The organism is Streptomyces sp. JLBJ103 (assembly GCF_058215575.1).
Genome location: NZ_CM177089.1, coordinates 2,110,009 through 2,340,694, shown reverse-complemented (window position 1 = coordinate 2,340,694; position 230,686 = coordinate 2,110,009). Strand labels below are relative to the sequence as shown.

General features: G+C 70.9%; 199 protein-coding genes, 5 tRNA genes, 3 pseudogenes and 3 riboswitches (2 of these 210 running past the window's edge). Of the genes and pseudogenes, 139 read left to right on the top strand and 68 right to left on the bottom strand.

Going from position 1 to position 230,686, the window contains the following annotated elements; all coding sequences use genetic code 11:
• Both AC4BEG_RS09985 and AC4BEG_RS09980 read right to left on the bottom strand, forming a co-directional pair.
• Positions 1–58, bottom strand: the 5' portion of a protein-coding gene (locus tag AC4BEG_RS09985; RefSeq protein WP_490705533.1) for a response regulator. Its footprint begins 641 nt before the window's first position; only the first 58 of its 699 coding nucleotides appear in the window; it begins with the start codon at positions 56–58; its stop codon lies beyond the left edge, outside the window.
• A 161-nt stretch (positions 59–219) separates the two neighbouring features.
• Positions 220–1,836 carry a sensor histidine kinase gene (locus AC4BEG_RS09980; protein WP_490705532.1) on the bottom strand — a complete coding sequence of 539 codons (1,617 nt, stop codon included), beginning with the start codon at positions 1,834–1,836 and terminating at the stop codon, positions 220–222.
• A gap of 164 nt (positions 1,837–2,000) precedes the next feature.
• Here AC4BEG_RS09980 and AC4BEG_RS09975 point away from each other — a divergent pair, with 164 nt between their 5' ends.
• On the top strand, positions 2,001–3,452 hold the full coding sequence (locus tag AC4BEG_RS09975; RefSeq protein WP_490705531.1) for a cation:dicarboxylate symporter family transporter: 1,452 nt from the start codon (positions 2,001–2,003) through the stop codon (positions 3,450–3,452).
• A gap of 113 nt (positions 3,453–3,565) precedes the next feature.
• Here AC4BEG_RS09975 and glgB read toward each other — a convergent pair whose 3' ends face one another.
• From glgB to AC4BEG_RS09950, 5 genes are all read right to left on the bottom strand, one after another.
• Complete coding sequence (gene glgB / locus AC4BEG_RS09970) at positions 3,566–5,758, bottom strand: 1,4-alpha-glucan branching enzyme (RefSeq protein WP_490707041.1); 2,193 nt, start codon at positions 5,756–5,758, stop codon at positions 3,566–3,568.
• A 332-nt stretch (positions 5,759–6,090) separates the two neighbouring features.
• Entirely contained in the window at positions 6,091–7,632 is a 1,542-nt protein-coding gene (locus AC4BEG_RS09965; protein ID WP_490705530.1) for a maltokinase N-terminal cap-like domain-containing protein, read from the bottom strand.
• A gap of 299 nt (positions 7,633–7,931) precedes the next feature.
• Positions 7,932–9,668: a maltose alpha-D-glucosyltransferase gene (treS, locus tag AC4BEG_RS09960; RefSeq protein ID WP_490705529.1), complete on the bottom strand. Its 1,737-nt coding sequence runs from the start codon at positions 9,666–9,668 to the stop codon at positions 7,932–7,934.
• The gene (locus AC4BEG_RS09955; protein ID WP_490705528.1) at positions 9,665–11,659 is read right to left on the bottom strand and encodes an alpha-1,4-glucan--maltose-1-phosphate maltosyltransferase; all 1,995 of its coding nucleotides are present in this window, start codon (positions 11,657–11,659) and stop codon (positions 9,665–9,667) included. Before AC4BEG_RS09955 ends, treS begins: the two co-directional genes overlap by 4 nt.
• Before the next feature lie 278 nt (positions 11,660–11,937).
• Entirely contained in the window at positions 11,938–13,191 is a 1,254-nt protein-coding gene (locus tag AC4BEG_RS09950; RefSeq protein WP_490705527.1) for a S8 family peptidase, read from the bottom strand.
• Positions 13,192–13,801: 610 nt separating this feature from the next.
• On the opposite strand from AC4BEG_RS09950, the gene AC4BEG_RS09945 reads away from it, so the two are divergent.
• Both AC4BEG_RS09945 and AC4BEG_RS09940 read left to right on the top strand, forming a co-directional pair.
• Positions 13,802–13,963: a hypothetical protein gene (locus AC4BEG_RS09945; RefSeq protein ID WP_490705526.1), complete on the top strand. Its 162-nt coding sequence runs from the start codon at positions 13,802–13,804 to the stop codon at positions 13,961–13,963.
• A 150-nt stretch (positions 13,964–14,113) separates the two neighbouring features.
• Positions 14,114–15,700, top strand: coding sequence for a substrate-binding domain-containing protein (locus AC4BEG_RS09940; RefSeq protein WP_490705525.1), 1,587 nt, complete (start codon positions 14,114–14,116; stop codon positions 15,698–15,700).
• Here the strand turns inward: AC4BEG_RS09940 and AC4BEG_RS09935 are convergent.
• The 7 genes from AC4BEG_RS09935 to glgX all read right to left on the bottom strand — a co-directional run bounded on the left by AC4BEG_RS09935 (position 15,697) and on the right by glgX (position 29,974).
• Complete coding sequence (locus AC4BEG_RS09935) at positions 15,697–17,376, bottom strand: M4 family metallopeptidase (protein ID WP_490705524.1); 1,680 nt, start codon at positions 17,374–17,376, stop codon at positions 15,697–15,699. The two genes, AC4BEG_RS09940 and AC4BEG_RS09935, sit on opposite strands and share 4 nt — an antisense overlap.
• A gap of 142 nt (positions 17,377–17,518) precedes the next feature.
• Positions 17,519–19,168: a M4 family metallopeptidase gene (locus AC4BEG_RS09930; RefSeq protein WP_490707040.1), complete on the bottom strand. Its 1,650-nt coding sequence runs from the start codon at positions 19,166–19,168 to the stop codon at positions 17,519–17,521.
• Between the two features lie 430 nt (positions 19,169–19,598).
• Positions 19,599–21,830, bottom strand: a complete 2,232-nt coding sequence (locus AC4BEG_RS09925; RefSeq protein WP_490707039.1) for a M4 family metallopeptidase — start codon at positions 21,828–21,830, stop codon at positions 19,599–19,601.
• Between the two features lie 460 nt (positions 21,831–22,290).
• Positions 22,291–23,496, bottom strand: a complete 1,206-nt coding sequence (locus AC4BEG_RS09920) for a hypothetical protein (protein ID WP_490705523.1) — start codon at positions 23,494–23,496, stop codon at positions 22,291–22,293.
• 331 nt (positions 23,497–23,827) lie between these two features.
• Complete coding sequence (locus AC4BEG_RS09915; RefSeq protein ID WP_490705522.1) at positions 23,828–25,726, bottom strand: ABC transporter ATP-binding protein; 1,899 nt, start codon at positions 25,724–25,726, stop codon at positions 23,828–23,830.
• Positions 25,723–27,558 (bottom strand): ABC transporter ATP-binding protein, encoded by a 1,836-nt coding sequence (locus tag AC4BEG_RS09910; RefSeq protein WP_490705521.1) that lies wholly within the window; start codon positions 27,556–27,558, stop codon positions 25,723–25,725. Before AC4BEG_RS09910 ends, AC4BEG_RS09915 begins: the two co-directional genes overlap by 4 nt.
• 34 nt (positions 27,559–27,592) lie before the next feature.
• On the bottom strand, positions 27,593–29,974 hold the full coding sequence (glgX, locus tag AC4BEG_RS09905) for a glycogen debranching protein GlgX (protein ID WP_490705520.1): 2,382 nt from the start codon (positions 29,972–29,974) through the stop codon (positions 27,593–27,595).
• A gap of 351 nt (positions 29,975–30,325) precedes the next feature.
• On the opposite strand from glgX, the gene AC4BEG_RS09900 reads away from it, so the two are divergent.
• The 5 genes from AC4BEG_RS09900 (at position 30,326) to AC4BEG_RS09880 (ending at position 34,627) form a co-directional block, all read left to right on the top strand.
• Entirely contained in the window at positions 30,326–31,561 is a 1,236-nt protein-coding gene (locus AC4BEG_RS09900) for a L,D-transpeptidase (RefSeq protein WP_490705519.1), read from the top strand.
• A 68-nt stretch (positions 31,562–31,629) separates the two neighbouring features.
• Positions 31,630–32,397 carry an enoyl-CoA hydratase/isomerase family protein gene (locus AC4BEG_RS09895; RefSeq protein ID WP_201880979.1) on the top strand — a complete coding sequence of 256 codons (768 nt, stop codon included), beginning with the start codon at positions 31,630–31,632 and terminating at the stop codon, positions 32,395–32,397.
• A gap of 278 nt (positions 32,398–32,675) precedes the next feature.
• The gene (locus AC4BEG_RS09890) at positions 32,676–33,182 is read left to right on the top strand and encodes an ATP-binding protein (RefSeq protein ID WP_490705518.1); all 507 of its coding nucleotides are present in this window, start codon (positions 32,676–32,678) and stop codon (positions 33,180–33,182) included.
• 480 nt (positions 33,183–33,662) lie between these two features.
• The gene (locus AC4BEG_RS09885) at positions 33,663–34,298 is read left to right on the top strand and encodes an N-acetylmuramoyl-L-alanine amidase (protein ID WP_490705517.1); all 636 of its coding nucleotides are present in this window, start codon (positions 33,663–33,665) and stop codon (positions 34,296–34,298) included.
• A 113-nt stretch (positions 34,299–34,411) separates the two neighbouring features.
• The gene (locus AC4BEG_RS09880) at positions 34,412–34,627 is read left to right on the top strand and encodes an EF-hand domain-containing protein (protein ID WP_490705516.1); all 216 of its coding nucleotides are present in this window, start codon (positions 34,412–34,414) and stop codon (positions 34,625–34,627) included.
• A 30-nt stretch (positions 34,628–34,657) separates the two neighbouring features.
• Here AC4BEG_RS09880 and AC4BEG_RS09875 read toward each other — a convergent pair whose 3' ends face one another.
• Complete coding sequence (locus tag AC4BEG_RS09875) at positions 34,658–34,966, bottom strand: hypothetical protein (RefSeq protein WP_490705515.1); 309 nt, start codon at positions 34,964–34,966, stop codon at positions 34,658–34,660.
• A 48-nt stretch (positions 34,967–35,014) separates the two neighbouring features.
• The gene (locus AC4BEG_RS09870) at positions 35,015–35,644 is read right to left on the bottom strand and encodes a glycoside hydrolase family 25 protein (protein WP_490705514.1); all 630 of its coding nucleotides are present in this window, start codon (positions 35,642–35,644) and stop codon (positions 35,015–35,017) included.
• A gap of 369 nt (positions 35,645–36,013) precedes the next feature.
• Between AC4BEG_RS09870 and AC4BEG_RS09865 the strand changes: the two genes are divergently transcribed.
• Positions 36,014–36,184, top strand: coding sequence for a hydrophobic protein (locus AC4BEG_RS09865; protein WP_490705513.1), 171 nt, complete (start codon positions 36,014–36,016; stop codon positions 36,182–36,184).
• A gap of 482 nt (positions 36,185–36,666) precedes the next feature.
• Here AC4BEG_RS09865 and AC4BEG_RS09860 read toward each other — a convergent pair whose 3' ends face one another.
• Genes AC4BEG_RS09860 through AC4BEG_RS09850 form a run of 3 tightly spaced genes read right to left on the bottom strand, consistent with a single transcriptional unit; the run spans position 36,667 to position 37,861 of the window.
• Positions 36,667–37,398: a DUF7873 family protein gene (locus AC4BEG_RS09860; RefSeq protein ID WP_490705512.1), complete on the bottom strand. Its 732-nt coding sequence runs from the start codon at positions 37,396–37,398 to the stop codon at positions 36,667–36,669.
• Positions 37,399–37,439: 41 nt separating this feature from the next.
• Positions 37,440–37,697, bottom strand: a complete 258-nt coding sequence (locus tag AC4BEG_RS09855; RefSeq protein ID WP_490705511.1) for a hypothetical protein — start codon at positions 37,695–37,697, stop codon at positions 37,440–37,442.
• Positions 37,694–37,861, bottom strand: coding sequence for a hypothetical protein (locus AC4BEG_RS09850; protein ID WP_490705510.1), 168 nt, complete (start codon positions 37,859–37,861; stop codon positions 37,694–37,696). The genes AC4BEG_RS09855 and AC4BEG_RS09850 overlap by 4 nt, the downstream gene beginning before the upstream one ends.
• Positions 37,862–38,274: 413 nt before the next feature.
• On the opposite strand from AC4BEG_RS09850, the gene AC4BEG_RS09845 reads away from it, so the two are divergent.
• The 4 genes from AC4BEG_RS09845 to AC4BEG_RS09830 are packed head-to-tail and all read left to right on the top strand — an operon-like array spanning position 38,275 to position 39,554.
• A complete protein-coding gene (locus tag AC4BEG_RS09845) occupies positions 38,275–38,631 on the top strand; it encodes a helix-turn-helix domain-containing protein (protein WP_490705509.1) in 357 nt (118 codons plus the stop codon).
• Positions 38,552–39,100 (top strand): DUF5753 domain-containing protein, encoded by a 549-nt coding sequence (locus AC4BEG_RS09840; protein WP_490705508.1) that lies wholly within the window; start codon positions 38,552–38,554, stop codon positions 39,098–39,100. Before AC4BEG_RS09845 ends, AC4BEG_RS09840 begins: the two co-directional genes overlap by 80 nt.
• Positions 39,097–39,333 carry a DUF397 domain-containing protein gene (locus AC4BEG_RS09835; RefSeq protein ID WP_490705507.1) on the top strand — a complete coding sequence of 79 codons (237 nt, stop codon included), beginning with the start codon at positions 39,097–39,099 and terminating at the stop codon, positions 39,331–39,333. The genes AC4BEG_RS09840 and AC4BEG_RS09835 overlap by 4 nt, the downstream gene beginning before the upstream one ends.
• Positions 39,330–39,554, top strand: coding sequence for a DUF397 domain-containing protein (locus tag AC4BEG_RS09830; protein WP_490705506.1), 225 nt, complete (start codon positions 39,330–39,332; stop codon positions 39,552–39,554). The genes AC4BEG_RS09835 and AC4BEG_RS09830 overlap by 4 nt, the downstream gene beginning before the upstream one ends.
• Positions 39,555–39,815: 261 nt before the next feature.
• Here the strand turns inward: AC4BEG_RS09830 and AC4BEG_RS09825 are convergent, their stop codons facing one another.
• The 4 genes from AC4BEG_RS09825 to gcvT form a co-directional block, all read right to left on the bottom strand.
• Positions 39,816–41,198, bottom strand: coding sequence for an L-serine ammonia-lyase (locus tag AC4BEG_RS09825; protein WP_490705505.1), 1,383 nt, complete (start codon positions 41,196–41,198; stop codon positions 39,816–39,818).
• A gap of 84 nt (positions 41,199–41,282) precedes the next feature.
• Positions 41,283–42,548 (bottom strand): serine hydroxymethyltransferase, encoded by a 1,266-nt coding sequence (gene glyA, locus AC4BEG_RS09820; protein ID WP_490705504.1) that lies wholly within the window; start codon positions 42,546–42,548, stop codon positions 41,283–41,285.
• A 23-nt stretch (positions 42,549–42,571) separates the two neighbouring features.
• The gene (gene gcvH / locus AC4BEG_RS09815; protein WP_490705503.1) at positions 42,572–42,949 is read right to left on the bottom strand and encodes a glycine cleavage system protein GcvH; all 378 of its coding nucleotides are present in this window, start codon (positions 42,947–42,949) and stop codon (positions 42,572–42,574) included.
• Between the two features lie 117 nt (positions 42,950–43,066).
• Complete coding sequence (gene gcvT, locus AC4BEG_RS09810) at positions 43,067–44,194, bottom strand: glycine cleavage system aminomethyltransferase GcvT (protein ID WP_490705502.1); 1,128 nt, start codon at positions 44,192–44,194, stop codon at positions 43,067–43,069.
• A 51-nt stretch (positions 44,195–44,245) separates the two neighbouring features.
• Positions 44,246–44,353, bottom strand: a riboswitch (glycine riboswitch).
• A riboswitch (glycine riboswitch) is annotated at positions 44,354–44,463 on the bottom strand. It abuts the riboswitch before it with no gap.
• Between the two features lie 149 nt (positions 44,464–44,612).
• Here gcvT and AC4BEG_RS09805 point away from each other — a divergent pair.
• From AC4BEG_RS09805 to AC4BEG_RS09755, 11 genes are all read left to right on the top strand, one after another.
• Entirely contained in the window at positions 44,613–45,350 is a 738-nt protein-coding gene (locus tag AC4BEG_RS09805; RefSeq protein ID WP_490705501.1) for an AAA family ATPase, read from the top strand.
• A 191-nt stretch (positions 45,351–45,541) separates the two neighbouring features.
• The gene (locus AC4BEG_RS09800) at positions 45,542–46,336 is read left to right on the top strand and encodes an enhanced serine sensitivity protein SseB (protein WP_490705500.1); all 795 of its coding nucleotides are present in this window, start codon (positions 45,542–45,544) and stop codon (positions 46,334–46,336) included.
• A gap of 128 nt (positions 46,337–46,464) precedes the next feature.
• Positions 46,465–47,259: an enhanced serine sensitivity protein SseB C-terminal domain-containing protein gene (locus AC4BEG_RS09795; RefSeq protein ID WP_490705499.1), complete on the top strand. Its 795-nt coding sequence runs from the start codon at positions 46,465–46,467 to the stop codon at positions 47,257–47,259.
• A gap of 473 nt (positions 47,260–47,732) precedes the next feature.
• Complete coding sequence (locus tag AC4BEG_RS09790) at positions 47,733–48,737, top strand: ABC transporter permease (protein ID WP_490705498.1); 1,005 nt, start codon at positions 47,733–47,735, stop codon at positions 48,735–48,737.
• Between the two features lie 127 nt (positions 48,738–48,864).
• The gene (locus AC4BEG_RS09785; RefSeq protein WP_490705497.1) at positions 48,865–50,628 is read left to right on the top strand and encodes an ABC transporter substrate-binding protein; all 1,764 of its coding nucleotides are present in this window, start codon (positions 48,865–48,867) and stop codon (positions 50,626–50,628) included.
• A 155-nt stretch (positions 50,629–50,783) separates the two neighbouring features.
• On the top strand, positions 50,784–51,758 hold the full coding sequence (locus AC4BEG_RS09780; RefSeq protein WP_490705496.1) for an ABC transporter permease: 975 nt from the start codon (positions 50,784–50,786) through the stop codon (positions 51,756–51,758).
• A complete protein-coding gene (locus AC4BEG_RS09775; RefSeq protein ID WP_490705495.1) occupies positions 51,755–52,894 on the top strand; it encodes an ABC transporter ATP-binding protein in 1,140 nt (379 codons plus the stop codon). Before AC4BEG_RS09780 ends, AC4BEG_RS09775 begins: the two co-directional genes overlap by 4 nt.
• A gap of 35 nt (positions 52,895–52,929) precedes the next feature.
• Complete coding sequence (locus AC4BEG_RS09770; RefSeq protein ID WP_490707038.1) at positions 52,930–54,024, top strand: ABC transporter ATP-binding protein; 1,095 nt, start codon at positions 52,930–52,932, stop codon at positions 54,022–54,024.
• A gap of 64 nt (positions 54,025–54,088) precedes the next feature.
• Positions 54,089–54,748, top strand: a complete 660-nt coding sequence (locus tag AC4BEG_RS09765) for a trimeric intracellular cation channel family protein (protein WP_490705494.1) — start codon at positions 54,089–54,091, stop codon at positions 54,746–54,748.
• Between the two features lie 55 nt (positions 54,749–54,803).
• The gene (locus AC4BEG_RS09760; RefSeq protein WP_490705493.1) at positions 54,804–55,196 is read left to right on the top strand and encodes an ArsR/SmtB family transcription factor; all 393 of its coding nucleotides are present in this window, start codon (positions 54,804–54,806) and stop codon (positions 55,194–55,196) included.
• Entirely contained in the window at positions 55,193–56,089 is an 897-nt protein-coding gene (locus AC4BEG_RS09755; protein ID WP_490705492.1) for an SRPBCC family protein, read from the top strand. Before AC4BEG_RS09760 ends, AC4BEG_RS09755 begins: the two co-directional genes overlap by 4 nt.
• A gap of 95 nt (positions 56,090–56,184) precedes the next feature.
• Here AC4BEG_RS09755 and AC4BEG_RS09750 read toward each other — a convergent pair whose 3' ends face one another.
• On the bottom strand, positions 56,185–56,772 hold the full coding sequence (locus AC4BEG_RS09750; RefSeq protein ID WP_490705491.1) for a TIGR03086 family metal-binding protein: 588 nt from the start codon (positions 56,770–56,772) through the stop codon (positions 56,185–56,187).
• Positions 56,773–56,923: 151 nt separating this feature from the next.
• Complete coding sequence (locus AC4BEG_RS09745) at positions 56,924–57,769, bottom strand: alpha/beta fold hydrolase (protein ID WP_490705490.1); 846 nt, start codon at positions 57,767–57,769, stop codon at positions 56,924–56,926.
• 122 nt (positions 57,770–57,891) lie between these two features.
• On the opposite strand from AC4BEG_RS09745, the gene AC4BEG_RS09740 reads away from it, so the two are divergent.
• Positions 57,892–59,061 carry a cysteine desulfurase family protein gene (locus AC4BEG_RS09740; protein WP_490705489.1) on the top strand — a complete coding sequence of 390 codons (1,170 nt, stop codon included), beginning with the start codon at positions 57,892–57,894 and terminating at the stop codon, positions 59,059–59,061.
• Between the two features lie 318 nt (positions 59,062–59,379).
• Positions 59,380–61,053: a hypothetical protein gene (locus AC4BEG_RS09735; RefSeq protein WP_490705488.1), complete on the top strand. Its 1,674-nt coding sequence runs from the start codon at positions 59,380–59,382 to the stop codon at positions 61,051–61,053.
• Position 61,054: 1 nt separating this feature from the next.
• Here the strand turns inward: AC4BEG_RS09735 and AC4BEG_RS09730 are convergent, their stop codons facing one another.
• The gene (locus tag AC4BEG_RS09730) at positions 61,055–61,792 is read right to left on the bottom strand and encodes an N-acetylmuramoyl-L-alanine amidase (protein ID WP_490705487.1); all 738 of its coding nucleotides are present in this window, start codon (positions 61,790–61,792) and stop codon (positions 61,055–61,057) included.
• 159 nt (positions 61,793–61,951) lie between these two features.
• Here AC4BEG_RS09730 and mnmA point away from each other — a divergent pair, with 159 nt between their 5' ends.
• From mnmA to gatB, 11 genes are all read left to right on the top strand, one after another.
• Positions 61,952–63,109: a tRNA 2-thiouridine(34) synthase MnmA gene (gene mnmA, locus AC4BEG_RS09725; protein WP_490705486.1), complete on the top strand. Its 1,158-nt coding sequence runs from the start codon at positions 61,952–61,954 to the stop codon at positions 63,107–63,109.
• 163 nt (positions 63,110–63,272) lie between these two features.
• The gene (locus AC4BEG_RS09720; RefSeq protein WP_490705485.1) at positions 63,273–63,956 is read left to right on the top strand and encodes an HdeD family acid-resistance protein; all 684 of its coding nucleotides are present in this window, start codon (positions 63,273–63,275) and stop codon (positions 63,954–63,956) included.
• A gap of 129 nt (positions 63,957–64,085) precedes the next feature.
• The gene (locus AC4BEG_RS09715; RefSeq protein ID WP_490705484.1) at positions 64,086–64,613 is read left to right on the top strand and encodes an LOG family protein; all 528 of its coding nucleotides are present in this window, start codon (positions 64,086–64,088) and stop codon (positions 64,611–64,613) included.
• 138 nt (positions 64,614–64,751) lie between these two features.
• Complete coding sequence (locus AC4BEG_RS09710) at positions 64,752–65,441, top strand: SDR family oxidoreductase (protein WP_490705483.1); 690 nt, start codon at positions 64,752–64,754, stop codon at positions 65,439–65,441.
• Positions 65,442–65,584: 143 nt separating this feature from the next.
• On the top strand, positions 65,585–66,538 hold the full coding sequence (locus AC4BEG_RS09705; RefSeq protein WP_490707037.1) for a methionine synthase: 954 nt from the start codon (positions 65,585–65,587) through the stop codon (positions 66,536–66,538).
• A 15-nt stretch (positions 66,539–66,553) separates the two neighbouring features.
• Positions 66,554–68,752 (top strand): NAD-dependent DNA ligase LigA, encoded by a 2,199-nt coding sequence (gene ligA, locus AC4BEG_RS09700; protein ID WP_490705482.1) that lies wholly within the window; start codon positions 66,554–66,556, stop codon positions 68,750–68,752.
• Positions 68,753–69,010: 258 nt separating this feature from the next.
• The gene (locus AC4BEG_RS09695) at positions 69,011–71,107 is read left to right on the top strand and encodes a putative bifunctional diguanylate cyclase/phosphodiesterase (RefSeq protein WP_490705481.1); all 2,097 of its coding nucleotides are present in this window, start codon (positions 69,011–69,013) and stop codon (positions 71,105–71,107) included.
• 254 nt (positions 71,108–71,361) lie between these two features.
• The gene (gene gatC, locus AC4BEG_RS09690; protein WP_176180497.1) at positions 71,362–71,658 is read left to right on the top strand and encodes an Asp-tRNA(Asn)/Glu-tRNA(Gln) amidotransferase subunit GatC; all 297 of its coding nucleotides are present in this window, start codon (positions 71,362–71,364) and stop codon (positions 71,656–71,658) included.
• A 5-nt stretch (positions 71,659–71,663) separates the two neighbouring features.
• Positions 71,664–73,157 carry an Asp-tRNA(Asn)/Glu-tRNA(Gln) amidotransferase subunit GatA gene (gene gatA / locus AC4BEG_RS09685; RefSeq protein ID WP_490705480.1) on the top strand — a complete coding sequence of 498 codons (1,494 nt, stop codon included), beginning with the start codon at positions 71,664–71,666 and terminating at the stop codon, positions 73,155–73,157.
• Positions 73,154–73,393: a hypothetical protein gene (locus tag AC4BEG_RS09680; protein ID WP_201881024.1), complete on the top strand. Its 240-nt coding sequence runs from the start codon at positions 73,154–73,156 to the stop codon at positions 73,391–73,393. The genes gatA and AC4BEG_RS09680 overlap by 4 nt, the downstream gene beginning before the upstream one ends.
• 14 nt (positions 73,394–73,407) lie before the next feature.
• Positions 73,408–74,913 carry an Asp-tRNA(Asn)/Glu-tRNA(Gln) amidotransferase subunit GatB gene (gene gatB, locus AC4BEG_RS09675; protein ID WP_490705479.1) on the top strand — a complete coding sequence of 502 codons (1,506 nt, stop codon included), beginning with the start codon at positions 73,408–73,410 and terminating at the stop codon, positions 74,911–74,913.
• A gap of 111 nt (positions 74,914–75,024) precedes the next feature.
• Here the strand turns inward: gatB and AC4BEG_RS09670 are convergent, their stop codons facing one another.
• Entirely contained in the window at positions 75,025–76,530 is a 1,506-nt protein-coding gene (locus tag AC4BEG_RS09670; protein WP_490705478.1) for a M81 family metallopeptidase, read from the bottom strand.
• 73 nt (positions 76,531–76,603) lie between these two features.
• Entirely contained in the window at positions 76,604–76,834 is a 231-nt protein-coding gene (locus AC4BEG_RS09665) for a hypothetical protein (protein WP_490705477.1), read from the bottom strand.
• Positions 76,835–77,146: 312 nt separating this feature from the next.
• On the opposite strand from AC4BEG_RS09665, the gene AC4BEG_RS09660 reads away from it, so the two are divergent.
• From AC4BEG_RS09660 to AC4BEG_RS09650, 3 genes are all read left to right on the top strand, one after another.
• Complete coding sequence (locus AC4BEG_RS09660) at positions 77,147–79,381, top strand: MMPL family transporter (protein ID WP_490705476.1); 2,235 nt, start codon at positions 77,147–77,149, stop codon at positions 79,379–79,381.
• Between the two features lie 255 nt (positions 79,382–79,636).
• Positions 79,637–79,831: a hypothetical protein gene (locus AC4BEG_RS09655; RefSeq protein WP_490705475.1), complete on the top strand. Its 195-nt coding sequence runs from the start codon at positions 79,637–79,639 to the stop codon at positions 79,829–79,831.
• A 73-nt stretch (positions 79,832–79,904) separates the two neighbouring features.
• Positions 79,905–83,027, top strand: coding sequence for a helix-turn-helix transcriptional regulator (locus AC4BEG_RS09650; RefSeq protein WP_490705474.1), 3,123 nt, complete (start codon positions 79,905–79,907; stop codon positions 83,025–83,027).
• Positions 83,028–83,144: 117 nt separating this feature from the next.
• Here AC4BEG_RS09650 and AC4BEG_RS09645 read toward each other — a convergent pair whose 3' ends face one another.
• From AC4BEG_RS09645 to AC4BEG_RS09635, 3 genes are all read right to left on the bottom strand, one after another.
• Positions 83,145–83,312, bottom strand: a complete 168-nt coding sequence (locus tag AC4BEG_RS09645; RefSeq protein WP_201881032.1) for a DUF6191 domain-containing protein — start codon at positions 83,310–83,312, stop codon at positions 83,145–83,147.
• A gap of 228 nt (positions 83,313–83,540) precedes the next feature.
• Positions 83,541–84,740, bottom strand: coding sequence for a PQQ-dependent sugar dehydrogenase (locus AC4BEG_RS09640; protein ID WP_490705473.1), 1,200 nt, complete (start codon positions 84,738–84,740; stop codon positions 83,541–83,543).
• Positions 84,741–84,908: 168 nt separating this feature from the next.
• Positions 84,909–85,907, bottom strand: coding sequence for an aldo/keto reductase (locus AC4BEG_RS09635; RefSeq protein ID WP_490705472.1), 999 nt, complete (start codon positions 85,905–85,907; stop codon positions 84,909–84,911).
• A gap of 75 nt (positions 85,908–85,982) precedes the next feature.
• On the opposite strand from AC4BEG_RS09635, the gene AC4BEG_RS09630 reads away from it, so the two are divergent.
• The 8 genes from AC4BEG_RS09630 to AC4BEG_RS09595 all read left to right on the top strand — a co-directional run bounded on the left by AC4BEG_RS09630 (position 85,983) and on the right by AC4BEG_RS09595 (position 98,565).
• Positions 85,983–86,987 carry a 2-hydroxyacid dehydrogenase gene (locus tag AC4BEG_RS09630; protein WP_490705471.1) on the top strand — a complete coding sequence of 335 codons (1,005 nt, stop codon included), beginning with the start codon at positions 85,983–85,985 and terminating at the stop codon, positions 86,985–86,987.
• 334 nt (positions 86,988–87,321) lie between these two features.
• Positions 87,322–90,231, top strand: coding sequence for a putative bifunctional diguanylate cyclase/phosphodiesterase (locus tag AC4BEG_RS09625; protein ID WP_490705470.1), 2,910 nt, complete (start codon positions 87,322–87,324; stop codon positions 90,229–90,231).
• A 216-nt stretch (positions 90,232–90,447) separates the two neighbouring features.
• On the top strand, positions 90,448–92,304 hold the full coding sequence (locus tag AC4BEG_RS09620; RefSeq protein ID WP_490705469.1) for an acetolactate synthase large subunit: 1,857 nt from the start codon (positions 90,448–90,450) through the stop codon (positions 92,302–92,304).
• Positions 92,305–92,345: 41 nt separating this feature from the next.
• Positions 92,346–92,870, top strand: a complete 525-nt coding sequence (ilvN, locus tag AC4BEG_RS09615) for an acetolactate synthase small subunit (RefSeq protein ID WP_471204550.1) — start codon at positions 92,346–92,348, stop codon at positions 92,868–92,870.
• A gap of 117 nt (positions 92,871–92,987) precedes the next feature.
• Positions 92,988–93,986: a ketol-acid reductoisomerase gene (gene ilvC, locus AC4BEG_RS09610; RefSeq protein ID WP_490705468.1), complete on the top strand. Its 999-nt coding sequence runs from the start codon at positions 92,988–92,990 to the stop codon at positions 93,984–93,986.
• 268 nt (positions 93,987–94,254) lie between these two features.
• A complete protein-coding gene (gene serA / locus AC4BEG_RS09605) occupies positions 94,255–95,859 on the top strand; it encodes a phosphoglycerate dehydrogenase (protein ID WP_490705467.1) in 1,605 nt (534 codons plus the stop codon).
• Between the two features lie 214 nt (positions 95,860–96,073).
• Positions 96,074–97,003, top strand: a complete 930-nt coding sequence (locus AC4BEG_RS09600; protein WP_490705466.1) for a TetR/AcrR family transcriptional regulator — start codon at positions 96,074–96,076, stop codon at positions 97,001–97,003.
• 59 nt (positions 97,004–97,062) lie between these two features.
• Entirely contained in the window at positions 97,063–98,565 is a 1,503-nt protein-coding gene (locus tag AC4BEG_RS09595) for an MFS transporter (RefSeq protein ID WP_490705465.1), read from the top strand.
• Between the two features lie 191 nt (positions 98,566–98,756).
• Here AC4BEG_RS09595 and AC4BEG_RS09590 read toward each other — a convergent pair whose 3' ends face one another.
• Positions 98,757–100,376 (bottom strand): MFS transporter, encoded by a 1,620-nt coding sequence (locus AC4BEG_RS09590; protein WP_490705464.1) that lies wholly within the window; start codon positions 100,374–100,376, stop codon positions 98,757–98,759.
• A 96-nt stretch (positions 100,377–100,472) separates the two neighbouring features.
• Between AC4BEG_RS09590 and AC4BEG_RS09585 the strand changes: the two genes are divergently transcribed.
• A complete protein-coding gene (locus AC4BEG_RS09585) occupies positions 100,473–101,066 on the top strand; it encodes a TetR/AcrR family transcriptional regulator (RefSeq protein WP_490705463.1) in 594 nt (197 codons plus the stop codon).
• Between the two features lie 94 nt (positions 101,067–101,160).
• Complete coding sequence (locus AC4BEG_RS09580; protein ID WP_490705462.1) at positions 101,161–102,003, top strand: MerR family transcriptional regulator; 843 nt, start codon at positions 101,161–101,163, stop codon at positions 102,001–102,003.
• A 52-nt stretch (positions 102,004–102,055) separates the two neighbouring features.
• On the opposite strand, the gene AC4BEG_RS09575 is transcribed toward AC4BEG_RS09580, so the two are convergent.
• Entirely contained in the window at positions 102,056–102,652 is a 597-nt protein-coding gene (locus AC4BEG_RS09575) for a hypothetical protein (RefSeq protein WP_490705461.1), read from the bottom strand.
• Positions 102,653–102,729: 77 nt separating this feature from the next.
• Complete coding sequence (locus AC4BEG_RS09570) at positions 102,730–103,986, bottom strand: PucR family transcriptional regulator (protein ID WP_490705460.1); 1,257 nt, start codon at positions 103,984–103,986, stop codon at positions 102,730–102,732.
• A gap of 167 nt (positions 103,987–104,153) precedes the next feature.
• On the opposite strand from AC4BEG_RS09570, the gene AC4BEG_RS09565 reads away from it, so the two are divergent.
• From AC4BEG_RS09565 to AC4BEG_RS09555, 3 genes are all read left to right on the top strand, one after another.
• Entirely contained in the window at positions 104,154–105,080 is a 927-nt protein-coding gene (locus AC4BEG_RS09565; RefSeq protein ID WP_490705459.1) for a proline dehydrogenase family protein, read from the top strand.
• 68 nt (positions 105,081–105,148) lie between these two features.
• A complete protein-coding gene (gene pruA / locus AC4BEG_RS09560) occupies positions 105,149–106,780 on the top strand; it encodes an L-glutamate gamma-semialdehyde dehydrogenase (RefSeq protein ID WP_490705458.1) in 1,632 nt (543 codons plus the stop codon).
• Between the two features lie 542 nt (positions 106,781–107,322).
• Positions 107,323–107,445: a hypothetical protein gene (locus AC4BEG_RS09555; RefSeq protein ID WP_490705457.1), complete on the top strand. Its 123-nt coding sequence runs from the start codon at positions 107,323–107,325 to the stop codon at positions 107,443–107,445.
• On the opposite strand, the gene AC4BEG_RS09550 is transcribed toward AC4BEG_RS09555, so the two are convergent.
• Positions 107,439–109,022, bottom strand: coding sequence for a purple acid phosphatase family protein (locus tag AC4BEG_RS09550; RefSeq protein WP_490705456.1), 1,584 nt, complete (start codon positions 109,020–109,022; stop codon positions 107,439–107,441). The genes AC4BEG_RS09555 and AC4BEG_RS09550 overlap by 7 nt on opposite strands.
• 128 nt (positions 109,023–109,150) lie before the next feature.
• Here AC4BEG_RS09550 and AC4BEG_RS09545 point away from each other — a divergent pair, with 128 nt between their 5' ends.
• From AC4BEG_RS09545 to AC4BEG_RS09525, 5 genes are all read left to right on the top strand, one after another.
• Positions 109,151–110,194 carry a 3-isopropylmalate dehydrogenase gene (locus AC4BEG_RS09545; protein WP_490705455.1) on the top strand — a complete coding sequence of 348 codons (1,044 nt, stop codon included), beginning with the start codon at positions 109,151–109,153 and terminating at the stop codon, positions 110,192–110,194.
• A gap of 204 nt (positions 110,195–110,398) precedes the next feature.
• The gene (locus tag AC4BEG_RS09540; protein ID WP_490705454.1) at positions 110,399–111,484 is read left to right on the top strand and encodes a branched-chain amino acid aminotransferase; all 1,086 of its coding nucleotides are present in this window, start codon (positions 110,399–110,401) and stop codon (positions 111,482–111,484) included.
• Positions 111,485–111,924: 440 nt separating this feature from the next.
• Positions 111,925–113,523 (top strand): citramalate synthase, encoded by a 1,599-nt coding sequence (gene cimA, locus AC4BEG_RS09535; protein WP_490705453.1) that lies wholly within the window; start codon positions 111,925–111,927, stop codon positions 113,521–113,523.
• A 373-nt stretch (positions 113,524–113,896) separates the two neighbouring features.
• A complete protein-coding gene (locus AC4BEG_RS09530) occupies positions 113,897–115,480 on the top strand; it encodes an acyl-CoA carboxylase subunit beta (protein WP_490705452.1) in 1,584 nt (527 codons plus the stop codon).
• Positions 115,481–115,521: 41 nt separating this feature from the next.
• Positions 115,522–115,764 carry an acyl-CoA carboxylase subunit epsilon gene (locus tag AC4BEG_RS09525; RefSeq protein ID WP_490705451.1) on the top strand — a complete coding sequence of 81 codons (243 nt, stop codon included), beginning with the start codon at positions 115,522–115,524 and terminating at the stop codon, positions 115,762–115,764.
• 130 nt (positions 115,765–115,894) lie between these two features.
• On the opposite strand, the gene AC4BEG_RS09520 is transcribed toward AC4BEG_RS09525, so the two are convergent.
• From AC4BEG_RS09520 to AC4BEG_RS09485, 8 genes are all read right to left on the bottom strand, one after another.
• Positions 115,895–116,422 (bottom strand): GTP-binding protein, encoded by a 528-nt coding sequence (locus AC4BEG_RS09520; protein ID WP_490707036.1) that lies wholly within the window; start codon positions 116,420–116,422, stop codon positions 115,895–115,897.
• 31 nt (positions 116,423–116,453) lie between these two features.
• On the bottom strand, positions 116,454–117,125 hold the full coding sequence (locus AC4BEG_RS09515) for a DUF742 domain-containing protein (protein ID WP_490705450.1): 672 nt from the start codon (positions 117,123–117,125) through the stop codon (positions 116,454–116,456).
• Between the two features lie 83 nt (positions 117,126–117,208).
• Entirely contained in the window at positions 117,209–117,622 is a 414-nt protein-coding gene (locus tag AC4BEG_RS09510; protein ID WP_009714795.1) for a roadblock/LC7 domain-containing protein, read from the bottom strand.
• 10 nt (positions 117,623–117,632) lie between these two features.
• Positions 117,633–120,653 carry a sensor histidine kinase gene (locus AC4BEG_RS09505; protein ID WP_490705449.1) on the bottom strand — a complete coding sequence of 1,007 codons (3,021 nt, stop codon included), beginning with the start codon at positions 120,651–120,653 and terminating at the stop codon, positions 117,633–117,635.
• A 336-nt stretch (positions 120,654–120,989) separates the two neighbouring features.
• Positions 120,990–121,574 (bottom strand): GTP-binding protein, encoded by a 585-nt coding sequence (locus AC4BEG_RS09500; protein ID WP_490705448.1) that lies wholly within the window; start codon positions 121,572–121,574, stop codon positions 120,990–120,992.
• Complete coding sequence (locus tag AC4BEG_RS09495; protein WP_176180452.1) at positions 121,555–121,965, bottom strand: DUF742 domain-containing protein; 411 nt, start codon at positions 121,963–121,965, stop codon at positions 121,555–121,557. The genes AC4BEG_RS09500 and AC4BEG_RS09495 overlap by 20 nt, the downstream gene beginning before the upstream one ends.
• Before the next feature lie 106 nt (positions 121,966–122,071).
• Positions 122,072–122,485, bottom strand: a complete 414-nt coding sequence (locus AC4BEG_RS09490; protein WP_009714795.1) for a roadblock/LC7 domain-containing protein — start codon at positions 122,483–122,485, stop codon at positions 122,072–122,074.
• Positions 122,486–122,494: 9 nt separating this feature from the next.
• Positions 122,495–126,376: a sensor histidine kinase gene (locus AC4BEG_RS09485; RefSeq protein ID WP_490705447.1), complete on the bottom strand. Its 3,882-nt coding sequence runs from the start codon at positions 126,374–126,376 to the stop codon at positions 122,495–122,497.
• 588 nt (positions 126,377–126,964) lie between these two features.
• Here AC4BEG_RS09485 and AC4BEG_RS09480 point away from each other — a divergent pair.
• The 8 genes from AC4BEG_RS09480 to AC4BEG_RS09445 all read left to right on the top strand — a co-directional run bounded on the left by AC4BEG_RS09480 (position 126,965) and on the right by AC4BEG_RS09445 (position 130,234).
• The gene (locus tag AC4BEG_RS09480; RefSeq protein WP_490707035.1) at positions 126,965–127,144 is read left to right on the top strand and encodes a hypothetical protein; all 180 of its coding nucleotides are present in this window, start codon (positions 126,965–126,967) and stop codon (positions 127,142–127,144) included.
• A gap of 171 nt (positions 127,145–127,315) precedes the next feature.
• Positions 127,316–128,107 (top strand): fumarylacetoacetate hydrolase family protein, encoded by a 792-nt coding sequence (locus AC4BEG_RS09475; RefSeq protein WP_490705446.1) that lies wholly within the window; start codon positions 127,316–127,318, stop codon positions 128,105–128,107.
• The gene (gltX, locus tag AC4BEG_RS09470) at positions 128,100–129,587 is read left to right on the top strand and encodes a glutamate--tRNA ligase (RefSeq protein WP_490705445.1); all 1,488 of its coding nucleotides are present in this window, start codon (positions 128,100–128,102) and stop codon (positions 129,585–129,587) included. Before AC4BEG_RS09475 ends, gltX begins: the two co-directional genes overlap by 8 nt.
• Positions 129,588–129,751: 164 nt before the next feature.
• Positions 129,752–129,823, top strand: a tRNA-Gln gene (locus AC4BEG_RS09465).
• Positions 129,824–129,876: 53 nt separating this feature from the next.
• A tRNA-Glu gene (locus AC4BEG_RS09460) sits at positions 129,877–129,949 on the top strand.
• A 30-nt stretch (positions 129,950–129,979) separates the two neighbouring features.
• Positions 129,980–130,052 (top strand) — tRNA-Glu (locus AC4BEG_RS09455).
• Between the two features lie 13 nt (positions 130,053–130,065).
• Positions 130,066–130,137 (top strand) — tRNA-Gln (locus tag AC4BEG_RS09450).
• A 24-nt stretch (positions 130,138–130,161) separates the two neighbouring features.
• A tRNA-Glu gene (locus tag AC4BEG_RS09445) sits at positions 130,162–130,234 on the top strand.
• Positions 130,235–130,300: 66 nt separating this feature from the next.
• Here AC4BEG_RS09445 and AC4BEG_RS09440 read toward each other — a convergent pair.
• Entirely contained in the window at positions 130,301–130,939 is a 639-nt protein-coding gene (locus tag AC4BEG_RS09440; protein ID WP_490705444.1) for a MerR family transcriptional regulator, read from the bottom strand.
• Positions 130,940–131,034: 95 nt separating this feature from the next.
• Here AC4BEG_RS09440 and AC4BEG_RS09435 point away from each other — a divergent pair, with 95 nt between their 5' ends.
• Positions 131,035–131,526, top strand: coding sequence for a DUF4188 domain-containing protein (locus AC4BEG_RS09435; RefSeq protein ID WP_490705443.1), 492 nt, complete (start codon positions 131,035–131,037; stop codon positions 131,524–131,526).
• 123 nt (positions 131,527–131,649) lie between these two features.
• Here AC4BEG_RS09435 and ndgR read toward each other — a convergent pair whose 3' ends face one another.
• Positions 131,650–132,366, bottom strand: coding sequence for an IclR family transcriptional regulator NdgR (gene ndgR, locus AC4BEG_RS09430; RefSeq protein ID WP_490705442.1), 717 nt, complete (start codon positions 132,364–132,366; stop codon positions 131,650–131,652).
• Between the two features lie 143 nt (positions 132,367–132,509).
• Here ndgR and leuC point away from each other — a divergent pair, with 143 nt between their 5' ends.
• From leuC to AC4BEG_RS09410, 4 genes are all read left to right on the top strand, one after another.
• Positions 132,510–133,940 (top strand): 3-isopropylmalate dehydratase large subunit, encoded by a 1,431-nt coding sequence (leuC, locus tag AC4BEG_RS09425; protein ID WP_490705441.1) that lies wholly within the window; start codon positions 132,510–132,512, stop codon positions 133,938–133,940.
• 6 nt (positions 133,941–133,946) lie between these two features.
• Positions 133,947–134,540 carry a 3-isopropylmalate dehydratase small subunit gene (leuD, locus tag AC4BEG_RS09420; protein WP_490705440.1) on the top strand — a complete coding sequence of 198 codons (594 nt, stop codon included), beginning with the start codon at positions 133,947–133,949 and terminating at the stop codon, positions 134,538–134,540.
• A gap of 124 nt (positions 134,541–134,664) precedes the next feature.
• Positions 134,665–134,910: an SCO5555 family protein gene (locus AC4BEG_RS09415; protein WP_176180444.1), complete on the top strand. Its 246-nt coding sequence runs from the start codon at positions 134,665–134,667 to the stop codon at positions 134,908–134,910.
• Positions 134,911–135,035: 125 nt separating this feature from the next.
• Entirely contained in the window at positions 135,036–135,608 is a 573-nt protein-coding gene (locus AC4BEG_RS09410; protein ID WP_490705439.1) for an HU family DNA-binding protein, read from the top strand.
• A gap of 78 nt (positions 135,609–135,686) precedes the next feature.
• On the opposite strand, the gene AC4BEG_RS09405 is transcribed toward AC4BEG_RS09410, so the two are convergent.
• On the bottom strand, positions 135,687–135,890 hold the full coding sequence (locus tag AC4BEG_RS09405; protein WP_490705438.1) for a hypothetical protein: 204 nt from the start codon (positions 135,888–135,890) through the stop codon (positions 135,687–135,689).
• 10 nt (positions 135,891–135,900) lie between these two features.
• Positions 135,901–136,605, bottom strand: a complete 705-nt coding sequence (gene cofC / locus AC4BEG_RS09400; protein WP_490705437.1) for a 2-phospho-L-lactate guanylyltransferase — start codon at positions 136,603–136,605, stop codon at positions 135,901–135,903.
• A 171-nt stretch (positions 136,606–136,776) separates the two neighbouring features.
• Between cofC and AC4BEG_RS09395 the strand changes: the two genes are divergently transcribed.
• The 3 genes from AC4BEG_RS09395 to AC4BEG_RS09385 are packed head-to-tail and all read left to right on the top strand — an operon-like array spanning position 136,777 to position 139,761.
• The gene (locus AC4BEG_RS09395) at positions 136,777–137,538 is read left to right on the top strand and encodes a lysophospholipid acyltransferase family protein (RefSeq protein WP_490705436.1); all 762 of its coding nucleotides are present in this window, start codon (positions 136,777–136,779) and stop codon (positions 137,536–137,538) included.
• A complete protein-coding gene (locus AC4BEG_RS09390; protein WP_490705435.1) occupies positions 137,535–138,554 on the top strand; it encodes an NAD(P)H-dependent glycerol-3-phosphate dehydrogenase in 1,020 nt (339 codons plus the stop codon). The genes AC4BEG_RS09395 and AC4BEG_RS09390 overlap by 4 nt, the downstream gene beginning before the upstream one ends.
• Before the next feature lie 34 nt (positions 138,555–138,588).
• On the top strand, positions 138,589–139,761 hold the full coding sequence (locus tag AC4BEG_RS09385) for a D-alanine--D-alanine ligase family protein (protein ID WP_490705434.1): 1,173 nt from the start codon (positions 138,589–138,591) through the stop codon (positions 139,759–139,761).
• A 170-nt stretch (positions 139,762–139,931) separates the two neighbouring features.
• Here the strand turns inward: AC4BEG_RS09385 and AC4BEG_RS09380 are convergent, their stop codons facing one another.
• Together AC4BEG_RS09380 and AC4BEG_RS09375 are read right to left on the bottom strand one after the other, a co-directional pair.
• Positions 139,932–140,354, bottom strand: a complete 423-nt coding sequence (locus AC4BEG_RS09380) for a DUF3515 domain-containing protein (protein WP_490705433.1) — start codon at positions 140,352–140,354, stop codon at positions 139,932–139,934.
• Positions 140,355–140,448: 94 nt separating this feature from the next.
• Positions 140,449–140,682 (bottom strand): Lrp/AsnC family transcriptional regulator, encoded by a 234-nt coding sequence (locus AC4BEG_RS09375; protein WP_014055158.1) that lies wholly within the window; start codon positions 140,680–140,682, stop codon positions 140,449–140,451.
• Between the two features lie 137 nt (positions 140,683–140,819).
• Between AC4BEG_RS09375 and AC4BEG_RS09370 the strand changes: the two genes are divergently transcribed.
• Positions 140,820–141,788, top strand: coding sequence for a thiamine-phosphate kinase (locus tag AC4BEG_RS09370; RefSeq protein ID WP_490705432.1), 969 nt, complete (start codon positions 140,820–140,822; stop codon positions 141,786–141,788).
• A gap of 10 nt (positions 141,789–141,798) precedes the next feature.
• Positions 141,799–142,638: a bifunctional hydroxymethylpyrimidine kinase/phosphomethylpyrimidine kinase gene (gene thiD, locus AC4BEG_RS09365; protein WP_490705431.1), complete on the top strand. Its 840-nt coding sequence runs from the start codon at positions 141,799–141,801 to the stop codon at positions 142,636–142,638.
• A gap of 179 nt (positions 142,639–142,817) precedes the next feature.
• On the opposite strand, the pseudogene rpmB reads toward thiD, so the two are convergent.
• Positions 142,818–142,928 (bottom strand): annotated as a pseudogene (rpmB, locus tag AC4BEG_RS09360) (50S ribosomal protein L28); the annotation flags it as partial.
• A gap of 221 nt (positions 142,929–143,149) precedes the next feature.
• On the opposite strand from rpmB, the gene AC4BEG_RS09355 reads away from it, so the two are divergent.
• The 9 genes from AC4BEG_RS09355 (at position 143,150) to mutM (ending at position 152,639) form a co-directional block, all read left to right on the top strand.
• Entirely contained in the window at positions 143,150–144,958 is a 1,809-nt protein-coding gene (locus tag AC4BEG_RS09355; protein WP_490705430.1) for a DAK2 domain-containing protein, read from the top strand.
• Positions 144,959–145,019: 61 nt separating this feature from the next.
• Entirely contained in the window at positions 145,020–147,242 is a 2,223-nt protein-coding gene (recG, locus tag AC4BEG_RS09350) for an ATP-dependent DNA helicase RecG (RefSeq protein ID WP_490705429.1), read from the top strand.
• A 144-nt stretch (positions 147,243–147,386) separates the two neighbouring features.
• A complete protein-coding gene (gene rsmD / locus AC4BEG_RS09345) occupies positions 147,387–147,974 on the top strand; it encodes a 16S rRNA (guanine(966)-N(2))-methyltransferase RsmD (RefSeq protein WP_490705428.1) in 588 nt (195 codons plus the stop codon).
• A gap of 26 nt (positions 147,975–148,000) precedes the next feature.
• Positions 148,001–148,480 carry a pantetheine-phosphate adenylyltransferase gene (gene coaD / locus AC4BEG_RS09340; protein ID WP_490705427.1) on the top strand — a complete coding sequence of 160 codons (480 nt, stop codon included), beginning with the start codon at positions 148,001–148,003 and terminating at the stop codon, positions 148,478–148,480.
• Positions 148,481–148,581: 101 nt separating this feature from the next.
• Entirely contained in the window at positions 148,582–149,775 is a 1,194-nt protein-coding gene (locus tag AC4BEG_RS09335) for a cell division initiation protein (protein WP_490705426.1), read from the top strand.
• A 174-nt stretch (positions 149,776–149,949) separates the two neighbouring features.
• The gene (locus tag AC4BEG_RS09330; protein WP_490705425.1) at positions 149,950–150,540 is read left to right on the top strand and encodes a YceD family protein; all 591 of its coding nucleotides are present in this window, start codon (positions 149,950–149,952) and stop codon (positions 150,538–150,540) included.
• A gap of 2 nt (positions 150,541–150,542) precedes the next feature.
• Complete coding sequence (rpmF, locus tag AC4BEG_RS09325) at positions 150,543–150,716, top strand: 50S ribosomal protein L32 (RefSeq protein WP_009714764.1); 174 nt, start codon at positions 150,543–150,545, stop codon at positions 150,714–150,716.
• A 19-nt stretch (positions 150,717–150,735) separates the two neighbouring features.
• Positions 150,736–151,623 carry a ribonuclease III gene (gene rnc / locus AC4BEG_RS09320; protein ID WP_490705424.1) on the top strand — a complete coding sequence of 296 codons (888 nt, stop codon included), beginning with the start codon at positions 150,736–150,738 and terminating at the stop codon, positions 151,621–151,623.
• A 110-nt stretch (positions 151,624–151,733) separates the two neighbouring features.
• Positions 151,734–152,639: a bifunctional DNA-formamidopyrimidine glycosylase/DNA-(apurinic or apyrimidinic site) lyase gene (mutM, locus tag AC4BEG_RS09315; protein WP_490705423.1), complete on the top strand. Its 906-nt coding sequence runs from the start codon at positions 151,734–151,736 to the stop codon at positions 152,637–152,639.
• Here the strand turns inward: mutM and AC4BEG_RS09310 are convergent.
• A complete protein-coding gene (locus AC4BEG_RS09310) occupies positions 152,582–153,028 on the bottom strand; it encodes a winged helix-turn-helix transcriptional regulator (RefSeq protein WP_490705422.1) in 447 nt (148 codons plus the stop codon). The genes mutM and AC4BEG_RS09310 overlap by 58 nt on opposite strands.
• A gap of 111 nt (positions 153,029–153,139) precedes the next feature.
• Between AC4BEG_RS09310 and AC4BEG_RS09305 the strand changes: the two genes are divergently transcribed.
• Positions 153,140–153,727 carry a flavodoxin family protein gene (locus tag AC4BEG_RS09305; RefSeq protein WP_490705421.1) on the top strand — a complete coding sequence of 196 codons (588 nt, stop codon included), beginning with the start codon at positions 153,140–153,142 and terminating at the stop codon, positions 153,725–153,727.
• A gap of 125 nt (positions 153,728–153,852) precedes the next feature.
• Here AC4BEG_RS09305 and AC4BEG_RS09300 read toward each other — a convergent pair whose 3' ends face one another.
• A complete protein-coding gene (locus AC4BEG_RS09300; RefSeq protein WP_490705420.1) occupies positions 153,853–154,671 on the bottom strand; it encodes a CAP domain-containing protein in 819 nt (272 codons plus the stop codon).
• Positions 154,672–154,951: 280 nt separating this feature from the next.
• On the opposite strand from AC4BEG_RS09300, the gene AC4BEG_RS09295 reads away from it, so the two are divergent.
• From AC4BEG_RS09295 to AC4BEG_RS09280, 4 genes are all read left to right on the top strand, one after another.
• The gene (locus tag AC4BEG_RS09295; protein WP_490705419.1) at positions 154,952–155,233 is read left to right on the top strand and encodes an acylphosphatase; all 282 of its coding nucleotides are present in this window, start codon (positions 154,952–154,954) and stop codon (positions 155,231–155,233) included.
• 370 nt (positions 155,234–155,603) lie between these two features.
• Positions 155,604–155,810, top strand: a complete 207-nt coding sequence (locus tag AC4BEG_RS09290) for a hypothetical protein (protein ID WP_201880683.1) — start codon at positions 155,604–155,606, stop codon at positions 155,808–155,810.
• Positions 155,811–156,049: 239 nt separating this feature from the next.
• Positions 156,050–160,012 (top strand): AAA family ATPase, encoded by a 3,963-nt coding sequence (locus AC4BEG_RS09285; RefSeq protein WP_490705418.1) that lies wholly within the window; start codon positions 156,050–156,052, stop codon positions 160,010–160,012.
• Positions 160,013–160,228: 216 nt separating this feature from the next.
• Entirely contained in the window at positions 160,229–161,650 is a 1,422-nt protein-coding gene (locus AC4BEG_RS09280; RefSeq protein ID WP_490705417.1) for a sugar porter family MFS transporter, read from the top strand.
• A 42-nt stretch (positions 161,651–161,692) separates the two neighbouring features.
• On the opposite strand, the gene AC4BEG_RS09275 is transcribed toward AC4BEG_RS09280, so the two are convergent.
• Positions 161,693–162,673, bottom strand: a complete 981-nt coding sequence (locus AC4BEG_RS09275) for an LLM class flavin-dependent oxidoreductase (protein ID WP_490705416.1) — start codon at positions 162,671–162,673, stop codon at positions 161,693–161,695.
• Positions 162,674–162,905: 232 nt separating this feature from the next.
• Here AC4BEG_RS09275 and AC4BEG_RS09270 point away from each other — a divergent pair, with 232 nt between their 5' ends.
• From AC4BEG_RS09270 to ftsY, 5 genes are all read left to right on the top strand, one after another.
• Positions 162,906–163,331, top strand: coding sequence for a YqxI family protein (locus AC4BEG_RS09270; protein ID WP_490705415.1), 426 nt, complete (start codon positions 162,906–162,908; stop codon positions 163,329–163,331).
• 141 nt (positions 163,332–163,472) lie between these two features.
• Positions 163,473–163,760, top strand: a complete 288-nt coding sequence (locus AC4BEG_RS09265) for a hypothetical protein (RefSeq protein ID WP_490705414.1) — start codon at positions 163,473–163,475, stop codon at positions 163,758–163,760.
• A 1-nt stretch (position 163,761) separates the two neighbouring features.
• Positions 163,762–166,473 (top strand): sensor histidine kinase, encoded by a 2,712-nt coding sequence (locus AC4BEG_RS09260; protein ID WP_490705413.1) that lies wholly within the window; start codon positions 163,762–163,764, stop codon positions 166,471–166,473.
• On the top strand, positions 166,463–167,131 hold the full coding sequence (locus tag AC4BEG_RS09255) for a response regulator (RefSeq protein ID WP_490705412.1): 669 nt from the start codon (positions 166,463–166,465) through the stop codon (positions 167,129–167,131). Before AC4BEG_RS09260 ends, AC4BEG_RS09255 begins: the two co-directional genes overlap by 11 nt.
• 33 nt (positions 167,132–167,164) lie before the next feature.
• On the top strand, positions 167,165–168,391 hold the full coding sequence (gene ftsY / locus AC4BEG_RS09250) for a signal recognition particle-docking protein FtsY (RefSeq protein ID WP_490705411.1): 1,227 nt from the start codon (positions 167,165–167,167) through the stop codon (positions 168,389–168,391).
• Positions 168,392–168,500: 109 nt separating this feature from the next.
• Here ftsY and AC4BEG_RS09245 read toward each other — a convergent pair whose 3' ends face one another.
• Positions 168,501–169,172: a bifunctional DNA primase/polymerase gene (locus AC4BEG_RS09245; RefSeq protein WP_490705410.1), complete on the bottom strand. Its 672-nt coding sequence runs from the start codon at positions 169,170–169,172 to the stop codon at positions 168,501–168,503.
• Between the two features lie 445 nt (positions 169,173–169,617).
• On the opposite strand from AC4BEG_RS09245, the gene nsdA reads away from it, so the two are divergent.
• The 5 genes from nsdA to ffh all read left to right on the top strand — a co-directional run bounded on the left by nsdA (position 169,618) and on the right by ffh (position 177,408).
• Positions 169,618–171,144, top strand: a complete 1,527-nt coding sequence (nsdA, locus tag AC4BEG_RS09240; protein ID WP_490707034.1) for a transcriptional repressor NsdA — start codon at positions 169,618–169,620, stop codon at positions 171,142–171,144.
• A gap of 210 nt (positions 171,145–171,354) precedes the next feature.
• Positions 171,355–172,656, top strand: a complete 1,302-nt coding sequence (locus AC4BEG_RS09235) for an ammonium transporter (RefSeq protein WP_490705409.1) — start codon at positions 171,355–171,357, stop codon at positions 172,654–172,656.
• Positions 172,653–172,991: a P-II family nitrogen regulator gene (locus tag AC4BEG_RS09230; protein ID WP_176180413.1), complete on the top strand. Its 339-nt coding sequence runs from the start codon at positions 172,653–172,655 to the stop codon at positions 172,989–172,991. The genes AC4BEG_RS09235 and AC4BEG_RS09230 overlap by 4 nt, the downstream gene beginning before the upstream one ends.
• 139 nt (positions 172,992–173,130) lie before the next feature.
• Complete coding sequence (locus tag AC4BEG_RS09225; RefSeq protein WP_490707033.1) at positions 173,131–175,650, top strand: [protein-PII] uridylyltransferase; 2,520 nt, start codon at positions 173,131–173,133, stop codon at positions 175,648–175,650.
• Positions 175,651–175,851: 201 nt separating this feature from the next.
• Positions 175,852–177,408 (top strand): signal recognition particle protein, encoded by a 1,557-nt coding sequence (gene ffh / locus AC4BEG_RS09220; RefSeq protein WP_490705408.1) that lies wholly within the window; start codon positions 175,852–175,854, stop codon positions 177,406–177,408.
• A 165-nt stretch (positions 177,409–177,573) separates the two neighbouring features.
• On the opposite strand, the gene AC4BEG_RS09215 is transcribed toward ffh, so the two are convergent.
• Complete coding sequence (locus AC4BEG_RS09215) at positions 177,574–178,473, bottom strand: SAM-dependent methyltransferase (protein WP_490705407.1); 900 nt, start codon at positions 178,471–178,473, stop codon at positions 177,574–177,576.
• 278 nt (positions 178,474–178,751) lie between these two features.
• Here AC4BEG_RS09215 and proS point away from each other — a divergent pair, with 278 nt between their 5' ends.
• The 18 genes and pseudogenes from proS (at position 178,752) to AC4BEG_RS09125 (ending at position 193,436) form a co-directional block, all read left to right on the top strand.
• Positions 178,752–180,167 carry a proline--tRNA ligase gene (proS, locus tag AC4BEG_RS09210; protein ID WP_490705406.1) on the top strand — a complete coding sequence of 472 codons (1,416 nt, stop codon included), beginning with the start codon at positions 178,752–178,754 and terminating at the stop codon, positions 180,165–180,167.
• 169 nt (positions 180,168–180,336) lie between these two features.
• Entirely contained in the window at positions 180,337–180,930 is a 594-nt protein-coding gene (locus AC4BEG_RS09205; protein WP_490705405.1) for a hypothetical protein, read from the top strand.
• Between the two features lie 154 nt (positions 180,931–181,084).
• On the top strand, positions 181,085–181,528 hold the full coding sequence (gene rpsP, locus AC4BEG_RS09200) for a 30S ribosomal protein S16 (RefSeq protein WP_490705404.1): 444 nt from the start codon (positions 181,085–181,087) through the stop codon (positions 181,526–181,528).
• A 2-nt stretch (positions 181,529–181,530) separates the two neighbouring features.
• Positions 181,531–181,770: an RNA-binding protein gene (locus tag AC4BEG_RS09195; RefSeq protein ID WP_254745164.1), complete on the top strand. Its 240-nt coding sequence runs from the start codon at positions 181,531–181,533 to the stop codon at positions 181,768–181,770.
• 82 nt (positions 181,771–181,852) lie between these two features.
• Positions 181,853–182,422, top strand: a complete 570-nt coding sequence (gene rimM / locus AC4BEG_RS09190) for a ribosome maturation factor RimM (RefSeq protein ID WP_490705403.1) — start codon at positions 181,853–181,855, stop codon at positions 182,420–182,422.
• The gene (trmD, locus tag AC4BEG_RS09185; protein WP_490705402.1) at positions 182,419–183,240 is read left to right on the top strand and encodes a tRNA (guanosine(37)-N1)-methyltransferase TrmD; all 822 of its coding nucleotides are present in this window, start codon (positions 182,419–182,421) and stop codon (positions 183,238–183,240) included. The genes rimM and trmD overlap by 4 nt, the downstream gene beginning before the upstream one ends.
• A 133-nt stretch (positions 183,241–183,373) precedes the next feature.
• Positions 183,374–183,724: a 50S ribosomal protein L19 gene (gene rplS, locus AC4BEG_RS09180; protein WP_490705401.1), complete on the top strand. Its 351-nt coding sequence runs from the start codon at positions 183,374–183,376 to the stop codon at positions 183,722–183,724.
• Between the two features lie 62 nt (positions 183,725–183,786).
• A complete protein-coding gene (gene lepB, locus AC4BEG_RS09175; protein WP_490705400.1) occupies positions 183,787–184,635 on the top strand; it encodes a signal peptidase I in 849 nt (282 codons plus the stop codon).
• A pseudogene (gene lepB / locus AC4BEG_RS09170) lies at positions 184,628–185,662 on the top strand (signal peptidase I); the annotation flags it as partial. The gene lepB (AC4BEG_RS09175) and the pseudogene lepB (AC4BEG_RS09170), both read left to right, overlap by 8 nt.
• Positions 185,592–186,689 (top strand): signal peptidase I, encoded by a 1,098-nt coding sequence (lepB, locus tag AC4BEG_RS09165; RefSeq protein WP_490705399.1) that lies wholly within the window; start codon positions 185,592–185,594, stop codon positions 186,687–186,689. The pseudogene lepB (AC4BEG_RS09170) and the gene lepB (AC4BEG_RS09165), both read left to right, overlap by 71 nt.
• Before the next feature lie 146 nt (positions 186,690–186,835).
• Positions 186,836–187,585, top strand: a complete 750-nt coding sequence (gene lepB, locus AC4BEG_RS09160) for a signal peptidase I (RefSeq protein WP_490705398.1) — start codon at positions 186,836–186,838, stop codon at positions 187,583–187,585.
• The gene (locus AC4BEG_RS09155; RefSeq protein WP_490705397.1) at positions 187,578–188,111 is read left to right on the top strand and encodes an NUDIX hydrolase; all 534 of its coding nucleotides are present in this window, start codon (positions 187,578–187,580) and stop codon (positions 188,109–188,111) included. Before lepB (AC4BEG_RS09160) ends, AC4BEG_RS09155 begins: the two co-directional genes overlap by 8 nt.
• Before the next feature lie 39 nt (positions 188,112–188,150).
• The gene (locus AC4BEG_RS09150) at positions 188,151–188,459 is read left to right on the top strand and encodes a DUF2469 domain-containing protein (RefSeq protein ID WP_176180398.1); all 309 of its coding nucleotides are present in this window, start codon (positions 188,151–188,153) and stop codon (positions 188,457–188,459) included.
• Between the two features lie 92 nt (positions 188,460–188,551).
• The gene (locus tag AC4BEG_RS09145; protein WP_201880726.1) at positions 188,552–188,911 is read left to right on the top strand and encodes a YraN family protein; all 360 of its coding nucleotides are present in this window, start codon (positions 188,552–188,554) and stop codon (positions 188,909–188,911) included.
• Positions 188,911–190,536 carry a YifB family Mg chelatase-like AAA ATPase gene (locus AC4BEG_RS09140; RefSeq protein ID WP_490705396.1) on the top strand — a complete coding sequence of 542 codons (1,626 nt, stop codon included), beginning with the start codon at positions 188,911–188,913 and terminating at the stop codon, positions 190,534–190,536. The genes AC4BEG_RS09145 and AC4BEG_RS09140 overlap by 1 nt, the downstream gene beginning before the upstream one ends.
• Positions 190,536–191,837 (top strand): DNA-processing protein DprA, encoded by a 1,302-nt coding sequence (dprA, locus tag AC4BEG_RS09135; protein ID WP_490705395.1) that lies wholly within the window; start codon positions 190,536–190,538, stop codon positions 191,835–191,837. The genes AC4BEG_RS09140 and dprA overlap by 1 nt, the downstream gene beginning before the upstream one ends.
• A 129-nt stretch (positions 191,838–191,966) precedes the next feature.
• Positions 191,967–192,800: an RNA polymerase sigma factor WhiG gene (whiG, locus tag AC4BEG_RS09130; RefSeq protein ID WP_490705394.1), complete on the top strand. Its 834-nt coding sequence runs from the start codon at positions 191,967–191,969 to the stop codon at positions 192,798–192,800.
• Positions 192,801–192,893: 93 nt separating this feature from the next.
• Positions 192,894–193,436, top strand: coding sequence for a TetR/AcrR family transcriptional regulator (locus AC4BEG_RS09125; protein WP_490707032.1), 543 nt, complete (start codon positions 192,894–192,896; stop codon positions 193,434–193,436).
• On the opposite strand, the gene AC4BEG_RS09120 is transcribed toward AC4BEG_RS09125, so the two are convergent.
• Complete coding sequence (locus tag AC4BEG_RS09120; RefSeq protein WP_490705393.1) at positions 193,414–194,625, bottom strand: murein hydrolase activator EnvC family protein; 1,212 nt, start codon at positions 194,623–194,625, stop codon at positions 193,414–193,416. The genes AC4BEG_RS09125 and AC4BEG_RS09120 overlap by 23 nt on opposite strands.
• Before the next feature lie 314 nt (positions 194,626–194,939).
• Between AC4BEG_RS09120 and rpsB the strand changes: the two genes are divergently transcribed.
• The 9 genes from rpsB to AC4BEG_RS09075 all read left to right on the top strand — a co-directional run bounded on the left by rpsB (position 194,940) and on the right by AC4BEG_RS09075 (position 204,697).
• Positions 194,940–195,818 (top strand): 30S ribosomal protein S2, encoded by an 879-nt coding sequence (gene rpsB, locus AC4BEG_RS09115; RefSeq protein WP_490705392.1) that lies wholly within the window; start codon positions 194,940–194,942, stop codon positions 195,816–195,818.
• Positions 195,819–195,931: 113 nt separating this feature from the next.
• Positions 195,932–196,768, top strand: coding sequence for a translation elongation factor Ts (tsf, locus tag AC4BEG_RS09110; protein WP_201880741.1), 837 nt, complete (start codon positions 195,932–195,934; stop codon positions 196,766–196,768).
• 155 nt (positions 196,769–196,923) lie between these two features.
• Positions 196,924–197,706 carry a UMP kinase gene (gene pyrH / locus AC4BEG_RS09105; protein WP_490705391.1) on the top strand — a complete coding sequence of 261 codons (783 nt, stop codon included), beginning with the start codon at positions 196,924–196,926 and terminating at the stop codon, positions 197,704–197,706.
• 104 nt (positions 197,707–197,810) lie between these two features.
• A complete protein-coding gene (gene frr / locus AC4BEG_RS09100) occupies positions 197,811–198,368 on the top strand; it encodes a ribosome recycling factor (protein ID WP_176180391.1) in 558 nt (185 codons plus the stop codon).
• On the top strand, positions 198,368–199,543 hold the full coding sequence (locus tag AC4BEG_RS09095) for a phosphatidate cytidylyltransferase (RefSeq protein ID WP_490705390.1): 1,176 nt from the start codon (positions 198,368–198,370) through the stop codon (positions 199,541–199,543). The genes frr and AC4BEG_RS09095 overlap by 1 nt, the downstream gene beginning before the upstream one ends.
• Before the next feature lie 72 nt (positions 199,544–199,615).
• Positions 199,616–200,722, top strand: a complete 1,107-nt coding sequence (gene rlmN / locus AC4BEG_RS09090) for a dual-specificity RNA methyltransferase RlmN (RefSeq protein WP_490705389.1) — start codon at positions 199,616–199,618, stop codon at positions 200,720–200,722.
• Between the two features lie 51 nt (positions 200,723–200,773).
• Positions 200,774–200,878, top strand: a riboswitch (TPP riboswitch).
• Positions 200,874–201,947 (top strand): thiamine ABC transporter substrate-binding protein, encoded by a 1,074-nt coding sequence (locus AC4BEG_RS09085; RefSeq protein WP_490705388.1) that lies wholly within the window; start codon positions 200,874–200,876, stop codon positions 201,945–201,947. (Overlaps the previous riboswitch by 5 nt.)
• Positions 201,948–202,018: 71 nt before the next feature.
• Complete coding sequence (locus AC4BEG_RS09080; RefSeq protein WP_490707031.1) at positions 202,019–203,647, top strand: ABC transporter permease; 1,629 nt, start codon at positions 202,019–202,021, stop codon at positions 203,645–203,647.
• Complete coding sequence (locus AC4BEG_RS09075; protein WP_490705387.1) at positions 203,648–204,697, top strand: ABC transporter ATP-binding protein; 1,050 nt, start codon at positions 203,648–203,650, stop codon at positions 204,695–204,697.
• A gap of 7 nt (positions 204,698–204,704) precedes the next feature.
• Here AC4BEG_RS09075 and AC4BEG_RS09070 read toward each other — a convergent pair whose 3' ends face one another.
• The 5 genes and pseudogenes from AC4BEG_RS09070 to AC4BEG_RS09050 form a co-directional block, all read right to left on the bottom strand.
• Positions 204,705–205,823, bottom strand: coding sequence for an LOG family protein (locus AC4BEG_RS09070; RefSeq protein WP_490705386.1), 1,119 nt, complete (start codon positions 205,821–205,823; stop codon positions 204,705–204,707).
• A 111-nt stretch (positions 205,824–205,934) separates the two neighbouring features.
• Complete coding sequence (locus AC4BEG_RS09065; protein WP_490705385.1) at positions 205,935–207,170, bottom strand: hypothetical protein; 1,236 nt, start codon at positions 207,168–207,170, stop codon at positions 205,935–205,937.
• Positions 207,152–207,883 carry an ABC transporter ATP-binding protein gene (locus tag AC4BEG_RS09060; protein ID WP_490705384.1) on the bottom strand — a complete coding sequence of 244 codons (732 nt, stop codon included), beginning with the start codon at positions 207,881–207,883 and terminating at the stop codon, positions 207,152–207,154. Before AC4BEG_RS09060 ends, AC4BEG_RS09065 begins: the two co-directional genes overlap by 19 nt.
• A 143-nt stretch (positions 207,884–208,026) precedes the next feature.
• Positions 208,027–209,664 carry a thiamine pyrophosphate-binding protein gene (locus AC4BEG_RS09055; protein ID WP_490705383.1) on the bottom strand — a complete coding sequence of 546 codons (1,638 nt, stop codon included), beginning with the start codon at positions 209,662–209,664 and terminating at the stop codon, positions 208,027–208,029.
• Between the two features lie 94 nt (positions 209,665–209,758).
• Positions 209,759–210,060, bottom strand: a pseudogene (locus AC4BEG_RS09050) (sodium:solute symporter); the annotation flags it as partial.
• 74 nt (positions 210,061–210,134) lie between these two features.
• Here AC4BEG_RS09050 and AC4BEG_RS09045 point away from each other — a divergent pair.
• A complete protein-coding gene (locus AC4BEG_RS09045) occupies positions 210,135–210,260 on the top strand; it encodes a helix-turn-helix domain-containing protein (RefSeq protein ID WP_490705382.1) in 126 nt (41 codons plus the stop codon).
• A gap of 40 nt (positions 210,261–210,300) precedes the next feature.
• On the opposite strand, the gene AC4BEG_RS09040 is transcribed toward AC4BEG_RS09045, so the two are convergent.
• A complete protein-coding gene (locus tag AC4BEG_RS09040) occupies positions 210,301–211,662 on the bottom strand; it encodes an aspartate aminotransferase family protein (protein ID WP_490705381.1) in 1,362 nt (453 codons plus the stop codon).
• A gap of 2 nt (positions 211,663–211,664) precedes the next feature.
• A complete protein-coding gene (locus tag AC4BEG_RS09035) occupies positions 211,665–212,138 on the bottom strand; it encodes an Lrp/AsnC family transcriptional regulator (protein WP_201880764.1) in 474 nt (157 codons plus the stop codon).
• Positions 212,139–212,319: 181 nt separating this feature from the next.
• Here AC4BEG_RS09035 and AC4BEG_RS09030 point away from each other — a divergent pair, with 181 nt between their 5' ends.
• On the top strand, positions 212,320–213,774 hold the full coding sequence (locus AC4BEG_RS09030; RefSeq protein ID WP_490705380.1) for a gamma-aminobutyraldehyde dehydrogenase: 1,455 nt from the start codon (positions 212,320–212,322) through the stop codon (positions 213,772–213,774).
• A gap of 195 nt (positions 213,775–213,969) precedes the next feature.
• On the opposite strand, the gene AC4BEG_RS09025 is transcribed toward AC4BEG_RS09030, so the two are convergent.
• Positions 213,970–214,659 (bottom strand): glycerophosphodiester phosphodiesterase, encoded by a 690-nt coding sequence (locus tag AC4BEG_RS09025; protein ID WP_490705379.1) that lies wholly within the window; start codon positions 214,657–214,659, stop codon positions 213,970–213,972.
• A complete protein-coding gene (locus AC4BEG_RS09020) occupies positions 214,656–215,678 on the bottom strand; it encodes an adenosine deaminase (RefSeq protein WP_490705378.1) in 1,023 nt (340 codons plus the stop codon). Before AC4BEG_RS09020 ends, AC4BEG_RS09025 begins: the two co-directional genes overlap by 4 nt.
• 112 nt (positions 215,679–215,790) lie before the next feature.
• Between AC4BEG_RS09020 and AC4BEG_RS09015 the strand changes: the two genes are divergently transcribed.
• A complete protein-coding gene (locus AC4BEG_RS09015) occupies positions 215,791–216,600 on the top strand; it encodes a DUF4190 domain-containing protein (protein ID WP_490705377.1) in 810 nt (269 codons plus the stop codon).
• Here AC4BEG_RS09015 and ybiA read toward each other — a convergent pair.
• Entirely contained in the window at positions 216,525–217,172 is a 648-nt protein-coding gene (gene ybiA / locus AC4BEG_RS09010) for a riboflavin biosynthesis intermediates N-glycosidase (protein WP_490707030.1), read from the bottom strand. The genes AC4BEG_RS09015 and ybiA overlap by 76 nt on opposite strands.
• A gap of 125 nt (positions 217,173–217,297) precedes the next feature.
• On the opposite strand from ybiA, the gene AC4BEG_RS09005 reads away from it, so the two are divergent.
• From AC4BEG_RS09005 to AC4BEG_RS08975, 7 genes are all read left to right on the top strand, one after another.
• The gene (locus AC4BEG_RS09005) at positions 217,298–217,732 is read left to right on the top strand and encodes a DUF4190 domain-containing protein (RefSeq protein WP_490705376.1); all 435 of its coding nucleotides are present in this window, start codon (positions 217,298–217,300) and stop codon (positions 217,730–217,732) included.
• 170 nt (positions 217,733–217,902) lie between these two features.
• Positions 217,903–219,423, top strand: coding sequence for a gamma-aminobutyraldehyde dehydrogenase (locus AC4BEG_RS09000; protein ID WP_490705375.1), 1,521 nt, complete (start codon positions 217,903–217,905; stop codon positions 219,421–219,423).
• Positions 219,424–219,492: 69 nt separating this feature from the next.
• Positions 219,493–220,743, top strand: a complete 1,251-nt coding sequence (locus tag AC4BEG_RS08995; protein ID WP_490705374.1) for a polyamine ABC transporter substrate-binding protein — start codon at positions 219,493–219,495, stop codon at positions 220,741–220,743.
• Between the two features lie 19 nt (positions 220,744–220,762).
• Positions 220,763–221,926, top strand: a complete 1,164-nt coding sequence (locus tag AC4BEG_RS08990) for an ABC transporter ATP-binding protein (protein ID WP_490705373.1) — start codon at positions 220,763–220,765, stop codon at positions 221,924–221,926.
• Positions 221,923–222,864 (top strand): ABC transporter permease, encoded by a 942-nt coding sequence (locus AC4BEG_RS08985; protein WP_490705372.1) that lies wholly within the window; start codon positions 221,923–221,925, stop codon positions 222,862–222,864. Before AC4BEG_RS08990 ends, AC4BEG_RS08985 begins: the two co-directional genes overlap by 4 nt.
• Positions 222,864–223,658: an ABC transporter permease gene (locus tag AC4BEG_RS08980; RefSeq protein ID WP_490705371.1), complete on the top strand. Its 795-nt coding sequence runs from the start codon at positions 222,864–222,866 to the stop codon at positions 223,656–223,658. Before AC4BEG_RS08985 ends, AC4BEG_RS08980 begins: the two co-directional genes overlap by 1 nt.
• A 6-nt stretch (positions 223,659–223,664) precedes the next feature.
• Entirely contained in the window at positions 223,665–225,113 is a 1,449-nt protein-coding gene (locus tag AC4BEG_RS08975) for an NAD(P)/FAD-dependent oxidoreductase (RefSeq protein WP_490705370.1), read from the top strand.
• 113 nt (positions 225,114–225,226) lie between these two features.
• Here AC4BEG_RS08975 and AC4BEG_RS08970 read toward each other — a convergent pair whose 3' ends face one another.
• Together AC4BEG_RS08970 and gabT are read right to left on the bottom strand one after the other, a co-directional pair.
• On the bottom strand, positions 225,227–225,724 hold the full coding sequence (locus tag AC4BEG_RS08970; RefSeq protein WP_490705369.1) for a phosphatase PAP2 family protein: 498 nt from the start codon (positions 225,722–225,724) through the stop codon (positions 225,227–225,229).
• Between the two features lie 537 nt (positions 225,725–226,261).
• Positions 226,262–227,611, bottom strand: coding sequence for a 4-aminobutyrate--2-oxoglutarate transaminase (gabT, locus tag AC4BEG_RS08965; RefSeq protein ID WP_490705368.1), 1,350 nt, complete (start codon positions 227,609–227,611; stop codon positions 226,262–226,264).
• A gap of 429 nt (positions 227,612–228,040) precedes the next feature.
• Here gabT and AC4BEG_RS08960 point away from each other — a divergent pair, with 429 nt between their 5' ends.
• A complete protein-coding gene (locus tag AC4BEG_RS08960; RefSeq protein WP_490705367.1) occupies positions 228,041–230,302 on the top strand; it encodes an ATP-binding protein in 2,262 nt (753 codons plus the stop codon).
• Between the two features lie 243 nt (positions 230,303–230,545).
• On the top strand, positions 230,546–230,686 hold the 5' end (the start) of the coding sequence (locus tag AC4BEG_RS08955; protein ID WP_490705366.1) for a PucR family transcriptional regulator. The gene runs 1,599 nt beyond the window's last position; the window shows 141 of its 1,740 coding nt (coding positions 1–141); the start codon lies at positions 230,546–230,548; its stop codon lies off the right edge, out of view.

Sequence of the window (230,686 nt, the reverse complement as noted above, 5' to 3'; positions counted from 1 at the left end):
GGTCGTCCTCGACGACGAGCACCCGGATCTGCGCCGGGTTCGCCTGCGGCGGGCTCATGGGACGGACTCCTCTCGGGGGCGCGGGGGGTGGCGGCGGATGGCGAGCTCGAGCTAAGGGCTCCAATTTACGGAGCGTAATTGACCGGGGCCAGGGTCCGGACCCCGGAGTCCACCGGCTGGACGGGGCCCGCGTGCGTGCGTACGGGGCCGGGCCGTACCTCAGCCGACCGCGGACGCCGCCAGCGGCAGGCTGACCGTGAATTCCGCGCCGCCGCCCTCCGCCGCCGACACCCGCACCGTGCCCGCGTTGCGGTGGACCGCCTGCTGGACGAGGGCCAGGCCCAGCCCCCGGCCCGCGGACTTGGTGCTCCAGCCGCGGCGGAAGACCTCCTCGGCCGCCGACGGGTCCAGACCGTCCCCGGTGTCGGCGACGCGCAGCGTCAGCTCGCCGTCGGCCGCGCGGGCGGTGACCGTCACACGGGCGCTGCGGGCCGCGCCGCTGCCCACGCCCTCGGCCGCGGCGTCCGTCGCGTTGTCGAGGAGGTTGCCGAGGATGGTCACCAGGTCGCGGGCGGGCAGACCGGGCGGCAGGACGCCGTCGTCGATCCGGCTGTCCGGGGCGAGGACGAGTTCGACGCCGCGTTCGCTGGCCTGGGCCGCCTTGCCCAGCAGCAGGGCGGCGAGCACCGGTTCGGCGACGGCGGCGACCACCTGGTCGGTCAGTGCCTGGGCCAGCTCCAGTTCGGCCGTGGCGAACTCCACCGCCTCATCGGCCCGGCCCAGCTCGATCAGCGAGACGACGGCGTGCAGCCGGTTGGCCGCCTCGTGCGCCTGGGAGCGCAGGGCCTCGGCGAAGCCGCGGACGGAGTCCAGTTCGCCGGAGAGCGCCTGGAGCTCGGTGTGGTCACGCAGGGTGACCATGGTGCCGCGCCGCTCACCGCTGCTCACCGGGGAGGTGTTGACGACCAGCACCCGCTGCGCGGTCAGATGCAGCTCGTCCACGCGCGGCTCGGTGGCCAGCAGGGCGCCGGTCAGCGCCGGGGGCAGGCCCAGCTCGGTGACGTAGGCGCCGACCGCGTCGCCGGACAGCCCCAGCAGCTCCCGTCCGCCGTCGTTGATCAGGGCGATCCGCCGCCGTCCGTCGAGCATCAGCAGCCCCTCGCGCACGGCGTGCAGGGCGGCCTCGTGGTAGTCGTGCATCCGGCTCAGCTCGGTGGCGTTCATCCCGTGCGTATGGCGGCGCAGCCGGGCGTTGATGACGTACGCGGCCGCTCCGCCGACCGCGAGGGCGGCGAGCGCGACCCCGAGCAGGGCGAGCAGTTGGCCGCGCACCTCGGCGCTGATGGTGTCCACCGTGATGCCCGCGCTGACCAGTGCGGTGATCCGGCCCCCGGCGGTCGCGTCGCGGACCGGGGCGACCACGCGCACCGAGGGGCCGAGGGTGCCGGTGTAGGTCTCGGGGAAGATCCGCCCGTGCAGCGCGGGCCGGATGTGGCCGAGGTACCGGGCGCCGATCTGCTTCGGGTCGGGGTGGGTCCAGCGGATACCGCGGGTGTCCATGATCGTCACAAAGGTGACCCCGGTGTCCCGGCGGACCTTCTCGGCATACGGCTGGAGCCGGGCGCTGGGGTCATCGGACCGTACGGCCTCGGCCACCGCGGGGGAGGCGGCGATGGCGGCCGCGGCGGCGGTGGCCTGGCGGCGGGCGGCCACCTCCGCCTGCCGTCCGTCGGTCACGTACGCGAAGACGGCGCATCCGGCCACCAGGGCGGCCACCAGCACGACCTGCATCGCGAAGAGCTGGCCGGCCAGGCTCCGGGGGCGGGGCACGCGCATGCCCATCAGTCTGCACAGGTGCCCGTGCGTGAACGAAATGAACGGAAGGGTGACCCCCATCACAGGGTGGGGCATAGTCGCCGGGACCGTTCAAGGCGGTGTGCGAGCCGCACACGGTACAGCGCCGGGACAGTTGGACGGCACATACAGAAGGAGGCAGCACCGTGGCTGCGCAGACCTCGCCGACCGGACCGGGAAGCGCCGAGCCCAAGGGGGCGAATCCCAGCGGGACGCATCCCAAGGGGGCGAAGAAGGAAAGGATTCACTACCTCTACCTCGCCGTGATCGGCGCGGTGGCGCTCGGCATCATGGTGGGCTTCGCGGCTCCCGGGGTGGCGGTGGAGCTGAAGCCCATCGGTACCGGCTTTGTGAATCTGATCAAGATGCTGATCTCGCCGATCATCTTCTGCACGATCGTGCTGGGCATCGGCTCGGTACGGAAGGCCGCGAAGGTCGGTGCGGTCGGCGGGCTCGCGCTCGGCTACTTCATGCTGATGTCGACCGTCGCCCTGGCCATAGGGCTGGTCGTCGGGAACATACTCGAGCCCGGCAGCGGGCTGCATATGAGTCATGCGGCAGCGGAGGCCGGGCAGAGCCAGGCGAAGGGTGCGAGCGAGTCCACGGCGGACTTCCTGCTCGGCATCATCCCCACCACCCTCGTCTCCGCCTTCACCTCGGAGAAGGTGCTCCAGACCCTCTTCGTGGCCCTGCTGGTGGGCTTTGCGCTCCAGGCCCTGGGCAAGGCGGGCGAGCCGGTGCTGCGCGGTGTCGGCCACATCCAGCAACTGGTGTTCAAACTGCTGTCGATGGTCATGTGGGCGGCACCCGTGGGCGCCTTCGGCGCCATCGCGGCGGTGGTCGGCGAGACCGGTCTCGACGCGCTCAAGGCGCTCGCCGTCATCATGGTCGGCTTCTATGTCACCTGCGCCCTGTTCGTGGTGGTTGTCCTCGGCACCCTGCTGCGGCTGGTCGCGGGGGTGAATCTGTTCCTGCTGCTGAATTATCTGGCGCGGGAGTTCCTGCTGATCCTGTCGACCTCGTCGTCGGAGTCCGCGCTGCCGCTGCTGATCGCCAAGATGGAGCACGCGGGCGTCAGCCGCCCGGTCGTCGGCATCACCGTGCCCACCGGCTACTCCTTCAACCTGGACGGCACGGCGATCTATCTGACCATGTCCTCGCTGTTCATCGCCGAGGCGATGGGCAACCCGCTCTCGATCGGCCAGCAGATCTCCCTGCTGGTGTTCATGATCGTGGCGTCGAAGGGCGCGGCCGGTGTTACCGGCGCGGGCATGGCGACCCTGGCGGGCGGCCTCCAGTCGCACCGGCCGGAACTGGTGGACGGCGTCGGCCTGATCGTCGGTATCGACCGCTTCATGAGCGAGGCCCGTGCGCTGACCAACTTCGCGGGCAACGCGGTCGCCACCGTCCTCGTCGGCACCTGGACCAAGGAGATCGACAAGGATCGGATGCGGGAAGTCCTCGCCGGACGGCTGCCGTTCGACAGCGAGGCCTTCGCCCTGAACGGCGGTGGCCACGGCACCGCGCACACCGGCTCCGAAGCCGGTGTTCCCGAGCAGCGCGGCGGCGACACGGCGAAGGAGCAGGTGCCCGCATAGGTCCTGTCCGCTGGACAGGGCCTGAGGCCCGCCCGTCCCGCTTCCGTAACGCCCGCGCGGCCGCGGCCCTGCCCTCCTGAATCGGGGCAGGGCCGCAGGCGTGGGTAAGCCGTCTACGCCGGCCGTAGCCAGACCGTGGCCAGCGGGGGCAGTACGGCCAGGACGCTGGCCGGGCGGCCGTGCCAGGCGGTGGCCTCCGCCTTCAGCGGTTCCGGGTTGGTCACCCCGCTGCCGCCGAAGCGCTCCTGGTCGGTGTTGAGCACCTCGTACCACTCCGCCGTCCCGCCGGGCACCCCGATGCGGTACGAGTAACGGACGACCGGCGAGAAGTTGCTGATGGCCAGCAGCGGCGCGCCCTCGGCGTCGAAGCGCAGGAAGGCGAACACATTGTCCTCGCGCGCGTCCCCCTCGACCCAGGAGAAACCCTCCGGGTCGGTGTCCCGCTGCCACAGCGGGGGCGTGGCCGTGTAGACCCGGTTCAGCTCGCGCACCAGATCCCGTACGCCCCGGTGGTCGGCCTCCGCGGAGTACGAGGGGTCCAGCAGCCACCAGTCCGGGCCGTGGCCTTCCGACCACTCCGCCCCCTGCGCGAACTCCTGCCCCATGAAGAGCAGTTGCTTGCCCGGATGAGCCCACATGAAGCCCAGGTACGCACGGTGGTTGGCCCGCTGCTGCCACCAGTCGCCCGGCATCTTGGACACCAGGGCGCCCTTGCCGTGCACCACCTCGTCGTGCGAGATGGGCAGCACGTAGTTCTCGCTGTAGGCGTACACCATCGAGAACGTCATCTCGTGGTGGTGGTACTTGCGGTGCACCGGCTCGTGCGCCACGTAGCCCAGCGAGTCGTGCATCCAGCCCATGTTCCACTTCAGCCCGAAGCCGAGGCCGCCGAAACCGCCCGCGCCCACATGGTGGGTGGCGCGGGTGACCCCGTCCCAGGCGGTGGACTCCTCGGCGATGGTGAGCACGCCGGGACAGCGGCGGTAGACGGTGGCGTTCATCTCCTGGAGGAACGCCACGGCGTCCAGGTTCTCGCGGCCGCCGTGCGCGTTGGGCGTCCACTGGCCCGGCTCACGGGAGTAGTCGAGGTAGAGCATCGAGGCCACGGCGTCCACCCGCAGTCCGTCGATATGGAACTCCTCGCACCAGTAGACCGCGTTGGCCACCAGGAAGTTGCGCACCTCGGTGCGGCCGTAGTCGAACTCCAGCGTGCCCCAGTCGGGATGCGCGGCCCGCCGCGGGTCGGCGGGCTCGTACAGCGGGCGGCCGTCGAACTCGGCCAGCGCCCAGTCGTCCCGCGGGAAGTGTGCGGGCACCCAGTCCGCCAGGACACCGATACCCGCCTGGTGCAGGGCGTCCACCAGGTACTTGAAGTCGTCGGGGGTGCCCAGCCGCGCGGTGGGCGCGTAGAAACCGGTGACCTGGTAGCCCCATGAGCCGCCGAACGGATGCTCGGCCACCGGCATCAGCTCGACATGGGTGAAGCCGAGGTCCTTGACATAGGCGGGCAGTTGCTCGGCGAGTTGCCGGTACGTCAACCCCGGCCGCCAGGACGGCAGATGTACCTCGTACACCGAGAACGGGGACTCGTGCACCCGCTGCCCCTGGCGGCGGGCCATCCAGATCCGGTCGTTCCACTGGTGGTGCGAGACGTGCACCACCGAGGCGGTGGCGGGCGGGCACTCGGTGCGCCGGGCCATCGGGTCGGCGCGTACGGTGTGGCTGCCGTCGGGCCGGGTGATCTGGAACTTGTACAGCGCGCCTTCGCCGACACCGGGCAGGAACAGCTCCCACACCCCGCTGCCGCCCAGCGAGCGCATCGGGAAGGCGGTGCCGTCCCAGTAGGTGAAGTCCCCGGTGATCCGCACCCCGAGCGCGTTCGGTGCCCACACGGTGAACCGGGTTCCGGACACGCCCTGATGGGTCATCGGATGCGCGCCCAGCGCCCGCCACAGCTCCTCGTGGCGGCCCTCGCCGATCAGATGCAGATCGAGTTCGCCGAGGGCGGGGAGGAAGCGGTAGGGGTCCTCCAGCTCCAGTTCGGCGCCCTCGTACGCGACCAGCAGCCGGTAGTCGGGGATCTCCGTCAGCGGCAGCACACCGGAGAACAGCCCGTCGCCCTCGGAGCGCAGCCGCACCCGCAGCCCGGTGGCGGTCACGGTCACCGAGCGGGCGTACGGCCGCAGCGCCCGGATGAGCACGCCGCCGCGCACGGGGTGGGCGCCGAGCAGGGCGTGCGGGTCGTGGTGGGCCCCGCTGAGCAGCCGCCGCCGGTCGTCGTCGCCGAGGGTGGGCGCGGGCCGCACTCCGTGGTCGTCGGCGGCGGGCTCGGGATCCGGGCCGGGGGCGGGGCCGGTGGCCGGGCGTCCGGTGACGGGCCGTCGGCCCCCGGCCGGATCCGCGGCCCGTTCCGCCGCGTCCGCACCGGTCGCTTCCCCCGCTTCTGCCGCTTCTGCCGCGGCGTCGCGTCGCTCGGCGCGCGGTACGGGAGGGGAGCCGTAGGAGACACGGGACCCGGAGCGATGCGGGCTGCCGAAGGTCGGCGGGACCGCCGGGACGGTGGTGCCGCCGGTGGCGGCGGGGTCCTGGCCCGGCCCCTTGCCGGACAGCGGCTGCGGACGGGACGGCGGACGTGCGGTCACGGGGAGGTCCTCCCGGAGGTGTCGGCGGCGAGGCGCCGGATCGCGGACATGGGGATGGGCAGCCAGTCGGGGCGGTGCCGGGCCTCGTACAGGACTTCGTAGACGGCCTTGTCGGTCTCGTGGGCGCGCAGCAGCTCCGGCTCGTCGCGCGGATCGCTGCCCGACGCCTCCGCGTAGCCCGCGCAGTACGCGGCGCGGGTGCGCCCGGCCCACTCCTGGGGGTTCTCGTGGCGGCCCACGGCCGCCGCGTAGTCGAACGAGCGGAGCATGCCCGCGATGTCGCGCACCGGCGGCTGCGGACGGCGGCGCTCGCTCAGCGGACGGGACGGTTCGCCCTCGAAGTCGATCAGCGACCAGCGGCCGCCGCCCCCGCCCGGGGCCGCCGCCGTCAGCAGCGCCTGGCCGAGGTGCAGATCGCCGTGGATGCGCTGGGCGCACCAGGTGCGGCCCGCGCGGCCGAGCGCGGCGAGGTTCTCGTAGGCCTTGTGCAGCGCGGCGCGGTAGGGCTGGAGCGCGGGCACGGCGGACGCGGCCGAGTCGAGACGTTCGCTCATGGCGGCGGCGAGATGGTCGATCTGACGTCGGCGCAGTACCGAGGTGGGCAGCGCGCGGGCCATCGCGAGATGCACCTCGGCGGTGGCGTGGCCGAGCGCACGGGCGGCGTCGGTGAAGTCGGCCCGTACGGCCAGGGCGTCCAGTGCCAGCCGCCAGCCGTCGGCGGAGCCCGCCAGATACGGCTGGAGCACCCCGAGGGTGAACGGCTCCGGGCGGGGCCCGGCGCCCTCGGCGGGCGGGGCGGCCTCGAACCAGGCGGCGGGCGCGGGCACCCGGGCGCAGTCGGTGCGGGCGAGAGCGAGCGGAAGCTCCAGATCGGGATTGGTGCCGGGGCTGACCCGCCGGAAGAGCTTGAGAATAAACGTATCGCCATAGACCACCGAGGAGTTGGACTGCTCGGCGGTCATCAGCCGCGGGGCGAGGACGGAGGGGATGACGGTGGCCGGTTCACGGACGAAGCGCAGCGGCCCCAGCCGGCCCGGCACCCGCAGCCGCTCCAGCAACAGGGCGGCGAGCCGGGGATCGGACAGCGCCTCGTACAGGGTGCGCCCGTCCAGCGGTCCGCCCTCCGGGCGTCCGACCAGCGCCGGGGCCAGCGGCGGCGGCAGCGCGGAGCGCACCCCCAGCAGGATCTGGTAGCAGTCGCTGGCCGCCGCGCCGCGCCGGTGGCCGCAGCCGTATCCGTGCCGGTGGCCGGGCGGCTCCGGCTGCTGGGCGCGGATCAGCAGATGGAGCAGTCCGGGGGTGGCGCCGCCCGCCGCACAGGACAGCAGCTCGGTGGCGGACACGAGCGCGAAGCCGGTGACCGGGCGCCCCTTGCCCGCGAACCAGCGCTGCCGGGGCAGCCACTCGGCGAGCAGCGGCGCGAGCGAGGCGAGCAGCCCGCCCCCGTCACCCGGTACGGGGACGGCGGACGAGGGCTGGGCCCGCGGTACGGCGGTCGGCGGGTGATGGGCCCCCCGGGAGAATGGAGCTTCCGGCATGGCGTCGCGTCCTTTCCCCGGGCACACGACAGATCAGGGCAAAGTGTCCCGGATTGCGGCATTGACTGTGCGACGGTGCGGGACGTGTCGGGCGAGGATCGTCCGTACGGTACGTACGGGGTGCGCGATCGGCTCCGCCAGTGGCGGGCCCGGCGTCCCTCTTCACAGGGGGCGGCGGGTCCGTAGGACAGAGTGCCCATGACGGGGTGTCGAAAACGCCCGTACGCGCCCACGGGGGACGCGTACGGGCGGTGCCGCCGTGATCGGTGGCCGAAAGTCGATGGGCCGGGCCCGGGGGCTCAGCCGGCCCAGTGTGCGGCGGTCTCGTTGCGCCGCAGCCGGAACCAGTAGAAGCCGTGCCCGGCCAAGGTCAGCAGATACGGCAGCTCGCCGATGGCCGGGAAGCGGACCCCGCCGATCAACTCGACCGGGTGGCGTCCGGCGAAGGACTGGAGGTCCAGCTCGGTGGGCTGGGCGAAGCGCGAGAAGTTGTGCACGCACAGCACCAGGTCGTCCTCGCCGTCCCGGGCGGTGGGCGCCTCGCGCAGGAAGGCGAGCACGGCCGGGTTGGAGGAGGGCAGTTCGGTGAAGCTGCCCAGACCGAAGGCCGGGTTCTGCTTACGGATCTCGATCATCCGCCGGGTCCAGTGGAGCAGTGAGGAGGGGCTGCTCATGGACGCTTCCACATTGGTGACCTGGTAGCCGTAGACCGGGTCCATGATGGTCGGCAGGAACAGCCGCCCCGGGTCGCAGGAGGAGAAGCCCGCGTTGCGGTCGGGGGTCCACTGCATGGGGGTGCGGACGGCGTCGCGGTCGCCGAGCCAGATGTTGTCGCCCATGCCGATCTCATCGCCGTAGTAGAGGATCGGCGAGCCGGGCAGGGACAGCAGCAGCGCGGTGAACAGCTCGATCTGGTTGCGGTCGTTGTCCAGCAGGGGCGCCAGCCGCCTGCGGATGCCGATGTTGGCGCGCATCCGCGGATCCTTGGCGTACTCCGCGTACATGTAGTCGCGCTCTTCGTCGGTGACCATCTCGAGCGTCAGCTCGTCGTGGTTGCGCAGGAAGATGCCCCACTGACAGCCGGACGGAATGGCCGGGGTCTTGGAGAGGATCTCCGAGACCGGATAGCGCGATTCGCGCCGCACCGCCATGAAGATGCGCGGCATCACCGGGAAGTGGAACGCCATATGGCATTCGTCGCCGCCCACCGCGTAGTCGCCGAAGTAGTCGACGACGTCTTCCGGCCACTGATTGGCCTCGGCCAACAGCACGGTGTCGGGGTAGTGGGCGTCGATCTCCGCCCGGACGCGCCGGAGCATCTCATGTGTCCGGGGCAGGTTTTCGCAGTCGGTGCCTTCCTCGGCATACAGATACGGGACGGCGTCGAGTCGGAATCCGTCGATACCGAGGTCCAGCCAGAAGCGCAGGGCGGCCAGTACTTCTTCCTGGACGGCTGGGTTCTCGAAGTTGAGGTCCGGCTGGTGCGAGAAGAAGCGGTGCCAGTAGTACTGCTTGCGTACTGGATCAAAGGTCCAGTTGGAGGTCTCGGTGTCGACGAAGATGATGCGGGCGTCCTGGTACTGCTTGTCGTCGTCGGCCCAGACGTAGTAGTCGCCGTAGGGTCCGTCCGGATCGCTGCGGGACTCCTGGAACCACGGATGCTGATCGCTGGTGTGATTCATGACAAAATCGATGATCACGCGCATCCCGCGCTGATGCGCGGCGTCGACGAACTCGACGAAGTCGGCGAGGTCACCGAACTCCGGCAGTACGGCCGTGTAGTCCGACACGTCGTAGCCGCCGTCCCGCAGCGGTGAGGCGAAGAACGGCGGCAGCCAGAGACAGTCCACGCCCAGCCACTGGAGATAGTCCAGTTTGGCCGTGAGTCCCTTGAGGTCGCCGATGCCGTCGCCGTTGCTGTCCTGGAAGGAGCGGACCAGGACCTCGTAGAAGACGGCGCGCTTGAACCAGTCGGGGTCACGGTCCTTGGCGGGCGTGTCCTCGAAGGTGTCCGGCACGGGCTCGTTGACGATCATGGTGTGGGTGACCCTCCGATCGGTGAGGACGGTCGCAGGGAGAAGATGTGCGCGGGGGCCATTTCACGCCCCGGCTCCAGGCGCACATAGTTATCCCTGCCCCAGTGATAGGTCTCGCCGGTGAGCTCGTCGCGCACCGGGACGGACTCGTGCCACTCCAGGCCGAGTTCCGGCATGTCCAACGACACCGTCGCCTCCTGGGTGTGGTGTGGGTCCAGGTTGACGACGGTCAGGACGCACGAGTCGCCCGCGCGCTTGGAGTAGACGATGACGGACTCGTTGTCGGCGTGGTGGAATCTGAGGTTGCGCAGCCGGCGCAGGGCCGGATGGCGGCGGCGCACCCGGTTCAGCCGGGTGATCAGCGGGGTGAGGGTACGGCCCGCGCGCTCGGCCGCGGCCCAGTCGCGCGGCCGCAGCTGGTACTTCTCCGCATCCAGGTACTCCTCGCTCCCGGCGCGCAGCGGGGTGTTCTCGCACAGCTCGTAGCCCGCGTAGACACCCCAAGTGGGGGAGAGGGTGGCGGCCAGCACCGCCCGCGCGGCGAAGGCCGGACGGCCGCCCTCCTGAAGGTAGGCGTGCAGGATGTCGGGGGTGTTCACAAAGAAGTTGGGCCGCATCCAGGCGGCCGCGTCCCCGGACAGCTCGGTGAGGTACTCGGTGAGCTCCTGCTTGGTGTTGCGCCAGGTGAAGTAGGTGTACGACTGCTGGAAGCCGATGGCGCCGAGGGTGTTCATCATCGCGGGGCGGGTGAACGCCTCGGCGAGGAAGAGCACATCGGGGTCGGTGCGGTTGATGTCCCCGATCACCTTCTCCCAGAACACCACCGGCTTGGTGTGCGGATTGTCCACCCGGAAGATCCGCACCCCGTGGGACATCCAGAACCGCAGGACCCGCTCGGTCTCCCGGACGATGCCGGGGAAGTCCCGGTCGAAGGCGATCGGATAGATGTCCTGGTACTTCTTGGGCGGGTTCTCGGCGTAGGCGATGGTGCCGTCGGCACGCCGGTGGAACCACTCGGGGTGCTTGTCCACCCAGGGGTGGTCCGGTGAGCACTGGAGCGCGAAGTCCAGCGCCACTTCCATCCGCAGCTCGCGCGCCCGTGCCACGAAGTGGTCGAAGTCCTCCAGGGTGCCGAGGTCGGGGTGGATCGCGTCGTGTCCGCCGTCGGCCGAGCCGATCGCCCAGGGGGAGCCCACGTCGAACGCGCCCGCGGAGAGCGTGTTGTTGGGCCCCTTGCGGAAGGCGGTGCCGATGGGGTGGACCGGCGGCAGATAGACCACGTCGAAACCGGCGGCGGCGACGGCGGGCAGCCGTTCGGCGGCGGTGCGCAGGGTGCCGCCGACCGGTCTGCGCCCCTCGACGACCTTGGCCCCCTCCGAGCGCGGGAACAGCTCGTACCACGAACCGAACAGCGCGCGCTCCCGCTCGACCTGGAGCGGCATCGGACGTGAGGAGGTCACCAACTCGCGCAGCGGATGGCGGTCCAGGGCGTCGGTGACCTCGGGGTCGAGGGCGGCGGCGAGCCGGTCGGCCACCGGACGCCGCTCGTCGCGCAGTCCGTCGACCGCGCCCAGCACGGCCTCCCGGCCATCGTTCTTGGGCACTCCGGCCGCGGCGCTCTCGTGTAGCACGGCGCCTTCCTCCAGGACGAGATCGGTGTCGATCCCGGCCGGAATCTTGATCCGGGCGTGCTGCCGCCAGGTGGCGATCGGGTCGCTCCACGCCTCGACCGTGTACGACCAGCGGCCGGGGGCACCGGGGGTGATCTCGGCGCCCCAGCGGTCGGTACCGGGGGCGAGTTCGCGCATCGGGGTCCAGGGGCCGATGCGTCCGGCGGGGTCGCGGAGGATGACATTGGCGCTGACCGCGTCGTGGCCCTCCCGGAACACAGTGGCACTGACCTCGAAGGTCTCGTCCACCACCGCCTTGGCGGGGCGGCGGCCGCAGTCGATCAGCGGGCGGATGTCCAGGACGGGAATGCGACCGATCATAGGATCACCTGACGGCGTTGCGGGTGTATGTACTTCGGCGGCTTTTGTCCTTTGTATCGGTTCTGTCGCCGGGCGACGGGTTGCGGGCATGACAGCTCCTGTCCGCGTTCACTCTGGTGGGCGGATGGGGTCGGCCATGGGGGGCGCGCTGGGACAGCCTTCCCATACGGCACCGGGCGACAATCCGCGTTCCCGTGAACTACCGGTTCGTAACGCCGGGTACACGGACCGGCCCCGCGCGTGGCGGGGCCGTCCAGTGGGATGAGCATGCCGGTACGTCAGTTGGCCACCCGGAGTAGACGGTTCGGGGAACCGGGGCCCGCGTTCCGTACCGCGCCCGTGGCCGACGCGGCCGTCAGCGCCGCCCTCACCCGGTCCGGGGAGGCCGACCGGTGGGCGGCCAGATACAGCGCGGCGGCACCCGCCGCGTGGGGCGCCGCCATCGAGGTGCCGGAGCGGGTGGCCGCCGCCGTGTCGCTCGTGTGCGACGCCGAGACGATCCGCTCACCGGGCGCGAACAGGTCAAGCCCGGGGCCCCAGTTGGAGAACTCCGGGCGCCGGTCGAAGCGGTCACTCGCCCCGACCGTGATGGCTTCCCGCACCCGGCCGGGGGAGGAGGAACCCGCGCCCAGGCCCTCGTTGCCCGCCGCGATCGTGAAGGTGAGCCCGGCGGCGATCGCGGTCCGCACCGCCGCGTCCCACGCGGGCACCGGTGCCGGATCCGTCGTCCCCAGGCTCAGATTGACGACCGCGGGCCGCACGGCGTGCCGCAGCACCCAGTCGAGCCCGGCCAGTACCTGCGCGCTGGTGCCCCGGCCCCGGTCGTCCAGCACCCGGACGGCCACCACATCGGCGCGCTTGGCCACTCCGTAGCGGGTGCCCGCCGCGGTGGCGGCCACATGGGTGCCATGGCCGTTGCCGTCCTCGGCCACCGGATCGTCGTCGACGAAGTCCCAGCCGGAGCGGGCCCGGCCGCCGAAGTCCCGGTGGGAGGTGCGCACCCCGGAGTCGACGACGTAGACCGTGACACCGCGCCCGCCGTCCGCGGGCGCGGTGTACGCCCCGTCCAGCGTCGGTTCCGGTGCTCCGTCGGGGCCTGCGTCCGGCTGGTCGATCCGGTCCAGACCCCAGGACGGCGGATAGGGCTGGGTCCGCGGGGCCGTCCGCGGCGCGGAGACCGCGCGCAGCGACACCTCGGCGTCCGGGGTCACCGAGGCCACCGCCGGATCCGCCGCGAGCCGTCTCGCCTGTGCCTGGTCCGCCCGTATCGCAAAGCCGTTGAGCGCGGTGCGATAGGTGCGGCGGATACGCACGCCATAGCGCTCCACGGTCTCCCGGCCGTGTACGGAGGAGGCCGACGGCGCCCCCGGCCCGTGCCTCAGCGCGACGATGTAGCCGCCGTCCACCGCCGCGCCCTGGACCGGGCCCCGGGCGGGGACGGCCTGGGCGGGTGGCGCCAGTGCCAGGACCACCGCCGCGGCGGCGGCAAGCGCCCCGGCCGTCCGGCGGCGGTGCCCACGCGGATGTGCCATGGATCGATCCCCCTCCCCGAGTCGACGTGCGTCAGCGTCTCGTGACGGCAAAGATCCGGACAAGGGCGCACCCGGGGGCGGAATCGGCCATATCGACCGCGCGTGCAGCGGGGAGGGGTGCGGTGGTCACCGGCCTTTCTCCCGCGTACGGTCCGCTCGCACGCGGTGCTCAGCGCGCCCCGAGCCGCTCGCGGGACGCGCGCTCCGGCGCGCCGGACAGCCGGACGCGGAGGGCCGGAGCCTCTACCAGGGCCCGCTCGCCCACTTGGCTGAACCGGGCCTGATCGCCTTGCCCCCGAAATCCACGGCGGAGGTGACGGGCATGCTGCTGCGATGACGCGGTCAACGCGCTGACCCGCCGGGCGCGTTGGGGCTAGTCTGGTGGTGGACCACGGAGCAACGGGGGAGTTGCACCCCATGTCCGACGTCATGTGGTGCACAAAAATAGCCGGTCGGCAGGCCGGAAGGCTCGGTCCCGCAGGGCGAAGCCCTGTGGAGCGTATTGAGATCTTGGACGTCGGCAGGACCTCAGCTGACCACGGTGTAAGAGGTGGTCGGGCTGAGCCTGCCGGGCCCCAGTTCGACCACCCGATGGAGGGGTTGAGAACTGGTGGACTGGGACACCATCACCCTGCTCGTGCTCGCGGCCTTCGGTCTGGCCGGGCTCGTGCTGACGCTGGCAGCGGAGATCCTGTCCAAGATTCCCGCGGTGATCGAGGCATGGCGCCGGGTCCGTACCGCATGGCGCGAAGGAGACGACGGCTCCCGATGACAACCGTCCGGCGGCCGGCTCGACCACAACCGGGCGAGCGGGGTTGAACGTTCGGAGAACTCCGCATGAGAGGTGGGCGACATCGGCGCCGGCCCCGCCACAGGCACATACATTCGCCCCCTGAAGCCATTCCATGCACGGGGGGACACCATGAAGTGGCTGGAACAACTACTGGCTCCAGAGAATCTGCTGGCGCTGCTGGGCGTTGTCGTCACGGTCGGTGGGCTCTCGTACGAGCGGCTGATCCCGGGGCGGAAGCGCATCGGGTACCGCGTGCAGATGGACACGCTGATAGACGACAGCACCCACGACGGGCCCATCCATCAGCGGCTGCGGATGCTGGAGAACACCCCGGATCTGGCCGGGGCCTCCCTGGTGCTGCTGAGGATCGAGAACGACGGGTTCCGCGGCATCGACGTCGACGACTACATCACCGCGCCCTCGACCGAGCACCGCGGGCTGACCGCCACCTTCCCCAACCGCGTCGTCCGGGATGTCGCGGTCACCGAGCCCAGCCATCCGGATCTGCTCCGGTATCTGCCGCAGAACGGCACGGCGGAGCGTCCGGGGCTCATCTGCCGTGACAATGAGATCGCGCTGCCGAGCGTTCCGCTGAACAAGGGCGATCACTTCAAACTGCTGGTGCTGCTGACCGGGGCCGGGACCGATCAGCCACCCCATGTCGGCGGGCGGATCAAGGAAGGCCGGGTCCGCAACAACGAGAAGTTCCGGCGGCCCAGCAACCGGGTGCTCGGGCTCATCGGCAGTCTGCTCGCGCTGCTGATCCTCCAGCCCTTCGGCTACCAGCTGGCGCGGGAGGAGCCGCTGCCGCGCGGCTGTGCCGCGGGCACTCTGACCGTCGTCGGATCCACCGCGTTCGAGCCGGTGGCCGAGGACCTGGGCCGGGCGTACCACGCCGACTGCGCGGACGCCGCCGTGCGGGTGGAGGCGCAGGGCAGCGGCAGGGGCGCGGGCACCCTCCGCGGGGCCGGGGACGCTGCCGGGGGCGGATTCCCGCCGTATCTTTCCTTCTCCGACGGACGGCAGGGCAACGCGGACCGGCGGCTGAAGGAGCGTCTGGTCGCCCTGTCCGTCTTCACCCTGGTGGTCCACAAGGACGTACCGGTCAAAGACATCTCGCTCGCGGAGCTGCGCCGGATCCACGCCGGAAAGGTGACCCGCTGGCGCGGAACCGATCTGCCGGTCCGGCTGGTGAGCCGGGACGCGAAGTCCGGGACCCGCGGGGTGTTCGAGGACCGGGTGCTCGGCGGCAACGAGGTCTCGCGCACCTCGGACGACTGCCGCACACCGAAGTTCGCCCACGACCGGGTGGTCCGCTGTGAACTCGACAGCACCCGCGAGGTGCTCGACACCGTGGCCCGCACCCCGGGCGCCATCGGCTACGCCGAACTGCACAGCGCCGAGGTGAGCGCGGCCCGCGGCCGGGTGCGGCTGCTGAGCCTGGACGGACGGCGGGCCTCGACCGATGCCGTGCGGGACCGGAGTTATCCGTTCTGGGAGCCCGAGTACGCCTATACGTACGCCGCGCCGCCCGCCAACTCCCTGACCTCCAAGTTCCTGGACTATCTGGCCGGGGACACCGGGCGGAACATCGTCGAGAGCCATGGCCATCTGCCGTGCTCGGTCCCGGAGAACCTCACGGCGTGCCGGGACGCCGGTGCCGTCCGGCGGGCGGGAGCCGGGCGGGCCGGGGAAGCCCGCCCGGCCGGGGACTAGGTGACGTTCACGCCGCCCCAGGCGTTGTCGACCGCCTTGTACTCGGCGCTGTTCGCGCCGTACAGGGCCTTGGCCGCCTTGAGGGTGGCGGTACGGGCCTTGGCGTAGTTGGTGGTCGAGGTCATGTACGTGGTGAGCGCCTTGTACCAGATCTGCTCGGCCTTGGAGCGCCCGATGCCCTTGACGGTGCGGCCGTCCTTGGTCGGGCTGTCGTAGGTCACCCCGCCGATGACCTTCCGCCCGCTGCCCTCGGCCAGCAGGTAGAAGAAGTGGTTGGCGATACCGGAGGTGAAGTGCGGGTCGTCCTCGCCGACGCCGGACTTCCAGTAGTCGTAGGAGTAGCCGTCCTTGCTCGGCTTGTCCATGTAGCGCAGCGGGGTGCCGTCGCCGTTGATGTCGATCTTCTCGCCCATGAGGTAGTCGCCGGGGTCCTTGGCGTTCTTGGCGTAGAACTCGACCGCCGTGCCGAAGATGTCGGAGGTGGCCTCGTTCAGCCCGCCGGACTCACCGCTGTACTCCAGATTGGCGGTGGCGGAGGTCAGACCGTGACTCATCTCGTGGCCCGCGACATCGAGCGAGGTGAGCGGCTTCTTGTTGTCCTCGCCGTCGCCGTAGGTCATGCAGAAGCACTCGTCGTCCCAGAACGCGTTCTGGTACGCGTTGCTGAAGTGGACGCGGGAGTAGGCGGCCTTGCCGTTGTTCCGGATGCCGTTGCGGTGCAGGACCTTCTTGTAGTAGTCCCACGTCATGGCGGCGCCGTAGTGGACATCCACGGCGGCGGTCTGCGCGATGGTGGGCCTGCCGTTGCCCCAGACGTTGTTGGCGTCCAGGAACTTCGACCCCTTGCCCTCTTCCTTGTGCTTGAGGTTGTAGGTCATATGGCCACCGCGGGCGGTGTCCTTCATCAGCCACTGGCTGCCGCTCTTGACGGTGCCGACGGTGACCTTGCCGTTGTGCTGGCCGGTACCGGTGCCGGTCTCGATGGCCTCGTAGGCGTAGAGCTTGGCGCCGGTGTCGGCGTCGGTGATGATGTGCGTCCGGCTCGGGGTGCCGTCCTTCCGCACACCGCGCACCACGGTCTCGTAGGCGAGCACCGGCTTGCCGGTGGCGGCCCAGATCACCTTGCGGGGCGCGCGCTCGGTCGCGGCCTGCGGACCGGCCTGGGACTTCGCGGCCTTCAGCGCGGACCGCTGGGCGCCGGAGGGGGCGATGGTGGCGCGGGTGTCGGACACCGCGATCTTCGCGTCGGTGGCCTTGGTGACCCCTTCGGAGGCGCCGCCGGCGGAGGTGTGCACGACCAGGTCGCCACCGAGGACGGGGAGGCCGTCGTAGGTGCGCTCGTAGCGGGTGTGGACGGTGCCGTCGGCGTCCTTGACGACGTCCCGGACGACCAGCTTCTCCTTGCCGCCGAGACCCAGCGACTTCGCGGTGGACACCGTGGTGGCGCCCGCCTCGCGGAGCAGCTCGGCGCGGGCCGAGGCGGAGAGCGTCAGGGTCTGGGAGCCGGCGGCGGTGGCAGTGGCGCGGGTCTTCGGGGTGGCCGCGTCCGCGGAGCCGGTGGTGAAACCGGCGGCGAGGAGGGAGACGGCCACGGCCGCCGCTCCGGCGGCGAGGGTGGTGCGCGAGCGTCTGCGACGGGAAATGCCGGATATGACAGACGACGAGCGTGAATCCACGCGTATCTCCAGTTGTCATGGGGAGTTGGGTGTCATGCCGCCCAACGTGGCAAAGAGTGGGCTTTGCCATGTACAAAACATAACCGGTGTCCGGGGCGGATGCCCCGGACACCGGCTGTGTTTGTGCGTAACGCGCTTGGTTTTACTTGACGTTGACCCCGGCCCAGGCGGCGGCCACGGCCTTGGACTCGGCACCGTCGGCGCCGTAGAGGTCGTTGGCGGCCTTCACGGTCGCCTCACGGGCGGCCTTGTAGTCCGTGGTGGACGTCATGTACGTGGTGAGCGCCTTGTACCAGATCTTCTCGGCCTTGTCCCGGCCGATGCCCTCGACCTTGGAGCCGTCCGAGGTCGGGCTGTCGTACTTGACGCCGTTGATCTCCTTGGCGCCGCTGCCCTCGGAGAGCAGGTAGAAGAAGTGGTTGGCGACACCGGAGGAGTAGTGCACGTCCTGGTTGCCGACATCGTCGGACCAGTTGTCCGCGGACTGGCCGTCCTTGCTCGGCTTGTCCATGTAGCGCAGCGGGGTGCCGTCGCCGTTGATGTTGATCTCTTCGCCGATGAGGTAGTCGCCGACGTCCTTGGCGTTCTTGGCGGAGAACTCCGCCGAGGTGCCGAAGATGTCGGAGGTGGCCTCGTTGAGGCCGCCGGACTCACCGGTGTACTCCAGACCGGCGGTCTTGGAGGTGACTCCGTGGGACATCTCGTGCGCCGCGACGTCGAGGGCGGTCAGCGGAGCCTTGTTGCCCTCACCGTCGCCGTACGTCATGCAGAAGCAGCTGTCGTCCCAGAAGGCGTTGACGTAGTTCTGGCCGTAGTGGACCCGGGAGGACGCGCCCTTGCCGTCGTCGGCGATGCCGTTGCGGCCGTGCACGTTCTTGTAGTAGTCCCAGGTGACGGCGGCACCGTACTGGGCGTCGACACCCGCGGTCTGCGGGTCGTCGGCCTTGCCGTTGCCCCACTTGTCGTCGTCGTCGGTGAACGCCTTGCCCTCGCCGTCCTCCGCGTTCTCGAGGTTGGTGGTCTTGTGGCCACCGCGGTCGGCGTCGGTCAGCGTGAAGCCGCTGCCCTCCTTGGAGGTGCCGATGTCCACCGAACCGGAGTACATGCTCTCGCCGCTGCCGGTCTTGATGCCCTGGAACTCGAAGAGCTTCTTGCCGGTGGCGGCGTCGGTGATGACGTGCAGCTGGTTGGGCGTGCCGTCCTTCTGGACACCGCCGACGACGGTCTCGTAGGCCAGCACCGGCTTGCCGTTGGCGGCCCAGACGACCTTGCGCGGGGTCTCGGCGGTGGCCTTCTTGCTGCCGTCGGCCTTGGCCAGCTTGGCCGCGGCCTTGGCGGCGGTGGTCGGGGCGACCTCGGCGGAGGTGGTGGCGACCTTGATGGTGGCCTTGGTGGCCTTGGTGACGCTTCTGGCGTCGCCGCCCTTCTTGCCCTTGGCCTCGTGGACGATCAGGTCGCCGCCGAGGACGGGCAGACCGGCGTAGGTGCGGTCGTACCGGGTGTGGACGGTGCCGTCCGCGTCCTTCATGACGTCCTTGACGACCAGCTTCTCCTTGGCACCCAGGCCAATGGACTTCGCGGTGTCCGCCTTGGTGGCGTTGGCGTCGCGCATCAGCTCCGCGCGGACCGACGCGGTCATCTTGGCGGGCAGCGCGCCGGCGCGGACATCGTCCTTGGCCGGTGCGGCACCGGCCGAGCCGGCGGTCATTCCGGTGGCCAGCAGGGCCACCGCGGCGATCGCGGCACCGCCGACGATGGCCGAACGGCGCTTGCCGCGCTGGGATATGGGCATGGTGAACTTCTTGCTCACTGCGAACTCCTCATTGCTGTGGGGGGGTCAGCGCCGGGCAGCGGGGAAGTGCGGCCCGGTGCTGAACAAGAGGTGCAGGTGCGTAATGCCTCGGCAGACTGTCATACAAGTCGGGGACATGTCACGGGTTTGACGACAGGACGGCCGGAAAATGTTCGTTGAATGTTGATCAGTCTCCGGATACCGGATTCAACCCGGCAGGCAGCGGCCCCCGTCCGTGGGCCGCGACGGGGGCGCGAAGGGGCGTGCAAAGACTTGTTACGGCCAAGTAGCTCTGGTCCGGGGGAAGTCGGGAGCGCGGGGCGTACGCGGGCATGGAGGCGCCGCCAGGGGGAGTCGGGTCACCCCTGGCGGCGCCTGCTGTGTGGGAAGGGTCACACCCTCATCGGTCGCGGCTCATGCCGAACCACCGTCAGAAGGTGAGCTTCCAGCTGTTGATGTAGCCGGTGTCCTGCGCGTACACGTCCTGCACCTTGAGCTTCCAGGTCCCGGACGCGGCCTTGGACGAGGCGTCGACCGTGTAGGTGGTCTTCACATCGGCCGCCGAGTCCCAGATATTGGAGTCCTTCAGCCGGTACGCGGTGCCGTCCGGGGCGACCAGATCGATCACCAGGTCACCGCGGTAGCTGTGCACGATGTCCACGGCCACCTTCAGGCCGGCGGGGGCGTTCCCGGCCCGGCTCACCGTGATGGGCGAGGTGACGGCCGCGCCCGCGTCGGGGACGGCGACATCGGTGGTGTTCTCGAAGACACTGCCGCCGCCGGAGGTGTTCACGGTCCAGGTGAAGGAGGCGGTACCGGTCTTGCCCTGGGCGTCGGTCACCGTGACCTTCACCGCGCTGGAACCGGTGGCGGTCGGGGTGCCGGAGATCAGACCGGACGAGGAGTTGATCGACAGACCGGCGGGCAGCCCGGTGGCGGAGTAGCTCAGCGCGCCCGCGTTGGAACTGGTGGCCTTGATCTGGAGGCTGACCGGCTGGCCCACGATGCTGGTCTGGTCGCCGGGGCCGGTGACGGAGACGCCGTCGGCGATCCGGGTGCCGACGTTGACCCCGGCCCAGGCAGCCGCCACCGCGTTGTACTGCGCGCTGCTCTGGCCGAACAGCTCGCCGGCCGCCCACAGGGTGGCGTCACGCGCGCCCGCGTAGTTGGTGTTGGAGGTCATGCGCTGGCTCAGCGCCTTGAACCACACCTTCTCGGCGTTGGCCCGGCCGATTCCGGTCACCGGGACGTTGTCGTAGGTGGGGCTGTCGTACTTGACGCCGTTGATCTCCTTGGCGCCGCTGCCCTCGGAGAGCAGGTAGAAGAAGTGGTTGGCGATACCGGACGAGTAGTGCACGTCCACATTGCCGACCCCGGAGTACCAGCTGTCCTTGGAGGCCCCGTCCTTGCTGGGCTTGTCCATGTAGCGCAGCGGGGTGCCGTTGCCGTTGATGTCGATCTTCTCGCCGACCAGGTAGTCGCCCACGTCCTTGGTGTTGTTGGCGTAGAACTCGACGGCGGCGGCGAAGATGTCGGACGTGCCCTCGTTGAGGCCGCCGGACTCACCGCTGTAGACCAGCTTGGCGGTGGCCGCGGTGACTCCGTGCGTCATCTCGTGGGCCGCCACGTCGATGGAGGTGAGCGGCTTGGCGTTGCCCGAGCCGTCGCCGTAGGTCATGCAGAAGCAGCTGTCCTGCCAGAAGGCGTTGACGTAGTTGCTGCCGTAGTGGACCCGGGAGTACGCCCCGACCCCGTCGCCCCGGATGCCCGAACGTCCGTGGACGTTCTTGTAGTAGTCCCAGGTCTCGGCCGCGCCGTAGTGCGCGTCCACACCGGCGGTCGCGGCGTCTGAGGTGGTGCCGTTGCCCCAGGCGTCGTCGGCGTCGGTGAAGAGCGTGCCGGTGCCAGAGCTGCCGCCGTTGAGGTTGTACGTCTTGTGGCCGCCGCGGCCGCCGTCGGTCAGGTTGTACGAGCCGGAGCTGCCCGAGGTGCCGAGGGTGACCTGACCGCTGTACTGGCTGTTGCCGGTGCCGTTCTGGACGGCCTGGTACTGGTAGAGCTTCTTGCCGGTGGTGGCGTCGGTGATGACGTGGAGCTCGTTGGGGGTGCCGTCCTCCTGGAGGCCCCCGACCACGGTCTCGTACGCCAGGACCGGCGTGCCCTTCGCCGCCCAGATCACCTTGCGCGCGGCGCGGTCGGCCTCGGTCTTCCGTGAACCCTGCGCGTTCGCGGCCTTGACGGCGGCCTTCTCCGCGGTGGCGGCCTTGACGGCAGCGGTGGTGGTGGGAACCTTGACCCGGGCCTTGGTGGACTTGGCGATCGACTGCACCGCGCCGCTCTTCGCCCGGTCGATGACCAAGTCGCCACCGAGCACTGGCAGTCCGGCGTAGGTGCGCTCGTAGCGGGTATGGGTGGTGCCGTCGGCGTCCTTGATGACGTCCCGGACGACCAGCTTCTCCTTGGCGCCGAGGCCCAGGGTCCGGCCGGTGGCCCCGGTGGCGGACTCGGCCTGGCGCAGCAGCGCGGCGCGCTGGGCGGGGGAGAGCTTGACCGGCAGGGCGCCCGGGTCCGCCTTGGCGGACATCGTCCCGGCGGCGGGGCTTCCGCCCGAGCCGTCCGGGCGGGCGGACGCGGTGCCGGCCTGCACACCGACGGCGATCATCGCCGCGGCGGCGACGAGCGCGCCGCTCGCGACGGCGCGCCGTCCGGGTCTCTGGAAACCGGATCTGAGCTGCCGTTGGGGGAGTGATCTCACGCTGACTCCTTCTGCGCTGGCCGCGCGATGGCGCGGCCGGGACGACCGGGCGGCTGGGTCGCCGTCCGGGCAGGGCGAGGCAGAACAAGCAGAGCTTTGAGGTGCGTTGGGGGGTGGCTGTCATCGGTGCGGCGACAGGCGGTGGGACCGCTGTCTCAGCCGAGGGAAGAGTCCCACCGATCGATTGAACCTGTCAGGGTCGCGACAAAGATTGACCGGAAAGTGTCCGTTGACACCTGTGCTGTGTCCGTATTTCGAAGGACGTGGTGTTATTTCGGACGTTGTCGCTCGCACGGGCCCGCTCAGGGAGAAGGCGCCGCACCTGGGCTGGTGCGGCGCCTTCGGTTCCGGTGCTGATCGGGTCGGGTCAGTTGACGCAGCCTGCCACCGCCGGGGAGCTGCCGACACAGTTGTTGGGCGTGTTGGCCACCACGGGGCTGTTGTTCAGGGTGGTGGTGGCGGCGCTGTTGAAGATGCCCCCCGCGGTGGTGCCCGCCGTGTTCGTGGTCACCACGCTGTTGGTGAGAGCGGCGCTGCCGCCGGTGAGGGTCGCCAGGCCGCCCCCGGTGGTGCCCGCATCGTTGAGCCGGAAGACGGAGCTGGTGAGCCTGGTGGTCGCACTGTCGAAGGTCGCCAATCCGCCGCCGGACGTGGTCGCCTCGTTGGACTGGAAGACGGTGCTGCTGATCGTGGCGTCACCGTTGCCGTTGAAGTTGGCCAGCCCACCGCCGCGGTTCGCGGAGTTCTCCCTGAAGACGCTGCTGGAGAGTGTCAGTGTGCGGTCGTTGGCTACTCCGCCGCCGTCATCGCCGGCGGTGTTGCCGGAGAAGATGGTGCTCCTGATGGTCAGATTGCCGTCGTTGGCCAGCCCGCCGCCATTGCGATTCGCCGAGTTCGTGGTGAGGACACTGGACCGGATCGAGCCGGTGGTGCCGAAATCGAAGCCGAGGCCGCCGGAGAAATTGCCGTTGTTCAGGATCACCGTCGAGGAGGACAGATCGAGGGAGCCGCCGCCACTGATGCCGACACCGCCGCCGAATCCGGATGCGGTGTTCTCCCTGATGGTGCTCGCCGAAACGATGGCCGTGCCGTTGTTGAAGATACCGCCACCGTTGGTGGCCGTGTTGTCGATGATGAGGCTGCCTCGCTGGACGGTCAGCCTGCGGCCGGAATCGACGAGAATGCCTCCGCCGTCACCGCCGGAGTCGAGATCGCCGTTGCGTACGGTGAGCGTGTTGAGCGTGAGGGCACCGGCCGGGCCGCCCACCTCGAAGATGCGGAACAGAGGGGATCCGGGCGCTCGTTCGATGGTCGCGCCGTTGCCGTTGATGGTGACGGCGGCTGTGATCACGGGGAGACCGTTGGAGTCGTTGTCGACCGAGTCGAGGCTGTAGGTGCAGCCGGGGGCCAGGCTGATGGTCCCGCCGCTGATGTTGGCCGCGTCGATGGCGTCCTTGAGGTCCGAGACGGAGCAGCCGATGGGTGCGGCGGCCGCCGGGCTGGGCATGGTGGCCAGCCCGATGGCCAGCGCGATGGCGGAGAGGACTCCGCCGGCTCTGGGGGTGAATCTCACGGGTCACTCCTTGCTTCATGGAAAGCCTGGCTGGCTATTCCGAAGGCCGAGTTGAGACCATTGCGGATCCGTTGAGCCGGACGAAGGGGCAATGCCCGTGCTCATGGCGGTCTTCATCTCAGCCGGGTGACGAGACCACGTCGAGAGGCGTAGTAGTCCCGTTGAGCGAGATTGAACCCCTAGTTTTCATGAGGAAGAAGGCGTGAAATAACGTCTCCTGTTGCGAAAGTCGACAGCCTGACAATCGGATAAGGCATACGTGGCCGGTGTTCGCGCACCGGCGTACGCCTTTCCGGAAAGGGCGTCGGCGAACAGTTTACGGTTGCCGGGCTCATACGAGACTGTCCCGCCACGCCTGGTGCAGCGCGGCGAACCGGCCCTCGCCGGAGATGAGTTGATCCGGTGCGCCGTCCTCCACGATCCGGCCGCCGTCCATCACCAGCACCCGGTCGGCGATCTCGACGGTGGACAGCCGGTGCGCGATCACCACGGCGGTACGCCCGCGCAGCACCGTGTGCATGGCGCGCTGCACCGCCCGTTCGCCGGGGATGTCGAGGGAGGAGGTGGCCTCGTCCAGGATGAGCACCGACGGATCCGCGAGCAGCGCGCGGGCGAAGGCCACCAGCTGACGCTGACCGGCCGAGATCCGGCCACCGCGCTTGCGGACATCGGTGTCGTAGCCGTCGGGCAGAGCGGTGATGAAGTCATGGGCGCCGATCGCCTTGGCCGCCCGCTCGACTTCCGCGCGGGTGGCGTCCGGGCGGCCGATGGCGATGTTGTCGGCGACCGTGCCGGAGAACAGGAACGCCTCCTGCGTCACCATCACCACCCCGCGCCGCAGATCGGGGGTGGCGAGCTCACGCAGATCCACCCCGTCCAGCAACACTCGCCCCTCGGTGGGGTCGTAGAACCGGGCGAGCAGCTTGGCCAGGGTGGACTTGCCCGCGCCGGTGGCACCCACCACCGCCACCGTCTGCCCGGCGGGCAGCGTCAGCCCGAAGCGGGGCAGCACCTCCCCGCCGGTGCGGTAGGCGAAGCGCACCGCGTCGAAGATGACCTCCCGGCCGGGGGCGTCCGCCGGGCGTGGCGGCAGCGGCCGGGGGTCGGCGGGTTCGGGGACGGAGGGCCGCTGGGCCAGCAGACCCGCGATCTTCTCCAGCGAAGCGGCCGCCGACTGATAGGAGTTGAGGAACATCCCGAGCCGGTCGATCGGGTCGTAGAGCCTGCGCAGATAGAGCGCCGCCGCGGCCAGCACCCCGAGGGCGAGCCCGCCGGAGGCGACCCGGTAGGCGCCCCACAGCACGATCGCGGCCACCACCGTGTTGGCCACCAGCCGGGAGCCGACCACATAGCGGGCCATCTCCAGGATGGCGTCGCCGTTGGCCCGCTCATGGCGGTGGTTGAGCGCGCGGAAGCGGGCGTCGTTGGCGCGCTCACGGCGGAACGCCTGTACCGGGCGGATGCCGTTCATGGTCTCGGTGAACGCCACGATGACCGCGGCGATGGCGGTCGACCGCTTGCGGTACACCCGCATGGAGCGGCGCTGGAAGGAGCGGATCAGCAGATACAGCGGCCCGAAGGAGAGCACGGCCGCGCCGCCCAGACCCCAGTCCAGATACAGCAGCGTGACGGAGATGTAGACGGCCGACAGCGCGACGCCGAGCAGCTCCTCCAGACCCTCGTTGAGCAGTTCGCGCAGCGCCTCGACATCGGTGGTGGCACGCGAGATCAGCCGCCCGGAGGTGTAGCGCTCGTGGAAGTCGACGCTGAGCACCTGGGCATGGCGGAAGATCCGGCCGCGCAGCTCCAGCAGGACGTCCTGGCTGATCCGGGCCGAGGAGCGGATGAACGTGTACTGGAGGGCACCGGAGGCCAGGGCACAGCCCAGATAGCCCGCGCCGACGGCGATCAGCGGCCCCCGGTCGCCGTCGCGGAAGGCGGGCACCGCGCGGTCGATGGCGTACGCCACGAGCAGCGGACCGGCCTGGACGGCGGCCTGCTGGAGCAGCAGCAGAACGGTGGTCAGCCAGACGCGGGGGCGGTACGGGGAGAGCAGCGAGCGCAGCAGCGCGAACGAGGCGCCCTTGGGAGCGGGCAGCACATCGTGGTCGAACGGATCGCCCCCGGCCTGGTCCGCCAACCCGCCTGCGGGCGCGGTGCGTTCGGTGGCGGCACCACCGCCCTCCTCGTCGTCCTCGGCCGTCGGCGGGCCCGTCGCGGTCGTGGTCATCGGCCCTCCTCCCCCTCCTCACCCTCGTCTCCGGACATGAGCGACCGGTACTCGGCGCTGTCGCGCAGTAGTTGCTGATGGGTGCCGACGGCGGCGATCCGGCCCTCGGAGAGCAGCGCGACCCGGTCGGCGAGCAGCACGGTGGACGGGCGGTGGGCGACGACGAGCGCCGTCGTGGTGGCCAGCACCTGCCGCAGCGCGGCCTCCACCAGCGCCTCGGTGTGGACGTCCAGCGCGGACAGCGGATCGTCGAGCACCAGGAAGCGCGGGCGCCCGACGACCGCGCGGGCCAGCGCGAGCCGCTGCCGCTGTCCGCCGGACAGGCTCAGCCCCTGCTCGCCGACCTGGGTGCGGTCGCCCTCCGGCAGGGTGTGCACAAAGTCGGCCTGGGACACCTCCAGGGCGCGCAGCAGGTCGGCCCGCTCCGCGCCCTCCGCGCCCATCAGTACGTTCTCCCCGGCCGTCGCGGAGAACAGGGTGGGCTCCTCGAAGGCGACGGCGACCAGCGCGCGCAACTCCTCACGGGGGAGGGCGGTGATGTCCCGGCCGTCGAGGGTGATCCGGCCGCGGCTGGGCTCCTGGAGCCGCGGGACGAGGGCGGTCAGCGTGGTCTTGCCGGAGCCGGTGGCGCCGACCAGCGCCATGGTCTCGCCGGGACGGATGTGCAGATCCACACCGCGCAGCACCGGCGGGGCGTCCGCGGGCGCGTCGGCGTGAGCGAACTCCACGCCCTCGAAGCGCAGTCCGCCGCCGGACTGGTCCCGCTGCCGGGGCAGCACGGATGCGGCGGGCGCGGGCCGGTCGGCGGCCGCCGCCGGAACCTCGTCCATCACCTCGAAGTAGCGGTCGGTCGCGGTCGCCGCGTCCTGGCTCATCGCCAGCAGGAAGCCGAGCGACTCCACCGGCCAGCGCAGCGTCAGCGCCGTGGACAGAAAGGCCACCAGGGTGCCCGCGGACAGCTCGCCGTCGGCCACCCGCACCGTGCCCAGCACCAGCGCCGCGCCGATCGCCAGCTCCGGCAGCGTCATGATCAGCGCCCAGATGCTCGCCAGCAGCCCGGCCTTGCGCAGCTCGGTGGAGCGGACACCTTCCGACAGCGCCCGGAAGGCGCGGGCCTGGCTGCGATGGCGGCCGAAGCCCTTGACGATCCGGACGCCGAGCACCCCCTCCTCGACCACCGTCGTCAGATCGCCGGTCTGGTCCTGGACGGCGCGGGCGACGGTCGCGTAGCGCTTCTCGAAGTACGAGCAGAGGATCACCAGCGGCACCGCCGGGACCACCAGGACCAGCCCCAGTGTCCATTCCTGCGACAGCAGCAGCGCGAACCCCGCCAGCACGGTGACCCCGTTGACCACCAGGAAGGTGAGCGGGAAGGCCAGGAACATCCGCAGCAGCATCAGATCGGTCGTGGCGCGCGACAGCAGCTGACCGGAGGCCCAGCGGTCGTGGAAGGAGACCGGCAGCCGTTGCAGATGGCGGTACAGATCGGCGCGCATCTCCGCCTCGACGGACGCCAGCGGCCGCGCCACCAGCCAGCGCCGCAGTCCGAACAGCCCCGCCTCGGCCACTCCGAGCACCAGCAGCAGGGCGCCGCCCAGCCACACCCCGCCCGGCTCGCGGTCGGCGACCGGCCCGTCCACCATCCACTTGAGGACCAGCGGAATCGCAAGGCCCAGACAGGACGCCACGATGGCCACCGGGACCGCCGTGAACAGCCGCGCCCGCACCGGACGCACATACGGCCACAGCCGCAGCAGCGAGCGCGTGGCGGAGCGCCGCCGCGGGGCGGCATCACGCTCCTGGGCCCGGGGACGTTCACTGGTCGTTGGCATCAGGAGCGAGAGTACGGTTCACCACTGACAGCTCTCACTCGGTTTTTTGACGTAGGTCCGGGGTCCGGAGGGCGCGCAGCAGCAGCAGCGAGCGCTCCGGGAGCTCCAGGGACGCGCCCGCCGGATGGTGGGTGCCCGGGGGTGCGCCCTGGTCCTCGCGCGCGGTGTCGAGGAGGAGTTCATAACCCTGGGCCCACGGCGGACCGGGCAGGACGAAGGGCAGCGGTTCGGGTCCCGCGTGCAGCAGGGCGAGGAAGCTGTCATCGCTGACCAGGCCGCCGCGCGGATCGCGCTGCGGGAGATCGTGCCCGGAGAGGCAGACCCCCAGCGCGGTGGTCGGCGCGTACCAGTCCGCCTCGGTCATCTCGGTGCCGCGCGGGGTGAACCAGGCGAGGTCGCGCACCCCGTCCGAGGGCCGGGCCCGGCCGGTGAAGAACAGGGGGCGGCGCAGCACCGGATGGGCGCGGCGCAACCGGATCAGCCGCGCGGTCAGTTCGGTCAGCGCCGCCCAGCCGGGGTCCTCCAGCAGCGACCAGTCCACCCATCCGGTTTCGTTGTCCTGGCAGTACGCGTTGTTGTTGCCGCCCTGGGTGCGGCCGAGCTCATCGCCGGCCACCAGCATCGGCACCCCGGTGGACAGCAGCAGGGTGGACAGCAGATTGCGCAGCTGGCGGCGGCGGAGCGTGCGGACCTCCGGGTCGTCGGTCTCGCCCTCGGCGCCGCAGTTCCAGGAGCGGTTGTCATCGCTGCCGTCGCGATTGCCCTCCCCATTGGCCTCGTTGTGCTTGCGCTCGTAGGACACCAGGTCGCGCAGGGTGAAGCCGTCGTGGGCGGTGATGAAGTTGACCGAGGCGTACGGGCGGCGGCCGCCCCAGCCGTACAAGTCGCTGGAGCCGGACAGCCGGTAGCCGAGGTCGCGGACATCGGGGAGCGCACCGCGCCAGAAGTCCCGGACCGCGTCCCGGTAGTGGTCGTTCCACTCGGCCCACAGCGGGGGGAACGCGCCCACCCGGTAGCCCCCGGGCCCCACGTCCCACGGCTCGGCGATCAGTTTGACCCGGCGCAGCACCGGGTCCTGGGCGACGGCGGACAGGAACGGGGCGAGCATGTCGACGTCCTGCACGGTACGCGCCAGCGCACTGGCCAGATCGAAGCGGAACCCGTCCACCCCCATCTCGGTCACCCAGTAGCGCAGCGAATCGGTGATCAGCCGCAGCACCTGCGGCCGCAGGACATGCAGGGTGTTGCCGCAGCCGGTGACATCGGCGTAGCGGCGCGGATCCGGCTGGAGCCGGTAGTAGCCGGGGTTGTCGACCCCGCGCAGCGAGAGGGTGGGGCCGAGCTCACCGGCTTCGGCGGTGTGGTTGTAGACGACGTCGAGGATCACCTCGATCCCGGCGCTGTGCAGGGCGCGCACCATCGCCCGGAACTCGTCCACCTGCCGGCCGCGGGTGCCGGTCGCGGCGTAGGCGGCGTGCGGGGCGAAGTAGCCGATGGTGTTGTAGCCCCAGTGGTTGCGCAGCCCTCGGCGGAGCAGATGGTCCTCGTGGGCGAACTGGTGCACCGGCAGCAGCTCCACCGCCGTGACCCCGAGCCGGGTGAGGTGCTCGACGGCGGCGGGGTGGGCCAATCCGGCGTAGGTGCCGCGCAGTTCGGGCGGCACTCCGGGGTGGCGCATGGTGAAGCCGCGCACATGGAGCTCGTAGACGACCGTCTCGTCCCAGGGGGTGCCGGGGCGGCGGTCCTCCCCCTGGCCGCCGCCCCCGTCGCCGACGACCACCCCCTTGGGGACGTACGGGGCGGAGTCGCGGTCGTCGCGCACGGTGTCGGCCACCTGCTGCTGCGGCCAGTCCCGCACATGTCCGTAGACCTCCGGCGGAAGCGTGAACTCCCCGTCCACGGCGCGTGCGTAGGGATCCAGCAGCAGCTTCGCCGGATTCCAGCGGGCTCCGGTCCACGGGTCCCAGCGGCCGTGGACGCGGTAGCCGTAGCGGCGGCCGGGCAGTACCCCGGGGACGAAGCCGTGCCAGATGCCATGGGTCTGCTCGGTGAGCGGACATCGGGTCTCGGTGCCGTCCTCGTCGAACAGACACAGCTCGACGGCCTCCGCATCGCCCGCCCACAGCGCGAAGTTGGTGCCCGGCACCCCGCCCGGCCCCTGGCACACCCGCGCCCCCAGCGGCTCCGGACCGCCGGGCCAGGGCTCCGTGGCGGGAGCGGTGCGCGGGGCGGGCAGCGCCGCGGGGCGGCCGCCGTTGAGACCGTTGAGACCGGTGAGCGCTGCGGTGGCCGCCGTGGTGGCCGTCGCGCGGTGGCCGGGGACGTCCTCGTACTCGGCGGCCGGATACGGTGCCGGGCCGGCCTCCGGCTCCGGAGGCCCACCGGGCGCCGTCTCCTGCTGCGCTGCTTCGGACACATCGGCCTCCGGCGGCTCGCGGCGGCTCGCCCGCCCCGCCCCGGCGGGGGCACGGCGGGCAGCGCCTCATGGCGGGCCGGCGGCCCCGGCGGCGTCCCGTGCCGCGCGGAAGTGCCCCCGCCCTCGGACCTGTTCTGCCCGCAATACCGGCGGTGCTCACGTTTCCGGTGCGTACCACGGGCGCGGCCACGGCCCGGCCGCTCGCCGGTGACCGCTCCCACCTGGGACTGAACCGTAACAATCACGGGGAGTCCGCTGTCACCGCCGTGTGATTACCTATCGCCATGCGCGCCTGCGCGTGTGTTCGGGGCTGCCGCCGGGGGGCGCGGCCCTGCCGAGGGGAGAGCTGTTGTGACGGTGCGGCCGATATCGGGGGCGACGGCGGCGCGGGGCCGCGGGGGCCTGTTGGCGCTGGTGCTCGGAGCGTTGCTGGTGCTGGTGACCGCATGCGGTGGCGGGTCCGGTGGCGGGTCCGGTGACGGGGACAAGGGCAAGGACGGCAAGGGCGGCGGTGCGAAGACGGCATCGCAGGCCCAGGTGACGATCGCGCCCAAGGACGGGGCGAAGGATGTCGACACCAGCGGCAAGCTCAAGGTGACCGCCGCGAGGGGCAAGCTCACCTCCGTCACCGTCAAGGACGCCGACGGCAAGCGGGTCGACGGAAAGATCGCCGAGGACGGGAAGAGCTGGCGGCCGAAGGCCCATCTCGGCGCGGACACCCGCTACACGGTGGACGCGGTCGCCAAGGACTCCGAGGGCCGTGCCACCAGCCGCCACGCGAAGTTCACCACGCTGCGCCCCAAGGAGACCTTCGTCGGGACCTACACCCCGGAGGACGGTTCCACGGTCGGTGTCGGGATGCCGGTCTCGCTCCACTTCAACCGCGGGATCACCGACCCGGCCGCGGTCGAGAAGGGCGTCGAGGTCAGCGCCTCCCCCTCGGTGCCGGTCGAGGGCCACTGGTTCGGCAACGACCGCCTGGACTTCCGCCCGGAGGAGTACTGGAAGCCCGGCACCAAGGTGACGCTGCGGCTGAACCTCGACGGGGTCCAGGGCCGTCCCGGGGTCTACGGCGAGCAGAAGAAGACCGTGAAGTTCACCATCGGCCGCAGTCAGGTCTCGGTCGTCGACGCCAAGTCCAAGAAGATGACGGTCAAGCGGGACGGCAAGACCATCAAGACCATCCCGATCACCTCCGGCGCCCCCGGCCACGAGACCTACAACGGCAAGATGGTGATCAGCGAGAAGCTCAAGGTGACCCGGATGGACGGCGCCACGGTGGGCTTCGATGGGCAGTACGACATCAAGGACGTCCCGCACGCCATGCGGCTGTCGACCTCCGGCACCTTCATCCACGGCAACTACTGGGCGGGCCGCCCGACCTTCGGTTCCACCAATGTCAGCCACGGCTGTGTCGGTCTCTTCGACCAGCGCGGCGGCGGTGACCGCTCGACCCCCGCCGCCTGGTTCTTCCGTGAGTCGCTGCTCGGTGATGTGGTCGTCGTGAAGAACTCCCACGACAAGACCATCCAGCCGGACAACGGGCTCAACGGCTGGAACATGTCCTGGGAGAAGTGGAAGAAGTAGCCCGCCTCTCCCCTCGGACTGGCGGCCCACCCTCCCCGATCGGTGTTAGCGAGCGCTAACCTGCGCTCATGACTGTGAACCTCGAGGTTGCCGACGGCGTTGCCACCTTCCGCCTGGACCGCCCCCCGATGAACGCGCTGGACGTCGCCACGCAGGACCGGCTGCGCGAGCTCGCCGGTGAGGTGACCCGCCGCGACGACGTCCGGTCCGTGGTCATCTGGGGCGGGGAGAAGGTGTTCGCGGCGGGTGCGGACATCAAGGAGATGCGGGAGATGGACCACGCCGCGATGGTGGCCCGCTCCGGCGACCTCCAGGAGTCCTTCACCGCCATCGCCCGGATCCCCAAGCCCGTGGTCGCCGCCGTGACCGGCTACGCCCTCGGCGGCGGCTGCGAGCTGGCGCTGTGCGCCGACTTCCGGATCGCCGCGGAGAACGCCAAGCTGGGCCAGCCCGAGATCCTGCTGGGCCTGATCCCGGGCGCGGGCGGCACCCAGCGGCTGTCCCGGCTGGTGGGCCCGTCCAAGGCCAAGGACCTGATCTTCACCGGTCGGCAGGTCAAGGCGGACGAGGCGCTGGCCATGGGGCTTGTGGACCGGGTCGTCCCGGCCGAGGAGGTCTACCAGCAGGCGCACGCCTGGGCGGCGAAGCTGGCCCAGGGGCCGGCCATCGCGCTGCGCGCGGCCAAGGAGTCGGTGGACCGCGGGCTGGAGACGGACCTCGACACCGGGCTCACCATCGAACGCGGTTGGTTCGCCGGGTTGTTCGCCACCGAGGACCGGGAGATCGGTATGCGCAGCTTTGTCGAAGACGGTCCGGGGAAGGCCAAGTTCAGCTAGGGAACGAGCCGTTCCGCTCAGGGGCATCAGCGATGCCCCTGCCGTGCATGCCCCGTGCGAGCGAATTTTCTTCGCCATCGATCGGCGGCCGGATGGCCGGTTCCGGTACGCTGGGTGATCACGTGGACGCGCGGTGATATCGCTGGTCAGATGGGGGATTATGCCCCCCTGGCTGCCATTGGCATATGTCGGAACCGGTTTGTGGAGCCCGGGGCTCCGGTGTTCGGAATCCCCTGGTTCCGCCCCGGACGCCCTTGTGGGCGGCCATGATGGGGGGCATGGCGGGCTTGGAGGGAATGGAGCAGCCGCGGCAGCGCACCGGGACGGCTGCGGTCCGGCGGATGCCGTCCGTCGACGAGGACCGGGCTCTCAGGGCGCTTGAGCTGTTCGGCAACCCCGCGGTCGAGGAGGTGCGGCTGCCCTCCCTCCCGGAATCCGCGGGTACCGCCCGCCGGTTGGCCGAGTACGTGGTGATGCGCGACTGGAGCATGGCTTCCCAGATCGCCGAGTACACCGTGCTGCTCGTCTCCGAACTCGTGGGGAACGCGGTCCGGCACACCGGTGCCCGCACCTTCGGTCTGCGGATGCTGAAGCGGCGCGGCTGGCTCCGGGTCGAGGTCCGCGACCCCTCGCGTGGACTGCCGTGTCTGCTGCCGGTGGGCGATCTCGACATCAGCGGGCGCGGACTGATGCTGGTGGACCAGCTCTCCCAGCGGTGGGGGGTCGATCTGCTGCCGTGCGGCAAATCGACCTGGTTCGAGATGAGGGTGAACGACGGCGGCTGACCGGTGGAGCCCGCCCGAGGCTGGCTGAATGCCAGCCCCATAATGTCCGGATCATGGACGCGGAAGAGGCCCCCGAGTCGTCGCGTGAAAGGGACGGCAGGGGGCCTCTCCGGCCCCGGGCCGCGGGGAGAGGGGTGTGTCCGCGGCATCCGGGTGAACGACCTGGCCCGGGTCAATGGGGGTCGCGGCCCCGACTATCGCAGACGTGGTAGAGCAGTTCCAAGCCATTCCACGGTGAGCTGTGACACTTACCTTTTTAATGCGGGGTAGAGCGCGACTTTTCCTTCGTTGTCCACTTCCGCATGATGAATTTCCACTGGTCCAGCCCGTGACGCGCGGACTTTCTTTTGCCCTTCGGTCCTTGGCATGGCCCTGTCGAGACCTCACCATGGAACCGCGCTACGCGCGTCACACCCCCCAGCGAGACCCCCGCGCATCGCGCATTCCCCCCTGTCCCGGCTACGCATTCGGGAGCTCCCCATGGAAGCGAACGGCCGCACCCCCAACCGCCGCACTCTGCTCCGCTCGGGCGCGTTAATCGCGACCGCGTCCCTCGGAGCCGCCGTCACCACCACCGGCGCCCACGCCGCCGACGCCACATCCACCGGCACGCGCGGTCGCCGCGCCGCCGCCGACTATCCCCCCACCCACTGGATCCCGGCCAGCAGCTCCAACTACCGCGTCTCGGACCGCCCGACCTCGTATCCGATCGAACTCGTGGTCATCCATGTGACGCAGGAGACGTTCCAGGACGCGATGGCGATCTTCCAGGACCCGGCCAAGCAGGTTTCCGCCCACTACATGGTCGCCTCGGCCGACGGCTACATCGGGCAGTTCGTACGGGAGAAGGACGTCGCCTGGCACGCGGGCAACACGGACTACAACAACCGCAGCATCGGTATCGAGCACGAGGGCTGGGTGGACCAACCCGAGTGGTTCACCGACGCGTTGTACGAGTCGTCCGCGGCCCTCACCGCCGCGGTCTGCGACCGCTTCGCCATCCCCAAGGACCGTGCGCACATCATCGCCCACAGCGAGGTGCCCGGCAGCGACCACACCGACCCCGGCCCGCTGTGGGACTGGGACCGCTATATCGACCTCGTCAACGGGGTCTGACCGCACCCTCGCCGACGGCCGTCACCGGCGGTGGTGCGCAGTGGCCGCCGGGGCGCCCGCCGCGGACCGCTAATCTGTGCGGGTCAGACAGACCCATGGAAGGGGCGGAACAGGTGGCGGACATCGAGGCGGCGCGCAAGGCGTTCGAGCGGTTCGACCTCAACGGCGACGGTCAGATCACCGCGGCCGAGTACAAGAGCGTGATGGCGCAGCTGGGTGACCCCTATGTCACCGAGCCCGTCGCCCAGGCCGTCATCAACGCTCATGACTCCAACGGTGACGGACTGCTCACCTTCGACGAGTTCTGGGCGGCCCAGAACAGCAAGTGATCGGGCCGCACGGCGGCGCCGCGGGCGTTATCAGCGCCAGCCGCGCCGCTGTGCGCTCGCCCGCCGTCTGCGGTCGTTGCACAGCAGACAGCGGCCGTAGCCGGGCGGCAGCGGATCGTCCGGAGCCCCGTACAGCGGATCGACCGCCCCGCGCGGATGCTCGGCGCAGCCCGTGGCGCCGTGCTCGGCCGTGAGCGCCCCGGCCGCGGTAAGCGCCCGGCGCAGGGCGTCGGTGAGCAACTCCGTCTCCCGCCCGGAGGGCGTGGCATCGAGCGCGAACGCGATGTCCGAGGCGGTGGTCAGCGCGCTGCGGAGTTCGCGCAGATCTGCGTAACTCATACCGGGCAGGGTAAGCGCGCCCACTGACAGCGCCCTTTCGGGGCGGTGCTACGCCCCGCTCCCCTCGCGCTCGGGCAGCTCCTCCTCGTCGTCGCCGCCCAGCTCCTCGATCGCGTGCGCCACCCGGCTGACCGCGGCCCACGCCTTCAGCGCGGCCTTGCTGGAGAAGTCCGCCACGTCCTTGTCGAGCGGGCGGTCGGTGTACTGGTGGATCCGCCACTTCGCCTTGATGCGCGGCTTGCCCACCGTCACATAGTCCGCGATCCACAGTCCGTCCCCGGCGTAGGACGTGGTGTCGTGGTTGAGCCAGAAGCTGCGGTTGCAGTAGAGCATCACCCGGTGGCCGGGGCGCAGCCTCTTGACCTCACGGATGAACCGGTCCTTCTCGGCGTTGCTGGCGCGGGTGCCCGAACCGGTGGTCTCCCAGTCCACGGCGAGCAGATCGTGCTCTTTGGACGCGCACTTCTCGACGAAGTAGCGCGCCTGTGCCGCGATGTTTCCGGGCCACAGGAAGTGGTAGAAGCCGACGACGCATCCGGCCGAGCGGGCGCGGGCCGCCTGGGAGGACTGCTTGGGGTTGATGTACGACCGTCCCTCGGTGGCCTTGATGAAGACGAAGGCCAGCCCGTCCGGGTCGAAGCTGGACTGGTGCGAACTCACGTCGATGCCGTGCAGCATGGTGCCTGCCTCATGGGGGGAGGGTGTGGGGAGAGTGCGCTGTTCTTGTCATGCCCGGTCCAGGACCCTATGCAACGGGGAGCGGGGGAGCGTATCTCGTTGGCGCGAACGAATGATTTCGCCAGGAAGAGCATGAGCGCACTCCGGCGGCATGGTACGAGGCGGATCCGCCCGTCTTCGTTCCCCGGTCCGCCCCCGGTGCGGGTGTTATCAGAGTTCTTCATGTGAACTCATGGACGTTCATGGATGTTCAGGGACGGGTGTTCAGGAAACCCGTTCCCGTTCCCTCATCGGTGAGAGGGAAACCAACGGAATTCGGGGCGTGATCCATGGAATGGGGGGCACTCGTGGGGGCGGAGGTTGATAACCATGATTCCCCTGCTTCTGGTTCTTCTGCTGGCCCTGGTCCTCTTCGGCGCGGGGTTCGCACTCAAGGCACTGTGGTGGATCGCCGTTGTTGTCCTTGCCGTGTGGCTGCTCGGATTTGTTGTCCGCTCGACCGCGGCGGGCGGCCGCCGGAGCCGCTGGTACCGCTGGTAGCGGGCCGCGGCCCGCCGAAGCGAGCGGGATAAGGACGGGAAAAGGAGCGGGCCCGAGGGTTTGGCCATCCCCCGGGCCCTGTGGTGCCGCCTTCTGCGCACGCCCGATCGTGTCGTCACGGGTCAGTCTGATGTCGTCGTGTTCTTCCTTTGAACTACCGCCCCATGACAGCGGGGTGGGCCGGACTTGAACCGGCATCCGACGACCAGGCCCGTGCCGGGTCGTTCAAGCGATCGGCGGCGAATGCTGAGGCTGGAGCAAGAGTCTGAGATTGAACGCGTGCCACGGGCGGAATGCCGGTCGAGGACTGGGGGCTAAAACCCAGCGACCCCCGAACTCAGACAGTCCCCTCTCGTGACCGAGTGCTCGGAAGAGTTGTCGGCTCTCCAGTGCAGCCGCGTGTATCACGACGAACTTCAGTTTCAGCTTGCGCTCCTCGCGCACCCCGTACCGCTTTCAGGGCGGCCGGGGAGTTCATGACGCTACCCGAAGAGGTAGCCGAAGACCACGTCGCCGACGCGCTCGTCGGTGACCTCGACGGCGTTGGCCTCCTCGCGGGCGAACTTCACCGCCTGCTGGAGCTTTTCCACCCGGGCCAGCAGCTCATTGACCCGGCGGGCGGGAAGGGCGCCGGAGAACTTCACCGTCGTCCAGTAGCCGACCGGAACGTCCTCGTAGTACACCTCGACCTGCGCCGGGTGCTTCTCGGTGGCCTCCGCCTTCACATGGTTGCGCGGCACCTTCTTGGTACGGACCGTCCGCACGGCCTCGGTCTTCCACGAGTCCGTGGACGGGTCCAGGGTCCAGAACTCCGCCCCGTCGAGCGTCGGCAGCCGCCGGATGAAGCCGCCGAGGTCGGCCAGCTGCTTCTCCAGGAACAGCAGATACGACACGGGCACATCGCGCAGCAGCGTCCGCCCCTCGACCTCGATGTCCGCGCGGGCCTCGCAGTTGGCCCAGTCCTTGGTGGCGGTGACGTCGAACAGCCGGGTCAGGGTCGCCGCGGTCTCACGGAGCACGTCCTCCGCCTTGACCTGGACCCGTGTCGACTCGGGCGGCAGCTGCTCGCCCTCCTCGTCCTTCGGCTGGTACGTCCGGGAGATGCCCGCCAGCAGCGCCGGCTTGTCCAGCCCGCGCTGGGCCGCCGTCAGGTCCTGCTGGGCCTTGGACTTGACGCCCTTCTCCACTGCGATGATCTGATTGAGTTTCGCCACGTCCCGCACGCTAGCAGCCGCAACCGGCCACCCTCGAACCGTTATTCGGGCCCGGGTTCAGCCACCCCCGGGAAACGGATGGCCTCGGCGTCGGCCGTCCACTCGATGCCGCCGCGCTCCGGGCGGAGGAAGGCGACGAGGTTGCCGGTCACCCAGTGGGCGAAAAGCAATTCAGTGGCGGGGTGGACAGCCTGCACCACGCCGGTACGGCCGGTGGCCGGGTCGTACGCCGTCTGGCCGGGGGCGGGCACGCTGTGATCGGGGCGCGGGCATTGTGAGCGGTGGAGCTGGTGCTTCATGCGGTGCGTCCTTCGGGCTGCTGGGGGATGTGCACGGTGTGGGAGGGGTGGCGGCGCCGCAGTACCTCGTAGTCGGTGGCCTTGCTGTAGTCCCTGGCCTGCTGGCCCGTTCGCGCAGCGCGGCGTAGTGGCGACAGATGGGGCAGGTGTCGTTCAACGCTCACGCTCCGGTGGGTAGGGAGATGTGGTGCTGGCGGTGAGGCGGTTGGGGAGTCGTCGTGCGCGTCGTGCGAGGTCTTCGGAGCGTGCTCCGCAGAAGAGGACGTGCGGGGTGCTTGCTGTCGGCGGCTCGGTCGGGGCCGTTGTGTCCCATCCACGTCGGCGCGCCACTTCCTGTATCTCGCGGGTGACCCGGTCCGAGACGTGACCGAGGTGGTGAACAGGTGTGGTGGTCGCTTCCGTGATCTGCCTGGATTCGATGACGTGTTCGGAGGGAAACACCATGGGGGGTTCTTCCTGACCTGGATCTGCCTTGCGGGCTTTAATCACTGTGTGTACTGCCAGCGTTGCGTTGAGGGGCGGTGCGCAACAGGGGGTTGGGCACACCAGGAGGCTTGGGGTGAGGGGAGAACAGCGAATGAGTGGGGCGAACGGAGGCCAGGAACCCTCCACTGGGGCGGCGTTCCTCGGAGCGGAGGTGCGGACCTGGCGGTTACGGGCGGAGCTGAGCCAGCGGGAGCTGGGCCTGAAGGCCAACTACGGGCAGCAGTACGTGGCCAAGGTGGAGGCGGGGGAGCGGCTGGCGAGTCGCGAGTTCGCCGACGCCTGCGATCAGGTCTTCGGTACGCCGGGTACGTTCGCCCGCCTCCGGCAGAGGGCCAGCCAGCACGGCTACCCGGACTGGTTCGTGCCGTATGTGCAGTTGGAGCGGCAGGCTACGGGTGTCTCGAACTATTCGGTGGCTCGCGTTACCGGGCCTTTTGCAGACGGCTGATTATGCTCGCGCTGTCTTTCGGGCTACTCATCCACGGGACGGAGCGGAAAAGATCGACGCCAAGGTGGAACGACGGCTCCGGCGGCGTGAGGTGATGGAGAAGGAGACCCCTCCGCTTCTGTGGTGCGTCCTGAACGAGGCTTGCTTACGGATCAACGTAGGCGGGCCTGAGGTCATGTATGCACAGCTTGCGCATATTCTGGCCCAAGCGGACTCCCCAAACGTGGCTGTTCAGGTCTTACCGTTCGGAGTGGGAGCACTACCTGCCGGAGAGAGCTTCACTCTCCTGACGTTTAGTGAGGGACCCGGCGTAGTGTACGAAGACACGGCGATGGGGGGCCGGGTGGTCGACTCCCTGGCGGAAGTGGAATACGCGGCGGCTACGTACGACAGGTTACGGGCAGCGGCTCTCCACCCGGATAATTCGTTGGCCATGATCCGCAGAGTGATGGAGGAGTGCACCCGATGAGGACCGGCCTCGACCTTTCCGATGTCAAATGGGTCAAGTCCAGCTACAGCAACGGCCATGAAGGAGAATGCGTGGAGTTCGCCCCCGACATAGCCAGGGCCGCTGGTGCCGTCCCGGTCCGGGACAGCAAGTACCCGGCAGGCGCTTCCCTCGTCTTCTCAGTGGAGGCGTGGGGCTCGTTCACGACTGCCCTGCGCGGTGGAGAGTTCCCAGGTGAGGGGTTTGGGCGATGAGCGCTGAGTTCGACCTATCCCGTGCTGAATGGGTCAAGTCCAGCTACAGCAACGGTAATGAAGGCCAGTGCGTGGAATTCGCGCCCGGCATAGCCAGTGCAGTCGGTGTCGTCCCGGTCCGGGACAGCAAGCATCCGGAGGGCCCAGCTCTGCTCTTCTCCTCGCCCGCATGGAATTCATTCACGGCTGCCGTGCGTGAGGGAGAGTTCCCAGTCGCCTGAGATACGGTGCCCGCCTGGCCCTGTGCGTTCGAACGCCTGAGGAAATCGCGCTCCGCTCCACCTCCGTCGCTCGCGCCATCAGCAGTCTTCGCCCGATCTGGCCCGCGGTGAGCGTAGGCAGCGGGTAGACGTCGATGGTCTTGCCGTCGGACAGCTTCACCGTGCGGGCCACGGGTGCGTACTCGCCCCGCGGGACGACGAAGGACAGCTCCTGCTCGTCGCGCAGGGCAGTGCGTTCGCCACGCGGACGCCGCTGTTCCCTCAGCACTCGATGACGTTCACCGCCAGCCCGCCCCGCGCCGTCTCCTTGTACTTGACCTTCATATCGGCGCCGGTCTCCTTCATGGTCTTGATGACCTTGTCGAGGGAGACATGGTGGCGGCCGTCGCCGCGGAGGGCCATGCGGGCGGCGGTGACGGCCTTGACGGAGGCCATGCCGTTGCGCTCGATGCAGGGGATCTGCACGAGGCCGCCGACGGGGTCGCAGGTGAGGCCGAGGTTGTGTTCCATGCCGATCTCGGCGGCGTTCTCGACCTGTTCGGTGGAGCCGCCGAGGACCTCGGCCAGGCCGCCGGCGGCCATCGAGCAGGCGGATCCGACCTCGCCCTGGCAGCCGACCTCGGCGCCCGAGATGGAGGCGTTCTCCTTGAAGAGCATGCCGATCGCGCCCGCGGCGAGGAGGAAGCGGATGACGCCCTCCTCGTCGGCGCCGGGGACGAAGTGGGTGTAGTAGTGGAGGACGGCCGGGATGATGCCCGCCGCGCCATTGGTGGGGGCGGTGACCACACGGCCGCCGGCCGCGTTCTCCTCGTTGACCGCCATCGCGTAGAGGGTGACCCACTCCATGGCGTGGGTGGTCTTGTCGCCCTCGGCGCGCAGCGCGCGGGCGGCGTTGGCGGCGCGGCGGCGGACCTTGAGGCCGCCGGGAAGGATGCCCTCGCGGGACAGTCCGCGGGCGACACAGGACTGCATGACCTTCCAGATCTCCAGCAGGCCGGCGCGGATCTCGTCCTCGGTGCGCCAGGCCTTCTCGTTCTCCATCATCAGCGCGGAGATGGACAGGCCCGTCTCACGGGAGAGCCGCAGCAGTTCGTCGCCGGTGCGGAAGGGGTGGGTCAGCACGGTGTCGTCGAGCTTGATGCGGTCCTCGCCGACCGCGTCCTCGTCGACCACGAAGCCGCCGCCGACCGAGTAGTAGGTCTTCTCCAGCAGCGGGACGCCCTCGGCGTCGTACGCCTGGAGGGTCATGCCGTTGGCGTGGTACGGCAGCGAGCGGCGGCGGTGCAGCACCAGCTGCGAGGACTCATCGAAGTCGATCTCGTGGCCGGGGCCGATCTCGGCGGCCAGCAGCCGCAGCCGCTTGGTGGTGCGGATGCGCTCCACCTCGTCGTCGGCGGTCTCCACGTCGACGGTGCGCGGGGAGTGGCCCTCGAGGCCGAGCAGCACCGCCTTCGGGGTGCCGTGGCCGTGGCCGGTGGCGCCCAGGGAGCCGAAGAGCTCGGCGCGTACCGAGGTGGTGTGGGCGAGCAGGCCCTCGTTCTTCAGACGGCGGACGAACATCCGCGCCGCTCGCATCGGGCCGACCGTATGCGAGCTGGAGGGGCCGATGCCGATCGAGAACAGATCGAAGACGGAGATGGCCACCGTTGAACTCCTTTGTCTGCACGGGGGCGTGCGGTGGTGCGATGCGGGGGGCGCCGGGTCCGGCGCCCCCCACGGCCGGTCCTGTTACTTGCCCAGTCCCGGGTAGAGCGGGTGCTTGTCGGCCAGCGCCGTGACCCGGGCCTTGAGCGCCTCGGCGTCGTACGACGGCTTGAGGGTCTCGGCGATCACGTCGGCGACCTCACGGAAGTCATCGGCGGTGAAGCCGCGGGTGGCCAGCGCCGGGGTGCCGATCCGCAGACCCGAGGTGACCATCGGGGGCCGCGGGTCGTTGGGGACGGCGTTGCGGTTGACCGTGATGCCGACCTCGTGCAGCCGGTCCTCGGCCTGCTGACCGTCCAGCTCGGAGTCGCGCAGGTCGACCAGAACCAGGTGGACATCGGTGCCGCCGGACAGCACGGAGACACCCACCTCGGTGACGTCGGGCTGGGTGAGCCGCTCGGCGAGGATACGGGAGCCCTCGAGGGTGCGCTCCTGGCGCTCCTTGAAGGCCGTGCCCGCCGCGACCTTGAAGGACACCGCCTTGGCGGCGATGACATGCTCCAGCGGGCCGCCCTGCTGACCGGGGAAGACCGCCGAGTTGATCTTCTTTGCCAGCTCCTGCGTCGAGAGGATCACTCCGCCGCGGGGGCCGCCGAGGGTCTTGTGGGTCGTGGTGGTGACCACATGGGCGTGCGGCACGGGCGAGGGGTGCAGCCCGGCCGCCACCAGGCCCGCGAAGTGGGCCATGTCCACCATCAGGTAGGCGCCGACCTCGTCGGCGATCCGCCGGAAGGCGGGGAAGTCCAGCTGGCGCGGGTAGGCCGACCAGCCCGCGATCACCAGCTTGGGGCGGTGCTCCTTGGCCAGCCGCTCGACCTCGTCCATGTCGACCAGGCCGGTCTGCGGGTCCACGTGGTAGGGCACCACGTTGTAGAGCTTGCCGGAGAAGTTGATCTTCATCCCGTGGGTCAGGTGGCCGCCGTGCGCCAGGTTCAGCCCCAGGATGGTGTCGCCGGGGGAGAGCAGCGCGAACATGGCGGCCGCGTTGGCCTGGGCGCCCGAGTGCGGCTGCACATTGGCCGCCTCGGCGCCGAAGAGCGCCTTCACCCGGTCGATGGCGATCTGCTCGACGACATCGACGTGCTCACAGCCGCCGTAGTAGCGGCGGCCGGGGTAGCCCTCGGCGTACTTGTTGGTCAGGACCGAGCCCTGGGCCTCCATGACCGCGACCGGAGCGAAGTTCTCCGAGGCGATCATCTCCAGGGTGGACTGCTGGCGGTGGAGCTCGGCGTCGACGGCGGCGGCGACATCCGGGTCGAGCTCATGAAGGGAGCTGTTGAGAAGCGACATCGGGGTCCCGATCGAGAGGAGGGTCAGTTTTCGCAGAAGGAGGTGTAGTCATCGGCGGAGAGCAGGTCGTCCGGCTCGTCCGTCACCCTCACCTTGAACAGCCAGCCGCCCTCGAAGGGGGCGGAGTTCACCAGCGCCGGGTCGTTCACCACATCCTCGTTGATCTCGGTGACCTCTCCGGTGACCGGCGCGTACAGGTCGCTCACCGACTTCGTGGACTCCAGCTCACCACAGCTCTCACCGGCGGCGACCGTGGAGCCCACCTCCGGAAGCTGGACATAGACGACATCGCCGAGCTGATTGGCCGCGAACTCGGTGATACCGATCGTCGACACACCGTCGTCGGCGGTCGACAGCCACTCGTGCTCCTTGCTGTAGCGCAGCTGCTGGGGGTTGCTCATGGTCCGATTCTCCTGGATACGAGGGAATGCTGAGGAACGGGTCTTGGCTGATGGGACGGGTGGGCGCGGCAGAGGGCCCGAAAGCCCCGGGGACCGGGCGACGCGGCGCCCGCGCGGTCAGCGCTCGCGCCGGTAGAAGGGGAGGGCGACGACCTCGTACGGCTCCCGGGTACCGCGGATCTCCACGCCCACGCCCTCGGTGCCGGGTGCGGCGTGCTCCGCGTCGACGTACGCGATGGCGATCGGCTTGCCGAGCGTGGGGGAGGGGGCACCCGAGGTGACCTCGCCGATCACCGTGCCGTCCGGGCCCACCACGGGGAATCCGGCGCGCGGCACCCGGCGGCCCGAAGCGATCAGGCCGACCAGGGTGCGCGGCGGCTCGCTCTCCGCCTGGCGCGCCGCGGCCTGAAGGGCCTCGCGCCCCACGAAGTCACCGGCCTTCTCGAACTTCACCACCCGGCCGAGACCGGCGTCGAACGGGGTCGTGGAGGTGGTCAGCTCATGTCCGTACAGCGGCATCCCCGCCTCCAGCCGCAGGGTGTCCCGGCAGGAGAGCCCGCAGGGCACCAGGCCGACCGGGGCGCCCGCCTCGGTCAGCGCCTGCCACAGCCGCTCGGCGTCCTCCGGCGCGACGAACAGCTCGAAGCCGTCCTCGCCGGTGTAGCCGGTGCGGGCGATCAGCGCGGAGACGCCCGCGACGGTGCCCGGCAGCCCGGCGTAGTACTTGAGGTTGTCCAGGTCGGCGTCGGTCAGGCTCTTGAGGATCCCCGGGGACTCCGGACCCTGGACCGCGATCAGCGCGTACGCCTCCCGGTCGTCCCGGACGGTCGCCTCGAAGCCGGAGGCCCGCTCGGTCAGGGCGTCCAGCACCACCTGGGCGTTCGAGGCGTTGGCCACCACCATGAACTCTTCGTCGGCGAGGCGGTAGACGATCAGGTCGTCGAGGATGCCGCCCTCGGATTCGCAGATCATGGTGTAGCGGGCGCGGCCCACGGCGAGTGCCGACAGATGGCCCACCAGGGCGTGGTCCAGCGCCTGCCCGGCCTGCGGCCCGGTGAGAGTGATCTCACCCATGTGGGAGAGGTCGAAGAGCCCGGCGCGGGTGCGTACGGCGTTGTGCTCGTCGCGCTCGCTCCCGTAGCGCAGCGGCATGTCCCAGCCGGCGAAGTCGGTCATGGTGGCGCCGAGCGCACGGTGCAGCGCGTCCAGCGCGGTGCGGCGTGGCGCGGTCGGGGCGTCGGTCATGATTCAGGCTCCAAGATCAAGGTCGCGGCAAGGCATCGAGGACGCAGAACGTCCTCCCCATCTGTCATCGGAACCTGAGAGGTTCGCCGTGACGCCCGCACGGGGTCCGGCTTGCACCTTGGGTGGAGCCACGCACAGCGGCTCGCTTTTCAGATCTGCCTCGCCCGCGCGGTATAGGGGCCTGAGAGATTCAAGGGAGGACTTGCTCCTTCGGCGCCCGGCCGACCGGCGACTGCCGGTGTGACCAAGGACTCTCCCGCGCGGATTCAAGCGGCCGGTATGGAGTTGCGCGGCCATCATCGCACGTACCGGCGAGAAGGGAACCCCCCAGTCCTGAGGTGGGTGCCTTGAGGACATTACCTTTTCTTGACACTCTTCGGGTACGAGCCGCAGTGACCGACCTGGGAGGACGATCACGGTGCATGGGCAGGGAACGTTTGCGACGTCACGTGGGCCCCTGCCGCTGCGGCGCGGACGCGCCCCGTCCATCGGGCCGGTCCGGCCGGGCCGCAGGGCCGTGGTGCATGATCTGCGCAGCGGCGCCGATACGTACGGTGACCCGGCCGCGGGTGCGCCGCCGGCCGCCCGGAGCGGCGCGGGTGTGCCCGAGCTGCGCTATCCGGCCCACGATGTGCTGGTCGCCTCCGGGCTGCCGGGCAGTGGCAAGACCACTCTGATCAACCGCACGGTCGCCCCGCTGGACCACGACGGCCGCGCGGTGGTCCGGATCGACTCCCAGGACATGCGTGAGGCATGGGAGCGGCGGCTGCCGGGCTGGCTGCCCTATGCCCTCTACCGGCCGCTGGTCCGGGGCGCCCACTACGCCGGGCTGCACCGCGCGTTGCGCTCGGGCGCCAGCGTGGTGGTGCACGACTGCGGCGCGCTGCCCTGGGTCCGCCGCTGGCTGGCCTGGGACACCCGGCGCCGGGGCCGGCGGCTCCATATGGTCCTGCTGGACGTGGACCCCGAGCTGGCCCTGGAGGGCCAGGCCGCCCGCGGGCGCGGGGTGTCGGGTTACGCCTTCGGACGGCACCGGCGCGCGGTGCGGCGGCTGGTCGCCGGGGTGGCGGCGGGGCGGCCGCCGGTGGGCTGTGCCTCGGCGGTGCTGCTGGACCGGACGGCGGTCAACGCGCTGCACGGCATCTCCTTCGAGTGAAACCGACCGGCCGGCGAGCGGGCGCGAGCGGAGCGTGAGCGGCTCTCGACCGGGCCCCGAGCGCACGCCGCGCGCTTCGCACCGCGCCGAGGTGGGGAAGTGGTGTGGAGATGAGGACGCGGCCCATCGCCTTGCGCCGCCGAGCAGTTAGGGTGCTGATGCAGGTCGGACGAGATGGCGGTTGAAGCGAGATGAGCATCCCGGAGCAGCACGGTTTCCCACCGGCTCACGGAGGATTCCCCGACAGCGCTGTACCCGGGTTTCCCGGCAATGAGCTCGAAGAGGTGTTGGCCGCCTCGGTCGAGGTCCCCGGGGCCGGACCCCGCATCGTCGAAGTGCTCGGCCGCAGTCATCTCTGGGTTCCGCTGCCCAGCGGCGGGGGCCCGGACAGCCGCGGCCTCGATCTGCCGACCATGGAGATCGAAGGCGCCGCGTATGTCCCGGTGTTCAGCTCCGAGCAGCAGTTCCTCCAGATCGTCGGCGGCCATATGTCGTTCACCGTCGCCCCGGCCGTGGAGTTCGCCCGCGGACTGCCGCCCCGGCTGGGCATCGCGGTGAACCCCGGCGGCGCGGTGGGCGTACCGCTGCCGCCCGCCGCCGTGGCCCAGTTGTGCCGTACCGGCCGCAGCGAGCTGGACGGCCCGGCCTCCGGCGGCCGGGTGCGGCTCTTCGAACCGGACTGGCAGGACGAACCGGTCGACTTCCTCGCCGCCGCCGGGATCGAGTTCGCCAAGGACAAGGGGATACGGACCGCCCGGCGCGCGCTGGCCAGCGTCGAGGGCGACCCGCCCGCCCTCTTTGTCGGCGTCGAGCTCGACACACCCGGTCCGGAGGGCCAGGCGCTCGCGGTGGACGCGCTCGGGCGGGCGCTCGGCGCGGTGCCGCTGCCCTGGACCGTGCAACTCGTTCTGCTGGACGTCGCTCAGGACCCGGTCGCGGACTGGATGCTGGAGAGGGTGCGTCCGTTCTACGACCGTGACCTCTGACTCATCCCCAGGGCCCCCAGGTGTGGCCCGTAAGCTGGTTTGATGACCAGGCGGGGCGCACCCACGTGCCCCGCCGAGGTACGGGCACAGCCGAGGTACGGGCACAGCCGAGAGAGGGGCGGACCCAGGTGAGCGCGGGCGCGGAGTGGGAGGCGGCCGCCGGTCAGGTCGAGCGGATGCTGCAACAGGTCGCTCCCGGCCGGTACGACGCCTATGAGGCGCTGCTGCACGCCCTCGCCGGGGGTCAGGTCTGGATGCTGCTGTGGAACGGTTCGCCCGGTGCGTCCGACGCCCAGTACGGCAACATGGACGTGGCCGGCCTCAGTTACGCCCCGTGTGTGACCTCCGCGCAGGAGCTGGCCGCCAGTGGCTGGAACCGCGCTCATGAGGTGGTGGAGGGGCGTCTGATCGCCGACTCCCTCTACCGCGACCGCTACGGCTTGTGGCTGAATCCGCATGCGCCCGGCGGCGGTGTCGGTATCCCCTGGCTCGATCTGCGCCGGATCGCCGGAGGTCTGGACCGCCTGCCCGCGGGACCGCTGCGGGTGTCCGAGCCCGGCATCGACATCCCCCAGTTCTACGCCCTGTTGGGGCAGAACGCGCATCGCACCGCCGTGGTGCGGTCGCTGCGCAGGGCCTGGGTGCAGCCCGCGCTCGGCGCGCCCTATCTGGCGATCGGACTGGACCTGTACGACACCAGCGGCCCGGCGGTGCAGTCGGTGCGGATGATGATGGAGCAGTCGGTCGGCGCGGTGCCGGACGGGCTGCCGGTCTCCACGGTCGCGCTGTCGGATGTCTACGATCCGGTCGCGCTGTGGATGCGGGCCAACGCCCGTCCCTTCTTCGACCGGGACGCCTACGGTGCCGCGCCCGCCGCGCCGTCCTACGGCTACGGCTATCCGCCGCCGCGCCCCGCGTACTGAGGGGCCTCCCGCCCCCACGAACCCCTCATGACCCGTTCGTTTACCAAGGTTTGACTCTTCTGCTCCGGGGCGGTTCCGCCCCGGAGCAGCTGCCGTCGTGCCGCCCGCGGGCCATTCACGGGCCGTTCGTGTGCCGTTCGCGGAACCTCTGACGCCCGGATGTGCACATCGCCCCTATCCGGCGAAAGCCCCATAGTGGGCTCGGCGTTACTGCTGCGCTCTTGCGTCACGACTGTCCGTATACCGGAACTGTGTGCGCCACATCACGGTTAGGTTTCCATTGCCCGTGGGGTCTGGCGGCTGATCACAAGCGCGATGAAGACTCCCGCTCCAAGGGGCGTGGTTCGGCGCGTAGGGCCCCTTCAGAAAAGGTTCCCGTACCACGAGCCTGACTTTCTCCAGGTTGTGAACAAAGCCGCCACAGCGGCGAGTCGTGGGCCGGTCACCACCGGTCGAGAGGGGTCTCAGCCACGATGACGGCACCATTGCACGGCACGAGCGCGGAGGCGGAGCCGGTCGCGACTGCCGATGTAGCGGCGGATGTGGTCAAGGCATCGGTCGAGGGCAGATCGCTGCGGCAGATCGCCTGGATGCGCCTGAAGCGGGACAAGCTGGCGCTGGCCGGTGGAGCCGTGGTCATCCTGCTGGTGTTCGTGGCCGTCTTCGCGCCGCTGATCGTGAGTCTGCTCGGCCATCCGCCGAACGAGTTCCACCAGGATGAGATCGACCCGCTGTTCGGCACCCCCAAGGGCAGCTGGGGCGGTATCAGCTCCGACTACCTCTTCGGCGTGGAGCCCTCCAACGGCCGCGATGTGTTCAGCCGGGTGGTCTACGGCGCGCGGATCTCCCTGCTGGTGGCCTTCCTCGCGGCGGTCGTCGCCGTGGTCCTTGGCACCGTTTTCGGCATCATCGCCGGATATTTCGGTGGGTGGGTGGACACGGTGATCAGCCGGGTGATGGACATGCTGCTGGCCTTCCCGCAGCTGCTCTTCATCATCTCCCTGGTGTCGGTGCTGCCGAACGACCTGATGGGACTGACCGGCAGCGGGGTGCGCATCACCATCCTGGTCTCGGTGATCGGCTTCTTCGGCTGGCCGTACGTCGGCCGGATCGTGCGCGGCCAGACGCTCTCGCTGCGCGAGAAGGAGTACATCGAGGCCGCACGGAGCCTGGGCGCCGGCCGGCGCTACATCCTCTTCCGTGAACTGCTTCCCAACCTGGTGGCGCCGATCACCGTCTACACGACGTTGATGATCCCCACCAACATCCTCACCGAGGCCGCGCTCAGCTTCCTCGGGGCGGGCGTCAAGCCGCCGACCGCGTCCTGGGGGCAGATGCTGTCCAAGGCCGTGGGCACCTACGAGGACGATCCCATGTTCATGATCATCCCCGGTGCGGCGATCTTCATCACGGTGCTGGCCTTCAACCTCTTCGGCGACGGCGTCCGCGACGCCCTCGACCCGAAGGGCACCCGATGACGGTGACACACCCGGCTCCGGTCCGGGCGCACCCCGATGTATGTCCCCCTGCCTCATCTGTCAGGCGGCTATCCGATCACTCCCCGGCGCCATGCCAAGGACCGCTATCCCGGAGGTTGCAGCAACTATGAAACCCCTACGTTCGTCGAGAAGCAGGCGGGTCGTCGGCGCGGCGGCTGTCGTCTGCGCCCTCCTGGCCACCGGGGCCTGTGGCGGCGGATCCGATGAGGAAAGTGGCTCGGGAGCCGGTTTCAACGCCGCGATGAAGGGCGTTGCCAACAAGTCGTCCAAGAAGGGCGGCACCCTGAAGTTCGTCAACAAGCAGGACTTCGACTCCCTCGACCCGCAGCGCCAGTACTACGGCTTCGCCTGGGACTTCTCCCGCTTCTACGCGCGCCAACTGATTACGTACGCGCCCAAGCCGGGCAACGCGTCCAATGAGCTGGTGCCGGACCTGGCCACCTCAACGGGCAAGATCAGCAACGGTGGCAAGACGTACACCTACACCCTGCGGGACGGCATCACCTGGGAGGACGGCTCGGCCATCACCTCCAAGGACATCAAGTACGGCATCGAGCGCATCTGGGCCAAGGACGTCGTCTCCGGCGGCCCCAGCTATCTGCGCCAGGCGCTGGACCCCGAGGGCAAGTACCCCGGTCCGTACAAGGACAAGTCCAAGGACAAGCTGGGTCTGAAGGCGATCGAGACGCCGAACGACAAGACCATCGTCTTCAACCTCGCCAAGCCCAACGGTGACTTCGAGCAGATGCTCGCGATGCCCACCGGCTCGCCGGTGAAGGCGTCCAAGGACACCGGGGCCAAGTACACCAACCGGCCCTTCTCCTCCGGCCCGTACAAGTTCACCTCGTACTCGCCGGGCAAGAGCGCCGCCCTGGTCCGCAACCCCAAGTGGGACCGGAAGTCCGACCCGATCCGCGCCGCGCTGCCGGACAAGGTCACGGTCACCTTCAACTCCAACCTCGAAGTGATCGACAAGGGCCTGATCAAGGGCGACTACGACGTCTTCCTGAGCGCCACCGGTATGACCCAGTCCGGGCGTACCACCGCGCTCAAGCAGCACAAGGGCAACGTCGACAACATAGAGACCAGCTTCGTCCGCTACGTCGACATGGCCACCAAGGTCAAGCCGTTCGACAACATCCACTGCCGCAAGGCGGTCATCTACGGCGCCGACTACAAGCAGCTCCAGACCACCCGCGGCGGCCCGCAGGCCGGTGGCGATATCGCCCCCAACATGCTCCCCAAGAGCATCAAGGGCGCGGACGACTACGACCCGTACGGCATCCTCAAGCGCGGCGGCAAGCCGGACGCGGCCAAGGCCAAGGACGAGCTGAAGCAGTGCGGCAAGCCCGGTGGCTTCTCGGCCAACATCGTCGCCCGCAACGACCAGCCGGGTGAGGTCGAGGCCGCCGAGGCGCTCCAGGAGTCCCTGAACAAGGTCGGCATCAAGCTGGAGGTCGAGCCGATCGAGGGCGCGTCGTCCGCCAGCATCACCGGCTCCCCGTCGGTGATGAAGAAGCGCAACTACGGTCTGTCGATGACCGGTTGGGGTCCGGACTTCCCGACCGGCCAGGGCTTCTCGCAGCCGCTGATCGACGGTCGCTTCATCGAGCAGACGGGTAACTACAACGTCTCCGAGACGAACGACCCGGAGATCAACAAGTACTTCGACGAGGCGCTCAAGGAGACCGACCCGGCCAAGGCCGGCGAGATCTACAAGCAGATGAACCACAAGGTCACCGACCTGGCCGTGCAGATGCCGTTCCTTTACGAGAAGAACATCACCTGGCGCAGCTCGCGGCTGACCAACGCCTACACGTCGGCGGCGTACAACGGCCGTTACGACTACGTCTCCCTCGGGGTCAAGTGACGGTCCGCCAGCGACCACCCGCCACCCCACCGTCGCCGCACCCGATAGGCCCGAAGGGCAGGTGATGGCCGCGCGTGGCGGTCCGGGAGCCCCCCACCAGGGGCCCCCGGACCGCCGCCGGGCCGCGTACCGTGCTTGCTTATGTCATCCGGCGCTTGTTCGCCGTCGTCATGATGCTGCTGGTCGTCACCCTGACGACCTTCGCCATCTTCTTCGTGATCCCCAAGTGGGCCGGATCCGACCCGGCGCTGCTGTTCGTCGGCAAACAGGCCGACCCGGAAGCAATCGAGGGCATCAGGAAGAAGCTGGAACTCGGCGATCCGCTGCTGTTGCAGTTCTGGCACTTCGTCGAGGGCCTGTTCGTCGGCCGCGACTACGCCAACGGCTCGGACGTCACCCACTGCCCCGCCCCCTGCTTCGGCTACTCCTTCCGTACCGAGCAGGCGGTGTGGCCGCAGCTGACCGACGCCATGCCGGTCACCCTCTCGCTCGCCGCGGGGGCCTGTCTGCTGTGGGTCGTCGGCGGTGTGGCCACCGGTGTGGTCTCCGCGCTGCGCCGGGGCACCCTGTGGGACCGCTCGGCGATGACCGTCGCCCTGGCCGGTGTCTCGCTGCCGATCTACTTCACCGGTCTGCTCTCGCTGGCGATCTTCAGTTACCAGCTGAAGTGGGTGGACGTGGACTACAAGGGGCTCGGCGACGACCCCGGCATGTGGTTCGAGAGCCTGATCCTGCCCTGGATCACCCTCGCCTTCCTCTATGCCGCGATGTACGCCCGGCTCACCCGGGCCACCATGCTGGAGATCATGGGCGAGGACTACATCCGTACCGCACGCGCCAAGGGCCTGCGGGAACGGGTGGTCATCGGGCGGCACGCCATGCGTTCCACCTGGACGCCCATCCTCACCCTGCTCGGCCTGGACCTCGGTGCGCTGCTCGGCGGCGCCGTGCTCACCGAGACCACCTACAACCTGCCCGGCCTCGGCCGGCTCGCGGTGAACGCGATCAGCGACAAGGACCTCCCGGTGATCCTCGGGGTGACCCTGATCGCCGCGCTGTGCATCGTGCTCGCCAACCTCGTCGTGGACCTTCTGTACGCCGTCATCGACCCGCGAGTGAGGCTCGGATGACCGACTTGAACAAATCCGGGACGCCGGAGTCCGGTGCGGCGGCGGCCCCCGGGACCGCCGTCGGAGAGGTGGCGGCGGCCGGTTCGCCCGCCCCCACCGCCTTCCTCGAAGTACGCGATCTGCGGGTCCACTTCCCGACCGACGACGGTCTGGTCAAGTCCGTGGACGGGCTCAGCTTCCGGCTGGAGAAGGGCCGGACGCTCGGCATCGTGGGCGAGTCCGGTTCCGGCAAGTCCGTCACCTCGCTCGGCATCATGGGGCTGCACACCGCCGGGCAGTACGGCCGCCGCAAGGCGCGGATCTCCGGCGAGATCTGGCTCAACGGCCAGGAGCTGCTGGGCGCCGACCCGGACGAGGTGCGCAAGCTGCGCGGCCGTGAGATGTCGATGATCTTCCAGGATCCGCTGTCCGCGCTGCACCCCTACTACACGATCGGCAAACAGATCGTGGAGGCGTACCGGGTCCACCACGAGGTCACCAAGGACGTGGCCCGCAAGCGCGCGATCGAACTGCTGGACCGGGTGGGTATCCCGCAGCCGGACAAGCGGGTGGACAGCTATCCGCATGAGTTCTCCGGCGGGATGCGCCAGCGCGCGATGATCGCGATGTCGCTGGTCAACAACCCCGAGCTGCTGATCGCGGACGAGCCGACCACCGCCCTGGACGTGACCGTTCAGGCACAGATCCTGGATCTGATCCGGGACCTCCAGAAGGAGTTCGGCTCGGCGGTCATCATCATCACCCATGACCTGGGCGTCGTCGCCGAACTCGCCGACGACCTGCTGGTGATGTACGGCGGCCGCTGTGTCGAGCGCGGTCCGGCCGAGAAGGTCTTCTACGAGCCCCAGCATCCGTACACCTGGGGGCTGCTGGGCTCGATGCCCCGGATCGACCGCGACCAGACCGAACGGCTGATCCCGGTCAAGGGCTCCCCGCCCAGCCTGATCAACGTGCCCTCCGGCTGTGCCTTCCACCCGCGCTGCCCGTACGCCGATGTGCCCCGGGACGGGATCACCCGCACCGAGCGGCCGGAGCTGGCGCAGGTGGCCGGGAGCGAGGAGCACTTCAGCGCCTGCCACATGGCGCAGGAGGACCGCACGCGGATCTGGACCGAAGAGATTGCGCCGAAGCTGTGACGGACGACGCTGTGACGGACGACAAGGATCCGAAGATGACCGACCCGGAGCAGGCGACCGCGACGCCCGAGCCCCTGCTCAAGGTGTCGGGGCTGGTCAAGCACTTCCCCATCAAGAAGGGGCTGTTGCAACGGCAGACCGGTGCGGTGCAGGCGGTCGACGGACTCGACTTCGACGTACGGCCGGGGGAGACCCTGGGCGTGGTGGGCGAGTCCGGCTGCGGCAAGTCCACCATGGGACGGCTGGTCACCCGGCTGCTGGAACCCACCTCCGGGAAGATCGAGTTCGAGGGCAAGGACATCACGCATCTGGGCACCGCCGCGATGCGCCCGATGCGCCGTGACGTCCAGATGATCTTCCAGGACCCGTACTCCTCGCTGAATCCCCGGCACACGGTGGGCGCGATCGTCGGCGCCCCCTTCCGGCTCCAGGGCGTCACACCGGAGGGCGGGACCAAGGCGGAGGTGCAGCGGCTGCTGGAGCTGGTCGGGCTCAACCCCGAGCACTACAACCGCTATCCGCACGAGTTCTCCGGCGGTCAGCGGCAGCGCATCGGCATCGCCCGCGCGCTGGCCCTCAAGCCCAAGCTGGTGGTGGCCGACGAGCCGGTCTCCGCGCTGGACGTCTCCATCCAGGCGCAGGTGGTCAACCTGCTGGACGACCTCCAGGACGAACTGGGCCTCACCTACGTGATCATCGCCCATGACCTGTCGGTGATCCGGCATGTCTCGGACCGGATCGCGGTGATGTACCTGGGGAAGATCGTCGAGCTGGCGGACCGCAAGGCGCTCTACGAGAGCCCCATGCACCCGTACACCAAGGCGCTGCTCTCCGCGGTGCCGGTGCCCGACCCCAAGCGGCGGGCCAAGCGGGAGCGGATCCTGCTCAAGGGCGACGTTCCCTCGCCGATCTCCCCGCCGTCCGGCTGCCGCTTCCACACCCGCTGCTGGAAGGTGACCGAGGTGTGCAAGCAGCAGGAACCGCCGCTGGTGACGCTGAAGACCGGGCACCAGGTGGCCTGCCACCACCCCGAGAACGCATCCGACGCATCTGACGCATCCGACCAGGTGCCCCGGCAGAAGACCGCGGCCGAGACGGCACGGAAGGTGACGAAGAAGACCGACAGCTGAGACGGGGCGGGGGGTGGTGGCCTCGGGCACATCGGCCGGTCGCACCGGAAGGTAAGAATGTCGCGTGCTCATCGAATGGTTCACCCCCTCCGTCCAGCATGTGTTCGAGCTGGTCGGAATCTTCTTCTTCGCGATATCCGGCGCCCTGCTGGGCGTACGGAAGAACTTCGATGTCTTCGGCATGGCGGTGCTCGCGGAAGCCACGGCACTGGGCGGCGGGGTCTTCCGGGACCTGGTGATCGGGGCGATGCCGCCCATCGCCTTCACCGACCTCGGCTACTTCTTCACCCCGCTCATCGCCACCCTGATCGTCTTCTTCCTCCATCCGGAGGTCGAGCGGATCACGGGGGCGGTGGGCGTTTTCGACGCCGCCGGGCTCGGGCTGTTCTGTGTGATGGGCACCATGAAGGCGCATGACCACGGGCTGGGGCTCACCTCGTCCGTCACCCTCGGCCTGGTCACGGCGGTCGGCGGCGGAGTGCTGCGCGATGTGCTGGCCCATGAGGTGCCCTCGCTGCTGCGCTGGGACCGCGATCTGTACGCCGTCCCGGCCATCGTGGGCGCGTCCATCGCGGCGCTGCTCATCCACTACGGCGCGCTGACGGGGGCCACCAGCGCGCTCGCCGCCACCATGGCGTTCATCGTCCGGCTGCTGGCGATGAGGTTCGGCTGGCGGGCGCCGCGCGCCTGGAACCGGCGCAGTACGGCGGCCGAGGAAGTCTGACGCGCGGCGTCTGTATTCCATTGCGGTTATATAGCCATCGAGGTATGTTCGGGATATGGCCATACCGTTCGACGTGCTCGCGGAGCCGAGCCGACGGCAGATCCTGGACCTTCTGCTGGAGCGGCCCCGTCTGGTCGGTGAGCTGACCGAGCGGCTGGGGCTGACCCAGCCGGGCACCTCCAAGCATCTGCGGGTGCTCCGCGAAGCCGGTCTGGTGCGGGTCCGCCGGGACGCCCAGCGCCGGTGGTACGAGCTGTGCCCCGAGCCGCTTGCCGAGATCGACGCCTGGCTGGCGCCGTACCGGCGGCTGTGGACCGACCGTCTGGACGCACTCGAACGGCACCTCGACAGCCTGCCCGACGGCGCCGATGCCCCCGGCGCCCGCCAAGCCCGCCAGGTCCCCGACGTACCAGACGCCACAGACGCCTCCGAGGGAGAAGAGCCATGAAGGACACACTCAGCAGCCAGGACGGCGTCGGCCGCTCCGCCCTGCGGCTGGAGCGGCGGATCGCCCATCCCCTGGAGAAGGTCTGGCGGGCGCTGACCGAGCCCGCCCAGCTGGCCCGCTGGTTCCCCTCCGAGGTCCGGGTGGATCTCAAGGTCGGCGGAAAGATGGGCTTTGTCTTCCCCGGCCGCGAGGGGCCGGACATGGGAGGGGTGGTCACCGAGCTGGACCCGCCCCGGGTCTTCGCCTTCACCTGGGGCGACGACCAGCTCCGCTGGGAGCTCCGCCCCGACGGCGACGGCTGTGTGCTGACCCTCACCCACACCTTCGGCGACCGGTTCGGCGCGGCCAGCTTCGCCTCCGGCTGGCACGCCTGTCTCACCGGTCTCGCGGCGCTGCTGGACGGCGCCGAGACCGCTCCCGGCGACATGGCCGAGCTGCACGAGAAGTACATCGAGGCATTCGGGCTGGCCGAGGGGGCGGTCGAGACCGTCGAGGGCGGCGGCTGGCGGCTGCGCTTCGAGCGCCAGCTCGTCCGCCCCGCCGAGACGGCGTGGCAGGCGCTGGCCGGAAAGCCCGGCCCCGCCGGGGCCGGGGCCGAGGCACCGGTCGTCGGCGGTTCGGTGCCCTTCGGATTCCGGGTGGACGCCGTCCCGGCCGGGCCGGTGGCCGAGGTCGAGGCGCCCCGGGTGCTCTCCTACGACTGGGAGCTGGACGGCCGTCCTGTCGGCCGGGTGCGCTGGGAGCTGACCCAGGGCACCGGCCACGGAGCCCGGCTGATCCTCACCCAGACCGGCTCAGCGGAGGCGGACGAGGAACGGCGGGCCGAGGTGCTCACCGCCTGGCGCCGCCATATCGCGCTGCTCGCGGCGAAGCTGCTGCGGATGCCGGCCTGACGCCGCAGGCGGCGCGACGGGCGGTGCGCCCCGCGCGGGCGTTACGGGCGGTGCGCCCCGCGCGGGCGTTACGGGCGGTGCGCCCCGCGCGGATGTTACGGGGTGCGGCCGAGCCAGCCCGCCAGCTGGACGTAGGCGTCGGTCTCCGCCGGATCGACCGGCACCACCGGACCGAAGGGCAGCCCCTCGCGCCCCTCCGCCGGAAGCGCCTGCCGGGCGGTCCCCAGCGCGAACGCGGCCAGCTCCTGGTCGAGCGGGATCGGATGGCCGAGGGCCCGCGACAGGTCCCAGGCGTGCGTCACCGTCTCCATCACCGAACCGCTGAGCGCGTACCGGCCGGGCATCGTGCCCCAGGGCACGGTCACCTCGGTGTCCAGTTTGACGTCATCCGCCCAGGCCGCGGCGAGCTTGCGGCGCTCCGTGGCGTACGCCTCGGCCAGCGCGTCGTCGGGGACGTCGGGGGCGTCGTCGGCGGCGCCCGGCGCGGCGCCGTGCTCGCCCACCGTCGTGAACCGCCGGGTGCCGGCGATGACATGGGACACCAGGCCCCGCACGTCGTACTCGGTACAGGGCGTCGGTCGGTCCAGGGCGTCCTTGGCCGCCAGGTCGATCAGCGCGGCCATCTGGTCGGCGGCGCGCTCGTAGAAGGGGCGCGGGTCGGGCAGGGGCTGTGCGGCGTCCATGAGGACCCTTTCCGTTGGTCGGGAGGGACTGCGTCGGGATCGGGAGGGAGCTTCCCGCGTTAAGTTGACATCCGCCGTCAGGTTTTTCTGCGCGTGTCCTTCCCGCCCGACCTCCGGCGCGTTCCCGGGCCCGCCGTCGGGGTGTGCCGCCTCAGGGAGTGCTCAGGAAGCCGAGCAGCGCGGCGGTCAGCTCGGCCGGAGCGTCCTCCTGGACCAGATGGCCCGCTCCCTCGATCAGCCGCAGCTCCGCCCCGGGGATGCGGGAGGCCAGCTCATGTCCGTGCTCGACCGGGATCCACGCGTCGTCGGTGCCCCAGCAGACCAGGACGGGGAGGTCCAGCTCGCCGTACAGACCCTCGATCTCGTCGATGAACCGCTGGTCGTTCTGCGCGATCTGCCGGTAGAACGCGGGCTGCCCGTCCTTCCCGCACCATGGTTCGACGAGCCGCTCCCACACCGCCGGATGCAGCCCCGGCCCGCTCGCCGAGCCGACGTACTCGCGCACCAGCGCCCGGTGGAGCGCCGGAGGCAGCTCCGTGAAGACCTTGGCGTGGCCGCCGAACAACTGATAGGCGGCGGAGCCGAAGGGCGGGAGGGCGACCGGATCGACCAGGGCCAGCCGCCGGTAGCGCGCACCGTGCAGCAGATGGGCGCGCAGCGCGACACAGCCGCCGAAGTCATGGGCGACGACGGCTGGTTCCGCTCCGGGCGCGGTCAGTCCCCAGTGATCCAGCAGCTCGCCGAAGACCCGGCCCTGGGCGGCGAGGGAGACGTCCTGGCCCTCGTACTTGGCGGAGGCGCCGTAGCCCGGCATGTCCCAGACGAACACCCGGTGGCGGTCGGCGAGCGCGCGGGCGACGGCCCGCCAGACGTACGAGGAGAAGGGTGTGCCGTGCAGCAGCACGACCGGCGGTGCGTCCGCCGCGCCGAAGGCGGTCCAGCGGACCTCGCCGGAGGAGCTACGGAACGTCCGGTCCGGATTCCCGATCACTGTCATGAGTAAAAGGCTAAACACTCCTTACGGGTTGTGTCGAGGGGTGCTTCAGCGGTCGGCGCACGGCATCTACGCATACGCGCCCGGCACGCGCCCCCACCGCGGCTCGTAGAATCGAGCCCACCATGGTTTACCTCGACCACGCCGCCACCACCCCGATGCTCCCGGAGGCGGTGCAGGCGCTGACCGCCCAGCTCGCCGTCACGGGCAACGCCTCCTCGCTGCACGCCGCCGGACGGCGGGCCCGCCGTACCGTCGAGGAGTCCCGGGAATCCCTCGCCGCCTCGCTGGGCGCCCGCCCGAGCGAGGTGGTCTTCACCTCGGGCGGGACCGAGGCCGACAACCTCGCGGTCAAGGGGCTCTACTGGTCCCGCCGGGACGCCGACCCGGCCCGCGTCCGGCTGCTCGCCAGCCCCGTCGAGCACCACGCCGTCCTCGACGCCGTCGACTGGCTCGCCGAACACGAGGGTGCGCGGGTCGAATGGCTGCCGGTCGACTCCCTGGGGCGAGTGCACCCCGACGCGCTGCGCGCGGCCATCGCCCGCGACCCCGCGACCGTCGCCCTCGCGACCGTCATGTGGGCCAACAACGAGATCGGCACGGTCCAGCCGGTCCGGGAACTCGCCGAGGCGGCCGCCGAGTTCGGTGTACCGCTGCACGCCGACGCCGTCCAGGCGTTCGGTCAGCTGGAGATCGACTTCGCCGCCTCGGGGCTGGCCGCGATGACCGTCAGCGGCCACAAGATCGGCGGTCCGTACGGTGTCGGCGCGCTGCTGCTCGGCCGTGAGCACAGCCCCGTACCGCTGCTGCACGGCGGTGGCCAGGAGCGCCAGGTGCGCTCCGGCACCCTGGACACCCCGGCCATCGCCTCGTTCGCCGTCGCCGGTGCCCATGCGGCCGCGCACCGCGAGGAGTTCGCGCGCGAGATCGGCGCGCTGCGGGACGCGCTGATCGCCGCCGTGCGCACCGCCGTGCCCGACGCGGTCCTCGGCGGCGACCCCGACCCAGCGGGCCGCCTCCCGGCCAACGCCCACTTCTCCTTCCCCGGCTGCGAGGGTGATTCGCTGCTTCTGCTGCTGGACGCGCAGGGCATCGAATGCTCGACGGGCTCCGCGTGTACGGCCGGTATCGCCCAGCCCAGCCATGTGGTGCTGGCCACCGGGACCGACGCCGACCTCGCCCGCGGCACCCTGCGCTTCTCCTTCGGCCACACCTCGACCAAGGCCGATGTGGACGCGGTGGCGGAGGCGATCGGCCCGGCGGTGGAGCGGGCGCGCGGTGCGGGGCTGAGTTAGGGTCCGACGGACCCTGGCCCCGCGCTGGGTTGATCCGCTCCTGCCCCTTTCGTGTCACCGCGGAATGGGAAATGATCTGCCGTTCATTTCAAATAGTCCCCGGAACAGGAATTTCCGCTTGATATCGCGGAGTTGTGGCCGAAAGAATTGATCCGCAACGGTCCTGTGATTCCGGGGGAATGCGCAGGCCGCCTTCATGAGAACCGGCCCGAGCCGGATCGGCCTGGGCGGTTTTTCGTGTCGGCGGCGTCCGTCGGCACGATGAGCACGCGGTGAGCGCCGGTTCCTGAGCCGGGCCCGTGTGAACAGGAGCCATGGATGTCGCAGCCTCCGCTGCCGCCGCACCACCAGCCCCAGTACCCGCCGCCGCAGCCGCAAGGGCCGCAGCAACCACCGTCCCAGGCGGGGCACTTCGGCGCCGGTGGATACCCGGGCGCGGCCCCGGCCCCGGGCGGCTCCGGCGGCTCCGGCGGCCCCGGGGGGTACGGCGGCTACGGGGGTGCCGGCGGTCCCGGTGGCGGTGCGGGCGGCTCTGGTGGCCCGGGTGGTCCGGGGGGTCCCGGCGGTCCCGGCGGCGGTCCCAGTGGGCACGGCCGCTCGGGCGGGCGCGGGCGCGGCCGTGGCCGACGGTCCAAGCCGCCCTGGGGGATGATCATCGGCGGAGTGCTCGCGGTGGCCCTGGTGGGCGGGGGTATCGCGCTGGCGACCGGAGGCGACGACGACGGCGGGGGTAAGGACGGAGGGTCCTCGTCCGAAGGCGTTCAGGCGAAGACGCTGGGCAAGGTCGCCATGCCGAAGGTCGGCAAGGAGGCCAACACCATGGGCACCTGGGTGACCGACAAGAACTTCGTGAAGGGCGAGGTCAACAAAATCGTCGGCTATTCCCTCGACGGCGCGAAGTCGCAGTGGGAGATACCGCTCGGTGGACAGATCTGCTGGGCGTCACCGCATGTCACCAAGGACGGTCAGACCGCGGTCCTGTTCCGGGACGGTAAAGGGGAAGACGCCCGCTGCACCAAGGTCGGTCTGGTCGACCTGAAGAAGGGCAAGCTGGTCTGGCAGAAGGAGGGGGCGGACAGCGAGGGCAATACCGGGGTGGAGTTCTACGAGGTCACCATCGGTGGTGGCACTGTGGCTGCCGGCGGTAACAGCGGCGGAGGAGCCTGGTCGCTCGACGGCAAGCCGCTGTGGACGCCGAAGTACCTCGCGGACTGCGACGACAGTGGCTACGCGGGCGGTGGCGACAAGCTCGTCGCGATCCGCGGCTGCGACAACGAGGACTCCAGCGGCGAGCGGCTGGAGATCCAGACGGTGGATCCCCGGACACGGGCGGTGACCTCCTCCTACAAGCTGGACGAGAAGGTCGAGTACGCGCATGTCATCTCCACCGCCCCCCTCGTCGTGGCCGTCGACACCGGCGACTCGGACGCCGGGACCGGCGCCACGGACATCCTGACCATCGACGACAGCGGTAAGCAGGGCAGACTGCTCGGCACGATCGACGTCCTGGCCAAGGGGTACCAGCCCAACTGTCCCGCCACGTACGTGGACGGGTGCACGGAGCTCGCCCTCGACAAGAAGACCAGCACCATCTACCTCTCCTCGGAGGTGGATGTGGATGACGGCGGTCCGGGCGAGCGGATCACCGGCCTGGATCTGAAGACCGGCAAGGAGACCGGGAAGACCAAGATGGCCGAGAGCAGGTCGCTGATCCCCTTCCAGACGGACGGGGACGGCTCCGTACTCGCCTATCTGGGCTCCCAGTACAGCGAGGCCGGCGGAGTCGTACGCATCGATCCCAAGTCCTTCTCGATGGAGACGCTCCAGAAGCATCCGGACGACATGAAGGACGCCGAATCCGGCATGGACGTCTACGGTGACTGCACGATGATCTACGCGGGCAAGAAGCTCTACATCGGCGACAGCAAGGCGAGCAGGCCCACCAGCGACAGCAGGGGCCGACCGCTCGCCGTGGTTTTCGGGCCCGCCTGATTCACCGTCCGCCGGTCGCTCCCCCCGCCGTGCGGACCGCCTTCACCAGCCGCAGATAGCGGTCCCAGTCCCACAGGGTCCCGGGGTCGGTGTGATCGGTGCCCGGCACCTCCACATGACCCACGATGTGCTCGCGGTCTCTGGGGATCCCGTAGCGCTCGCATATCGCGGCGGTCAGCCGGGCCGAGGAGCGGTACATCGCGTCCGTGAAGGAGATCGCTCGGCTGACGAACCCCTCGTGCTCGATGCCGACACTGCGCTCGTTGTACGGGCGGTTGCCCGCGTGGAACGCCACGTCCATCTCACGGACCGTCTGCGCGACATGGCCGTCGCGGCGCACCACATAGTGCGCCGCGGCGCGGTGCTCGGGGTCGCGGAAGGCACTGAGGGCGTCCGCGAAACCGCCCTGCACCACATGGATCACCACGCGGTCCACGGTGTAGTCGTACGGCCGGTCCGCCCGCCGCCAGTTCGCCCCCGAGGCCGCGACCCACTCCGCGCCCGGGTAGTCGACCGCCCCCGCCTCGCGCTCCTGATCCACCCCCGGCAGCCGCCACCACAGCCGCTCCAGCTGCTCCCGCGCGGCGTACCCGGCGACTCCGGCCGCGGTCAGCCCGGCGGCCGTACCGCCGAGCAGTACGACGCGCCTGCTGAACCGGCGGCGCTCGCCATCGGCGGTGCCGGCCGCGTCTGACGCGTCTGTGTCTTCGCTCACGGTCCGCTCAACGTCCTCGCTCATGGACCGCTCAACGCGCTGGGGACGCTGCCCGGTTCCGCTCCGCGCGGATCCTGGCATGGCGCCAGTGCGGCGGCCCCCGGACGCCTAGCAGGCCACCGCGCGGCGGGCCGCCGCTCCGCGCGGAGGCCATGCCGGGGCAGGGCCTACCCTGGAGGGGTTATGACTGACTTCCCCGGTGCGCCCACCGGTCCCCGCGACGGCCGTCGTCTGCGCGTCCTCGCCGCCATGTCCGGCGGTGTGGACTCCGCGGTCGCGGCGGCGCGCGCGGCCGAGGCGGGCCACGACGTGACCGGCGTCCACCTCGCGCTCTCCGCCAATCCGCAGTCCTTCCGCACCGGCGCCCGCGGCTGCTGCACCATCGAGGACTCGCGGGACGCACGGCGCGCGGCCGATGTGATTGGCATCCCGTTCTACGTGTGGGACCTCGCCGAGCGATTCCGCGAGGACGTGGTCGAGGACTTCATCGCCGAGTACGAGGCGGGCCGCACCCCCAACCCCTGTCTGCGCTGCAACGAGAAGATCAAGTTCGCCGCGCTGCTGGACAAGGCGCTCGCGCTCGGCTTCGACGCCGTGTGCACCGGCCACTACGCCACCGTCGTGCTCCGCGAGGACGGCTCCCGTGAGCTGCACCGCGCCAGCGATATGGCCAAGGACCAGTCCTATGTGCTCGGGGTGCTGGACGAGCGCCAGCTCGCCCATGCCATGTTCCCGCTCGGGGACACCCTGACCACCAAGGACGAGATCCGCGCGGAGGCCGAGCGGCGGGGTCTTGCGGTCGCCAAGAAGCCCGACAGCCATGACATCTGCTTCATCGCGGACGGTGACACCCAGGGCTTCCTGGCGAGCCATCTGGGCACCGCCGAGGGCGACATCGTCGACGAAGAGGGCCACAAGCTGGGCACCCACGAGGGTGCGTACGGCTTCACCATCGGCCAGCGCAAGGGGCTGCGGATCGGCCACCCGGCGCCCGACGGCAAGCCGCGCTACGTGCTGGACATCTCCCCGGTGAACAACACGGTCACCGTCGGCCCCGCCGAGTCCCTGGACGTCGCCGCCCTCACCGCCATCAAGCCCCGCTGGTGCGGGGCCCCGCCGAGCGGCCCCGGCGGCTACACCGCCCAGCTGCGCGCCCACGGTGGCGAGACCGAGGTCACCGCGGAGGTGGTCGACGGCGCCGAGCTGCGGGTGACCTTCGCGGAGCCGGTCCGGGGCGTCGCCCCCGGCCAGGCCATCGTCCTCTACGACGGGACGCGGGTCGTCGGCTCGGCCACCATCGCCACCACCGAGCGGACGCGCCCGGCCGTCTCCCAGGCTTAGGGCCCGGCGCGGGGCCCGACGCGGGGCCCCGCGACCAAGCGGCGGGCCGGGAGTGCCGGGCGCCGGGCCGTTCCCCAGGCGAAGCGGCGGGCGCGGGGTGACGATGGTTGCGTCCGGTCTACCGCGATCCTCCTTCCCGAGGAGTCCCAGGAGGTGGACGAGCGTGAGTTTTTCCTCCGATACCCCTCATGGCGCCGAGAACCGGCGGCGGGACGAGAGTCCCGGCGGTCTCGGCGGTCCGGGCGCCGGTCTCATGGGCGTCCTGTCCGAGGCCACCTGGCAGGTGATGGTCACCACGGGTCTGGTGGCCATCGCGCTGGGTGTCATCGTGCTGGTGTGGCCGGGGCCCACGCTGGCGGTCGTTGGCGCTCTCTTCGGTGTGTATCTGCTGGTCGGCGGCATCCTTCAGCTGGTCGGGGCGTTCAGTGCGCAGGTGCCCCGGCAGCTGCGCGTCCTGGGCTTCGTCAGCGGCGCCCTGTCGGTGCTCCTCGGACTGCTCTGCTTCCGGGGGCCCGCGCAGTCGATCCTGCTGCTCGCGCTGTGGATCGGCTTCGGCTGGCTGCTGCGCGGCGTCATGCTGACCGCCACGGCCATCTCCGCCGAGGAGCTGCCCGCCCGCGGCTGGCAGATCACCCTCGGGCTGATCACCGCGCTGGCCGGGGTGCTGCTGGTCGTCCTGCCCTTCGGCTCCATCAAGGCGCTCGCGCTGACGGCCGGGGTGTGGCTGCTCGCGCTGGGCGTGATCGAAGTGGTCCACGGCATCCAGCTGCGCGTCGGCAGCGGCCAGCGGCCGCGCAGAGCGGGCCACGGACTGCACTTCCGCTCGCAGCCCCATCCTCAGCCGTAGGGCCCCTCAGCCGTAGGGCCCGTCTTCACAGCGGCCCTCTGACAACGGACCCTGGCCCGCCGCTCGTGGCCCCGCGGGCTGCCGTGAGCGCGGGCCGGAGGGTCCTGGCGGCGCTCGTAGAGTGGCGCCATGAATATCTGCGTCTTCTGCTCCGCCGCCGATCTCGACGCCCGCTACACCACCCCCGCCCGTGAGTTCGCCGAGCTGATCGGCAAGGCCGGGCACACGCTGGTCTGGGGCGGGTCGGACGTCGGGCTGATGAAGGTCATGGCGGACGGCGTACAGGAGAACGGCGGGCGGCTGGTGGGGGTTTCGGTGGAGTTCCTGGCGGAGAAGGCCCGCCGGAACGCCGACGAAATGGTGATCACCAAGGATCTCGCCGAGCGCAAGGCGCAGTTGCTGGCCTGCGCCGATGCCGTGGTCGTCATGGTCGGCGGCACCGGGACGCTCGACGAGGCCACCGAGATCCTGGAGTTGAAGAAGCACGGTCTGCACATCAAGCCGGTGGTGCTGCTCAATACGGCCGGGTTCTACGACGGGCTGCGGCAGCAGTTCCAGCGGATGGAGGAAGAGGGCTTCCTGCCCCGGCCGCTGAGCGAGCTGGTCTTTTTCGCGGACGACGGCGTGGCCGCCTTGGCGTATCTCGAGTCCGTCTGAGGGCCGTTCCGGGGCGGACGGACCTCGTCGGAGCCGTTACAGGACGGGAGCGTCCGGCGTGAAGGCCACCCGCCCGGGGTGCATGGGATTGCGCCAAGCCAGGACGTGCACGTGCACGCGGTGAGGCAAGCTGGGGGCATGGGAACGCATCTGATCACTGGGGCAGGCTCGGGCATCGGCACGGCGGTGGCCGAGCGACTGGCCGAGCGCGGCGACGAGCTGTGGCTGCTGGCACGGGACGCCGGACGGGCGAAGGAGCTGGAGCGGCGGTTCCCCGGAGCGCACACGGTCGTCGGAGACCTCGCGGACCCGGAGAAGCTGTCCTGGGCGCTGAGCCACCAGGCGCTGCCGGACCGGCTGGACTCACTGCTGCACATCGCGGGTGTGGTCGACCTCGGGGAGATCGGTGAGCTGACCCCCAAGGCGTGGAACCGCCAGCTCGCCGCCAACCTCGTCTCGCCCGCCGAGCTGACCCGGCTGCTGCTGCCCCAGCTCCGGCTGGCCAAGGGGCATGTGCTGTTCGTCAACTCCGGTGCGGGCCTGCGCGCCAACGCCCAGTGGGGTGCGTACGCCGCGAGCAAGCACGGCCTCAAGGCGCTGGCCGACGCGCTGCGCTGGGAGGAGAGCGGCAACGGGGTGCGGGTGACCACCGTCTACCCCGGGCGCACCGCGACCCCGATGCAGGTGAAGGTGCACCAGCAGGAGGGCAAGGAGTACGACCCGGAGCGCTGGATGGCGCCGGAGACCGTGGCCACCACCGTGCTGACCGCGCTCGATCTGCCGCGTGACGCGGAGATCACCGATCTGTCGGTGCGTCCGCGCGGCTGACCCGCACGTCCGCGCCGCCGTCCGTGCCCGCCGCTCCGGCCGGGCCTCAGGTCCTGTCCGACAGGGCCTAGGCTTCCCGGGTGAGCGAGAAGAGCAGCAACCACCACAGCTGGGGCGCGGGGGCCGCGACCGGCATCGGGTCGATGCCGGGCGGCGACGCGCGGGAGGCCGCGAAGACCGTCACCGGATCGCTGGAGGCCCTGCCGTATCTGGCGGAGCTGCCCGCGCGGGGGCCGGGCGCGGACATGATCGGGCGGACCGCCGGGATGCTCGTCGAGCTGTACGCCCATGTCGAGCCCAGCGGCTGGCGGATCAGCGACCGGCCCGGCCGGGACACCCGGCGGGCGCGGTCCTGGCTGGGCGAGGATCTCGACGCCCTGGAGGAGTACACACAAGGGCACCGGGGGGCGCTGAAGGTCTCCGCCGTCGGGCCGTGGACCCTGGCCGCCGCCCTGGAACTGCGCGGCGGGGAGGCCGCGCTGAGCGACCCGGGCGCCTGCCGGGACCTGACCGCCTCGCTCGCCGAGGGGCTGCGCACCCATCTCGCGGAGGTGCGCCGGCGGGTGCCGGGCGCCGAGGTGGTGCTCCAGCTCGACGAGCCGTCGCTGACCGCGGTGCTGGCCGGGAGCGTCCGTACGGCCAGCGGCTACCGCACCCACCCGGCGGTGGACCGGGCGGTGGTCGAGGGCGCGCTGCGCGATCTGGTGGCGGTGGCGGACGGGCCCGTGGTGGTCCACTCCTGCGCCCCGTCCGTGCCGTTCCGGCTGCTGCGGCGCGCCGGGGTCGCGGGGATCTCCTTCGATCTCTCGCTCCTCACGGAGAGTGAGGAGGAGGCGATCGGAGAGGCCGTGGAGGGCGGAACGGCACTCTTCGTCGGTGCCGTCCCCGGCGTGGAGGGTCCGTTGTCCGACCCTGCCGGTAGCGTCAGAGGTGTCAGGACGCTGTGGCGCAGGCTGGGGCTGTCTCCGGGGACTCTCGCGGAGTCCGTGGTGATCACTCCGTCGTGCGGTCTCGCGGGTGCTTCGCCCGCGTATGCCCGTACCGCGCTGGCCCACTGCGTCCGGGCGGCGAGATCGCTCGCGGACAACCCTGAGTAACGGGAGGACGACACGGTGGCCGGCGAAGAGCAGTCGACAGTGCCCGCCGAGGCACGGGATCAGCACGCCAAGATCGCTGAGCAGGTCGAGGAGCACCGCTTCCGGTACTACGTCAAGGACGCCCCGATCGTCTCGGACGCGGAGTTCGACCGGCTGCTGCGCGGCCTGGAGGCCCTGGAGGAGAAGCACCCCGAGCTCAGGACGCCCGATTCGCCCACCCAGAAGGTCGCGGGGGCGTACGAGACGGAGTTCACCGAGGTCGAGCACCGTGAGCGGATGCTCAGCCTGGACAACGCCTTCGACGATGAGGAGTTGGGCACATGGGCCGACCGCATCGCCCGCGAGCTGGGGAGCACCGCGTACCACTTCCTCCTCGAGCTCAAGGTGGACGGTCTGGCGGTCAACCTCACTTATGAGCGCGGGCGGCTGACCCGCGCCGCGACCCGGGGCGACGGGCGCACCGGTGAGGACATCACGCCCAATGTGCGCACCATCGCCGAGATCCCCAACCGCCTCAAGGGCGACCGGATCCCGGAGCTGGTGGAGGTGCGCGGCGAGGTCTTCTTCCCCCGCGAGCGCTTCGACGAGCTCAACGCCCGGCTGGTGGAGGCGGGGAAGCCGCCGTTCGCCAACCCGCGGAACGCGGCGGCCGGTTCGCTGCGCCAGAAGGACCCGAAGGTCACCGCCTCCCGTCCACTGCGCATGGTGGTCCACGGCATCGGCGCTCGTCAGGGCTTCGACATCGACCGGCTGTCGCAGGCGTACGAGCTGCTGCACGCGTGGGGGTTGCCGACCGCGGCCCACTCCCGGGTCGTCGACTCCCTGGAGGGCGTGCGGGAGTACATCGCGTACTACGGGGACAGCGAGCACCGGCACTCGGTGGAGCACGAGATCGACGGCGCGGTCGTGAAGCTGGACGAGATCCCGTTGCAGGGGCGGCTGGGCTCCACCTCCCGGGCGCCGCGCTGGGCCATCGCCTGGAAGTTCCCGCCCGAGGAGGTCAACACCAAGCTGGTCGACATCCGGGTCGGGGTGGGCCGTACCGGCCGGGTGACGCCGTATGCGGTGGTGGAGCCGATCACGGTGGCGGGCTCGGAGGTGGAGTTCGCGACCCTGCACAACCAGGACGTGGTCAAGGCCAAGGGCGTGCTCATCGGTGACACCGTGGTGCTGCGCAAGGCGGGCGATGTCATCCCGGAGATCCTGGGCCCGGTCGTCGATCTGCGGGACGGCAGCGAGCGGGAGTTCGTGATGCCCGCCGAATGCCCGGAGTGCCACACCCCGTTGCAGCCCGCCAAGGAGGGCGATGTCGATCTGCGCTGCCCCAACGGCCGCTCCTGCCCGGCGCAGTTGAGGGAGCGCATCTTCTATCTCGCGGGCCGCAAGTGCCTGGACATCGAGAATCTGGGCTATGTGGCCGCCGCCGCCCTCACCCAGCCGCTGGAGCCCTCCGATCCACCGCTGAAGGACGAGGGGGATCTGTTCGATCTCGATATCGAACAGCTGCTGCCCATCAGGTCGTACGTACTGGATCCGGACAGTGGGCTGCCCAAGCGCGACCCCAGGACCGGCGAGGAGAAGGTGGTCACCTTCTTCGCCAACCAGAAGGGCGAGCCGAAGAAGAACGCCCTGGCCATGCTGGCCAATATCGAGGCCGCCAAGCAGCGTCCGCTGGCTCGGATCATTACCGGTCTGTCGATCCGCCATGTCGGACCGGTCGCGGCCACCGCGCTGGCCCGCGAGTTCCGTTCGCTGGACCGGATCGCCGAGGCGAGCGAGGAGGAGCTGGCGGCCGTCGAGGGCGTGGGTGACATCATCGCGGCCTCGGTCAAGCAGTGGTTCACCGTGGACTGGCACCGCGAGATCGTGGAGAAGTGGCGGCGGGCCGGGGTGCGGCTGGAGGAGGCGGCGGGCGAGGACGAGGGCCCGCGTCCGCTGGCCGGTCTCACCGTCGTGGTCACCGGCACCCTGGCCTCGCACACCCGGGACGGCGCCAAGGAGGCGCTCCAGAACCGCGGTGCCAAAGTCACCGGCTCTGTTTCGAAAAAGACCGATTTCGTCGTTGTCGGCGACAATCCCGGTTCGAAGTACGACAAGGCCGTGCAGCTGAAAGTTCCGGTTCTGGACGACGACGGTTTCGCCGTGCTGCTCGAACAGGGGCCCGACGCCGCGAAAGAGGTGGCTCTGGCGGCCCCGGAGTCATCCGAGGAGTAGCCCGGTCCACCCGACCGGCGCAGTGGTCCGGCCATCTTGTCTGCACAGCAGTTCAAAGGTGGCCGGATTACGACTGGGAGCACTTCCCGCGCGTAGCCGGCGGGCATCACCCTTACAGCGCATCTCAGAAGGTCACCGATTGTCGGACGGCATTCGGGCAACCGCTGCCGATCCCCGCCCGTCATGGCCTTCTGCCGCCTACTGTTGAGGTGTGCGCCTGCCGTGGCGCTGGCACCGCCGGCTGTGAGAGGGACGGGTATGAAACCGACCGAAAGCGCCGACCCGGCGTCGCGGCTGCGCCGGGCAGTCCTGCCCGCGCTGCCGGCCGCGGCGGTCGCCATGGCCGCTTTCGCGTTCGGCATCGGAGTGTTCCGGGTGCTCGACGCGGGCCACGCACTCTTTCCCGACGGCACCGTGGGCTGGTCGTTCGCCGTGCTCACCGGCATCATCGTCGGCCATCTCGTCGCCCTGGGCCGGGACCGCTGGTGGGGCGGCACCGGCTCCGGCGCCGCGTTAACCCTGGCCGCGCTGCTGCTCTACGGCTGGATCCCGGCCGTGCTCATCAGCCTCGCCGTCGTGGTGCTGGTCGGCGCCGCCCGGCGGCACCGCTGGCGGCAGGCCGTTCTGCACGGCGCGGTCGACATCCTCGGCGTCGGCGCCGGGGCCCTCACCCTCGCCGCCTTCGGCACCACGCCCTCCGTCGAAGAGCCCTGGCACACCGACACCTGGGAGATGTCCGCCATCCCCCAGACGGTTCTGGCCGCCTTTGCCTATCTCGCCGTCACCCGCGCCCTGCTCTGGTACTCTCTCGCCCCGCCCGGCGCCGGACTGCCCACCGCCGCCCGCACCGCGCTCTTCCGCCACGCCCTCGTCGGCATCGCGCTGCTCGGTATCGCCCCGCTGATCGTCGTCGTCGCCGGGGACACCCCGCTGATGCTCCCGCTGTTCGCGGTCCCGCTGGTCGCCCTGGACTCCACGCTGTGGATCGCCCGGGTGCGCGCCGAGGAGCAGCTGCGCGATCCACTCACCGGACTGCCCAACCGACAGTGGCTGCTGGAGCGCACCTGGGCCGCGCTGGACGAGGCCGAGCGGGCCGGGACCCGTACCGCACTGGTCCTGCTCGACCTGGACCGATTCCGTTCGGTCAATGACACATTGGGTCATCTGGCGGGCGACCGGCTGCTGCTCCAGATCGCCGAGCGGCTGCGGCTGGCCCTGCCGCGCGGGGCGGAGGCGGCCCGGCTCGGCGGAGACGAGTTCGCGGTGCTGCTGCCCACCACCGACTCGCTCACCGCCGCCCAGCGCTCCGCCCGCGTCCTCGTCGGCGACCTCGGCTCACCGCTCGACCTCGACGGGCTCACCCTGGTGCTGGAGGCCAGCGCCGGGGTCGCGGTCTACCCCGACCACGCGCTGGACGCCGAGGGGCTGCTGCGCCGCGCCGATGTCGCGATGTACCAGGCGAAGCGGGATCGCAGCGGGGTCGAGCTCTACGAGGCCCGCCGCGACGGCAACACCCCCGACCGGCTCGGGCTGCTGGGCGATCTGCGCCGCGCCCTGGACGCGGGCGAGGTGGAGCTCCACTACCAGCCCAAGGTCGGCTTCGACGGTCATGTCTCCGGCCTTGAGGCGCTGGTCCGCTGGGTGCACCCGGACCGCGGCCGGGTGCCGCCGGACGAGTTCATCGCCATGGCCGAGAGCTCCGGTCTGATGCCGCGGCTCACCGAATACGTCCTGGAGACCGCCCTCGGCCAGGTCGCCCGGTGGCGGGCGGACGGCCTCGAGGTGCCGGTCGCCGTCAATGTCTCGCCGCGCGATGTCCACACCCCCGGTTTCGCGGGTGCGGTGGCCGGACGGCTGGCCCGGCACGGCGTCCCGGCCGGTGCCCTCCAGCTGGAGATAACCGAGCATGTGCTGCTGGAGGACCCCCAGCGCGCGGCCGACACCCTCGCCGGGCTGACCGGCCACGGGGTGCGGATGTCCCTCGACGACTTCGGCACCGGCTACTCCTCCCTGGTGCATCTGCGCAGGCTCCCGGTGAGCGAGCTCAAGATCGACCGCTCCTTCGTGGCCCGGCTGGCCGTGGACAACGAGGACGCGGAGATCGTCCGCTGTACGGTCGACCTCGCCCATTCCCTCGGCCTGCTGGTCGTCGCCGAGGGCGTGGAGGACGACGAGACCTGGGAGCGCCTGCGCGACCTGGGATGCGACGCGGTCCAGGGCTGGCTGGTGGCCGCCGCGATGCCGCCCGAGGAGACCACCGCCTGGCTGCGGGCCCGCGGTGAGGGCGGCTGGAGCCGCGAGGACCCGGACGCCGAGCCGTCCCCGGCCGAAACCGACGCCGACCAGCCGGTCTAGCCCCGTACGTTCGCGGTGCCCATGCGCAGCCGCCCCTGCGACCCCGCACCCGAACCCCGTGTGCATGAGGCACGGCGCCCCGGTGTACGGCGGGGCGCATGCTCCGGCGCCGGGTACGGACCCGCGCCCTGACCGTGCCCCCGGGGCCCCGCCCCGGGACTGGCCCGGCGGGGCGGGGGAAAGCGTTTCGCGCCCGGTGCGGGCGGCGCCATAGGATTGGGGCCGGAACTTACACACTCACCCCGAGGATCTGCATGCCTGGCATCACGCGCGAGGAGGTCGCCCACCTCGCCCGGCTGGCGCGTCTGGAGCTGAAGGACGAAGAGCTCGACCACTTCGCCGGACAGCTGGACGACATCATCGGCGCGGTCGCCCGCGTCTCCGAGGTCGCCGACCAAGACGTACCGCCGACCTCTCACCCGCTGCCGCTGACCAACGTCATGCGCCCGGACGAGGTCCGTCCGTCGCTGACCCCGCAGGAGGCGCTGGCCTGCGCCCCGGCGCAGGAGCAGCAGCGTTTCAAGGTGCCGCAGATCCTGGGGGAGGAGTGACTGCCATGGCCGATCTGACCAGGCTCACCGCGGCGGAGATCGCCGCCAAGGTCGCCTCCGGCGAGCTCACCGCCGTCGAGGTCACCGAAGCCCATCTGGCCCGTATCGAGGCCGTCGACGAGAAGGTGCACGCCTTCCTGCACGTGGACCGGGAGGGCGCGCTCGCGCAGGCGCGCGCGGTCGACGAGAAGCGGGAGCGCGGCGAGGAACTGGGCCCGCTGGCCGGTGTTCCGCTCGCGCTCAAGGACATCTTCACCACCCAGGGGATCCCGACCACCGTCGGCTCCAAGATCCTCGAGGGCTGGCTCCCGCCGTACGACGCCACCGTGACCAAGCGGCTGCGGGACGCGGGCGTCGTCGTGCTCGGCAAGACCAACATGGACGAGTTCGCCATGGGGTCCTCGACCGAGAACAGCGCGTTCGGCCCCACCGGCAACCCGTGGGACCTCACCCGCATCCCCGGCGGCTCCGGCGGCGGCTCCTCCGCCTCGCTGGCCTCGTTCCAGGCGCCGCTGGCCATCGGTACCGACACCGGCGGCTCCATCCGCCAGCCCGCCGCCGTCACCGGCACCGTCGGCGTCAAGCCCACCTACGGTGCGGTGTCCCGGTACGGCATGGTGGCGTTCTCCTCCTCCCTGGACCAGGGCGGCCCCTGCGCCCGCACCGTGCTGGACGCGGCGCTGCTGCACGAGGTGATCGCCGGACACGACCCGATGGACTCCACCTCCATCGACGCCCCCGTCCCGCCGGTCGTCGAGGCCGCGCGCAACGGCAGTGTGCAGGGCATGCGCATCGGTGTCGTCAAGGAGTTCGCGGGCGAGGGCTACCAGGCCGGCGTGATGCAGCGGTTCAACGAGTCGGTGGAGCTGCTGCGCGAGCTGGGCGCCGAGATCGTGGAGATCTCCTGTCCGTCCTTCGACAAGGCGCTGGCCGCCTACTACCTGATCGCCCCGTCGGAGTGCTCGTCCAACCTGGCCCGCTTCGACGCCATGCGCTACGGCCTGCGGGCGGGTGACGACGGCAGCCGCTCCGCGGAGGAGGTCACCGCGCTCACCCGCGCGGAGGGCTTCGGCGCCGAGGTCAAGCGCCGCATCATGCTCGGCACCTACGCGCTCAGCTCCGGCTACTACGACGCGTACTACGGTTCCGCGCAGAAGGTCCGCACCCTGATCACCCGGGACTTCGAGAAGGCCTTCGAGCAGGTCGACGTGCTCATCTCGCCGACCACTCCGACCACCGCCTTCCCGATCGGCGAGCGCGCCGACGACCCGATGGCGATGTACCTGGCCGACCTGTGCACCATCCCGGCGAACCTCGCGGGCAACGCGGCCATGTCGCTGCCCTGCGGGCTGGCGCCCGAGGACGGTTTGCCGGTGGGCCTCCAGATCATCGCCCCTGCCATGGCCGACGACCGGCTCTACAAGGTCGGTGCCGCGGTCGAGGCCGCGCTCACCGTCAAATGGGGCCACCCGCTGCTTGAGGAGGCACCGTCCCTGTGAGCGCTCTGAAGAAGGCCAAGGGCTTCAAGAAGTCCAAGCCCGGTACCTACCTGTCCATCGGGACCACGCTGTTCGGCGCGGTCAATGTCTTCAAGCAGGCCAAGAAGGCCCGCTTCGAGAACGACAAGCTCCAGCTGGCCGATGCGGTGGTCTCGGCCGCCGCCATCGTCACCGGCGTCGCCCTGCTCGTCCGCGAGCTCAAGCGCATGGGCGACGACGACGTCCTCGCGGACTGAGAGGTTAGTTTTCCGTGACCGTCACTGAACTGGTGTCGTACGAGGACGCCATGGCCGCCTACGAGCCTGTGATGGGGCTCGAGGTGCATGTCGAGCTCGGCACCAAGACCAAGATGTTCTGCGGGTGTTCGACGACGCTGGGCGCCGAGCCCAACGCGCAGACCTGCCCCACCTGCCTCGGCCTGCCCGGCTCGCTGCCGGTCGTCAACGCGACCGGTGTCGAGTCCGCCATCAAGATCGGTCTCGCGCTGAACTGCGAGATCGCCGAGTGGTGCCGCTTCGCCCGGAAGAACTACTTCTATCCGGACATGCCGAAGAACTTCCAGACCTCGCAGTACGACGAGCCGATCGCCTTCAACGGCTATCTGGACGTCGAGGTCGAGGGAGAGATCTTCCGCGTCGAGATCGAGCGCGCCCACATGGAGGAGGACACCGGCAAGTCCACCCATGTCGGCGGCGCCACCGGCCGTATCCAGGGTGCCTCGCACTCCCTCCTGGACTACAACCGGGCCGGGATCCCGCTCATCGAGATCGTCACCAAGCCGATCGTCGGGGCCGGGGAGAAGGCCCCCGAGGTCGCCAAGGCGTACGTCACCGAGCTGCGGGAGCTCATCAAGGCGCTCGGGGTCTCCGAGGCGCGCATGGAGATGGGCCAGATGCGCTGCGATGTGAACCTCTCGCTGCGCCCGCACGGCGCCGAGAAGTTCGGCACCCGCTCGGAGACGAAGAACGTCAACTCGCTGCGCTCGGTGGAGCGTGCGGCGCGCTTCGAGATCCAGCGCCATGCGGCGGTGCTCGGCGGCGGCGGGACGATCATCCAGGAGACCCGTCACTTCCACGAGGAGGACGGCTCCACCACCCCCGGCCGGGTCAAGGAGGAGGCGGAGGACTACCGCTACTTCCCCGAGCCGGACCTGGTGCCGGTCGCCCCGTCCCGGGAGTGGGTCGAGGAGCTGCGGGCCGGGCTTCCGGAGCTGCCGCGGGTGCGCCGTACCCGGCTGCGCGAGGAGTGGGGCATCTCGGAGCACGAGATGCAGTCGGTGCTCAACGCGGGCGCGATCGACCTGATCTCCGCCACCATCGACGCGGGCGCCCCGGCCGACCAGGCCCGTAAGTGGTGGATGGGCGAGCTGGCCCGCCGGGCCAACGAGGAGGGCACCGACCTCACCGCCCTGCCGATCACCCCGGAGCAGATCGCGCGGGTGTGCGCCCTGGTCAAGGAGGGCTCGCTCAACGACAAGCTGGCGCGCCAGGTCATCGAGGGCGTGCTCGCGGGCGAGGGTGACCCGGACACCGTGGTGGAGAAGCGCGGTCTGAAGGTGGTCTCGGACGAGGGCGCGCTCGGCACGGCCGTCGACGAGGCGATCGCCGCCAACGCCGCCATCGCCGACAAGATCCGCGGCGGCAAGGTCGCGGCCGCTGGCGCGCTCGTGGGCGCGGTCATGAAGGCCACCCGCGGCCAGGCGGACGCGGCCCGCGTCCGCGAGCTGATCCTGGAGAAGCTCGGCGTCGAGGGCTGAGCGTCACCGGAGTCCGACGACGGGGTGGGCCCGGGTGGGCCCACCCCGTCGTGCTGTACGCGGCGGAGGGTCCAGCCGTCGCCGATCGGCCGGTGCGACGGGGCGGCCCGGTCAGCGGGTGAGCAGCCGGGGGGTGAGATCCGGGGTGTCGAACTCCGCGTCGTCGAACGGGTACAGCGGCCGCTCGATGCGGTGGTGGCCCAGCCGCAGCAGATCCTGGTCCACCCCGCCGGGGGTGAGCGCCAGCCGCCAGTCCGCCGCCATCTCGTACAACTCCGGCTCCAGATAACCGATCTTGACGACCACCAGGTCGTAGCCGCGCGGATCCAGCTCCCCGAAGTCGGCCCGGGTGTGGAACGGTTTGCGGCGGCTGACCAGGACGACGGTGACCCCGCCGCTGCGCACGGCCGCCAGATCGCCGCCCACCTCGTCATCCCGCCGTAGCGCCACCACCTCGCCGGTGAGCTCGTACGGCGCGGCGTGCTCCCCGGTCCCGACGCTGACCGCGCCGCCGACCGACAGCCGTACGGTGGCGCCGAGCCCGGCGGTGAAGCACTCCGCGACCGCCGCGGGATCGGTGATACCGGGGTGCAGGGCGGTGACGCGGCCGGAGGCCAGCTCCTCGTGGGCCAGCAGCCGCCCCAGCACATAGGCCAGGTCACCGGCGCCCCCGGCGGTGGGATTGTCCCCGGAGTCGCTGATCAGGAACGGGCGGGCGGGGGAAGCCACGGCTTGGGCGATGCACTCGTCCGCGCTGCCGGTGGGGCCGACGAAGACGAAGTCGCGGCGCACCTCCCAGTATTCGCGGGCCAGGGAGCGGGCCTGTTCCACCGCGAGGACGGGGTCGTCGGCGGTGACCACCACCGCGGCCCGGCAGCGCGGTTCGTCCGCCCAGGCGTAGCCGACCCACACCGCGGCGTCCACCACGCCGTCCAGCGCCTCCACCGCGGCCAGCCGTCCGTAGAGCGACTTGGCGGGCTCCAGCCGGGTGCTGGTCTTCTCGCCGGGCAGCAGTACCGGGATCTGGACCCAGGCCACATGGGGGCGGCCCTTGTCGGAGACGAGCCGCTCCACCAGCTTGCGGGCGGCGCGCTCCCGGGTCTCCCAGGCGTCCTCGTGCGGGGCCAGCCGGTGGGCGGTGAGGAGGTCGAGCCGGTCGGCGAACCGGCGGGAGACATTGCCGTGCGGATCCATGGCGGCGGAGATCAGCGCGTCGGGGCCGATCGCCTCCCGTACCGCGTCGGTCAGATCGCCCTCGGCGTCCTCCATGCCGACCACGCTCATCGCGCCGTGGATGTCGTAGACCAGCCCGTCGAGGGGGCCGTCCTGGTGCGCCCGGCGCAGCCGGTCGGTGAGTTCACCCTTGATGCGGTCGTAGGTGTCGCGTTCGACCGGCCCGCCGGGGAGGGAGACGGCGTGCACCAGCGGAACCCATTCGACCCGTGCCGCGAGATCCCCGTCGGCCGCGGTCCAGGTGTAGCGGTCCAGCAGTTCGGCGCCGCGGGTGATCCGGAAGTCGTCGTAGGTGGTGCGGTGCGGGCTGAAGGTGCTGGATTCGATGGACATACCGCCGATCCCGATGCGCAGGCGGCGGCCTTGGGGTGCGGGGGGAGCCATGCTGTCTCGCTTTCGCGGTACGGAAGTCTCAGGGCGGTGGGTGGGAGAGGCGGCGCCGGCCGCGGGGAAGGGGTCAGCGGGCGGCGGCCCCGGCCAGGGGCATCGGACGGCCACCCGCGGCGAGTTCGCGCAGCGTGGCGTGGCCCGCGCCCAGCAGCCCCGCGTCGGCGCCGCTGGTGGCGGCCGTGATGGCCAGCTCGCTCGTGGCCATCGGCAGACAGCGTTCGTACCGGCGAGGCCCCACTCCCGCGCCGAGTTCGAGGACGTGCGCGGCGGAGCCGGGCTGCTCGTCGGCGGCGGCCATAGGGCGCCCTTTCCATGGGGTTGTTGTGGCATTTATCCTGAATTCGGTGCGACCACTTTATGCGTTGGCCGAATGAAGTCCCGGTATCTGATCGCGGCCCGCACTCCCGCTGGTCCCGGCGGCCGCGGTGTGAGGTGACGGGGGTGACCGGCCAGACCCGGGCCAAGAATGTGGTGATCCCCACAAAGGGGACAAAGGATCTTTTCCGGCTGGCAGAGTGCACAGGTCACAACCACATCACGCGCTCACCGCCACGGATCCGGCCATCGCCGGGAGCCCGCGCGAGACCGGCGCCGTACCCGGAAAGCAGCCATGGCCGCACTCGCCCGGTGGTGTCTCAGGCGCCCCGCCCTCGTCATCGTGCTGTGGCTGACGGCGTTCGCGGGAGTCGCCTCGGCGGCGGCCGCGGCCGGTTCCGCGTACTCCAACAACTACGACATCCCGGGAACCGACTCCTCCAGGGTCTCGGCCCTGCTGGAACAGCGCTTCCCCGACCGGTCCGGGGACAGCGACACCCTGGTCTGGCACACCCCCGCATCCGCTGGAACCGTAGCCTCCGCGGACGTCGAGCAACGGATGGCCCCGGCACTGCACCGGATCGCGCGGCTGCCCGGCATGGTCTCCGTGACCGGCCCCTACGGCGATGAGGGCAGCGGCCGGATCAGCGCCGACCGGCACACCGCCTACGCCACCGTCGTCTTCCGCGAACCCGCGACCGCCCTGAGTGAGGCCGAGGTGCGCCGGGTGCTGGACACCGCACGCGCCGCCGCCCGCTCAGTCCCCGGACTCCAGGTCGAAATGGGCGGGGCGGGCGCGAGCCTGACCGAGAGCTCCGGCTCCGCGCATCTCAGCGAGATCATCGGGGTCGCGGTGGCCGCCGTGGTCCTCTTCCTCGCCTTCGGTTCGGTCGCCGCGGCCCTGCTGCCGATCGTCACCGCGCTCATCGGCGTCGGCACCGCCTACGCCGCCATCGGACTGCTCGGCCACGCGATGACCGTGGCCGACTTCGCGCCCATGCTCGGGGTGCTGATCGGCCTCGGCGTCGGCATCGACTACGCGCTGTTCATCGTCACCCGGCACCGCCGGGGGCTGCGGAGTGGGCTGTCGGTCGACGAGGCCGCACGGCGCGCGGTGGCCACCTCGGGCCGTGCGGTGGTCTTCGCGGGCGTCACCGTCTGTCTCGCCCTGCTCGGCATGCTTGTGCTGCGGCTGGAGTTCCTGGGCGGGGTCGCGGTGGCGGCCTCGCTCACGGTCGCGCTCACCGTCGCCGCCTCGCTCACCCTGCTGCCCGCGCTGCTCGGCCTGATCGGAACGAAGGCCCTGAGCCGGCGGGAACGCGCCCGGCTGGCCGCGCACGGTCCACGGCCGGTGCGCCATCACGGCCTGGCCAACCGCTGGGCGGCCCTCGTCGAACGCCGCCCCAAGCTGCTGGGCGGAGTGGCCGCCGCCGTGGTCCTCGTGCTCGCCGTGCCCACCTTCTCCCTCCATCTGGGCACCTCCGACCAGGGCAACAACCCCGCCGACTCCACCACCCGACGCGCCTACGACCTGCTCGCCGAAGGGTTCGGCCCCGGCTTCAACGGCCCGCTCACGCTCATCGGCCGGATCGACGGGGCGGACGACCGGATGGCCTTCACCGAGCTGCCCCACACCCTGCGCGCCACCAAGGGCGTGGCGTCGGTGAGCGCCGCGGACCTCGGCGGAGGGGGTGACACCGGGCTCATCACCGTCGTCCCGAAGACCGCCCCACAGGCCGAGGCCACCTCCCAACTCGTCCACCGGCTGCGCGCGGAGGTGCTGCCGGAGGCCGAACGGGGCAGTTCGCTGCGGGTGTACGTGGGCGGACTGACCGCGGGCTACGACGACTTCGCCGCGGTGATCGTCGCCAAGCTGCCGCTGTTCGTGGGGGTGGTGGTGGCCCTCGGCTGTGTGCTGCTGCTGCTCGCGTTCCGCAGCATCGGCATCCCCGTCAAGGCGGCGGTCATGAACGTGGCCGCCGTCGCGTCGTCCTTCGGCGTGGTCGTCGCGATCTTCCAATGGGGCTGGGGGAGCGAGCTGCTGGGGCTGGGCAGGGCGGGCCCGATCGAACCCTTCCTGCCGGTGATCATGGTCTCGGTGCTCTTCGGCCTCTCCATGGACTACCAGGTCTTCCTGGTCAGCCGGATGTACGAGGAGTGGCAGCACAACCGGGACAACCGGATCGCGGTCCGGGTCGGTCTCGCCGAGACCAGCCGGGTCATCAACTCCGCCGCCATCATCATGATCGCCGTCTTCTCCGCGTTTGTGCTCAGCGGCGACCGGATCATCGCGATGTTCGGCATCGGGCTCGCCGCCGCCGTCGCCCTGGACGCCTTCGTACTGCGCACGCTGCTGGTGCCCGCCCTGATGCATCTGCTCGGCGGCGCCAACTGGTGGCTGCCGGGCTGGCTGGAGCGGCTGCTGCCGCGGATCAGCATCGAGGGGGAGAGCGCGGCGCCCGGTCCGGTGACCCTGCCCGCACAGCGCGACGGACAGACCGTGGAGGCGGGCACACGGGGCGGCGTCTGAGGCGGGCGGCTGGGCGGGTCTGCGGCGTCTGAGGAGGTACGGCCCGGTCGCCCGGTGTCCTGAGCACCGGCCGAGGCCGATGCCTAAGGACCTGCCTAAGGCCCCCGCCCGCGCCGGGCCGAGGGCCTAAGGCCCCCGGCCGGACGAAGATCGGGCAGCCTCCCGATGTGCCGGAACCCCCTGGCGGACGAAAGTGGAGTCACCTTCGGAGCACGTCCTGCCTTCGAAGAACACCTCGTCTTCAGGGAGAACACCATGCTGCACCACGAACTCCACCGCGTCCGTGAGGCCGAGCTGCTGCGCCGGGCCGCCGCCGAGCGCCTGGCCCGTGAGGCCGCCACCGGACGCCGCGGCCGGTCCGCGGAACCCGAATCGGGAGGGCGGGTGAAGCTGATCCGGCGGTCCGGCCATGGACACCGCTCGTCCCGGTCCTACGGCACCGCGGCCTGACCACGGCTTCCATGCCATGACGACCGTGGAGGCCACTGGGAAAGACCGCGCCCGGACACCGGACTCCTGTGCGATGCTCAGTGACGTGTACACCACGTCTGTCAGCCCGGTGTTCGTCGGCCGCACCGAGGAACTGTCCCTCCTCGATGACGCGCTCGCCCGCGCCACCGCGGGCGAGCCGCAGGTGCTGCTGATCGGCGGGGAAGCCGGGGTCGGCAAGACCCGGCTGGTCGACGAGTTCCTGGCCATCGCCGTGGCCACCGGAGCCGTCGCCGCCACCGGCGGCTGTGTCGAAATCGGCGCCGACGGGCTGCCGTTCGCCCCCGTCTCCACCGTGCTGCGCTCCCTGCGCCGCAAACTGGGCACCGAACTGGACGGAGCCGCCGCCGGGCAGGAGGGCGAACTCGCCCGGCTGCTGCCCGAACTGGGCGAGACCGCCCGCGAGTCCCACGATGCGGACGGGCGGGCCCGGCTCTTCGAACTCACCGTCCGGCTGCTGGAGCGGCTGGCCGCCGACCGCACCCTCGTGGTCGGCATCGAAGACCTGCACTGGGCCGACCGCTCCACCCGTGAACTGCTCGCCTATCTCTTCCGCTCGCTGCTCAGCGCCCGGCTGCTGGTCGTCGCCACCTACCGCTCCGACGACATCCACCGGCGCCATCCCCTGCGGCCCTTCCTCGCCGAAGTCGACCGGATGCGCGAGGTCCAGCGGATCGAGCTGGCCCGCTTCAACCGCGGTGAAGTACGGGACCAGATCGCCGGGATCAACGGCAGGGAGCCCGAACGCCAGCTGGTCGACCGGATCTTCAAGCGCAGCGACGGCAACGCCTTCTTCGTCGAGGAGATCGCCCGCTCCCTCAACGAGGGCTGTAGCAGCGGGCTCAGCGAATCCTTGCGCGATCTGCTGCTGGTGCGGGTCGAGGCACTGCCCGAGGAGTCGCAGGCGGTGGTGCGGATCCTCGCCGAGGGCGGCTCGTCCGTGGAGTACCCGCTGCTGCGCAGGGTCGCCCGGTTCGACGAGGACGAACTGATCGACGCGCTGCGCTCGGCCGTCGGCGCCAATATCGTTCAGCCCACGCCCGATGAGAACGGCTACCGCTTCCGGCACGCGCTGGTGCGCGAGGCCGTCGTCGACGATCTGCTGCCCGGCGAGCGCTCCCGGCTCAACCGGCAGCTCGCCGAGGCCCTGGAGGCCGAACCCTCCCTGGTGCGCGCCGATGAGCGGGCCGCCCGGCTGGCCAGCTACTGGTACCACGCCCATGACCCGGCCAAGGCGCTGCCCGCCGTACTCCGGGCCTCCGTCGAAGCCCGCAGGCGCTACGCCCACGCCGAGCAACTGCGGCTGCTGGAGCGGGCCATGGAGCTGTGGGAGGACACCCCCAACGAGATCCGCGAGACACAGCGCCCCCTGGGCTACGCCGAGGCGTATCCGCCCTACGGCAGCGAGGACGAGGCCCTGCGCCATCTCGATCTGCTCGCCGAGGTGGTGGTGGCCGCCCATATGTCCGGCCAGCCCGAACGCGCCCTCGCGGTCAGCAGGAAGGCCCTGCGGAAGCTGGCCAAGGGCGACGGCGATCCGCTGCGGGCCGCCTGGTTCTGGACCCAGAAGTCCAAACTGCTGGAGACCGTGGGGCGCAGTGACGGCTGGGAGGAGCTGAGCCGTGCCCAGGAGCTGGTGCGCGGACTGCCGCCGTCCCCGGTGCACGCCGAGGTCATGGCCCATATGGCGGGCTGGACCATGACCCACCGCCCGGGGCCGCAGGGGCTGGCCGTCGCCGAGCGGGCGGTGGAGCTGGCCCGGATGGTCGGCGCGGAGAGCACCGAACTGCACGCCCGGCTGACCCTGGGCTACTTCACCGGCGACTCGGGCGACACCGAGCGCGGGCTGGCCGAGATGCGCGAGGTCTGCGCACGGGCCGTGGCCCTGGGCGACATCAGCGTCCTGGGGCGCTGCTATGTCAATCTGGCCTCGGCCCTGGAGGGCGTCGGCAGATCGGTCGAGGCGGTCGAGGCGTCGGAGGAGGGCGACCGGGTGTTGGACCGCTTCGGGCTCGTGGACTCCCGGGCCTGGGTGTACGGCAACCTCGCGGAGTCGCTCTTCTCCCTGGGCCGGGTGGGCGAGGCGGAGAAGGCAGCCCGGAAGACCCTGCGGCTCGCCCTGGGCACCAAACCGCGTGGCAGCGCCTGCAACCGGCTGGCCACGCTGGCCCTGATGCGCGGCGACTGGGACACCGCGGAACGCGAACTCGCCGCGGCCCGCGAACACTTCGGCCCCCACAACTACGAGCCGCAGTACACCATCCAGACCGCGTGCTTCGGCATCAAGCTGGCCTCCGGGCGTGGCCGCATCCTGGACGTCCGGGCCCTGCTGGACCAGGCCCTGGACGCCGGATTCCCGCCCGGAATGCAGCGCTACGCCTGGCCGCTGCTGAACGCGGCCGCCTCCGCCGAGACCGCCGCTCGTGGGCTGCCCACCGCGGAGCCCGGCCGCGCCGCCACCCTGGCCCGGATCGCCGCGGCCGCCAAGCGGCTGCCACAGGCGGTGCCGATGTGGCGGGCCTACGCCGCGCTGCTCCAGGCCGAACTGGGGCGCGCCGACGGGCACAGCCGCCCCGACCACTGGGCCGAGGCCACCGATGCCTTCGCCGCCCTGGACCGGCCGTATCCGCTGGCCCGCGCCCGGCACCGCTGGGCGGAGGCGCTGCTCGACGCGGGCCGCGGCCCGGTGGTGGGCACCGGCGGCCGCGAGCAGGCCGCCGAACTCCTCGCCCAGGCGCATGCCGCGGCCGAGCGGCTGGGGGCGCGCCCGCTGCGCGAGGAGATCGAGCTGCTGGCCCGGCGCGCCCGGCTGCCGCTGGCGCCCGCGGCCACCCGTGCCGCGCTCGCCACCCCCGAGTCCGGCACCCGTGCGCTCCCCATGACGGCCGCCCTCGCGAACTCCCCGGCCCCCGAAGCCGCCGACCCCGCCGCGGAGCTGGGGCTGACGCCCCGCGAGCGCGATGTGCTGCGGCTGGTCGCCGCGGGCCGCAGCAACCGCCAGATAGCCGAGGAGCTGTTCATCTCGCCGAAGACGGCGAGTGTGCATGTCTCCAACATCCTGGCGAAGCTGGGCGTCTCGGGCCGAGGTGAGGCCGCCGCCGTGGCGCACCGGCTGCGCGTGGTCGACGGCCTGCCCGACGGCGCGGTGGCCCGCTGACGAGCTGCTCCGGACGGGAACCAGCGGGCGGGAAGCGACGGGCAGGAAGCGGCGGACGGACGGCGGCTCGGGACCGCGGTCCGGTTGCCCGAGCGGGGCTCGGGTGCTCCCGGGGGCTCAGTCGGTCCCGCGGGGGCGGACCACCACCCGGCCGGAGTCGAGGTCTATCGGGCCCTTCCCCGGGTCATTGCTGCCCACTTCGTCCAGGGTGACCTCCAGCCGGTTGCGCTCCTCCTCGGTGTGCTTGCGGCCGGGCGCGAACAGTTCCTCGATGAGGTTGAACATGGCGACCCCCGTTGGCTGTACGGCTCCAGCCAGTGTAGGCAGACTCCGGCCGGAATCGGGCGCGCCATGACATCTCCGGCGAACACCGAGAATCCATTGGCCCGTTCACCGTTCACCCATCTCCACACCGGCCGCGCCCCGCACCGGGCCTGCCTCCGCGCTGGACCCGCTCCCGCACCGGCCACCGGGCCCTACCCTCTCCCGCGCCGGGCCCGCCTCCGCGCTCGCTCAGCTGACCTTGAGCTTCAGGATCCGGTCGTCCTGCTTGCCCGGCTCGCCCCGCCCGTCCGTATTGCTGGTCGTCACCCACAGCCCCCCGTCGTCCGTGGCCACCACACTCCGCAGCCGCCCGTACTTCCCCACCAGGAACGACTGGGGCTTGGCCACCGGCCGCTCACCCTTCAGCGGAATCCGCCACAGCCGCTCCCCGCGCAGCCCCGCCATCCACACCGAACCCTTGGCGATGGCGATACCGCTGGGTGAGGCATCGGCGGGCTTCCACTGCTCCAGCGGATCGACAAAGCCCTTCTTGCCTGCCTTGCCCTCGGTCTCGGGCCAGCCGTAGTTCTTGCCCGGCTTGATCAGATTGAGCTCGTCCCAGGTGTCCTGGCCGAACTCGGAGGCCCACAGCTGCTTGTCCCGGTCCCAGGCCAGGCCCTGGACATTGCGGTGGCCGTAGGAATAGACCACCGAATCGGCATCCGGATTGCCATGGGCGGGCTCGCCCTCGGGGGTCATCCGCAGGATCTTGCCGCCATAGGAGTCCAGGTCCTGGGCCAGTCCGCGGTCCCCGCTCTCGCCCGTGCCCGCGTAGAGCATCTTGTCGGGGCCGAAGGCGATCCGCCCACCGTTGTGGATCGCGCCCTTGGGGATGCCCTTGAAGATGGTGTCCGGGGCGCCCAGCTGATCACCCGCGGGGCGCTTGTCGTCGTACATCATCCGCGCGATGCGGTTGTCGGAATCGGTGGTGAAGTACGCGTACACCATGTGGTCCGAGCCGAAGTCGGAGGAGACCGCGAGCCCCAGCAGCCCTCCCTCGCCCGTCGCGGCGACTCCGGGGACCGACCCCAGCTCGGTCTTCTTCCCGGTGTCCGCCGAGATCTTGAAGATCTTCCCGGTGTTCCGCGAGGACACCAGCAGATCCCCGCCGGGCAGCGGAGCCACGCCCCAGGGCGAGTCCAGCTTGGTCGTCAGGGTGCGCTCGACCTTCACCGACCCCTTCTCGGGCGCGGCGGACGCGGTGGGTGACGGGGTGCCCGGCGAGGGGGAGTCGCTCCCGGAACCCGGCTTTCCCGAGGACGACTTCCGGTCTTCCGGTCTGGCGAAGCTGTCCCCGTCGGACGAGCAGCCGGCCACGAGCAGCAGCGTGGCAGCGGCGGCGATGACGGGGATGAGGCGGGGACGTCGCACGGTCGGATTCCTCTCCATGGGCACAGGTGCCGCAGCGCGACACTGATTCTTATACACCGCAGCCCCGCGCCGGGTTCCCTCCACCGATCATGCAGGTTCCGCGATCAGGCAGATCCCCCGCCGGCCCCCGGCCCCCAGCCTTCGGGCTCCTGAATCCCCGACCCCCGACCCCCGGGCCGCCGGGCGTCAGTCCCACGACCCCCGCGCCCGCGGCAGCCGCGCGATCTCCACCAGGTCCTCGCCGGTCAGCATCACCTCGGCTGCCGCGCAGTTCTCCGCCGCCCACCGCTCCCGTTTGGTTCCCGGCACCGGAACCACATGCGGCCCCTGCGCCAGTAGCCACGCCAGCGCCACCTGCGCCGCCGTCACCGACTCCCCGTGCCGCCGCGCCACCCTCCGCAGCCCCGCCACGATCGGCTGGTTCGCCGCCATCATCTCGGCGGTGAAGCGCGGGTGGCGAGCGCGCATGTCGTCCGGCTCGAACCCCGACCCCGGGGTCAGGGTGCCGCTCAGGAAGCCGTTGCCGAGCGGCATCGCGGCCAGGAACCCCACCCCACGCGAGGAGCACCACGGCACCAGCGTCTCCAGCGCCTCCGGTGACCAGACCGACAGCTCCGCCTGCACACAGGCCACCGGGAAGACCTGCTGCACCCGCTCCAGCTGCCGCACCGTGGCGTCGTGCATCCCGGCGCCGGTGCGCCGCTGCGCCCGCGCCCCCACCGCGCACAGTCCCAGCGCCCGTACTTTCCCGGCGGCGACCAGCTCCGCCATCGCGCCCCAGGTCTCCTCTATCGGCACCTCCGGATCGGCCCGGTGGAGCTGGTAGAGATCGATCACATCGGTCTGGAGCCGCCGCAGCGAGGCGTCACAGGCCCGCTTCACATAGCCGGGCCGTCCGTTGGCCACGATGTGCTGGTCGCCCACCAACAGTCCGCACTTGGTGGAGACGAAGGCGTCCGCGCGCCGCTCCTTGAGCACCCGCCCCACCAGCAGCTCATTGGTGAACGGCCCGTACATGTCGGCGGTGTCCAGCAGGTTCGTGCCCGCGTCGAGCGCGGTGTGCACCGCGCGCAGCGAGTCCTCGCCGTTGCGCTGCGAAGCGGTGTACGCCCAGTTCATGGGCATGCATCCGAGGCCGATCGCGCCTACCTCGAGCGCCGCCGGTCCGATTGTCCTGCGCTCCACCTGGCCTGACCCCTCCCGTTCCTCGCACCAAAGCTAACCTCTGCCGGGGACTCCTACTTCGCATAGCCTCCTGGCATGAGTGCAGACCACAGCGATACGTTCCGCCACCATGATCCGTCTCATGGTTCTCCGGACGGCTCCGCACCTCCGCTGGCCTGGCTGCCGATCCCGCCCGAGGAGATCGACGGGCTTCCCGACGGCCTCTCCTACGCCTTCTGGGACGGCGGTCCGGACTTCCCCACCGACCCCGCCCGCTGCGCCTTCTACTGCGTGCCGTACATGAAGGGTGTGGAGGTGTCCGTACGCCCGCTGCCGGAGATGACCAACGTCCAGGTGATCCAGACCCTGACCGCCGGAATAGACGACATGCGGCCCGCGCTCGCCGGTCTCCCGCCCGGCGTACAGCTGTGCAACGCGCGCGGGGTGCACGACGCGAGCACCGCGGAGCTGGCCCTGACCCTGATCCTCGCGTCCCTGCGCGGCATCCCCGACTTCGTCCGCGGCCAGGACGCGGGGGAGTGGCGGGCCGGGTTCCGTCCGGCGCTGGCCGACAAGTCCGTTCTGATCGTCGGATACGGATCCATCGGCCGTGCGATCGAGGACCGGCTTGTGCCCTTTGAGTGCGAGCGGGTCATGCGCGTCGCGCGCTCCCCGCGCACCACCGAGCGCGGTCCGGTGCACCCGATCGACTCCTTGCCCCAACTGCTTCCGGAAGCCGATGTGGTGGTGCTGGTGACCCCGCTCACCGAGGCCACCCGCGGTCTGGCCGGGGCGGCCTTCCTGGCGCGCATGAAGGACGGTGCGCTGCTGGTGAATGTCTCACGCGGTCCGGTGGTGGACACCAAGGCCCTGCTCGCCGAGGTGGAGAGGGGCCGGCTGCTCGCCGCGCTGGATGTGACCGATCCCGAACCGCTGCCCGCCGGGCACCCCCTGTGGCACGCTCCTGGAGTGCTCATCACGCCGCACGTGGGCGGCCCCTCGTCGGCGTTCCTGCCGCGCGCCAAGCGGCTGTTGCGCGACCAGTTGACGCGCTTCGCGTCCGGCGAGTCGCTCCGTCATCCGGTGGTCATCACGGGGTAGACATGCCTCTGGCACCACATACAGGCACTGATTGACTGCACTCCGTATATACAACACCCTAGTCGGTTACGGTGCGTAGATGGCCTATGTCCCTGAGTGACCAGTCTGGTGTATCGTCCCGAGCGGGGGCTGCGCCACTGACCTGACGGCGTCAGCGATGGACCGGAACTCGAGGGGGGCGACGGGCGATGTATGGCCGATGGACCAACGACCCGACGCAGCTCAGGCGTCGACCGCGACATTTCCGCGCAGCCGCGCGGCTCTCGAACTCGATGAGGCGCACGGGGATATGGCTCCCGGAGCGGCGGTCCCTCGCGCAGTGGACGGGTGTCCGGTGACCGCCACCGGAGCGGTGCTCGCCCGCCCGTCGGTGTCCGACGGCGGTGCGGGGCTGCTGCCTCAGGTCCTCCTCGCCGTGGTCTGCGGCGGCTATGCGGCGGGCGCCGTGCTCGGCTGGGGGTCGCCCGAACTGGCCCTCTTCATGGGGGACTTCGGCTTGAGCGCCGCCGCGCTCGCCGCCGCCGCCTCCTGTCTGTGGTACGGCCGCAGGCACTCCGGCCGGATGCGCCCCGCCTGGCTGCTGTTCGCCGCCTCCTCCGCCATGGGGGCGCTGGGTAACGGCGTATGGGGCTGGTACGAGGTGGTGCTCGGCCGCTCCGTGCCCACGCCGTCGGCCGCCGACTTCTGCTTCCTGCTCTTCGCCCCACCCGCCATCGTCGGCATGCTGGTGCTCGCCAAGCGTCCGGTCACCCGGGCCGGATGGATCTGTCTGGGGCTCGACGCCTGGCTGATCGCCGGATCCCTGGTCACGCTCTCCTGGAGCCTGGCGCTCGCCCACACCGGACAGGCCGGCGGGAGCGGCGAGTCGGTGGCCCGCAGAGCCCTTTCGCTGGCCTATCCACTGCTGGACATCGTGCTGGTCAGCATGGTGATCGTGCTGCACTTCCGGCGCTCGTCCGGCAGCAATCGCTCCGCGATCAACACGGCCATCGCCGCCTTCGCGCTGACCGTGCTGTGCGACGCGCTGTTCACCTCCCCGATGCTGCGCGAGCACTACCGCTCGGGGCAGATCCTGGACGCCGGATGGTTCGCCGGTTCGCTGCTGCTGGCGTACGCCCCGTGGGTGGCCCGGCGCGAGGCCGTCGAGGCCCCGCCTCCGGTGCGCCGCATCGCCCAGCCCAGCCGCCCCATCGCGGGCTCCCTCGGCGCACTCGCGCCCTATCTGGCCGCGGCCGTCTGCACCCTGGGAATCCTGTTCAACGTGATGGACGGGCGGCCGATCGACGGGGTGGTGCTCTTCACCGCCTGCGCGGTCGTGCTCGCCCTGGTCGTACGGCAGGCGATCATGCTCCTGGACAACATCACCCTCACCCAGGAACTCGCCCAGAAGGAGAACCACTTCCGCTCCCTGGTGCAGAGTTCCAGCGATGTGATCATGATCGCCGCGCCCACCGGCATCCTGCGCTACGTCAGCCCCGCCGCCTCCGGTGTCTACGGCCGTGACGCGGATGACCTGGTCGGCTCCGAATTGGCCTCGCTCATCCACCCCGAGGACCTCGGATCGGTCGTCCACGAGGTGCGCCGGTTCCTGGCCGCCTCGCCGGGGGAGGAGCCCACCACCCGGATCGAGTGCCGCTTCCGCTCCGGCTCCGGCGACTGGCTCAACGTGGAGTCCACGATCAACCGCCACCACGGCGGCCTGATCTTCAACAGCCGCGATGTCACCGAGCGGGTGCGTCTCCAGGCCCAGTTGCAGCACAACGCCGAGCACGACCCGCTCACCGACCTGCCCAACCGCGCCCTGTTCACCAAGCGGGTCCGGCACGCCGTGGCCGGGCGCCGCCGCACCGACGCGGGCACCGCCGTGCTCTTCATCGATCTCGACGGCTTCAAGGCCGTCAACGACACCGTCGGCCACCAGGCGGGCGACGAGCTGCTCGTCCAAGCCGCCCGCAGGCTCCAGGAGTCCGTGCGCTCCGGCTCCGGCGACTGCGCGGCCCGTCTCGGGGGCGATGAGTTCGCCGCCCTCATCGTCGGCGACGGCGACGGGGATGCCGGGGACCGCGAGTGCCGCATCCTGGAGATCGCCGACCGGCTGCGCGCCCGGCTCTCCCAGCCCTACCGGGTCGAGGGCGGCACCGAGGTCAGAGTCGCCGCCAGCATCGGCGTCGCCTTCGCCGAGCCCGGGATCAGCCCCGGCGCCCTGATGCGCAACGCCGACCTGGCGATGTACCGCGCCAAGGCCCGGGGCAAGAACCGCGTGGAGCTCTACGCACCGCAGATGCAGGCCGAGGTGGCCCGCCGCGCGGAGGTCGCCACCCGGCTGCGTGCGGCCCTCCACGACGGCGAGTTCGTCCTGCTGCACCAGCCCGTGGTGGAGCTGGCGAGCGGCCGGATCACCGCCGTCGCGGCGCAGGCCCGCTGGCGTTCGGCGCAGGGCATCCTGTTCACCCCCGCCGAGTTCCTCCGCGTCGCCGACAACGGCCGGGGCGGCGGTGACGAGGCCGCCCGCACCGCCGAGCTCGCCCGCTGGATGCTGGAGGCCGCCGTGGAGCAGGCCGCCCAGCGCCGCCGGGACGGCCACTCCGTGCCCGTCTGCGTCCGGCTGCCCGCCGGGCGCCTGGTGGACAAGTCGATGCCGCCCAAGAGCGTGGAGACGCTGCTGGCCCGGCACGGACTGCCATCCGGATCGCTGATCCTGGAGCTGACCGACAGCGATCCGCGGATGCCGCTGGAGGAGCTGGAGCACCGGCTCGGCGCGCTGCGCCGGCTCGGGGTGCGGATCGCCCTGGACGGCTTCGGCAGCGGCTATGCCGCGATCAGGTCGCTGCGCCGACTCCCCGTCGATGTGCTCAAACTGGACCCCGGCCTGGTGGAGGGGGTCGTGGAATCCTCCCGGCTGCATAAGATCACCTCAGGGCTGCTGAGGATCGCGGGCGACCTGGGGATGCTGTCCATCGCCGAGGGCGTGGACCTTCCGGAGCAGCTCGTCACCCTCCGCGGAATGGGCTGCACTCACGCCCAGGGCATGGCCTTCAGCGGCCCGCTCGATGAGCACCGGCTGCGCCGGGCACTGACGCGCGGTGCCTATCCGGTGCCCCGCTCGGATGCTCCGCTGCTGGTCGGGGGTGCGCCGGCGGTGCGTCACGGCGGCCACAGCGGCCTGCACGCGCCGCGCCGGACGGAGTCTCACAGCCACCCTCCCGCCCGCTCAAATACTGAGACGCCTGTCCCACCCACTTGACACCCGATATGCGCCGGGTGGAGGGTCGGAGCCATGCGCACCCGAATTCTCGTACTTGGACAGCGCGTCGGCTGAGCAGGGCCACTTTGAAAGCCCTGCGGACCCTCACCGGCGCGCTCCCCTCGCTTGCCTCCTGGCACGAGGGGTTTTTTGTTGCACTGACACCTGGTGCAGCGCCCTCTCCCTCCCCGCACAAAACCCTCATTCGAGAAGAGAATGCCGATGACCGAGCAGGCCACCGGGGCCCACCATCCCCAGCCGCGGGCCCGTAACGGCGGATCGCAGTCCGCCACCGTCGAGCACGTCACGGGCGCGCAGTCCCTCATCCGCTCGCTCGAGGAGGTCGGCGCCGACACCGTGTTCGGCATTCCCGGCGGTGCGATCCTCCCGGCGTACGACCCGATGATGGACTCCTCGAAGGTCCGGCATGTGCTCGTCCGTCACGAGCAGGGTGCGGGTCACGCGGCCACCGGTTACGCGCAGGCCACCGGCAAGGTCGGTGTCTGCATGGCGACCTCGGGTCCGGGCGCCACCAACCTGGTCACCCCGATCGCCGACGCCCATATGGACTCGGTGCCGATCGTCGCGATCACCGGTCAGGTCGCGTCCAAGGCCATCGGTACGGACGCCTTCCAGGAGGCGGACATCTGCGGCATCACCATGCCGATCACCAAGCACAACTTCCTGGTCACGCGGGCCGAGGACATCCCTCAGACGATCGCCGAGGCGTTCCACATCGCCTCCACCGGCCGCCCCGGCCCGGTCCTGGTCGACATCGCCAAGGACGCCCTCCAGGCCCGGACCACCTTCTCCTGGCCGCCGCAGACCGATCTGCCCGGCTACCGCCCGGTCACCAAGCCGCACGCCAAGCAGATCCGCGAGGCCGCCCGGCTGATCACCCAGGCCGAGCGCCCGGTGTTGTATGTCGGCGGCGGTGTGATCAAGGCCCAGGCCACGGCCGAGCTGAGGGTCCTGGCCGAGCTGACCGGGGCGCCGGTCACCACCACCCTGATGGCGCTGGGGTCCTTCCCCGACAGCCACCGGCTCCACCTGGGCATGCCGGGGATGCACGGCACCGTCGCCGCCGTCACCGCCCTCCAGAAGGCCGATCTGATCGTGGCGCTCGGGGCCCGCTTCGACGACCGCGTCACCGGCAAGCTGGACTCCTTCGCCCCGCACGCGAAGATCGTCCACGCGGACATCGACCCGGCGGAGATCGGCAAGAACCGCGCGGCCGACGTGCCGATCGTCGGTGACGCCCGCGAGGTCATCGCCGATCTGGTGGTCGCCGTTCAGGCCGAGCACGACGCGGGCCACACCGGTGACTACACCGGCTGGTGGGAGGATCTGAACCGGTGGCGGGAGACCTACCCGCTCGGCTACGACCAGCCTGCCGACGGCAGCCTGTCCCCGCAGCAGGTCATCCAGCGGATCGGCCGACTGGCGCCGCAGGACACGATCTTCGCCGCGGGGGTCGGTCAGCACCAGATGTGGGCCGCCCACTTCATCGACTACGAGAAGCCGGGCACCTGGCTGAACTCGGGCGGTGCCGGAACCATGGGATACGCCGTCCCGGCCGCCATGGGCGCCAAGGCCGGTGCCGAGGACCGTCCGGTGTGGGCGATCGACGGGGACGGCTGCTTCCAGATGACCAACCAGGAGCTGGTCACCTGCGCGCTGAACAACATCCCGATCAAGGTCGCGATCATCAACAACGGCGCGCTGGGCATGGTCCGCCAGTGGCAGACCCTCTTCTACAACCAGCGCTACTCCAACACCGTGCTGCACTCCGGCCCCGACACCCCCAACCAGCAGAACCTGGGCACCCGGGTCCCCGACTTCGTCAAGCTCGCCGAGGCCATGGGCTGTGTGGGCCTGCGCTGTGAGGACCCGGCCGACCTCGACGCCGTCATCGAGAAGGCCAACGCGATCAACGACCGCCCGGTGGTCGTGGACTTCATCGTCCACGAGGACGCCATGGTCTGGCCGATGGTCGCGGCCGGCACCTCCAACGACGAGATCCTGGCGGCGCGCGACACCCGCCCGGACTTCGGCGACGGCGAAGACGACTGAAGACCAGGACCGAGACGAGAGAAGAAGAGAGACACAAGCCCATGTCCAAGCACACGCTCTCCGTCCTGGTGGAGAACACCCCCGGCATCCTGGCCCGGATCGCCGCCCTGTTCTCCCGCCGTGGCTTCAACATCGACTCGCTCGCCGTGGGCGTCACCGAGCACCCCGACATCTCCCGCATCACTATCGTGGTCAATGTCGAGGAGCTGCCTCTGGAGCAGGTCACCAAGCAGCTCAACAAGCTGGTCAATGTACTGAAGATCGTCGAGTTGGAGGACAGCGCGGCGATCCAGCGGGAGCTGGTCCTGGTGAAGGTCCGCGCCGACAACGAGACCCGTTCGCAGGTCGTGGAGATCGTCCAGCTCTTCCGCGCCAAGACCGTGGACGTCTCCCCGGAGGCCGTGACGATCGAGGCCACCGGCAGCAGCGACAAGCTGGAGGCCATGCTGCGGATGCTGGAGCCGTACGGGATCAAGGAGCTGGTGCAGTCCGGCACCATCGCCATAGGACGCGGCGCCCGCTCCATCACCGACCGGAGCCTGCGCGCTCTCGACCGCTCCGCCTGACCGGCGGGTCGCGGCGGGCACCCGCCGCGACCGACCGTATTGCGAGACCCCAGGACCATTCCCGGCCCGCCCGTCATACGGTGGGACGCACAACCCAAACGCTAGGAGAATCCCGAAGTGGCCGAGCTGTTCTACGACAACGATGCCGACCTGTCGATCATCCAGGGCCGCAAGGTCGCCATCCTCGGCTACGGCAGCCAGGGCCACGCCCACGCGCTGTCGCTGCGCGACTCGGGTGTCGATGTGCGGGTCGGCCTGCACGAGGGCTCGAAGTCCAAGGCCAAGGCCGAGGAGCAGGGCCTGCGCGTGGTCACCCCGGCCGAGGCGGCCGCCGAGGCCGACGTGATCATGATCCTGGTCCCGGACCCGATCCAGGCCAAGGTCTACGAGGAGTCCGTGAAGGACAACCTGAAGGACGGCGACGCGCTGTTCTTCGGTCACGGCCTCAACATCCGGTTCGACTTCATCAAGCCCCCGGCCCATGTGGACGTCTGCATGGTCGCCCCCAAGGGTCCGGGCCACCTGGTCCGCCGCCAGTACGAGGAGGGCCGGGGCGTGCCGTGCATCGCGGCCGTCGAGCAGGACGCCACCGGCAACGCCTTCGCGCTGGCCCTGTCGTACGCCAAGGGCATCGGCGGCACCCGCGCGGGTGTCATCAAGACCACCTTCACCGAGGAGACCGAGACCGACCTCTTCGGTGAGCAGGCGGTGCTCTGCGGCGGTACCGCGGCGCTGGTCAAGGCCGGGTTCGAGACCCTGGTCGAGGCCGGCTACCAGCCCGAGATCGCGTACTTCGAGTGCCTCCACGAGCTGAAGCTGATCGTGGACCTCATGTACGAGGGCGGCCTGGAGAAGATGCGCTGGTCGATCTCCGAGACCGCCGAGTGGGGCGACTACGTCACCGGTCCGCGGATCATCAACGAGTCCACCAAGGCCGAGATGAAGAAGGTCCTCGGTGAGATCCAGGACGGCACCTTCGCCAAGAACTGGATGGCCGAGTACAACGCGGGTCTGCCGAAGTACAACGAGCTGAAGAAGGCCGACCAGGACCACCTGCTGGAGACCACCGGCAAGGAGCTGCGCAAGCTCATGAGCTGGGTCGACGACGAGGCGTAAGCGCCTGGTGGCGCGGGTGGCCGTGCCCCGGGCCGGGCGGGGGTTCCCCGGAACCCCCGCCCCACCGGTTCGCGCATTGTCCACCCCGCACCACCACGTGCGGGTGATCCTGCCGCATTGGCGCAAGACACATGCCGGACCGCCACTACACTCAAGTGCAACAAGCGCGTCAGGCTCACAGCGTCGTGCGTCTTCCACGCGGCTCCCTTCACCGCCAGCGGCCGTAGGGACGGCCGTCCGCTGAGGACTAGTGAGGACTGAAGACCACGTGAGCACTGCTTCCACCGGTAAACCCGTCGTACTCATCGCCGAAGAGCTGTCGCCGGCCACCGTCGACGCCCTGGGCCCGGACTTCGAGATCCGGAGCTGTAACGGCGCGGACCGTGCCGAGCTGCTTCCCGCCCTCGCCGATGTGGACGCGATCCTCGTCCGCAGCGCGACGAAGATCGACGCGGAGGCCATCGCCGCGGCGAAGAAGCTGAAGGTGGTCGCTCGCGCGGGTGTCGGTCTGGATAATGTGGACGTCTCCGCCGCCACCAAGGCGGGCGTCATGGTCGTCAACGCCCCGACGTCCAACATCGTCACCGCCGCCGAGCTGGCGTGCGGTCTGCTGGTCGCCACCGCCCGTAACATCCCGCAGGCCAATGCGGCGCTGAAGAACGGCGAGTGGAAGCGCAGCAAGTACACCGGTGTGGAGCTCAGCGAGAAGACCCTCGGTGTGGTCGGGCTCGGCCGGATCGGCGTTCTGGTGGCCCAGCGGATGTCCGCGTTCGGGATGAAGATCGTCGCCTACGACCCCTATGTGCAGCCCGCGCGCGCCGCCCAGATGGGTGTGAAGCTGCTCTCGCTGGACGAGCTGCTCGAGGTCGCCGACTTCATCAGCGTCCACCTCCCCAAGACTCCCGAGACCCTCGGCCTGATCGGTGACGAGGCGCTGCGCAAGGTCAAGCCCGAGGTCCGGATCGTCAACGCCGCGCGCGGCGGGATCGTGGACGAGACGGCGCTGGCCGCCGCCCTCAAGGAGGGCCGGATCGCCGCGGCCGGTCTGGATGTGTTCTCCCAGGAGCCGTGCACCGACTCCCCGCTCTTCGAGTTCGACAATGTGGTCGTCACCCCCCATCTGGGTGCCTCCACCGGTGAGGCCCAGGAGAAGGCGGGGATCGCGGTCGCCCGCTCGGTGCGGCTGGCGCTCGCGGGCGAGCTGGTCCCGGACGCGGTGAACGTCCAGGGCGGTGTGATCGCCGAGGACGTCCGCCCCGGGCTGCCGCTGGCCGAGAAGCTGGGCCGGATCTTCACCGCGCTCGCGGGCGAGGTCGCGGTGCGGCTCGATGTCGAGGTGTACGGCGAGATCACCCAGCATGACGTCAAGGTGCTGGAGCTCTCCGCGCTCAAGGGTGTCTTCGAGGACATCGTCGACGAGACCGTGTCGTATGTGAACGCCCCGCTGTTCGCGCAGGAGCGCGGCGTCGAGGTGCGGCTGACCACCAGCTCGGAGTCGTCGGAGCACCGCAATGTGGTGACCGTGCGCGGCACCCTCGCCGGTGGCGAGGAGGTCTCGATCTCCGGCACGCTGGCCGGCCCCAAGCACCTTCAGAAGATCGTCGCCGTCGGTGAGTACGACGTCGATCTGGCTCTCGCCGATCACATGGCCTTCTTCCGCTACACCGACCGCCCGGGTGTGGTCGGCACGCTCGGCCGCATCCTGGGCGAGGCCGGGATCAACATCGCGGGTATGCAGGTCTCGCGTGCCACGGCCGGTGGCGCCGCCCTGGTGGCGCTGACCGTCGACGACACCATTCCGCCGGCTGTCCTCAGCGAGATCGCCGGTGAGATCGGGGCCACCTCGGCCCGTTCGGTCAATCTGGACGGCTAGTCCCACACACGGACCCACCTGGGGCCCGGTTCCCGCTTCGGCGGGGACCGGGCCCTGTCGCGTGTGCGCATCAGCGGTGCGCGAGGGCTTCCTGATCTTTTTCATCACGTGTTGAATATTCGGAGCGAGCTCGCTACGCTGACGGCTATGTGGAGAAAAATTCTCCACATAGCCCTTGTGGCTCTCCCGAAGCACGTCCCGCAGGAGTACGCCCGTGTCCGCTGACCTCCCCACCCCCGCCGCGCCCCGGATGCGGGCCGACGCACGGCGCAACCGCGAGCAGATCCTGCGCGCCGCCCGTGAGGTCTTCGTCGACGAGGGGCCCGACGCGCCGCTCGACGAGATCGCCCGGCGTGCCGGGGTCGGCATCGCCACGCTCTACCGGCGGTTTCCGCAGCGCGCCGATCTCTTCCGCGGGGTGGCCGCCGAGGTCCTCACCTCCCTCACCGAGGCCGCGCGGGAGGCCCTCGCCGACGAGGGCGACCCGGTCGAGGCGCTGCGCCGCTTTATGCACGGCGCCCTCGATCTCAAGATCGGTTCGGTGATGCCCTCACTGCTGGGCCGGGTCAGCCATGACGAGATCATCGGCGACGTACGCGGCGACGCCGTGGACCCGATCGATGAACTGCTGCTCCGCGCCCAGGCGGCCGGGCAGATCCGCCCCGATGTCGTCTTCGGCGACATCACGATGATGATCATGCGGCTGTCCCGGCCGCTGCCCGGTGGTGGGCACTTCCCGGACGACGACGCCCTCGCCCACCGCCATCTGGATGTGTACGTCGACGGGCTGCGCCCCAGCGGCTCGTCACGGCCCACCACCATGCTCAGCGGCCCGGCCGTGGACGCCCCCGCGTTCAAGCGGCTCCGGGAGCGACTGCTCGACGACGCCCGTGCCGACGACGCCCGTGCCGACGACGCCCGTGCCGACGACGCCCGTGCCGACGACGCCCGTGCCGACGACGCCCGTGCCGACGACGCCCGTGCCGACGACGCCCGTGCCGACGACGCCCGTGCCGACGACGCCCGTGCCGACGACGCCCGTGCCGACGACGCCCGTGCCGACGACGCCCGTGCCGACGACGCCCGTGCCGACGACGCCCGTGCCGACGACGCCCGCGCCGACGCCGCCCGCGCCGACGACTGACCTCCCTTTCCCTCCGCTCGGCTTGTGAACGATCAGAAAGATCGGAAAGGCAGTTCCTCATGTCCCAGCCCACCGGCATACAGCCCGAGGCCAACCCTCGGCGCTGGCTGGCCCTGCTGTTCATCGGCCTCGCCCAGCTGATGATCGTCCTCGACATCACCATCGTGAACATCGCCCTGCCGTCCGCCCAGAAGGACCTCGGCATCACCGACGGCGACCGCCAGTGGGTGATCACGGCGTACACCCTGGCGTTCGGCAGCCTGCTGCTGCTCGGTGGCCGGATCGCCGACTACACCGGCCGCCGGCGTACCTTCCTGATCGGTCTGCTCGGCTTCGCCGGGGCCTCGGCGCTGGGCGGCGCGGCCTCCGGCTTCGAGACGCTGCTGCTGGCCCGTGCCCTCCAGGGTGCGTTCGCCGCGCTGCTCGCCCCCTCCGCGCTCTCCTTGCTCGCGGTGAACTTCACCGAACCGCGTGAACGCGCCAAGGCGTTCGGCATCTTCGGCGCCATCGCCGCGGGCGGTGGCGCGATCGGCCTGGTCGTCGGCGGTGCGCTGACCGAATACCTCGACTGGCGCTGGTGTCTGTATGTGAATGTGCCGATCGCCGCCATCGCGGTCATCAGCTGGTGGGTGCTGCCCGCCGACACCCGCGCCGAGGGCCGGGCCCGCTTCGACATCCCCGGGGTGTTCCTGGCCGTGACCGGTCTGGTGGCCCTGGTGTACGGATGCAGCGAGGCCGAGTCCGAGGGCTGGGACTCGGGCATGGTGGCCTGTCTGCTCACCGCGGGCGTCGTGCTGCTCCTCGCGTTCATCCTGGTGGAGAAGCGCGTGAAGAACCCGCTGCTGCCGATGCGGGTACTGGCGGACCGCACCCGGGGCAGCGCCTATCTGGCCGTCGGCCTCTCGGTGGTCGGCATGTTCGCCATGTTCCTGTTCCTCACCTACTACATGCAGGTCGTCAAGGGGTACTCGGCGCTGACCACCGGTCTGGCCTTCCTGCCGATGACCGCGTCGGTGCTGGTCTCCGCGGGCGGTCTCGCCTCGCGCCTCATCCCCAGGGTGGCGCCGCGGATGCTGGTCGGCCCCGGTCTGCTGACCGCGGCCACCGGTGTGGCACTGCTCGTCCCGCTGGACGTCGACAGCTCCTACGCGGCCGGTGTGCTGCCCTCGGAGATCCTGGTCGGTTTCGGCATGGGCCTGGTGATGGCCCCGGCGATGAACTACGCGACCCACGGGGTGCGCGAGCAGGACGCCGGTGTCGCGTCCGCCACCGTCAACACCGCCCAGCAGATCGGCGGTTCGATCGGCACGGCGCTGCTCAACACCATCGCCACCAGCGCGACCGACGACTACAAGGCCGAGCACCTGCACGAGATCACCCGGCAGAACATGCACGCGCATATGAAGGCCGGTCTGGTCGAGGGCTTCTCGGAGGCGTTCGTCTGGTCGTCCGCGATCCTCACCGGCGCGGCCATCGTGGTGACCCTGCTGATGAACACGCCGCGGCCCTCCCGAGAGCCGGGCGCGCGGGACACCACCCCCAAGGCCGTGCACCTGGGCTGACAGCGGCGCCCCCGACCGCTGTCCCACGGGCCCTCCGCTTCGCGCTCTCCCGCGGAACGGGGGCCTTCGTGGGGTTGTCCGCACGGAGCCCCGGGCCCCGGGCTCTTTTTTTTTGGGGGGGGACTGACCGGGATGCCGGAGAACCGCCCCCGGCTCGGCCGAGGGGCGGCCCGGGGGCCCCGGTCCGGGGGTCAGCGGCCGGAGGTGGTGGTTGGGGCCGCCGCGTCATCGGTGTTGTTGGCCGTGCCGGTGTCCGTGGGGGTGTCGGCCGCGGCCGGGGTGGTGGTCCTGGCGACCCGCAGATGACGCAGGGTCACGGTCGCCAGCACGGCGCCCGCGACCAGCACACCGGCTCCGGTGACGCTCGAGATCTGCATGCCGTGGGTGAAGGCGTCTCGCGCGGCGTCCAGCACCAGGTCCCCGGTCCGTCCGGGCAGTCGCTCGGCCACCGCGTTGGCGGTGCCCAGGGTTTCGCGCACCGCGTCCACCGCGGCGGGCGGCAGTCCGTCCGGCAGCGTGTCCTTGACGTCGGCGCGGTAGACGGCGGTGCCGACGCTGCCGAGCACGGCCATGCCCATCGCCCCGCCGAACTCCTGGCCGGTCTCCAGCAGGGCGGCGGCCGACCCGGCCCGCTTCGGTGGTACGGAGCCGATCGCCATGTCGGTGACCAGCGCCATCACCATGACGATGCCGCTGGCGAGCACGGCGGCGCCGATGAGCACGGTCCACAGCGCGTCAGTATCGGCGAGCGCCAGCACCCCGTAGCCCACCGCTCCGAGGACAAAGCCACCGCTGATCACATAGGCGCGGTTGGCGCCGCGCTGGACGAGCACGCTCGCGATCGGCCCGGCGAACGCGACGGAGATCGAGGGGAGGAGACTCCACATCGCGGCCTCCAGCGGGCCCTTCCCCAGCACCGATTGCAGGTACTGGGTGGTGAAGAAGGCCGAGCCCATCATGGCGAAGGTGGCCAGTGAGTTGATCGCTATCGACGGTCCGAAGCCGCGGTTGCGGAACAGCTCGGGGCTGATCATGGCATCACTCCGGGTGCGCTGACGGTGTACGAAGGCCGCGCCGATGGCGAGACCGGCCACGATCGACAGCGCCGGGGCCAGGGCCACGCTGTTGTCGGCCGACATCTTCTTCAGCCCGTAGATCACCGGGAGGACCGCGCCCATCGACAGCGGCACGCTCAGCAGGTCGAACCGGCCGGGCTTGGGGTCCTTGAACTCCGGCACCAGGACGGGCACCAGCACCAGCAGCAGCACCATCGCCGGGACGTTGACCAGGAAGACCGAGCCCCACCAGAAGTGATTGAGCATCACTCCGCTCATCACCGAGCCGAGCGCGATCCCGCCCGCCATGGCCGACGACCAGATCGCGATGGCCTGACCGCGCTGCTTCTCGTCCTGGAAGATATTGCGGACCAGAGCCATCGTGGAGGGCATCAGGGTCGCGCCGCCGATGCCGAGCACGGCCCGCGCGGCGATGAGCATCTCCGCGTTCTGCGCGTACGCCGCCGCGACGGAGGCGGCGCCGAACGCCACGGCGCCGCACAGCAGCAGCTTCCGGCGGCCGATCCGGTCTCCCAGCGACCCCATCGTGATCAGCAGCCCGGCCAGCGCGAAGGCGTAGATGTCGAAGATCCACAGCTGTTGCGTCGAGCTCGGGTGCAACTCCCGGCTGATCTGCGGGACCGCGAAGTACAGCACCGACACATCCATGGAGACCAGGAGGAGCGGAAGCATCAGGACCGCGAAGGCGGTCCATTCCTTGCGTCCGGCACGGGAGTTGGGGGAAGTCGTTGTCATGCCAGGAAATATACGGTCGTATAAAACGCCTGTCTAGTACGAGCGTGTAATACGTACGTCTGGGACGGCCGTATGACATCGGGATAGGCTGGTGCCATGGGACATCGCGAGGATCTGCTGGCCGGGGCGAAGCGTTGCCTGCTGGAGAAGGGCTGGTCGCGTACGACGGCGCGGGACATCGTGGCCGCCTCCGGCGCCAACCTGGCCTCCATCGGCTACCACTACGGCTCCAAGGACGCCCTGATGCGGGAGGCGCTCTTCGCGGCCATGGGCGACTGGGGCGATGACGTCCAGCGGTCCCTCGAGGAGGACAGCGCCACCGGGAGCGATCTGGTCGGCCGGTTCGAGTCGGGCTGGACCCGGGCCCTGGAGCTGTTCAGCAAGCACCAGGCGGTGTGGCGGGCCCAGTTGGAGGCCATCATGCAGGCCGAGAGCGACCCCGAGCTGCGGGAGGCGTTCGCCAGGGCCCAGCCGGAGGGGCGGTCGGGGCTGGTGGCTCTGTTCCACGGCGTCGACGAGAGCGAGGTCGACGAGGAGACCTCCCGGATCCTGGGCTCCTTCTATATGACGCTGGTGAGCGGCATGGTGGTCCAGATGGCCATCAACCCCGACCTCACCCCGGCCGCCCAGGAGTTGGTCGAGGCCATGCGGCGGATCCTGGGCGGCACCTTGCCGGGCCCGTCGGACTGACTTCCCGGGCCGCGCGGCGCCCGGGGCCGCTTGACCTTGCCCAAGGGTCAGACCCCAGCGTGGGGGTCACCGGGCGCGGTGCCCGGGACGGAGGATGGCAACCGTGGAATCCCCCCTGCTCAGCATTGGCGCCTTCGCGCGCAGAACGCGGCTGTCGCCCAAGGCGCTCCGGCTCTACGACCGGCTGGGGCTGCTGGCCCCCGACCATGCCGACGAGACCACCGGCTATCGCTGGTACCGCGACGACCAGGTGGAGCGGGCCCGGCTGGTGGCGCTGCTGCGACGGCTGGACATGCCGCTGGCGCGGATCGGCCGGGTGCTGGAGCTCCCGGCGGAGCGGGCGGCGCGCGAGGTGGCGGACTACTGGGCCGCCGTCGAGGAGCGCACCGCCCGGCAGCGGGCCCTCGCGGCACACCTCCGTGACCGGCTGTCAGGCAGGAGTTCCGATATGTATGAGATGCACATCCGTGAGGTCGGCGAGCAGACCGTCCTCACCGAGCGCCGCCATCTGCTCGCGGACGACCTCCCCGCGTGGATCGGCGCCGCGCTCGGCCGACTGGAGGACGCCGCCACGGCGTGCGGCGGGATCGCCGGTCCGCCCTTCGTGCTCTACCACGCCGAGGTCAGCGAGGAGAGCGACGGTCCGGCCGAGGCATGTGTCCCGGTCGCCGACCGCGCCGCCGCCGAGAAGTACGCCGCCGCGCACAGCCGTGAGGTGTCGCTGCGCCATGAGCCCGCGCACCGGCTGGCGTACACCCGGCTGACCAAGGCTCAGGTCGGCTATCCGCACATCGTCTCGGCGTTCGACGCGGTCGAGCGCTGGACCGCCGACGAGGGCCTGACCGTCACCGGCCCTTGCCGCGAGGTCTACTTCGCCGACTGGGGCGCGGCGGGCCCGGAGGACGAGGTCTGTGATGTGGCGTTCCCCGTGACGTGACGCCCCCGGCGCGGCCCGCTCACCCGCGGGCCGCGCCCCGCCGACGCCGGTTCTAAAACTTCCCCGCCTGCCCCTGGGCGCGATGCCCCAGCCGCTGGGCGAACTCCGCGTGGAACCGCGCGGAGAGCGGTGGCCACTCCCAGAAGTCGAAGGCCAGCGCCCCGAGGTCGAATCCGGCCCCGAACCGCCACTCGGTGACCGGGACCGATGCCGTACAGGCCGGACAGACCACATCCGCCTCACCCGTCTCCTTCCAGAGCTCGATCGCCTCCCCGAACGGCCGCCAGACCTCCTCGTCCGGCTCGAAGCTCTCCGGATAGTCGATGACCACGGTGCGGGCGCCGCAGCGCGGACAGCTCACCTCGTCCGCCGTGCTCTCCCCCTGCCCCCCGACGTGGTCGTCCCGCCCCACCAGCACCGCCACCGGCCCCGGGACCCACGCCGGATCCGAGGAGTCGTCCACCGCCCGCCGCCACCGCGGCCCGGGAACATACCCCTGGTCCAGGATCAGGCTGTACACCCCGTCGCCGGACAGCTCCCGGGTGATCAGCCCCTCGGCGACCATCCAGTCCACCATCCGCTCCGCCAGCGCCCCGGCCTCCTCGCCGGTCACCTCGACATCGACGATCCGCTCGTAGTAGTCGCCCACCGCCGCCCAACTCCTCCCCGCTGTGAGGGCACGACTGTCGCACCCTCCTCGGACACCGGGCCGCGTGCCGGCCCCGCTCAGCCGGCGTCCGGCGCGTCCGGCGTGCCCAGGCGGGCGGCTTTGAGGGCCATGTGCAGGAGCAGGCGGTCCTCGCCCGCGTCCAGGTCGAGGCCGGTCAGCTGCTTCACGCGGGACAGGCGGTAGTAGAGGGTCTGGCGGTGGATGCCGAGCAGCTGGGCGGTGCGGCTCGCCTGCCCCGCGCAGTCGAGGAATGCCTCTGCGGTACGGGCGAGTTCGGCGTGCGAGCGCTCCAGCAGGGGGCGGACCGCCGGGTCCGGCGGGGTCGGGGGAAGAGCGGTCAGCAGGCGGTACGGGCCGATGGCGGTCCACTCGGCCACCGGTCCGAGCCGGGCGTCCGCGCGGGCGGCGCGGGCGGCGGCCAGTGCCTCGCCCCAGGCGGTGGGCAGCTCGTCCAGGCCGCGGCGCGGTGCGGAGACCCCGGCGGCCGTCTCCCGGCCGCCGCCCGGCGGCAGATCGGGGCCGGGGGCGCTCGGGGCGCTCGCGCGGGGGGAGCGCAGCAGCTGTTCGGCGGTGGCGCGGGCCGGGTCCAGGGCGCTGGCGGCGCGCAGCCGCACCAGGGCGGCCAGGGTGACGTCCGCGGCGCCGGGCACCACACTGGCGGCCGCGATCCCCGGCAGCCGGGGCAGCCCCGGGTGGTCGGCCGCCGCACCGGTGTCCGGGGTCCAGGGCACCACCGCCACCAGCGCCAGCGGTCCGTCGGCCGCCGGGCGCAGCGCGGCCCGCAGCCCCGCGCGGGCCGCGTCCTGGCCGCTCGGCGGCCCGGTCAGCAGCTCGGTGAGCAGCTCGCCCAGTTCCTCCCCGGCCCGCGCCTCGGCCGCCAGCAGCGCGCCGATCCGCGCGGTGGTCTCCATGGCCCGCGCGAGCCGCGGGTCCGGAGCGACCGAGGGGCCGCCGAGCTCCAGGTCCGAGAGATGGCCGTCGTCCAGCAGCCACACATAGCCGTGCACCACACCGCGGTGCCGTACGGGCAGACAGATACGGCCCATGAAGACCCCGGCCGCCGGATCCGGCGGAATCCGCAGCGGGGCCTGGGCGCGGGCGATCCCGAACGCCTCGAACCACGCCCGTACCGCCGCCGTCGAGCGCCGCTGGAGGATGGAGCGGGTACGCACCGGGTCCAGCGCCGGTTCCTCGGCGTCCCCGCTGTCGTGGGCACCGAAGGCGATCAGGGCGAAGTCGCGGTTCTCCAGGGTCGCGGGCGCGCCGAGTGCCGCGGTGATCTCGTCCACCAGCTGCTGATAGTCGTCCCGCACCGGTCGCTCGCCTCCTTCCCGGATCCGCCTCTTCCATTCTCATACAGATGTCTGAGATCCCGGACACGGATGTAGGACAGCTGTCGATGGCCGCGGATACGCGCGATCCTTAAGTTTCACGGTGAGTTGTTGAAGCCGTTCGTCGGCCGTCATCGTGGAGGTGCCCCGTGCTGGGACCCGTGCTGCTCGCCGCTTCGCGCAGTGCTGCCATCCGTCGCATCGTCTCGGCCGCGCCGGTCACCCGCCCGATGGTGGACCGGTTCGTGGCCGGGGAGCGGCTGGACGAGTCGCTGTTGGCCGTGCGCTCCCTGGCCTCGCGCGGTCTTGAGGTCACCCTCGACCATCTGGGCGAGGATGTCACCGATCGCTCCGAGGCGCTGCGCAGCCGGGACGCCTATCTCGCGCTGGCCGAGGCACTGGCCGCCGAGGACCTCGGCCCCCGCGCGGAGATGTCGGTCAAGCTGTCGGCCTTCGGCCAGGCGCTGCCCGGCGGCCACGATGTGGCGCTCGCCAATGTCACCCCGGTCGTCGAGGCGGCGGCCGAGGCGGGGACGACCGTCACCCTGGACATGGAGGACCACACCACTGTGGACTCCACCCTGGCGATCCTCGGCGAGCTGCGCTCCCGCTTCCCGCAGACCGGTGCGGTGGTGCAGTCGTATCTGTTCCGCACCGAGGACGACTGCCGGGCGCTGGCCGGGGAAGGCTCCCGGGTGCGGCTGGTGAAGGGCGCGTACAAGGAGCCCGCGAGCGTCGCCTACCAGGACAAGCGCGAGGTGGACCGGGCGTATGTGCGCTGTCTGAAGATCCTGATGGCCGGTGACGGCTACCCCATGATCGGCTCGCATGACCCGCGCATGGTGGCCATCGCCCAGGAGCTGGCCCGCCGCGTCGGCCGCAAGCTGGACGAGTACGAGTTCCAGATGCTCTACGGGATCCGCGAGGGCGAGCAGGAGCGGCTGGTGGCGGAAGGGCATCGGATGCGGGTTTACGTCCCGTATGGAACAGACTGGTATGGGTACTTCATGCGCCGTCTCGCGGAGCGCCCCGCGAACCTCGCGTTCTTCCTGCGCTCGCTGGTCAGCCGCGGCTGATCGTCCCGTCCGCAGCCCCCCGAAGACTTCCCCTCGCAATCCGACGATCGAAGGAGACAACGGCCACCATGGACGCCGTCACCCAGGTCCCCGTCCCGGTGAACGAGCCGGTGCACACCTACGCCCCCGGCACCCCGGAGCGCGCCCGCCTCGAGACCAAGCTCAAGGAGCTGGCCCAGAACCCGGTCGAGCTGCCGATGACCATCGGCGGTGAGAAGCGGATGGGCGGCGGAGAGCGCTTCGACGTCGTACAGCCGCACAACCACGCGGCCCGCCTCGGTACCTACGCCAACGCCACCCAGGCCGACGCGCAGGACGCGATCGACGCGGCGCTGGCCGCCGCCCCGGCGTGGCGCGCGCTCAGCTTCGACGACCGCGCCGCGATCATCCTGAAGGCCGCCGATCTGCTCTCCGGGCCGTGGCGCGAGACCATGGCCGCCTCCACCATGCTCGGCCAGTCCAAGACCGCCCAGCAGGCCGAGATCGACACTCCCTGTGAGCTGATCGACTTCTGGCGCTTCAATGTGCACTTCGCGCGCCAGATCCTGGCCGAGCAGCCGGTCACCAATGCGCCGGGGGTCTGGAACCGCACCGACCACCGGCCGCTGGAGGGGTTCGTCTACGCGATCACCCCCTTCAACTTCACCGCCATCGCGGGCAACCTCCCCACCGCCCCCGCCCTCATGGGCAATGTGGTGGTCTGGAAGCCCTCCCCGACGCAGACCCACGCCGCCGTGCTGCTGATGCAGCTGCTGGAGGAGGCCGGGCTGCCCAAGGGCGTCATCAACCTCGTCACCGGTGACGGCAAGGACGTCTCCGAGGTGGCGCTGACCCACCCGGACCTCGCGGGCATCCACTTCACCGGCTCCACCCGCACCTTCCAGTACCTGTGGAAGACGGTCGGCGCCAACATCGAGAACTACAAGACCTACCCGCGTCTGGTCGGCGAGACCGGTGGCAAGGACTTCATCGTCGCCCACCCCTCCGCGGACCCGGCGGTGCTGAAGACGGCGATGACCCGCGGCGCCTTCGAGTTCCAGGGCCAGAAGTGCTCCGCCGCCTCGCGCGCCTACGTCCCGCGCTCGCTGTGGGACGGCGGCCTCAAGGAGGAGTTCGCCGCCGAGGTCAACGGGCTGACGATGGGCGATGTCTCCGAGCTCGGCAACTTCATGGGTGCGGTCATCGACGACCGTTCGTTCGCCAAGAACAAGGCGGCGATCGACCGGGCGAAGTCCGACCCGACCATCGAGGTGATCGCGGGCGGTACCTACGACGACAGCGAGGGCTACTTCGTCCGTCCGACCGTTCTGGTCTCCACCGACCCGGAGAACGAGATCTTCAAGGACGAGTACTTCGGCCCGATCCTGGGTGTGTACGTCTACGAGGACGCGGAGTACGACGCGATGCTCCAGCAGATGGAGTCGGCCTCGGCCTACGGCCTGACCGGCGGCGTCATCGCCCAGGACCGCGCCGCGGCGGCCGCCACCTGCGAGGCGCTGCGCTTCGCGGCCGGCAACTTCTACATCAACGACAAGCCCACCGGTGCGGTGGTCGGTCAGCAGCCGTTCGGCGGCGGCCGCGCCTCCGGCACCAACGACAAGGCGGGCGCCAAGCAGAACCTGATGCGCTGGACCTCCACCCGCTCCATCAAGGAGACCCTGGTCCCGCCGACGGACTACCGCTACCCGCACATGGGCTGACCTGCCCGGCGCGCTTCGCGCTCGCTGATCCCCGCCCCCGGCCGTGTCTCTTCCGGCCGGGGGCGGAGTGCGTGCGGAGGTGGAATACGCCGTAAAGCTGTGGACGCCCGAGCGGCAACGATGCTAGCGTCAGGCAATCAAGTAGCCATTATTTACCGCAGTTTACGTGGGTAACCAGGTGCGGGGTCACCCACAGCGGTACGGGATCGGCCAGGGTGGTCGAGGTCGGACGGGGGTCGGCCTCGATCATCAGGACGGGCCCGCCACGGCCCTGTCGTGGGGCAGCAGGACGGCCGATGGATTCCATCGGCCGTTTTTTGCGTCTCAGATAGTAGGACGTCCGAATAATTGTGCAGACAGCGCAGCCGAGCTGTCGTACTTTTGTGGAAGCCGAACGTATCGCTCCATCGGGCGATGGCGGACGTGGCCGGTGCACAGCCGCAGGTGATCCCTGCCGCACCCAGGCCCCCGCCCTTTCTGGTTGCCACCTTCTCGGGGATTCCCCCCGGCCTGTTCCGGGGCTGAGCCAAGGAGACGTGTACATGGCCGAGCAGACTATCCGCAGGGTCCGCCGCAAGACCGACAACACCGACCGCCAGAAGGCGGCCGCCGCGCTCCAGCGCGCGCTGGACCGCCGGGACAACGGCGGCTCAACCGGTCACTGACGCCGGGAGCGCGTGATCGTGAAGTGATCCACGCGCTCACCGGACTCCGCCAGTGCCGTGACCTTCAGCTTCGGGTCCGCACCGGGCTCCACCTCCACCGCGAGGAAGGAGAAGCCGGTGTAGCGGACCCGCGACCACTCCACGGTGTCGCGGTTCTTCTCCCCGTCCTTCGTCCAGTGGTAGGTCTTCACCTCATCGAGGTCCCGGACCTTCCCCTCGTAGCTGTCGGGCACGGGGAAGGAGTACAGATCCGCGCCCGCCCCGCCCGCCGTCACATAGACGATCCCGTCGCGCACCGCGTCCGCGTCACCGCCGACCGGTACCCGGCGGGCGGCCTTTCCGCCCCGGATGGCGTCGGTGCGCTCGTAGACGTGGTTGTGGCCGTTGATCACCAGATCCACCTGGTGCTTGTCGAAGAGCGGCACCCATGCGTCGCGCACACCCCCGTCCGAGGCGTGCGAGCTGGTCGTGGAGAAGGCGCAGTGGTGGAAGAAGACCACCACGAAGTCGATGTCCTGCCGCGCCCGCAGCGCCGTCAGCCGTCGCTCCAGCCAGCGGGTCTGCTCACCGCCGCTCCAGCCCGCGTTGGCGGTGATCTCGTAGCTGACGTCATTGGCGTCCAGCGCGATCACGCCCACGTTCCCGTAGGTGAACGAGTAGACGCCGGGCGAGGTGCGCGGGGCGGGCCCGTTCCGCGGCAGCGACCAGCGGGCCAGCTGTCCGCCGTAGCCGTCGGGGGAGTACCACGCCTCCATGTCGTGGTTGCCGGTGGTCACCATCCAGGGCACGGTGGCCGCCACCGCCTCGGTCTGGGCGAGGAAGGAGTCCCAGACGCGGGCGTCGTAGAGGTCGGATTTCTTGCCGTGACCGGTGGTGTCCGCGTAGCACAGATCGCCCGCGTGCAGATGGAAGGACGGGTTCTGGCCAAGGATCACCCGGTCGTTGGCGAGCGCGTGATAGCTCACGCCCTGGTCGCCGAAGGCGGTGAAGACGAACGGCACCGGCCGCTCGGGCGCGGTGCGAAAGGTGCCCACCGAGGAGAAGCGGAGGGGGTCGGCCGGGTCCCAGCCCTCGTGGCCGACGCCGTAGTAGTAGGTGACATCGGGGCTCAGTCCGTCCACCGCGGCGTGCAGGTAGTACTGGTCCACCGCGGGGAGATCGTCGCTGAGTGCCGGGGTGTGCAGCGGCCGTACCTCGGCCTCGACCTTCCGGGTCAGCTCCCCGGGTCCCGGGCCGATCCGCACATAGGGCTTGCGCACCGCCAGCGGCACCTGCCAGGAGATCCGCATCTGCGTCGTGGGGTCGGCGCCGAACGCCAGATGACGGCCGAACGGGGCCACCAGCGAGCCGTTCACCGTGGCCCGGCGCGGAGCCGGTACGGACGCGGGGGCGGGCCGGGCGCCGGTGGCGCACGCCGAGCCGCCCAGCAGTCCCGCGCCCACGGCCGCGCCGGCGGTGGCCGCGCCGCCGCGCAGCACCCCCCGGCGGGAGAACCGCGCCCGCAGGTACTCGTGCTGCTCGGCCAGGCTCATCCGGCGCGCGAGCGGCTCAGGGATGCCGAACCGTGGTGTGTCCATGCACCGGAATCTCCCCCGGGCGGTCAACCGCGCGCGGTACAGGGGGTGAACGGTGGCTTTCCGGTTGGCGACTGTCCGAATGGCGGACGGTCGGTGTCAGTCCATGGGACGAGGAGTAGGGTCCCGGTATGTCTCGCTCCCTTCGCCTCGCAGTGATCCCCGGTGACGGTATCGGCCAGGAAGTCGTGGCCCAGGGCCTCAAGGTCCTCGCCGCCGCCCTTCCGCAGGACGTGAAGCTGGAGACCCGGAACTACGATCTGGGCGCCCGGCGCTGGCACACCACCGGCGAGACCCTGCCGGACGCCGACCTGGAGTCGCTGAAGGACCACGACGCGATCCTGCTCGGCGCGATCGGCGATCCGTCGGTGCCCTCCGGCGTGCTGGAGCGCGGGCTGCTCCTCAAGCTCCGCTTCGCCTTCGACCACTACGTCAACCTGCGTCCGTCGAAGCTCTTCCCGAACACCGCGACCCCGCTGGCCGGCCGCCCCGACATCGACTTCGTGGTCGTCCGCGAGGGCACCGAGGGCCCGTACGTGGGCAACGGCGGCTCGCTGCGCACCGGCACCCCCGCCGAGGTGGCCACCGAGGTCAGCCTGAACACGGCGTACGGCGTGGAGCGGGTGGTACGCGACGCGTACGAGCGCGCCAACGCCCGTCCGCGCAAGAAGCTGACCCTGGTCCACAAGAACAACGTCCTGGTGCACGCCGGTCATCTGTGGAAGAACATCTTCGACCGGGTCGGCCAGGAGTACCCCGAGGTCACCACCGACTATCTGCATGTCGACGCCGCGACGATCTTCTTTGTCACCCAGCCCGAGCGGTTCGACGTGATCGTCACCGACAACCTTTTCGGTGACATCCTGACCGACCTCGCCGCCGCCGTCACCGGTGGTATCGGGCTCGCCGCGAGCGGCAACATCAACCCCTCCGGCGCCTTCCCCTCGATGTTCGAGCCGGTCCACGGCTCCGCGCCGGACATCGCGGGCACCGGCAAGGCCGACCCGACCGCGACCGTGCTGTCGGTGGCCCTGCTCCTGTCGCACCTCGGCTACGCGGAGGAGGCGGCCCGGATCGAGGCCGCCGTCGCACAGGACCTCGCCGAGCGGGACGCCGCGACGCCCCGCACCACCGAGGAGACCGGCGACGCGCTCGCCGCGCGGGTGGCCGGCTGACCCCAGCCGGTGCCGGTGCGCGGCCGGGTGCGACCATCGACCCTGGGCCGCGCGCACCCCGCACACCTCTTCCCCCGGCCCCACCTAGGCGATAATCCTGGTGGGGCCGCTGTGTGAAGCGAAACTTGGACGTCCTCGTACCGATTGCGGTCAGGACGGTGTGAGCGCGGTCCGCGACAACCGAACGGTGAAGGACTACCACTCATGACGACGCCCACGATCGAGCTCAAGCCCTCGGCCCACCCGCTCTCCGACGCCGAGCGGGAGCGGATCCTGGCCAACCCCGGGTTCGGCCGCCACTTCACCGATCACATGGTGACCATCAAGTGGACGGAGGGCCGCGGCTGGCACGAGGCCCAGCTCGTGCCGTACGCCGCGCTGCCGCTCGACCCGGCGAACATGACGCTCCACTACGCCCAGACCATCTTCGAGGGGCTCAAGGCGTACCGGCAGCCCGACGGCACCGTGGCCACCTTCCGCCCCGAGCAGAACGCCGAGCGCTTCCAGTCGTCCGCCCGCCGGATGGCCATGCCCGAGCTGCCCGTGGAGACCTTCATCGCGGCCTGTGACGCGCTGGTCACCCAGGACCGGGCGTGGGTGCCCGGCACCGGCGAGGAGTCGCTCTACCTGCGGCCGTTCATGTTCGCCACCGAGGTCGGGCTCGGCGTCCGGCCCGCCAACGAGTACCTGTTCGTCGTCATCGCCTCCCCGGCCGGGGCGTACTTCCCCGGCGGGGTCAAGCCGGTCTCGGTGTGGCTCTCCGAGGAGTACGTCCGCGCCGCCCCCGGCGGCACCGGCGCGGCCAAGGCGGGCGGCAACTACGCCGCTTCGCTGGTCGCCCAGGCGCAGGCCGCCGAGCAGGGCTGTGACCAGGTGGTCTGGCTGGACGCCATCGAGCGCCGCTGGATCGAGGAGATGGGCGGGATGAACCTGTACTTCGTGTACGGGAACCGCATCGTCACCCCCGAGCTGACCGGCTCGCTGCTCCCCGGCATCACCCGCGCCTCGCTGCTGCGGATCGCCGCCGACCTCGGCTACGAGGTCTCCGAGGGCCGGATCTCGGTGGACGACTGGCGCGAGGGCAACGCGGACGGTTCCCTCACCGAGGTCTTCGCCTGCGGCACCGCGGCCGTGATCACCCCGGTCGGCTCGGTGAAGTCCGCCCGCGGCAGCTGGACGGTGGGCGACGGGCAGCCCGGCGAGGTCACGATGAAGCTGCGCCGTGCGCTGCTGGACATCCAGACCGGTGCCGCCCCGGACACCCATGGCTGGATGCACCGCCTGGGCTGAGCGGTTCGCCTCCGGCGAGTGAGCCGAAGAGGCGCGCCGCGTCGAAAGGGAGACGCGCACAGGGAGCGAGGTACGAGCGACCGAGCACGTCGGCCGTCGACAGGGGCTGTTGCGCCCGGAGGCGAACCGAGCCCTCAAAAGGAGGGTGCTCGCATATTGAGACGGAAGGGAGCCCGGGGGCGGAATGTGCCAGACTGCCTCCGTGCTCTCGTTCGCCATGATTATTGGCAGCAGGCGCGCCGGTCCGCAGTGACCGCCCCGTACGACCCGGTACGGCGCGGACACCGTGCCCCAGACCCGCGCGCAGACCTCTCGCACCCGCGAGGGGTCTTTTCGTTTTCCGGACCATCCCACCGGATGCGGAGCGTGAGGGATCATAGGAAGGCGCGGAACCGGTTATTCCGGTAGACCGAGATCCATCCGACAGGAGCCCGACCACCATGAAGGATCTGCCCGACGACGGTTTCCATGTCTTCGACACCACGCTGCGCGACGGCGCGCAGCGCGAGGGCATCAATCTGACGGTCGCGGACAAGCTGACCATCGCCCGTCACCTCGACGACTTCGGCGTGGGCTTCATCGAGGGCGGCTGGCCCGGCGCCAATCCGCGCGACACGGAGTTCTTCGCGCGGGCGCGCGAAGAGATCGACTTCAAGCACGCACTGCTCGTCGCCTTCGGCGCGACCCGCAAGGCGGGGGTGAGCGCCGAGGCCGATCCGCAGGTGAAGGCGCTCCTCGACTCCGGTGCGCCGGTGATCACCCTGGTCGCCAAGTCCCATGACCGCCATGTGGAGCTGGCTCTGCGCACCTCGCTCGAGGAGAACCTCGCGATGATCCGCGACACCGTCGCGTATCTGCGCTCCCAGGGCCGCCGGGTCTTCCTCGACTGCGAGCACTTCTTCGACGGCTACCGCGCCAACGCCGCCTACGCCAAGCAGGTCGTGGCCACCGCCTACCAGGCGGGCGCCGATGTGGTCGTGCTGTGCGACACCAACGGCGGGATGCTCCCGGGCCAGATCGACGCGGTGGTCCGCACCGTCCTCGCCGACACCGGGGCGCGCCTGGGCATCCACGCACAGGACGACACCGGCTGCGCCGTGGCCAACACCCTGGCCGCGGTGGACGCGGGTGCCACTCACGTCCAGTGCACCGCCAACGGCTACGGCGAGCGGGTCGGCAACGCCAACCTCTTCCCGGTCGTCGCGGCGCTGGAGCTGAAGTACGGCCGCGCGGTGCTGCCCCGGGGCGCGCTGGCGGAGATGACCCGGATCTCGCACGCCATCGCCGAGGTCGTCAACCTGACGCCCTCGACCCACCAGCCCTATGTGGGTGTTTCCGCCTTCGCCCACAAGGCCGGGCTGCACGCCTCGGCCATCAAGGTGGACCCGGACCTGTACCAGCACATCGACCCCGAGCGGGTCGGCAACACCATGCGGATGCTGGTCTCGGACATGGCGGGCCGCGCCTCGATCGAGCTCAAGGGCAAGGAGCTGGGCATCGACCTCGGCGATGACCGGGCCCTGGTCGGCCGGGTCGTCGAGCGCGTCAAGGAGCGGGAGCTCGCGGGCTACAGCTACGAGGCCGCCGACGCCTCCTTCGAACTGCTGCTCCGCGCGGAGGCCGAGGGCCGGGCCCGCCGCTTCTTCCGGGTCGAGTCCTGGCGGGCGATCGTCGAGGACCGCCCGGACGGCACCCATGCCAACGAGGCCACCGTGAAGCTGTGGGCCAAGGGCGAGCGGATCGTCGCCACAGCGGAGGGAAACGGTCCGGTCCATGCCCTCGACCGGGCGCTGCGGGTGGGGCTGGAGCGGATCTATCCGGAGCTGGCCGCGCTGGAGCTGGTGGACTACAAAGTCCGCATCCTGGAAGGCAAGCACGGTACGGAGTCCACGACCCGGGTGCTGGTCTCCACCACCGACGGCAAGGGGGAGTGGTCGACGGTCGGTGTCGGGGAGAACGTGATCGCCGCGTCCTGGCAGGCGCTGGACGACGCCTACGCCTACGGGCTGCTGCGGGCCGGACTGGAACCGCAGGAGTGAACGGCCGCGGCCCCGGCACCGCCCTGAATGGGCGTGACCCTGCCGGGGCCGCGGGATCGGCGTCCGCGGATGCGCGGCTTCGCGCCGGGGGTGTGGTTGAGTGTTTAACCACCATGGACCAGGATGCGGCGCAGGTGCGGTGACCTCGGCAGTACCGCCCCGGCGGTTGCGGACCATCCGGGTGGTCAAGCCCGGACGTTCACCGTGCGGCGGTCGGAAGTTTGTGGAGGACCCACAGCGGCGAATGGGGTGCGACGTACCAGGTGACGTGAAATCCGCTGTCCAGTTCTGTCCCGCCTGCCCACCAAAACGCGCCCGACGTTGTATGGAACTGACATGAGGTTCCAGGGGTCCGGACACGTACCGTCGATGCATGACCAATCTCGAAGGTGCGCCCGCTGAGGCGAGTGACGTTCGCGGGCGCGTCGCCGAGCTGCACGCGATCCGCGAGCAGGCTCGGCGCGGCCCGAGCGAGCGGGCGACCGAGGCCCAGAAGGCCAAGGGCAAGCTGACGGCTCGCGAGCGGATCGAACTGCTGCTGGACGAGGGGTCCTTCAACGAGGTGGAGCCGCTGCGGCGGCACCGCGCGTCCGGCTTCGGGCTGGAAGCGAAGCGCCCCTACACCGACGGGGTCGTCACTGGCTGGGGGACCGTCCACGGCCGGACGGTGTTCGTCTACGCACACGACTTCCGGATCTTCGGCGGGGCGCTGGGGGAGGCCCACGCAACCAAGATCCACAAGATCATGGACATGGCCATCTCGGCCGGGGCCCCGCTGGTGTCCCTCAACGACGGCGCCGGAGCCCGGATCCAGGAGGGCGTCTCCGCCCTCGCCGGTTACGGCGGCATCTTCCAGCGCAACACCAAGGCGTCCGGTGTCATCCCGCAGATCAGCGTGATGCTCGGCCCGTGCGCGGGCGGCGCCGCCTACTCCCCGGCCCTCACCGACTTTGTGTTCATGGTCCGTGAGACCTCACAGATGTTCATCACCGGACCCGATGTGGTCCAGGCGGTGACCGGCGAGAAGGTCTCGCAGAACGGACTGGGCGGCGCGGATGTGCACGCCGAGACCTCCGGTGTGTGCCACTTCGCCTACGACGACGAGGAGACGTGCCTGGAGGAGGTGCGCTACCTGCTGTCGCTGCTGCCGCAGAACAACCGGGAGAACCCGCCGGTCGCCGAGTGCGACGACCCGGCCTCCCGGCGCGGCGAGGCGCTGCTCGACCTCGTCCCGGCCGATGGCAACCGCCCCTACGACATGCGCAAGGTCATCGAGGAGATCGTCGACGACGGCGAGTACCTCGAGGTCCACGAGCGCTGGGCGACCAACATCATCTGCGCCCTGACCCGTCTGGACGGCGCGGTGGTCGGCATCATCGCCAACCAGCCGCAGTCGCTGGCCGGGGTGCTGGACATCGAGGCGTCGGAGAAGTCCGCGCGCTTCATCCAGATGTGCGACGCCTTCAACATCCCGCTGATCACGCTGCTCGATGTGCCCGGCTTCCTGCCCGGTGTGGACCAGGAGCACGGCGGGATCATCCGGCACGGCGCCAAGATGCTCTACGCGTACTGCAATGCCACTGTTCCGCGTATCTCGGTCATCCTGCGCAAGGCGTACGGCGGTGCCTACATCGTCATGGACTCCCAGTCCATCGGTGCGGACCTGACCTACGCCTGGCCGACCAACGAGATCGCGGTGATGGGCGCGGAGGGCGCGGCCAACGTGATCTTCCGCCGTCAGATCGCCGACTCGGACGACCCGGAGGCCATGCGCGCGCGCATGGTCAAGGAGTACAAGTCCGAGCTGATGCACCCCTACTACGCGGCCGAGCGGGGCCTGGTCGATGACGTCATCGACCCGACCGACACCCGTGAGGTCCTGATCCGGTCCCTGGCGATGCTGCGCGACAAGCACGCCGACCTGCCGTCCCGTAAGCACGGCAACCCGCCGCAGTGACCGCGGCATCGCGACAGAGGGAACAGAGGGAGAAGCCCACCATGAGTACGTCCGAGGACTCCGCCGATACCGCCGCGGCGGCGGCCACGCTCGTCCGCGTCGAGAAGGGCCACGCGGACGCCGAGGAACTGGCCGCGGTCACCGCGGTCCTCCTCGCCCGCGCCGCCGCCACCGCCGGCCACCACCGCGCCGACGCCTCGGCCCGCCCGCGCCGCAGCGCCGCGCGCTGGCGCCGCCTGGAGCGCCAGTCGGCCTTCCGCGCCCCGCACAGCTGGCAGGGCTGAGCCGGTAAAGCCGCCGCGCCGCCGCCGGGCGACCGCACATCGTCCGAAGCGGCAGCGGCGGCCCAAGCGATGAGAAACCCCCTGCTCTCCTCGGAGAGCAGGGGGTTTCCGCTGTACGGAACCGCCGAGCCTAGCGCAGCCGGGCCATCAGCGCGTGCTCGACCAGGGTGATGAGCGCGCTCTTGGCCTCGCTGCGATGGCGGGCGTCGGTGATGATGATCGGCGCGTCGGGGCCGATCTGGAGCGCTTCGCGCACCTCCTCGGGGCTGTACGGCTGGTGGCCGTCGAAGCCGTTGAGGGCGATGACGAAGGGCAGGCCGGAGTTCTCGAAGTAGTCCACGGCCGGGAAGCAGTCCGCCAGGCGGCGGGTGTCCACCAGCACCACGGCGCCGATGGCACCGCGGACCAGGTCGTCCCACATGAACCAGAAGCGGTCCTGACCCGGGGTACCGAACAGGTACAGGATCAGGTCCTGGTCGAGTGTGATCCGGCCGAAGTCCATCGCCACCGTGGTGGTGGTCTTGTCCGGGGCGTGGGTGAGATCGTCGATCCCCGCCGAGGCGGAGGTCATCACGGCTTCGGTGCGCAGCGGGTTGATCTCCGAGACCGCGCCGACAAACGTGGTCTTGCCCACGCCGAAGCCGCCCGCCACCACGATTTTCGCGGAGGTGGTGGAGCGGGCTGCACCGCTAGAGCTTGCGAAGTCTACTGAGCACCCTTTCGAGCAGTGTCACGTCAGGCTGTCCGCCGGCGGACTCGTCGCCGCCGGGCTGGTGAATGGCGACGAGCCCGGCCTCTGCCAGGTCGGCGACAAGGATCCGGGCGACGCCCAGGGGGATGGTGAGAAGTGCGGAGATCTCGGCAATCGACTTGATCTCGCGGCACAGTCGGCAGATCCGCTGGTGCTCGGGCAGTTGGCCCTGGAGCTGGGCGGGTTCGGCCGTGGAGTGCACCAGCGCCTCGATGGCGAGCTGGTAGCGGGGCCGGGTCCGGCCCCCGGTCATGGCGTACGGCCGCACCAGCGGGTTGTGGGTGCCACCGGTGGGGGAGGGCGCCGGGGCGGGTCGCGCGGGCGGCTGTACGGGCTGGATACGCGGGGCGGGCGGCGGTTCGTAGCGTGGCCGCTCCTGCGGTCCGGGCGGACCGTAGGAGGGCGGATACGACTGCCCCTGGCCCTGCTGCGGCTGCCGCTGCGGGGGCGGCTGCTGCGGGGGGTGCTGCTGGTGCCCGTCATCGGGCTCCTGGGAGTGGGCCTGGCTGCTGGGCGCGGAGGGGAAGTTGAAGCGCTTCAGCGGGGCTTCTCCGCGCGGCTCGGACGGCTGTCCGGAGCCGTACCGGTATCCGCTAGGGGGCGTTGCCACGTTTCCTCCTCCAACTCGCCAAGTCTTGCCGTGCGCGCCACCGCACCCTATGGCGCGGTGGCGCGGAACGCACTCCATGTTTGCTAGTTGAGAAGACTGCCTTGCAGTTCGGCGCGGAGGTCCGGGGTGAGGACGTTGCCCGCGCGGTCGACCAGCAGGGCCATCTCGTAGCCGACGAGGCCGATGTCGCACTCGGGGTGGGCGAGGACCGCCAGGGACGATCCGTCGGAGATGGACATGATGAAGAGGAAGCCTCGTTCCATTTCGACGACGGTCTGGTTGACCGCGCCGCCTTCGAAGATGCGGGAGGCTCCGGCGGTGAGCGAGGTCAGGCCGGAGGCGACCGCCGCCAGTTGATCGGCTCGGTCACGGGGGAAGCCTTCGGACATCGCCAGAAGGAGTCCGTCGGCGGAGACCACCACGGTGTGGGACACCCCGGGGGTGTTGTCCACGAAGTTGGTGATCAACCAGTTCAGGTTCTGCGCCGCCTGGCTCATCGGGCTCACACTAACGCTCCTGATCGTAGGTGCTGCCGGGGCCGTAGCCCTGTTGGTCATGCTGGTCACGCGTGGGGATCCCGGATCCCGCGGTCCGGCCCCGTTCGACGCCGCGCCGCAGGTTGCTCAGCCTGCCGCGGACGTCCTCCGGGGCGCGGGAGACCTGGGGGCCGCCCTGTCCGGACTGCTCGGCGGCGCCCTCGACCAGATTGGCCTTGGGTATCCGCCGGGGCAGACCGGAGGACGTGACTCCGCCGGCCTTCGGCTCGCGGAGCTGCTCGGCCCGGTGCCAGCGCTGGTCGTTCTCCGACTGCCACTGGCCCTGGCCGGTGTCCTCCTGCTGAGGGGCATGGTGAGGCCGCTCCGGCGCCGCGGGCGCCGCCGGCTCCCCGGCCACTCCCTGTGCCCCTGGGTCCTCGGACGGCTGCCACTGCTTGCCACGACGCGGAAGTCCGGCGTCGGTCAACGTGCGGCTGTCGCTCGGGGAGGGGCCCGGACGGTGGAACTCTACGCGGTCCCCGGAGACTTCGGGAGCGCTGGGTCCTGATTCCGTTTGGGTCCCGAACTGCGATGCGTAGGGCATCTCGAATGATCCGGAATCGCCCCACTCACCCTGCTGGGAAGGTGAGTTGTAGCCCACGTAGGGGTGCTGTCCGGTCTCCGACTGTGATGGGTACTGCGATTCCGGTTGCGAGTAGGTCGGCGCCTCGTAGGACGGCTGGGCCGACTCCGCGGGGGCCGGGTCGGGCTGCGGCTCCCGCTCCTGCGTCGTGGCCTGCATCCCGCTGTACTGGCCCTGGAACGGGTCCTGGGTGTACGGGGAGTCGTCGAAGCCCAGCTCGGCGGCGGTCCGCTGGGGGGCGGCCGTCTGGCCCTCGTACGCGGGCTGCTGCTCGGGAACGATCCGGGAGACCGTGAAGTCGTCCGGGGGCAGCTCCTCGCCGCCACCGCCGTGGGTGATCGGCTCGGGCAGCATCACCAGCGAGGTGGTCCCCGTCTGCTCACCGGAGGGGCGCAGCTGGACGCGGATGCCGTGCCGGTCCGCGAGGCGGCCGACCACGAACAGGCCCATGCGCTGGGAGACCGCCGCGTCCACCGTCGGCGGGTTGGCCAGCTTGTGGTTGATGTCGGCGAAGTCCTCGGGGGTGAGCCCGATGCCCTTGTCGTGGATCTCCACCACGACCCGGCCGTCGGGCAGCCGTGTCGCGGTGACCCGCACCTTGGTGTGCGGGGAGGAGAAGGTGGTGGCGTTCTCCAGCAGCTCGGCCAGGAGGTGCACCAGGTCGGTCACGGCGGTGCCGTGGATCTCGCTCTCGGAGATCCCCGCGAGCTCGATCCGCTCGTAGGATTCCACTTCCGAGGAGGCGGCGCGCAGGACGTCGATCAGCGGCACCGGCTGGTTCCACCGCCGGCCCGGCTCCTCGCCCGCGAGAATCAGCAGGTTCTCGCCGTTGCGCCGCATACGGGTCGCCAGGTGGTCCAGCCGGAACAGGTGCTCCAGCTGGTCCGGATCGGCCTCCCGGCTCTCCAGTTCGGAGATCAGGGTGAGCTGCCGTTCGATGAGGCCCTGGTTGCGACTGGAAAGGTTCGTAAAGATTGCGTTGACGTTGCCCCGCAGCATCGCCTGCTCGGCCGCGAGCCGGATCGCCTCGCGGTGCACCTGGTCGAAGGCGCGGGCCACCTCGCCCATCTCGTCCTGGCTGTTGAGCGGGATCGGGGCGACGCGGGTGTCCACCCGTCCCGGGTCGTTCCGGGAGAGCTGGTCGACCAGCATGGGCAGCCGCTGCTCGGCCACGTCGAAGGCGGCGTTGCGCAGCTGCTGCATGCTGCGGCTCATCGAACGGGCCATCCGGCCGGCCACGATGAACGCGGCGAGTAGCGCCAGCACCACGATCGCGGAGTTCACGATCGCATCGCGCTTTGCATCCGAAGAGATTTGCGCTGCCTCGTTCACGGCCTTGTCGACCAGGCTCTGCTCCAGCTGCCGGTAGGCGTCGAACTTGGCCGTGGAGGCGTTGAACCAGACGTCCGGGGTGATGCCCTGGCGCTTCAGGTCCTGTGGCGAGGCACCACTGCCGATGGCAGTGACCATGCGCTTCATGGAGGGCGGCGCGGTGAACTTCTGGCCCGCCGACTCGGCCTTCCGCTTCGCCTCGGCGAGCTGTGCCTTGGCACGCTTATCGGCCGCGGCCATGGTGTCCTCGAGCTGCGAGACGTCCTCAGGCATACCGGAGGAGTTGAACTCCCCGATGGCGATGGCCTCCAGGTAGGCGTAGGAGCCGAAGGAGGTGAGCTGGATCTTGCGCTGGGCCGCGGAGGGACCGGGCTTGACCAGCAGATGGATGCCGATGGAGCGCTCGAGCGACTCGGCGCCCTTGGCCAGCGTGACCGCGTAGACCGTGCGGCCGTAGGAGGTGATGTTGCCGGTGCCCAGACCCAGCTCGTTGGTGAACTCGTTCAGCGAGTGCTGGATGGCGACATAGCCCTCTTCGGTCTTCACCCCGTCGAGACGGTTGGTGTAGGCATTGCTGCGCAGCGCCGTGAGCTGCGGTTCGGCGGAACGGAATGCCGCGAGGCGCCGCTTGAGGCTCGCCGTTCGCGGCATGTCCTTGACGGCCTCGTCGAATTCCTGCTTCGCCTGGTCGGTGGCGGACCGTGCCTTGCGCACCACATCGGCGTTGGTGCCGGTGAGCAGCGGACCGGCGCTGCGGTCGCGCTCGTCGATCAGCGCGTGGCTGTAGGTCGCCGCGGCGCGGACGACCTGCGCGGTGCGCTCGGCGTCCTGCGCCTCACCCCAGGTCCTGACCGACGCCGCGACCTGGAATCCACCGAAGACCAGGGCGACCAGCACCGGAATCAGCAGAATTGCGTAGAGCCGCGTGCGTACCCGCCAGTTCCGCGGGGAGAACCGGCCACCATTGTCGGCGGGCGGTCCGGGTGCATCGGCGGGCGACGCCGCTGTGCGCGTACGCGCCGGCGGGGTGAAATTCCCTCGCGCCTCGTGCGCGGGATCCGGCTTGCTTCGCCTCACTCGACCAACAACCTCTCGGCGTCGGCACCTGATGTTGTGCCGTTCCAGCTGAGCCCTTACTGCTCAGTTCAGCGAATTCCAGCACGCCGCGCAGGTGCTTTCCAAACACTGCGCAAAACGGTCAGCCCGTTGTCTGGACCAGAGATAAAACGGGCGTTACGGGTGAGGTGTGTCAAATACCGAACCAATCAAGTGCGCAACGGAGCGGGGTGAACGCACTCCGTGCCGGATCCGGATGTTTTTCTCTGTCGAAACGTTATGAACGGAGAGCGGGCCGTGTCGTCCGACACAGCCCGCTCCGACGTTGCGTTCCGGACAACTGCCGGAGCCCGGCTCCTACTTGAGTCGGGCCATCAGCGCGTGCTCGACCAGGGTGATGAGCGCGCTCTTGGCCTCGCTGCGGTGGCGGGCGTCGGTGGTGATGATGGGGGTGTCCGGGCCGATCTGGAGCGCTTCGCGCACCTCTTCGGGGTTGTACGGCTGGTGGCCGTCGAAGCCGTTGAGGGCGATGACGAAGGGCAGGCCGGAGTTCTCGAAGTAGTCCACGGCCGGGAAGCAGTCCGCCAGGCGGCGGGTGTCCACCAGCACCACGGCGCCGATGGCACCGCGGACCAGGTCGTCCCACATGAACCAGAAGCGGTCCTGACCCGGGGTACCGAACAGATACAGGATCAGATCGTCATCGAGCGTGATACGCCCGAAGTCCATCGCCACGGTGGTCGTGGTCTTGTCCTGCACATGGCTCAGGTCGTCGATCCCCGCCGACGCCGACGTCATCACCGCTTCGGTGCGCAGCGGGTTGATCTCCGAAACCGCGCCGACGAACGTGGTTTTGCCCACGCCGAAACCGCCCGCCACCACGATCTTCGCCGAGGTGGTCGCGCGGGCGGGCGGAGCGCCGCTAGAGCTTGCGAAGTCCACTGAGCACCCTTTCGAGCAGTGTCACATCCGGGGTACCGCCCGCTTCCGAACCGCCACCGGGCTGGTGGATCGCCACCATGCCGGCCTCCGCCAGGTCGGCCACCAGGATCCGCGCCACCCCGAGCGGTATGTTCAGCAGCGCCGAGACCTCCGCGACCGACTTGACCTCCTGGCACAGATGGCAGATGCGCTGGTGCTCCGGGAGCAGCCCCGCCAGATGCGCTGGGTCGGCCGTGGTGCTGACCAGCGCCTCGATGGCGAGCTGGTACCGCGGCCGGGTCCGGCCTCCGGTCATGGCGTAGGGGCGCACCAATGGCTGGTCGCCTTCACCCCCGTACGGCGAATGGTGGTGGCCGCCGTACGGGCCGGGCGAGGCAGGGGGCGGGGTCATTGAGTCCTCCGGTCGGACAACAAAGTGACGGTTCATGCCGTCGGTCGGTGCCGGTGGGGGCCGCCCGGACGGGCCGGGCGGGGGCGGGCGGCGGATGGTCGGTGGGTCAGTTCAACAGGCTGCCTTGTAGTTCGGCGCGGAGGTCCGGGGTGAGGACGTTGCCCGCGCGGTCGACCAGCAGGGCCATCTCGTAGCCGACGAGGCCGATGTCGCACTCGGGGTGGGCGAGGACCGCCAGGGACGATCCGTCGGAGATGGACATGATGAAGAGGAAGCCTCGTTCCATTTCGACGACGGTCTGGTTGACCGCGCCGCCTTCGAAGATGCGGGAGGCTCCGGCGGTGAGCGAGGTCAGGCCGGAGGCGACCGCCGCCAGTTGATCGGCTCGGTCACGGGGGAAGCCTTCGGACATCGCCAGAAGGAGTCCGTCGGCGGAGACCACCACGGTGTGGGACACCCCGGGGGTGTTGTCCACGAAATTGGTGATCAACCAGTTCAGATTCTGCGCCGCCTGGCTCATCGGGCTCAACTAACGCTCCTGCTGGTAAGTCGGGCCTACGCCGCGATCGTGATTGCCGTCGAAGTCGGTTCCGGCCTGACGGCCCTGCTGGATCCCCCGGCGGAGGTTGGTCAGCCTCCCGCGTACATCATCGGGCGCGCGAGACACCTGCGGCCCGCTCTGGGTGGGCTGGGGCGACTGCGCGGCGCCCTCCACGAGATTCGCGCGGGGCACCCGTCGCGGCAACCCGGACGATGTGACACCGCCCGCCGCGGGCTCACGGATCTGCTCGGCACGGCGCCAGCGCTCGTCGTTGGCCGACGTACGCCAGGAACCGGTGCCGTTCAGACCACCGGGACCGGCGGCGTTGGCGCCGTTGGTGCCATGGTGTCCGGCGAACTCGCCGGTGCCCCGGGACGCCGACTGCGGCTCGCGGCGCGGGGCGGGGGGAACGGTCGGAGCGGCGGGCTGCCCGGTTACGGGCGGCTCCGGCATGGTGGGCTCGGCCGACCGCGCGGGGCGGCTCGGCTGAGCGGGCTCCGACGGCTCCGACGGGAGCGGGGTGTGCCCACCGGAGGTGTCGGCGGGCCCGGCCTGCTCGCGGAACCAGTTCGACTCGATGGTGTCGAAGATCGGCGTACGGCCGTCGCCGGGACCGGCGGGCGGCAGCGACTCCTCCTGCCTGGCGTTGCCGCGCCCGTCCTGGGGGAGCGGGAACGCGCCGGTGTCGCCGGGCCCGGCGGCGCCCATCTCCGGACGGGCGAACTCCCCGGTGTCGCCGGGGCCCTGGCCGAGGTCGGGGCGGGCGTACTCGCCCGTGCTCCCGGGACCCTGAGCCGGCTCGGGACGGGCGTACTCGCCGGTGCTGCCCGGACCCTGGCCGAGCTCCGGGCGCGCGAACTGACCGGTGTCGCCGGGGTCCTGGCTGAAGTCGGGGCGCGCGAACTGGGCGGTGTCGCCGGGGCCGCGGCCCGCGTCCTGCGGTCCGCGGGCACCCGCGGTGTCCGGACGGCCCGGCATCGCGAATTCGCCGGTGTCGCCCGGGCCGCGGCGCGGCTCGAACATATCGGGGCCGTCGCCCTGGTCGGGCCGCGCGAACTCACCGGTCTCACCGGCACCGCGGTTGGCGAACGGATCACGCCGCTCCGACGGAGCGCCGCCGAGCTCCGGACGGGCGAACTGGCCGGTGGAGTCGGCCTCTTCATGGCCACGCGGGGCGTCGCCCGCGTCAGGGGACGTGGTCGGCCAGTCGTCGTCGCCCGCCGCCGCGCGGCGTGCGCCCCAGCTGGTGCCCGGCTGGGTGGGAGCGGGCAGCTCCGGTGCGCGGTCGCGCGAGGGGAGCTGCGGACGGGCGCCCTGGTCGCCGGAGTCGGCGCGGGCCGGGGCACCGGTCGGCGGGGCCACGGTCGGGCCGTCACCGCGCTGTGGAAGCGGCGGGCGGCCGGAGCGGCCACCGGGGCCGCCCGGACCGCCGGGGCCCGCGGGGGCGTTGCCCCGGGGGCCGGGAGGCCGTCCGCTGTCGAAGAGGCTGCCGCCGGACGGGGCACTGCCCTGCGGACCCGTCCCGGCGCCGACCGGCCGGGTCGGCAGTCCGCTGCCGGTGGTGCCGGTGCCGGTGCCGGTGCCGGGCAGCGCGGCGCGCGAGCCGGAACCGGGCACCTGGCGCCGTGAGGGGGCGGCGCCCAGCAGACCCGCCGAGCTGTTGCCCGCTCCGCCGGAACCCGGCGCGCCCGCACCGGCCTTGCCGCCGCCGGGGGCCTGGGCGCCCTGCTTGCGGCCGCCCTGGGCGACGTCGACGGGCAGCATGACCAGCGCCGTCGTACCGCCCGAGTCGGACGGCCGGAGCTGGATGCGGATGCCGTGCCGCAGGGACAGCCGGCCGACCACGAACAGACCCATGCGCCGGGAGACCGACACATCGACCGTGGGCGGGCTGGCCAGCCGCTCGTTGATCGCCGCCAGGTCCTCGGGCGAGAGTCCGATACCGGTGTCGTGGATCTCGACCAGCACCCGCCCGTCGGGCAGGGCGTGACCGGTCACCTTGACCTTGGTCTGCGGCGAGGAGAACGACGTGGCGTTCTCCAGCAGCTCGGCGAGCAGGTGGACGAGGTCGTTGACGACCCGGCCCGTGACCTCGGTCGCCGGGACCGAGCTGAGCTCGATGCGCTCGTACTGCTCCACCTCGGAGGCCGCGGCGCGGAGCACGTCCACCAGCGGAACCGGCCGGGTCCACCGGCGGCCCGGCTCCTCACCGGCGAGGACCAGCAGGTTCTCACCGTTACGGCGCATACGGGTGGCCAGGTGGTCCAGCTTGAACAGCGAGGACAGCTGGTCCGGATCGGCCTCGCGGCTCTCCAGCTCGGAGATGAGCGAGAGCTGACGCTGGATGAGGCCCTGGCTGCGGCGCGAGAGGTTGGTGAACATCGCGTTGACGTTGCCCCGCAGCAGCGCCTGCTCGGCCGCGAGACGGACCGCCTCGCGGTGCACGTCGTCGAAGGCCGTGGCCACCTTGCCGATCTCGTCCCGGCTGTGCACACCGACGGACTCCACGGAGGTGTCCACGTCCTGAGGGTCGGACTCGGAGAGCTGCTTGACCAGTTCGGGCAGCCGCTTCTGGGCGACGTCCTGCGCGGTGTCCTGGAGGCGGCGCAGCGAGCGGACCATGGAGCGGGCGACGACGAAGGCGCCGACGAGCGAGACGCCGAGGACGAGCAGGATCAGCGCACCGTTGAAGATCGCTTCCTGCTGGGCGTCCTGACGGAGCTCACGAGCCTTCTGCTGCATCTCGCTGAGCAGCGTCTCCTCGATCTTGCCCATCTCTTCGATCTTGATGCTGTCCTGGTCGTACCAGTCAAGATCGGTGCGCTTCTCGGCCGTCAGGCCGTCCGGGTCGCGGACCGCGCGGTCCGCGTACATGGTCGCCGCCTTGATGTCCGGGCGGCTGTCCAGCGGTTCGAGGAGGTCCTCGGAGTTGCCCTGGCGGATCTGCTTGAAGCGGCCCAGGGCCTCGTTCTCCCGGTCCACCGCGGTCTTGGCGAAGCGGCGGTCGTTGGCCGAGAACTCGGCGCCGTCCGGGTCGGCGAGTGCGGCGCTGATCAGCGCGCGCTGGATGGACGCGTACTCCTTCGCGGAGGAGAAGGTGGCCAGCGCGCGGGTGTTGTTGATCATCGCGCGGTTGCTGGTCGCCTGCGCCATGTCCTGGGAGAGCGACAGCAGCGAGTTGATCAGCTCGTTGTAGTTCTGGACCGTCAGCGAGTAGTACTGGTTGTTGTCGTACGCCTTGTCGCGGATCTCATTGATCTTGCCGAGCTGACGGCTGATGTCGACGAGCGTGGACTGCACACCGGCCATCGACTGGTCACCGGGGTCGATGTCGTCGGTGGCGGTACGGAACGCCGAGATGGCGCGGTCGGTGTCCTCACGGGTGGAGACGACGCGGTCGTCCTTGGCGTTGCCCTTGCCCGCCAGCGGCCCCGCCGACTTGTCGCGCTCCTCCTGGAGGGCGCTCGCCAACTGGGTGGCCTGCTGCGTCATCTCGGTGAGCAGCTTCATCTGGTCCAGCTGCTCGATGTTGTCGAGTGAGTCCTGGATCCGCAGGGCGCCCAGGGTGGTCGCGGCGACCACCGGAAGCGCGAGCAGGGAGACCAGCCTGGTGCTGATGCGCCAGTTGCGCAGGGCCATGCGGTTGCCGGGCCCACTGGGGACCTTGGGCTTGGGCTGTTCGGCGGCCTCGCCGCCGCCGGGCCTGCCGGTCGCCTGCGCGCTCTGCGCCCCGGGCTCGGAGCCCTGGTCGGCCGGCAGCCTGCCGGTGCTCTGGGCGCGCTGAGGCGAGGAGCCGCGGTCGGTTGCACCGCGCGGCTCCGGGTCCGCCGAAGCTTCCCCTCGGCCCTGGCGGGCCGGGGGAGCCCCCATACCATCCCTCTTGAAACGTCCCTGCACTAGCGTCGCAACCTCTGGACCAGGCGCTTCACCGGGCCACGATGAAGCGGTGTCGAGTCGTGGGGGACCGCGATCCCCCCTGTCGATCGTGAATGACCGGCGCGCTTCCTTTCGTGTCGACAAGAGGAACCCCCGCCGCTCGGAGCCTCTCTGCGCCCCCGTGCGCGCCGGCCGATTCCCGCGGCGGTCCCGGGAATTCCAGCACAGTGCCGGATGCCGCAACAAGGGCAGGGGATGAGGCTGTGATGCGCGTGACGCTACGTGCGGGCATTATTACCGGACGTAGAAAGTCATGTCGGCAATAACGGACGTTTGTGAACGAGTCGATCGCGCGTATCGGGTGTCCGGCTAGCAACGATCAAGAGCGGAACGTCAGCTTCGGAGTGGCAATGTCCGTTTAGGGTGATTGAATCAACTGTCGCCAATGCGGCATTTGCCCGCTGATTCGTGAGCAAAATCACATGCTGGCCGCGACTTTTTCTGCGAATTCGTGGGCAAGGCCGCCTCTAGCCTGACGCTTTACACAGCCGGTCGAAACGACAACAGCGAGGCATGACCCCAGTGAAGACGACGATGATGTTCCGCACCATAGCCAACCCGCGGCGCACCAACCTGGCGCATCTGAAGGACGCCGAGGAGCTGCGGATCGCGACCGAGGAGCAGCCGGAGCACTCCGTCGATCTGCCGGTCCAGACCGCCAACCCCCGGCGCACCGTGCTGACCGAGGCCCCGGCCCACTGACACCGGACCCACTGACACCCGGCCCACTGACACCCGCCCCGGGACCGCCCGGCCGGGCGGCCGTGGCGGACGCCACCGCCCCCGGCCGGCGACGCGGCGGCGCGCGGGACGCGGAGCGATAGCCTGGAGCGTCAGTCTCCAGCGAGTCCAGTTAAGAGGCAGCAGCTTCCCGTGCGCATCGCCAGGTTCTCCATCGACGGCAACGTCGCCTTCGGAGTGGTCGAGGGTGAGCCGTCCGGCCAGGACGGCCCGGTCGTCGACATCATCAAGGGCCATCCCTTCGCCGACTTCGAGCGCTCGGGACAGAAGATCCCGCTGAGCAAGGTCCGGCTGCTGCCGCCCGTGCTGCCGAACAAGGTCGTCGCGATCGGCCGCAACTACCGTGAGCACGCCGCCGAACTGGGCAACGAGGTCCCGGACGTCCCGGTCACCTTCTTCAAGCCGTCCACCTCGGTGACCGGCCCCGGTGACCCGGTCGTCTACCCCTCCTTCTCCTCCGAGGTGCACCACGAGGCCGAGCTGGCCGTCGTCATCGGCCGGATGTGCCGGGAGGTGCCGCGGGAGCGCGTCAAGGACGTCATCCTCGGCTACACCTGCGCCAACGACATCACCGCGCGTGATGTGCAGCGCCGTGAGGGGCAGTGGGCGCGGGCCAAGGGCTTCGACACCTCCTGCCCGCTGGGCCCCTGGGTGGAGACCGATATCGACCTGACGCGTGCCGGGGATCTCGGCATCATGTGCACGGTCAACGGTGAACAGCGTCAGCTCGGCCGTACGAGCGAGATGGTGCGCCCGATCGAGGATCTGATCGTGCACATCACCGAGGCCATGACACTGCTCCCGGGCGACGTGGTGCTCACCGGCACCCCGGCGGGCGTCGGCCCGCTCTCCGTCGGCGACGAGGTCGCCGTCACCATCGAAGGCATCGGCACTCTCACCAACAAGGTGATCAAGCGTGGCTAGCGCAAGCTCCCCCGCCCCCGTGCGGGTTCGTTTCTGTCCCTCGCCGACCGGCAACCCCCATGTCGGCCTGGTCCGCACCGCTCTGTTCAACTGGGCGTTCGCCCGCCACCACGGCGGCACCCTGGTCTTCCGCATCGAGGACACCGACGCGGCCCGCGACTCCGAGGAGTCGTACGAGCAGCTGCTGGACTCGATGCGCTGGCTGGGCTTCGACTGGGACGAGGGCCCCGAAGTCGGCGGTCCGCACGCGCCCTACCGCCAGTCGCAGCGGATGGACATCTACGCGGATGTCGCGGACAAGCTGCTGGAGGCCGGGCACGCCTACCGCTGCTACTGCACCGCGGAGGAGCTGGAGGAGCGCCGTGAGGCGGCGCGCAAGGCCGGGCGTCCCTCCGGTTACGACGGCCAGTGCCGTGACCTGACCGCCGAGCGCATCGCCGGGTACGAGGCCGAGGGACGTTCCTCGATCGTCCGCTTCCGGATGCCCGACGAGCCGATCACCTTCACCGACCTGGTCCGCGGTGAGCTGACCTTCACGCCGGAGAACGTGACGGACTACGGCATCGTGCGGGCCAACGGCGCTCCGCTCTACACGCTCGTCAACCCGGTGGACGACGCGCTGATGGAGATCACCCATGTGCTGCGCGGCGAGGACCTGCTGTCCTCCACCCCGCGCCAGATCGCGCTGTACCGCGCGCTCGCCGAGATCGGGGTGGGCGGCGGTCTGGTGCCCGCCTTCGGCCACCTGCCGTACGTGATGGGCGAGGGCAACAAGAAGCTCTCCAAGCGCGACCCGCAGGCATCGCTGAACCTCTACCGGGAGCGCGGCTTCCTGCCCGAGGGGCTGCTCAACTACCTGTCCCTGCTGGGCTGGTCCCTCTCGGCCGACCAGGACGTCTTCTCGATCGAGGAGATGGTCGCGGCGTTCGACCTCGACAGTGTGAACGCCAACCCGGCCCGCTTCGACCTGAAGAAGGCGGAGGCGATCAACGCCGATCACATCCGGATGCTGGATGTGAAGGCGTTCATCGAGGCATGCGGTCCCTGGCTCCAGGCGCCGCACGCGCCCTGGGCCCCCGAGCGGTTCGACGCCGCGGCCTTCGAGGAGCTGGCGCCGCTGGCCCAGACCCGGCTGACGGTGCTGTCCGACATCACCGCCAATGTCGACTTCCTCTTCCTGGACGAGCCGGTGGCGGACGAGGCGTCCTGGGCGAAGGCGATGAAGCCGGGTGCGGACGCCCTGCTCACCACCGCGCGGGCCAAGCTGGCCGAGGCGGAGTGGGCGGCCGAGCCGCTCAAGGAAGCGGTCCTCGCGGCCGGTGAGCAGCACGGGCTCAAGCTGGGCAAGGCCCAGGCCCCGGTGCGGGTAGCGGTCACCGGCCGTACGGTCGGTCTGCCGCTGTTCGAATCGCTGGAGGTCCTGGGGCGCGAGCGCACGCTCGCCCGGATCGACGCGGCGCTGGCGAAGCTGGCGGCGTGAGTCGACGGGGCGCCGGGTGCCCGGCACGCGGCGCCCCCGCACGGCGAATCCGTTTTGGTGGCCCGTCCACCATCGGGTAATGTTCTTCCTGCGCCGGACGGGCGGGCCGAGAGGCCGACCGGAGGCGCAAGCCAAACAAAACCCCTACGGGGGTGGAGTTTTGGTGGGGTATGGTGTAATTGGCAGCACGAGTGATTCTGGTTCACTTAGTCTAGGTTCGAGTCCTGGTACCCCAGCAAGAGATCTTCTCGGAATTCTCCGGTGGATCTCTTGATCAAAGCAGGACCAAGCCCCCGTTGTGTAGCGGCCTAGCACGCTGCCCTCTCAAGGCAGTAGCGCCGGTTCGAATCCGGTCGGGGGTACGGATCCTTCGGAAACGAAGGATTGCTGGGGCCCCCGTTGTGTAGCGGCCTAGCACGCCGCCCTCTCAAGGCGGTAGCGCCGGTTCGAATCCGGTCGGGGGTACTGGTCTATACCATGGGCTATGGTGTAATTGGCAGCACGAGTGATTCTGGTTCATTTAGTCTAGGTTCGAGTCCTGGTAGCCCAGCGCAGTACAGCTTGTGCTGATCAGGCCCCCGTTGTGTAGCGGCCTAGCACGCCGCCCTCTCAAGGCGGTAGCGCCGGTTCGAATCCGGTCGGGGGTACAAGAGTCAAGACCCTCCGCAATGCGCGGAGGGTCTTTTCCTTTCCCGGCCCCGGGGCACGTCTCCTCAGGTGTCGAAGCGGCGGTGGGACTCCTCGGTCTGCGCCAGCCGCCGCAGGCTCAGCAGTACCGGCTCGTAGAGCACGGTCAGCGCGACGACCGCCTCGATCCGCTCCTGCGGTGTGTAGGTCTCCACCAGATCCAGGTCGGCGACGGCCAGTTCGGCCGAGAGTCCGGCATGCAACTGCAAGTGGCCGGTCCCATGCGGATATCCGAGGCGGTCCAGGGTCGCGATGGCCGACACCAGCATCCGGTACGCGGGGGAGGTGGCGCCCAGCTCCTGGCAGTACGTCCACTCCAGCCGCTCCAGCAGGGTGTCCACCTGCTCCCGGGCGCGTGCCGTCCCGGGGTCGTCCTCGTCGGGCTCGGAGCCGTGCGGCAGCGCCCAGACCGCGGCTCCCATCCGGGTGTTCTCGCTGAGCGACTCGTCCTCGGCGGCGTCCAGCACCTCGCGGGCGGTGGCCACCGGCATCCGGCCGACCTGGATCAGCGCCCGGACCAGCCGCAGTCTGCGCAGGTGCTCCTCGCCGTACTCGGCCGTGGTGGCGGTGATCCGCTCGCCCTGCGGCAGCAGCCCCTCGCGCAGGTAGTACTTGATCGTCGCGGTGGACACCCCGCTGCGCTCGCTGAGCTCCGCCAGTCGCATACCTGTTGCACCTTCCCTTGGAGAGTGGCACTATCTAAGGGTTGGATAGCGCCGCTATCCAATTCTATCGCGGCGCGAGGAAACGAGGGATCACCATGGGTGCCGAGCTGCTTGCGGGACGTATGACAGCCGAGGCCGAGGGGGACGTGACCGTCTTCCTGATCGGGATGCGCGTCAACCGCTTCCGGGCGCTGCGCAGCTGGCTGCCGGTGTTCAGGGCGATGCCGCGGATGCTGCGCGAGCTGTCCCGGGACAAGGGCAGCGGGATGCTGGGCTACCAGCTGTTGTTCGGCCCGCCGCGGCTGCTCTACGTGGTCCAGTACTGGTCGTCGCACGAGAAGCTGCTGGAGTACTCCGTCGCCCAGGACAAGCAGCATCGCCCCGCCTGGGCGGCGTTCAACCGCCGGATCCGGGAGGGCAGGGGCAAGGTCGGCTTCTGGCACGAGACCTATGTGGTCCCGGCCGGTGCCTATGAGTCGGTGTACATCAACATGCCGGAATTCGGCCTGGGGCAGGCCACCGGGGTGGCTCCGGTCGGCCGCCGCGGGGACCGCGCGGCCGACCGGCTGTCACTGAAGAGCGCCTGAGGCCCGTCGACACCTTCCCGTTTCCGGGCGCATACGGCTTTGCCGCGTGGGGCGCCGAGCACGGTCGACCGTCGACAGGGGCTTCGGCGCCCCGGAGGCGGACCGAGCCCTCGACGGAGGCGGTCAGTTGCCCCGGCGCAGGGCGTCGGTGAGCCGGCCGGCGGCGTCGATGACGGCCTGGGCGTGCATCCGGCCCGGGTGCCGGGTCAGCCGCTCGATCGGCCCAGAGACCGAGACGGCGGCGACCACGCGGTTGGAGGGTCCGCGCACCGGCGCGGAGACCGATGCGACGCCCGGCTCCCGCTCGCCGATCGACTGCGCCCAGCCCCGCCGCCGTACGCCCGACAGGGCCGTGGCCGTGAAGCGGGCCCCCTGGAGCCCGCGGTGCAGCCGCTCCGGCTCCTCCCAGGCCATCAGCACCTGGGCGGCCGAGCCGGCCTTCATGGGTAGTGTGGAGCCGACCGGCACGGTGTCCCGCAGTCCGGACAGCCGCTCCGCTGCCGCCACACAGATCCGCATATCGCCCTGGCGCCGGTAGAGCTGGGCGCTCTCGCCCGTCACATCCCGTAGGTGGGTGAGCACCGGCCCGGCCGTCGCGAGCAGCCGGTCCTCGCCCGCCGCCGCGGCCAGCTCGGCCAGGCGCGGACCGAGGATGAAACGGCCCTGCATATCGCGCGCCACCATCCGGTGGTGCTCGAGTGCCACCGCCAGCCGGTGTGCCGTGGGGCGCGCGAGGCCCGTCGCCCCGACCAGCCCGGCGAGGGTGGCCGGACCGGACTCCAGAGCGCTCAGAACCAGAGCCGCCTTGTCGAGAACGCCGACGCCACTAGAGTTGTCCATGCAACGATACTCGCGTCTCACACTGTGAAACGCAAGTTCAATTTTCCGGAAGACCCGCCACTCTGGAATGGCGGGCCCGCGGACCAGGGCACGCACCCGCTACGAGGCAGGGCCGCGCAGCGACGCCGGCCGGAGGGAAAGCGATGGGACGGACACTCGCGGAGAAGGTCTGGGACGACCATGTCGTCCGGCACGCCGATGGCGAGCCCGACCTCCTCTTCATCGATCTGCATCTGCTGCACGAGGTGACCAGCCCGCAGGCGTTCGACGGCCTGCGCAAGGCCGGACGCCGGGTCCGTCGCACCGACCTCACCATCGCCACCGAGGATCACAACACCCCGACCCTCGACATCGACAAGCCGATCGCCGACCCGGTCTCTCGCGCCCAGTTGGAGACGCTGCGCAAGAACTGCGCGGAGTTCGGCGTACGGCTGCATCCGCTCGGCGATGTCGAGCAGGGCGTTGTCCACGTAGTGGGACCGCAGCTGGGACTGACCCAGCCCGGCACTACTGTGGTCTGCGGTGACAGTCACACCTCCACCCACGGCGCGTTCGGCGCGCTCGCGTTCGGCATCGGCACCAGCCAGGTCGAGCATGTACTGGCCACCCAGACGCTGCCGCTGGCGCCGTTCAAGACCATGGCGATCACCGTCGAGGGCGAACTGCCCGAGGGTGTCACCGCCAAGGACCTGATCCTGGCGATCATCGCCAGGATCGGCACCGGCGGCGGTCAGGGCTATGTGATCGAATACCGCGGCTCCGCCATCGAGAAGCTCTCGATGGAGGCCCGGATGACCGTGTGCAACATGTCCATCGAGGCGGGCGCCCGCGCGGGCATGATCGCGCCGGACGAGACCACGTTCCGCTATCTGGAGGGCCGTCCGCACGCCCCCCAGGACGCCGACTGGGACGCGGCCGTCGCGTACTGGCGCACCCTGCGCACTGACGACGACGCCGTCTTCGACCGCGAGGTCGTCATCGACGCTTCCGCACTGGCCCCGTTCGTCACCTGGGGCACCAACCCCGGCCAGGGCGCGCCCCTGTCGGCCTCGGTACCCGACCCCGCCTCCTTCGAGGACGCGAGCGAGAAGCTGGCCGCCGAGAAGGCTTTGGAGTACATGGGTCTGACGGCCGGTCAGCCATTGCGCGACATCGCGGTCGACACCGTTTTCGTCGGCTCCTGCACCAACGGCCGCATCGAGGACCTGCGCTCCGCCGCCTCGGTTCTCCAGGGCCGTTCGGTCGCCGACGGGGTGCGGATGCTGGTGGTCCCCGGCTCGGTGCGGGTCGCGCTCCAGGCCGTCGAGGAGGGGCTGGACAAGGTGTTCACCGCGGCCGGTGCCGAGTGGCGCCACGCGGGCTGCTCGATGTGTCTGGGCATGAACCCCGACCAGCTCGCGCCCGGCGAGCGGTCGGCGTCCACCTCCAACCGCAACTTCGAGGGCAGGCAGGGCAAGGGCGGCCGTACGCATCTGGTCTCGCCGCAGGTGGCTGCCGCCACCGCGGTGCTGGGCCACCTGGCCTCGCCCGCCGATCTGTCCGACGTCGACGCAACCGTTCCCGTGGGGGCCTGAGCAGTCATGGAAGCATTCACCACGCACACCGGCCGGGCCGTCCCGCTGCGCCGCAGCAATGTCGACACCGACCAGATCATTCCCGCGCACTGGCTCAAGAAGGTCACCCGCGACGGCTTCGAGGACGGGCTGTTCGAGGCATGGCGCAAGGACTCGGAGTTCGTGCTCAACCGCCCCGAGTACAAGGGCGGGACCGTCCTGGTGGCCGGTCCGGACTTCGGTACCGGCTCCTCGCGTGAGCATGCGGTGTGGGCGTTGCAGAACTACGGCTTCAAGGCCGTCGTCTCGTCCCGCTTCGCCGACATCTTCCGCGGCAACTCCCTCAAGAACGGCCTGCTGACCGTGGTGCTGCCGCAGGAGACCGTGGACCGGCTGTGGCAGCTGGTGGAGTCCGACCCGGCAGTGGAGGTCACGGTGGACCTCGTCGACCGCCAGGTGCGTGCCGAGGGCATCACGGCTGATTTTGAGCTTGACGAGAACGCTCGCTGGCGACTGCTGGAGGGGCTGGACGACATCAGTCTCACCCTCAGGGAGGAGGCCGACATCGCCGAGTACGAGGCACGTCGTCCTTCTTTCAAGCCCCGTACGGTGGACGCCTGACCCCCCGGTTCTCCCTGTACAGAGCAGGTTTGGCATGATGCGCCGCCAGTCCTCGGACTGGCGGCGCATCGTCATGTTGAGGCCCCATGAAGCGACAACTCGCCTCAGATGGCACAATCAGTGCATGGAACGCGACGGCCAACTCGAGCTCTACGGTCTTGTCGCCGCCCGGCTCAAGGAAGCGCACACAAGGGTGCGCACACTGCAAGTCCCGGAGGGCGTACGGATGGCGCTGTCCCGGAAGCTGCTGGTCATCACGTCAGCGGCGAAACACGATCTCGCAGACGCGGCAAGGCGTCTGGAGCGGTTGATGAACGACCTCGACGAGGGGCGTTTCCCCGAAGATCCCGACTCCGACGGAAGTCCGTGACGATCGAGTGCGTTGCGGCACAAGGGTGATTAGCCCGTTTCGTGTTTGATTTGCGGTATATATCTGCCTAACGTGCGAAAAAGCCTGAACAGATTCGTTCTGGCAATGTCTCCGAAGGGGAAGACGTGAACAAGGCGCAGCTCGTAGAAGCGATTGCAGACAAGGTCGGCGGACGGCAGCAGGCCGCCGACGCAGTCGACGCGGTCCTGGACGCCATCGTCCGCGCGGTCGTCGGCGGGGATCGAGTTTCGGTCACTGGATTCGGCTCGTTCGAGAAGGTGGAGCGTCCTGCCCGGTACGCCCGGAACCCGCAGACCGGGGAGCGGGTCCGGGTCAAGAAGACCTCTGTGCCCCGCTTCCGCGCGGGTCAGGGCTTCAAGGACCTGGTGAGCGGCTCGAAGAAGCTTCCGCGCGGTGGCGAGGTCGCCGTGAAGAAGGCTCCCAAGGGCAGCCTCCAGGTCGCCGCGAAGAAGGCCGCGGCCAAGAAGGCGGCGAAGAAGACCACCGCGAAGAAGGCCGTGGCCAAGAAGGCTCCGGCGAAGAAGGCCGTGGCCAAGAAGGCGGCGGCGAAGAAGACCACGGCCAAGAAGGCGGCGGCCAAGAAGACCACGGCCAAGAAGGCCACGGCGAAGAAGGCCCCCGCGCGCAAGACCGCAGCGCGCAAGACCGCCAAGAAGACGACCGCCAGGAAGCGCTAGTCAGCGGCGCACCGCCGCACCGTCACGCGCCGGGCCGGGCTCCCTCGGGGAGCCCGGCCCGCGGCGTTCCCAGAGCGTTCAGAACGTTTGCAGGGTCACGAGGACCACGCGGCGGTCCTCGCCCTCGCCCGCCACCTCGATCCGCACCCGCTGCCCCGGGCGCAGCATCCGCAGCCCCCCGGCGTCGAAGGCCGCCGCGTCGAAGGGCACCGGAGTGCCGTCGTCGAGCAGCACACTTCCGGCGCGGGTCTCGGGGTCGTAGGTGTACGCGGTTCCCTGCATGACCGCCACCCTAGCTCTCGCCGCAGGTCCGTTCCGGCACGGGCGGCCGGCCCCCGGACGCGGGAACGGGCCCCGGTTCCGGGCCGTACGCGGCCACCGGGCCCAAGCGGCGGGCGGTGTGCGGACCCACGCCGAGGAGCAGTGCCGCGCGCAAGTCCTCGCCGGTGTCCACATCGCGCCGTACCGAGTCCACACCGGCCAGTTCGATCTCCCGCGCCCCCGACTCCCGGTGCCGGGCCCGGGAGGGCCCGCCGAAGGCCGGGGCGAGCCCGGTGCCCGGCGCCGCCGAGAGCAGGGTCGTGCCCACCCCCGCCGCATCCGCCAGAAAGGCCCGTGGCAGCCCGGAAGCGATGCCGAGTACCTCGTCGAGCTCCGCGGGCCGCAAGGCCGGGAGATCGGCGTTCAGGGCCGCTACGGCGGCTCCTGGACGTTCCTCCCGGACGGCGTGGGCGCCGTGTGCGAGCGCCGCGTTGAGCCCGCTTCCCGGCGGGTCGGGCAGGATCCGGGCCCCGAGCGCCGACAGCTCACGTCCGGCGAGCGGGTCGTCGGTGACCACGGTCACCTCCCGCACCAGCCTGGCCGCCAGCGCCGCCGCCACCGTGTCCAGTGCGAACGCCAGCGCCAGCCCCGGCCGCAGCTCATCACCGGCGGCCTCGGCGAGCCGGCTCTTGGCCCGTGCCAGGGGTTTCAGCGGCACCACCAGCGTCCACGCCACACGGGCTCCCTTTGTTCCCACGGGCCTCATTCTCACCCGCTGTCGGCCTCGTCCGGGACGTGCGGGGTTACGGTGTCCTCGACAGACCGGGTACCTGGAGCGACACTTGTGCGGCTGCCCGGACGGCAGTAAGCCAGCAGGTCAGCAGGGTCAAAGAGGAGGATGTTCCGAGTGTCCGGCCGCAGAATCGGCATCTGGTACCGCATGGCAGCGGTCTTGGTCAAACCGCCGCTGGTGGTTCTGTTCAAGCGGGACTGGCACGGAATGGAGCACATTCCCGCCGACGGTGGATTTATCACCGCGATCAACCACAACTCGTATCTCGACCCGCTCTCCTACGCGCACTTCCAATACAACACCGGACGAGTGCCGCGCTTCCTCGCCAAGGCCGCGCTCTTCAAGGGCAGCTTTGTCGGAACCTTCCTGCGCGGCACCGGCCAGATCCCGGTCTACCGCGAGTCCACCGACGCGGCCAACGCCTTCCGGGCCGCCGTGGACGCCATCAACAAGGGCGAGTGCGTGGCGTTCTACCCCGAGGGCACCCTCACCCGAGACCCGGAGATGTGGCCGATGCGGGGCAAGACCGGCGCGGCCCGCGTCGCGCTGCTCACCAAGGCGCCCGTCATTCCCGTCGCCCAGTGGGGCGCCAACGAGGCCGTCCCGCCGTACGCGAAGGAGAAGAAGGTCCGCCTCTTCCCCCGCAAGACCCTCAAGGTGCACGCCGGACCGCCGGTGGACCTGTCCGCGTACTACGGCCAGGAGCCCACCGCCGAGGTGCTGCGGGCCGCCACCGACACCATCATGGACGCCATCACCGACCTGCTCGCCGAGGTGCGCGGAGAGCCCGTGCCCGTCCGCGCGAAGGACATCCCGGCCGCCCGGCCGCACGTCGCCGACCAGCCGCGGCCCGTGGCCGAGGAGGAGAGCAAGTGACGCGCTGCGCCGTCTTCGGCACCGGCTCCTGGGGCACCGCGTTCGCGATGGTGCTCGCCGACGCCGGCTGCGAGGTGACGCTGTGGGGCCGCCGCGCGGAGCTGGTGGAGGCCATCAACACCGGCCGTACCAACCCCGACTATCTCCCCGGCACCGAACTCCCGCGCGCGGTGCGCGCCACCACCGACCCGGCCGAGGCCGCCCGGGACGCCGAGTTCACCGTCCTCGCGGTGCCCTCCCAGACGCTGCGCGACAACCTCGCCGGATGGGCGCCGCTGCTGCCCGCCGACACCGTGCTGGTCTCCCTGATGAAGGGCGTCGAACTCGGCACCGCCAAGCGGATGAGCGAGGTCATCGAGGAAGTCGTCGGCAAGGCGTCGCCCGGCACCGATGTGGCCGCGCGGGTGGCCGTGCTCACCGGCCCCAACCTGGCCCGGGAGATCGCCGCCCGGCAGCCCGCCGCGTCCGTCGTGGCCTGCCGCGACGAGGGTGCCGCCCGCCGCCTCCAGACCGCCTGCCACACCCCGTACTTCCGCCCCTACACCAACACCGACGTGGTCGGCTGCGAGCTGGGCGGCGCCGTGAAGAACGTGATCGCGCTGGCTGTGGGCATCGCCGACGGCATGGGCCTGGGCGACAACGCCAAGGCGTCGCTGATCACCCGCGGACTGGCCGAAACGACCCGGCTGGGTCTGGCGATGGGCGCCGACGCGCACACCTTCGCGGGCCTGGCGGGCCTGGGCGACCTCGTCGCCACCTGTTCCTCCCCACTCTCGCGCAACCACACCTTCGGCACCAACCTGGGCCGCGGGATGACGCTGGAGGAGACCATCGCGGTCACCCGGCAGACCGCGGAGGGCGTCAAGTCGTGCGAGTCCGTGCTCGATCTCGCCCGGCGCCACGACGTCGACATGCCCATCACCGAGACCGTGGTCGGCATCGTGCACGACGGCAAACAGCCGCTGGTCGCACTCAAAGAGCTGATGTCGCGCAGCGCCAAGGCCGAGCGGCACTGACGACATCGGAACCGCAAGGTAACCTCAACGCGATATGAGCAGCCAGACCCCCTCCTCACGCCCTGTCCCGGCCTCCTCCGAAGGCGAGCCGCGGAAGCCGCGCGTCGCCGTCGTCTTCGGCGGGCGCAGCTCCGAGCACGCCATCTCCGTGGTCACCGCGGGCGCCGTGCTGCGGGCGATCGACCGCGAGAAGTACGACGTGCTGCCGATCGGCATCACCTCGGACGGCCGTTGGGCCCTGACCGCCGACGAGCCCGAGCGGATGGCCATCGCCAACCGCGAGCTGCCGACCGTCGCGGGGCTCGCCGAGTCCACGGAAGGCTCGGTCGTGCTCCCCGTCGACCCGGGCAGCCGTGAGGTCGTCTACAGCGAGCCCGGCTCGGTGCCCAAGGTGCTGGGCGACGTCGACGTGGTCTTCCCCATGCTGCACGGCCCGTACGGCGAGGACGGCACCCTCCAGGGGCTGCTGGAGCTGTCCGGGGTGCCCTATGTGGGCGCGGGTGTGCTCGCCTCCGCCGTCGGCATGGACAAGGAGTACATGAAGCGGGTGTTCGTCTCCTTCGGGCTGCCGGTCGGCCCGTACGAGGTGATCCGCGCCCGTGAGTGGGAGAAGGACCCCTCCGCCGCCCGCCGCAAGATCGTGGACTTCGCCGAGGAGCACGGCTGGCCGGTCTTCGTGAAGCCCGCCCGCGCCGGTTCGTCCATCGGCATCACCAAGGTCGACGACGCCGCCGGGCTGGACGCCGCGGTCGAGGAGGCACGGGCCCACGACCCCAAGGTCATCGTGGAGGCGCTGCTGCGCGGCCGCGAGATCGAATGCGGAGTGCTGGAGTTCGAGGACGGCCCGCGCGCCAGCGTGCCCGCCGAGATCCCGCCGGTCTCCGCCCACGACTTCTACGACTTCGAGGCCAAGTACATCGACTCGGCCGACGGCGTGGTGCCCGCACCGCTCACCGAGGAGGAGACCCGGCGGGTCCAGGAGCTCGCGGTGCGGGCGTTCGAGGCGGTGTCCTGCGAGGGCCTGGTGCGCGCCGACTTCTTCCTGCTGGACAACGGCGAGTTCGTGATCAATGAGGTGAACACCATGCCCGGGTTCACCCCGATCTCGATGTACCCGCGTATGTGGCAGGAGAGCGGCATCAGCTACCCGGAGCTGGTCGACCGGCTGATCCAGGCCGCGCTGCGCCGCTCCACGGGGCTGCGCTAGCCGCCCAGGCCCTGTCCGGTGGGTCTTTGAGGAGCAGCCCGCGGCTTCTGGTGCCGTGGATCGCAAGGCGGAGGATCGCCCTCGTACTGGGCGTACTCGGGCGACTTTCGACAACGCGGCGAGGTGCGGTGCCAGGCGTCGCGGGCCCGATAAGATCCACCGGACAGGGCCTAGGCCACGCCCTCGGGCACGGTCTTCTTGACGGCGCTCGCGAGGTCGACCAGCGGGTCGACCTCGGGCGCGTACTTCTTCGGCACGGTCACCTCGACATACGCCCGGCGCAGTACGGTGGTGAAGCGGTAGCCATCGTCCCGCTTCTCGGGCAGCCACTCGACGCCGTTGACACCGGCGGAGCGGGTCGAGGCCGCCATGGCGGCCGGCCGGGGGACCCCGCAGCGCAAGCTCACTGCGGGGTCGCCCCAGACGGCGGTGAATTCCGAAGCGGGTTCGGGCTCACGCCGCTTCAGCCCGTTCACGGTGCCGGGAAGCTCCTTGTGCAGTGCCCGGCACAACGCGGCAGCCTGCTTCGTCGGCTTGGGAACCGCCAGTGCCGCGGAGTCGTCGGAATCTTCGGTGAACGAGCAGCCGGCCACCGAGAACAGAACCAAGGCCGCTGCGGCGGCCAGCGGAGCGATCTTTCGCGTGGAACTACGGTGTGCGGAACTCACCGCTCGAGCATACGGGGGGCTACAGATGGACCACGGGGCAGGTGAGGGTTCGCGTGATGCCCTCCACTTGCTGGACCTTGGCGACCACCATGCGGCCCAGTTCATCGACCGTGTCGGCCTGGGCACGCACGATCACGTCGTACGGCCCGGTGACGTCCTCGGCCTGTATCACTCCCGGCAGTTTGGCGATGACGTCGGCGACGGTCGACGCCTTGCCGACCTCGGTCTGGATCAGGATGTACGCCTGTACCACGGAACCTCCAGGGCGGCTACGAGGATCATGTGGGGAGAAGGGACGCCACGGTACCGCGTCGCCAGGCGGCACGGGGAGACCCGCGCTCGATGCGCGGCGCGGCGGGCAACGAGCCATCAGCACGAAGGGGCAATGGGATGAAGGGCACCGTGGGCGAGTTGGGGGAGTTCGGGCTCATCAGGGAGCTCACTTCACGGCTCACCACCACCCCGGCGGTGAAGCTGGGGCCCGGTGACGACGCCGCGGTTGTGGCGGCACCCGACCGGAGGGTGGTGGCGAGCACCGATGTGCTACTGGAGGGCAGCCACTTCCGCCGGGACTGGTCCACCGCCTACGACGTGGGCCGCAAGGCCGCGGCCCAGAATCTGGCCGATATCGCGGCGATGGGCGCGGTGCCCACGGCGCTGCTGCTCGGTCTGGTGGTGCCGGCCGATCTGCCGGTGACCTGGCCGACCGAGCTGATGGACGGCATCCGCGACGAATGCCAGGTGGCGGGCGCGGCGGTGGCCGGTGGCGATGTGGTGCGCGGTGACACCATCACTGTCGCGATCACCGCCCTGGGTGACCTGCGCAACCACGAGCCGGTCACCCGATCCGGTGCCCAGCCGGGCGACGTTGTCGCGGTCACCGGCTGGCTGGGCTGGTCCGCGGCCGGACATGCGGTGCTCTCGCGCGGTTTCCGCTCACCGCGCGCGTTCGTCGAGGCACACCGGCGTCCGGAGCCGCCGTACCACGCGGGCCCCGCCGCGGCCGGGCTCGGCGCCACCGCCATGACCGATGTGAGCGACGGCCTGGTCGCCGACCTCGGGCATATCGCCGAGGCCAGTGGGGTCCGGATCGATCTGCGCTCGGGGGACATCGACATCCCCTCGCAGATGTCGGACATCGGACAGGCCGTGGGCGTCGATCCGTTGCAGTGGGTGCTCAACGGGGGAGAGGACCACGCGATCGTGGCCACCTTCCCGCCGGATGTGAAACTGCCCGCCCGCTGGAAGGTGATCGGCGAGGTGCTCAACCCCTCGGCCCTGCCCCAGGTCACGGTGGACGGCGCCCCGTGGCTGCACGCGGGATGGGACCACTTCGGGGACGACGAGGGCGCCGAGTAGATTCGGCCGTATGTCGCTCTCCTCCGGTCCCCGGCCTCCCGCTCGCCCTTCTCGGATAGCGCGCACCGGCGCGGCGCCCGCCCGTGTGCTCACCGTCGCCGGGTCGGACTCCGGCGGCGGCGCGGGTATTCAGGCCGATCTGAAGACGATGCTGGCCCTGGGCGCCCACGGGATGAGTGTGATCACCGCGGTGACCGCTCAGAACTCGCTGGGTGTGCAGGGCGCCTGGGAACTGCCCACCGACGCCGTCCGGGCCCAGTTCCGCAGCGTCGTCGACGACATCGGTGTCCAGGCGGTCAAGACCGGCATGCTGGCCACGGCCGGACTGGTCGAGACCGTCGCCGCGCTGCTGGCGGAGCTCGCTGTTCCGATTGTTGTCGACCCGGTCGGCGTCTCCAAGCACGGTGACGCGCTGCTGGCCACCGACGCGCTCGACGCGGTCCGTACCAAGCTGCTGCCGATCGCCACGGTGGCCACCCCCAACCTGGACGAGGTCGGCCAGCTCACCGGCGTCCAGGTGGAGTCGGAGGACGATCTGCGGCGGGCGGCCGGGGCGGTGCTGGCCCTCGGCCCGCGCTGGGCGCTGATCAAGGGCGGTCATCTGGCGGGCGACGCGGTGGATCTGCTCACCGACGGCACCGAGGAGCACTGGCTGCGCGCGCCGCGCTACGACAACCGCCATACGCACGGCACGGGCTGCACCCTCGCCTCGGCCGTCGCCACCTTCCTGGCAGGCGGATACGACGTCCCGCGGGCCGTCACGGCCGCCAAGAGTTATGTCACCGGCGCCATCGCCGAGGGCTTCCCGCTGGGCGGGGGCATCGGCCCGGTCGACCACGGCTGGCTGTGAACCGAGTCCGGAAAACCGCGTGAGGGCACGCGAAAAGGCCGGTCCACGTCATCGGTGGACCGGCCCTGAGCACCGGATCCCGCGTGAGCGGGGAGGCCGTGCGCCTAGCGCGAGACCTTGCCGGCCTTGATGCACGAGGTGCAGACGTTGAGCCGCTTCGGGGTACGACCGACCACAGCGCGCACCGTCTGGATGTTGGGGTTCCAACGACGGCGGGTGCGGCGGTGCGAGTGCGAGATGTTGTTGCCGAAGCCCGGCCCCTTGCCGCAGACGTCGCAGTTGGCAGCCACGGGTTACTCCAAAGACGGGTCAGCCTCGCTTCTCGCGAGGAGACAGACACTTACGGGAACCCCGGACGTTGCCAAGATCCTGGGAGACCGGCGGCGCCTGGGGGAATGGCCCGATTCTCATCGGGCAACCGGAGCAGCATACAACGGCCACTCCCGTACAACGAAACTATCATGGCTGCCCCGGCACCCGCCGAGGGCGGCGACTACCCTGCGATGACCCGATGACCGACCCCGCCTCAGCCCTCCCGAGGAGTACGTACGTGCCGCACACGCTCGACGCCGATGCGGTACGGACCTGGTGCGGGCTGGCGCTGGACGCGCTGGGCCGGGCCCGCGAGGAGATCGACGCGATCAACGTCTACCCGGTCGCGGACGGGGACACCGGCACCAATCTGTATCTGACCGTCGAATCCGCCGCCCGCGCCGTGGACGCCGCCTTCGACGGCCACGCCGCCTCGGTCGCCGTCTCCCGCCCCACCCTCGCCGATGTGGTGCGCGCCATGGCCCACGGCGCCCTGATCGGCGCGCGGGGCAACTCCGGCACCATCCTGGCGCAGCTGCTGCGCGGGATGGCCGACGTGCTGGCCGACGGCGGACCGGGCGGTGTCGCGGGCCCGGCGGGCCGGAGCGATGAAGCCGGTGAGGTCAACGACGCCGAGGAGGCCGACGGGCTGCGGCGGGCCCTGCGCCGCGCGGTCGACCTTGCCTATCTGGCCGTCGCGCACCCGGTCGAGGGCACCGTCCTGACCGTCGCCGTGGCCGCCGCCGAGGGCGCGGAGCGGACCAACGGCGACATCGGCACGGTGGCGCGGGCGGCGTACGAGGGGGCGCGCACGGCGCTCCAGGCCACCCCCGGACAACTCGACGCGCTCGCCCGCGCGGGCGTCGTCGACGCGGGTGGCTACGGCCTGGTGACCGTACTGGGCGGGCTGGCCGAGGCACTGTCGGGCGAGGCCCCGGAGGCTCCCGCCGCCCCGGGACGCCCCCGCACCGCCGACCCCGCACCCGCCGAGTCCCAGAGGATCCCTGAGTCCGGGGACTGCGCCGCCGGGACAGCCCCCTCCGGCGGGCCCGGCTACGAGGTGATCTATCTGCTGGAGGCGGACGAGACGGCCGTGACCCGGCTGCGTGAGCGGCTGGACGCGCTCGGTGACTCCCTGGTGGTCGTCGGCGGCGAGGGACTCTGGAACGTCCACGTCCATGTGGACGACGCGGGCGCGGCCGTCGAGGCGGGCATCCAGGCCGGACGGCCGTACCGGATCCGCATCACCCACTTCGGCGCCGCCGGACATCCGGACCATCCGGCCGCGGACACCGGCGGGCGGCGGCCCGAGGAGGCCGACCACGAGCCGTCCGGCACCCCGCTCGCGCCCCGCGCGGTGGTCGCCGTCGTCCCCGGCGACGGGATCGCCGCCCTGTGCGCCGAGGCCGGGGCCACCGTGGTCACCACGCGCCCGGGGGAGCCGCCCGCCAGCGGCGAGCTGGCCGAGGCGGTCCGGCGGGCCCACGCCCGCGAGGTCGTGCTGCTGCCCAACGACGCCGAGCTGCGCCACCCCGCGGCGGCCGCCGCGGCGCAGGCCCGCGCCGAGGGTGTACGGGTCGCCGTCATCCCCACCCGCTCCGCGGTCCAGGGCATCGCCGCGCTCGCCGTCCACGAGCCCGGTCGCAGTTTCGACGAGGACGTCGTCGCCATGACCTCCGCCGCGGGCGCCACCCGCTACGCCGAACTGGCCGTCGCCGAGCGCCAGTCCTGGACCATGGCCGGGGTGTGCCAGGCCGGGGACGTCCTGGGGCTGATCGACGGCGATGTGGCGGTGATCGGCTCCGAACTGGCCGCCACCGCCGAGACCGTGCTGGACCGGATGCTGGCCGCGGGCGGCGAGATGGTCACCCTGGTGCTGGGCGAGGAGCTGCCCGAGGCCCTCGCCGAGCGGCTGGAACGGCATGTGCGGGAGGGGCACTTCGCCGTCGACACGGTGATCTACCGGGGCGGCCAGCCCTCCGTGCCGCTGATCATAGGCGTCGAATGACTCCCCCCGGGGCTTGAACAACCCCGCCGCCTGCCCCCGTCTGTCGGTGCCGTGGTGTGCAATGGACTGCGTGCCCGTGCTCGAAGAACCCCTGAAGAAGGTCCTCGGCGGCAACACCGCGAAGGTGATGGCCGAGCACCTCGGCCTGCACACCGTCGGCGATCTGCTCCACCACTACCCCCGGCGGTACGCGGAGCGCGGTGAGCTGACCCGGCTGTCCGATCTCCCGCTGGACGAGCATGTGACCGTCGTCGCGCAGGTCGCGGACGCCCGCGTGCTGAAGTTCAACGGAGGCCGCGGACAGCGCCTCGAGGTCACCATCACCGACGGCAGCGGCCGTCTCCAGCTCGTCTTCTTCGGCAAGGGCGTCCACAAGCCCCGCGCCCAGCTGGTCCCCGGGGCCCGCGCCATGTTCGCGGGCAAGGTCACGGTCTTCAACCACAAGCGCCAGCTGGCCCATCCCGAGTTCAAGACCCTGGGCGCCCAGAGTGGCGCGGACGCCGTCGAGGCGTTCGCCAATCAGCTGCTGCCGCTGTATCCGGCGTGCAAGCAGATGGAGTCCTGGCAGATCCAGCAGGCCGTGGACACCGTCCTGGGCCCGTCGGGCGCCGAGGACGCCGTCCTGGCCGATCTGGTGGACCCGCTGCCCGACGCCCTGCGGAAGGGTCGGGGTCTCACCACCCTGCCCGAGGCGCTGCGCAAGATCCACCGGCCGCGAACCAAGGCGGACATCGCCGCCGCCAAGGACCGCCTCAAGTGGGACGAGGCATTTGTCCTCCAGGTCGCGCTGGCCCGCCGCCGCCGGGCCGACGCCCAGCTGCCCGCCGTCCCGCGCCACCCCGTCCAGGACGGCCTGCTCGCCGCCTTCGACACCCGGCTGCCGTTCACCCTCACCGACGGCCAGCGCCGGGTCAGCGAGCAGATCTTCGCCGACCTCGCCGCCGAACACCCCATGCACCGGCTGCTCCAGGGCGAGGTCGGCTCAGGCAAGACCATGGTCGCGCTGCGGGCGATGCTCGGTGTGGTGGACGCCGGGGGACAGGCGGCGATGCTCGCGCCCACCGAGGTGCTCGCCCAGCAGCACCACCGCTCGATCACCGAGATGATGGGCGAGCTGGCCGAGGGGGGCATGCTGGGCGGCGCCGAGCAGGGCACCAAGGTGGTGCTGCTCACCGGCTCCATGGGCGCCGCGGCCCGCCGTCAGGCGCTGCTGGATCTGGTCACCGGCGAGGCCGGGATCGTGATCGGCACCCATGCGCTGATCGAGGACAAGGTCCGGTTCCACGATCTGGGTCTGGTGGTCGTCGACGAGCAGCACCGCTTCGGTGTCGAGCAGCGGGACGCCCTGCGCTCCAAGGGCACACAGCCCCCGCATCTGCTGGTGATGACGGCCACCCCCATCCCGCGCACCGTGGCCATGACCGTCTTCGGCGATCTGGAGACCTCCGTCCTGGACCAGCTGCCCGCCGGGCGTTCCCCGATCGCCTCCCATGTGGTGCCCGCGAAGGACAAACCGCACTTCCTGGCCCGTGCCTGGGAGCGGGTGCGCGAGGAGGTGGCGGGCGGACACCAGGCGTATGTGGTCTGCCCGCGCATCGGGGACGAGGAGGACGAGGCCAGGGCCGCGAAGCAGAAGAAGTCCGGTGACGAGGGGGACGAAGCCGAGAAGCGGCCCCCGCTGGCCGTGCTCGAGATCGCCGAGCAGCTCACCAAGGGCCCATTGAGCGATCTGCGGGTGGAGGTGCTGCACGGCCGGATGCAGCCGGAGGCCAAGGACGACGTGATGCGCCGCTTCGCCGCGGGCGCGGTCGACGTCCTGGTGGCCACCACCGTGATCGAGGTCGGCGTCAACGTCCCCAACGCCACCGCCATGGTGATCATGGACGCCGACCGGTTCGGCGTCTCCCAGCTGCACCAGCTGCGCGGCCGGGTCGGCCGTGGCTCCGCCCCCGGGCTGTGTCTGCTGGTCACCGAGATGCCCGAGGCCAGCCCCGCGCGGACGCGGCTCGGCGCGGTCGCCGCCACCCTGGACGGCTTCGAGCTCTCCCGGATCGACCTGGAGCAGCGCCGCGAGGGCGATGTGCTCGGCCAGGCCCAGTCCGGGGCCCGTTCCTCGCTGCGGGTGCTCGCGGTCATCGACGACGAGGAAGTCATCGCCGCCGCGCGGGAGGAGGCCACCGCCGTCGTCGCGGCCGATCCGGAGCTGACTGGCTATCCGGAGCTGCGCACCGCGCTGGACGCCCTGCTGGACGAGGAGCGCGAGGAGTTCCTCGACAAGGGCTGACAGGGGCCGGTCCGGCCCGGCGGGGGCGGCCGGCCGGGCACTCGGCGGCCTCCGGCGGCGTGGGACGCCATATCGTGGAGGGGCGGCGGTCCGTGACCGCACGGCCCGCCGCTGCCCCGACCACCGCGAAGGACTGCCTCACCCATGACCCGCGTGATCGCCGGAGCGGCCGGCGGCCGACGGCTGGCCGTGCCCCCCGGAAACGGCACCCGACCCACCTCGGACCGGGCGCGCGAGGGCCTGTTCTCCACCTGGGAGTCGCTGCTCGGCTCCCTCGACGGCGCCCGGGTCCTGGATCTGTACGGCGGTTCGGGCGCGGTCGGCCTGGAGGCGCTGTCCCGGGGCGCGGCCCATGTGCTGCTGGTGGAGTCCGACCCGCGCGCGGCCCGCACCATCCGGGAGAACATCCGCGCACTCGCCCTGCCCGGGGCCGAGCTGCGCACCGCGAAGGCCGAACAGGCCCTGGCCGGACCGGCGCCCGCCACCGGCCCGTACGACGTGGTCTTCCTGGACCCGCCGTACGCCGTGACCGACGACGATCTCCGGGAGATCCTGCTCACACTCCTCCGTAAAGGCTGGCTCGTGCCCGATGCGCTGGCCACCGTGGAGCGGAGCACACGAGGCGGGGAGTTCGGGTGGCCGGACGGTTACGAGGGACTGCGGGCCCGTCGCTACGGCGAGGGCACGCTTTGGTACGGTCGCGCCGCCTCGACGTGCGACAACGCGTCATGACCGGACCCGAGAGCGAGGAACCACTGTTGCGCCGCGCAGTCTGTCCGGGGTCCTTCGACCCCGTCACCAACGGACACCTCGACATCATCGGCCGTGCCTCGAAGCTGTACGACGAGGTGTACGTCGCCGTGATGATCAACAAGTCCAAGCAGGGCCTGTTCACGGTGGAGGAGCGCATGGACCTCCTCCGCCAGACCACCGCGGAGTACGGAAACGTCTCGGTGGAGGCGTTCCACGGTCTGTTGGTCGATTTCTGCAAGCAGCGTGAGATCCCCGCGATCGTCAAGGGGCTGCGGGCCGTCAGCGACTTCGACTACGAGTTGCAGATGGCGCAGATGAACAACGGCCTGTCGGGGGTGGAGACGCTGTTCGTCCCCACCAATCCCACCTACAGCTTCCTCTCCTCCAGCCTGGTCAAGGAGGTCGCGGCCTGGGGCGGCGACGTCTCCCACCTGGTGCCCCCGCTGGTCCTTGAGGCCCTGACCGACCGGCTCGGGCGGAAGTAGCAGCTGACGGGGCATCAGCGGGTGTCCGGCGGGCGCCCGCTGGCCGTACAGTCGTCCCCGTTCGTGTCCATCCGCATCCGATCAGTCTGCGAGCACTCACAGTGGACGTGCAGAAGAAGCTCGACGAGATCGTCGAGGCCGTCGGCAGCGCCCGGTCCATGCCCATGTCGGCCTCGTGCGTGGTCAACCGCGCGGAGCTGCTCGCCATGCTCGAAGAGGTGCGGACAGCGCTCCCGGACTCCCTGGCCCATGCCCAGGAGCTGATCGGCGGGCGTGACCAGATGGTCGAGGAGGCCCGCCGGGAGGCCGAGCGGATCATCGAGGCCGCCCACGCCCAGCGCACCTCCCTGATCTCCGGCACCGAGGTGGCCCGGCAGTCCCAGGAGGAGGCCGACCGGATCCTGAGGGAGGCCCGCCAGGAGGCCGAGGAGATCCGCGCCGAAGCCGACGACTACGTCGACAGCAAGCTGGCCAACTTCGAGGTCGTACTCACCAAGACCATCGGCTCGGTGGACCGCGGCCGGGAGAAGCTGCTCGGCCGCGCCGCCGCGGACCCCTACGGCGACGGGGCGGCCGACGCCGCCGGGCAGCTGGAGGAGGCGCCCGAGCGCAGCGCCGATCCGCACACCCTGCGGCAGCGGGCCGACACGTACGTGGACACCAAGCTGGGCGCCGTCTCGGCCGTGCTCGCCAAGACGCTGGAGGCGGTCGGGCGTGGCCGTCAGAAGCTGCTGGGCGCGCGGCCGGCCGATGAGCTGGGCGCCCATATGGCGGCCCAGGACGCGGCCGGTGGCGGACTGCACACCAGCGACGACGACTACCTCGCGGACCTCGCCCAGTCCGGGATGGGTCTCGCACCGGACGTTCCGGACGTCCCGTCCACCCCGGGAGCCCCGGCGGCTCCGGCGGCTTCGCCCGGGGTGCCCGCCGCGCAGCCCGAGCACGCCGCGGCCGATGCCGGGTACTACGCCGGCACCGCGGCCTATCCGCAGCAGGCGCAGCCGGACGCCTACGGCTATCAGCAGCAGTACGTGCCGCCCATGCCCCAGCAGGACCCGTACGCCGCGCAGACCGGTTACCCGCAGCCGGACGCCTACGGCTGGCCGCAGCAGGCACAGCCGGCGGTCCAGGGCTACGACGCGGGCGCCGGGTACGCCGTCCCGGAGCAGCACCAGCACCAGCACCCCCAGCAGCATCCGCAGGCACAGCCGGGCGCCGCGCTCGACGAGACCAGCCTGTTCGACACGAGCATGATCGACCTCGATCAGCTCCGTCAGTACGAGCAGGGGCGCTAGCGGCTGTCCCCACCGGGCGGATTGGGCCTACGGCGGGCCGTCCAGTATCCTGTCTCTTCGGTCGCGCGTACGTCCGCGATCTCGGCTGCCCGTGTTGAACCAGCTCCGGGTGGCCCGCCGCAGCGTAGAAAGCAGGAAGCCCTGAACGCCCGCCTCGACCACCGTGCCCCTCTTGTGTTCGACACACGTGAGCTGGGTCGTCGTCCCGGTGCGCTGAAAAGGATCTCCCGCTCGGTGGCCGCACCCAAGGATCTCGGTATCGAGGTCATCGGGGTGCGGGAGGGCGCGACCGTGGAGCTCGACCTCCGCCTTGAGTCGGTCATGGAAGGGGTGCTTGTCACAGGCACCGCCCGTGCCTCGCTCTCGGGGGAGTGCGTAAGGTGTCTGGAGCCGCTGGGGCGTGAGCTCGAAGCGGATTTCCAGGAGATGTACTCCTACCCCGACGCCGACGACCGGAGCCGCGAAGCGGACACCGGCGACGACGCCGAGGAAGAGGAGACGCTCTTTCTCGAGGCCGACCTGTTCGACCTCGAGCCCGTGCTGCGGGACGCGGTGGTGCTCTCACTGCCGTTGCAGCCGGTGTGCCGGGAGAACTGCCCGGGGCTGTGCGCCGAATGCGGTGCCAGGCTCGCGGACGACCCGGACCACCAACACGACGTCGCCGACATCCGTTGGGCGTCGTTGCAGGGACTCGCCGACACCATGAGGGACGGCGAGAAGGACAACGCACCCCGCGAGCGCGGGGATGACCCACAGGAGAAGTAGCCGTGGCTGTTCCGAAGCGGAAGATGTCGCGCAGCAACACGCGCCACCGCCGGTCGCAGTGGAAGGCTGCGGTCCCCACCCTGGTGGCGTGCGAGCGCTGCCACGAGCCGAAGCAGCAGCACATCGCGTGCCCGAGCTGCGGCACCTACAACCGCCGCCAGGTCCTCGAGGTCTGATCGGCGGGTGACAGGCTCTATGTCAGACGCCACTACGCCTCCCCGTAAGCGCGGGGGTGAACCTCGCGGGGGTCATCCGCGCGGCGGTGAAGCGGTCCAGGCGGACACGGCCTCGTCCCACACGATCCTGGAAGGGCGGCTCGGGTACCAGCTCGAGTCCGCCCTTCTGGTACGTGCGCTCACCCACCGGTCCTTCGCCTACGAGAACGGCGGGTTGCCCACCAACGAGCGGCTGGAGTTCCTCGGGGACTCCGTGCTCGGCCTGGTGGTCACCGACACGCTGTACCGCATCCACCCGGACCTGCCTGAAGGCCAGCTGGCCAAGCTGCGGGCCGCGGTGGTCAACTCGCGTGCGCTGGCCGAGGTGGGCCGGGGTCTGGACCTCGGCGCCTTCATCCGGCTCGGCCGGGGCGAAGAGGGCACCGGGGGCAGGGACAAGGCATCCATCCTCGCCGACACCCTTGAAGCGGTGATCGGCGCGGTCTATCTCGACCAGGGGCTCGACGCCGCCGCCGAACTGGTGCACCGGCTCTTCGACCCGCTGATCGAGAAGTCCTCGAATCTCGGCGCCGGCCTGGACTGGAAGACCAGCCTCCAGGAGCTGACCGCCACCGAGGGTCTCGGGGTTCCCGAGTACCTGGTCTCCGAGACCGGGCCCGACCACGAGAAGACCTTCACGGCTGCCGCCCGCGTCGGTGGTGTCGCGTACGGCACCGGCACCGGCCGCAGCAAGAAGGAAGCCGAGCAGCAGGCGGCCGAGGCCGCCTGGCGTGCCATCCGCGCCGCTGCCGACGAGGCCCAGGCGAAGGCCGAAGCCACGGCCAAGGCCGAGGCCGAGGCGGACGCCGGAACCGCCACCCCGGCGGACGCCGGAACCGCCGCCGACGCGGCCTCCACGGCACGCTGATCTCCTTCCGCACTGTCCGAACCGCCCTTGCGGTTCCTCCCGCCCCGCGGTGGACGGCCCGGCCGTTTCTCCCGCGGGGCGCGGAGGGTTCGAGGCCAAGGAGGCCCCTCTTGCCCGAGCTGCCCGAGGTCGAGGTGGTCCGCCGCGGGCTGGAGCGCTGGGTCAGCGGCCGTACGGTCGCCGAGGTCCAGGTGCTGCACCCCCGTGCGGTCCGCCGTCACCTCGGCGGCGCGGAGGATTTCGCGGCCCGGCTGACCGGCCGCACCGCCGGAGTGGCCCGCCGCCGCGGCAAGTATCTGTGGCTGCCGTTCGACGATGACGCCGCCGCCGAGTCGGTCCTCGCCCACCTCGGCATGAGCGGACAGCTGCTGGTCCAGCCGCACGGCGCCCCGGACGAGAAGCATCTGCGCATCCGGGTCCGCTTCGCCGATGACACCGGCACCGAGCTGCGCTTCGTCGACCAGCGCACCTTCGGCGGCCTCTCGCTGCACGGCACCGTGCCCGGCGCCGCGGACGGACTGCCCGACGCCATCGCGCATATCGCCCTCGACCCGCTGGACCCCGCCTTCGACGAGGCGGCCTTCCACACCGCGCTGCGCCGCCGCCGGACCACCGTCAAGCGCGCCCTGCTCGACCAGTCGCTGATCAGCGGCGTCGGCAACATCTACGCCGACGAGGCGCTGTGGCGCTCCCGGCTGCACTACGACCGGCCGACCGCGACCCTCACCCGCCCGCGCAGCGCCGAACTCCTCGGCCATGTGCGCGAGGTGATGACCGCGGCGCTGGCGGTCGGCGGCACCAGTTTCGACAGCCTCTACGTCAATGTGAACGGTGAGTCCGGGTACTTCGAGCGCTCCCTGGACGCCTACGGCCGGGAGGACGAACCGTGCCGCCGCTGCGGCACCGCGCTGCGCCGTCGCCCCTGGATGAACCGCTCCAGCTACTTCTGCCCGCGCTGTCAGCGCCCGCCGCGCCCGGCTGCCGTCCGGCCGCCGTCCGCGCGCGTGCCGTCGTAGGCCGCCCGGGCCTCCAGCACTTCCGGCATCCGCCCCTCGACCAGATTGATCAGGGCCAGCAGCCGGGTCGCGACCGCGCTGCCCAGCGGGGTGAGCCGGTAGTCCACCCGCGGTGGGTTGGTCGGCTGCGCGTCACGGTGCACCAGTCCGTCGCGCTCCAGCGCGTGCAGCGTCTGGGACAGCATCTTCTCGCTGACGCCGTCGACCCGGCGGCGCAACTCGTTGAAGCGCAGGGTGCCCTCGTACAGCGCGCCCAGGGTGAGACTGCCCCACTTCCCGGTGACGTGCTCCAGCGTGCCGCGTGACGGGCAGGCCTTGGCGAACACATCGAAAGCCAGGTCATCGGTCTCCGGCGCGGGGCATGCCGCATCGGTGCGTTCACGGTCCATGCATCCAGCGTACTCGCATGCAGCGCTAACTTGGAGGTTGCGCTTTCTGAAAGTTAGTGTTCTTCTTGTCGTGTCAGCCACCGTGTTACGACGCCCGAGGAGCGCATCACCGTGACCACCCCTGTTGTCTCCATCGCCTATCACTCCGGCTTCGGCCACACCGCCGTACTCGCCGAGGCCGTCCGTGCGGGCGCGGCCACCGCCGGTGCCACCGTTCACCTGATCAAGGTCGACACCATCACCGAGGAGGAGTGGGAACTCCTGGACGCCTCGGACGCGATCGTCTTCGGCTCGCCCACCTACATGGGCACCGCATCCGGCGCCTTCCACGCCTTCGCCGAGTCGACCTCGAAGCGCTTCTTCAGCAAGGCGTGGCAGAACAAGCTCGCCGCGGGATTCACCAACTCCGCCTCCAAGAGCGGGGACAAGCTGCACACCCTCCAGTTCTTCACCGTGCTGGCGGCTCAGCTGGGGATGCACTGGGTGAACCTGGGGCTCCAGCCCGGCTGGAACGCCAGCACCGCGTCCGAGAACGACCTCAACCGGCTCGGCTTCTTCCTCGGTGCCGCCGCCCAGTCCAATGCCGACCAGGGCGCGGAGGGTGTGCACAAGGCGGATGTCGAGACCGCCGCGCACCTGGGGCGGCGGGTCGCCGAGACCGCGCGCGCCTTCGTGACGGGCCGGTCCGCCGCGGCCTGAACCGGCGGCGAGGGCACGGCAGACGGCGGCCCGGGACGCAGTGGACGCGCCCCGGGCCGCCGGGTCGTGGTGCGGCCGGACCCTTGATCCGGGCCTTCTGTGCGGCTTGCCGCCGGGCTACCGCCTCAGAAGCCGAAGTCCTGGGTCCACCAGGGGCCGTCGCCGTCGAAGTGCGCGCCGACACCCATGGTCGTGTACTCGCAGTTGAGGATGTTGGCGCGGTGGCTGGAGCTGTCCATCCACGTGTCCATCACATCCTTCGCGGTCGACTGGCCGCGGGCGATGTTCTCGCCGCCCAGGTCGACGATGCCCGCCCGCTCGGCGCGTTCCCAGGGGCTCTCGCCGTCCGGGTTGACGTGGTCGAAGAAGTCGCGCAGCGCCATGTCGTCGCTGAAGTCGTCGGCCAGCTGGGAGAGTTTGGGATCGAGGGTCACCGGTGAGCAGCCGACCTTCGCGCGCTCCTTGTTGACGCGCGAGAGGACCTGCTTCTCGGCCGCCGCCTCCCGGCCGCCGGGCTTGTCCGGAGTGCTGGTCTCCGCCGGCGGATCGGCGGGCTTGCTCGGCGGACGGGTGTCCCGGTCATGGTCCGAGGAGCCGTTGCCGCCGCCGCGGCCGCGGTCATGGTCCCCACCGCGGTCCGAGGAACCGGGCGAGCCCGGCCGGTCGGACGGCGACGTGGACGGGGTGGAGGGCCTGTTCGGCTCGGACGGCTTCGAGGGGCTGGTGGACGGCGCCTGGGAGCGGTCGCCGCCCTGGCCCGCCGGGACCTGCCCGGGAAGTGAGGGGGACGGCGACTGGGTGCCCTGGGGGCCCAGGCCGGTGTCGGCCGGACCCTCCGCCTGCACCTGACCGGCGGAGTCATTGCCCCCGCCGATCTGGTGACCGCCTCCGGGAAGCAGTCCGGAGGCCATCGCCACCGCGCCCACCGCGACGGCGGTGGACATGCCCAGCAGTCCGGTCCGCACCGGCGCGAAGGCGCTGCGGTGCGCCCCCCGGTGACGGCCGGATCGCGGCGGAACTACCGCGGGGCCGGGGGCAGATCGTCGATGGCGGCCCATCTCCTGCCTTCCTTATGTGCTCAGTATGTGCTCGGCTGGAATTGTGTCACTCGTGTGGGCGACTCATGAACCACTCGTGTGGGTGAGTGTCGTTGACGCCGGACTGTACGCCATGAGGTCCCTATCCGGCGTGCTGACCGGCTAATTGGCCCGTTAGCGTGCACCCATGAACGAAAGAGTCCGTCTCACCGTGTGGGTTCGCGGCCAGGTCCAGGGAGTGGGCTTCCGCTGGTACGCCCGGGCCAACGCGCTGCGTATCGGGGGCCTCGTCGGCTTCGCCTCCAACCTCTCCGACGGGCGGGTGCAGATCGTCGCGGAGGGTCCGCGGCCGGAGTGCGAACAGTTGCTCGACTGGCTGCGGGACGGCGACACGCCCGGCCGGGTCGACGGTGTGACCGAGATCTGGGACACACCGCGAGGCGGCTACGACACCTTCGAGATCCGCTGACGGACCCACCGGAATGATCCTCTGCGGGGTCCGTCGACCGCACCATCCGCGCCGGCTGTGAGCAGAAATCGGCTGATGGTTGCCAACGGCGCCGCTCCGTGGAAGGCTGCGGAGTCACGGAAGATCTTCGTCACCGCGGGGCTCTTTCTGGAGAGTGCGGCAGTGTGTGCCGCCGGAATGCTCTCGTCCCCCGCGGCCTGGGCAGCGTGTGATCGTGTTGACCCTCAAACTAATTGGTGAGACGCTGGAAGTCCCCGCGCACCTTAACTTGTCCGCCAGGCAGCACGGTAGTACGGGCAGACATCGCGGGTGCGATCCCTCACGACCCACACCGCTTCGGTCGGTCACTCATTGTGGAGGACCATCCATCATGGCAAAGGCGCTTCTCGGTTACGTCGGCGGCTCCGACCCCCGAGTCCTCGCCGAGATGCGACGGCTTCAGCAGCGCGTTCAGGATCTTGAATCCGAGATTATTCGGATTCAGGCCGAGAATGACGCACTGTCCGCCGCCGCTCATCAGAGCGACTCGCTGCTCGAAGGCATCGACGTATCCCAGGCGGAGCCTGCGCTCGCCTGACCCAGCCCCAGGGCCGGTCGGGCTGCATCGTCAGCCGCTTGAGAATCTTCAAGGGACGCCTCGGCGTCCCTTCGTCGTGTCCCCGCGTTCCTTCCGGGTTTTCCTTACCGACTGATGTGCCCCTCCCTTTCATCGGTGAAACCGATCTTTCATGAAACCCGGAAAAAGCCGGGACGCGCCCGCGCCGCCCCGTGCCGGGGACGATGCCGGGCGGAAGCCGGGAGGTAGAGTCCAACGGCGTGCACCTGAAGAGCCTGACCCTCCGAGGCTTCAAATCCTTCGCCTCCGCCACGACGCTCCGTTTCGAGCCGGGTATCACCTGCGTCGTCGGCCCCAACGGCTCGGGCAAGTCCAATGTCGTGGACGCCCTTTCCTGGGTCATGGGCGAACAGGGTGCCAAGTCCCTGCGCGGCGGGAAGATGGAGGACGTCATCTTCGCCGGGACCACCGGCCGCCCACCGCTGGGCCGCGCCGAGGTCTCCCTCACCATCGACAACGCCGACGGCGCGCTCCCCATCGACTACGCCGAAGTCACCATCACGCGGATCATGTTCCGCAACGGCGGCAGCGAATACCAGATCAACGGCGACACCTGCCGACTGCTGGATATCCAGGAGCTGCTGTCCGACTCCGGCATCGGCCGTGAGATGCATGTCATCGTCGGGCAGGGCCAGCTCGACGGCGTACTGCACGCCGATCCCACCGGTCGCCGCGCCTTCATCGAGGAGGCCGCGGGCGTCCTCAAACACCGCAAGCGCAAGGAGAAGGCGCTGCGGAAGCTGGACGCGATGCAGGCCAACCTCGCCCGCGTCCAGGACCTCACCGACGAGCTGCGGCGCCAGCTCAAACCGCTCGGCCGCCAGGCCGCCGTCGCCCGCCGGGCCGCCGTCATCCAGGCCGATCTGCGTGACGCCCGGCTGCGGCTGCTCGCCGACGACCTCGTCACCCTGCGCGAGGCGCTGCGCGCCGAGGTCGCCGACGAGGCGGCCCTCAAACAGCGCAAGGAAGCGGCCGAGGCCGAGCTGCGGGCCGCGCAGGCGCGCGAGGCGGCGCTCGAGGAGCAGGTGCGGCAGCTCACGCCGCGGCTGCGGGACGCCCAGCAGACCTGGTACGAGCTCTCCCAGTTCGCCGAGCGGGTGCGCGGCACGATCAGCCTCGCGGACGCCCGTGTCACCAGCGCGACCTCCACCCCCGCCGAGGAACGGCGAGGCCGCGACCCGGAGGACATGGAGCGCGAGGCGGCCCGGATCCGCGAGCAGGAGGCCGAGCTCGACGCCGCGCTGGAGGCGGCGAGCCGGGCCCTGGAGGACACCGTCGCTCACCGGGCCGAGCTGGAACGTTCCCTGTCCCAGGAGGAGCGCCGGCTCAAGGACGTGGCGCGCGCCATCGCCGACCGCCGTGAAGGGCTCGCCCGGCTCCAGGGCCAGGTGAACGCCGCCCGCGGCCGGGCCGGTTCCGCCCGGGCCGAGATCGAACGGCTGGCCACCGCGCGGGACGAGGCCCAGGCGCGGGCCGTCGCCGCGCAGGAGGAGTACGAGCAGCTCCAGGCCGAGGTGGACGGACTCGACGCGGGCGACGCGGAATTGGCCGAGCGCCACGAGGCGGCGAAGCGGGAGCTGGCCGGGGCGGAGACGGCCCTGAGCACGGCCCGCGAAGCCGCCACCGCCGCCGAGCGCGAGCGGGCGGCCACCGCCGCCCGGCATGACGCGCTGGCGCTCGGGCTGCGCAGAAAGGACGGCACCGGCGCCTTGCTGGCCGCCTCCGACCGGCTCACCGGCCTCCTCGGCCCCGCCGCCGAACTGCTCACCGTCACCCCGGGCTTCGAGGTCCCGGTAGCAGCGGCCCTGGGCGCTGCCGCCGACGCCCTCGCCGTCACCGACCCCGCCGCCGCGGCGGACGCCCTGCGGCTGCTGCGCGCCCAGGACGCGGGCCGCGCGGCCCTCCTCCTGGGCGCCTCCACGACCCCGGCCGACCGGGCACCCCTGGCCGCCGCCCGCGAGGCCCACGGCGCGTCCGCGCTACCGGACGGCGTGCACGCGACCGATCCGGAGGGCGGCCTTCCGGCGGGCCCGGGGGCCGAGCGCGAGAGGTCCGTCCCGGACCCGGCCGGTCCCGGCTCGGGCGCGACGCCCCCGGCTCCGGCCGCGCCCGCCCACCCGGCGGTCCCGGCCCCGCAGACGACGTCCGCCGACCGTGAGGGTGCGGCGTCCGGGCGCGGCCCGGCGGTCGCGGAGCCGGATCGGTCCGGCGTGCCCGCGCCCGTCGTCCCCGGAACGCGGTCCGGGGCGGACGGGGGCCGGGACGAGGTCGTACGGGTGCCGCATCCCGCGGAGCGCGGTGGCGGTTCCGGGGGCGAGATCAGTGTTCCCGGGGCGCGGACGGGGCCGGGGGACGCCGACGGTCCGCCGCGCGTGGTGGACCTGGTGGGCGGGCCCGAGGGGCTGCTGCCCGCGCTGCGCCGGCTGCTGGACGGCATGGTCGTGGTGCCCACGCTGGAGGACGCGGAGGAACTGGTCGGGCGGAAGCCGGAGTTGACGGCGGTGACCGCCGAGGGCGATCTGCTCGGGGCGCACTTCGCGCAGGGCGGGTCGGCCGGGGCGCCCAGTCTGCTGGAGGTGCAGGCGTCGGTCGACGAGGCCGCGGCGGAGCTGGCGGAGCTCGCCGTACGGTGCGAGGAGCTGGCCGGGGCGCAGCGCGCGGCGGGGGAGCGGCGCACCGCGTGTGTGGCCCTCGTCGAGGAGCTGGCGGCTGGGCGCAGCGCGGCCGACCGGGAGAAGTCGCGGGTCGCGCAGTCGCTCGGGCGGCTCGGTGGGCAGGCGCGCGGGGCCGCGGGGGAGGCCGAGCGGATGACCGCGGCCACCGCCCGGGCCGAAGAGGCGCTGGAGCGGGCGGTCGAGGAGGCCGAGGAACTCGCCGAGCGGCTGGCGGTGGCGGAGGAGGAGCCGGGCGAGGAGGAGCCGGACACCTCGGTACGGGACCGTCTCGCGGCGGACGGGGCCAACGCTCGGCAGACCGAGATGGAGGCACGGCTCCAGGTCCGTACCCATGAGGAGCGCGTCAAGGGGCTTGCGGGGCGGGCGGACGCGCTCGACCGGGGCGCACGCGCGGAGCGTGAGGCACGGGCGCGCGCCGAGCAGCGGCGTGCCCGGCTGCGTCGTGAGGCGGAGGTGGCCGCGGCGGTGGCGGCCGGTGCCCGTCAGCTGCTGGCGCATGTCGAGGTGTCGCTGGTGCGGGCCGGGGAGGAGCGGGACGCCGCGGAACGCGCCAAGGCCGAACGCGAACGGGAGCTGGTCGCCGAGCGCACCCAGGGCCGCGATCTGAAGAGCGAGCTGGACAAGCTGACCGACTCGGTGCACCGGGGCGAGGTGCTGGGCGCGGAGAAGCGGCTGCGGATCGAGCAGTTGGAGGCCAAGGCGCTGGAGGAGCTGGGCGTCGAACCGGCCGGGCTGATCGCCGAGTACGGACCGGACCAGCTGGTGCCGCCGTCCCTTCCCGCGGAAGGGGAGGAGCTGCCGGAGGATCCGAACCACGCCCGCAACCAGCCGGTGGCCTATGTCCGGGCGCAGCAGGAGAAGCGGCTGAAGGCCGCGGAGCGCGCGTACCAGCAGCTGGGCAAGGTCAATCCGCTGGCGCTGGAGGAGTTCGCGGCGCTGGAGGAGCGGCATCAGTTCCTCAGCGAGCAGCTGGAGGACCTGAAGAAGACCCGGGCCGATCTGTTGCAGGTGGTCAAGGAGGTGGACGAACGGGTCGAGCAGGTCTTCACCGAGGCCTACCGGGACACCGCCCGCGAGTTCGAGGGTGTCTTCTCCCGGCTGTTCCCGGGCGGGGAGGGGCGGCTGATCCTCGCCGACCCCGAGAACATGCTGACCACCGGCGTGGATGTGGAGGCCAGGCCGCCGGGCAAGAAGGTCAAGCGGCTGTCCCTGCTGTCCGGCGGTGAGCGGTCGCTGACCGCCGTGGCGCTGCTGGTGTCGATCTTCAAGGCGCGGCCGAGCCCGTTCTATGTGATGGACGAGGTCGAGGCGGCGCTCGACGACACCAACCTCCAGCGGCTGATCCGGATCATGGAGGAACTCCAGGAGTCCTCCCAGCTGATCGTGATCACGCACCAGAAGCGGACGATGGAGGTCGCCGACGCCCTCTACGGCGTTTCGATGCAGGGCGACGGTGTGTCAAAGGTCATCAGCCAACGCTTGCGGTGACCGCTTCAACACTTGAAGTCAAGGCCCTGGTGGGCGTGTCGCCATGCAGTGTTGATTTCTGCGCCACATCCTATTGACTTCGAAACTTGAAGGCATAGTCTCTGCAACGTTGCTTTTACCTTCAAGTGGTGGCCGACCTCTCGGCTCGCCTCCGCTGGAAGGGCCAGCCAGCCCCGACGTCCGGCAGCGCTGCCGGGCGGGCCACAGGAGTTCACGTTGACCACCACCGTGCAGGCACAGCAGAGGTCCGAGGGCCGCAAGGCCCAGCCGGACCACCTCGGCCACGTCATCTTCATCACCGCCGCCGCCGCGATGGGCGGCTTTCTCTTCGGCTACGACAGCTCGGTGATCAACGGAGCGGTCGAAGCCATCCGCGGCAAGTACGACATCGGTTCCGCGGCCCTCGCCCAGGTCGTGGCGATCGCCCTGATCGGCTCGGCGATCGGCGCGGCCACCGCCGGCCGGATAGCCGACCGGATCGGCCGGATCCGCGTCATGCAGATCGCCGCCGTCCTGTTCACCGTCAGCGCGGTCGGCTCGGCCCTGCCGTTCTCGCTGTGGGACCTCGCCATGTGGCGGGTGCTCGGCGGTATCGGCATCGGCATGGCCTCCGTGATCGGCCCGGCCTACATCGCCGAGGTCGCCCCGCCCGCGTACCGCGGCCGGCTCGCCTCGTTCCAGCAGGCGGCGATCGTCATCGGCATCGCCCTGTCGCAGCTCGTCAACTGGGGCATCCTCAACCTCGCCGACGGTGACCAGCGCGGCACCGTCGCCGGTCTCGAGGCGTGGCAGTGGATGCTCGGTGTCATGGTCGTCCCGGCCGTCCTCTACGGGCTGCTGTCCTTCGCCATCCCCGAGTCGCCCCGCTTCCTGATCTCCGTCGGCCGCCTCGACCGCGCCAAGGAGGTCCTGAAGGAGGTCGAGGGCACAAGCGTCGACCTGGACGTCCGGGTCGACGAGATCGAGTCGGCGATGCGCAGCGAGCACAAGTCGACCTTCAAGGACCTGCTGGGCGGCCGCTTCGGTCTGCTCCCGGTGGTCTGGATCGGCGTCGGACTGTCGGTGTTCCAGCAGCTCGTCGGCATCAACGTGGCGTTCTACTACTCCTCGACGCTGTGGCAGTCCGTCGGTGTCGACCCGAGCGGCTCGTTCTTCTACTCCTTCACCACGTCGATCATCAACATCCTCGGCACCGTGATCGCGATGATCTTCGTCGACCGGATCGGCCGCAAGCCGCTCGCGCTCATCGGCTCGATCGGTATGGCGGTTTCGCTGGCTCTGGTCGCCTGGTCCTTCTCCGCGAACCTGGTGGACGGCAAGCTGCCGCACACCCAGGGCGTGGTGGCCCTGATCGCCGCCCACGCGTTCGTGCTCTTCTTCGCCCTCTCCTGGGGTGTGGTGGTCTGGGTCCTGCTCGGCGAGATGTTCCCGAACAAGATCCGCGCCGCGGGCCTCGGTGTCGCCGCCTCCGCCCAGTGGATCGCCAACTGGGCCATCACCGCCAGCTTCCCGAGCCTGTCGGACTGGAACCTGTCCGGGACGTACCTGATGTACACGGCCTTCGCTCTGCTCTCGATCCCGTTCATCCTCAAGTGGGTGCCGGAGACCAAGGGCAAGGCGTTGGAGGAGATGGGCTAACCCCCCCGCCGCCCGCTCCTCGCACAGGAGAGCTGCCCCGTCTCAGTCCTTGAGGCGGGGCAGTACTCGTTCCGCGAACAGCCGCAGCGAACGCCAGCCCTCCGCCACCGGCATCCCGCCGCACAGCGGATGCAGCACCAGGCTCGTGAGTCCCCGCGACGCATGGGCCACACACTCCTCGGGCGTGACCACCCGGTAGACGCCCTCCTCGCGCAGCGCCGCGGTGTCCCGGGCTCGGGAGCGCACCGCCGAACGCTGCCCCTCCGGCTGCCAGGACGCGTAGGTCCGTGCCTCGTGCAGCAGATGACGGCCGTACTCCGCCCAGACCCGGTCCGGATCCTCCGCCACATGCAGCAGCGCAGTGGTCTCCGGTGGCATCAGACACCAGCCCTCGGTGCCGTACTCCGCCCGCCGGGCGTGGAAGTACGCCTCCAGCTCCGGCAGATGGGCGCTGGGGAAGAACGGCAGGCCCAGCCGGGCCGCCCGGCGCGCCGCGGCCCGGGAGCCGCCGCCCACCAGCAGCGGCGGATGCGGCCGGGTGGACGGGCGCGGGGTCACCCGCACCGTACGGCCCCGGTAGCTGAACGGCTCGCCCGTCCACGCGGCGAGCAGCGTCTCCAGCGCCTCGTCCTGGAGCGCCCCGCGCCGCGCCCAGTCCCGCCCGTGCGCCGCGTACTCCTCCGGGCGGTAGCCGATCCCGGCCACCGTCACCAGCCGTCCGCCGCTCACCAGGTCCAGCACCGCGATGTCCTCGGCCAGCCGCAGTGGGTCGTACAGCGGGGCGATCAGGGCGGAGAGCGTCACCGTGATCCGCCGGGTCGCGCCGAGCACCGCGCCCGCGAACACCAGCGGCGCGGGCAGCCAGCCGTCGGCGGACCCGTGGTGCTCCTCGGTCTGGACGGTGCTGATGCCCCGCTCGTCGGCGTAGGCCGCCATCTCCAGGGCGGCGCGGTAGCGGCCGGACAGGGAGCCGGGGGCGGCGGCGGGATCGACGAGATTGAGCCGTACGACCGTGACGGGCATGGCGGATCTCCCCTTCGTCCCGGGCGGCGCTCCGGGGGAGTGCGACCGTAGCTGACGGCCCGTCAAATATCCATCGCCGTACGGCGGACGGGAGATCCGACTGCGCCCGCCCCGCACACGGGCAGGCCGGGACGGATGACTCATGCGCCTGGGACGCGGGGCGGCCCATCGTGGACACGGCCCGCTCCGCGGGCCGTGTCCCGCACACACCCCGCAACCCAAGGAGCGGCGCGTGACGATCAGCACGGGGGAATCACACCTCATCACCGGGCCCGACATCGACGATCTGATCGTCCGGGTCGGGCGCAACGGCACCGGCACTCCGGAGGGCGACGCGGCACTCGAGGCCGAACTCGAAGCCGCCCGGGCCTTCCTCTGCTCCCCCGGGGACCCCGACCCCGCCGTGGCCCGGCTGGTCCGGCAGCGGCTGGTGGTGATCGCCCTGCGCCATGGCGGCGCACTGCTGGCCAAACTGCTGGCCCGGCTCAGCTCCCGGGAGACGGCCATGGTCCGCCGGTACGCCCACCGGCTCGCCCGATTCCTCGACTCGCTGGAGACCTGGTCCGTTCAGCCGATCATGCTCGCCCTGATGCGGATCGGCCTGTGCTACGCGGAGGCGGAGGACATCGCCGTCACCGTCCTGATGTTCGTGTGGTGAACCCCGCTCGCCCCCAACTCCCGCCGCCCTGAACGGAACGCGGGTGCTAGGAGGTCACCGGTTCGGGTGGGCCGGGGTTTCCTCGCACTTCAGCGCCGTGGCGACGGGTAGTGCACGGGGGCGAGAACAAGGAGATCGACCATGCGCCCTTCCCTGCCCCGCGCGACCCTCGCGCTCGGCCTGCTCGCTGGAGCCGTCCTGTGGAACGCCGCCGCCTCCCCGGCCACCGCGTCCGGGAGTACCTCCTGGCGCGAGGCGGGGCACTTCGACACCAGCGGGGCGTGTCAGCGCGCGGGCAGGGAAGGGCTCCGCAAGAACAGATGGGACGAGTACAAGTGCCGCCCCGGCCGCGGCGATGCGTACGTCACGCTGTGGGTGAGAGGCGGCCGGTCCCGCGCGGGAGCGCCGCATCACGCGCCCGCCCGCTGACATGAGGCGTGCCGCACTGCCCAAGGACCGGGCCGTCCAGGCCGCGGGCGGGGTGTCGGCGCTGTTCGTGGTGGTGCTTGCGGGCTGGCTCGCCGGGCTGCTGCGCGTCAACGACCAGTGGTTCTCGCTGACGTACCCGCGTCCGCGCGGCGCTGCCGTGCTGACCCGGGTCGCCGTCGGCATCCCCGTCCTCGGGGTCGGGGTGCTGCTGCTCGCCGAACGGTCCGCCCGGCGCTACGGCAGCGTGCTGCTGGTGGCTGGAGCCCTGTGGCTGCTGCCCTCCGCCGTGGGCGAGCTGCTGGGCATCGCCGACCTCGGCACCACCGGTGCCGTGGCGTCGCTGCTGCTGGCCGCGGGAAAGTTGGCCTGCCGCCCGCTGACCGTGCTGCTGCTGCCGCTGTGGCTGTTCCCGCGCGGTGCCCGTCGCCGGTGGCAGTGGTGGGCCATGAGCGTGGGCGCCTCCGCCTACTGGCTGGGTTACGCGGTGCTGTGGCTCATCAGCGAACCCCTGGTGGGCAGCGTCCCCAACCCCGCCTTCGGCACCGTGTGCGGACAGTGGGCCTTCGACCATCTGGGCACCTACGCCGAGGCCGAGCCCTGGGTGCTGCGCACCGTGTCCGTCGCCGTGACCGCCGCCCTGTGCTGGCACGCCGCCGACTCCCGCGGCGCCGAACGCCGCGACTGGGCCCTGCTGGCCGCCGCCTACCCCGCCTGTGTCTCCCTGCTGCTCACCGAATGGGGCGAGGGCATGCCCACCATCGTCGCCCGCACCGTGGGCAGCGCGGTCTGGGCCGCCGCCATCTGCCTCGGCGTCGCCCGCACCGGTATATGGCGGCTGGACCGCTCCACCAGCCACCGCCTCGCCCGCGCCTTCGTCCTCACCTCCCTGGCCGCCGTGGTCGTCTGCGCCGTGGTCGCCGTCCAAGCCGGGATCCCCTCCGTCCGCAGCGGCGCCACCACCCTCACCGCGGGCTGCGCCCTCGTACTGGGCTGGGCCCTGCGGCCCAGCGCCCGCTGGCTCACCCTCCGCGTCGAGCGCGCCTTCTACGGGCCGCGCGCCCGCCCGCACGAAGCCGTCAGCGCGCTGGCCGTACGCCTCCAACAGGCCCCGCACCCGGGCGAGGTGCCCCAGCAGATCTGCCGCAGCGCGGTGGAGGACCTCGGCGTCTCCGGCGCCGCCGTCAGCGTCGACACCCGCGCGGGACCACGGCGGCTGGCCGCCGCCGGAGCGCCGCTCACCGGCCCGGTGCAGACCTTTGTGCTGCGTCACCACGGCCGCCCCGTCGGCCGGCTCGAAGTCTCCCGCGACGCCTCCGGCACCCCCGCCGGACGCGACAGCGGGCTGCTCTCCCTCCTCGCCGACCAGGCCGCCCCCGCACTCGCCGCACTGCGCCTGGCCGAAGAGGCCCAGGCGGCCCGGGAACGGCTGGTGCTCGCCCGCGAACAGGAGCGCCGCCGGCTGCGCCGGGAGATCCACGACGGCCTCGGCCCCCAACTCGCCGCCGTACGGCTGCGCCTGGACATCGCCCACACCTCCTGCGACCCCGGCCATCCCGCCCGCTCCCAGCTGTGCGAGGCCGCCGAGACACTCGCCGAAGCCCTGGTCGAGGTGCGCCGGATCACCTCCGGGCTCGCCCCGGCCGCACTGGCCGACCGCGGACTGGCCGGTGCGGTACGGGACTTGGGCCACCGGCTCGGCGTCGACGGGCTGCGGGTCAGCGTGGGCAGCCGTCCCCTCGCCCTGCCGCCGCTGTCGCCCGGCGTCGAGACGGCCGCCTACCGCATCGCCGCCGAATCGCTGACCAACGCGGTACGGCACGCCCGCGCGCGCCAGGTGCACATCGAGCTGACCGCGGGCCCGGACACCCTCCAGGTGAAGGTCACCGACGACGGCAGCGGTCTGCGCGAGACCGCGGTCCCCGGCGTCGGCCTCGCCTCGGTGGCCGAACGCGCCGAGGAGATCGGCGGCTCCTGTACGGTCACCGGCTCGGCCACGGGCACAGTGGTGCACGCGGTGCTCCCGCTGGCCGGGCCCGGGGAGCACGGCAACCCCGAGGCCCACCGCAAGAAGACCACAGGCCACGAAAGCTGCGGCGCCCGCACCGCCACCCCGCCGGCCCCACCAGGGCCGCCACCATCGCGCTGGGCGCCCGCGCCACCGGCGGCTACGTCATCGCGCGGGGCGCCCGCGCCTTGGGGAGCCGCCGGGGCGCCGCCGCCGGAGCCCGCTCCGCCCGCGCCTCGGGCGGCACCCGAGAGGCCATCGGCGCCCCGCGCGGTCGCGTGGGAAGTGACCGCGCCGTCGGGCGAGCCCCTGCCTCCCGCGGGGCCGGTGCCCTCCGGACCGGCAGGACGCGCAGCCCACCGCGCGCCTGTGTCACCGGCACTCTGTCCACCGGGCCGCAGCCCCGCGCCGCCATCGCCCACCGGGCCGCCGCCCACCCGACCGGAGGGGTCGGCCCTGCCGCGGCCGTCGGCGCCCGAGGCGCCGTCGTCGCCCAGCGTCGCCGGGTGTCCCGCGCGGCGCGGGGTTTCGCCGGAAGCGACCGCGCCACCGGGGGAGCCGGTGCCTCGCGCCGAGACTGCGCCGCCCGGCGCGCCTATGGCGTCGCGCGAGCTTCCCGCGGCGGACGCGCACGCCGCGCGCGGGCATCCGGCGCACCCCATGAGTCCGTACCAGTCGGAGAGAGGACGCCGGGACCGTGACAGCTGACGTGGAGGCGCCGCAGTGGCGGGTGCTGCTGGTGGATGACCATCCGCTGTTTCGGGAGGGGCTGGCCGCGGCCGTCAATCTCGATGACGCGTTCAGCGTCGTCGGGCAGGCGGCCTGCGCGGACGAGGCCGTTGCCGAGGCGGCGCGGACCGGGGCCGATCTGGTCGTGATGGATCTCGGGCTGCCCGGGCGGTCCGGGCTGGAGGCGACGCGGCGGATCCTGTGCGGCCGTCCCGAAGCGCGGGTGATGGTCATGACGATGTCCGAGGACGACGACAGCCTGCTGGCCGCCGTGCGCGCCGGGGCGCGGGGCTACCTCCTCAAGGGCGCGGGGCGGGACGAGATCCTCAGGGCGCTGCACACCGTGGCGCGCGGCGGCGCGGTGTTCAGTCCGCGGATGGCCGAACGACTCGGGGTGCTGCTGGGTGCCTCCGCCTCGGCGTCCGCGAAGCAGGCGTTCCCCACCCTCACCGCGCGGGAGCGCGAGGTCCTGGATCTGCTGGCGCGTGGGCTCGGCTATCGCCAGATCGCCCAGCGGCTGGTGGTCACGGACAAGACGGTGCGCAATCACGTCGGGTCCATTTTCGCCAAGCTCCAGGTGCATGATCGCGCGCAGGCGATCGTACGTGCCCGGGAAGCCGGGCTCGGGGGCGAATGACTTCTCCGGCTCGTGGCTGATACTGGGTGCGTTATGGAATACGTCATCCTTGCCGTAGTCATCGCTGTGATCGCGGTCGCCGCGATCAGCGGGTTCGTGGTCACCAGCCGCAAGAAGAAGCAGCTGCCCACGGCCCCGCCGAGCAGCCCGTCCGTCACCGCGCCGCCCGCCGAACCGCATGTCGGCGAGGAGGCCGAAACCCCGCGTGAGGAACCGCGCAGGACCATCGAGGAGGTGGACCTGCCGGGGTCCGGCGCCCCGGCCGCGACGGCGGAGGCGCCCGCACCCGCCGTGCCCGAGGTCCCGCCGGTCGAGGTTCCGGAGCCGACCGCCGGACGGCTGGTCCGGCTGCGTGCCCGGCTGTCCCGCTCCCAGACCACACTGGGCAAGGGGCTGCTGACCCTGCTGTCCCGGGAGCACCTCGACGACGACACCTGGGAGGAGATCGAGGACACCCTGCTGACCGCCGACGTCGGCGTCACCCCGACCCAGGAACTGGTCGAACGGCTGCGTGAGCGCGTCAAGGTGCTCGGCACCCGTACCCCCGATGAGCTGCGCGGGCTGTTGCGCGAGGAGCTGCTGCACTTCATCGGGACCAGCGCGGACCGCAGTGTGCACACCGAGAGCGGTGTGGGGGCGAACGGCGAGGAGAAGCCGGGCGTCGTCATGGTCGTCGGCGTCAACGGCACCGGCAAGACCACCACCACCGGCAAGCTGGCCCGGGTGCTGGTCGCCGACGGCAAGTCGGTCGTGCTGGGCGCCGCCGACACCTTCCGCGCGGCCGCCGCCGATCAGCTCCAGACCTGGGGCGAGCGGGTCGGCGCCCGGACCGTCCGGGGCCCCGAGGGCGGCGACCCGGCGTCGGTCGCCTTCGACGCCGTGAAGGAAGGCATCGCCGAGAGCGCGGATGCCGTCCTGATCGACACCGCGGGTCGGCTGCACACCAAGACCGGTCTCATGGACGAGCTGGGCAAGGTCAAGCGGGTCGTGGAGAAGCACGGCGAGGTGGACGAGGTACTGCTGGTGCTCGACGCCACCACCGGGCAGAACGGTCTGGTGCAGGCGCGGGTCTTCGCGGAGGTCGTGGACATCACCGGCATCGTGCTGACCAAGCTGGACGGCACCGCCAAGGGCGGCATCGTGATCGCCGTCCAGCGCGAGCTGAGCGTACCGGTCAAGCTGGTGGGCCTGGGCGAGGGCGCGGACGATCTCGCGCCGTTCGAACCCGAGGCGTTCGTCGACGCGCTGATCGGCGACTGAGCGGGCCGGGGAGACCCCCAGGGGTTCCCATGAGCGCGGGGCGGACCGGAGAGTCTCCGGTCCGCCCCGCGCTCATGGGGCCCGGATGGCCGGAGCCGGGAGGAACGGCTCAGGCACCCGCGCGATGGCTCAGATAGGCGAGTGTGCCCAGGATCAGCCGGGCGTGCGGCGGACAGCCCGCGGTGTCCAGGGCCGGGGGGCGCAGCCAGCGGACCGGTCCGAGACCGCCGAGGTCGGAGGGCGGGGCGGTGATGTGGTCGCCCGGCCCCAGACAGCGCAGATCCAGCTCGGCGTCGTCCCAGCCCATCCGGTAGAGCAGCTCGGGGAGTTCATGGGCGGCGCCGGGGGCCACGAAGAACTGCGCGCGCCCGTGCGGGGTGACCGCCACCGGCCCCAGCGGCAGCCCCATCCGCTCCAGCCGGACCAGCGCGTGGCGCCCCGCGTACTCCGACACCTCCAGTACGTCGAACGCGCGGCCCACGGGCAGCAGGACGGCGGCGCCGGGGACCTCCTCCCACGCCGCCGCGGCGGCGTCGAGCGTCGCGCCCGCCGGGACGGGGGAGGCGAAGGAGAGCGGATGGGCGCCGGGGGAGGCGCAGTCGTCCGCCCCGCATGAACATTCGTTTCTGCCGGCACCCGTACCCCGCGCCGCCCGTGCGCCCGGTACCACGTCCCAGCCCCACAGACCGGTGTACTCCGCCACCGTCGTGGACTCGGACATACGGCCACGGCGCCGTGAGGCGGACCGCATGTCCCGGATACCGCCGATCGTGAAGCCCATGCTCCCTCCAACGGGTCGCGCACTCGATGGTTACGAGCAGGAGCGCGGTGATGACGCTCCGTCGCCGACGCTGGCGCGACGACGGTGCGCTCCGGTGTGACGAGGGTGGTGGGGTGCGACTCATGCGCCCCGGTGTGCACCCCTTCACCGCCTCCGGTCGCCCCGGTGTCAAGTGAATCGTGTGAATCGGCAAAGGGGTTCATTCGAAGGGGTGGCGAATGGTGGCGTTTTCGCGAACCGCCTCGCTGGAGGCGTGATCGTAGGATTACTTTGAGTGCATGAACCCTGGGCCCAGTGCTCGGTGGAGCACGGCCTGAGCATGGGCGGAGTGCGGATCGGTACATGCCAGAGGCATAAGGCGGTTCGCGTCCCCGACGGTTGATGAGCTGTATCGCGGGGACAACTGACCGTGACAGTAGGCATTCTGGTGGCGGTTCGGGAAGACATGTGGGATGGGGGCCTTCCAGTGGGCGACAGCGGCGGCGGTGCTGAGAAGCGTCCCAACGCGCAATTGGGGTCGTGGTTTGTGCGCAGCGGCTGGTCGAAGGGGGAGCTGGCGCGCCAAGTCAACCGCAGAGCGCGGCAGTTAGGTGCTCATCACATCAGCACCGACACCTCGCGGGTGCGCCGTTGGCTCGACGGCGAGCAGCCGCGCGAGCCGATTCCGCAGATTCTCTCCGAGCTGTTCTCCGAGCGCTTCGGCTGTGTGGTGGGCATAGAGGACCTCGGTCTGCGCACCGCCCACCGGTCACCTTCAGTGTCCGGAGTGGATCTTCCCTGGGCCGGGCCCGAGACGGTCGCGCTGATCGGTGAGTTCTCCCGCAGCGATCTGATGCTCGCCCGGCGCGGCTTCCTCGGCACCTCCCTCGCGCTCTCCGCGGGCCCCGCTCTGATCGAGCCGATGCAGCGCTGGCTGGTGCCCTCGCCCGCCGGTCCGGCCACCGGCGCGCACCCGGCGGACAGGACGCGCTCGCGGCGCGTCTCCCGGCTCTCCGAGCCGGAGTTGGAGCTGCTGGAGTCCACGATCAAGATGTTCCGCGCCTGGGACGCCCAGTGCGGCGGCGGGCTGCGCCGCAAGGCGGTCGTCGGTCAGCTCCACGAGGTCACCGACCTGTTGCAGGAGCCGCATCCGGACGCGGTGTCCAAGCGGCTGTTCAAGGTCGCCGGGGAACTGGCCGAGCTGGCCGGGTGGATGAGCTATGACATCGGGCTCCAGCCCACCGCCCAGAAGTACTTCGTGCTCGCGCTGCACGCCGCCAAGGAATCCGGGGACCGCCCGCTGGGCTCGTACATCCTCTCCAGCATGAGCCGTCAGATGATCCATGTCGGACGGCCCGACGACGCCCTGGAGCTGATCCACCTCGCCCAGTACGGCAGCCGGGAGAGCGCCACCCCGCGCACCCAGGCCATGCTGTACGCGATGGAGGCCCGCGCGTACGCCAATATGGGCCAGCCCAGCAAATGCCACCGCGCCGTGAAGATGGCCGAGGACACCTTCGCGGACTGCGCCGCGGGCGACGGCGACCCGGACTGGATCGGCTTCTTCTCCGAGGCCGAGCTCAACGCGGAGAACGCCCACTCCTACCGCGATCTCGCCTATGTGGCCGGACGCAGCCCCACCTACGCACAGCTCGCCGACCCCGTCATGCGCAGGGCCGTGCAACTCTTCGGCCAGGAGACCGACCACGGCGAGGGCGGCGGCCACCAGCGTTCGTATGCGCTCAATCTGATCGGCATGGCCACGGTCCACCTTCTCCAGAAGGAGCCCGAGCAGTGCGCGGCGATCGCGGACAAGGCGCTGCCGCTGGCCAAGCGGGTCCGCTCGGAGCGGGTGAACAACCGGTTGCGCAAGACCGTGGACACCGCGGTGCGCCAGTTCGGCGAGGTCCCGGAGGTCGCCGCGCTCAGTGACCGGCTGGTGACCATGCTGCCGGACACCCCCGAGGGAGCGGGCGCCACCCGGGCCGTCTGACGGAGCGCACCCCGAGGTGGCCGGACGGTAACGGAGCGATCGGACCCGGCGACGGCAGTTCATCGGCGCGTAACACTCCCGCGTCCTTCGTCACTGCCGTGAAACATCGAGTGGCATCGACTGAAACGGTGCTGCGCCAATCTCGTGGCGCATAACCGGCCCACTTGATGTTCTGCCCGCACGGGCCGTCGCTTCGAGGAGACGTCCACTTTGAATGGCGCAAATACCGCGTTCGTATTGATCAGCGCCGCGCTTGTGATGCTGATGACCCCTGGCCTGGCCTTCTTCTACGGCGGCATGGTGCGAGTGAAAAGCACCCTCAACATGCTGATGATGTCCTTCATCGCGCTGGGCGTCGTCTCCCTGCTGTGGGTGCTGTTCGGCTACTCACTCGCTTTCGGCGATGACATCGGCGGCGGACTGCTGGGTAATTTCGACCACATCGGCTTCAAGGGCATCGACCCGACGTCGCTGTGGGGCGAGAAGCCCGACGCCGTGCCGGTCCTGGCCTTCGCGCTTTTCCAGCTGATGTTCGCGGTGATCACCCCCGCGCTGATCAGCGGCGCCGTGGCCGACCGCGTCAAGTTCGGCGCGTGGACGGTGTTCATCACCCTGTGGGTCACCGTTGTCTACTTCCCGGTCGCGCACTGGGTGTGGCAGGCCGACGGCTGGCTGTTCAAGAAGGAAGTGATCGACTTCGCGGGCGGCACGGCGGTCCACATCAACGCGGGCGCCGCCGGACTCGCCCTCGCCCTGGTGCTCGGCAAGCGCATCGGCTTCAAGAAGGACCCGATGCGTCCGCACAGCCTGCCCCTGGTGATGCTGGGCTCCGGGCTGCTGTGGTTCGGTTGGTTCGGCTTCAACGCCGGCTCGGCCCTCGCCGCCAACGGGACCGCCGCCAACATGGCTTTCAACACCCAGATCGCCACCGGCGTCGCCATGCTCGGCTGGCTCGCCTACGAGCGCATCCGGCACGGCGCGTTCACCACGCTGGGCGCCGCCTCCGGAGCCGTAGCGGGCCTGGTCGCCATCACCCCCTCGGGTGCGGCGGTCGACCCCTGGGGCGCGATCGTGATCGGCCTCGTCGCGGGCGTCGTCTGCTCCTGGGCGGTGAGCCTCAAGTACAAGCTGGGCTTCGACGACTCGCTGGACGTGGTGGGCGTCCACCTGGTCGGCGGCGTCATCGGCACCCTCCTGGTCGGCGTCCTCGCCACCGACGGTGTCGGCGGCATGGCGCAGCTGGGCAAGCAGGCGCTGGGCGCCTTCACCGTGCTCGGCTACTCGTTCGTCGTCTCCTATGTCCTCGCCAAGCTCATCCACGCGACCATGGGATTCCGGGTCAGTGAGGACGACGAGGTCAGCGGCATCGACCAGGCGTTCCACGCCGAGACCGCCTACGACTTCAGCGGCGTCGGCGGATCACCCCGCAGTACGGTGCCGGCCGTCAGCCACTCCCACAGCGGCGCCGCCGCGCCGCAGAACACATCGCAGGACAAGAAGGTGGACGCGTGAAGCTCATCACCGCAGTGGTCAAGCCGCACCGGCTCGACGAGATCAAGGAAGCCCTCCAGGCGTTCGGCGTCCAGGGGTTGACCGTCACCGAGGCCAGTGGGTACGGACGCCAGCGCGGTCACACCGAGGTCTACCGGGGCGCGGAGTACACCGTCGACCTGGTGCCCAAGGTCCGTATCGAGGTGCTGGCCGAGGACGAGGACGCCGACGACCTCATCGAGGTCGTGGTCAAGGCCGCCCGCACCGGAAAGATCGGGGACGGAAAGGTCTGGAGCGTCCCCGTCGAGACCGCGATCCGGGTCCGCACCGGAGAACGCGGCCCGGACGCCCTCTGAGGGCCCGTACCGCCTCTTGCACCGACCGGACGCCAGCGCACAGGGAGCCGAGTTGACGGACAGCGTCGAGACCACGACGGACCGCGTCGAGAACACGACCCGTCCCGTCAAGAACACGACGAACACGACCCAGGGCTCGGTGCCCGGCGGCTACGCGGCGGCCCGGCTGCGACTCCTCCAGGAGGAGTCGCGGTCCGGGCCGCCGCGCCGTAGCGCGCTCGCCGAACTCACCGACCAGTGGCTCGCCGCGCTGCTCACCGCGGGAGAGCGGGCCGCCGGGACCGGCACGGGCGTCTCACTGGTCGCCGTCGGCGGCTATGGACGCGGTGAGCTGTCCCCGCGCAGCGACCTCGATGTGCTGCTGCTCCACGACGGCTCCGCGGACCGCGGCGCCCTCGCCGCCCTCGCCGACCAGGTCTGGTACCCGGTCTGGGACATGGGGCTCGCCCTCGACCACTCCGTCCGCACCCCCGAGGAGGCCCGGAAGACCGCGGGCGAGGACCTCAAGGTCCAGCTCGGGCTGCTCGACGCCCGGCATGTCGCGGGCGACCCGGCGCTCACCGCGGGCCTGCGCACCGCCGTCCTCGCCGACTGGCGGGCCCAGGCGCCCAAGCGGCTGCCCGAGCTGCACGAGCTGTGCCAGGAGCGCGCCCAGCGCCACGGTGAGCTGCCCTTCCTGCTGGAGCCCGATCTGAAGGAGGCGCGCGGCGGACTGCGCGACGCCACCGCCCTGCGCGCCATCGCCGCCTCCTGGCTCGCCGACGCCCCGCGCGAGGGCCTCGCCGACGCACGGCGGCGGTTGCTGGACGCCCGTGACGCCCTCCATCTGTCCACCGGCCGCGCCACCGACCGGCTCGCGCTCCAGGAGCAGGACCAGGTCGCCTCCGCTCTCGGACTGCTCGACGCCGACACCCTGCTGCGCCAGGTCTACGAGTCGGCGCGGACCATCGGCTACGCCGGCGACGTCACCTGGCGCGAGGTCGAGCGGGTGCTGCGCGCCCGCTCCGCGCCCCGGCCCCGGCTGCGCGGGCTGCTCGGCGGCCGTGGCGGCCGGGCCGCGGGTGCGGGTGCGGACGTGGGGGAGCGCAGCCCGCTCGCCGAAGGCGTCGTCGAACAGGACGGCGAGGTGGTGCTCGCCCGCACCGCACGCCCTGAGCGCGACCCCGTGCTCCCCCTGCGGGCCGCCGCGGCCGCCGCCCAGGCCGGGCTTCCGCTCTCGCTGCACGCCGTACGGCGGCTGGCCGCCGCCGCGCGCCCACTGCCGGTGCCGTGGCCGCCCGAGGCCAGGGAACAGCTGGTCACCCTGCTGGGCGCGGGGGAGTCCACGGTCGCGGTCTGGGAGGCGCTGGAGGCCGAGGGCCTGATCACCCGGCTGCTGCCGGACTGGGAGCGGGTGCGCTGCCGTCCGCAGCGCAACCCCGTGCACCGCTGGACCGTCGACCGTCATCTCGTCGAGACGGCCGTCCGGGCCAGCGCGCTCAGCCGCCGGGTCGGCCGCCCCGATCTGCTGCTGGTCGCCGCGTTGCTGCATGACATCGGCAAGGGCTGGCCCGGCGACCACTCGGTGGCCGGGGAGACCATCGTGCGGGACGTGGCCGCCCGCATCGGCTTCGACCGCGCCGATGTCACCGTGCTGGCCACCCTCGTCCGCCATCATCTGCTGCTGGTGGAGACGGCCACCCGCCGTGATCTGGACGACCCGGCCACGGTTCGGTCGGTCGCCGACGCCGTCGGGGGTCCCGTCACGCTGGAGCTGCTGCACGCCCTCACCGAGGCGGACGCGCTGGCCACCGGCCCGGCAGCGTGGAGCGCCTGGCGCGGCTCACTCGTCGCCGACCTGGTCAAGCGGGTCGCGGCGGTGCTGGCGGGCGAGCCCGGCGCGGATCGGACCGCCCCGCAGCAGACCACGGCCGAACAGGAGCGGCTGGCGATCGAGGCACGGCGCACCGGCGGCCCGGTGCTCGCCCTGCACGCCCGGTCCGAGGCGCTGCCGCCGGACGCGGCGGCGGCCGATGCCGACGGGGGTGATCAGCCGGGGCCGGAGCCGATCGGCGTCGAGCTGCTGATCGCCGTGCCCGACCAGCCCGGTGTGCTGGCCACGGCGGCCGGGGTGCTGGCGCTGCACCGGCTCACGGTGCGCGCGGCGGATCTGCGCGCCGTGGAGCTGCCGCCGGAGCTGGCCGGGGCGGGCGGCCCGACCGCGAACGGCTCGGGCCGGGGCGGTGACGTCCTGCTGCTGAGCTGGCGGGTGGCGGCCGAGTACGGCTCGCTGCCGCAGGCCGCCCGGCTGCGCGAGGACCTGATGCGGGCCCTGGACGGTTCGCTGGACATCATGGCCCGGCTCGCCGAGCGTGAGGCCGCGTACCGGAAGTACCCGCGCCGTCGCGGGGTGCACGCCCCGCCGCCGCGCGTCACGGTCGCCCCCGGCAGCTCCCAGCTCGCCACGGTGATCGAGGTCCGCGCCCAGGACGCGCCCGGCCTGCTGCACCGCATCGGCCGCGCACTGGAGGACGCTGGGGTGACGGTCCGCAGTGCCCATGTCAGTACGCTCGGTGCCAACGCCGTGGACGCGTTCTACGTCACCGATACGGCCGGAGCACCGTTGCAGCCCATCCGCGCGGCGGAGGTCGCCCAGGAGGTTCAGCGGGCGCTGGGGTAGCGGGCGCCGTGTGTGGCGCCGCTCCCGCCCCGCCGGGCGGTGGAGCCGGGCCCGGTGGCCGTGGTTCCGTACAGGGGCCCGTGAGGGGACGGGACCCCGGCGCGGCGGCCCTGGCACGGGGGCAGACCGTTCGCGCGGCGGGCGGATACCCTTGGAGGCCGACCGCCGACCCGACAGCCGACCGAAGGATTCGCGACCACCGTGTTCGATACCCTCTCCGATCGCCTCGCAGCGACTTTCAAGAACCTCCGGGGCAAGGGCCGCCTCTCCGAGGCGGACATCGACGCCACGGCGCGCGAGATCCGGATCGCCCTGCTCGAGGCGGACGTCGCGCTTCCCGTCGTCCGGGCCTTCATCAAGCAGGTCAAGGAGAGGGCGCTGGGCGCCGAGGTCTCCCAGGCGCTGAACCCCGCCCAGCAGGTCATCAAGATCGTCAACGAGGAGCTGATCGGCATCCTCGGTGGCGAGACCCGCCGCCTCCGCTTCGCCAAGCAGCCGCCGACCGTGATCATGCTGGCGGGTCTCCAGGGTGCCGGTAAGACCACGCTCGCCGGAAAGCTGGGCCGCTGGCTAAAGGGGCAGGGTCACGCACCGCTGCTGGTCGCCTGTGACCTCCAGCGCCCCAACGCCGTCAACCAGCTCTCGGTGGTGGCCGAGCGCGCCGGTGTCGCGGTCTTCGCCCCGGAGCCGGGCAACGGTGTGGGCGACCCGGTCAAGGTGGCCGAGGACTCGGTCGAGTTCGCGCGTACCAAGCAGCACGACGTCGTGATCGTCGACACCGCCGGCCGGCTCGGTATCGACGAGGAGCTGATGCGGCAGGCGGCGGACATCCGCGACGCGGTCCGCCCGGACGAGGTCCTGTTCGTCGTCGACGCGATGATCGGGCAGGACGCGGTCAACACCGCCGAGGCGTTCCGTGACGGCGTCGGCTTCGACGGTGTGGTCCTCTCCAAGCTGGACGGCGACGCGCGCGGTGGTGCCGCGCTGTCCATCGCGCATGTCACCGGCCGTCAGATCATGTTCGCCTCCAACGGCGAGAAGCTGGACGACTTCGACGCGTTCCACCCGGACCGCATGGCCTCCCGCATTCTCGGTATGGGCGACATGCTCAGCCTGATCGAGAAGGCCGAGCAGACCTTCAGCCAGCAAGAGGCCGAGAAGATGGCGGCCAAGCTGGCGAAGGGACCCAAGGAGTTCACGCTCGACGACTTCCTGGCCCAGATGGAGCAGGTCCGCAAGATGGGCTCCATCTCCAAGCTGCTCGGGATGCTGCCGGGCATGGGCCAGATGAAGGAGCAGATCAACAACCTGGACGAGCGGGATGTGGACCGCACCGCGGCCATCATCAAGTCGATGACACCCGCCGAGCGCCAGGACCCGCACATCATCAACGGCTCGCGCCGCGCCCGTATCGCGCGCGGTTCGGGTGTTGAGGTGAGCGCGGTGAAGAACCTGGTGGAGCGGTTCTTCGACGCCCGCAAGATGATGTCCAAGATGGCCCAGGGCGGCATGCCGGGGATGCCCGGGATGCCGGGCATGCCGGGCATGGGCGGCGGTCAGAAGCGCAAGGGCAAGCAGCAGAAGAAGGTCAAGGGCAAGCAGCGCAGCGGCAACCCCATGAAGCGCAAGGCCGATGAGCAGGCGGCCGCGGCGCGCCGGGAGCAGGCGGGCCAGCAGGGCGGCGCGTTCGGCATGCCGGGCGGCCAGGGCGGTCAGGACTTCGAACTGCCCGACGAGTTCAAGAAGTTCATGGGCTGAGTCTTCGGGGCGGAAGCCCCGGCACCGGGCCCCTGCGTGGACAGCAGGGGCCCGGCGCGTTTCCCGGCCGGATACCACCGGCCGGCTGGACGCGAACAGACGTGAACGGTCGGACGCGAACAGTCAGCCACGAATGGTCGGCCGTGAACGGTCGGCCGTGAACGGTCAGACGCGAGCGATCAGATAGCGGAAGACATTCGGCATCCACACCGTCCCGTCCGCCCGCTGATGCGGATGCAGCGCCTCGGCGATCTCCTTGGCGACCTGCGCCGGGTCTGTGGCCCGCTCCGCCGCGTCGAACAGCCCGGTCGACAGCAGTCCGCGCACCGCGCTGTCCATGTCCGCGTAACCGAACGGACAGGCCACCCGGCCCGAGCCGTCGGGCCGCAGTCCGGCGCGCTCGGCCAGCCGCTCCAGGTCGTCCCTGCCGCACGGCCGCCAGCGGTCCGGGGCGCACATCGGGTCCGCGAGCCGTGCGCCCACCCGGAGGACGGACGCGGTGGCACACCGCTCCGGCGGGCCCCATCCGGCCAGCACCACGGCTCCGCCGCGCTCGGTGAGCGCCGTGGCCGCCGTGAGTGCGGAGTCCGCGGCGGCCATCGCCGTCCCGGGGGCCGTCCCCAGGGCGGGCAGCAGGGGTTCGAAGGCGGTCACGACGGTGAACCCGGCCGTCGCCCTCGCGTCCGCGGCCGCCTCCGCCGCCTCCCGCACCCAGGCAGGGTCGGGGCCGCCGAGCCCCAGCCGCGCCGGGGGCGTGTCCGCACCGCGCGGTCCGCCCGCGGCCGCCAGCCGCTTCCGGGCCAGCTCCAGACGGCTCGGGTCGGTGTCGGTTCCGCAGACCGCCGCGCCCCGCGCGGCCGCCATGAGGAGCGCGAGGCCCGAGCCGCAGCCCAGGCCGAGCAGCCGGGTCCCGGCGCCGACGTCCAGCCGTTCGTACACGGCCTCGTACAACGGCACCAGCATCCGCTCCTGGATCTCCGCCCAGTCGCGGGTGCGGATGCCGGGATCCGCGGTGTGCGACGAGGAGGGGTGCGGGCGGTGCCGCCGGACGAGCGTAGATGTCATCGAAAGGGCCCCAATCAGCGAAGAGCACGTGCCGTCGTCAGATCCGGTTTCCGTCCGCCGTCGTGCGCTGTGGCGTCCCACCCCCGTATGCCAGGGAACTCCCCATCCGTGCCCGCGTCCAGAGGTTTCACGGCCGTGCTTGCGTGCCCCCTCCGTGCGCCCCCGCACTCCTGCGCGTCCGCCCTGCTCCCGGGGCCGCCCCAGGACGCCGTCCGCTCCCGCCGGATCCTTTTGGCCCGATTCACGGTTCTGTGCGCCACCGCCGTACGATCGGCGCCATGGCGAAAGCTCCCGTACTCACCCCGCAGGCGGAGGATTTCCCCCGCTGGTACCAGGACGTGATCAACAAGGCCGAGCTGGCCGACAACGGCCCGGTGCGCGGCACCATGGTCATCCGACCGTACGGGTACGGGCTCTGGGAGCGGATGCAGACGGACATGGACGCCCGTATCAAGGCGACCGGCACCCAGAACGCGTATTTCCCGCTCTTCATCCCGCAGTCGTATCTGACCAGGGAGGCCGATCACGTCGAGGGGTTCGCGCCCGAACTCGCGGTCGTCACCCACGGCGGCGGCAAGGAGCTGGAGGAGCCGGTGGTCGTCCGGCCCACCTCCGAGACGATCGTCAACGAGTACTTCGCCAAGTGGGTGCAGAGCTATCGCGATCTGCCGCTGCTGATCAACCAGTGGGCCAATGTGGTCCGTTGGGAGCTGCGGCCGCGGCTGTTCCTGCGGACGACCGAATTCCTCTGGCAGGAGGGCCACACCGCCCACGCCACCTACGAGGACGCCCGGGACTTCGCGGCCCGCATCCACCGTCATGTCTACGCCGACTTCATGGAGAACGTGCTCGCCATGGATGTCGTGCTGGGCCGGAAGACCGCCGCGGAGCGGTTCGCCGGAGCGCTCAACACCCTCACCCTGGAAGGGATGATGGGCGACGGCAAGGCGCTGCAACTGGGCACCAGCCATGAGCTCGGCCAGAACTTCTCCCGCGCCTTCAACACCAGCTATCTGTCCCGGGACGGTGAGCAGGAGCTGGTGTGGCAGACCTCCTGGGGCAGCACCACCCGCATGATCGGTGCGCTGGTGATGATGCACGGCGACGACCAGGGCCTGCGGATCCCGCCCCGGCTGGCCCCGGTGCAGGCCGTCGTCATGGCCGTCAAGGGCGATGACGCGGTGCTCGCCCGGGTCCGGGAGGTCGGCGACCGGCTGACGGCGGCCGGGGTGCGGGTGCGGGTCGACGACCGCGCGGACACCCCGTTCGGCCGCCGCGCGGTGGACTGGGAGCTCAAGGGGGTGCCGGTCCGGGTCGAGATCGGCCCGCGCGACCTGGAGAGCGGTACCGCGATGCTGGTGCGCCGGATCCCGGGCGGCAAGGAGTCGGTGCCCGTCGAGCGGCTGGCCGAGCTGGTGCCGGGGATGCTCGAGGAGGACCAGGCGCTGCTGCTGCGCCAGGCGCGGGAGCGCCGCGAGGCGCGGACCACGGACGCGGCCACGATCGAGGAGGCCGCGGAGGCCGCGACCGCGGGCGGCTGGGCCCGGATCCGGTGGGCGGACCTGGGGCCGGAGGGCGAGACGGCGCTCGCCGCGCAGGCGGTGTCCGTACGGTGTCTGGTCGCCGAGGACGGGTCGGTGCCGGACGCGGACGACGCGCCGGGTAACGTCGCCTACGTCGCCCGCGCCTACTGAGCGGGACCGCTGAGCCGGTACGTACCGGTTGATGCGCGGTGGGCGGCTCCTCCCCACATCGGCGAACCCGCCCTCGTCGCGGCACATCACGCGAACTGACTGGTACGTGCAAATTATTTGGGATGCCCCGGAATCGGAACACCGGGCCGCTCCTGCTCGTTAGCACGACGTGAGCACGACACCACCTGTTCTCGCCGCAGAGCTGGCGCAGGCGTGGGCCGATATTCAACGGCACCACTCCGAGCTGCCGGATCTCGCCGCGCCCGAATCGTTGATCGGAGAGTCGTCGTCCGCATGTGGCGCCGAGCTCTCCTTCGAACGGCTGCTGCACGAGGCAGTCCATGGCATCGCCGCCGCCCGCGGTGTCCGTGACACCTCGCGCGCCGGCCGCTACCACAACCGCCGGTTCCTGGCGATCGCCGAGGAGCTCGGGCTGGACCATCCCGAGGAGCCACATCCCAGCAGCGGCTTCTCGCTGGTCACCCTCAGCCCCGAGGCGAGAAAGCGCTACCGGACCACCATCGAGAGACTTCAGCGCGCCCTCAAGGCGCACACCGTCGCCACCACTGCCGAAACCTCCCGCACCTTCCGCGGGCCTGCCGCGCGGCACGGCTCGTCCGGCGGCGGCGTCAGAGTCAAGGCCGTGTGCGACTGCGGGCGCAATGTCCGCGTCGTTCCGTCGGTGCTGGCGCAGGCGCCGATCATGTGCGGTGGATGCGGCAAGCCGTTCCGCATTCCGGAGGCGGTGGCCGCGGTCGGCTGACCGGCGGCGGTGTGGCACAATGGTCCGCTGTACTCGACAGTCGACCAGGACCCCTCTCTCCTCCGGCTGGCGCGTCCATCGGGCACTCGGGTACCACAACCCCACGTGGCACTTCGCGTGCTCAACCACGTCAAGACCAGGAGACACCACTTCCGTGGCAGTCAAGATCAAGCTGAAGCGTCTGGGCAAGATCCGTTCGCCTCACTACCGCATCGTCATCGCTGACTCCCGTACCCGCCGTGACGGCCGGGCCATCGAGGAGATCGGTCTGTACCACCCGGTGCAGAACCCGTCGCGCATCGAGGTCGACTCGGAGCGCGCGCAGTACTGGCTGAAGGTCGGCGCGCAGCCGACCGAGCCGGTGCTGGCCCTGCTGAAGGTCACTGGCGACTGGCAGAAGTTCAAGGGCCTGCCGGCGCCGCCTCCGATGAAGGTCGCCGAGCCGAAGGCCGACAAGCGCGCCCTGTTCGAGGCCGCCGCCAAGGACGCCGGTGACGAGCCGAAGGGTGAGGCCATCACCCAGAAGGCGAAGAAGTCCGAGAAGAAGTCGGACGAGGCGGCCGAGGCCGCTGAGTCCACCGCGTCGACCGAGGCCTGACGATGCTCGAGGAGGCCCTCGAGCACCTGGTGAAGGGCATCGTCGACAACCCCGACGAAGTGCAGGTCGCCTCGCGCAACCTGCGTCGCGGGCGCGTGCTGGAGGTCCGGGTGCACCCCGATGACCTCGGCAAGGTGATCGGCCGCAACGGCCGGACCGCGCGTGCCCTGCGGACCGTCGTGGGCGCCATCGGCGGCCGTGGGATCCGGGTCGACCTGGTCGACGTGGACCAGATCCGCTGAGGCGATCAAAGAGAGCACCGGCATGGGCCGGGGAGGGCCATGGGCCGTCCCCGGCCCGTGTGTGTGAAGGGACATCGGACACGTGCAGTTGGTTGTGGCGAGGATCGGCCGGGCCCATGGGATCAAGGGCGAGGTCACTGTCGAGGTCCGTACGGACGAGCCGGAGCTGAGGCTCGCCCCGGGCGCCGTGCTGGCCACCGAACCCGCCTCGGCCGGGCCGCTGACCATCGAGACGGGCCGGGTCCACAGCGGCCGGCTGCTGTTGCGCTTCGAGGGGGTCCGGGACCGCAACGGCGCGGAGGCGCTGCGCAACACCCTGCTGATCGCGGAGGTCGACCCGGAGGAAGTCCCCGAGGACCCCGAGGAGTTCTACGACCACCAGCTGATCGACCTCGATGTGGTCACCGTGGACGGGACCGAGATCGGCAGGATCTCCGAGATCTCCCATCTGCCGTACCAGGACCTGCTGATCGTCCGGCGTCCGGACGGCAGTGAGGTGATGATCCCGTTCGTCTCCGCGGTGGTGCCGGAGATCGACCTCGAGGCACAGCGGGCGGTGATCGACCCGCCGCCGGGGCTGCTGAACGACGCCGAGGCCGAGATCGCCGGCAGCCGTGGGAACTCCTCGTCGGACGAGGGCGCGTCGTCATGAGGCTCGATGTCGTCACGATCTTCCCGGAGTACCTGGAGCCGCTGAACGTCTCGCTGGTCGGCAAGGCGCGCGCCCGGGGGCAGCTGGACGTCCGCGTCCACGATCTGCGCTCCTTCACGCACGACCGGCACCACACGGTGGACGACACCCCCTACGGCGGTGGTCCGGGCATGGTGATGAAGCCCGAGCCATGGAGTGAGGCGCTGGACTCCGTCCTTGCCTCCGGGGAGGCCGCGGGGATGGCCAAGCCGGTGCTGGTGGTGCCGACGCCGAGCGGGCGTCCGTTCACCCAGGCGCTGGCCGTGGAGCTGGCCGAGCGCCCCTGGCTGATCTTCGCGCCCGCCCGTTACGAGGGCATCGACCGGCGGGTGATCGAGGAGTACGGCGAGCACCTGGAGGTCCACGAGGTCTCCATCGGCGACTACGTCCTGGCCGGTGGCGAGGCCGCGGTCCTGGTCATCACCGAGGCGGTCGCCCGGCTGCTGCCCGGGGTGCTGGGCAACGCCGAGTCGCACCGTGACGACTCCTTCGCGCCCGGTGCCATGGCCGATCTGCTGGAGGGGCCGGTCTACACCAAGCCTCCCGAGTGGCGTGGCCGCGGTATCCCGGAGGTGCTGGTCAGCGGGCACCACGGCAAGATCGCGCGATGGCGGCGGGACGAGGCGTTCCGCCGTACCAGCGTCAACCGCCCCGATCTGATCGAGCGCTGCGACCCCGCGGCCCTGGACAAGCACGACCGGAAGATCCTGGCCGAGCTGGGCTGGCAGGAGCTTCCCGAGGGCGGATTTGGGCGCTCGGACCGCGCCGTGGAAGAATAGGCCGCTGCCGTACGTCCGGGCGCGGCGCCCCTGCCACAGGGGGATCGACGCCCACCCGATGAGGGCGGCACTCCGAATCAACATCCGATATGCCGCTGATGACCTGTGGCATCAGCGAGGAAAGCAGACGATCATGTCTCACCTGCTCGACACCGTCGACTCCGCGTCGCTGCGCAGCGACCTCCCCACCTTCCGTCCCGGTGACACGGTCAACGTGCACGTGCGCGTCATCGAGGGCAACCGCTCCCGTGTGCAGCAGTTCAAGGGTGTGGTCATCCGCCGCCAGGGTTCCGGTGTGCGTGAGACCTTCACCGTCCGCAAGGTGAGCTTCAGCGTCGGCGTCGAGCGCACCTTCCCGGTGCACACCCCGATCGTGGAGAAGATCGAGGTCGTCACCCGCGGTGATGTGCGCCGTGCGAAGCTGTACTACCTGCGCGACCTCCGCGGCAAGGCCGCCAAGATCAAGGAGAAGCGCGAGAACTGAGTTTTGCGCGACTACTGAGCTACCGCCGGATCATCCGGCCGGGGCGGATAGGCTCTGGCCCGATGGACACCGAAGGACAGCTCACGGAGCGCGACCGCGCCTCCAGCTCCTCGACGGAGCGCGAGGAGCGGTCGCGCTCTTCGCATGAGCCGGGCGACGCCGCGGAGGAGACCGCCGCCGCACCCCGGCCCGCCCGGCGTGCGCTCGGGTGGCTGACCGGCGGTGGGCCCTGGCGGCGGGCGGGAGTGGTCACGGCACTCAGCGCCGTGCTGGTCCTGCTGGTGAGCGGCTGGGTGGTCCAGCCGTTCCTGATCCCCAGCGGCTCGATGGAGAACACCCTGCGGCCCGGGGACCGGGTCCTGGTGAACAAGCTCGCCTACCGTTTCGGGGACGATCCGCGCCGCGGCGACGTTGTGGTGTTCGACGGAACGGGTTCCTTTCTCGGTGAGAAGCCGTCGGGGAACCCTGTGACCGGAGTGCTCCGCAAGGGGGCCGCGGCGGTCGGACTGGCCGCCCCGGCCGCGTCCGACTACATCAAGCGTGTGGTGGGCGTCGGGGGTGACCGGGTCACCTGCTGCGACAAGCGGGGGAGGATCGAGGTGAACGGTCAACCGGTGGACGAGCACTATCTGCGCCCGGGGGACAGCCCCTCGCGTGTGCCGTTCGACATCGTGGTCCCGGAAGGGCGGCTGTGGGTGATGGGTGACCACCGTTCCGCCTCCCGAGACTCGCGGGACCATCTCGGTGCGCCCGGCGGGGGCACTGTCCCCCTCGGCCAGGTGATCGGCCGTGCCGACTGGATCGCCTGGCCGGTCGGCCGCTGGTCCCGGCTGGAGCGGCCGGAGACCTTCGCCAGAGTGCCCGAGCCCGGTGTCATGCACGGCGCGGAACCCGGCGGCGCGCATGGGTAGCCGTGGACGACCCCGGTACGGAAAGCGCCGCGCGGGCGCGCCGCCGGAGCCGGAGGCTTCGCCTCCGGGGGAGCGCCCGCTGGGCGGGCGTGCCGAGCGGCGCAAGATCCAGCGCCGTATCAAGCGCAGGCGCCAACGCTCCAAGGTCAAGGAGATACCGATCCTGGTGGGCGTGGCGCTGGTGATCGCACTGGTGCTGAAGACCTTCCTGGTGCAGGCGTTTGTGATTCCGTCCGGATCGATGGAGCAGACGATCCGCATCGGCGACCGAGTGCTGGTGGACAAGCTCACACCGTGGTTCGGTTCGAAGCCGGAGCGCGGCGATGTGGTGGTGTTCAAGGACCCCGGCGGCTGGCTCGAGGACGAGCGCAAGCCGCCCAAGGAGGATCCGCCGGTCATCAAGCAGGGCAAGCAGTTCCTGACCTTCATCGGTCTGTTGCCGTCGGACAACGAGCAGGACCTGATCAAGCGGGTGGTCGGGGTCGGCGGTGACACGGTGGCGTGCTGTGACTCCGACGGCAAGGTCACCGTCAACGGAACGCCGCTGAACGAACCGTATCTGCACCCGGGGAACGAGCCATCGCAGCGCCAGTTCAAGGTGACCGTCCCCAAGGGGCGGATCTTTGTGATGGGCGATCACCGCTCCAACTCGGCGGACTCCCGGGTGCATCTGGACGAGCCGGGCCAGGGCACCGTCTCGGACGACATGGTGGTCGGCCGCGCGGTGGTGATCGCCTGGCCGTTCGGCCATATGCGGCAGCTGGAGGAGCCCGGAACGTACGCCTCGGTGAAGGACGCGCCGAGTGGGGAGACACAGGCGCAGGGCTCGCCGCATAGGCTGTCCCCCATGGATCAGCAAGGAATGGTCCAGCTCCCGACCCCTGCGGAACTCCCGCTCGTTATGGGAGTGGTGGTCCTGCGCCGTTCGTGGAGCAGGCGGCAGTCAGGCGTGAGGAGTGGATGTGGGGGATTTGGCGGTCGACGCACGATCCGGTCACGAAGAGCCCGAGCGGCGACCCGGGACAAGGGGAGAGACCTCTGTGAACGGGGACGGCACGGACACGGCGCCAGAGACCGGTGCGCCCACGGACCGGGCCTCCGGCGACCCGGCCGGGCCCGCCGGCGCGGACCGTGCGACCGCGGCGGATCCCTCGGACCGCTCGGGGTCACCCGATCCCCAGGACTCCGCGGAGGACGCGGCGCCGGAGGATTCCTCCGGGGCGTCCGGCCGTTCCGGCGGCGAGGCCGCGCCGGGGGCGAGGAGCGCTAGCGGCAAGGGCCCGAAGAAGGTGCGCTCCTTCTGGAAGGAGCTGCCGATCCTGGTCGGTATCGCGCTGCTGCTGGCGCTGCTGATCAAGACCTTCCTGGTGCAGGCGTTCTCCATCCCGTCCGACTCGATGCAGAACACCTTGCAGCGGGGCGACCGGGTGCTGGTGGACAAGCTCACCCCGTGGTTCGGCTCCGAGCCCCAGCGCGGTGAGGTGGTGGTCTTCCACGACCCGGGCGGCTGGCTCGGCGAGTCCGAGAAGCAGGACTCCGGACCGGTCGCCGAGGGCATCCAGAAGGCGCTGAGCTTTATCGGGCTGATGCCGTCGGCCGAGGAGAAGGACCTGATCAAGCGGGTCATCGCGGTCGGCGGGGACACCGTCTCGTGCAAGCGCGGCGGCAAGGTCATGGTGAACGGCAAGGCGCTGGACGAGCCGTACATCTTCCCCGGGAACACCCCGTGTGACGAGAAGCCGTTCGGGCCGGTCAAGGTGCCCGAGGGGCGGATCTGGGTGATGGGCGACCACCGCCAGGACTCGCTGGACTCGCGCTACCACCAGAACCTGCACAACGGCACGGTCTCGGTCGACGATGTCGTCGGGCGCGCGATCGTCGTCGCCTGGCCGGTCGACCGCTGGAGCACCCTGTCCGTGCCCGGCACCTTCGACCAGCCGGGGCTCAGCGCGGCGGCCTCGCTGGCGCCGACGGCCGGCGGGCTCGCGGGCGCGCTGCCGATCGTGCTGTGGCGGCGGCGCAGGCTGATCGCCAGGGCGGGCCGGGACGGCTGACCTGCTGGTCTGCCGCTGTTGCCGGGCTTCCCCGCCGCATCCCACTGCTGACGCCGGGCGCCTACCGCGGGTAAGGTGCGATCCCGTGTCCTCGGGCACGCGGAACCTGATCTTCTGACGTCGGTGCGCAAGGCGGGAGCACGGGAATGAGCAGACCGGTGGGGGAGGGCAGGTTCGGAAGCCTGCTGTCCGGAGTGGCGGTGGCTCTCGGCTGTGTGCTGTTCCTGGGCGGATTCGCCTGGGCCGCGGTGATCTACAAGCCGTACACGGTTCCGACCGACTCCATGACGCCCACCATCGGCAAGGACGACCGCGTGCTGGCGCAGCGGATCGACGGCGATGAGGTGCGCCGCGGTGACGTGGTGGTCTTCCAGGACGCCGTCTGGGGCGCGATGCCCATGGTGAAGCGGGTGGTCGGCGTCGGCGGCGACAAGGTCGTGTGCTGCGACAAGCAGGGGCGGCTGAGCGTGGACGGCAAGGCGCTCGACGAGCCGTATCTGGAGAAGAAGGACCAGGCGTCCCTGACCGGCTTCACCACCACGGTGCCCAAGGGACGGTTGTTCCTGATGGGCGACCACCGCAGCGATTCGCTCGACTCACGGGTGCACCTCACCGACAGCGGTCACGGAGCCGTGCCGCGCAGCGCGGTCAGCGCCCGGGTCGACGCCACCGCCTGGCCCCTGGGCAGCTTCGGCATGCTCGAGCGGCCGCGGACGTTCGAGGCGCTGCCTGGCGGGGTCTCGCAGCCGGGGCCGCTGCGGCTGATGGTGATCGCGGTCGTCAGCGGCGCCGTGCTCATCCTGGCGGGGGCGGCGTACGGGCCGATCGCCCGCCGCAGGCGCGCCGGTGCCGCGCGGCGTGAGGAGCCGCGGGGGACGGTGACGGCGCGTGGCTGACGGGGCGGCCGGACGGCCTCCGCGGGCCGGCGCGGACGAGCGCCCGCTGCGGCGGGTGGCCCGGGTGGTGCTGCTGGACCCGCGGGACCGGATTCTGCTGCTGCACGGCTATGAACCGGACGATCCGTCGAGGACCTGGTGGTTCACGCCCGGCGGCGGCCTGGAGGGCGAGGAGAGCCGCGAGGAGGCGGCCCGGCGGGAACTGGCCGAGGAGACCGGGATCACCGATGTACGGCTCGGCCCGCTGCTGTGGCGGCGGATCTGCTCGTTCCCCTTCGCGGGACAGCGCTGGGACCAGGACGAGTGGTACTTCCTGGGGCGTACCGAGCAGACCGCGACGGTCGAGGGTGAGGGGCTGACGGAGCTGGAGCGGCGCAGTGTGGCCGGGCTGCGGTGGTGGACCGCGGAGGAGCTGGCGACGGTGGACGAATCGGTATATCCGACCCGCCTGCCGGAGCTGTTGCGTACGCTGCTCGTCGAGGGACCCCCGAGTGCACCGGTGATCCTGGAGACTGAGCGCGTCTGACGCACAATGGGGGGACGCACGGCTGAAGGGGAACATGCCATGAGCGCCGAGGACCTCGAGAAGTACGAGACCGAGATGGAGCTGAAGCTCTACCGGGAGTACCGCGATGTCGTCGGTCTGTTCAAATACGTGATCGAGACCGAGCGCCGCTTCTATCTCACCAACCAGTACGAGATGCAGGTGCACTCGGTCCAGGGTGAGGTCTTCTTCGAGGTGTCGATGGCCGACGCCTGGGTCTGGGACATGTACCGCCCGGCCCGCTTCGTGAAGCAGGTACGGGTACTGACGTTCAAGGACGTGAATATCGAGGAGCTGAACAAGAGCGACCTCGACCTCCCGAGTGGCTGAGTTATCCACAAGTGATCGCCGGTCCACAGAAATCCTCCAAGATCCCATAGCGCGTGACCGAGGCGTCACAGTCGGTACCGGAGGTGGTGCCGATGAACGCCCGAGGGGCACTGGGCCGCTACGGCGAGGATGTGGCGGTGCGACGGCTGGCCGAGGCCGGGATGACCGTCCTGGAGCGCAATTGGCGGTGCCGGGACGGCGAGATCGACATCGTCGCGCTCGACGCCGGCGCGCTGGTGGTGTGCGAGGTCAAGACGCGCCGCGGAGGGTCCTATGAGCACCCGATGGCCGCCGTCGGACCGGTCAAGACCGAGCGGCTGAGACTGCTGGCGGAGCGCTGGCTCGAGCGGCACGGCGGACCACCGCCGGGCGGGGTGCGGATCGATCTGGTCGGTGTGGTGCTGCCGGACCGGGGCGCGCCCGTCGTCGAGCATGTGCGGGGGGTGGCCTGATGGGATTCGCCCGCACCTGTTCGGTGGCCCTGGTCGGGGTCGAGGGGGTCATGGTCGAGGTCCAGGCCGATCTGGAGCCCGGGGTCGCCGCCTTCACCCTGGTCGGGCTGCCCGACAAGAGCCTGGTGGAGAGCCGGGACCGGGTTCGCGCGGCCGTGGTGAACTCAGGGTCCGCATGGCCGCAGAAGAAGCTCACGGTGGGGCTGAGCCCGGCGTCCGTCCCCAAAGGCGGCAGCGGCTTCGATCTGGCCGTGGCCTGCGCGGTGCTGGCCGCGGCCGAGCGGATCGACCCACGGCAGATCGCCGATCTGATGATGATCGGGGAGCTGGGGCTGGACGGCCGGGTCCGCCCGGTGCGCGGGGTGCTGCCCGCGGTGCTCGCGGCCTCCGAAGCGGGCTATCAGCAGGTCGTCGTCCCGGAGCGGACGGCGGCTGAGGCAGCGCTCGTCCCCGGGGTCTCCGTGCTCGGGGTGCGGAGTCTGCGCCAGCTGATCGCGGTGCTGGCGGATGAGCCGGTGCCCGAGGAGGACCAGGAGCCACCGGAGCCCGGGCGGCCCGATCCGCTGCTGGCCGGGCTCACCGTGCCGGGCGCGGGCATGGGCACCGGAGTGGCCGCGGGGCCGGGGAGCGGTGCGGGCGGCCCTGATCTGGCCGATGTCGCCGGGCAGCGGGCCGCGCGGGGCGCCCTGGAGATCGCGGCCGCGGGCGGGCACCATCTGTTCCTCGTCGGTCCGCCGGGGGCGGGCAAGACGATGCTCGCCGAGCGGCTTCCCGGTCTGCTGCCACCGCTCACCCGGCAGGAGGCCCTGGAGGTCACCGCGGTCCACTCGGTGGCCGGGGTGCTGCCGCCCGGTCAGCCCCTGGTGGACACCCCGCCGTACTGCGCCCCGCACCATTCGGCGACCATGGCCGCCCTCGTCGGCGGGGGCAACGGCCTGCCCCGGCCCGGCGCGGTCTCGCTGGCCCACCGCGGGGTGCTGTTCCTCGACGAGGCTCCGGAATTCAGCGGACGGGCCCTGGACGCGCTGCGGCAGCCCCTGGAATCGGGCCATGTGGTGGTGGCTCGCTCCGGAGGCATGATGCGGATGCCCGCACGCTTCCTGCTGATGCTGGCCGCCAACCCCTGCCCCTGCGGACGCCATGCCCTGGTGGGCGAGGGCTGCGAATGCACACCGGTGATGGTGCGCCGCTATCAGGCGCGGCTGTCCGGGCCGCTGCTGGACCGGGTGGACCTGCGGGTCCATGTCGAGGCGGTTACCCGGGCCGAGTTGACGGGGGCGCGCGGTCTGGCGGAGAGCACCGCGTCGGTCGCCGCCCGGGTGCACGAGGCTCGGGAGCGCGCCGCGGCCCGGCTCGCGGACACCCCCTGGCGGCTCAACAGCGAGGTCCCGGGGCATGAGTTGCGCACCCGGTGGCAGCCCCGCTCCGGGGCGCTCCGCGAGGCCGAGCGGGACATGGAGCGCGGACTGCTCACCGCCCGCGGCCTGGATCGCGTGCTGCGGGTCGCCTGGACCGTCGCCGATCTGGCCGGCCATGACCGGCCCCTGGCACCGGATGTCGCCCGCGCCCTTCAGCTGCGCACCGGTGTCAGCCGTGGTGTGCCGGTCGGGGCGGGGGAGTGCTGATGGCCGCGTCCCCGGGCCACGGTGGCCCGCCCGGCCCGGCACCGAGGGCCGATCCCGATCCGGCAGCGGGGGAGGGCCTTGATGGGTGGGGCGGACCGGAGCCGGACGGTCGCCGGGGGGTCGGTGAGGAAGAGCGGTTGGCGCGCGCGGCGCTCACCCGGCTGGTGGAGCCCGGCGACGAGACAGTGGGGCGCTGGCTGCGGCGGATGGGTCCGGTGGCGCTGCGGCGGGCGCTCAGCGGGCAGGGTGCGCCGCCGCCCGGGGCGAGCCGGGAGCGGCTGGCCGGATGCGCGCTGCGGGCCGCAGGGCTGGACCCGGCGGAGGACCTTGCCGGGGCCGCCGGGCGGGGCGTGCGATTCCTGTGCCCGGGGGACCCGGAGTGGCCCGGTCAGCTCGACGACCTCGGGGACGCTCGCCCGGTCGGGTTATGGGTGCGCGGCCGGGCGTCACTGCGGATGTGGGCGCTGCGCTCGGTCGCCGTGGTGGGCGCCCGGGCATGCAGCGAGTACGGCGCCCATGTCGCCGCGACGCTCGCCGCCGGGCTTGTCGAGCGTGGCTGGGTGCTGGTTTCCGGGGCGGCCCATGGGGTGGACGGCGCGGCGCACCGCGGGGCGCTCGCGGCGGGCGGCGCCACCATCGCCGTACTGGCCTCCGGGGCGGATGTCCCCTATCCGCGGGGTCACACCGAGTTGATCGAGCGCATCGCGGAACAGGGTCTGGTGGTGGCCGAGTTGCCGCCCGGGGCGCATCCGACCCGCAGCCGCTTTGTGCTCCGCAACCGGGTCATCGCCGCGCTGACCCGGGGCACGGTGGTCGTCGAGGCCCAGTACCGCAGCGGATCGCTGGTCACCGCGCGCCGGGCCCAGGAGCTCGGCCGCCTCACCATGGGTGTGCCCGGCCCGGTCACCAGTGGGCTCTCGGCCGGGGTGCATGAACTGCTGCGTGGCGAGGCCGTGGTGGTCACCGACGCCGATGAGGTGGCCGAGCTGATCGGCGGCATCGGAGAGCTCGCCCCGGAGCGGCGGGGGCCGCTCGTCGAGCGGGACCTGCTCGATCCCGTGACGGCACGGGTCCTGGAAGCGTTGTCGGCACAGGGTGGCAATGACCTGCGGGAGGTGGCCCGGGAATCCGGGTTGGGCTGTGACGAGACCCTGAGTCGGCTCTATGAGCTGCTCGCCCTGGGATTCGTCGAACGCCGTGGCGATCGCTGGGAGTTGGTCCCTCCGGCGCGCCGGAACGGCGGCGCACGGCGAGGCGATCCCCTGAATCGGGGCAATCGGGTGAAAGGGTTGAGGCGATGACCGTATCCGCACACCGCCGAGCCGACGCCCTTCGCATACCGCGATGGCCCGATCACGCTACGCTCACAGGGTTTCCGGCGGAAGCGCACGTCCTCACCTATCTCATGGCAGAACGGCTCAAGGCGACGAATGCCCCAGCACATCTCCGGGTCTGACCGCGCGGCGCCGACCGCTGCCCACGGCGCGGTGCGGCCGGCCGCACCGTCATCGCTCGATGAGCTGTGGCGGTCGTACAAGACCACGGGCGACGGCCGGCTGCGGGAGCAGCTGATCCTCCACTACTCGCCCCTGGTGAAATATGTGGCCGGGCGGGTCAGCGTCGGACTGCCCTCCAATGTCGAGCAGGCGGACTTCGTCTCGTCCGGCGTGTTCGGACTCATCGACGCCATCGAGAAGTTCGACCCCGAGCGCTCCATCAAGTTCGAGACCTATGCGATCACCCGGATCCGGGGCGCGATGATCGACGAGCTGAGGGCGCTGGACTGGATCCCGCGCTCGGTCCGCCAGAAGGCCAGGGCCGTCGAGCGGGCCTACGCCACGTTGGAGGCGGCGCTGCGGCGCACCCCCACGGAGGCCGAGGTGGCGTCCGAGATGGACATCGGCCTGGATGAACTGCACGGTGTCTTCAGCCAGTTGTCCCTGGCCAATGTGGTCGCCCTGGAAGAGCTGCTGCATGTCGGCGGCGAAGGCGGCGACCGGCTCAGCATCATGGACACCCTCGAGGACACCGCCGCGGACAATCCGGTCGAGGTGGCCGAGGACCGGGAGCTGCGCAGACTGCTCGCCCGGGCCATCAACACCCTTCCCGAGCGGGAGAAGACCGTGGTCACCCTCTACTACTACGAAGGGCTCACCCTCGCCGAGATCGGCCAGGTCCTCGGGGTCACCGAGAGCCGGGTCAGCCAGATCCACACCAAGTCAGTGCTCCAGTTGCGCGCGAAACTTGCCGACGTCGGACGCTGAATCGTCCCTCCGCCATCGCCTCCGCGGTGGCCTTTTTCGTACAGTGGTCGGGTGCCCAGGATTCGAGCGGCCTCAGTGGCCGAGCACCGGACGATGCAGCGCGGCGCCCTGCTGGAGGCCGCCCGCTCTCTGCTGTCCGAGGGCGGTACGGAGGCGCTGACCTTCCCTGCCCTCGCCGAGCGCACGGGCCTCGCGCGGTCCTCCGTCTACGAGTACTTCCGCTCCCGGGCGGCCGTGGTCGAGGAACTGTGCGCCGTCGACTTCCCGGTCTGGTCCGCAGAGGTGGAGGCCGCCATGGAGCGGGCCGACACACCCGAGGCGAAGATCGAGGCGTATGTGCGCCGGCAGCTGGCGCTCGTTGGCGACCGCCGCCACCGGGCCGTGGTGGCGATCTCGGCCGGTGAGCTGGACGCGGGAGCGCGGGAGAAGATCCGGGCCGCGCACGGCGGGCTGATCGCCATGGTGATCGAGGCCCTCAGCGCCCTGGGCCACGAGCAACCCCGGCTGACGGCCGTGCTCCTCCAGGGCGTCGTGGACGCGGCGGTCCGCCGTATCGAGCTCGGCGCGGCCGAGGATCCCGAGGGGATCACGGAGGCCGCGGTTGCCATGGCCCTCACCGGCGTAACCCGCCGCTGACTCCCGCGGGCCCCGTCGGCCCGCCCCGGCCGCGCTCCCACCATCCGGGGCGCGCTCCGTCCTTCGTCCCTGTCGCTGTTGGCGCGCGCCGGGGCGCGCCACCTGGGTCGCGCCCCGACCCTGCGCACCATGCCGACCGTTCCCGGCCGTTGGCCGCCCTGCGCCTGTTGACGGACGCCGCCGACGGTCGCGCCCCGGCTCCGCGCGCCGTTCGGTCGCCCCTCGGCCGTGGGCATTGCCGCCGGTCATCCATGCCGTGCCCGTCGCGCACCGCTGCGGCCCCGGGCCGGGCCGGGCGTACCGGTCTCCGTCGTCCGGGTGCGGTCGCCCGCGCCCTCCGCGCCGGGCCGGGCAGTATCAGCGCGCGTGCCCCGCTCCGCGGTACGGCGCCGGATCGCAGACGGGCGTGGGCCCAGGCCGAGGCAGCGGCCAGGGCGATGGCCGGGCCGAGGTCGGTCCACCCGGCGGGGGAGAGCGGCGCGGCGGGGGCCGGCGCATCGGGAACCCCGAACACCGGGAGGAGCCGGGAGGGGCCGCCGCGGAGCATCCAGGGCGGCAGCAGCGACAGCGGATCGAGATAGCGGTCCCCACGGCGCAGCCCCCAGTGCAGACAGCCCGCCGGACAGTGGAAGGGGCCCGGCCGCATCACCCCCACCACCTGCCCGGCCGAGACCCGGTCGCCCTTGTCTACCAGGGCGCGCACCGGCTCGTAGGTCGTACGCAGAGGAGGAGTGCCGGTGCCGGACAGCTCGATGGTGAGCACCTCGCGCCCCGCGACCGGACCGGCGAAGGTCACCCGCCCCGCGGCCGCCGCCCGCACCCGCTGCCCGGCGCGCGCCGCGAGATCGACCCCTCGGTGACCGGCGGCCCATGGCACCGGAGGCGGCCGCCAGCCCCTCAGCACGGTGGGCCGCGCCGCCCCCGGCCCACCGTCCACCGGCCACGACCGCCCGCCTGGGGTGCCACGCCCTGGGCCGTGGTCCACCGGAACCGCACGACCGCTGTCGGCCCGGCTCACGCCGGACACCCCGGCGAGCACGGCCACTCCCGACCCGCGCCCCAATTCCGTCCACGCCCCCGGGGCCGCCCCCGGCACCGGCCCTGGCACCGCCCCTGGGCAGGTCGCCGTCGCGAGCCATAACGTCAGGACGCACAGGGCAAGCGCCCACCACATCAGAAGCCTTCGCATGGATCCCACCGTGTCCCGAGACGCCGGATCGGGTGGATCATGGAAGGAATCTGGGTACTACTCACCGGTTGTGGATATCGCCGTCACCCGGCACCGCACCGGTCCCGTACACTTCTTATGGCGATCCGGGTCACCGGATCGACTTCGCACGCCCCGCCACCGGTGCCCCGATCTCGCATCGGACAGCACGGCGGCCGCGCCCCTCGGTCCTCGGACGAGCCCTTCAAGGTCCCCGTCCGTGGCAGGCGCGCCGGGGCGTCAGGCGCGGCGACCGCCCGGTCACCGCGGAACCGAGTACTTCAAGGAGTACGGCCATGGCCGTCGTCACGATGCGGGAGCTGCTGGAGAGCGGCGTCCACTTCGGGCACCAGACCCGCCGCTGGAACCCGAAGATGAAGCGCTTCATCTTCACCGAGCGCAACGGCATCTACATCATCGACCTGCTCCAGTCGCTGTCGTACATCGACCGCGCCTACGAGTTCGTCAAGGAGACCGTCGCACACGGCGGCTCCATCATGTTCGTCGGCACCAAGAAGCAGGCGCAGGAGGCCATCGCCGAGCAGGCGACCCGCGTCGGCATGCCGTACGTCAACCAGCGTTGGCTGGGCGGCATGCTCACCAACTTCTCGACCGTCTACAAGCGTCTGCAGCGCTTGAAGGAGCTCGAGCAGATCGACTTCGAGGATGTGGCCGCCTCCGGCCTCACCAAGAAGGAGCTCCTGGTCCTCTCCCGTGAGAAGGCCAAGCTGGAGAAGACCCTCGGCGGTATCCGTGAGATGCAGAAGGTGCCGAGCGCCGTCTGGATCGTGGACACCAAGAAGGAGCACATCGCCGTCGGTGAGGCGCGTAAGCTCCGGATCCCGGTCGTCGCGATCCTCGACACCAACTGCGACCCCGACGAGGTCGACTACAAGATCCCGGGCAACGACGACGCGATCCGCTCCGTCACCCTGCTCACCCGCGTGATCGCCGACGCCGTCGCCGAGGGCCTGATCGCCCGCTCCGGCGTCGCCACCGGTGATGAGAAGGCCGACAAGGCCGCGGGCGAGCCGCTGGCCGAGTGGGAGCGCGACCTGCTCGAGGGTGAGAAGAAGGCCGACGAGCCCGAGGCCGCCAAGCCGGCCGAGGCCGCCGCTGAGAAGCCGGCCGAGGAGCCCGCCGAGGCCCCGGCCGCGGGCGCCGAGCAGGGCTGACCAAGCAGAACGGTGTATGACGGCGGGGGACGGTGCGCAGGCGCCGCCCCCGCCGTTCCCCCGTAGAGCTTTCGACTTTCGCGATTCGACTTTCGAGAAGAGATTCACAGATCATGGCGAACTTCACCGCCGCTGACGTCAAGAAGCTCCGTGAGCTGACCGGCGCCGGCATGATGGACTGCAAGAAGGCGCTGGACGAGGCCGAGGGTAACGTCGACAAGGCCGTCGAGATCCTGCGTGTCAAGGGCCAGAAGGGCGTGGCCAAGCGCGAGAGCCGCAGCGCCGAGAACGGTGCCGTCGTCTCCCTGATCGCCGACGACAAGTCCTCCGGCGTGCTGGTCGAGCTGAAGTGCGAGACCGACTTCGTGGCCAAGGGCGACAAGTTCGTCGCCGTCGCCGACGCCATCGCCGCCCACGTCGCCAAGACCTCCCCGGCCGACCTGGAGACGCTGCTCGCCTCCGAGATCGAGTCCGGCAAGACCGTCCAGGCGTTCGTGGACGAGGCTAACGCCACCCTCGGCGAGAAGATCGTCCTCGACCGCTTCGCGCAGTTCTCCGGCGGCTACGTCGCCGCGTACATGCACCGCACCAGCCCGGACCTGCCGCCGCAGGTCGGCGTCCTGGTCGAGCTGGACAAGGAGAACGCCGAGGTCGCCAAGGACGTCGCGCAGCACATCGCCGCTTTCGCGCCGAAGTTCCTCAGCCGCGACGCCATCTCCGCCGAGACGGTCGAGAACGAGCGCCGGGTCGCCGAGGCCACCGCGCGTGAGGAGGGCAAGCCCGAGGCCGCCCTGCCGAAGATCGTCGAGGGTCGCGTCACCGGCTTCTTCAAGGAGAACGTGCTGGTGGACCAGCCGTTCGCCAAGGACAACAAGAAGACCGTCCAGAAGGTTCTGGACGAGGCCGGTGTCTCGCTCAAGCGCTTCGCCCGTTTCCGCGTCGGCGTCTGAGCCGAGCAGCGAATGACCGGCGACCCCTATAGGGTCGTAGGCAGCCAACCGTCGACCGGTCGGCCGCAGATGTGACGAGGAGGCCATTGCCGCAGAGGTCGTACCAGGACCCACCCGGCAATGGCCTTCTTCGTATGTGCACGAGGAGATCTCCAATGAATCACGGCGCGGATGCCAAACAGACCGCCGACGACAAGCACGCGCGCGGCACAGCCCCACATGGCCGGTTCCTGCTGAAGCTGTCAGGCGAGGCGTTCGCCGGAGGCGGGGGACTCGGTGTCGACCCCGACGTCGTGCACGCCATCGCCCGCGAGGTCGCCGCCGTGGTCCGGGACGGCGCGCAGATCGCCATCGTCATCGGCGGCGGCAACTTCTTCCGCGGGGCGGAGCTCCAGCAGCGCGGAATGGACCGGGCGCGCTCGGACTACATGGGCATGCTCGGCACGGTCATGAACTGCCTGGCGCTCCAGGACTTCCTGGAGAAGGAGGGCATCGACTCCCGCGTCCAGACCGCCATCACCATGGGCCAGGTCGCGGAGCCGTACATTCCGCTGCGTGCGGTGCGCCACCTGGAGAAGGGGCGCGTGGTCATCTTCGGCGCGGGCATGGGCATGCCGTACTTCTCCACCGACACCACGGCGGCCCAGCGCGCCCTGGAGATCGACGCCGAGGCCCTGCTCATGGGCAAGAACGGGGTTGACGGCGTCTATGACTCCGATCCGGCGCGCAATCCGGACGCGGTGAAGTTCGACGCCCTGGAGTACGGCGAGGTGATCACCCGCGACCTCAAGGTCGCCGACGCCACCGCGATCACCCTGTGCCGGGACAACAAGCTGCCGATCCTCGTGTTCGAGCTCCTCGCCGAAGGCAACATCGCACGTGCGGTGAAGGGTGAGAAGATCGGCACGCTCGTGAGCGACCAGGGCTCCCGGGCCTGACGGCTCGAACGGGGGATGGACAACGGCCTGCCGGTCGGACACCGTGCAGGAGAAGACGCACGCAGGGGCGAGGCTCTGCCTACGGATAACACCAGGAGCAAGTGGTGATCGAAGAGATCCTCCTCGAGGCCGAGGAGAAGATGGAGAAGGCCGTTGTGGTCGCCAAGGAGGACTTCGCCGCGATCCGCACCGGGCGTGCGCACCCGGCGATGTTCAACAAGATCGTGGCGGACTACTACGGTGCGCTGACGCCGATCAACCAGCTGGCGTCGTTTTCGGTGCCGGAGCCGCGGATGGCCGTGGTGACCCCGTTCGACAAGAGCGCGCTGCGCAACATCGAGCAGGCGATCCGTGACTCGGACCTGGGCGTCAACCCCAGCAACGACGGCAACATCATCCGGGTGGTGTTCCCGGAGCTCACCGAGCAGCGCCGCAAGGAGTTCATCAAGGTCGCCAAGGGCAAGGGCGAGGACGCGAAGATCTCGATCCGCAGCGTCCGTCGCAAGGCCAAGGAGTCCATCGACAAGCTGATCAAGGACGGCGAGGTCGGCGAGGACGAGGGGCGGCGCGCCGAGAAGGAGCTCGACGACACCACCGCGAAGTATGTCGCGCAGGTGGATGAGCTGCTCAAGCACAAGGAAGCCGAGCTGCTCGAGGTCTGATGAACGACTCTTCCTGGGGGGCCCCGCCGCGCGCCGGACTCTGGGGACCCGCCGATCAGGGCACCTCCCCCGGCTACGGCTGGGAGGTGCCCCCTTCTTCGGCGGGTCCCGCGCACGAGGTGGGCGAAGCGGCGCACACTCGCCCCATGCCCACCGTGCCGCACGCAGGCGGCGAACCCGGCGATGCCGCCGACCGTGACCGGGGGGCCGCTGGACTGGGCGGTCCTCTCTTCCGCGATGAGCGGGAGCAGCGGCCCGGTCCCCGGCAGTCTGCCGGGCGCCCTTCGACGCCTTCCGACCCCGCCCCCGATCCGGCGCGCTCCGACAGCGCGCGGAGCACCGGCGGCGGGCAGTCGAAGAAGAGCGCGGGGCGGAATCTGCGTGCCGCGATAGGGGTGGGCGTCGGCCTCGGCGTGATCATCGTGGCCTCGCTTTTCATCTACAAGCCGGTGTTCATCGGCGTGATAGCGGTCGCGGTGGTCGTCGGGCTCTGGGAGCTGACCTCGCGGCTGGCCGAGCGCAAGGACATCCGGGTGCCGCTCGCGCCGCTCGCCGTCGGCGGCGTGGGCATGGTCGTCGCGGGATATGTGCGCGGTGCCCAGGGCGCCTGGGTGGCGGTGGCGCTCACGGCCCTCGCGGTGCTGGTCTGGCGGATGACCGAGCCGCCGGACAACTACCTCAGGGATGTCACGGCCGGGGTCTTCGCCGCCTTCTACGTGCCGTTCCTCGCCACCTTCGTGGCCCTCATGCTCGACACCGACGACGGCGCGTGGCGGGTGCTCACCTTCCTGCTGCTGACCGTGGTCAGTGACACCGGCGCGTACGCGGTCGGCTGGCGGTTCGGCAAGCATCCGCTGGCGCCGCGGATCAGCCCGGGGAAGACCCGTGAGGGGCTGATGGGCGCGGTGGCGTTCGCCATGGTCGCGGGCGCGCTGTGCATGCAGTTCCTCATCGACGGCGGCGCGTGGTGGCAGGGGCTGCTGCTCGGCCTCGCCGTCGCGGTCAGCGCCACCCTCGGTGACCTTGGCGAATCCATGATCAAGCGTGATCTGGGCATCAAGGACATGGGCAAGCTGCTGCCCGGCCACGGCGGGATCATGGACCGGCTGGACTCGCTGCTGCCGACCGCGCCGGTGGTGTGGCTGCTGATGGTGATCTTCGTCGGCGGAGGCTGACCCGGTCCGCCGATCGGCCCCGCGCCCCGGGCGGCGCGGGGCCGTTCGTACGTCTGCGACACTGGGTGAACCATGCCTAAGCCCGGAGAACTCACTTTCGTCGCGCCGCGCGGAGCCAAGAAGCCCCCGCGGCACCTCGCCGACCTCACCCCCGCCGAGCGCCGCGAGGCCGTCGCGGCGCTGGGGGAGAAGCCCTTCCGGGCCGGTCAGGTGTCGCGCCACTACTTCGCGCGGTACACCGACGACCCGGCCCAGTGGACGGACATCCCGGCCGCCGCGCGCGAGAAGCTGGCGGGCGGGCTGCTTCCGGACCTGATGAACGTGGTGCGTCACATCAGCTGTGACAACGACACGACCCGCAAGACCCTGTGGCGGCTCTTCGACGGCACGCTCGTGGAGTCCGTGCTGATGCGCTACCCGGACCGGGTCACCATGTGCATCAGCTCACAGGCGGGCTGCGGGATGAACTGCCCGTTCTGCGCCACCGGCCAGGCGGGTCTGGACCGCAATCTGTCCACCGCCGAGATCGTCCACCAGATCGTGGACGGGATGCGGGCCCTGCGGGACGGCGAGATCCCCGGCGGCCCCGCCCGGCTGTCCAACATCGTCTTCATGGGCATGGGCGAGCCGCTGGCCAACTACAACCGGGTCGTCGGCGCCATCCGCCGGCTCACCGACCCCGAGCCGGACGGCCTCGGCCTGTCCCAGCGCGGGATCACCGTCTCCACCGTCGGGCTGGTTCCCGCGATGCTGCGCTTCGCCGACGAGGGCTTCAAGTGCCGTCTCGCGGTCTCCCTGCACGCCCCCGACGACGAGCTGCGCGACACCCTCGTCCCGGTCAACACCCGCTGGAAGGTCCGCGAGGTCCTGGACGCCGCGTGGGAGTACGCGGAGAAGTCCGGCCGCCGGATCTCCATCGAGTACGCCCTGATCAAGGACATCAACGACCAGGCATGGCGGGCCGATCTGCTCGGGCGGCTGCTCAAGGGCCACCGGGTGCATGTCAACCTCATCCCGCTCAACCCGACGCCCGGCTCCAAGTGGACGGCCTCCCGCCCCGAGGACGAGAAGGCGTTCGTGGCCGCCCTGGAGGCGCACGGTGTGCCGGTGACCGTCCGGGACACCCGGGGGCAGGAGATCGACGGGGCCTGCGGGCAGCTGGCGGCCACGGAGCGCTGAACGACGGCTGATACGGTGCCTTCGCGAAACATCGCACCGTCGTACAAATGAACATTCCGACAGGGGAGCGCTCAGGGCGCTGAGAGTGCGGCACGGCCGCAGACCCTCGGACCTGATCCGGGTCATACCGGCGTAGGGAGTCAGCATCAGCATGAACAGCCACCTCCGGCGTGCCATCGGCACCGCCCTCCTCGGTTCGCTCGGCCTCATGGCCCTCGCGGGCTGCGGGGAGGACTCGAAGGGCTCCGGCGAAGCGGACTCCAAGACCGTGACCCTGGTCTCGCACGACTCCTTCGCGGTCTCCAAGGCGGTGCTCAAGGAGTTCACCGAGAAGACCGGCTACAAGGTGCGCACGCAGACCGGCGGCGACGCGGGCTCGGCCGTCAACCAGGCCATTCTGTCCAAGGGGCATCCGCAGGGCGATGTCTTCTTCGGCGTCGACAACACCCTGCTCTCCCGCGCGCTCGACAACGACCTGTTCACGCCGCACCGGGCGAAGGGCCTGGACAAGGTCCCGGCCGCGCTCCAGCTGGACGCCGGCAAGCACCGCGTCACCCCGGTCGACTACGGCGACATCTGCGTCAACTACGACCGAAAGTACTTCGCCGACAAGAAGTTGGCGCCGCCCCGGACCTACGAGGACCTCACCAAGCCCGCCTACAAGAACCTGCTCGTCACCGAGAACGCGGCCACCTCCTCTCCTGGTCTCGGCTTCCTTCTCGGCACGGCCGCCACGTACGGCGACGACGGCTGGAAGGGCTACTGGAAGAAATTGCGGGCCAACGGGGTCGAGGTCGTCGACGGCTGGGAGCAGGCGTACTTCGACCACTTCTCCGGCGCGGGTGGCAAGGGCGACAAGCCGCTCGTCGTCTCCTACGCCTCCAGCCCGCCCGCCGGGGTGGCGGAGCTGAAGACCAAGCCCAAGAAGGCGCCGACCGGGGTGGCCACGGGAACCTGTTTCCGGCAGGTGGAATTCGCCGGGCTGCTGAACGGCGCGTCCAACCCCAAGGGCGGCAAGGCACTGTTGGACTTCCTGCTCAGCAAGAGGTTCCAGGCGGACGTTCCGCTGAACATGTACGTCAACCCCGCGCGCGAGGACGTCGAACTGCCCGAGCTCTTCACCCGGTACGGAGTGAAGATCGCCGACTCGGCCACCCTCTCCCCGCAGAAGATCGCCAAGAACCGTGAGCCGTGGGTCAAGACATGGTCCTCACTCGTCCTGTAGGGACCCGCTCCACGGAGACCACGGAGAAGAAGGGCGCGGGGTTTCGGCGGCGCGATCCGCGCGGTGCGGCGCTGCGGCCGGCCCTGATGGCCGTTCCCCTCGCGTTCTTCGGGATCTTCTTCGCCTATCCGGTGGCCGCGATCGTCGCCCGGGGGCTGCGCGCCGACGGCCACTGGCAATTCGGCCGGATCCCGGAGGTGGTGAGCGACCCGGCGACCCTGGACATCCTGTGGTTCACCGGCTGGCAGGCCGTCGCCTCCACCGCGCTGACCCTGGCGATCGCCCTGCCCGGTGCCTATGTCTTCGCCCGCTTCGCCTTCCCCGGCAAGGGACTGCTCCGCGCGGTGGTCACCGTGCCCTTCGTGCTGCCGACCGTTGTTGTCGGCTCGGCGTTCCTGGCGCTGCTGGGCCGCGGCGGACTGCTGGACGAGCTGTGGGGGGTGCGGCTGGACACCTCGGTCTGGGCGATCCTCCTCGCCCATGTCTTCTTCAACTACGCGGTGGTGGTACGGACCGTGGGCGGGCTGTGGGCCCAGCTCGACCCGCGCCAGGAGGAGGCCGCGCGGATGCTCGGCGCGAGCCGCCTGGGCGCCTGGCGGCGGGTCACCCTGCCCGCGCTGGCGCCCGCCGTGGCCGCCGCCGCCCTGATGGTCTTCCTCTTCACCTTCACCTCCTTCGGGGTGGTGCAGATCCTCGGCGGTCCGCGCTACGCCACCTTGGAGGTGGCGATCTACCGGGAGACCGCGCAGCTGCTCGACCTGCCGACCGCCGCGGTGCTCACCCTCGTCCAGTTCGCGGCGGTCGGAGGCGTCCTGGCCGTGCACGCGTGGACCGTACGGCGCCGGGAGAGCGCCCTGCGGCTGGTCGACCCCGCCCGCACCGCGCGCCGCCCCCAGGGGCCCGCGCAGTGGACGCTGCTGGGGAGTGTGCTGGCCGTCGCCGCGCTGCTGATCGTGACCCCGCTGGCGGTGCTGGTGGAGCGCTCGCTCAACGGGCCCGACGGCTACGGGTTCACCTACTACCGCGCGCTCCAGTCGTCCGCCGACAGCGGTGGCACATTCTTCGTGGCCCCGCTGGAGGCCGTCGGGAACTCCCTGCGGTACGCGGCCGTCGCCACCGTCATCGCCCTGGTCGTGGGCGGCCTCGCGGCGGCCGCCCTCACCCGGCGGGCGGGCAGGCTGGTGCGGGGCTTCGACGCGCTGCTGATGCTCCCGCTGGGCACCTCCGCCGTCACCGTCGGCTTCGGCTTCCTCATCGCCCTGGACGAGCCCCCGCTGGATCTGCGCGCCTCCTGGATCCTGGTGCCGCTGGCCCAGGCCCTGGTGGGAGTGCCGTTCGTCGTCCGGACCATGCTGCCGGTGCTGCGAGCGGTGGACCACCGGCTGCGCGAGGCCGCGGCCGTGCTGGGCGCCTCCCCGCTGCGTGTCTGGCGGGAGGTGGATCTGCCGCTGGTGGGGCGGGCGCTGGCGGTCGCGGCGGGCTTCGCGTTCGCCGTGTCGCTGGGCGAGTTCGGGGCGACGGTGTTCATCGCGCGGCCCGGCCACCCGACTCTGCCGGTGGCCGTCGCCCGCTTCCTGGGCCGCGCCGGTGAGCTCAGCTACGGGCAGGCGATGGCCCTGAGCACGATCCTGATGCTCGTCTGCGCCGCGTCCCTGGTGGCGCTGGAGCGCATCCGCACCGACCGTTCCGGGGAGTTCTGAATGACACTGCTGCGCCTGGAGGAGGTGTCGGTCAGGTTCGGCCGCCATGACGCCCTGGCCGCCGTGGACCTGGAGGTCGCCGAGCACCGGACGGTGTGTGTGCTGGGGCCGAGCGGCAGCGGCAAGTCCACCCTGCTGCGGGTGGTGGCCGGGCTCCAGCGCGCCGACGCGGGCCGGGTGTGGCTCGCGGGCCGCGACCAGACCGGTGTCCCGGCCCACCGGCGCGGGGTGGGCCTGATGTTCCAGGACCACCAGCTCTTCCCGCAGCGGGACGTGGGCGGCAATGTCGCCTTCGGGCTGCGGATGCGCCGGGCGGGGCGTACGGAGACCGAGCGCACCGCCGCCGAACTGCTGGACCTGGTCGGGCTGCCCGGTGCCCAGCGGCGCGCCGTCGACTCGCTGTCCGGCGGTGAGCAGCAGCGGGTGGCGCTGGCCCGCGCCCTGGCCCCGCGGCCCCGGCTGCTGATGCTCGACGAGCCGCTGGGCCAGCTCGACCGCGGACTGCGGGAGCGGCTGGTGGTCGAACTGCGCGAGCTCTTCGGCCGGTTGGGCACCACGGTGCTGGCGGTCACCCACGACCAGGGGGAGGCGTTCGCCCTCGCGGACCGGGTGGTGGTGATGGACCGCGGCCGGATCGCGCAGAGCGGCACCCCGCTGGAGGTGTGGCAGCGGCCCGCCAGCGAGTTCGTCGCCCGCTTCCTCGGCTTCGACAACGTGGTCGGGGCGACCGTGCACGACACCGTGGCCGACACCCCCTGGGGCAAGCTGCCCGTACCACCCGGCACCCGGCCCGGCCCGTGCCGGCTGCTGGTCCGCCCGGCCGGGGTGCGGCTGACGGACTCCCGGGACGGGCTGGAGTGCACGGTGGCCGCGCGCACCTTCCGCGGCGACCGTGTGGCGCTCATCCTCCGGCCGTCCGACAGCGACGCCCCCCGCCTGGAGGCGTCCTGTGCGCTGCGCGACGCCCCTGAGACGGGGGAGCGGGTCGGGGCGGCCTTCGACGCGGCGGACGTGGTGGTGCTGGAACCGGACGGCGGCCCCGCCGCCTGACGCCGCCTCAGCCCCGCAGGGAGGCCAGCGCGTCCGGCGCCTCGTCCACCGAATCCACCAGCGCGATCCGGGACTTCATGGCACGGCCCTCGGCGAGCGCCTCCAACAGTGGCCAGGTCGGCAGCCGCCGCGTCCAGTGGTCGCGGTCCACGAGCACCATCGGGGTCGGCTCACCGCGCGACTGGTAGTAGTTCGGCGTCGCGTTGTCGAAGATCTCCTGGACCGTCCCGGCCGCGCCCGGCAGGAAGACCACACCCGCGGTGGACCGCGCCAGCAGGCCGTCCTCACGGGTGGCGTTGGCGAAGTACTTCGCGATGTGCGAGGCGAACGCGTTCGGCGGCTCGTGGCCGTAGAACCAGGTGGGGATGCCGACCGAGGTGCCGGCGTCCGGCCAGCGCTCCCGCACCGCGAACGCCATCTCGGCCCAGGCGCCGATGGACGGGCTGAACGAGGGCGCCTTGGCGAGGAGTTCCAGCGCCTCGTCCAGCATCGGGTCCGCGAACGGCGCCGCGTAGGCACCCAGGTTCGCCGCCTCCATGGCGCCCGGACCGCCGCCGGTGGCGACCGTCAGCCCCGCCCGCGCCAGGGTGCGGCCGAGCCGGGCGGCGCCCGCGTAGCCGTCGGTCCCGCGCTCCAGCGCGTGGCCGCCCATGACGCCCACCACCGGGGCGCCGGTGAGGAGTTCGTCGAGCGCGTCGGAGACCGCGTCGTCGTGGACGGCGCGCAGCATCGAGCCGAAGATGTCGCCGTCGGTCCTCGTCCGCTGGAACCAGGCGTAGGACAGTGCGTCCGGCGTCCGCTCGTAGCCCACTGTGGCCAGGCCCTCGAACAGCTCGGCCGGGGAGTAGAGCATGCCGCGGTAGGGGTCGAACGGCAGGTCCGGCACCGGCGGGAAGACCAGCGCGCCCCCAGCCCGCACCTTCGCCGCGGCCTCGGGGTCCATCGGACAGCCCAGGAAGACGGCCTCCGCGGTGTCGGTGGAGAGCAGCGCGGAGGTGCGGTCCGTGAGATCGACGGACTGGACCCGGAAACCGGCCAGTGTGCCGCGCGCCACGACCTGGTCGAACTCCTCGAGGGATTCGATCTCCCGGTCGGGCGCGGTGGAGGAAGCGTCATCGGTCTGCATCGCGACATGCTAATCACACCGCGATGGACGGTCCGCCTCCGCAACCGGTCCCTCTCCGCCTCGGCGGCCGCCCAGCCGCGGTGACTGGCCTGCCTCAGTGGCCGCCCAGCCTCAGTGGCCCACCGGCATCGTGGTGAGATGCGCCACCGCCCAGGTCAGCGGCGACAGCAGCGCCACCAGGGCCGCCGCGCGCACCGCGGCGGCACCGCGCAGCAGACGGGACGGGGCCCCGAGGCGCAGCAGGGCGTCGGTGGTGCGCCGCCTCGCGGCCCGCGCCTCCAGCGCCGCGGTGAGGGTGGTGGCCACGGCGCACACCACGACCAGCGCCGTGCCCAGAACGGTGAGCGGGCCGACCAGATGGTCCCCGGAGCGGCCGGAGCCGGTGCCGTCCAGCCGCGCCACGGCGTACGAGGAGGCGGCGATGGCGCACAGCACCCCGACCGGGCGGCCGATCAGCCCGGCCTCCTGCTGGAGTACGCGTCCGGCCAGCAGCCGCAACGGGCCCGGCCGCCCCACGGCCAGCAGCCAGCCGCACAGTTGGGTCAGACCCGGTCCGGCCAGCACCAGTCCGGCCATGGTCAGCGCCCAGCCGCCCACCACACCGGGCGGGGTGTCGCCGAGCCGGCCCGGCAGATGGAACAGGGCGTCATGACGGGGGGCCGCGCCGCTGCCCGCGTACGCCTCCAGGGCCAGCCCGGCCGCCGTCAGGGCGATGCCCCACGGCAGACCGGAGGCCGTCCGGTCCGGCCGGGGCCCGACCGCGCCGGTGGCGACCGTCGGGGTGCCGCCCGGCCGGGCGTCGGCGACGGTCCGCCCGTCACCGGTCCGGCGCGGCCACAGCACCGCGGCGCATACCGCGCCCGCGACCACCGGGACCAGCGCCACCAGGGTGATCGCACCGGCCAGCGGCAGCGGCCGCCCGGCGCCGAGCTCCCGGCCCGCCGCCCCGCTGCCCGCCCACAGCAGCCAGGAGCCGCTGAGCCCGCCGCGCAGATGGAGGAAGGCCAGCAGCGCGAGAGCGGCTCCGGCAGCGCAGGACAACGCCGCCCCGGTGGCCGCGAGCAGCGCTGAGCGGGCCGGGCCCAGCCCCACCGCGGAGAGCCCGGACGAGGGCCGGGCGCCGGGGTCGGAGCGGGCGACGGCCACGGTCAGATGAACGGTGGCGGCCAGCGGCACCACACACCACACCAGCCGCGCCACCCCGCTGCGGGGCTCGGTGGGATGCCCCGCCGCGAACCCGAGGGCGCACAGCAGCAGGAAGCTCGCGCCCGCGGCGGCGAGGACGACCAGCGCCCGGCGCAGCAGGACGGCCGGGCGGGAACCGCGGGCTAGGCGGAGACTGAGCACGCCGCCCTGCCCTCCTCATCCGAGGCGGGGGCCGAGTCCGCCCGGCGGCCGTCCAGCAGCGCGACCGTACGGTCGGCGAGGGTGGCCACCTCCTCGTCGTGGGTGGCCAGGATGACGGTGATGCCGTGCGAGCGCGCCGCCGAGGTGAGGGTGCGCAGTACCTGGGCGCGGTCGGCGCGGTGCAGCGGCGCGGTGGGCTCGTCGGCGAAGAGCACCCCGGGGGTGGCGGCCAGCGCGCGGGCGATGGCGATCCGCTGGCGCTGCGCCTGCACCAGACCGGCCGGGCGCACCCGGGCGCATTCGCCGACGTCCAGCCGGTCCAGCCATTCGCGGGCGGCGGTCTTGGCGGTGCGCCGCGCGGTGCCGCGCAGCAGCAGCGGCAGCGCCGCGTTCTCCCAGGCGGTGAGCTCGGGGACGAGTTGGGGTTCGGTGCCGATCCAGCCGAAGCGCTCGCACCGCAGCCGCTCGCGGTCGAGCGCGGGGAGGCTGTGCACGGCGACGTCGTCGAAGCACACCTCGCCGTGGTCCGGGACGAGCTGGCCCGACAGACAGCGCAGCAAGGTGGTCTTTCCGCAGCCGCGCGGTCCGGTGACGGCCAGGATCTCCCCCTTCCGCGCGCTGATGGAGACACCGAGGAGGGCGGGCGAACCGCCGTAGGCATACGACAGGGTGCGTGCCCAGAGCACATCATCGTTGTCCGGCGGAGCCACCATCCAGAGCACCTCGCCTTACCTGCGATCGTCTCGTTCCCCCGGTTGGGTGAACGAGCGCGGAGCCAATGGGTCACTGGCACGGTAAGGACTCGGTGGGAGGGCCGCGCCCAGGCTCGGCGCCGGGCGGGGCCCATTTCCTCCGATCAGCCCTGGCCCGCGAGGTGGGTGGGGGCGAACATGCGCAGTTGCGCGGGCAGTACGACGACCGACGGTCCCGGGGCGGCCAGCGCGGCGCTGAGGTCCTCGGCCAGCCGCGCGGATGTGGTACGGACCGCCGGGACGCCGAACGACGCGGCGAGCGCCACGAAGTCGGGCCGGCCCAGCTCGGTGCCGGCCGCCTCGCCGAAGGCGTCCGTCATATAGGTGCGCAGGATGCCGTAGCCGCCGTCGTCCACGATCAGCCAGGTGACGGGCAGGTCGTGCTGACGGGCCGTGGCCAGTTCGGCGATCGAGTACATCGCCCCGCCGTCCCCCGAGACCGCCAGCACCGGGCGGGTCCGGTCCGCGGCGGCGGCCCCGAGGGCGGCGGGGAAGCCGTAGCCGAGACCGCCCGCGCCCTGCGCCGAGTGCAGGGCGCCCGCGCGCGGGTCGAAGGCGGACCAGGCCCAGTAGGCGAGGATCGTCATGTCCCAGAAGCTGGGGGAGTCGTCGGGCAGTGCCTCGCGCACTGCCGCGAGGACACCCTGTTCCAGCTCCAGGCCCTGGCCGTCGATGCGCTCCCGCACCCGGGCCAACAGCTGTGCCGCGGCCTTCGCGGCCGTCCCCGCGGGACGGGCCGGGACCGCGTCGACGAGGGCGGACAGCGCCGCGCGCGCGTCGGCGTGGATCCCCAAGCCCGGGTGGTTGGCCTCCAGCTTGCCGAGGTCGGCCTCGATCTGGACGAGACGGCCGCGCGGCCGGAACGTGTGGTAGTTGGAGGAGAGTTCACCGAGTCCGGAGCCGATGACCAGCAGCACATCGGCGTCCTCGAGGAAGTCGGTGGTGTGCCGGTCCTCCAGCCAGGACTGGAGGGACAGCGGATGGTCCCAGGGGAACGCGCCCTTGCCGCCGAAGGTGGTGGCCACCGGCGCGTCCAGCCGCTCGGCCAGCGCGCGCAGTTCCTCCTGCGCCCCGGAGCGCACCACCCCGCCTCCGGCCAGGATCACCGGTCGTTCGGCGTCCCGCAGCAACTCCGCGGTGTGCGTGATCAGTTCGGGCCGCGGCGGCAATTGCCGTGGCTCGGCGCGCAGCGTGCTCACCGGAGGGACGGACACCGGCGCGAGCAGCACGTCCTGCGGGATCTCCAGCCACACCGGACCGGCGGGCGCCTCCATGGCGGACGCCCACGCGGCGGCCAGCGCCGAGGGGATCTGGGAGACCGCGCGGACGGTGTGCACGGATTTCACCACATCGCGGAACGACGCCTGCTGGTCGGTCAGTTCATGCAGATAGCCCTTGCGTCCGCCGCCGAGTCCGGCGGCCGGCACCTGACTGCCGACCGCCAGCACGGGAGCGGAGGCCGCGGCCGCCTCCTGGAGCGCGGCGAGCGTCATCAGCGCGCCGGGTCCGGTGGAGACCAGCAGCGGCGCGACCGACCCGGTGACCCGGGCGAACGCGTCCGCGGCGAACCCCGCGTTGTTCTCCATCCGCAGCCCCACGTACGCCAGCCCCGAGCGGCGCAGCGCGTCGAACGCCCCGAGCGCGTGCTGCCCGGGAAGTCCGAAGACGGTGGTCGCGCCGAGCGCGGTGAGGGATTCCACGACGAGATCGCCGCCGTGACGCGTCCGCGGTGGGGTGTGCATGGGGGGTAGCCGCCTTTCGGAGGGGGAACGGTCACACGGTGGCCGGGGCGGTGGGCTCGTCGCCGGGGACACGCCATCAGCCCGATCGCCCCGTCATGGCGCCGACACCGACCGAGGCGAGCGCGTCCGCGCGGTGTCGCGCTTCCACAGCAGCCCGCCCAGGACCGGCATCAGCAACCCGCCGACCCGTACGTTGTACGCCACGGCCGGCGCCTCGACCACATCGTCGAGCACGATCGAGACGCCGGCCACCGCGACCCCCATGAGCAGGATGACCAGCCGGTCGCCCGCGACCTCGTCGCGCGGACCGCCGCCGGTGCGCAGCGCGCGCCCGCGCGGCCGTGCCCGGATGTCGAGGTCGGGGACCGTGGCGCAGGCGATCAGCGCGCCCGAGGCGAACGCCGTGCTCGCCCCGCTGGATCCGCTGCGGGCGTGGCTGTCGCCGCAACGACAGCTGGGACCGTACCGCGGTGGCCCTGGAGGGCCACCGCAATACGGTCCGGCAGTGGATCGCCCGTGCCGCGGCCCTGTTGGGGGTGGACCTGGCCGGCGCGGACGTCCGTATGGAGTTGTGGTTCGCCCTCAAGTGGCGGTGAGAGCCCTCGGGGGGAGGGGCCCTCACTCAGGGGTGGCCGCTCAGAGCTTGGTCCACGCCTCCGTCAGCACCCCGCGCAGTACCTGCTCGATCTCGTCGAACACTGTCTGGTCGGCGACCAGCGGCGGGGCGAGCTGGATGACCGGGTCACCGCGGTCGTCGGCCCGGCAGTACAGACCGTTCTCGAACAGCGCCTTGGAGAGGAAGCCGTAGAGGATCCGCTCGGTCTCCTCCTCGTTGAAGGACTCCTTGGTGCCCTTGTCCTTCACCAGCTCGATGCCGTAGAAGAAACCGTTCCCCCGGACATCGCCGACGATCGGCAGATCGTGCAGCCGCTCCAGGGTGGACCGGAACGCGCCCTCGTTGTCCAGCACATGCTGGTTGAGGCCCTCGCGCTCGAAGATGTCGAGGTTGGCGACGCCGACCGCGGCCGAGACCGGGTGGCCGCCGAAGGTGTAGCCGTGCAGGAAGGTGTTGTCGCCCCGGTAGAAGGGCTCGGCGAGCCGGTCGGAGACGATGCACGCGCCGATCGGGGAGTAGCCCGAGGTCATGCCCTTGGCGCAGGTGATCATGTCCGGGACGTAGCCGAACTTGTCGCAGGCGAAGGTGGTGCCCAGTCGTCCGAAGGCGCAGATGACCTCGTCCGAGACCAGCAGCACGTCGTACTGGTCGCAGATCTCGCGGACCCTCTGGAAGTACCCGGGCGGCGGCGGGAAGCAGCCGCCCGCGTTCTGCACCGGCTCCAGGAAGACGGCGGCGACCGTCTCCGGGCCCTCGAAGAGGATCTGCTGCTCGATCTGGTCGGCGCACCAGCGGCCGAACGCCTCCGGGTCGTCACCGTGGATCGGCGCACGGTAGATGTTGGTGTTGGGCACCTTGTGCGCACCGGGGACCAGCGGCTCGAACGGGGCCTTCAGCCCGGGCAGTCCGGTGATGGACAGCGCGCCCTGGGGGGTGCCGTGGTAGGCGACCGCCCGGGATATCACCTTGTACTTGGTGGGCTTGCCGGTGAGCTTGAAGTACTGCTTGGCCAGCTTCCAGGCGGTCTCGACCGCCTCACCACCGCCGGTGGTGAAGAAGACCTTGTTGAGGTCGCCGGGGGCCTGGTCGGCGAGCCGCTCGGCGAGTTCGACGGCCTTGGGGTGGGCGTAGCTCCACACCGGGAAGAAGGCGAGCTCCTGGGCCTGCTTGTACGCGGTCTCCGCGAGCTCGACACGGCCGTGGCCCGCGTTGACCACGAACAGCCCGGCGAGGCCGTCGATGTACCGCTTGCCCTTGTCGTCGTAGATGTACGTGCCTTCACCGCGCACGATCGTGGGCACGGGGGAGTTCTCGTACGACGACATGCGGGTGAAGTGCATCCACAGGTGGTCGTACGCCGTCTTGGAGAGGTCGGCGCTCATTGCTATCTCGTTCCCCAGGTGTAGGTCTGCTTCCGGAGCTTGAGGTAGACGAAGCTCTCGGTGGAGCGCACGCCGGGCAGCGTGCGGATCCGCTTGTTGATCGTGTCGAGGAGGTGATCGTCGTCCTCGCAGACGATCTCGATCAGAAGATCGAAGGAGCCCGCGGTGACGACCACGTACTCGACCTCGTCCATGGCGGTCAGCGCGTCCGCGACCGGGTCGAGGTCACCATTGACGTTGATACCGACCATCGCCTGGCGCCGGAACCCCACGGTGAGAGGATCGGTGACGGCGACGATCTGCATCACGCCCTGGTCGAGCAGCTTCTGCACGCGCTGCCGCACGGCCGCCTCGGACAGGCCCACGGCCTTTCCGATGGCGGCGTACGGCCGGCGACCGTCCTCCTGGAGCTGCTCAATGATCGCCAGGGATACGGAATCGATCGACGGCGTGCCGTTCTTGTCAGGTGTGGCCACGCACCTCACTGTGCACGAGGGTCGGCCGTCCCGCAACCCTCAATCGATGAATTTCGTCGTTCAGGTGCCTTCAGATCACTGATTCCGTTGTTCTGGCGTGGCGGGTATGTTGAAAGCGTCGTCGGGCAGATTAGGGTGGACGTCTCACCCATCAAGACAGCTGACTAGGAGGGGTGGCCACGTGACCACCGAACTGCGTCGTCTGCGCAACTACATCGACGGAGCGTTCCGGGACGCCGCGGACGGGCGGACCACGGAGGTGGTCAACCCGGCCACGGGCGATCCGTACGCCACTGCTCCGCTCTCCGGACCGGCGGACGTGGACGCGGCGATGGCAGCCGCCGCGGCCGCCTTCCCCACCTGGCGCGACCTGGTGCCCGGCGAGCGGCAGAAGGTGCTGCTGAAGATCGCCGACGCCTTCGAGGCGCGGGCGGAGGAGCTGATCGCCGCCGAGTCCGAGAACACCGGCAAGCCGATCGGTCTCACGCGGGACGAGGAGATCCCGCCGATGATCGACCAGATCCGCTTCTTCGCGGGCGCGGCCCGGATGCTCGAGGGCCGCTCGGCCGGTGAGTACATGGACGGATTGACCTCGATCATCCGGCGGGAGCCGATCGGGGTGTGCGCGCAGGTCGCGCCCTGGAACTACCCGATGATGATGGCCGTGTGGAAGTTCGCCCCGGCGCTCGCCGCGGGCAACACGGTCGTCATCAAGCCCTCGGACACCACCCCCGCCTCCACCGTGCTGATCGCCGAGATCATCGGCGGGGTGCTGGCGGAACTGGGCCATCCGCAGGGTGTCTTCAACGTCATCTGCGGTGACCGCGAGACCGGACGGCTGATGGTCGAGCACTCCGTGCCCGCCATGGCGTCCATCACCGGGTCGGTACGGGCCGGTATGCAGGTCGCCGAGAGCGCGTCGAAGGACCTCAAGCGGGTCCACCTGGAGCTCGGCGGCAAGGCGCCCGTCGTGGTCTTCGAGGACAGCGACATCGCCAAGGCGGTCGAGGACATCTCCGTCGCGGGCTTCTTCAACGCCGGTCAGGACTGTACGGCGGCCACCCGGGTGCTGGTCCACGAGTCCATCCACGACGAGTTCGTGAGCGCCCTGGCCAAGGCCGCGGCCGAGACCAAGACCGGTGCCCCGGACGACGAGGACGTGCTGTTCGGCCCGCTCAACAACGCCAACCAGCTGGCCCAGGTCACTGGCTTCATCGACCGGCTGCCCGCGCACGCCAAGGTCGAGGCGGGCGGTCACCGGGTCGGCGAGAAGGGCTACTTCTACGCGCCGACCGTGGTCTCCGGGCTCAAGCAGGACGACGAGATCATCCAGCGTGAGGTGTTCGGCCCGGTCATCACCGTCCAGCCCTTCTCGGACGAGGCCCAGGCCGTCTCCTACGCCAACGGCGTGGAGTACGCGCTCGCGTCGTCGGTGTGGACCAAGGACCACGCACGGGCGATGCGGATGTCCAAGGCCCTGGACTTCGGCTGTGTGTGGATCAACACCCACATCCCGCTGGTAGCCGAGATGCCGCACGGCGGCTTCAAGAAGTCCGGCTACGGCAAGGACCTGTCGGCCTACGGGTTCGAGGACTACACCCGGATCAAGCACGTGATGACGTCGCTGGACGGCTGATCCCGCCGACCCGGAAGGGGCATGGACGCGCACACCGCGTCCGTGCCCCTTCGCCGTGTGCGGGACGGCTGGTGACGTCGCCGCCCACCACGGCCCTCACCACCCGCGGCGACGCAAAGGTGGTCATCGCTGGGAAGACCGCGGGGAAGAACGACCTGATGGCTGGGCGGCACCGCCGTCGGCTGACGGAGGACCTCAGCGGCGGCCGAGCAGGGCGCACAGGGCGCCGACGCGATTGGTGGTGATCGCGTCGACACCCGCGCGGAGCAGCCGGGACATCGAACGGCGGGTATCGGCGGTCCAGGCCGAGACCAGCAGTCCGTCGGCGTGGTTGCGGGCCACCAGCTCCTGGGACACCAGCCCGAACCGGTAGTTGACCCACCGGGGGCGCAGGGCGGCCAGCAGCTCCGGGCGGGGCGGCGCCAGTGTTGTCCAGGTCAGCGCGATCTCGGCGTCCGGGTCGGCACGGCGGACGGTGCGCAGGGCGGCGAGCGCGCCGCAGTAGTACACCCGGCCGTCCGCCCCGCTCGCGCGCACCGCGTCGACGGCGGCCGGGGCGGCCGCCGCCTCGGGCAGGTCGATGAGCAGCCGGGCCGAGTCGGCCGAGGCAAGGGCCTCGCGCAGGGTCGGCACCCCGCCGCCGGTCAGCTCCCGCACCTCGTCGGCGGTCAGTCCGGACAGCGGGCGGTCATGGCCCCACAGCCGCTTGAGGGTGGCGTCGTGGAGCAGCATCGGCACTCCGTCGTGGGTGAGCCGTACGTCGATCTCCACGGCGCCCGCCCCGGCGTCGACCGCGGAGCGGACCGACGCCAGGGTGTTCTCACGGTGGACGTACGGATCGCCGCGGTGGCCGACCGGGACACACACCGCGCCCGCCGCGGTCATCGGCCCGCGACCGCCGTGTAGGCGTCGATCTCCGCGCTGAGCCGTGCCTTGCCCTCGGCGTCCAGGAAGGACGCCGCGACCGCGTTCTTGGCGAGGGCCGCGACCCCGGCCGCGTCGAGGCCGAGCAGCCGGGCGGCCACCGCGTACTCGGTGTTGAGGTCGGTGCTGAACATCGGCGGGTCGTCGCTGTTGATCGTGACCAGCACCCCGGCCTCGACCATCTGCCGGATCGGGTGCTCTTCGAGCGTGGCGACCGCGCGCGTGGCGATGTTGGAGGTCGGGCACACCTCCAGCGGAATGCGGTGCTCGGCGAGGTGGGCGAGCAGCTTGGGGTCCTGCACGGCGCTGGTGCCGTGGCCGATGCGCTCGGCGCGCAGTTCGGTGAGGGCGTCCCAGATCGTCCGCGGTCCGGTGGTCTCGCCCGCGTGCGGCACGCTGTGCAGCCCGGCGGCGATCGCGCGGTCGAAGTACGGCTTGAACTGGGGCCGCGGCACACCTATCTCCGGGCCGCCGAGACCGAAGCTGACCAGCCCCTCGGGAAGCAGCTCGCAGGCGATCCGGGTGGTCTCCTCGGCGGCCGCCAGACCGGCCTCACCGGGGATGTCGAAGCACCAGCGCAGCACGGTGCCGAAGTCGGCCTCGGCGCTCTTGCGGGCGTCCTCGATGGCCTCGACGAAGGCGGTGTCCGGGATGCCGCGGCTGGTGGAGCTGTAGGGGGTCACGGTCAGCTCGGCGTAGCGGATGTGCTGCCGCGCCATGTCACGGGCGATCTCGTAGGTGAGCAGCCGTATGTCGTCGGGGTCCCGGATCAGGTCCACCACGGAGAGATAGACCTCGATGAAGTGGGCGAAGTCCTGGAAGACGAAGTAGTCGGCCAGCGCCTGGGGATCGCCCGGGACTTTGGAGTCCGGGTGGCGGGCGGCGAGTTCGGCCACGATGCGCGGGGACGCCGATCCGACGTGGTGGACATGGAGTTCCGCCTTGGGCAGTCCGGCGATGAACGTGCTGAGATCGGTCAACGAAACCTCCGGGAGACGGCTGTCCGTGGCGGACTCCGGTCATCGTAAGGGGGCGGCCCGGGAGGGCTTGTACAGGCCGTAGCATGGGCGGACATCGCAGGGGGGAAGATCCATGGCCGACCAGCACGACCAGCCCAGCCCGCAGGACGGGACGGGAGGGCCGCCGGAGTCCGGGCGGCCCCGGCAGCCGGAGCCGCGCGACCGTGACCCATGGGCTCCGCCCGCGCAGCGGGTGCCGCTGGACAAGCCGGCGCCGCCGCCCTCGGTGGCCGATCAGCCGACGGTCACCTCCGCCCCCGGGCTGCCGCCCCTGCCGCAGCAGCAGCCGCCCGGCGCTCCGCCCTCGGCCACCCCGCCGGGCGCGGTGCCTCCGCCGCCGCTCGCCCCGACCGGCCCCGGCACCCCCAGCGCCTACCCGGGCGGGCCGTACGGCACGGCCGGATACGGCGCCCAGGCGGCCCCGTACGCGGGCGCACCGTCCTACGGGCAGCCCGCACCGTACGGGGTGCCCGGCTACGGCCACCCGGGCATGGGTCACCCGGGCCCGGCCGGTCCGTATGTGCCGGGCGCCGGATACCTGCCGAACAACGGCAACGGCACGGCCGCCCTGGTGCTCGGCATCATCGGCCTGGTCTGCTTCGCCAGCGTCGTGCTGGGCGTCATCCTCGGGGTGCTCGCGATCATCTTCGGTGCGCTCGGCCGTGCCAAGGCGGCCACCGGGGAGGCGACCAACGGCGGGATGGCCCTCGCCGGGCTGATCCTCGGCGTGATCGCCGTCGCGGCGAGCGTGGTGATGATCTTCGTGTACATCGCCGCTGACAAGGACGACGACGATCCCTACGACCCCTACGACGACACCGCGGCGGTGCTGGTGCTGCCGTCCGCCGGGTCCTCGCTCTCCGTGGCCGGTATGAGCCGCTGACGCGCCTCCATCAGCGCGAAGCCCAGCAGATTCAGCCCGCGCCAGCGCGCCGGGTCCGCCGCCCGCTCGTCGTCCGCCGCGAGCCCGATGCCCCACACCCGGTCCACCGGGCTCGCCTCGACCAGCACCCGCGACCCGGTGCCCAGCAGATAGTCGCGCAAGCCCGGATGCTGCCCGAACTTGTGCACACTGCCCTCGACCACGAGCCGGAAGCGATGCTCCCGCCAGACCGCCTCGTCGAACCCGCGCACCGAGCGGCCCGCGTCCTTTGCCTGCTTGGGGTGGCCCGCCTCCAGCGCCCGCCGCTCGGCGTCGGGATCCGCGAACAGCCGGGCCTTCTTGGCCATCATCCAGTGTTCGGCGGTGGCGTAGGTGACACCGTCCACGGTGAACGGCGACGGCCACCACTGGCTGAAGCACCCCGGGCCCACGCCGCCGTCCCGCCGCGGCCGGTGGCCCCAGAACCAGACGTACTTCACCCGCTCGCCGCGTGCGGTGAGCCGCACCAACTCCTCGACGGACCGGGGGCCGCCGTCCGCCGGTGCCCGCCCCGTCACCCCGTTCGTCACCATGCCGGGGATTCTCGCATCCGCCACCGACACCGCATCCGGGCACAGCGGGTCGTGCCGGTCGGCTGACCGGGTGTGCGTCATGCCCATAACATATGGCCGATATTCACCAGGAGGGGAGACCATCGATGTCCACCAGCACTCCGGGCCCGCAGCAGGGCCCGTACGACCCCAACCAGCCCTACTCCGCGCCCCAGCAGGGGCACCAGCCCCCGCCCCCGCCGCAGTACCCCGCCGGAGGCGGCGGCTACCCGGCCGCGCCGCCGGTCTACCCGGGGCAGACCGGGATGCCCATGCAGCAGAGCAACGGTATGGGCACCGCCGCGCTGGTCTGCGGCATCATCGGCCTGGTCTGCGGAATCACCTACTTCCTGTGGGTCTTCGCGGTCATCCTCGGCATCCTCGCGATCATTTTCGGCGCCATCGGCAAGGGCAAGGTCAGCCGGGGCGAGGCGGCCAATGGGGGCTCGGCGACCGCCGGGCTGGTCTGCGGCATCATCGGCATGGTCATCCCGGCCATCTACCTCGCCGCGCTGGATGCCGCCATCGACTCCGTGTTCTAGCCCGGAATCGGTGACCTCCGGCCCTATCTGATCACCGAATCCGTCGCGAAACTAAAAAGCAACAACGGAATCCCTTGTTGAAGAGCAGGTCCTCTGTCAGGATCGGCCTTCAATTCCGGTTGGAGCGACGCCATGGCCTTCTGGGGCCACTGGCGGAGGAGAGCATCGCGATGGATCAGCGGTTCGATGTGACGGAGCGGTTCGCCCAGGGTGCGCAGTACATCGCGGGCCGGCTGCGCACAGGCGGCTCGGAACGCATACATGCGGTCGTCGACCCGGCCACCGGCGAGCAGGTGTACACCTACCGGCTCGCCGGTCCGGCCGATGTCGACGACGCCGTGGCGGCGGCGGAGGCCGCCTTCCCCGAATGGGCGGGCGCCACCCCCGGTGAGCGCTCGGACGCCATGCACCGGTTCGCCGCCGCGCTCGGGGAGCGGGCCGGGGAACTCGCCTACGCCGAGTCGTTGCAGTGCGGTAAGCCGATCAAGCTCAGCACCGAGTTCGATGTCCCCGGCAGCATCGACAACACGGCCTTCTTCGCGGGCGCCGCCCGCCATCTGGAGGGCAAGGCGGCGGCCGAGTACAGCGGTGACCACACCTCGTACGTCCGCCGTGAGCCGATCGGCGTCGTGGGCTCCATCGCCCCCTGGAACTATCCGCTCCAGATGGCGGCGTGGAAGGTCCTCCCGGCGATCGCCGCGGGCAACACGATCGTCCTCAAGCCCGCCGAACTCACCCCCCTGACCTCGCTGATGTTCGCGCAGGCGGCCACCGAGGCGGGCATCCCGGACGGCGTCGTCAACATCGTGACCGGCACCGGCCTGGAGGCCGGTGAACGGCTGGTCGGCCACCCCGGCGTGGCCATGACCTCCTTCACCGGCTCGACCGCGGTCGGCAAGCGGGTGGCCGAGCTGGCCACCGCCACCGTCAAGCGGCTCCACCTCGAACTCGGCGGCAAGGCGCCCTTCGTCGTCTTCGACGACGCGGACGTCGAGGCCGCCGCCCACGGCGCCGTCGCGGGCGCCCTGATCAACACCGGCCAGGACTGCACCGCCGCCACCCGCGCGTATGTCCAGCGCCCGCTGTACGACGCGTTCGTGGCCGCCGTCGCCGATCTGATGGCGTCCGTACGCCTCGGCGACCCGTTCGACCCGCAGACCGACCTCGGCCCCCTCATCTCGCACGCGCAAGCCGACCGCGTCGCGGGCTTCGTCGAGCGGGCGCGCGGCTACGCCACCGTGGTCACCGGCGGTGAGGCCCCCGGCGGCGATCTCGCCAAGGGCGCCTACTACCGGCCCACCCTCATCACCGGCGCCGCCCAGGACAGCGAGATCGTCCAGTCCGAGATCTTCGGCCCGGTCCTGGTCGTCCTGCCCTTCGACAGCGACGACGAGGGCCTGGCCCTGGCCAACGACACCCCCTACGGCCTCGCCGCCTCCGCCTGGAGCCGCGATGTCTACCGGACGAACCGCGCCACCCGCGAGATCAAGGCCGGATGTGTGTGGATCAACGACCACATCCCGATCATCAGCGAGATGCCGCACGGCGGGATGCGCGCCTCCGGCTACGGCAAGGACATGTCGGCGTACTCCTTCGATGAGTACACGCAGGTCAAGCATGTGATGTTCGACAACACGGCCGAGGTCCGCAAGGACTGGCACCGCACGGTCTTCGGGGACCGACAGACCTGATTCGTGCGGCCACCGCGTGTGGCCCTCGGCCGGCCGGGGCCGGCCGACACCCTCGAAAGGCACAGCTTCATGGAACCAACCCACGAGCCCGAGAGCCTGTCCTCGCCGCAGATCGCCGCGATCCGCCGCAGTATGACCAGCGGCCGGATGGCGCTGACCCGTCGCGGCCTGCTCCGCGCGGGCGGCGCCGGGGCGTTCGCCCTCGGCGGGCTCGGGACGCTGAGCGGCTGCGGCATCCCGCCCGCGGGGCGCTCCGAGGCGGACAACGCCTCGGATGACCACTCCGACGAGGAGAAGAAGGTCAACTTCTCCAACTGGGCGGAGTACATGGACATCAGCGAGGACAAGAGGCACCACCCCACCCTCGAGGCGTTCCAGCGGCGCACCGGTATCTCGGTGAAGTACACCGAGGACATCAACGACAACGTGGAGTTCTTCGGGAAGGTCAAGCCGCAGCTGGCGGCGGGCCAGAGCACCGGGCGTGACCTCATCTGCGTCACCGACTGGCTGGCCGCCCGCATGATCAAGCTCGGCTGGATGCAGAAGCTGGACGCGGCCAACCTGCCGCATGCCTACGCCAATCTGGCGGAGGGCTTCCGCAGCCCCGACTGGGACCCGGGCCGCGCCTACTCCTACACCTGGACGGGCATCCCCGCCGTCATCGCGTACAACAAGAAGGCCACCGGCGGCCGCAAGATCACCTCCATCTCGCAGCTCCTGGAGGACCCGAAGCTCAAGGGCCGGGTGGGCATGCTGACCGAGATGCGCGACACCGTCGGGCTGACCCTGCTCGACATGGGCAAGCAGCCGGAGCACGTCACTGCCGACGACTACGACGCCGCCATCGCCCGGATCCAGAAGGCCGTCGACCGGGGGCAGATCCGCCGGTTCACCGGCGGTGAGTACACCGGCGACCTCGGTAATGGCGACCTGGCGGCGTGCGTGGCCTGGGCGGGCGACCTGGTCCAGCTGCAACTGGACAAGCCCCAGGTGGAGTTCGCCATTCCGGACGCGGGATATATGACCTCCACGGACAACCTGCTGATCCCGAACCAGGCGCGCCACAAGAAGAACGCCGAGCGGCTCATCGACTACTACTACGAGCCCAAGGTCGCCGCGAAGGTCGCCGCCTACATCAACTACGTATGTCCGGTCGACGGAGTCCGCGAAGAGCTCGCGAAGATCGACAAGGACCTGGCGGACAACCCCCTGATCATCCCCGACGAGGAGATGGCCGCCAAGTCACATGCCTTCCGCTCGCTGTCGAGCAAGGAAGAGACAGCTTTCGAGGAAAAGTTCGCCAAGCTCACCGGCGCCTGACAGACGAGGGAAGCCACCCATGACCGACCCCAGTGCCACCCCGGCCGCCGGCGGCGACGTCCGTCTGACCGGGCTCAGCAAGACCTACGGATCCTTCACGGCCGTCCACCCGCTCGATCTGGAGATACCGGCCGGCTCCTTCTTCGCCCTGCTCGGCGCCTCCGGATGCGGCAAGACCACCACCCTGCGCATGATCGCGGGGCTGGAGGACCCCACGACCGGCACCGTACGGCTCGCCGGGAACGACGTCACCGCCCTGCCGCCGCACAAGCGGCCGGTCAACACCGTCTTCCAGAGCTACGCCCTCTTCCCGCACCTCGACATCTACGAGAACGTCGCCTTCGGTCTGCGCAGGCGCGGGATCAAATCGGTGAAGAAGCAGGTCGACGAGATGCTGGAACTGGTCCAGCTCGGCGACTTCGCCCGTCGCAGGCCCACGCAGCTCTCCGGCGGCCAGCAGCAGCGCGTCGCCCTCGCCCGCGCCCTGATCAACCACCCCAGGGTGCTGCTCCTCGACGAGCCACTGGGCGCGCTCGACCTCAAGCTGCGCCGTCAGATGCAGCTCGAACTCAAGCGCATCCAGACCGAGGTGGGCATCACCTTCGTCCATGTCACCCACGACCAGGAGGAGGCCATGACCATGGCCGACACGGTCGCGGTGATGAACGGCGGCCGGGTCGAGCAGCTGGGCGCCCCCGCCGAGCTCTACGAGAACCCCGCCACCACCTTCGTCGCCAACTTCCTCGGCACCTCCAACCTCATCGAGGCCGAGATCAGTGACAAGAGCGGCGGCGACCTGGTGCTGACCACCGCGGGCGGCAAGCTCGCGCTGTCCGCGGCCCGGTGCGGCGCCCCCGTGCGCACCGGCGGCAAGGTGCTCGTCGGAGTGCGCCCGGAGAAGATCTCCCTCACCCACGCCGACGACGCCGGTACCGTCGCCGACGGACGCAACCGGATCACCGGCACGATCGAGGACTCCAGCTTCATCGGGGTCTCCACCCAGTACGTGGTGCGGACCCCGGACTGCCCCGAGATCGCCGTCTACGAGCAGAACATCGAACGCGATCCGCGGCTGGTCCCCGGCGCCGAGGTCGTTCTGCACTGGAACCCGGCGCACACCTTCGGCCTTGACGCCGCCCAGGACATCGACGCGGGCACAGAACTGGACGAGGAGGCGGCGTGAGCGCGACCACCGCCGCCGAGACGGCACCTCCGGCCCCGCCCCCGGCGGCCCCGGAGGGTCTCCGCAAGGCCGCGCGCCGCAAGAAGATGGTCCCCTACTGGCTGCTGCTCCCCGGCATCCTGTGGCTGGTGATCTTCTTCGCGGCGCCGCTGGTCTACCAGGCGTCCACCTCGGTCCAGACCGGCTCCCTCGAAGAGGGCTTCAAGGTCACCTGGCACTTCCAGACCTACTGGGACGCGCTGACCGAGTACTACCCGCAGTTCCTGCGCTCGGTGATGTACGCGGCGACCGCCACCGTGCTGTGCCTGCTGCTCGGCTATCCGCTCGCGTACCTGATCGCGTTCCGCGCGGGCCGCTGGCGCAACCTGGTGATGATCCTGGTGATCGCGCCGTTCTTCACCAGCTTCCTGATCCGCACCCTGGCCTGGAAGACCATCCTGTCCGACAGCGGTCCGGTGGTCGGTGTGCTGAACTCCCTGCACATCCTGGATGTCACCAGTCAGCTCGGGCTCACCGCCGGTGAACGGGTGCTGGCCACCCCGCTGGCCGTGGTCTGCGGTCTGACGTACAACTTCCTGCCCTTCATGATCCTGCCGCTCTACAGTTCCCTGGAGCGCATCGACGGCAGGCTGCACGAGGCGGCCGGGGACCTGTACGCCAAGCCCTTCACCACCTTCCGCAAGGTGACCTTCCCGCTGTCCATGCCGGGCGTGGTCGCGGGCACGCTGCTCACCTTCATCCCGGCCGCGGGCGACTACATCAACGCCGAGCTGCTGGGCTCCACCGACCAGAAGATGGTCGGCAATGTCATCCAGTCGCAGTTCCTGCGGGTACTCGACTACCCGACGGCCGCCGCGCTGTCCTTCATCCTCATGGCGGCGATCCTCGCGATGGTCACCGTCTACATCCGCAAGTCCGGGACGGAGGATCTGGTCTGATGGCTCTGACACGCTGGATACGGCGGAACCTGGTCGTCATCGCGGGGCTCGGCACGCTGGCCTATCTGATCCTGCCCAACGTCGTCGTCCTGGTCTTCTCCTTCAACAAGCCCAACGGCCGCTTCAACTACGAATGGCAGCGGTTCTCCACCGAGGCGTGGGCCGACCCCTGCGGCGTCGCCGACCTGTGCGGCTCGCTCTCACTGAGCCTGAAGATCGCGCTGTGGGCGACCATCGGCGCCACCGTCCTGGGGACGATGATCGCCTTCGCGCTGGCCCGCTACCGCTTCCGGGCCCGGCCGGCCGTCAACAGCCTGATCTTCCTGCCGATGGCCATGCCCGAGGTCGTCATGGCCGCCTCGCTGGCCACCCTCTTCCTCAACATGGGCGTGGACTTCGGCTTCTGGACGATCCTCATCGCCCACATCATGTTCTGTCTGAGCTTCGTCGTGACGGCCGTCAAGGCGCGTGTGATGAGCATGGACCCGCGGCTGGAACAGGCTGCCCAGGACCTCTACGCCTCCCCGGTGCAGACCTTCCTGCGCGTCACCCTGCCGATCGCCGCCCCCGGTATCGCCGCCGGTGCGCTGCTGTCCTTCGCGCTCTCCTTCGACGACTTCATCATCACCAACTTCAACGCCGGATCGACCGTGACTTTCCCCATGTTCGTGTGGGGATCCGCGCAGCGCGGCACCCCGGTCCAGATCAATGTGATCGGAACAGCGATGTTCGCCATCGCGGTGCTGTGCGTCCTGGCCGGCCAACTGGCCGGTACCCGCCGCAAGAGGAGCTGAGAAAACATGGCCTCGGACGCCATGACGCGCTCTACCGGGGGCAGCACCCCCGGACCGACGTCCGCCCTGGAATCCCTGGCGGACGCCGCGTACACCCCGTTCTGGCTGGAGGACCCCGGCCGGTCCCGTGCGCGTCCCGCCCTCGTCGGCGACGAGCAGTGCGATCTGCTGGTCATCGGAGGCGGCTACAGCGGACTGTGGACCGCCCTGATCGCCAAGGAGCGCGACCCCGAGCGCGATGTGGTGGTGCTCGAGGGCCAGGAGGTCGGCTGGGCCGCCTCGGGACGCAACGGCGGCTTCTGCGCCGCCTCCCTCACCCACGGCCTCGGCAACGGCCTGACCCGCTGGCCCAATGAACTGGCCGAACTCGAACGGCTGGGCCACCAGAACCTCGACGAGATCGAGGCCGCCGTCGCCCGCTACGGCATCGACTGCGACTTCGAGCGCACCGGCGGGATCGACGTGGCCACCGAGCCCCACCAGATCGAGGAGCTGCGCGAGGCCGCCGAACTGGCCAGCCGGCTCGGCGTCGGGGAGCAGGAGTTCCTCGACCGCGACGCGCTGCGCGCCGAGATCGACTCACCGACCTTCCTCGCCGGGCTGTGGGACCGCAAGGGCGTGGCCATGGTGCACCCCGCCAAGCTGGCCTGGGGTCTGAAGCGCGCCTGCGTCGAACTGGGCGTACGGATCTACGAGCACACCCCGGCCGAGCAGCTGACGAGCGCCGGGGCGGCGATGGCCGTCCGCACCCCGTACGGTCGGGTGCGCGCCCGTCAGGTGGCGCTCGCCACCAACGCCTTCCCCTCGCTGGTGCGACGGGTCCGCCCGTATGTCGTGCCCGTCTATGACCACGCGCTGATGACCGAGCCGCTGACCGCGGAACAGCTCGACGCGATCGGCTGGAAGCGGCGGCAGGGGCTGAGCGACACCAACAACCACTTCCACTACTTCCGTATCACCGCCGACAACCGCATCCTGTGGGGCGGTTACGACATCATCTACCGCTACGGCGGCCGGGTGCGCGCCGAGTACGACCACAACCCGGCCACGTACCGCACCCTCGCCCAGCACTTCTTCCGCTGCTTCCCGCAGCTGGAGGGCCTGCGTTTCAGCCATGCCTGGGGCGGTGCGATCGACACCTGCTCGCGCTTCTCCGCGTTCTTCGGCAGCGCGCACGGCGGACGGGTGGCCTACGCCCTCGGCTACACCGGCCTCGGCGTCGGGGCGACCCGCTTCGGCGCGGAGGTGATGCTCGATGTGCTCGGCGGTGAGACCACGGAGCGCACCGGGCTGGAGATGGTGCGCAGCAAGCCGCTGCCGTTCCCGCCGGAGCCGGTGCGCTGGGCGGGTATCGGGATCACGCAGTGGTCGATGACCCGGGCGGATGCGAACGGCGGCCGCCGGAATCTGTGGCTGAAGGCGATGGACAAGATGGGGCTGGGCTTCGACAGCTGAGGTCCGGGCTTCGGGCCTGGTGCGGGGCCGGGGTTGCGGTGGTGTCTGTCCACCGGGCCCCGGCCCTGTCCTCGTTGCGGCCCCGTCTTCGTTGCCGCCCCGTCCTCGTGGTGTCAGCTTCCGGTGGGCGTCGGGGTGTTGGCGGAAGCTGTCCCGGCTTCGGAGGACTCGTCGGCCGGGGCCGACCGGCTCAGACGTACCACCGTCCACAGGAGACATCCGGTCAGCAACCAGCTCGCGACCACATCGAGCGGCCAGTGGTACGAGCGGCGCACCAGCCCCACCCCCACGCCGACGTTGAGGAGGGCGACGGCGGTGAGCAGGGTCCGCCGCGGCCATCGCCCCGGGCGCGGACACAGCAACAGCGCCGCGGCACCGTAGGCGACGGCGGCCGTCGCGGCATGCCCGGAGGGGAAGAATCCGGTCTCGTCCGCCAGCGGTCCGGGCGGCCCCGGGCGGCCGATCAGCGCCTTGAACGGAACCACCAGCGCCGGTACCGCCGCCATCGCCACCCCGGCGGCGAGCGCCGGCAGCCACCAGCGGGCCGTCCCCGTACCCCGGGCGCGCCACAAGGCCAGGATGAGCGCGGCCCCCAGCACCGGGAGCGCCACCGCCGTATTGCCGAGGTCCGCGAAGGACCCGGCGACGGGGGAGGGGACGGCGGATCCGGCGATCGCCCGGCCGAGCCGCTCGTCCAGGGAGCGCAGCGGACCGTGGGAGGCGATCTGCCAGGTGCACAGCGCGAGAAGGACAAGCAGCGCGGCGGGGAGGAAGCGAGAGAGGGAGGAAGGCGAGAAAAACGAGGAAAGGGAGGAAAGGGGAGAAACAGTCGGAGGCCCCGGAACAGGGGGGGTGGTTCCGGGGCCGCCGTGGCGACCGGTGTGCCGCGCGCCCCGGGGGGTTTGGGGCGGGCGGCCATCCGATCGGTGAGGAGATCCGGAGCCAGGGGCTCCAGTGGTGTGCGCGAGGGCACAGCCGGGTCGGGGCTGGGGAAGCACCGGCTCGGCGTCGCCCGCAGTCCCCTGCGAGCGGGGTGTTTCTCTCATCTGGAACGACCGTACGGCAGCGGAGCTCCGCCCGACAGGCCGATCACCCACCTGTCATCGGCCCCGCACATCTTCTTCACGCCGCCCGTCGATCACCTACGGTCACAGCTCGGCGAAGGCGCTCTCGATGATGTCCAGACCCTCGTTGAGCAGCTCCTCGCCGATCACCAGCGGGGGCAGGAATCGCAGCACATTTCCGTAGGTTCCGCAGGTCAGAACCACCAGACCGGCGGAGTGGCACGCCTTGGCGAGGGCGGCGGTCGCCTCGGGGTTGGGGTCCTTGGTGCCGGACTTCACCAGCTCGATCGCGATCATCGCGCCGCGGCCGCGGAGGTCGCCGATGATGTCGTACTTCTCCTGCATCGCGGAGAGGCGGCCCTTCATGACCTCTTCGATGCGCTGGGCCTTTGCGTTGAGATCCAGTTCGCGCATGGTCTCGATCGAGCCGAGCGCGGCGGCGCACGCCACCGGGTTGCCACCGTAGGTGCCGCCCAGACCGCCGGCGTGCGCCGCGTCCATGATCTCGGCGCGGCCGGTGACGGCGGCGAGCGGCAGACCGCCAGCGATGCCCTTGGCGGTGGTGATCAGGTCCGGGACGATGCCCTCGTCCTCGCAGGCGAACCACTGGCCGGTGCGGCAGAAACCGGTCTGGATCTCATCGGCGACGAAGACGATGCCGTTGGCGCGGGCGAACTCCAGGATCCTGGGCAGGAAGCCCTTGGCGGGCTCGATGAAGCCGCCCTCGCCCGCGATCGGCTCGATGACGATCGCGGCCACGTTCTCGGCCCCGACCTGCTTGCTGATCATGTCGATGGCCTGCGCCGCGGCCTCCTCGGCGCAGTTCTCCGCACCGGTCAGCCAGCGGTAGGGGTAGGCGAGCGGAACGCGGTAGACCTCGGGCGCGAACGGACCGAACCCGTGCTTGTACGGCATGTTCTTGGCGGTGAGCGCCATGGTGAGGTTGGTGCGGCCGTGGTAACCGTGGTCGAAGACGACGACCGCCTGGCGCTTGGTGTAGGCGCGGGCGATCTTCACCGCGTTCTCCACCGCCTCGGCGCCGGAGTTGAACAGCGCCGACTTCTTGGCGTGGTCGCCGGGCGTGAGCTCGGCCAGCTCCTCACAGACCTCCACATAGCCCTCGTAGGGCGTGACCATGAAACAGGTGTGGGTGAAGTCGGCCAGCTGCGCCGACGCCCGGCGTACGACGGCCTCCGCGCTGGAGCCGACGGAGGTCACGGCGATACCGGAGCCGAAGTCGATGAGCGAGTTCCCGTCCACGTCCTCGAGCACCCCGCCACCCGCGCGCACGGTGAAGACCGGCAGTACATTGCCGACCCCGTCGGCGACCGCCGCGGTCTTGCGGGCGAGCAGCTCCTGGGACTTCGGGCCGGGGATCGCGGTGACGACGCGGCGCTCCTGGGGGAGGGACGGGCCTCCGGACAGTGCGGTCATGAGGTGCTCCAGGGGGGAGGAGGGTCGGGGGTCCGGGATGTCTCGACTGCTCGACGATGTCGCGACTGTCGGATATCGGATGTCGGATGTTGGATGTTGGAAGTGCTTCATGCTTCACATGCCTGGAACGAAGGCAGGTCGGTCAAGGCAGATCGGTCGCTTCTTCGCAGGCTAGGCGCGCGGGAGCGGAACAGGCATGTTCCGTTCGGTAGCAGTGCGCGTGTTGCGTTGTCCGCGGCGGACATAGCGGCGAGGGTTCCGCCGGGGCCGGGGCCGGGGCCGGGGCCGGGGCCGGGGCCGGGGCCGGGGCCGAGGCTGGGCTCGGGAGGGGCTGTACCGCCCGGGTCACTGAACTCCCTGGGCGGGAACACTAGATTGAGCGGTGCGCATCAGCACAGGCACAGCCGGTCAGGGGGCAAGGGGCAGCACATGGACACCGAGGGCACGTTCGATTCACGCGGTATGCGGCGCGATGCGGTGCCACCCCCCGCCTCCCCGCCCACCTATCCCGCAGCTCCCACGACGCCGCCCAGGGGAGGCCAGGCGGTCCCACCGCCCCCGGGCCAGGCACCGCCGTCGTATCCGCCCGCCCCGCCCATGAGTCGCCCCGCAGGCCCGCCGCCGGTGCCGCCAACGCCTCCGGGCTCGGCCCCGGGTGCCCCCGCACGCCCGTCCTTCCTCACCTGGCTGCGCGCCCCCCGCCCCGAGGCGAGCCCGGGCGTCTGGACGTATGAGCACAAGCCCAAGCCCCCGGAGGACCCCGACCGGATTCCCGGGCGCCGACTTCTCAGTGGCGCGTTGATCTCCGCTCTCTGCGGCTGGCTGGTGTGGTCGCTGCTCTACAACGGCTATCTCGGCGGATATTGGTACTGGCCGATGTACTTGCTGACTCCGGATTCCTGGTACGAGCGCGGCGGCAACACCGAGGCGGGCTGGTGGGCGCAGCGCATCTATATCGGCATGGTCATTGCCATCCTCGCTGTCATCTTCAGCCGCGTCGGCCACTGGGGCGAAGTCTTCCGCCGCTACCTCGCCCCCCTCTTCCGCCGCGCCTGGGACGACCCCACCACCCAGCCGAACGGCGCCGCCGCCCAAGCCGCCGCCCACCCCGAGACCGACCCGGCCGAATGGCCGCAGTTGCGGGCCGCCGGGGCGCACAGTGCGGCTGATCGGCTGGCGGCCGAGGCGCGGGCCGGGGCGATGAACGACGTCGATCACGCCCGGATCGAGCGCGCCTGGCAGGCCGTGCGGGCCGGGAGGAACTCGCTCGCCGCCTTCACCGACACCCTGCTGCGCCACGGCGCCGCCGCCCACGGCCACCCCTCCGGTGCCCGCGACCTGCCCGCGCGCACAGCGCATCACGATCTCCTCGCCCGTCAGGTCCGTATCGGCACCGCCCCCGAGGACCCCCGCAACCCCTACCACCACCGCGGTGTCGGCCTCGCCCTCGACCCCGATGTGCTCGGCACCTCGCTGCTCGCCGTCGGGCCGCCCGGTGCGGGGAAGACCGGGCGGCTGGTGCGGCCGGTCGTGGAGTCGCTGTGCCTCCAGGCGCTCGCCGGGCAGACCGCCGTCGTCGCCGTCGGTCCCGCGGGGGCGGGGCTCGGGGGAGACGACGCGTTCGACGTGGTCGTGAAGATCGGCCGCCCCGACTCCGCCTACGACCTCGACCTCTACGGCGGCACCACCGACCCCGACGAGGCTGCGGGCATCCTCGCCGAGGCCCTCATCGGCGATATGGCCGCCTCGCTCCCGGGCGGCGACAGCCGCCGGGCCGCCACCGCGCTGGCCCAGCTGCTTGGCCCCTACCGCGCGGCCCACGGCCGCTTCCCGTCCGTGCCCGAACTGCGTGAGCTGCTCGACGGTTCGAAGACGGCCGTCGGCGCGCTCCGCGACGCGCTCGACGCCGCCGGGGAGCGCGCCCAGGCGCGCGAGCTGGAGGCGCGGGTACGTCAGTCGGGGGCGCCCGGAGACGCGGGCGCGCTGCTCGCCGACCGGATCGCGCTGCTGGACCGGCCCGCCTTCGCCGACTTCTTCGACACCACAGGCGACCGCCGCCCGTTCTCCCTGCGCGCCCTCGAACACCCGCTGCGGGTCCGGATCGACCTCCCCGAGCGCGGTCACGCCGAGGCGTCCCGGATGCTGGCGCGGCTGGTGCTCGCGCAGTTCACCGAGTGTGCCGTCGGCCGCGCCGACCGTTCGCTCTTCGCCTGTCTCGTGCTCGACGACGCCTCGCACACGATCACTCCCGAGGCGCTGCGCGGCATCCAGCGGCTGCGTTCCGCCAACGCCGGTGCCGTGCTCACCCTCCGCACCCTCGACGACGTCCCCGACGCCCTGCGCAGCGCGCTGCTCGGTGCCGTCGGCTGCCGGATGGCCTACGCCGGGGTGACGACCTGGGACGGGGCGCGGTTCGCCGAGGTGTGGGGCACGGAGTGGGTGGAGACGCGGGACATCACCGACCGGCAGATCATCTCCGACGAGCCGTTCACCAAGGTCCTGCACTTCATCCGCAAGGTGGTCACCGGCAAGGCCGTGACCACCCAGTCCGTGACCGTGCGGAAGGTGGAGCGCGAGCGCTGGTCGGCCTCCGAGCTGGCGCACTCCGTCCCCGCCGGGCACGCGGTGCTGTCCGTGACCTCCGTACGGGGCGAGGGCGGTCCTCCCGTTCTGGTGGACCTCCGCGGGTGACGCCACACGGGACCCCGGCGGTCGGACCGCAGCGGCACCCGGGCCCCGGCCACGTTCGCGGCGGTCGGACCCCGCGCGGGCCGATCGCCGTACCAGCCCCGCGTGCGACCGCGTCCCGCAGGGCCACCGTGGCCCGCCCGCCGCACTCCGGACGCGGATTCCCCGGATTCCTCCATTGGGGCAGAATCGGCAGTAGCCGTTCATACGGGGCGGTGAAGTCATCGCATTCGCTTCGAAGGTGCCATGCCTCCCACGCTCGCCTCTCTCGTCCACCACACCGCGCTCAAGCTGACCGTCCTCGCGGGCGAGGACCGGCTGGAGACACCCGTGCGCTGGGCCCATGTCAGCGAGCTCGCCGACCCCGTGCCCTATATGGACGGCGGT

Coding starts and splice junctions, on each gene's coding strand:
- AC4BEG_RS09060 (WP_490705384.1), bottom strand. CDS start 207,883: ATGGTGGCTCCGCCGGACAACGATGATGTGCTCTGGGCACGCACCCTG.
- AC4BEG_RS09295 (WP_490705419.1), top strand. CDS start 154,952: ATGAACGAAAGAGTCCGTCTCACCGTGTGGGTTCGCGGCCAGGTCCAG.
- AC4BEG_RS09120 (WP_490705393.1), bottom strand. CDS start 194,625: ATGCGAAGGCTTCTGATGTGGTGGGCGCTTGCCCTGTGCGTCCTGACG.
- AC4BEG_RS09640 (WP_490705473.1), bottom strand. CDS start 84,740: ATGGAGAGGAATCCGACCGTGCGACGTCCCCGCCTCATCCCCGTCATC.
- AC4BEG_RS09875 (WP_490705515.1), bottom strand. CDS start 34,966: ATGAGTTACGCAGATCTGCGCGAACTCCGCAGCGCGCTGACCACCGCC.
- AC4BEG_RS09300 (WP_490705420.1), bottom strand. CDS start 154,671: ATGTCCACCGCCGTCGCGGTGGGCGCGGTGGCGATGGCCTCCGGACTG.
- lepB (WP_490705400.1), top strand. CDS start 183,787: ATGGACACCGAAGGACAGCTCACGGAGCGCGACCGCGCCTCCAGCTCC.
- gcvT (WP_490705502.1), bottom strand. CDS start 44,194: ATGACCGACGCCCCGACCGCGCCACGCCGCACCGCGCTGGACGCGCTG.
- AC4BEG_RS09025 (WP_490705379.1), bottom strand. CDS start 214,659: ATGACCGCGGCGGGCGCGGTGTGTGTCCCGGTCGGCCACCGCGGCGAT.
- AC4BEG_RS09790 (WP_490705498.1), top strand. CDS start 47,733: ATGACGGCACCATTGCACGGCACGAGCGCGGAGGCGGAGCCGGTCGCG.
- AC4BEG_RS09265 (WP_490705414.1), top strand. CDS start 163,473: ATGCGCCCTTCCCTGCCCCGCGCGACCCTCGCGCTCGGCCTGCTCGCT.
- AC4BEG_RS09730 (WP_490705487.1), bottom strand. CDS start 61,792: ATGAGCGAGGACGTTGAGCGGACCGTGAGCGAAGACACAGACGCGTCA.
- AC4BEG_RS09495 (WP_176180452.1), bottom strand. CDS start 121,965: ATGACCCCGCCCCCTGCCTCGCCCGGCCCGTACGGCGGCCACCACCAT.
- AC4BEG_RS09715 (WP_490705484.1), top strand. CDS start 64,086: ATGAATATCTGCGTCTTCTGCTCCGCCGCCGATCTCGACGCCCGCTAC.
- AC4BEG_RS09835 (WP_490705507.1), top strand. CDS start 39,097: ATGAGGACCGGCCTCGACCTTTCCGATGTCAAATGGGTCAAGTCCAGC.
- AC4BEG_RS09785 (WP_490705497.1), top strand. CDS start 48,865: ATGAAACCCCTACGTTCGTCGAGAAGCAGGCGGGTCGTCGGCGCGGCG.
- AC4BEG_RS09745 (WP_490705490.1), bottom strand. CDS start 57,769: ATGACAGTGATCGGGAATCCGGACCGGACGTTCCGTAGCTCCTCCGGC.
- treS (WP_490705529.1), bottom strand. CDS start 9,668: ATGATCGTCAACGAGCCCGTGCCGGACACCTTCGAGGACACGCCCGCC.
- dprA (WP_490705395.1), top strand. CDS start 190,536: ATGGCCGCGTCCCCGGGCCACGGTGGCCCGCCCGGCCCGGCACCGAGG.
- AC4BEG_RS09070 (WP_490705386.1), bottom strand. CDS start 205,823: ATGCAGACCGATGACGCTTCCTCCACCGCGCCCGACCGGGAGATCGAA.
- AC4BEG_RS09355 (WP_490705430.1), top strand. CDS start 143,150: ATGACCGACCCCGCCTCAGCCCTCCCGAGGAGTACGTACGTGCCGCAC.
- proS (WP_490705406.1), top strand. CDS start 178,752: ATGGCGAAAGCTCCCGTACTCACCCCGCAGGCGGAGGATTTCCCCCGC.
- AC4BEG_RS08975 (WP_490705370.1), top strand. CDS start 223,665: ATGGCCTCGGACGCCATGACGCGCTCTACCGGGGGCAGCACCCCCGGA.
- AC4BEG_RS09915 (WP_490705522.1), bottom strand. CDS start 25,726: ATGACCACGACCGCGACGGGCCCGCCGACGGCCGAGGACGACGAGGAG.
- AC4BEG_RS09385 (WP_490705434.1), top strand. CDS start 138,589: ATGAGCAGCCAGACCCCCTCCTCACGCCCTGTCCCGGCCTCCTCCGAA.
- AC4BEG_RS09550 (WP_490705456.1), bottom strand. CDS start 109,022: ATGGACACACCACGGTTCGGCATCCCTGAGCCGCTCGCGCGCCGGATG.
- AC4BEG_RS08980 (WP_490705371.1), top strand. CDS start 222,864: ATGGCTCTGACACGCTGGATACGGCGGAACCTGGTCGTCATCGCGGGG.
- AC4BEG_RS09290 (WP_201880683.1), top strand. CDS start 155,604: ATGGCAAAGGCGCTTCTCGGTTACGTCGGCGGCTCCGACCCCCGAGTC.
- AC4BEG_RS09735 (WP_490705488.1), top strand. CDS start 59,380: ATGTCGCAGCCTCCGCTGCCGCCGCACCACCAGCCCCAGTACCCGCCG.
- AC4BEG_RS08960 (WP_490705367.1), top strand. CDS start 228,041: ATGGACACCGAGGGCACGTTCGATTCACGCGGTATGCGGCGCGATGCG.
- AC4BEG_RS09650 (WP_490705474.1), top strand. CDS start 79,905: ATGCTCAGTGACGTGTACACCACGTCTGTCAGCCCGGTGTTCGTCGGC.
- AC4BEG_RS09760 (WP_490705493.1), top strand. CDS start 54,804: ATGGCCATACCGTTCGACGTGCTCGCGGAGCCGAGCCGACGGCAGATC.
- AC4BEG_RS09530 (WP_490705452.1), top strand. CDS start 113,897: ATGACCAATCTCGAAGGTGCGCCCGCTGAGGCGAGTGACGTTCGCGGG.
- AC4BEG_RS09595 (WP_490705465.1), top strand. CDS start 97,063: ATGTCCCAGCCCACCGGCATACAGCCCGAGGCCAACCCTCGGCGCTGG.
- AC4BEG_RS09590 (WP_490705464.1), bottom strand. CDS start 100,376: ATGACAACGACTTCCCCCAACTCCCGTGCCGGACGCAAGGAATGGACC.
- AC4BEG_RS09910 (WP_490705521.1), bottom strand. CDS start 27,558: ATGCCAACGACCAGTGAACGTCCCCGGGCCCAGGAGCGTGATGCCGCC.
- AC4BEG_RS09955 (WP_490705528.1), bottom strand. CDS start 11,659: ATGATCGGTCGCATTCCCGTCCTGGACATCCGCCCGCTGATCGACTGC.
- rpsB (WP_490705392.1), top strand. CDS start 194,940: ATGGCCGTCGTCACGATGCGGGAGCTGCTGGAGAGCGGCGTCCACTTC.
- ybiA (WP_490707030.1), bottom strand. CDS start 217,172: ATGGTGACGAACGGGGTGACGGGGCGGGCACCGGCGGACGGCGGCCCC.
- AC4BEG_RS09775 (WP_490705495.1), top strand. CDS start 51,755: ATGACCGACTTGAACAAATCCGGGACGCCGGAGTCCGGTGCGGCGGCG.
- AC4BEG_RS09830 (WP_490705506.1), top strand. CDS start 39,330: ATGAGCGCTGAGTTCGACCTATCCCGTGCTGAATGGGTCAAGTCCAGC.
- gcvH (WP_490705503.1), bottom strand. CDS start 42,949: ATGAGCAACCCCCAGCAGCTGCGCTACAGCAAGGAGCACGAGTGGCTG.
- AC4BEG_RS09245 (WP_490705410.1), bottom strand. CDS start 169,172: ATGGGCTTCACGATCGGCGGTATCCGGGACATGCGGTCCGCCTCACGG.
- AC4BEG_RS09435 (WP_490705443.1), top strand. CDS start 131,035: ATGGGTGCCGAGCTGCTTGCGGGACGTATGACAGCCGAGGCCGAGGGG.
- AC4BEG_RS09695 (WP_490705481.1), top strand. CDS start 69,011: ATGAAACCGACCGAAAGCGCCGACCCGGCGTCGCGGCTGCGCCGGGCA.
- AC4BEG_RS09490 (WP_009714795.1), bottom strand. CDS start 122,485: ATGAGCCAGGCGGCGCAGAATCTGAACTGGTTGATCACCAATTTCGTG.
- gatC (WP_176180497.1), top strand. CDS start 71,362: ATGCCTGGCATCACGCGCGAGGAGGTCGCCCACCTCGCCCGGCTGGCG.
- thiD (WP_490705431.1), top strand. CDS start 141,799: ATGTCGCTCTCCTCCGGTCCCCGGCCTCCCGCTCGCCCTTCTCGGATA.
- AC4BEG_RS09705 (WP_490707037.1), top strand. CDS start 65,585: ATGCCGGGCGGCGACGCGCGGGAGGCCGCGAAGACCGTCACCGGATCG.
- glyA (WP_490705504.1), bottom strand. CDS start 42,548: ATGTCGCTTCTCAACAGCTCCCTTCATGAGCTCGACCCGGATGTCGCC.
- AC4BEG_RS09125 (WP_490707032.1), top strand. CDS start 192,894: ATGCAGCGCGGCGCCCTGCTGGAGGCCGCCCGCTCTCTGCTGTCCGAG.
- AC4BEG_RS09485 (WP_490705447.1), bottom strand. CDS start 126,376: ATGGGGGCTCCCCCGGCCCGCCAGGGCCGAGGGGAAGCTTCGGCGGAC.
- AC4BEG_RS09980 (WP_490705532.1), bottom strand. CDS start 1,836: ATGCGCGTGCCCCGCCCCCGGAGCCTGGCCGGCCAGCTCTTCGCGATG.
- AC4BEG_RS09140 (WP_490705396.1), top strand. CDS start 188,911: ATGGGATTCGCCCGCACCTGTTCGGTGGCCCTGGTCGGGGTCGAGGGG.
- rlmN (WP_490705389.1), top strand. CDS start 199,616: ATGCCTAAGCCCGGAGAACTCACTTTCGTCGCGCCGCGCGGAGCCAAG.
- AC4BEG_RS09770 (WP_490707038.1), top strand. CDS start 52,930: ATGACCGACCCGGAGCAGGCGACCGCGACGCCCGAGCCCCTGCTCAAG.
- ilvN (WP_471204550.1), top strand. CDS start 92,346: ATGTCCAAGCACACGCTCTCCGTCCTGGTGGAGAACACCCCCGGCATC.
- tsf (WP_201880741.1), top strand. CDS start 195,932: ATGGCGAACTTCACCGCCGCTGACGTCAAGAAGCTCCGTGAGCTGACC.
- ftsY (WP_490705411.1), top strand. CDS start 167,165: ATGGAATACGTCATCCTTGCCGTAGTCATCGCTGTGATCGCGGTCGCC.
- nsdA (WP_490707034.1), top strand. CDS start 169,618: ATGTGGGATGGGGGCCTTCCAGTGGGCGACAGCGGCGGCGGTGCTGAG.
- lepB (WP_490705398.1), top strand. CDS start 186,836: ATGAGCAGACCGGTGGGGGAGGGCAGGTTCGGAAGCCTGCTGTCCGGA.
- AC4BEG_RS09415 (WP_176180444.1), top strand. CDS start 134,665: ATGGAACGCGACGGCCAACTCGAGCTCTACGGTCTTGTCGCCGCCCGG.
- AC4BEG_RS09095 (WP_490705390.1), top strand. CDS start 198,368: ATGAACGACTCTTCCTGGGGGGCCCCGCCGCGCGCCGGACTCTGGGGA.
- AC4BEG_RS09545 (WP_490705455.1), top strand. CDS start 109,151: ATGTCTCGCTCCCTTCGCCTCGCAGTGATCCCCGGTGACGGTATCGGC.
- rnc (WP_490705424.1), top strand. CDS start 150,736: ATGTCAGACGCCACTACGCCTCCCCGTAAGCGCGGGGGTGAACCTCGC.
- AC4BEG_RS09525 (WP_490705451.1), top strand. CDS start 115,522: ATGAGTACGTCCGAGGACTCCGCCGATACCGCCGCGGCGGCGGCCACG.
- AC4BEG_RS09085 (WP_490705388.1), top strand. CDS start 200,874: ATGAACAGCCACCTCCGGCGTGCCATCGGCACCGCCCTCCTCGGTTCG.
- AC4BEG_RS09940 (WP_490705525.1), top strand. CDS start 14,114: ATGAAGTGGCTGGAACAACTACTGGCTCCAGAGAATCTGCTGGCGCTG.
- trmD (WP_490705402.1), top strand. CDS start 182,419: ATGAGGCTCGATGTCGTCACGATCTTCCCGGAGTACCTGGAGCCGCTG.
- AC4BEG_RS09870 (WP_490705514.1), bottom strand. CDS start 35,644: ATGCTGCACGGCATCGACGTGAGTTCGCACCAGTCCAGCTTCGACCCG.
- AC4BEG_RS09925 (WP_490707039.1), bottom strand. CDS start 21,830: ATGATCGCCGTCGGTGTGCAGGCCGGCACCGCGTCCGCCCGCCCGGAC.
- AC4BEG_RS09555 (WP_490705457.1), top strand. CDS start 107,323: ATGGCCGAGCAGACTATCCGCAGGGTCCGCCGCAAGACCGACAACACC.
- AC4BEG_RS09965 (WP_490705530.1), bottom strand. CDS start 7,632: ATGCCGGAAGCTCCATTCTCCCGGGGGGCCCATCACCCGCCGACCGCC.
- AC4BEG_RS09710 (WP_490705483.1), top strand. CDS start 64,752: ATGGGAACGCATCTGATCACTGGGGCAGGCTCGGGCATCGGCACGGCG.
- AC4BEG_RS09620 (WP_490705469.1), top strand. CDS start 90,448: ATGCCGATGACCGAGCAGGCCACCGGGGCCCACCATCCCCAGCCGCGG.
- AC4BEG_RS09755 (WP_490705492.1), top strand. CDS start 55,193: ATGAAGGACACACTCAGCAGCCAGGACGGCGTCGGCCGCTCCGCCCTG.
- AC4BEG_RS09000 (WP_490705375.1), top strand. CDS start 217,903: ATGGATCAGCGGTTCGATGTGACGGAGCGGTTCGCCCAGGGTGCGCAG.
- AC4BEG_RS09275 (WP_490705416.1), bottom strand. CDS start 162,673: ATGCCCGTCACGGTCGTACGGCTCAATCTCGTCGATCCCGCCGCCGCC.
- whiG (WP_490705394.1), top strand. CDS start 191,967: ATGCCCCAGCACATCTCCGGGTCTGACCGCGCGGCGCCGACCGCTGCC.
- ndgR (WP_490705442.1), bottom strand. CDS start 132,366: ATGGACAACTCTAGTGGCGTCGGCGTTCTCGACAAGGCGGCTCTGGTT.
- AC4BEG_RS09885 (WP_490705517.1), top strand. CDS start 33,663: ATGGAAGCGAACGGCCGCACCCCCAACCGCCGCACTCTGCTCCGCTCG.
- AC4BEG_RS08990 (WP_490705373.1), top strand. CDS start 220,763: ATGACCGACCCCAGTGCCACCCCGGCCGCCGGCGGCGACGTCCGTCTG.
- AC4BEG_RS09890 (WP_490705518.1), top strand. CDS start 32,676: ATGGCGGGCTTGGAGGGAATGGAGCAGCCGCGGCAGCGCACCGGGACG.
- gabT (WP_490705368.1), bottom strand. CDS start 227,611: ATGACCGCACTGTCCGGAGGCCCGTCCCTCCCCCAGGAGCGCCGCGTC.
- AC4BEG_RS09740 (WP_490705489.1), top strand. CDS start 57,892: ATGGTTTACCTCGACCACGCCGCCACCACCCCGATGCTCCCGGAGGCG.
- AC4BEG_RS09075 (WP_490705387.1), top strand. CDS start 203,648: ATGACACTGCTGCGCCTGGAGGAGGTGTCGGTCAGGTTCGGCCGCCAT.
- AC4BEG_RS09370 (WP_490705432.1), top strand. CDS start 140,820: ATGAAGGGCACCGTGGGCGAGTTGGGGGAGTTCGGGCTCATCAGGGAG.
- AC4BEG_RS09310 (WP_490705422.1), bottom strand. CDS start 153,028: ATGGACCGTGAACGCACCGATGCGGCATGCCCCGCGCCGGAGACCGAT.
- AC4BEG_RS09750 (WP_490705491.1), bottom strand. CDS start 56,772: ATGGACGCCGCACAGCCCCTGCCCGACCCGCGCCCCTTCTACGAGCGC.
- cimA (WP_490705453.1), top strand. CDS start 111,925: ATGAAGGATCTGCCCGACGACGGTTTCCATGTCTTCGACACCACGCTG.
- gatA (WP_490705480.1), top strand. CDS start 71,664: ATGGCCGATCTGACCAGGCTCACCGCGGCGGAGATCGCCGCCAAGGTC.
- AC4BEG_RS09895 (WP_201880979.1), top strand. CDS start 31,630: ATGACTGTGAACCTCGAGGTTGCCGACGGCGTTGCCACCTTCCGCCTG.
- AC4BEG_RS09665 (WP_490705477.1), bottom strand. CDS start 76,834: ATGGCCGCCGCCGACGAGCAGCCCGGCTCCGCCGCGCACGTCCTCGAA.
- pruA (WP_490705458.1), top strand. CDS start 105,149: ATGGACGCCGTCACCCAGGTCCCCGTCCCGGTGAACGAGCCGGTGCAC.
- AC4BEG_RS09145 (WP_201880726.1), top strand. CDS start 188,552: ATGAACGCCCGAGGGGCACTGGGCCGCTACGGCGAGGATGTGGCGGTG.
- AC4BEG_RS09150 (WP_176180398.1), top strand. CDS start 188,151: ATGAGCGCCGAGGACCTCGAGAAGTACGAGACCGAGATGGAGCTGAAG.
- AC4BEG_RS09645 (WP_201881032.1), bottom strand. CDS start 83,312: ATGTTCAACCTCATCGAGGAACTGTTCGCGCCCGGCCGCAAGCACACC.
- AC4BEG_RS09260 (WP_490705413.1), top strand. CDS start 163,762: ATGAGGCGTGCCGCACTGCCCAAGGACCGGGCCGTCCAGGCCGCGGGC.
- AC4BEG_RS09510 (WP_009714795.1), bottom strand. CDS start 117,622: ATGAGCCAGGCGGCGCAGAACCTGAACTGGTTGATCACCAACTTCGTG.
- AC4BEG_RS09630 (WP_490705471.1), top strand. CDS start 85,983: ATGAGTGCAGACCACAGCGATACGTTCCGCCACCATGATCCGTCTCAT.
- pyrH (WP_490705391.1), top strand. CDS start 196,924: ATGAATCACGGCGCGGATGCCAAACAGACCGCCGACGACAAGCACGCG.
- AC4BEG_RS09865 (WP_490705513.1), top strand. CDS start 36,014: ATGATTCCCCTGCTTCTGGTTCTTCTGCTGGCCCTGGTCCTCTTCGGC.
- AC4BEG_RS09195 (WP_254745164.1), top strand. CDS start 181,531: ATGCTCGAGGAGGCCCTCGAGCACCTGGTGAAGGGCATCGTCGACAAC.
- AC4BEG_RS08995 (WP_490705374.1), top strand. CDS start 219,493: ATGGAACCAACCCACGAGCCCGAGAGCCTGTCCTCGCCGCAGATCGCC.
- AC4BEG_RS09005 (WP_490705376.1), top strand. CDS start 217,298: ATGTCCACCAGCACTCCGGGCCCGCAGCAGGGCCCGTACGACCCCAAC.
- AC4BEG_RS09580 (WP_490705462.1), top strand. CDS start 101,161: ATGGCAACCGTGGAATCCCCCCTGCTCAGCATTGGCGCCTTCGCGCGC.
- AC4BEG_RS09015 (WP_490705377.1), top strand. CDS start 215,791: ATGGCCGACCAGCACGACCAGCCCAGCCCGCAGGACGGGACGGGAGGG.
- AC4BEG_RS09655 (WP_490705475.1), top strand. CDS start 79,637: ATGCTGCACCACGAACTCCACCGCGTCCGTGAGGCCGAGCTGCTGCGC.
- AC4BEG_RS09840 (WP_490705508.1), top strand. CDS start 38,552: ATGTGCAGTTGGAGCGGCAGGCTACGGGTGTCTCGAACTATTCGGTGG.
- AC4BEG_RS09845 (WP_490705509.1), top strand. CDS start 38,275: ATGAGTGGGGCGAACGGAGGCCAGGAACCCTCCACTGGGGCGGCGTTC.
- AC4BEG_RS09670 (WP_490705478.1), bottom strand. CDS start 76,530: ATGGCTCCCCCCGCACCCCAAGGCCGCCGCCTGCGCATCGGGATCGGC.
- AC4BEG_RS09930 (WP_490707040.1), bottom strand. CDS start 19,168: ATGCCCATATCCCAGCGCGGCAAGCGCCGTTCGGCCATCGTCGGCGGT.
- rplS (WP_490705401.1), top strand. CDS start 183,374: ATGTCTCACCTGCTCGACACCGTCGACTCCGCGTCGCTGCGCAGCGAC.
- AC4BEG_RS09660 (WP_490705476.1), top strand. CDS start 77,147: ATGGCCGCACTCGCCCGGTGGTGTCTCAGGCGCCCCGCCCTCGTCATC.
- AC4BEG_RS09040 (WP_490705381.1), bottom strand. CDS start 211,662: ATGAGCGCCGACCTCTCCAAGACGGCGTACGACCACCTGTGGATGCAC.
- AC4BEG_RS09950 (WP_490705527.1), bottom strand. CDS start 13,191: ATGGCACATCCGCGTGGGCACCGCCGCCGGACGGCCGGGGCGCTTGCC.
- AC4BEG_RS09855 (WP_490705511.1), bottom strand. CDS start 37,697: ATGAAGCACCAGCTCCACCGCTCACAATGCCCGCGCCCCGATCACAGC.
- rsmD (WP_490705428.1), top strand. CDS start 147,387: ATGACCCGCGTGATCGCCGGAGCGGCCGGCGGCCGACGGCTGGCCGTG.
- leuC (WP_490705441.1), top strand. CDS start 132,510: ATGGGACGGACACTCGCGGAGAAGGTCTGGGACGACCATGTCGTCCGG.
- AC4BEG_RS09405 (WP_490705438.1), bottom strand. CDS start 135,890: ATGCAGGGAACCGCGTACACCTACGACCCCGAGACCCGCGCCGGAAGT.
- AC4BEG_RS09800 (WP_490705500.1), top strand. CDS start 45,542: ATGAGCATCCCGGAGCAGCACGGTTTCCCACCGGCTCACGGAGGATTC.
- leuD (WP_490705440.1), top strand. CDS start 133,947: ATGGAAGCATTCACCACGCACACCGGCCGGGCCGTCCCGCTGCGCCGC.
- mnmA (WP_490705486.1), top strand. CDS start 61,952: ATGACTGACTTCCCCGGTGCGCCCACCGGTCCCCGCGACGGCCGTCGT.
- AC4BEG_RS09055 (WP_490705383.1), bottom strand. CDS start 209,664: ATGCACACCCCACCGCGGACGCGTCACGGCGGCGATCTCGTCGTGGAA.
- AC4BEG_RS09585 (WP_490705463.1), top strand. CDS start 100,473: ATGGGACATCGCGAGGATCTGCTGGCCGGGGCGAAGCGTTGCCTGCTG.
- recG (WP_490705429.1), top strand. CDS start 145,020: ATGGACTGCGTGCCCGTGCTCGAAGAACCCCTGAAGAAGGTCCTCGGC.
- AC4BEG_RS09440 (WP_490705444.1), bottom strand. CDS start 130,939: ATGCGACTGGCGGAGCTCAGCGAGCGCAGCGGGGTGTCCACCGCGACG.
- AC4BEG_RS09540 (WP_490705454.1), top strand. CDS start 110,399: ATGACGACGCCCACGATCGAGCTCAAGCCCTCGGCCCACCCGCTCTCC.
- AC4BEG_RS09215 (WP_490705407.1), bottom strand. CDS start 178,473: ATGACATCTACGCTCGTCCGGCGGCACCGCCCGCACCCCTCCTCGTCG.